The sequence below is a fragment of the Spiribacter roseus genome (genome assembly GCF_002813635.1).
GTDB lineage: Bacteria > Pseudomonadota > Gammaproteobacteria > Nitrococcales > Nitrococcaceae > Spiribacter > Spiribacter roseus.
In genome coordinates this window covers 1,585,001-1,811,636 of record NZ_CP016382.1, presented here as the reverse complement: position 1 = coordinate 1,811,636, position 226,636 = coordinate 1,585,001, and the positions used below count along the sequence as shown (strand labels likewise).

Annotated in this window: 225 protein-coding genes and 1 other RNA gene (2 of these 226 cut by a window edge); 151 read left to right on the top strand and 75 right to left on the bottom strand. The window is 67.1% G+C overall.

Going from position 1 to position 226,636, the window contains the following annotated elements:
* Positions 1-426 carry the 3' portion of a DNA topoisomerase I gene (locus BBH56_RS08910; protein WP_148122609.1) on the top strand. Its footprint begins 1,983 nt before the window's first position, so 426 of the gene's 2,409 nt are visible here — the last part of the coding sequence; the start codon falls outside the window, past its left edge; its stop codon occupies positions 424-426.
* A 1-nt stretch (position 427) separates the two neighbouring features.
* On the top strand, positions 428-997 hold the full coding sequence (locus BBH56_RS08905) for an L-threonylcarbamoyladenylate synthase (protein WP_148122608.1): 570 nt from the start codon (positions 428-430) through the stop codon (positions 995-997).
* Here the strand turns inward: BBH56_RS08905 and moaA are convergent.
* Together moaA and BBH56_RS08895 are read right to left on the bottom strand one after the other, a co-directional pair.
* Positions 994-2,016 (bottom strand): GTP 3',8-cyclase MoaA, encoded by a 1,023-nt coding sequence (gene moaA, locus BBH56_RS08900; RefSeq protein WP_148122607.1) that lies wholly within the window; start codon positions 2,014-2,016, stop codon positions 994-996. The genes BBH56_RS08905 and moaA overlap by 4 nt on opposite strands.
* 4 nt (positions 2,017-2,020) lie before the next feature.
* Positions 2,021-2,455 (bottom strand): molybdenum cofactor biosynthesis protein MoaE, encoded by a 435-nt coding sequence (locus BBH56_RS08895; protein WP_148122606.1) that lies wholly within the window; start codon positions 2,453-2,455, stop codon positions 2,021-2,023.
* A 41-nt stretch (positions 2,456-2,496) separates the two neighbouring features.
* Between BBH56_RS08895 and hemF the strand changes: the two genes are divergently transcribed.
* From hemF to BBH56_RS08850, 9 genes are all read left to right on the top strand, one after another.
* Positions 2,497-3,402, top strand: coding sequence for an oxygen-dependent coproporphyrinogen oxidase (hemF, locus tag BBH56_RS08890; RefSeq protein WP_148122790.1), 906 nt, complete (start codon positions 2,497-2,499; stop codon positions 3,400-3,402).
* 225 nt (positions 3,403-3,627) lie between these two features.
* Positions 3,628-6,288, top strand: coding sequence for a pyruvate dehydrogenase (acetyl-transferring), homodimeric type (aceE, locus tag BBH56_RS08885; protein ID WP_404828066.1), 2,661 nt, complete (start codon positions 3,628-3,630; stop codon positions 6,286-6,288).
* A 29-nt stretch (positions 6,289-6,317) separates the two neighbouring features.
* Complete coding sequence (gene aceF, locus BBH56_RS08880) at positions 6,318-7,688, top strand: dihydrolipoyllysine-residue acetyltransferase (RefSeq protein ID WP_148122604.1); 1,371 nt, start codon at positions 6,318-6,320, stop codon at positions 7,686-7,688.
* Between the two features lie 20 nt (positions 7,689-7,708).
* On the top strand, positions 7,709-9,520 hold the full coding sequence (gene lpdA / locus BBH56_RS08875) for a dihydrolipoyl dehydrogenase (protein WP_148122603.1): 1,812 nt from the start codon (positions 7,709-7,711) through the stop codon (positions 9,518-9,520).
* 6 nt (positions 9,521-9,526) lie between these two features.
* Positions 9,527-10,540: a 3-oxoacyl-ACP synthase III family protein gene (locus BBH56_RS08870; protein WP_148122602.1), complete on the top strand. Its 1,014-nt coding sequence runs from the start codon at positions 9,527-9,529 to the stop codon at positions 10,538-10,540.
* The gene (locus BBH56_RS08865) at positions 10,537-15,372 is read left to right on the top strand and encodes an NAD-glutamate dehydrogenase (RefSeq protein WP_148122789.1); all 4,836 of its coding nucleotides are present in this window, start codon (positions 10,537-10,539) and stop codon (positions 15,370-15,372) included. The genes BBH56_RS08870 and BBH56_RS08865 overlap by 4 nt, the downstream gene beginning before the upstream one ends.
* Positions 15,369-16,160 (top strand): alpha/beta fold hydrolase, encoded by a 792-nt coding sequence (locus BBH56_RS08860; RefSeq protein ID WP_148122601.1) that lies wholly within the window; start codon positions 15,369-15,371, stop codon positions 16,158-16,160. The genes BBH56_RS08865 and BBH56_RS08860 overlap by 4 nt, the downstream gene beginning before the upstream one ends.
* Before the next feature lie 18 nt (positions 16,161-16,178).
* A complete protein-coding gene (locus BBH56_RS08855; protein WP_148122600.1) occupies positions 16,179-18,470 on the top strand; it encodes an NADP-dependent malic enzyme in 2,292 nt (763 codons plus the stop codon).
* Entirely contained in the window at positions 18,467-19,444 is a 978-nt protein-coding gene (locus BBH56_RS08850) for a quinone oxidoreductase family protein (RefSeq protein WP_148122599.1), read from the top strand. The genes BBH56_RS08855 and BBH56_RS08850 overlap by 4 nt, the downstream gene beginning before the upstream one ends.
* Here the strand turns inward: BBH56_RS08850 and BBH56_RS08845 are convergent.
* The 5 genes from BBH56_RS08845 to BBH56_RS08825 all read right to left on the bottom strand — a co-directional run bounded on the left by BBH56_RS08845 (position 19,441) and on the right by BBH56_RS08825 (position 24,296).
* Positions 19,441-20,658 (bottom strand): heme biosynthesis HemY N-terminal domain-containing protein, encoded by a 1,218-nt coding sequence (locus tag BBH56_RS08845; protein ID WP_110882228.1) that lies wholly within the window; start codon positions 20,656-20,658, stop codon positions 19,441-19,443. The two genes, BBH56_RS08850 and BBH56_RS08845, sit on opposite strands and share 4 nt — an antisense overlap.
* Positions 20,655-21,800, bottom strand: a complete 1,146-nt coding sequence (locus BBH56_RS08840; RefSeq protein ID WP_157809144.1) for a uroporphyrinogen-III C-methyltransferase — start codon at positions 21,798-21,800, stop codon at positions 20,655-20,657. The genes BBH56_RS08845 and BBH56_RS08840 overlap by 4 nt, the downstream gene beginning before the upstream one ends.
* A complete protein-coding gene (locus BBH56_RS08835) occupies positions 21,745-22,554 on the bottom strand; it encodes a uroporphyrinogen-III synthase (RefSeq protein WP_148122788.1) in 810 nt (269 codons plus the stop codon). The genes BBH56_RS08840 and BBH56_RS08835 overlap by 56 nt, the downstream gene beginning before the upstream one ends.
* Positions 22,551-23,474, bottom strand: coding sequence for a hydroxymethylbilane synthase (gene hemC, locus BBH56_RS08830; RefSeq protein ID WP_148122597.1), 924 nt, complete (start codon positions 23,472-23,474; stop codon positions 22,551-22,553). The genes BBH56_RS08835 and hemC overlap by 4 nt, the downstream gene beginning before the upstream one ends.
* Positions 23,475-23,555: 81 nt before the next feature.
* Entirely contained in the window at positions 23,556-24,296 is a 741-nt protein-coding gene (locus BBH56_RS08825) for a LytR/AlgR family response regulator transcription factor (RefSeq protein ID WP_157809143.1), read from the bottom strand.
* A 149-nt stretch (positions 24,297-24,445) separates the two neighbouring features.
* On the opposite strand from BBH56_RS08825, the gene argH reads away from it, so the two are divergent.
* Entirely contained in the window at positions 24,446-25,849 is a 1,404-nt protein-coding gene (gene argH, locus BBH56_RS08820; RefSeq protein WP_148122595.1) for an argininosuccinate lyase, read from the top strand.
* Here argH and BBH56_RS08815 read toward each other — a convergent pair.
* A complete protein-coding gene (locus tag BBH56_RS08815; RefSeq protein ID WP_148122594.1) occupies positions 25,846-26,517 on the bottom strand; it encodes an alpha/beta hydrolase in 672 nt (223 codons plus the stop codon). The two genes, argH and BBH56_RS08815, sit on opposite strands and share 4 nt — an antisense overlap.
* A 48-nt stretch (positions 26,518-26,565) precedes the next feature.
* Here BBH56_RS08815 and lptM point away from each other — a divergent pair, with 48 nt between their 5' ends.
* From lptM to ubiB, 11 genes are all read left to right on the top strand, one after another.
* Positions 26,566-26,691 carry an LPS translocon maturation chaperone LptM gene (gene lptM / locus BBH56_RS08810; protein ID WP_110882552.1) on the top strand — a complete coding sequence of 42 codons (126 nt, stop codon included), beginning with the start codon at positions 26,566-26,568 and terminating at the stop codon, positions 26,689-26,691.
* A complete protein-coding gene (lysA, locus tag BBH56_RS08805) occupies positions 26,688-27,929 on the top strand; it encodes a diaminopimelate decarboxylase (protein WP_235013496.1) in 1,242 nt (413 codons plus the stop codon). The genes lptM and lysA overlap by 4 nt, the downstream gene beginning before the upstream one ends.
* The gene (gene dapF / locus BBH56_RS08800; protein ID WP_148122593.1) at positions 27,926-28,765 is read left to right on the top strand and encodes a diaminopimelate epimerase; all 840 of its coding nucleotides are present in this window, start codon (positions 27,926-27,928) and stop codon (positions 28,763-28,765) included. Before lysA ends, dapF begins: the two co-directional genes overlap by 4 nt.
* Complete coding sequence (locus BBH56_RS08795; protein WP_144346884.1) at positions 28,762-29,463, top strand: DUF484 family protein; 702 nt, start codon at positions 28,762-28,764, stop codon at positions 29,461-29,463. The genes dapF and BBH56_RS08795 overlap by 4 nt, the downstream gene beginning before the upstream one ends.
* Positions 29,464-29,465: 2 nt before the next feature.
* Entirely contained in the window at positions 29,466-30,398 is a 933-nt protein-coding gene (xerC, locus tag BBH56_RS08790) for a tyrosine recombinase XerC (protein WP_148122592.1), read from the top strand.
* Between the two features lie 71 nt (positions 30,399-30,469).
* Positions 30,470-31,018 (top strand): ATP-dependent protease subunit HslV, encoded by a 549-nt coding sequence (gene hslV, locus BBH56_RS08785; RefSeq protein WP_069133847.1) that lies wholly within the window; start codon positions 30,470-30,472, stop codon positions 31,016-31,018.
* Positions 31,018-32,352 carry an ATP-dependent protease ATPase subunit HslU gene (gene hslU, locus BBH56_RS08780; RefSeq protein ID WP_069133846.1) on the top strand — a complete coding sequence of 445 codons (1,335 nt, stop codon included), beginning with the start codon at positions 31,018-31,020 and terminating at the stop codon, positions 32,350-32,352. The genes hslV and hslU overlap by 1 nt, the downstream gene beginning before the upstream one ends.
* Before the next feature lie 7 nt (positions 32,353-32,359).
* Complete coding sequence (locus BBH56_RS08775) at positions 32,360-32,752, top strand: gamma-butyrobetaine hydroxylase-like domain-containing protein (protein ID WP_144346882.1); 393 nt, start codon at positions 32,360-32,362, stop codon at positions 32,750-32,752.
* Positions 32,749-33,513: a class I SAM-dependent methyltransferase gene (locus BBH56_RS08770; protein ID WP_069133844.1), complete on the top strand. Its 765-nt coding sequence runs from the start codon at positions 32,749-32,751 to the stop codon at positions 33,511-33,513. The genes BBH56_RS08775 and BBH56_RS08770 overlap by 4 nt, the downstream gene beginning before the upstream one ends.
* Complete coding sequence (locus BBH56_RS08765) at positions 33,503-34,114, top strand: ubiquinone biosynthesis accessory factor UbiJ (protein ID WP_148122591.1); 612 nt, start codon at positions 33,503-33,505, stop codon at positions 34,112-34,114. Before BBH56_RS08770 ends, BBH56_RS08765 begins: the two co-directional genes overlap by 11 nt.
* Positions 34,111-35,778 carry a ubiquinone biosynthesis regulatory protein kinase UbiB gene (gene ubiB, locus BBH56_RS08760; RefSeq protein ID WP_148122590.1) on the top strand — a complete coding sequence of 556 codons (1,668 nt, stop codon included), beginning with the start codon at positions 34,111-34,113 and terminating at the stop codon, positions 35,776-35,778. Before BBH56_RS08765 ends, ubiB begins: the two co-directional genes overlap by 4 nt.
* On the opposite strand, the gene BBH56_RS08755 is transcribed toward ubiB, so the two are convergent.
* Together BBH56_RS08755 and BBH56_RS09720 are read right to left on the bottom strand one after the other, a co-directional pair.
* Positions 35,775-37,067: a S41 family peptidase gene (locus BBH56_RS08755; protein ID WP_148122787.1), complete on the bottom strand. Its 1,293-nt coding sequence runs from the start codon at positions 37,065-37,067 to the stop codon at positions 35,775-35,777. The two genes, ubiB and BBH56_RS08755, sit on opposite strands and share 4 nt — an antisense overlap.
* A gap of 10 nt (positions 37,068-37,077) precedes the next feature.
* Positions 37,078-37,482: a murein hydrolase activator EnvC family protein gene (locus BBH56_RS09720; RefSeq protein WP_450097529.1), complete on the bottom strand. Its 405-nt coding sequence runs from the start codon at positions 37,480-37,482 to the stop codon at positions 37,078-37,080.
* Positions 37,483-38,287: 805 nt separating this feature from the next.
* On the opposite strand from BBH56_RS09720, the gene BBH56_RS08745 reads away from it, so the two are divergent.
* The 3 genes from BBH56_RS08745 to BBH56_RS08735 are packed head-to-tail and all read left to right on the top strand — an operon-like array spanning position 38,288 to position 40,288.
* Positions 38,288-38,716, top strand: a complete 429-nt coding sequence (locus BBH56_RS08745; RefSeq protein WP_069133839.1) for a rhodanese-like domain-containing protein — start codon at positions 38,288-38,290, stop codon at positions 38,714-38,716.
* A gap of 38 nt (positions 38,717-38,754) precedes the next feature.
* Positions 38,755-39,276, top strand: a complete 522-nt coding sequence (gene secB / locus BBH56_RS08740; RefSeq protein WP_083217660.1) for a protein-export chaperone SecB — start codon at positions 38,755-38,757, stop codon at positions 39,274-39,276.
* A gap of 4 nt (positions 39,277-39,280) precedes the next feature.
* Positions 39,281-40,288, top strand: coding sequence for an NAD(P)H-dependent glycerol-3-phosphate dehydrogenase (locus BBH56_RS08735; protein WP_148122588.1), 1,008 nt, complete (start codon positions 39,281-39,283; stop codon positions 40,286-40,288).
* Between the two features lies 1 nt (position 40,289).
* Here the strand turns inward: BBH56_RS08735 and BBH56_RS08730 are convergent, their stop codons facing one another.
* From BBH56_RS08730 to glnA, 4 genes are all read right to left on the bottom strand, one after another.
* Positions 40,290-40,763 (bottom strand): tRNA (cytidine(34)-2'-O)-methyltransferase, encoded by a 474-nt coding sequence (locus BBH56_RS08730; protein ID WP_198515290.1) that lies wholly within the window; start codon positions 40,761-40,763, stop codon positions 40,290-40,292.
* Positions 40,764-40,774: 11 nt separating this feature from the next.
* Positions 40,775-42,178: a nitrogen regulation protein NR(I) gene (gene ntrC / locus BBH56_RS08725; protein WP_148122587.1), complete on the bottom strand. Its 1,404-nt coding sequence runs from the start codon at positions 42,176-42,178 to the stop codon at positions 40,775-40,777.
* Complete coding sequence (gene glnL / locus BBH56_RS08720; RefSeq protein WP_281283373.1) at positions 42,178-43,236, bottom strand: nitrogen regulation protein NR(II); 1,059 nt, start codon at positions 43,234-43,236, stop codon at positions 42,178-42,180. Before glnL ends, ntrC begins: the two co-directional genes overlap by 1 nt.
* A gap of 71 nt (positions 43,237-43,307) precedes the next feature.
* On the bottom strand, positions 43,308-44,723 hold the full coding sequence (gene glnA / locus BBH56_RS08715; protein ID WP_069133834.1) for a glutamate--ammonia ligase: 1,416 nt from the start codon (positions 44,721-44,723) through the stop codon (positions 43,308-43,310).
* Between the two features lie 251 nt (positions 44,724-44,974).
* Between glnA and glyQ the strand changes: the two genes are divergently transcribed.
* From glyQ to BBH56_RS08695, 4 genes are read left to right on the top strand one after another with little or no spacing between them, the layout of a single operon-like run.
* Positions 44,975-45,880 (top strand): glycine--tRNA ligase subunit alpha, encoded by a 906-nt coding sequence (gene glyQ, locus BBH56_RS08710; RefSeq protein ID WP_148122586.1) that lies wholly within the window; start codon positions 44,975-44,977, stop codon positions 45,878-45,880.
* The gene (gene glyS / locus BBH56_RS08705) at positions 45,877-47,967 is read left to right on the top strand and encodes a glycine--tRNA ligase subunit beta (protein ID WP_148122585.1); all 2,091 of its coding nucleotides are present in this window, start codon (positions 45,877-45,879) and stop codon (positions 47,965-47,967) included. The genes glyQ and glyS overlap by 4 nt, the downstream gene beginning before the upstream one ends.
* Before the next feature lie 3 nt (positions 47,968-47,970).
* The gene (gene gmhB, locus BBH56_RS08700) at positions 47,971-48,504 is read left to right on the top strand and encodes a D-glycero-beta-D-manno-heptose 1,7-bisphosphate 7-phosphatase (RefSeq protein WP_148122584.1); all 534 of its coding nucleotides are present in this window, start codon (positions 47,971-47,973) and stop codon (positions 48,502-48,504) included.
* The gene (locus BBH56_RS08695) at positions 48,501-49,259 is read left to right on the top strand and encodes a lysophospholipid acyltransferase family protein (RefSeq protein WP_148122583.1); all 759 of its coding nucleotides are present in this window, start codon (positions 48,501-48,503) and stop codon (positions 49,257-49,259) included. Before gmhB ends, BBH56_RS08695 begins: the two co-directional genes overlap by 4 nt.
* Here the strand turns inward: BBH56_RS08695 and gyrB are convergent.
* The 4 genes from gyrB to dnaA all read right to left on the bottom strand — a co-directional run bounded on the left by gyrB (position 49,240) and on the right by dnaA (position 55,473).
* On the bottom strand, positions 49,240-51,657 hold the full coding sequence (gene gyrB, locus BBH56_RS08690) for a DNA topoisomerase (ATP-hydrolyzing) subunit B (RefSeq protein WP_069133829.1): 2,418 nt from the start codon (positions 51,655-51,657) through the stop codon (positions 49,240-49,242). The genes BBH56_RS08695 and gyrB overlap by 20 nt on opposite strands.
* A 65-nt stretch (positions 51,658-51,722) precedes the next feature.
* Entirely contained in the window at positions 51,723-52,814 is a 1,092-nt protein-coding gene (recF, locus tag BBH56_RS08685; protein ID WP_148122582.1) for a DNA replication/repair protein RecF, read from the bottom strand.
* Between the two features lie 2 nt (positions 52,815-52,816).
* Complete coding sequence (gene dnaN, locus BBH56_RS08680; protein ID WP_069133827.1) at positions 52,817-53,917, bottom strand: DNA polymerase III subunit beta; 1,101 nt, start codon at positions 53,915-53,917, stop codon at positions 52,817-52,819.
* Positions 53,918-54,132: 215 nt separating this feature from the next.
* A complete protein-coding gene (dnaA, locus tag BBH56_RS08675) occupies positions 54,133-55,473 on the bottom strand; it encodes a chromosomal replication initiator protein DnaA (RefSeq protein WP_198515215.1) in 1,341 nt (446 codons plus the stop codon).
* A 172-nt stretch (positions 55,474-55,645) separates the two neighbouring features.
* Here dnaA and rpmH point away from each other — a divergent pair, with 172 nt between their 5' ends.
* The 21 genes from rpmH to BBH56_RS08570 all read left to right on the top strand — a co-directional run bounded on the left by rpmH (position 55,646) and on the right by BBH56_RS08570 (position 75,092).
* Positions 55,646-55,780, top strand: a complete 135-nt coding sequence (gene rpmH / locus BBH56_RS08670) for a 50S ribosomal protein L34 (RefSeq protein WP_023368428.1) — start codon at positions 55,646-55,648, stop codon at positions 55,778-55,780.
* A gap of 11 nt (positions 55,781-55,791) precedes the next feature.
* Positions 55,792-56,157, top strand: coding sequence for a ribonuclease P protein component (rnpA, locus tag BBH56_RS08665; protein WP_148122786.1), 366 nt, complete (start codon positions 55,792-55,794; stop codon positions 56,155-56,157).
* Positions 56,142-56,378: a membrane protein insertion efficiency factor YidD gene (gene yidD / locus BBH56_RS08660; RefSeq protein ID WP_318262538.1), complete on the top strand. Its 237-nt coding sequence runs from the start codon at positions 56,142-56,144 to the stop codon at positions 56,376-56,378. The genes rnpA and yidD overlap by 16 nt, the downstream gene beginning before the upstream one ends.
* Positions 56,375-58,045, top strand: a complete 1,671-nt coding sequence (gene yidC, locus BBH56_RS08655; protein ID WP_318262537.1) for a membrane protein insertase YidC — start codon at positions 56,375-56,377, stop codon at positions 58,043-58,045. The genes yidD and yidC overlap by 4 nt, the downstream gene beginning before the upstream one ends.
* Positions 58,038-59,363 carry a tRNA uridine-5-carboxymethylaminomethyl(34) synthesis GTPase MnmE gene (gene mnmE, locus BBH56_RS08650; protein ID WP_148122579.1) on the top strand — a complete coding sequence of 442 codons (1,326 nt, stop codon included), beginning with the start codon at positions 58,038-58,040 and terminating at the stop codon, positions 59,361-59,363. The genes yidC and mnmE overlap by 8 nt, the downstream gene beginning before the upstream one ends.
* Positions 59,364-59,379: 16 nt before the next feature.
* The gene (gene mnmG, locus BBH56_RS08645) at positions 59,380-61,266 is read left to right on the top strand and encodes a tRNA uridine-5-carboxymethylaminomethyl(34) synthesis enzyme MnmG (RefSeq protein ID WP_148122578.1); all 1,887 of its coding nucleotides are present in this window, start codon (positions 59,380-59,382) and stop codon (positions 61,264-61,266) included.
* Positions 61,267-61,923, top strand: a complete 657-nt coding sequence (gene rsmG, locus BBH56_RS08640) for a 16S rRNA (guanine(527)-N(7))-methyltransferase RsmG (RefSeq protein ID WP_148122577.1) — start codon at positions 61,267-61,269, stop codon at positions 61,921-61,923.
* Positions 61,920-62,717: a ParA family protein gene (locus BBH56_RS08635; RefSeq protein WP_069133821.1), complete on the top strand. Its 798-nt coding sequence runs from the start codon at positions 61,920-61,922 to the stop codon at positions 62,715-62,717. The genes rsmG and BBH56_RS08635 overlap by 4 nt, the downstream gene beginning before the upstream one ends.
* A complete protein-coding gene (locus tag BBH56_RS08630) occupies positions 62,714-63,574 on the top strand; it encodes a ParB/RepB/Spo0J family partition protein (protein ID WP_069133820.1) in 861 nt (286 codons plus the stop codon). Before BBH56_RS08635 ends, BBH56_RS08630 begins: the two co-directional genes overlap by 4 nt.
* Positions 63,575-63,632: 58 nt before the next feature.
* Complete coding sequence (locus tag BBH56_RS08625) at positions 63,633-63,998, top strand: ATP synthase subunit I (RefSeq protein ID WP_144346862.1); 366 nt, start codon at positions 63,633-63,635, stop codon at positions 63,996-63,998.
* Between the two features lie 28 nt (positions 63,999-64,026).
* On the top strand, positions 64,027-64,791 hold the full coding sequence (gene atpB, locus BBH56_RS08620; protein WP_148122576.1) for a F0F1 ATP synthase subunit A: 765 nt from the start codon (positions 64,027-64,029) through the stop codon (positions 64,789-64,791).
* A gap of 67 nt (positions 64,792-64,858) precedes the next feature.
* Positions 64,859-65,122, top strand: a complete 264-nt coding sequence (gene atpE, locus BBH56_RS08615) for a F0F1 ATP synthase subunit C (RefSeq protein ID WP_144346860.1) — start codon at positions 64,859-64,861, stop codon at positions 65,120-65,122.
* A gap of 56 nt (positions 65,123-65,178) precedes the next feature.
* Positions 65,179-65,649 (top strand): F0F1 ATP synthase subunit B, encoded by a 471-nt coding sequence (locus tag BBH56_RS08610; RefSeq protein ID WP_069133816.1) that lies wholly within the window; start codon positions 65,179-65,181, stop codon positions 65,647-65,649.
* Between the two features lie 11 nt (positions 65,650-65,660).
* The gene (locus BBH56_RS08605; RefSeq protein ID WP_144346859.1) at positions 65,661-66,197 is read left to right on the top strand and encodes a F0F1 ATP synthase subunit delta; all 537 of its coding nucleotides are present in this window, start codon (positions 65,661-65,663) and stop codon (positions 66,195-66,197) included.
* A gap of 13 nt (positions 66,198-66,210) precedes the next feature.
* The gene (atpA, locus tag BBH56_RS08600; RefSeq protein WP_144346858.1) at positions 66,211-67,752 is read left to right on the top strand and encodes a F0F1 ATP synthase subunit alpha; all 1,542 of its coding nucleotides are present in this window, start codon (positions 66,211-66,213) and stop codon (positions 67,750-67,752) included.
* Between the two features lie 22 nt (positions 67,753-67,774).
* Positions 67,775-68,647 (top strand): F0F1 ATP synthase subunit gamma, encoded by an 873-nt coding sequence (atpG, locus tag BBH56_RS08595; protein WP_069133811.1) that lies wholly within the window; start codon positions 67,775-67,777, stop codon positions 68,645-68,647.
* A 54-nt stretch (positions 68,648-68,701) separates the two neighbouring features.
* Positions 68,702-70,078, top strand: a complete 1,377-nt coding sequence (atpD, locus tag BBH56_RS08590; RefSeq protein ID WP_148122575.1) for a F0F1 ATP synthase subunit beta — start codon at positions 68,702-68,704, stop codon at positions 70,076-70,078.
* Positions 70,079-70,090: 12 nt separating this feature from the next.
* Positions 70,091-70,519 (top strand): F0F1 ATP synthase subunit epsilon, encoded by a 429-nt coding sequence (locus BBH56_RS08585; protein WP_069133807.1) that lies wholly within the window; start codon positions 70,091-70,093, stop codon positions 70,517-70,519.
* 39 nt (positions 70,520-70,558) lie between these two features.
* Positions 70,559-71,932 carry a bifunctional UDP-N-acetylglucosamine diphosphorylase/glucosamine-1-phosphate N-acetyltransferase GlmU gene (gene glmU / locus BBH56_RS08580; RefSeq protein ID WP_148122574.1) on the top strand — a complete coding sequence of 458 codons (1,374 nt, stop codon included), beginning with the start codon at positions 70,559-70,561 and terminating at the stop codon, positions 71,930-71,932.
* A 15-nt stretch (positions 71,933-71,947) separates the two neighbouring features.
* Positions 71,948-73,780, top strand: a complete 1,833-nt coding sequence (gene glmS / locus BBH56_RS08575; RefSeq protein ID WP_148122573.1) for a glutamine--fructose-6-phosphate transaminase (isomerizing) — start codon at positions 71,948-71,950, stop codon at positions 73,778-73,780.
* A 19-nt stretch (positions 73,781-73,799) separates the two neighbouring features.
* Entirely contained in the window at positions 73,800-75,092 is a 1,293-nt protein-coding gene (locus BBH56_RS08570) for a hypothetical protein (RefSeq protein WP_148122572.1), read from the top strand.
* On the opposite strand, the gene BBH56_RS08565 is transcribed toward BBH56_RS08570, so the two are convergent.
* Together BBH56_RS08565 and BBH56_RS08560 are read right to left on the bottom strand one after the other, a co-directional pair.
* A complete protein-coding gene (locus BBH56_RS08565; RefSeq protein ID WP_148122571.1) occupies positions 75,070-75,525 on the bottom strand; it encodes a PAS domain-containing protein in 456 nt (151 codons plus the stop codon). The genes BBH56_RS08570 and BBH56_RS08565 overlap by 23 nt on opposite strands.
* Complete coding sequence (locus tag BBH56_RS08560; protein WP_144346853.1) at positions 75,525-76,001, bottom strand: SRPBCC family protein; 477 nt, start codon at positions 75,999-76,001, stop codon at positions 75,525-75,527. Before BBH56_RS08560 ends, BBH56_RS08565 begins: the two co-directional genes overlap by 1 nt.
* Before the next feature lie 112 nt (positions 76,002-76,113).
* On the opposite strand from BBH56_RS08560, the gene BBH56_RS08555 reads away from it, so the two are divergent.
* Positions 76,114-76,590: a hypothetical protein gene (locus BBH56_RS08555; protein ID WP_157809142.1), complete on the top strand. Its 477-nt coding sequence runs from the start codon at positions 76,114-76,116 to the stop codon at positions 76,588-76,590.
* Positions 76,587-77,276, top strand: coding sequence for a fumarylacetoacetate hydrolase family protein (locus BBH56_RS08550; RefSeq protein ID WP_198515214.1), 690 nt, complete (start codon positions 76,587-76,589; stop codon positions 77,274-77,276). The genes BBH56_RS08555 and BBH56_RS08550 overlap by 4 nt, the downstream gene beginning before the upstream one ends.
* A gap of 6 nt (positions 77,277-77,282) precedes the next feature.
* On the opposite strand, the gene BBH56_RS08545 is transcribed toward BBH56_RS08550, so the two are convergent.
* Positions 77,283-77,705: an organic hydroperoxide resistance protein gene (locus tag BBH56_RS08545; RefSeq protein WP_148122569.1), complete on the bottom strand. Its 423-nt coding sequence runs from the start codon at positions 77,703-77,705 to the stop codon at positions 77,283-77,285.
* Between the two features lie 104 nt (positions 77,706-77,809).
* Here BBH56_RS08545 and metC point away from each other — a divergent pair, with 104 nt between their 5' ends.
* Positions 77,810-79,045, top strand: a complete 1,236-nt coding sequence (gene metC, locus BBH56_RS08540) for a cystathionine beta-lyase (RefSeq protein ID WP_198515213.1) — start codon at positions 77,810-77,812, stop codon at positions 79,043-79,045.
* Here the strand turns inward: metC and BBH56_RS08535 are convergent.
* The 3 genes from BBH56_RS08535 to BBH56_RS08525 all read right to left on the bottom strand — a co-directional run bounded on the left by BBH56_RS08535 (position 79,042) and on the right by BBH56_RS08525 (position 81,009).
* Positions 79,042-79,440 carry a PAS domain-containing protein gene (locus BBH56_RS08535; protein ID WP_069133791.1) on the bottom strand — a complete coding sequence of 133 codons (399 nt, stop codon included), beginning with the start codon at positions 79,438-79,440 and terminating at the stop codon, positions 79,042-79,044. The two genes, metC and BBH56_RS08535, sit on opposite strands and share 4 nt — an antisense overlap.
* A 62-nt stretch (positions 79,441-79,502) precedes the next feature.
* The gene (locus BBH56_RS08530) at positions 79,503-80,309 is read right to left on the bottom strand and encodes a metal ABC transporter permease (protein WP_148122568.1); all 807 of its coding nucleotides are present in this window, start codon (positions 80,307-80,309) and stop codon (positions 79,503-79,505) included.
* Entirely contained in the window at positions 80,299-81,009 is a 711-nt protein-coding gene (locus tag BBH56_RS08525) for a metal ABC transporter ATP-binding protein (RefSeq protein WP_318262535.1), read from the bottom strand. The genes BBH56_RS08530 and BBH56_RS08525 overlap by 11 nt, the downstream gene beginning before the upstream one ends.
* A gap of 112 nt (positions 81,010-81,121) precedes the next feature.
* On the opposite strand from BBH56_RS08525, the gene BBH56_RS08520 reads away from it, so the two are divergent.
* The 4 genes from BBH56_RS08520 (at position 81,122) to polA (ending at position 88,023) form a co-directional block, all read left to right on the top strand.
* Positions 81,122-82,108 carry a zinc ABC transporter substrate-binding protein gene (locus BBH56_RS08520; RefSeq protein ID WP_148122566.1) on the top strand — a complete coding sequence of 329 codons (987 nt, stop codon included), beginning with the start codon at positions 81,122-81,124 and terminating at the stop codon, positions 82,106-82,108.
* 65 nt (positions 82,109-82,173) lie between these two features.
* On the top strand, positions 82,174-83,094 hold the full coding sequence (locus BBH56_RS08515) for a LysR substrate-binding domain-containing protein (protein WP_148122565.1): 921 nt from the start codon (positions 82,174-82,176) through the stop codon (positions 83,092-83,094).
* A gap of 30 nt (positions 83,095-83,124) precedes the next feature.
* The gene (gene uvrD, locus BBH56_RS08510) at positions 83,125-85,293 is read left to right on the top strand and encodes a DNA helicase II (protein ID WP_148122564.1); all 2,169 of its coding nucleotides are present in this window, start codon (positions 83,125-83,127) and stop codon (positions 85,291-85,293) included.
* Positions 85,294-85,299: 6 nt separating this feature from the next.
* Positions 85,300-88,023: a DNA polymerase I gene (gene polA, locus BBH56_RS08505; protein ID WP_148122563.1), complete on the top strand. Its 2,724-nt coding sequence runs from the start codon at positions 85,300-85,302 to the stop codon at positions 88,021-88,023.
* Between the two features lie 158 nt (positions 88,024-88,181).
* On the opposite strand, the gene yihA is transcribed toward polA, so the two are convergent.
* A complete protein-coding gene (yihA, locus tag BBH56_RS08500) occupies positions 88,182-88,787 on the bottom strand; it encodes a ribosome biogenesis GTP-binding protein YihA/YsxC (protein ID WP_148122562.1) in 606 nt (201 codons plus the stop codon).
* An 80-nt stretch (positions 88,788-88,867) separates the two neighbouring features.
* On the opposite strand from yihA, the gene BBH56_RS08495 reads away from it, so the two are divergent.
* From BBH56_RS08495 to BBH56_RS08475, 5 genes are all read left to right on the top strand, one after another.
* Complete coding sequence (locus BBH56_RS08495; protein WP_069133775.1) at positions 88,868-89,506, top strand: c-type cytochrome; 639 nt, start codon at positions 88,868-88,870, stop codon at positions 89,504-89,506.
* 193 nt (positions 89,507-89,699) lie between these two features.
* A complete protein-coding gene (locus BBH56_RS08490) occupies positions 89,700-91,670 on the top strand; it encodes a cytochrome c biogenesis protein ResB (RefSeq protein WP_157809141.1) in 1,971 nt (656 codons plus the stop codon).
* Between the two features lie 28 nt (positions 91,671-91,698).
* Positions 91,699-92,841: a c-type cytochrome biogenesis protein CcsB gene (ccsB, locus tag BBH56_RS08485; RefSeq protein ID WP_235011925.1), complete on the top strand. Its 1,143-nt coding sequence runs from the start codon at positions 91,699-91,701 to the stop codon at positions 92,839-92,841.
* Between the two features lie 36 nt (positions 92,842-92,877).
* Positions 92,878-93,528, top strand: coding sequence for a thiol:disulfide interchange protein DsbA/DsbL (locus BBH56_RS08480; protein WP_235012746.1), 651 nt, complete (start codon positions 92,878-92,880; stop codon positions 93,526-93,528).
* Between the two features lie 20 nt (positions 93,529-93,548).
* Positions 93,549-94,358, top strand: coding sequence for an endonuclease/exonuclease/phosphatase family protein (locus BBH56_RS08475; protein ID WP_318262533.1), 810 nt, complete (start codon positions 93,549-93,551; stop codon positions 94,356-94,358).
* Here the strand turns inward: BBH56_RS08475 and BBH56_RS08470 are convergent.
* Positions 94,285-94,947 carry an arylesterase gene (locus tag BBH56_RS08470; RefSeq protein WP_148122559.1) on the bottom strand — a complete coding sequence of 221 codons (663 nt, stop codon included), beginning with the start codon at positions 94,945-94,947 and terminating at the stop codon, positions 94,285-94,287. The two genes, BBH56_RS08475 and BBH56_RS08470, sit on opposite strands and share 74 nt — an antisense overlap.
* A 25-nt stretch (positions 94,948-94,972) precedes the next feature.
* On the opposite strand from BBH56_RS08470, the gene BBH56_RS08465 reads away from it, so the two are divergent.
* From BBH56_RS08465 to BBH56_RS08455, 3 genes are all read left to right on the top strand, one after another.
* A complete protein-coding gene (locus tag BBH56_RS08465; RefSeq protein WP_069133764.1) occupies positions 94,973-95,641 on the top strand; it encodes an ABC transporter ATP-binding protein in 669 nt (222 codons plus the stop codon).
* Positions 95,641-98,118 (top strand): ABC transporter permease, encoded by a 2,478-nt coding sequence (locus BBH56_RS08460; protein ID WP_148122558.1) that lies wholly within the window; start codon positions 95,641-95,643, stop codon positions 98,116-98,118. Before BBH56_RS08465 ends, BBH56_RS08460 begins: the two co-directional genes overlap by 1 nt.
* A gap of 328 nt (positions 98,119-98,446) precedes the next feature.
* Entirely contained in the window at positions 98,447-100,198 is a 1,752-nt protein-coding gene (locus tag BBH56_RS08455; protein ID WP_148122557.1) for a PHA/PHB synthase family protein, read from the top strand.
* Between the two features lie 260 nt (positions 100,199-100,458).
* Here BBH56_RS08455 and cysQ read toward each other — a convergent pair whose 3' ends face one another.
* Complete coding sequence (cysQ, locus tag BBH56_RS08450; protein ID WP_148122556.1) at positions 100,459-101,307, bottom strand: 3'(2'),5'-bisphosphate nucleotidase CysQ; 849 nt, start codon at positions 101,305-101,307, stop codon at positions 100,459-100,461.
* A 169-nt stretch (positions 101,308-101,476) separates the two neighbouring features.
* Between cysQ and trxA the strand changes: the two genes are divergently transcribed.
* Entirely contained in the window at positions 101,477-101,803 is a 327-nt protein-coding gene (gene trxA, locus BBH56_RS08445; protein ID WP_069133756.1) for a thioredoxin TrxA, read from the top strand.
* Between the two features lie 74 nt (positions 101,804-101,877).
* Positions 101,878-103,134 carry a transcription termination factor Rho gene (gene rho / locus BBH56_RS08440; RefSeq protein WP_069133754.1) on the top strand — a complete coding sequence of 419 codons (1,257 nt, stop codon included), beginning with the start codon at positions 101,878-101,880 and terminating at the stop codon, positions 103,132-103,134.
* 6 nt (positions 103,135-103,140) lie between these two features.
* Here the strand turns inward: rho and BBH56_RS08435 are convergent, their stop codons facing one another.
* The 3 genes from BBH56_RS08435 to lgt are packed head-to-tail and all read right to left on the bottom strand — an operon-like array spanning position 103,141 to position 105,267.
* Entirely contained in the window at positions 103,141-103,638 is a 498-nt protein-coding gene (locus BBH56_RS08435) for a dihydrofolate reductase (protein ID WP_069133752.1), read from the bottom strand.
* Positions 103,639-103,650: 12 nt separating this feature from the next.
* A complete protein-coding gene (locus BBH56_RS08430) occupies positions 103,651-104,445 on the bottom strand; it encodes a thymidylate synthase (protein WP_148122555.1) in 795 nt (264 codons plus the stop codon).
* Between the two features lie 24 nt (positions 104,446-104,469).
* Complete coding sequence (gene lgt, locus BBH56_RS08425) at positions 104,470-105,267, bottom strand: prolipoprotein diacylglyceryl transferase (RefSeq protein ID WP_148122554.1); 798 nt, start codon at positions 105,265-105,267, stop codon at positions 104,470-104,472.
* A 109-nt stretch (positions 105,268-105,376) separates the two neighbouring features.
* On the opposite strand from lgt, the gene BBH56_RS08420 reads away from it, so the two are divergent.
* Together BBH56_RS08420 and argA are read left to right on the top strand one after the other, a co-directional pair.
* Positions 105,377-106,057 carry a TIGR04211 family SH3 domain-containing protein gene (locus BBH56_RS08420; RefSeq protein WP_157809140.1) on the top strand — a complete coding sequence of 227 codons (681 nt, stop codon included), beginning with the start codon at positions 105,377-105,379 and terminating at the stop codon, positions 106,055-106,057.
* A 12-nt stretch (positions 106,058-106,069) separates the two neighbouring features.
* Positions 106,070-107,389, top strand: a complete 1,320-nt coding sequence (gene argA / locus BBH56_RS08415) for an amino-acid N-acetyltransferase (protein WP_148122552.1) — start codon at positions 106,070-106,072, stop codon at positions 107,387-107,389.
* On the opposite strand, the gene BBH56_RS08410 is transcribed toward argA, so the two are convergent.
* From BBH56_RS08410 to BBH56_RS08385, 6 genes are all read right to left on the bottom strand, one after another.
* Entirely contained in the window at positions 107,386-108,327 is a 942-nt protein-coding gene (locus tag BBH56_RS08410; RefSeq protein WP_069133742.1) for a glucosaminidase domain-containing protein, read from the bottom strand. The genes argA and BBH56_RS08410 overlap by 4 nt on opposite strands.
* Entirely contained in the window at positions 108,308-108,790 is a 483-nt protein-coding gene (locus BBH56_RS08405) for an EVE domain-containing protein (protein ID WP_148122551.1), read from the bottom strand. Before BBH56_RS08405 ends, BBH56_RS08410 begins: the two co-directional genes overlap by 20 nt.
* A 41-nt stretch (positions 108,791-108,831) precedes the next feature.
* Positions 108,832-109,422 (bottom strand): 5-formyltetrahydrofolate cyclo-ligase, encoded by a 591-nt coding sequence (locus tag BBH56_RS08400; protein WP_148122550.1) that lies wholly within the window; start codon positions 109,420-109,422, stop codon positions 108,832-108,834.
* Positions 109,409-109,596: non-coding RNA, 6S RNA (gene ssrS, locus BBH56_RS08395), on the bottom strand. Before ssrS ends, BBH56_RS08400 begins: the two co-directional genes overlap by 14 nt.
* A 33-nt stretch (positions 109,597-109,629) precedes the next feature.
* The gene (locus BBH56_RS08390; protein ID WP_148122549.1) at positions 109,630-109,944 is read right to left on the bottom strand and encodes a cell division protein ZapA; all 315 of its coding nucleotides are present in this window, start codon (positions 109,942-109,944) and stop codon (positions 109,630-109,632) included.
* Positions 109,941-110,159, bottom strand: coding sequence for a TIGR02449 family protein (locus BBH56_RS08385; protein WP_235011892.1), 219 nt, complete (start codon positions 110,157-110,159; stop codon positions 109,941-109,943). Before BBH56_RS08385 ends, BBH56_RS08390 begins: the two co-directional genes overlap by 4 nt.
* Before the next feature lie 56 nt (positions 110,160-110,215).
* Here BBH56_RS08385 and BBH56_RS08380 point away from each other — a divergent pair, with 56 nt between their 5' ends.
* Genes BBH56_RS08380 through BBH56_RS08360 form a run of 5 tightly spaced genes read left to right on the top strand, consistent with a single transcriptional unit; the run spans position 110,216 to position 115,514 of the window.
* Positions 110,216-110,803, top strand: a complete 588-nt coding sequence (locus BBH56_RS08380; RefSeq protein ID WP_318262532.1) for a UPF0149 family protein — start codon at positions 110,216-110,218, stop codon at positions 110,801-110,803.
* Positions 110,804-110,820: 17 nt separating this feature from the next.
* Positions 110,821-112,125: an aminopeptidase P N-terminal domain-containing protein gene (locus BBH56_RS08375; protein WP_148122547.1), complete on the top strand. Its 1,305-nt coding sequence runs from the start codon at positions 110,821-110,823 to the stop codon at positions 112,123-112,125.
* On the top strand, positions 112,112-113,347 hold the full coding sequence (ubiH, locus tag BBH56_RS08370) for a 2-octaprenyl-6-methoxyphenyl hydroxylase (RefSeq protein ID WP_148122546.1): 1,236 nt from the start codon (positions 112,112-112,114) through the stop codon (positions 113,345-113,347). The genes BBH56_RS08375 and ubiH overlap by 14 nt, the downstream gene beginning before the upstream one ends.
* A gap of 12 nt (positions 113,348-113,359) precedes the next feature.
* The gene (gene gcvH / locus BBH56_RS08365) at positions 113,360-113,752 is read left to right on the top strand and encodes a glycine cleavage system protein GcvH (RefSeq protein WP_144346832.1); all 393 of its coding nucleotides are present in this window, start codon (positions 113,360-113,362) and stop codon (positions 113,750-113,752) included.
* Between the two features lie 10 nt (positions 113,753-113,762).
* Positions 113,763-115,514, top strand: a complete 1,752-nt coding sequence (locus tag BBH56_RS08360; protein WP_148122545.1) for a phospho-sugar mutase — start codon at positions 113,763-113,765, stop codon at positions 115,512-115,514.
* Here BBH56_RS08360 and BBH56_RS08355 read toward each other — a convergent pair.
* Positions 115,505-116,527, bottom strand: coding sequence for an NAD-dependent epimerase (locus tag BBH56_RS08355; protein WP_148122544.1), 1,023 nt, complete (start codon positions 116,525-116,527; stop codon positions 115,505-115,507). The two genes, BBH56_RS08360 and BBH56_RS08355, sit on opposite strands and share 10 nt — an antisense overlap.
* A 138-nt stretch (positions 116,528-116,665) precedes the next feature.
* On the opposite strand from BBH56_RS08355, the gene rfaH reads away from it, so the two are divergent.
* The 12 genes from rfaH (at position 116,666) to BBH56_RS08295 (ending at position 130,807) form a co-directional block, all read left to right on the top strand.
* Entirely contained in the window at positions 116,666-117,163 is a 498-nt protein-coding gene (rfaH, locus tag BBH56_RS08350; RefSeq protein ID WP_144346829.1) for a transcription/translation regulatory transformer protein RfaH, read from the top strand.
* Positions 117,164-117,408: 245 nt separating this feature from the next.
* Positions 117,409-117,762, top strand: coding sequence for a MarR family EPS-associated transcriptional regulator (locus BBH56_RS08345; protein WP_235013491.1), 354 nt, complete (start codon positions 117,409-117,411; stop codon positions 117,760-117,762).
* Between the two features lie 4 nt (positions 117,763-117,766).
* Positions 117,767-119,059, top strand: a complete 1,293-nt coding sequence (locus BBH56_RS08340) for a nucleotide sugar dehydrogenase (RefSeq protein ID WP_148122543.1) — start codon at positions 117,767-117,769, stop codon at positions 119,057-119,059.
* A gap of 93 nt (positions 119,060-119,152) precedes the next feature.
* Positions 119,153-119,725 carry a hypothetical protein gene (locus BBH56_RS08335; protein ID WP_148122542.1) on the top strand — a complete coding sequence of 191 codons (573 nt, stop codon included), beginning with the start codon at positions 119,153-119,155 and terminating at the stop codon, positions 119,723-119,725.
* An 836-nt stretch (positions 119,726-120,561) separates the two neighbouring features.
* Positions 120,562-122,343, top strand: coding sequence for an ABC transporter ATP-binding protein (locus BBH56_RS08330; protein ID WP_148122541.1), 1,782 nt, complete (start codon positions 120,562-120,564; stop codon positions 122,341-122,343).
* Positions 122,318-123,061, top strand: a complete 744-nt coding sequence (locus BBH56_RS08325) for a sulfotransferase family 2 domain-containing protein (protein WP_148122540.1) — start codon at positions 122,318-122,320, stop codon at positions 123,059-123,061. The genes BBH56_RS08330 and BBH56_RS08325 overlap by 26 nt, the downstream gene beginning before the upstream one ends.
* A 217-nt stretch (positions 123,062-123,278) precedes the next feature.
* Complete coding sequence (locus BBH56_RS08320) at positions 123,279-124,493, top strand: glycosyltransferase (protein WP_148122539.1); 1,215 nt, start codon at positions 123,279-123,281, stop codon at positions 124,491-124,493.
* Positions 124,441-125,640 (top strand): glycosyltransferase, encoded by a 1,200-nt coding sequence (locus tag BBH56_RS08315; protein WP_318262531.1) that lies wholly within the window; start codon positions 124,441-124,443, stop codon positions 125,638-125,640. The genes BBH56_RS08320 and BBH56_RS08315 overlap by 53 nt, the downstream gene beginning before the upstream one ends.
* An 18-nt stretch (positions 125,641-125,658) precedes the next feature.
* Positions 125,659-126,777, top strand: a complete 1,119-nt coding sequence (locus BBH56_RS08310) for a glycosyltransferase (RefSeq protein WP_148122537.1) — start codon at positions 125,659-125,661, stop codon at positions 126,775-126,777.
* A 401-nt stretch (positions 126,778-127,178) separates the two neighbouring features.
* Positions 127,179-128,126: an O-antigen ligase family protein gene (locus BBH56_RS08305; RefSeq protein WP_157809139.1), complete on the top strand. Its 948-nt coding sequence runs from the start codon at positions 127,179-127,181 to the stop codon at positions 128,124-128,126.
* Positions 128,127-128,329: 203 nt separating this feature from the next.
* Positions 128,330-129,484: a glycosyltransferase family 4 protein gene (locus BBH56_RS08300; RefSeq protein ID WP_148122535.1), complete on the top strand. Its 1,155-nt coding sequence runs from the start codon at positions 128,330-128,332 to the stop codon at positions 129,482-129,484.
* Positions 129,485-129,568: 84 nt separating this feature from the next.
* Complete coding sequence (locus tag BBH56_RS08295) at positions 129,569-130,807, top strand: sugar transferase (protein ID WP_157809138.1); 1,239 nt, start codon at positions 129,569-129,571, stop codon at positions 130,805-130,807.
* 76 nt (positions 130,808-130,883) lie between these two features.
* Here the strand turns inward: BBH56_RS08295 and BBH56_RS08290 are convergent, their stop codons facing one another.
* Entirely contained in the window at positions 130,884-132,224 is a 1,341-nt protein-coding gene (locus BBH56_RS08290; RefSeq protein ID WP_157809137.1) for an O-antigen ligase family protein, read from the bottom strand.
* A 116-nt stretch (positions 132,225-132,340) separates the two neighbouring features.
* A complete protein-coding gene (locus BBH56_RS08285) occupies positions 132,341-132,604 on the bottom strand; it encodes a helix-turn-helix domain-containing protein (protein WP_404828038.1) in 264 nt (87 codons plus the stop codon).
* A 13-nt stretch (positions 132,605-132,617) separates the two neighbouring features.
* Here BBH56_RS08285 and BBH56_RS09620 point away from each other — a divergent pair, with 13 nt between their 5' ends.
* Entirely contained in the window at positions 132,618-132,770 is a 153-nt protein-coding gene (locus tag BBH56_RS09620) for a hypothetical protein (protein ID WP_157809136.1), read from the top strand.
* Positions 132,771-132,794: 24 nt separating this feature from the next.
* Here BBH56_RS09620 and BBH56_RS08280 read toward each other — a convergent pair whose 3' ends face one another.
* On the bottom strand, positions 132,795-133,679 hold the full coding sequence (locus tag BBH56_RS08280) for a fructosamine kinase family protein (protein WP_148122532.1): 885 nt from the start codon (positions 133,677-133,679) through the stop codon (positions 132,795-132,797).
* 131 nt (positions 133,680-133,810) lie between these two features.
* On the opposite strand from BBH56_RS08280, the gene BBH56_RS09715 reads away from it, so the two are divergent.
* From BBH56_RS09715 to BBH56_RS08240, 8 genes are all read left to right on the top strand, one after another.
* A complete protein-coding gene (locus BBH56_RS09715) occupies positions 133,811-134,065 on the top strand; it encodes a type II toxin-antitoxin system Phd/YefM family antitoxin (RefSeq protein WP_404828065.1) in 255 nt (84 codons plus the stop codon).
* A 53-nt stretch (positions 134,066-134,118) separates the two neighbouring features.
* Entirely contained in the window at positions 134,119-135,180 is a 1,062-nt protein-coding gene (galE, locus tag BBH56_RS08270) for a UDP-glucose 4-epimerase GalE (RefSeq protein ID WP_148122531.1), read from the top strand.
* Positions 135,177-136,262 carry a dTDP-glucose 4,6-dehydratase gene (gene rfbB / locus BBH56_RS08265; protein ID WP_148122530.1) on the top strand — a complete coding sequence of 362 codons (1,086 nt, stop codon included), beginning with the start codon at positions 135,177-135,179 and terminating at the stop codon, positions 136,260-136,262. The genes galE and rfbB overlap by 4 nt, the downstream gene beginning before the upstream one ends.
* A gap of 65 nt (positions 136,263-136,327) precedes the next feature.
* Entirely contained in the window at positions 136,328-136,579 is a 252-nt protein-coding gene (locus BBH56_RS08260) for a type II toxin-antitoxin system Phd/YefM family antitoxin (protein ID WP_148122529.1), read from the top strand.
* Positions 136,576-136,830, top strand: coding sequence for a Txe/YoeB family addiction module toxin (locus BBH56_RS08255; RefSeq protein ID WP_148122528.1), 255 nt, complete (start codon positions 136,576-136,578; stop codon positions 136,828-136,830). The genes BBH56_RS08260 and BBH56_RS08255 overlap by 4 nt, the downstream gene beginning before the upstream one ends.
* Positions 136,831-136,840: 10 nt before the next feature.
* The gene (locus BBH56_RS08250) at positions 136,841-137,392 is read left to right on the top strand and encodes a glutathione peroxidase (protein ID WP_148122527.1); all 552 of its coding nucleotides are present in this window, start codon (positions 136,841-136,843) and stop codon (positions 137,390-137,392) included.
* Between the two features lie 177 nt (positions 137,393-137,569).
* Positions 137,570-138,379: an ElyC/SanA/YdcF family protein gene (locus BBH56_RS08245; RefSeq protein WP_148122526.1), complete on the top strand. Its 810-nt coding sequence runs from the start codon at positions 137,570-137,572 to the stop codon at positions 138,377-138,379.
* Between the two features lie 54 nt (positions 138,380-138,433).
* The gene (locus BBH56_RS08240) at positions 138,434-138,682 is read left to right on the top strand and encodes a type II toxin-antitoxin system Phd/YefM family antitoxin (RefSeq protein ID WP_148122525.1); all 249 of its coding nucleotides are present in this window, start codon (positions 138,434-138,436) and stop codon (positions 138,680-138,682) included.
* A gap of 106 nt (positions 138,683-138,788) precedes the next feature.
* On the opposite strand, the gene BBH56_RS08235 is transcribed toward BBH56_RS08240, so the two are convergent.
* Both BBH56_RS08235 and rpiA read right to left on the bottom strand, forming a co-directional pair.
* On the bottom strand, positions 138,789-138,989 hold the full coding sequence (locus tag BBH56_RS08235; protein WP_148122524.1) for a DUF2905 domain-containing protein: 201 nt from the start codon (positions 138,987-138,989) through the stop codon (positions 138,789-138,791).
* Between the two features lie 5 nt (positions 138,990-138,994).
* Complete coding sequence (gene rpiA / locus BBH56_RS08230) at positions 138,995-139,657, bottom strand: ribose-5-phosphate isomerase RpiA (protein ID WP_069134398.1); 663 nt, start codon at positions 139,655-139,657, stop codon at positions 138,995-138,997.
* A 52-nt stretch (positions 139,658-139,709) separates the two neighbouring features.
* Between rpiA and ilvA the strand changes: the two genes are divergently transcribed.
* Entirely contained in the window at positions 139,710-141,221 is a 1,512-nt protein-coding gene (ilvA, locus tag BBH56_RS08225; RefSeq protein WP_144346812.1) for a threonine ammonia-lyase, biosynthetic, read from the top strand.
* A 19-nt stretch (positions 141,222-141,240) separates the two neighbouring features.
* Here ilvA and BBH56_RS08220 read toward each other — a convergent pair whose 3' ends face one another.
* Positions 141,241-141,579: a TraR/DksA family transcriptional regulator gene (locus tag BBH56_RS08220; protein ID WP_148122523.1), complete on the bottom strand. Its 339-nt coding sequence runs from the start codon at positions 141,577-141,579 to the stop codon at positions 141,241-141,243.
* 461 nt (positions 141,580-142,040) lie between these two features.
* Here BBH56_RS08220 and BBH56_RS08215 point away from each other — a divergent pair, with 461 nt between their 5' ends.
* The 6 genes from BBH56_RS08215 to BBH56_RS08190 are packed head-to-tail and all read left to right on the top strand — an operon-like array spanning position 142,041 to position 144,167.
* Positions 142,041-142,379, top strand: coding sequence for a hypothetical protein (locus BBH56_RS08215; RefSeq protein ID WP_148122522.1), 339 nt, complete (start codon positions 142,041-142,043; stop codon positions 142,377-142,379).
* The gene (locus tag BBH56_RS08210) at positions 142,376-142,690 is read left to right on the top strand and encodes a HigA family addiction module antitoxin (RefSeq protein WP_198515212.1); all 315 of its coding nucleotides are present in this window, start codon (positions 142,376-142,378) and stop codon (positions 142,688-142,690) included. The genes BBH56_RS08215 and BBH56_RS08210 overlap by 4 nt, the downstream gene beginning before the upstream one ends.
* Before the next feature lie 58 nt (positions 142,691-142,748).
* Positions 142,749-142,997 (top strand): DUF1289 domain-containing protein, encoded by a 249-nt coding sequence (locus BBH56_RS08205; RefSeq protein WP_144346810.1) that lies wholly within the window; start codon positions 142,749-142,751, stop codon positions 142,995-142,997.
* Positions 142,990-143,226, top strand: coding sequence for a cysteine-rich CWC family protein (locus BBH56_RS08200; protein ID WP_157809135.1), 237 nt, complete (start codon positions 142,990-142,992; stop codon positions 143,224-143,226). The genes BBH56_RS08205 and BBH56_RS08200 overlap by 8 nt, the downstream gene beginning before the upstream one ends.
* An 11-nt stretch (positions 143,227-143,237) precedes the next feature.
* Positions 143,238-143,777 carry an adenine phosphoribosyltransferase gene (locus BBH56_RS08195; RefSeq protein WP_148122520.1) on the top strand — a complete coding sequence of 180 codons (540 nt, stop codon included), beginning with the start codon at positions 143,238-143,240 and terminating at the stop codon, positions 143,775-143,777.
* A gap of 60 nt (positions 143,778-143,837) precedes the next feature.
* On the top strand, positions 143,838-144,167 hold the full coding sequence (locus BBH56_RS08190) for a helix-turn-helix transcriptional regulator (RefSeq protein WP_148122519.1): 330 nt from the start codon (positions 143,838-143,840) through the stop codon (positions 144,165-144,167).
* Between the two features lie 59 nt (positions 144,168-144,226).
* Here BBH56_RS08190 and BBH56_RS08185 read toward each other — a convergent pair whose 3' ends face one another.
* The 4 genes from BBH56_RS08185 to BBH56_RS08170 are packed head-to-tail and all read right to left on the bottom strand — an operon-like array spanning position 144,227 to position 150,148.
* Positions 144,227-145,024: an ABC transporter permease gene (locus BBH56_RS08185; RefSeq protein WP_148122518.1), complete on the bottom strand. Its 798-nt coding sequence runs from the start codon at positions 145,022-145,024 to the stop codon at positions 144,227-144,229.
* A complete protein-coding gene (locus BBH56_RS08180; protein WP_148122517.1) occupies positions 145,024-146,001 on the bottom strand; it encodes an ATP-binding cassette domain-containing protein in 978 nt (325 codons plus the stop codon). Before BBH56_RS08180 ends, BBH56_RS08185 begins: the two co-directional genes overlap by 1 nt.
* On the bottom strand, positions 146,001-149,054 hold the full coding sequence (locus tag BBH56_RS08175; protein ID WP_148122516.1) for an efflux RND transporter permease subunit: 3,054 nt from the start codon (positions 149,052-149,054) through the stop codon (positions 146,001-146,003). The genes BBH56_RS08180 and BBH56_RS08175 overlap by 1 nt, the downstream gene beginning before the upstream one ends.
* On the bottom strand, positions 149,051-150,148 hold the full coding sequence (locus BBH56_RS08170) for an efflux RND transporter periplasmic adaptor subunit (protein ID WP_148122515.1): 1,098 nt from the start codon (positions 150,146-150,148) through the stop codon (positions 149,051-149,053). The genes BBH56_RS08175 and BBH56_RS08170 overlap by 4 nt, the downstream gene beginning before the upstream one ends.
* Positions 150,149-150,248: 100 nt before the next feature.
* On the opposite strand from BBH56_RS08170, the gene BBH56_RS08165 reads away from it, so the two are divergent.
* Positions 150,249-151,094, top strand: a complete 846-nt coding sequence (locus BBH56_RS08165; RefSeq protein ID WP_148122514.1) for a universal stress protein — start codon at positions 150,249-150,251, stop codon at positions 151,092-151,094.
* Between the two features lie 13 nt (positions 151,095-151,107).
* Here the strand turns inward: BBH56_RS08165 and BBH56_RS08160 are convergent, their stop codons facing one another.
* Genes BBH56_RS08160 through folE form a run of 3 tightly spaced genes read right to left on the bottom strand, consistent with a single transcriptional unit; the run spans position 151,108 to position 152,697 of the window.
* Positions 151,108-151,743 carry a LysE family translocator gene (locus tag BBH56_RS08160; protein WP_148122513.1) on the bottom strand — a complete coding sequence of 212 codons (636 nt, stop codon included), beginning with the start codon at positions 151,741-151,743 and terminating at the stop codon, positions 151,108-151,110.
* Between the two features lie 16 nt (positions 151,744-151,759).
* On the bottom strand, positions 151,760-152,137 hold the full coding sequence (gene folX, locus BBH56_RS08155; RefSeq protein ID WP_069134383.1) for a dihydroneopterin triphosphate 2'-epimerase: 378 nt from the start codon (positions 152,135-152,137) through the stop codon (positions 151,760-151,762).
* Positions 152,134-152,697: a GTP cyclohydrolase I FolE gene (folE, locus tag BBH56_RS08150; protein ID WP_069134382.1), complete on the bottom strand. Its 564-nt coding sequence runs from the start codon at positions 152,695-152,697 to the stop codon at positions 152,134-152,136. Before folE ends, folX begins: the two co-directional genes overlap by 4 nt.
* 110 nt (positions 152,698-152,807) lie before the next feature.
* Here folE and BBH56_RS08145 point away from each other — a divergent pair, with 110 nt between their 5' ends.
* Genes BBH56_RS08145 through BBH56_RS08100 form a run of 10 tightly spaced genes read left to right on the top strand, consistent with a single transcriptional unit; the run spans position 152,808 to position 164,429 of the window.
* A complete protein-coding gene (locus BBH56_RS08145; RefSeq protein WP_318262528.1) occupies positions 152,808-155,123 on the top strand; it encodes a glycoside hydrolase family 15 protein in 2,316 nt (771 codons plus the stop codon).
* On the top strand, positions 155,120-156,418 hold the full coding sequence (locus tag BBH56_RS08140) for a glycosyltransferase (RefSeq protein ID WP_144346798.1): 1,299 nt from the start codon (positions 155,120-155,122) through the stop codon (positions 156,416-156,418). Before BBH56_RS08145 ends, BBH56_RS08140 begins: the two co-directional genes overlap by 4 nt.
* Positions 156,419-156,439: 21 nt before the next feature.
* Complete coding sequence (gene wrbA / locus BBH56_RS08135) at positions 156,440-157,042, top strand: NAD(P)H:quinone oxidoreductase (protein ID WP_148122511.1); 603 nt, start codon at positions 156,440-156,442, stop codon at positions 157,040-157,042.
* 11 nt (positions 157,043-157,053) lie between these two features.
* Positions 157,054-158,007, top strand: coding sequence for a glutathione S-transferase family protein (locus tag BBH56_RS08130; RefSeq protein WP_148122510.1), 954 nt, complete (start codon positions 157,054-157,056; stop codon positions 158,005-158,007).
* Complete coding sequence (gene ribA / locus BBH56_RS08125; RefSeq protein ID WP_148122509.1) at positions 157,997-158,599, top strand: GTP cyclohydrolase II; 603 nt, start codon at positions 157,997-157,999, stop codon at positions 158,597-158,599. Before BBH56_RS08130 ends, ribA begins: the two co-directional genes overlap by 11 nt.
* Entirely contained in the window at positions 158,596-159,675 is a 1,080-nt protein-coding gene (locus BBH56_RS08120; RefSeq protein WP_148122508.1) for an efflux RND transporter periplasmic adaptor subunit, read from the top strand. The genes ribA and BBH56_RS08120 overlap by 4 nt, the downstream gene beginning before the upstream one ends.
* 4 nt (positions 159,676-159,679) lie before the next feature.
* A complete protein-coding gene (locus BBH56_RS08115) occupies positions 159,680-162,814 on the top strand; it encodes an efflux RND transporter permease subunit (protein WP_148122507.1) in 3,135 nt (1,044 codons plus the stop codon).
* Positions 162,811-163,413 (top strand): glutathione S-transferase family protein, encoded by a 603-nt coding sequence (locus tag BBH56_RS08110; protein ID WP_148122506.1) that lies wholly within the window; start codon positions 162,811-162,813, stop codon positions 163,411-163,413. Before BBH56_RS08115 ends, BBH56_RS08110 begins: the two co-directional genes overlap by 4 nt.
* Before the next feature lie 10 nt (positions 163,414-163,423).
* Positions 163,424-164,116 carry an AzlC family ABC transporter permease gene (locus BBH56_RS08105; protein WP_110883405.1) on the top strand — a complete coding sequence of 231 codons (693 nt, stop codon included), beginning with the start codon at positions 163,424-163,426 and terminating at the stop codon, positions 164,114-164,116.
* Complete coding sequence (locus tag BBH56_RS08100) at positions 164,109-164,429, top strand: AzlD domain-containing protein (protein ID WP_144346792.1); 321 nt, start codon at positions 164,109-164,111, stop codon at positions 164,427-164,429. Before BBH56_RS08105 ends, BBH56_RS08100 begins: the two co-directional genes overlap by 8 nt.
* Here the strand turns inward: BBH56_RS08100 and BBH56_RS09615 are convergent.
* Positions 164,426-164,593 carry a hypothetical protein gene (locus tag BBH56_RS09615; RefSeq protein ID WP_157809134.1) on the bottom strand — a complete coding sequence of 56 codons (168 nt, stop codon included), beginning with the start codon at positions 164,591-164,593 and terminating at the stop codon, positions 164,426-164,428. The two genes, BBH56_RS08100 and BBH56_RS09615, sit on opposite strands and share 4 nt — an antisense overlap.
* 110 nt (positions 164,594-164,703) lie before the next feature.
* On the opposite strand from BBH56_RS09615, the gene BBH56_RS08095 reads away from it, so the two are divergent.
* Positions 164,704-165,663: a LysR family transcriptional regulator gene (locus BBH56_RS08095; protein WP_110883403.1), complete on the top strand. Its 960-nt coding sequence runs from the start codon at positions 164,704-164,706 to the stop codon at positions 165,661-165,663.
* On the opposite strand, the gene BBH56_RS08090 is transcribed toward BBH56_RS08095, so the two are convergent.
* Genes BBH56_RS08090 through glpK form a run of 3 tightly spaced genes read right to left on the bottom strand, consistent with a single transcriptional unit; the run spans position 165,664 to position 168,156 of the window.
* Positions 165,664-166,176: a TspO/MBR family protein gene (locus BBH56_RS08090; protein WP_318262527.1), complete on the bottom strand. Its 513-nt coding sequence runs from the start codon at positions 166,174-166,176 to the stop codon at positions 165,664-165,666. It lies immediately after the preceding gene.
* Positions 166,176-166,652: a VOC family protein gene (locus BBH56_RS08085; protein ID WP_450097528.1), complete on the bottom strand. Its 477-nt coding sequence runs from the start codon at positions 166,650-166,652 to the stop codon at positions 166,176-166,178. Before BBH56_RS08085 ends, BBH56_RS08090 begins: the two co-directional genes overlap by 1 nt.
* Before the next feature lie 10 nt (positions 166,653-166,662).
* Entirely contained in the window at positions 166,663-168,156 is a 1,494-nt protein-coding gene (glpK, locus tag BBH56_RS08080) for a glycerol kinase GlpK (RefSeq protein ID WP_148122504.1), read from the bottom strand.
* A gap of 105 nt (positions 168,157-168,261) precedes the next feature.
* On the opposite strand from glpK, the gene BBH56_RS08075 reads away from it, so the two are divergent.
* The 10 genes from BBH56_RS08075 (at position 168,262) to BBH56_RS08030 (ending at position 179,589) form a co-directional block, all read left to right on the top strand.
* Positions 168,262-169,113 carry a DeoR family transcriptional regulator gene (locus BBH56_RS08075; RefSeq protein ID WP_450097527.1) on the top strand — a complete coding sequence of 284 codons (852 nt, stop codon included), beginning with the start codon at positions 168,262-168,264 and terminating at the stop codon, positions 169,111-169,113.
* Positions 169,114-169,160: 47 nt separating this feature from the next.
* Positions 169,161-170,690, top strand: coding sequence for a glycerol-3-phosphate dehydrogenase (gene glpD, locus BBH56_RS08070; protein ID WP_148122502.1), 1,530 nt, complete (start codon positions 169,161-169,163; stop codon positions 170,688-170,690).
* A complete protein-coding gene (locus tag BBH56_RS08065; RefSeq protein WP_144346787.1) occupies positions 170,690-171,763 on the top strand; it encodes an ABC transporter ATP-binding protein in 1,074 nt (357 codons plus the stop codon). Before glpD ends, BBH56_RS08065 begins: the two co-directional genes overlap by 1 nt.
* Before the next feature lie 13 nt (positions 171,764-171,776).
* Entirely contained in the window at positions 171,777-172,847 is a 1,071-nt protein-coding gene (locus BBH56_RS08060; RefSeq protein ID WP_110883397.1) for an ABC transporter ATP-binding protein, read from the top strand.
* 11 nt (positions 172,848-172,858) lie between these two features.
* A complete protein-coding gene (locus BBH56_RS08055; protein ID WP_198515210.1) occupies positions 172,859-173,725 on the top strand; it encodes a carbohydrate ABC transporter permease in 867 nt (288 codons plus the stop codon).
* A 3-nt stretch (positions 173,726-173,728) separates the two neighbouring features.
* Entirely contained in the window at positions 173,729-174,532 is an 804-nt protein-coding gene (locus tag BBH56_RS08050) for a carbohydrate ABC transporter permease (protein ID WP_148122501.1), read from the top strand.
* Positions 174,533-174,547: 15 nt separating this feature from the next.
* Entirely contained in the window at positions 174,548-174,844 is a 297-nt protein-coding gene (locus tag BBH56_RS08045; RefSeq protein ID WP_110883394.1) for a DUF2160 domain-containing protein, read from the top strand.
* Positions 174,845-174,922: 78 nt separating this feature from the next.
* Positions 174,923-176,668: an ABC transporter substrate-binding protein gene (locus BBH56_RS08040; RefSeq protein ID WP_148122500.1), complete on the top strand. Its 1,746-nt coding sequence runs from the start codon at positions 174,923-174,925 to the stop codon at positions 176,666-176,668.
* Between the two features lie 144 nt (positions 176,669-176,812).
* Positions 176,813-179,293, top strand: coding sequence for a heavy metal translocating P-type ATPase (locus BBH56_RS08035; protein WP_148122778.1), 2,481 nt, complete (start codon positions 176,813-176,815; stop codon positions 179,291-179,293).
* Entirely contained in the window at positions 179,290-179,589 is a 300-nt protein-coding gene (locus BBH56_RS08030) for a metal-sensitive transcriptional regulator (protein ID WP_110883392.1), read from the top strand. Before BBH56_RS08035 ends, BBH56_RS08030 begins: the two co-directional genes overlap by 4 nt.
* Here the strand turns inward: BBH56_RS08030 and BBH56_RS08025 are convergent.
* The 4 genes from BBH56_RS08025 to betI all read right to left on the bottom strand — a co-directional run bounded on the left by BBH56_RS08025 (position 179,584) and on the right by betI (position 186,080).
* Positions 179,584-182,289, bottom strand: a complete 2,706-nt coding sequence (locus tag BBH56_RS08025; protein WP_148122499.1) for a bifunctional acetate--CoA ligase family protein/GNAT family N-acetyltransferase — start codon at positions 182,287-182,289, stop codon at positions 179,584-179,586. The genes BBH56_RS08030 and BBH56_RS08025 overlap by 6 nt on opposite strands.
* 63 nt (positions 182,290-182,352) lie before the next feature.
* Positions 182,353-184,014, bottom strand: a complete 1,662-nt coding sequence (gene betA / locus BBH56_RS08020; protein ID WP_148122498.1) for a choline dehydrogenase — start codon at positions 184,012-184,014, stop codon at positions 182,353-182,355.
* Positions 184,015-184,024: 10 nt separating this feature from the next.
* Positions 184,025-185,488, bottom strand: coding sequence for a betaine-aldehyde dehydrogenase (gene betB, locus BBH56_RS08015; RefSeq protein ID WP_148122497.1), 1,464 nt, complete (start codon positions 185,486-185,488; stop codon positions 184,025-184,027).
* On the bottom strand, positions 185,472-186,080 hold the full coding sequence (gene betI / locus BBH56_RS08010) for a transcriptional regulator BetI (RefSeq protein WP_157809133.1): 609 nt from the start codon (positions 186,078-186,080) through the stop codon (positions 185,472-185,474). The genes betB and betI overlap by 17 nt, the downstream gene beginning before the upstream one ends.
* Positions 186,081-186,205: 125 nt before the next feature.
* Between betI and choX the strand changes: the two genes are divergently transcribed.
* On the top strand, positions 186,206-187,141 hold the full coding sequence (gene choX, locus BBH56_RS08005) for a choline ABC transporter substrate-binding protein (protein ID WP_235011907.1): 936 nt from the start codon (positions 186,206-186,208) through the stop codon (positions 187,139-187,141).
* Here choX and dinB read toward each other — a convergent pair.
* The 5 genes from dinB to BBH56_RS07980 are packed head-to-tail and all read right to left on the bottom strand — an operon-like array spanning position 187,138 to position 192,690.
* Positions 187,138-188,211: a DNA polymerase IV gene (gene dinB, locus BBH56_RS08000; protein ID WP_318262525.1), complete on the bottom strand. Its 1,074-nt coding sequence runs from the start codon at positions 188,209-188,211 to the stop codon at positions 187,138-187,140. The genes choX and dinB overlap by 4 nt on opposite strands.
* The gene (locus BBH56_RS07995; RefSeq protein ID WP_148122494.1) at positions 188,186-189,562 is read right to left on the bottom strand and encodes an alpha,alpha-trehalose-phosphate synthase (UDP-forming); all 1,377 of its coding nucleotides are present in this window, start codon (positions 189,560-189,562) and stop codon (positions 188,186-188,188) included. Before BBH56_RS07995 ends, dinB begins: the two co-directional genes overlap by 26 nt.
* Positions 189,559-191,313, bottom strand: coding sequence for a glycoside hydrolase family 15 protein (locus BBH56_RS07990; RefSeq protein ID WP_235013484.1), 1,755 nt, complete (start codon positions 191,311-191,313; stop codon positions 189,559-189,561). Before BBH56_RS07990 ends, BBH56_RS07995 begins: the two co-directional genes overlap by 4 nt.
* A 14-nt stretch (positions 191,314-191,327) precedes the next feature.
* A complete protein-coding gene (gene otsB, locus BBH56_RS07985) occupies positions 191,328-192,116 on the bottom strand; it encodes a trehalose-phosphatase (RefSeq protein WP_157809132.1) in 789 nt (262 codons plus the stop codon).
* Entirely contained in the window at positions 192,109-192,690 is a 582-nt protein-coding gene (locus BBH56_RS07980; protein ID WP_083217718.1) for a YajG family lipoprotein, read from the bottom strand. Before BBH56_RS07980 ends, otsB begins: the two co-directional genes overlap by 8 nt.
* Positions 192,691-192,825: 135 nt before the next feature.
* On the opposite strand from BBH56_RS07980, the gene BBH56_RS07975 reads away from it, so the two are divergent.
* Genes BBH56_RS07975 through BBH56_RS07965 form a run of 3 tightly spaced genes read left to right on the top strand, consistent with a single transcriptional unit; the run spans position 192,826 to position 194,463 of the window.
* Positions 192,826-193,728: a mycobacterial-type methylenetetrahydrofolate reductase gene (locus BBH56_RS07975; protein ID WP_148122492.1), complete on the top strand. Its 903-nt coding sequence runs from the start codon at positions 192,826-192,828 to the stop codon at positions 193,726-193,728.
* Positions 193,729-193,735: 7 nt separating this feature from the next.
* Entirely contained in the window at positions 193,736-194,230 is a 495-nt protein-coding gene (locus BBH56_RS07970) for an MOSC domain-containing protein (RefSeq protein ID WP_069134363.1), read from the top strand.
* Entirely contained in the window at positions 194,227-194,463 is a 237-nt protein-coding gene (locus BBH56_RS07965) for a hypothetical protein (protein WP_069134362.1), read from the top strand. Before BBH56_RS07970 ends, BBH56_RS07965 begins: the two co-directional genes overlap by 4 nt.
* A gap of 1 nt (position 194,464) precedes the next feature.
* Here BBH56_RS07965 and BBH56_RS07960 read toward each other — a convergent pair whose 3' ends face one another.
* On the bottom strand, positions 194,465-195,874 hold the full coding sequence (locus BBH56_RS07960; RefSeq protein ID WP_148122491.1) for an FAD-binding oxidoreductase: 1,410 nt from the start codon (positions 195,872-195,874) through the stop codon (positions 194,465-194,467).
* Between the two features lie 109 nt (positions 195,875-195,983).
* Between BBH56_RS07960 and BBH56_RS07955 the strand changes: the two genes are divergently transcribed.
* The 7 genes from BBH56_RS07955 to BBH56_RS07925 are packed head-to-tail and all read left to right on the top strand — an operon-like array spanning position 195,984 to position 202,504.
* Positions 195,984-196,553, top strand: coding sequence for a YfaZ family outer membrane protein (locus BBH56_RS07955; RefSeq protein WP_157809131.1), 570 nt, complete (start codon positions 195,984-195,986; stop codon positions 196,551-196,553).
* On the top strand, positions 196,528-197,655 hold the full coding sequence (locus tag BBH56_RS07950) for a polysaccharide deacetylase family protein (protein ID WP_198515209.1): 1,128 nt from the start codon (positions 196,528-196,530) through the stop codon (positions 197,653-197,655). The genes BBH56_RS07955 and BBH56_RS07950 overlap by 26 nt, the downstream gene beginning before the upstream one ends.
* Positions 197,652-198,425 (top strand): metallophosphoesterase, encoded by a 774-nt coding sequence (locus tag BBH56_RS07945; RefSeq protein WP_157809130.1) that lies wholly within the window; start codon positions 197,652-197,654, stop codon positions 198,423-198,425. The genes BBH56_RS07950 and BBH56_RS07945 overlap by 4 nt, the downstream gene beginning before the upstream one ends.
* Before the next feature lie 42 nt (positions 198,426-198,467).
* Positions 198,468-198,638 carry a rubredoxin gene (locus BBH56_RS07940; protein ID WP_041381874.1) on the top strand — a complete coding sequence of 57 codons (171 nt, stop codon included), beginning with the start codon at positions 198,468-198,470 and terminating at the stop codon, positions 198,636-198,638.
* A gap of 2 nt (positions 198,639-198,640) precedes the next feature.
* Positions 198,641-199,276, top strand: coding sequence for a thiamine phosphate synthase (thiE, locus tag BBH56_RS07935; protein ID WP_148122486.1), 636 nt, complete (start codon positions 198,641-198,643; stop codon positions 199,274-199,276).
* Between the two features lie 28 nt (positions 199,277-199,304).
* A complete protein-coding gene (hemL, locus tag BBH56_RS07930; RefSeq protein ID WP_148122484.1) occupies positions 199,305-200,588 on the top strand; it encodes a glutamate-1-semialdehyde 2,1-aminomutase in 1,284 nt (427 codons plus the stop codon).
* Positions 200,585-202,504 (top strand): VTT domain-containing protein, encoded by a 1,920-nt coding sequence (locus BBH56_RS07925; protein WP_148122483.1) that lies wholly within the window; start codon positions 200,585-200,587, stop codon positions 202,502-202,504. The genes hemL and BBH56_RS07925 overlap by 4 nt, the downstream gene beginning before the upstream one ends.
* On the opposite strand, the gene mpl is transcribed toward BBH56_RS07925, so the two are convergent.
* On the bottom strand, positions 202,390-203,757 hold the full coding sequence (gene mpl / locus BBH56_RS07920; RefSeq protein WP_148122481.1) for a UDP-N-acetylmuramate:L-alanyl-gamma-D-glutamyl-meso-diaminopimelate ligase: 1,368 nt from the start codon (positions 203,755-203,757) through the stop codon (positions 202,390-202,392). The genes BBH56_RS07925 and mpl overlap by 115 nt on opposite strands.
* On the bottom strand, positions 203,754-204,260 hold the full coding sequence (locus BBH56_RS07915; RefSeq protein WP_069134353.1) for a hypothetical protein: 507 nt from the start codon (positions 204,258-204,260) through the stop codon (positions 203,754-203,756). Before BBH56_RS07915 ends, mpl begins: the two co-directional genes overlap by 4 nt.
* A 118-nt stretch (positions 204,261-204,378) precedes the next feature.
* Here BBH56_RS07915 and BBH56_RS07910 point away from each other — a divergent pair, with 118 nt between their 5' ends.
* Genes BBH56_RS07910 through BBH56_RS07870 form a run of 9 tightly spaced genes read left to right on the top strand, consistent with a single transcriptional unit; the run spans position 204,379 to position 212,511 of the window.
* Positions 204,379-205,563 (top strand): SAM-dependent methyltransferase, encoded by a 1,185-nt coding sequence (locus BBH56_RS07910; protein WP_148122480.1) that lies wholly within the window; start codon positions 204,379-204,381, stop codon positions 205,561-205,563.
* 35 nt (positions 205,564-205,598) lie between these two features.
* Positions 205,599-206,858 (top strand): 6-phosphofructokinase, encoded by a 1,260-nt coding sequence (locus BBH56_RS07905; RefSeq protein ID WP_148122479.1) that lies wholly within the window; start codon positions 205,599-205,601, stop codon positions 206,856-206,858.
* 60 nt (positions 206,859-206,918) lie between these two features.
* On the top strand, positions 206,919-207,446 hold the full coding sequence (gene ppa, locus BBH56_RS07900; protein WP_148122478.1) for an inorganic diphosphatase: 528 nt from the start codon (positions 206,919-206,921) through the stop codon (positions 207,444-207,446).
* A gap of 5 nt (positions 207,447-207,451) precedes the next feature.
* The gene (locus tag BBH56_RS07895; protein ID WP_069134349.1) at positions 207,452-208,015 is read left to right on the top strand and encodes a cob(I)yrinic acid a,c-diamide adenosyltransferase; all 564 of its coding nucleotides are present in this window, start codon (positions 207,452-207,454) and stop codon (positions 208,013-208,015) included.
* A gap of 2 nt (positions 208,016-208,017) precedes the next feature.
* The gene (gene prmA / locus BBH56_RS07890) at positions 208,018-208,899 is read left to right on the top strand and encodes a 50S ribosomal protein L11 methyltransferase (protein ID WP_148122476.1); all 882 of its coding nucleotides are present in this window, start codon (positions 208,018-208,020) and stop codon (positions 208,897-208,899) included.
* 52 nt (positions 208,900-208,951) lie between these two features.
* Positions 208,952-209,215, top strand: coding sequence for a helix-turn-helix domain-containing protein (locus BBH56_RS07885; RefSeq protein ID WP_069134347.1), 264 nt, complete (start codon positions 208,952-208,954; stop codon positions 209,213-209,215).
* 18 nt (positions 209,216-209,233) lie between these two features.
* Entirely contained in the window at positions 209,234-210,811 is a 1,578-nt protein-coding gene (gene purH, locus BBH56_RS07880; protein WP_148122475.1) for a bifunctional phosphoribosylaminoimidazolecarboxamide formyltransferase/IMP cyclohydrolase, read from the top strand.
* A 21-nt stretch (positions 210,812-210,832) separates the two neighbouring features.
* A complete protein-coding gene (purD, locus tag BBH56_RS07875) occupies positions 210,833-212,131 on the top strand; it encodes a phosphoribosylamine--glycine ligase (protein WP_148122474.1) in 1,299 nt (432 codons plus the stop codon).
* Positions 212,128-212,511, top strand: a complete 384-nt coding sequence (locus tag BBH56_RS07870; RefSeq protein WP_148122473.1) for an MAPEG family protein — start codon at positions 212,128-212,130, stop codon at positions 212,509-212,511. The genes purD and BBH56_RS07870 overlap by 4 nt, the downstream gene beginning before the upstream one ends.
* On the opposite strand, the gene BBH56_RS07865 is transcribed toward BBH56_RS07870, so the two are convergent.
* Positions 212,501-212,920, bottom strand: coding sequence for a YbaN family protein (locus BBH56_RS07865; RefSeq protein ID WP_198515208.1), 420 nt, complete (start codon positions 212,918-212,920; stop codon positions 212,501-212,503). The genes BBH56_RS07870 and BBH56_RS07865 overlap by 11 nt on opposite strands.
* Positions 212,921-213,023: 103 nt before the next feature.
* Between BBH56_RS07865 and hemN the strand changes: the two genes are divergently transcribed.
* Positions 213,024-214,415: an oxygen-independent coproporphyrinogen III oxidase gene (hemN, locus tag BBH56_RS07860; RefSeq protein ID WP_148122472.1), complete on the top strand. Its 1,392-nt coding sequence runs from the start codon at positions 213,024-213,026 to the stop codon at positions 214,413-214,415.
* Here the strand turns inward: hemN and BBH56_RS07855 are convergent.
* Together BBH56_RS07855 and BBH56_RS07850 are read right to left on the bottom strand one after the other, a co-directional pair.
* Entirely contained in the window at positions 214,412-214,870 is a 459-nt protein-coding gene (locus tag BBH56_RS07855; RefSeq protein ID WP_148122471.1) for a copper chaperone PCu(A)C, read from the bottom strand. The genes hemN and BBH56_RS07855 overlap by 4 nt on opposite strands.
* 12 nt (positions 214,871-214,882) lie before the next feature.
* Positions 214,883-215,563, bottom strand: a complete 681-nt coding sequence (locus BBH56_RS07850; RefSeq protein WP_148122470.1) for a histidinol-phosphatase — start codon at positions 215,561-215,563, stop codon at positions 214,883-214,885.
* 84 nt (positions 215,564-215,647) lie between these two features.
* Here BBH56_RS07850 and BBH56_RS07845 point away from each other — a divergent pair, with 84 nt between their 5' ends.
* Together BBH56_RS07845 and ptsP are read left to right on the top strand one after the other, a co-directional pair.
* Positions 215,648-216,196, top strand: a complete 549-nt coding sequence (locus BBH56_RS07845) for an RNA pyrophosphohydrolase (RefSeq protein WP_069134341.1) — start codon at positions 215,648-215,650, stop codon at positions 216,194-216,196.
* Positions 216,197-216,201: 5 nt separating this feature from the next.
* Positions 216,202-218,466, top strand: a complete 2,265-nt coding sequence (gene ptsP / locus BBH56_RS07840; RefSeq protein ID WP_148122469.1) for a phosphoenolpyruvate--protein phosphotransferase — start codon at positions 216,202-216,204, stop codon at positions 218,464-218,466.
* Positions 218,467-218,469: 3 nt separating this feature from the next.
* Here ptsP and irrA read toward each other — a convergent pair whose 3' ends face one another.
* The 4 genes from irrA to BBH56_RS07820 form a co-directional block, all read right to left on the bottom strand.
* Positions 218,470-218,901: an iron response transcriptional regulator IrrA gene (gene irrA / locus BBH56_RS07835; RefSeq protein ID WP_083217713.1), complete on the bottom strand. Its 432-nt coding sequence runs from the start codon at positions 218,899-218,901 to the stop codon at positions 218,470-218,472.
* Positions 218,902-218,985: 84 nt separating this feature from the next.
* Positions 218,986-219,414 (bottom strand): protoporphyrinogen oxidase HemJ, encoded by a 429-nt coding sequence (gene hemJ, locus BBH56_RS07830; protein WP_144346756.1) that lies wholly within the window; start codon positions 219,412-219,414, stop codon positions 218,986-218,988.
* Positions 219,411-219,923 carry a TlpA family protein disulfide reductase gene (locus tag BBH56_RS07825; protein WP_157809129.1) on the bottom strand — a complete coding sequence of 171 codons (513 nt, stop codon included), beginning with the start codon at positions 219,921-219,923 and terminating at the stop codon, positions 219,411-219,413. The genes hemJ and BBH56_RS07825 overlap by 4 nt, the downstream gene beginning before the upstream one ends.
* A gap of 57 nt (positions 219,924-219,980) precedes the next feature.
* Positions 219,981-221,654 carry a chloride channel protein gene (locus tag BBH56_RS07820; RefSeq protein WP_157809128.1) on the bottom strand — a complete coding sequence of 558 codons (1,674 nt, stop codon included), beginning with the start codon at positions 221,652-221,654 and terminating at the stop codon, positions 219,981-219,983.
* A 77-nt stretch (positions 221,655-221,731) separates the two neighbouring features.
* Here BBH56_RS07820 and argC point away from each other — a divergent pair, with 77 nt between their 5' ends.
* Together argC and erpA are read left to right on the top strand one after the other, a co-directional pair.
* Positions 221,732-222,766: an N-acetyl-gamma-glutamyl-phosphate reductase gene (gene argC / locus BBH56_RS07815; RefSeq protein ID WP_148122776.1), complete on the top strand. Its 1,035-nt coding sequence runs from the start codon at positions 221,732-221,734 to the stop codon at positions 222,764-222,766.
* A 67-nt stretch (positions 222,767-222,833) separates the two neighbouring features.
* Positions 222,834-223,184: an iron-sulfur cluster insertion protein ErpA gene (gene erpA, locus BBH56_RS07810; protein WP_069134335.1), complete on the top strand. Its 351-nt coding sequence runs from the start codon at positions 222,834-222,836 to the stop codon at positions 223,182-223,184.
* Between the two features lie 6 nt (positions 223,185-223,190).
* Here the strand turns inward: erpA and BBH56_RS07805 are convergent, their stop codons facing one another.
* On the bottom strand, positions 223,191-224,282 hold the full coding sequence (locus BBH56_RS07805; protein WP_148122466.1) for an anhydro-N-acetylmuramic acid kinase: 1,092 nt from the start codon (positions 224,280-224,282) through the stop codon (positions 223,191-223,193).
* Positions 224,283-224,292: 10 nt separating this feature from the next.
* The gene (locus tag BBH56_RS07800; protein ID WP_148122465.1) at positions 224,293-225,660 is read right to left on the bottom strand and encodes an OapA family protein; all 1,368 of its coding nucleotides are present in this window, start codon (positions 225,658-225,660) and stop codon (positions 224,293-224,295) included.
* Positions 225,661-225,749: 89 nt separating this feature from the next.
* On the opposite strand from BBH56_RS07800, the gene tyrS reads away from it, so the two are divergent.
* Positions 225,750-226,636, top strand: partial view of a tyrosine--tRNA ligase gene (gene tyrS / locus BBH56_RS07795; RefSeq protein WP_148122464.1) — the 5' portion only. Its footprint extends 319 nt past the window's final position; only the first 887 of its 1,206 coding nucleotides appear in the window; the start codon lies at positions 225,750-225,752; its stop codon lies beyond the right edge, outside the window.

Sequence of the window (226,636 nt, the reverse complement as noted above, 5' to 3'; positions counted from 1 at the left end):
GACCTCGGCGAGACGCCGGATGGCCTGCCGCTGAGCGCCAACATCGGCCGCTTCGGCCCCTATGTCCGCTTTGGTGATCAGTTCGCGTCGCTGAAAAAGGACGATGATCCCTACACCATCGACCGTGAACGCGCCCTGGAGCTGGTCGAGGAGAAAAAGGAGAACATCGCCCGGCGCACCATCCAGAGTTTTGACGACGGCGCACTGACCGTCATGAAAGGCCGCTTCGGGCCCTACATCACCGACGGTCGCAAGCGGGCGCGGGTCCCCAAGGACCGCGAGGCCGAATCGCTGACCCGGGACGAGTGCCAGGCATTGATCGACGAGGCGCCCGAGCCCAAGGGTCGTGGCGGGGGCCGCAAGAAGTCCGCCAGTGGCACCGGCAAGGGTCGCACCAGCCGCAAGAAGCAGTCCTCGGGCAGCTGATATGCGCACCCCCTCGCCGGCCCTGCGCCGGGTCCGCGATCAGATCCATTCAGGCGGCGTCGGCGCCTATCCCACCGAAGGGGTCTGGGGCCTGGGCTGCGATCCCCTCGACAGCGATGCCATCGCCCGGCTGATCCGGCTCAAGGGCCGGGGCGCGGACAAGGGCCTGATCGTGATTGCGGCGGGCATCGACCAGCTCGAGGGGCTGGTGCAATGGCCCGCCCGTGAGTCGGTGCGTGAGGCGATGCTGGCCACCTGGCCGGGTCCCGTCACCTGGGTCATGCAGGCCGCCGACGGCCTGCCCGATCTGCTGACCGGCGGGCGCCCGAGCATTGCCGTGCGGGTCACGCGCCACCCCCCGGTCATCAACCTCTGCCGCGCGGCCGGCTCAGCGCTGGTGTCCACCAGTGCCAACCGCAGTGGCCGGCCCGCCTGCCGGCGTGGCTGGCAGGTGCAGCGCTGCTTCGGCCGGCAGCTCGACTGGTTTGTGCCCGGCCCGCTGGGCGGCCAGCGCGGCCCGTCGGAAATCCGCGATGCCGACACCGGCCGGGTGCTGCGGGCGGGCGCCTAACCGCCGATGTAGGACATCTCGATGCGGCGGCTGTCGATGGGCTGCTCGACGGCGGTGCGAAGCTCAGAGTAGCGGTCATCGCGTTGCGACCAGACCGTCGTCAGTGCCTCGTGGAGCGCGGCGTCACTGTCACCGCGGCGCAGCCGCTCGCGCAGATCATGGCCGTGACTGGCGAACAGGCAGGTGAACAGCTGACCCTCGGCGGACAGCCGGGCGCGCTGGCAGGTGCCGCAGAAGGGCTGGGTCACTGAACTGATCAGACCGACCTCGCCGGCGCCATCCCGATAGCGATAACGCTCGGCCACCTCGCCACGGTAATTGGGTGCCAGCGGTTCGATGGGCCAGCGGGCGTTGATCCGGTCCACGACGTCGCGGGACGGGATGACCTGATCAAGCCGCCAGCCGTTGCTGTTGCCGACATCCATGTACTCAATGAAGCGCACGATGTGGGCGGTGCCGCGGAAATGTCCGGCCATGGGCAGAATATCGCCATCATTGACGCCTTTCTGCACCACCATGTTGATCTTGATCGGCCCCAGCCCGGCCGCCTCGGCGTGATCGATCCCGGCCAGCACCTTCGCCACCGGGAATCCGACGTCATTCATGGCCCGGAAGGTCGCATCATCGATGCCGTCCAGGCTGACGGTCAGACGGTCCAGCCCCGCCGCCCGCAGCGCCCGGGCCTTGTCGCGGGTCAGCAGCGAGGCATTGGTGGTCAGACTGATGTCCTCAATGCCATCAATGTCGCGCAGCAGCCCGATCAGCGTCTCCAGATCGCGGCGCAGCAGCGGCTCACCCCCGGTCAGGCGCAGCTTGCGCACGCCCAGCGACGCTAACACCCCGGCGAGCCGGGCGATCTCCTCGAACGAGAGCAGCTGGTGGCGCGGCAGAAAGGCGTGATCGGCACCGAACAGGGCCTTGGGCATGCAGTAGCTGCAGCGGAAATTGCAGCGATCGGTCAGCGAAATCCGCAGATCCCGCAGCGGTCGATCGCGCCGATCGGTGACGTCCTGCGTCATGGCTCTACTCCCCCGCCCCCGGCAGCGCCTCGCCCTGCTGATAGACCTGCGAGCCATCGGCATAGGTCTCGCGCTTCCAGACCGGTGCGGTGGCCTTGAGCCGGTCGATGGCAAACCGCGCGGCCTCGAACGCCTCCGCCCGGTGCGCCGCGCGCACCACCACCACCACGCTCAGCTCACCGACCCGCAGACGGCCGGTGCGATGGCGGATCCGACACGAGAGGATGTCATAGCCGGACAGCGCCTCGGCCTCGACGGCGGCCAGGGCGCGCTCGGCCAGCGGAACGTAGGCCGAGTACTCGATATCGGTGACGGTCTGGCCCGCGTGGTGACGGCGCACCGTGCCGCCGAACACCACCACGGCGCCGGCATCCGGCGAGGCGGTCTCCTCGAACAGCGCGTCGAGGTCGATGGCCTCGCCATCAATATGGTCCGTCATTGCGTTCGCTCCAGCGTTCCCTGATGCGTATCCTTGCACGCATGACCGAGATTGATGCAACTGCCGTCCGATCCTATCTGCTGGATCTGCAGGATCGTATCTGCGATGGGCTGTCGGCGTTGGATGGCAACGACTTTCATGAGGACGCCTGGGATCGCGAGGCGGGAGGCGGCGGCCGGACGCGGGTGCTCAGTGGTGGGCCCGTGTTCGAGCAGGCGGGCGTCAACTTCTCGCACGTGTTCGGCGCCAACCTGCCCGCCACCGCCAGCGAGCGCCGACCGGAGCTGGCCGGCCGCGGCTTCCAGGCCCTGGGCGTGTCGCTGGTGGTGCACCCGCGCAACCCGTATGTGCCCACCTCGCACGCCAATGTCCGCTTTTTCATGGCCGAGGCCGAGGACGCCGAACCGGTCTGGTGGTTTGGCGGCGGCTTTGACCTGACTCCGTTCTATCCCTTCGACGAGGACTGCCGTCACTGGCATCAGGTGGCCCACGACGCCGTCGCCCCGTGGGGAGAGGATCTGTACCCACGCTTCAAGACCTGGTGCGATGAGTACTTCTACCTGCCCCATCGTGGCGAAACCCGAGGCATCGGCGGACTGTTCTTTGACGATTACGAGCGCGGCGGTTTCGGGTCGGCGTTCGCCATGATGCGCTCGGTGGGCGACGGCTACATGCGCGCCTACGCCCCCATCGTCGAGGCCCGCCAGGACATTCCCTATACCGAGCGCGAACGCGACTTCCAGCTCTATCGGCGCGGCCGCTATGTCGAATTCAACCTGCTCTACGACCGCGGCACCAAGTTCGGCATCCAGTCGGGCGGCCGGACCGAGTCGATCCTCATGTCGATGCCACCGCTGGCGCGCTGGGAGTACGACTACCAAGTGGGCGAAGCCACGCCCGAGGCGGAACTGACCCGGCGCTATCTGCAGCCCCGTGAGTGGCTCTAGCGGGCACGCCGCCCGAGTCATACGGTCTGTGCCTGATGCTCATAAATCACGGGGCGACAACCGCTGCCCGTTGGGTTAGGTTGGCGGATCGCGACGGACTGCATTTTTCCGCAGCGCACCAATAACCTACAGCGATCAGGGGTGTGGCCACCGAACGGTCCGCCCGCTAGGCTGTGCCTTGACAGAACAATGACGAGGTCAGAGATGGCAGCAAAAATGACGCCCATGCCGACGCCGGACGACCTGGATCCGCAGGAGACCCAGGAGTGGCTCGAGGCCATTGAGTCGGTCCTCGAATACGAAGGCCCGGAGCGGGCACAGTTTCTGCTCGAGCAGCTCGTGGACAAGGCCCGCCGCAGCGGCGGCCAGTTGCCCTTCAAGGCGACCACGGCCTACCAGAACACCATTCCCACCCAGCATGAGCAGCCCTTTCCCGGGGATCGCGCGCTGGAATCGCGGATCCGCTCGATCATCCGCTGGAACGCCATGGCGATGGTGGTCCAGGCCAACCGCGATCGGGACGGCATTGGCGGCCACATCGCCTCGTTCGCCTCGTCGGCAACGCTCTACGAGGTGGGCTTCAACCATTTCTGGCGCGCGCCGAGTGAGGATCACGGCGGTGACCTGGTGTTCATCCAGGGCCACTCAGCGCCGGGCATCTACGCCCGCGCCTACCTCGAAGGCCGGCTCAACGACGACGATCTGCACAACTTCCGCGCCGACCTCGCCAAGACCGGCAAGCCGCTGTCCTCGTATCCGCATCCCTGGTTGATGCCCGATTTCTGGCAGCTGCCCACCGTGTCCATGGGGCTCGGCCCGATCATGGGCGTCTATCAGGCCCGCTTCCTCAAGTATCTCCACAACCGCGGCATCGCCGATACGGCCGACCGCAAGGTCTGGGTGTTCTGCGGTGACGGCGAAATGGACGAGCCCGAGAGCCTGGGTGCCATCGGTGTGGCCGCCCGCGAGGGGCTCGACAACCTGATTTTCGTGGTCAACTGCAACCTCCAGCGCCTGGACGGGCCGGTGCGCGGCAATGGCAAGATCATTCAGGAGCTCGAGGGCGAGTTCCGCGGCGCCGGCTGGAACGTCCTCAAAGTGCTCTGGGGTTCGGCCTGGGATCCGCTCCTCGCGAAGGACTCCCAGGGGCTGCTACGCCGGCGCATGGACGAAGCCGTGGACGGCGAGTACCAGAACTTCAAGGCCAAGGGCGGCGCCTATACCCGCGAGCATTTCTTTGGCAAATACCCCGACCTCAAGGCCATGGTCGCGAACATGTCCGACGAGGACATCTGGCAGCTCAAGCGCGGCGGCCATGACTCGGCCAAGGTCTACAACGCCTATCGCGCCGCCACCGAGCATGAGGGCCAGCCCACGGTCATCCTGGCGAAGACGGTCAAGGGCTATGGCATGGGCGAGGCCGGCGAAGGCCAGAACATCACCCATCAGCAGAAGAAAATGGCCGAGAACGCCCTCAAGGAGTTCCGCGACCGCTTCCACATCCCGGTGCCCGACGAGAAAGTCGCCGACGCGCCGTTTTACAAGCCCGCCGAGGACTCACCCGAGATCAAGTACCTGCACGAGCGGCGCGAGGCGCTGGGCGGCTACCTGCCGGAGCGGCGCATTACCGCCGAGCCGGTGGAGGTGCCCGACCTCTCGGCGTTCCAGGTGCTGCTCAAGGACAGCGGCGAGCGTGAGATGTCGACCACCATGGCGTTCGTCCGGGCGCTGTCGATCATCGCTCGCGACAAGGGCCTGGCCTCGCGTCTGGTACCGATCGTCCCCGACGAGGCCCGCACCTTCGGCATGGAGGGCCTGTTCCGCCAGCTGGGCATCTACGCCCCGCAGGGTCAGCTCTACGAGCCGCAGGATGCCGATCAGCTGATGTACTACCGCGAGGATCAGAAAGGTCAGATCCTCCAGGAGGGCATCAACGAGGCCGGCGCCATGTCGAGCTGGATTGCCGCCGCCACCGCCTACGCCAATCACGGCGTCGAGATGATCCCGTTCTTTGCCTATTACTCCATGTTCGGCTACCAGCGGGTCGGCGATCTGTGGTGGGCGGCCGGCGACATGCAGGCCAAGGGCTTTCTCATGGGCGGCACCGCCGGGCGCACCACGCTCAACGGCGAAGGCCTGCAGCACGAGGACGGCCACAGCCATCTGATGACCGCGGCCCTGCCCAACTGCCGCTCATTCGATCCGACCTTCGCCTACGAGATGGCCGTGATCATCCAGGACGGCATGAAGCGGATGTATCAGGAGCAGGAGTCGGTCTTCTACTACATCACCATGATGAACGAGAACTATCACCAGCCGGCCATGCCGGAGGGCGCCGAGGACGGCATCACCCGGGGCATGTACCTGTTCCAGAAGGGCGCCGGGGGCAAGCAGCAGGTCCAGCTGCTGGGCTCGGGCAGCATCCTCATGGAGGTCATCGCCGCCGCCGACCTGCTCAAGCAGGACTGGGGCGTCGACAGCGACATCTGGAGCTGCCCGTCGTTCACCGAGCTGCGTCGCGACGGCATCGACTGCGAGCGCCACAACATGCTGCACCCCGAGGACACGCCGCGCATGCCCTATGTACAGCAGTGCCTGGCCGATCATGCGGGGCCGGCGATCGCCTCCACCGACTACATGCGCGCGTTCGCCGATCAGATCCGGCCCTACATCGACCGCCATTATGTGGTGCTGGGCACCGACGGTTACGGCCGCTCGGACACGCGCGAGAACCTGCGCCGCTTCTTCGAGGTGGATCGCTATTACGTCACGGTGGCGGCCCTCAAGGCGCTGGCCGACGAAGGCACGATCAGTGCCGAAACCGTCAGCAAGGCGATCGCCCACTACAACATCGACACCGACGCCCCTAACCCGGTCACGGTCTAGCGGCGAATCACGGCGCAGGAGGAATTTGCGTGGCAGAGGTCAAGGAAATCACCGTCCCCGACATCGGCGACTTCGATGCGGTGGACGTCATCGAGGTGCTGGTCGGCCCGGGCGACAGCGTCGCTGCCGAAGACTCGATCATCACCCTGGAAAGCGACAAGGCGACCATGGAAGTCCCCTGTCCGGTGGACGGCACCGTCACCGAGATGCTGATCCAGCCCGGCGACAAGGTGGCCGAGGGCACGCCGGTTGCCAAGGTTGAGGTCAGTGGTGACGGCGCCGGCGACGCTGCCGGGGACGATACGGCCGCCGCCGCTGAGGCCCCGGCGGCCGAGCCCGCCGCCGCGGCACCGGAACCGGCCCCGGCACCCGCCGCCGAGGCCCCTGCTGAGCCATCCGCCCCGGCGGAGCAGCCCGCACCCGCCGAGGCGCCGACGAAGCAGGCCGACGGGCCCGCGCTCAGCGCCGAGACCCAGCGTCTGGCCCACGCCGGACCGTCGGTGCGGCGCTTCGCCCGCGAGCTGGGCGTGCCGCTGGATCAGGTCACCGGCAGCGGCCGCAAGGGCCGGATCAACCGCGAAGACGTGCAGGCCTACGTGAAATCGGCGCTGGAAGGCGGCGCAGCGGCGGCTCCCGCAGCTGCGGCACCGGCCGCCGAGGGTGCCGGCATCCCGCCCATCCCGGCGGTCGACTTCAGCAAGTTCGGCGAAGTCGAGGAAGTCGACCTGCCCCGCATCAAGCGGCTCTCGGGCCCGCATCTGCATCGCAGCTGGCTCAACATCCCGCATGTCACCCAGTTCGACGAGGCCGACATCACCGAGCTCGACGCCTTCCGCAAGGCGGAAAAGGCGGCCGCCGAGCAGGCCGGCGTCAAGCTCACGCCGCTGGCCTTCATGGTCAAGGCCTCGGCCCGGGCCCTGCAGGCGTTTCCCGACTTCAACAGCTCGCTGCGCAGCGATGGCGCCGCGCTGATCCGCAAGCACTACATCAACATCGGCGTGGCGGTGGATACCCCCCAGGGCCTGGTGGTGCCGGTGATCAAGGACGCCGACCAGAAGGGCATCTACGCGATCGCCGCGGATCTCGCCGAGCTCTCGGCCAAGGCGCGTGACGGCAAGCTTGGCGCCGGCGACATGCAGGGCGGTACGTTCAGCGTCTCGAGCCTGGGCGGCCTGGGCGGCACGGCGTTCACGCCCATCGTCAATGCCCCCGAGGTGGCGATCCTCGGCGTGTCCAAGACCGCCACCAAGCCGGTCTGGGACGGCAGCCAGTTCGTCCCCCGGCTGATGCTGCCGCTGAGCCTTTCCTATGACCATCGGGTCATCGACGGCGCTGCGGCCGCCCGCTTCACCACTTATCTGACGGGTGTGCTCGGCGATCTGCGCCGCCTCATCCTGTAAACCTGAAAGGATCGCGATTCATGTCACAAGCCAAGGAAGTCCGCGTCCCGGATATCGGCGACTTCGACGCGGTCGAGATCATCGAGGTGCTGGTCGGCCCGGGCGATACCGTGGAGGCCGAGAGCTCGCTCATCACCCTCGAGAGCGACAAGGCCACCATGGAGGTGCCAGCGCCCTTCGACGGGCGGATCGAGTCGGTGACGGTCAGTGTCGGCGATAAGGTCGCCGAGGGCGATGTGATCGCCATGGCGGTGCCCGCCGACGGTGCTGCCGGCGCTGAGGCGGATGATGCCGGTGGCGGCGCCGACAGCGGCGCAGCCGCTCCGGCCGAGACCGCCAGCGAAACACCCGCCGCCGCCTCCGAGCCGGCACCGGCCGCCGCCCCTGCAGCAACCGCCGCCAATCAGGCCGCGCCCGATTCGCCGGACTGTGACGTGCTGGTGGTGGGCGCCGGGCCGGGCGGCTACAGCGCCGCCTTCCGGGCCGCGGACCTGGGGCTGAAGACCATTATGGTCGAGCGTTATCCAAGCCTGGGCGGCGTCTGCCTGAACGTGGGCTGCATCCCGTCAAAAGCGCTGCTGCATGCCGCCAAGGTCATCGACGATGCGGCGTTCTTTGCCGACAACGGCATCGAGTTCGGCGAGCCGAAGATCGATCTGAAAAAGCTCGAATCCTGGAAGTCGAGCGTCGTCGGCAAGCTCACCGGCGGTCTGGTCGGGCTCGCCAAGCAGCGGAATGTCGAAACCGTCCACGGGCCGGCACAGTTCATCGATGACCATCACGTCAAGGTCGACACCGCCGATGGTGAGCGCTCGATCAGCTATCGCAACGTGATCATCGCCGCGGGATCGCGGCCTATCGCGCCACCGGGCTTTGACCTGGACCATCCGCGGGTCATGGACTCCACCGATGCCCTCAAGCTCGAGGAGGTGCCCAAGCGCATGCTCGTCGTCGGTGGCGGCATCATCGGCCTGGAAATGGCCTCGGTCTATCATGCCCTCGGCAGCGAAATCACCGTAGTCGAGCTGGCCGACCGCCTGATGGCGGGGGCCGATCCGGACATCGTCAAGCCGTTCCGCAAGATCATCGACAAGCGCTACGCGAACATCTTCCTCAATACGAAGGTGACGGCGCTCAGGCCCGACGATGACGGCGTCAGCGTCGAGTTCGAGGGCGGCAAGGCACCGGCCGAGGACCGTTTCGACCGGGTGCTGGTCTCGGTGGGGCGGCGGCCCAACACCGACCGGCTCAACCTCGAGGCCACCAGCCTCGAGCTGATGGACAACGGCTGCATCCCGGCAGACGACCAGATGCGCACCCGGGTCGATCACATCTTCGCCATCGGCGATCTGATCGGTCAGCCGATGCTCGCCCACAAGGCGGTTCACGAGGGCAAGGTGGCCGCCGAGGTCGCCGCGGGCGAGAAAAGCGCCTTTGACGCCCGGGTCATCCCGTCGGTGGCCTATACCGACCCCGAGGTCGCCTGGGTGGGCGTCACCCAGGAGCAGGCCAAGGCCGAGGGCATGGATGTCGAGGTGGGCAGCTTCCCCTGGGCCGCCAATGGCCGGTCACTGTCGCTGGGCCGGGACGAAGGCATCACCAAGCTCATCTTCGAGCGCGACACCGAGCGCGTGGTGGGCGCCGGCATCGTCGGGCCCAACGCCGGTGATCTGATCGCCGAAGTGGGCCTCGCCATCGAGATGGGCGCCGACATGCACGACATCGGGCTGACCATCCACCCGCACCCGACCATCTCCGAGACGGTGGGCATGGCCGCCGAGGCGGCCGCCGGCACACTGACGGATCTGTACATACCCAAAAAGAAACGCTGACCCGCGATGAACCGGTCCGCCGCCGTCGTTGCCACCGGGCGCTACCTTCCCGAGCGCCTTGTGAGCAACGACGAGCTGCGGGCCGAACTGGCCGCAACCGGCCAGGCCGACAGCGTCGAGCGCTTCGAGGCCAGCTCGGGCATCCGCCAGCGCTACCGGGCGGCGCCCGGGCAGGTTACTTCGGACCTTGCCGTGGCCGCGGCACAGCAGGCCCTGGTGCGGGCCGGCTGGCGGGCTGACGAGCTGGACCTGATCATCCTCGGCACCGACACCCCCGATCGCATCACCCCGGCCACCAGCGTGATCGTTCAGGCCAAGCTGGGTGCCCACCCGGCCGGCACCCTCGATATCGGCTGCGCCTGCGCCTCGTTCCCCACGGCACTGGCCACCGCCACCGGCCTGATGGCCACCAACCCGGCACTGCGGCGCATCCTGGTGATCGGCGCCTATATGATGCAGCGCCTCGCCGATCCCGCCGATCCGATGGTGTTCTTCTATGGCGACGGCGCCGGCGCGGCTCTGCTCGCGCCCACCGACGACGACGGCATCATCACCAGCGCCTTCCACGCGGACGGCCGCTATGCCGATCACTGGGACATCGCCGCCGGGGGCACCGCCGAGCCGGCCAGCCATGACGCGGTGGCCGCCGGGCGCACCCGGGTACAGGTCCATCGCCGCTATCCCCCGGCCATCAACGCCGAGGGCTGGCCGCTGGTGATGCGCCGGCTCGCCCGGCAGGGTGGGTTCACGCCATCCGCCATCGATCAGGCGATCTTCACCCAGATCAACGCGGCCAGCATCCGCGAAGCCTGCCAGACCCTGGACATCCCGCCCCAGCGGGCGCCCGCGCTGATGGACCGCTACGGCTACACCGGCTCGGCCTGCCTGCCCATCGCCCTCGATCACCTCATCGAAAACGGCCTGACCGGGCCGGGAGATCTGGTCACACTGGTGGGTTCGGGCGTAGGTTACAACATGGCGGGAGTTGCCCTGCGACTGGAGGAGTGCGCAAGCCGATGAACCACGCGGCCGACAAGACACGCCAGCGCCAGCTGGACGCGCTGGAGCAGCTGGCGGATCAGCGCTGGTCCGAGGCGGATCAGGCGATCATCCACCGCTTCATCGACTGCTACTACGCCAGCATGGCCACCGAAGACCTGACCGCGCGGGCGCCGGGCAGCCTCTACGGTCTGGCGCTGTCGCACTGGCGGCTGGGCTATCAGCGGCCCCGCGGCGAGGTGGCGCTCCGCGTCTACAACCCCGACCCGGAACAGGATGGCTGGGAGTCCACCCACAGCGTGGTCCAGATCGTCGCCGACGATCAGCCCTTCCTCGTGGACTCACTGTCCATGGCGATGAACGAGCAGGGTCTGATGATCCACCTGATCAGCCATCCGGTGCTCGAGGTCGCGCGCGACGCCGGTGGCCACGTTGCCGCGGTGAGCGACCGCTCCAGCAGTGACGGCGAGCCCGAGGCCTGGATCCATATCGAGGTGGATCGCCAGGCCGGTGATGCGCCGCTGGACGCCCTTGAGGCGGCGGTGCGGGACACCCTGCGCGATGTCGAGGTGGCGGTGGCCGACTGGCAGGCCATGCGCCACCAGGCCGAGCAGGCGCGTCGGTCACTCAAGCGCCGCGCACCGGCCGCCGACGACGACTACCCCGCCGAGATCGATGCCTTTCTGGAATGGATGCTCGATGACCATTTCACGTTTCTCGGCTACCGCCGCTACGACCTCAGGCGCGGCAACGACAGCCTGCGGCTGGAGGCGGTTCAGGACACCGGACTGGGGCTGCTGCGGCCCGCCCGCAACGCCGAACGGCTGTCGAGCAGCTTCGAGGCGCTACCGCCGGCGATGCGCGAGCAGGCCAGCGACCCCGACCCGCTGATCCTGACCAAATCCAGCCACCGCGCCACCGTCCATCGCCATGGCTACATGGACACCATCGGCATCAAGCGCTTCAACACCCGGGGCGAGGTGATCGGCGAACACCGCTTTCTGGGGCTCTACACCTCGGGCGCCTACAGCCGCAATCCGCGCAACATCCCGCTGCTGCGGCGCAAGGTGGCGGCGGTGCTCGAGCGCGCCGGCCTGCGCGCCAACAGCCATGCCGGCAAGGCCCTGGTGCACATCCTCGAGACCTATCCCCGCGACGAGCTCTTCGAGATCGATTCGCAGACGCTCTATGAGACGGCCCTGGGCATCCTGCAGCTGCAGGAGCGCCAGCGGGTGCGCCTGTTCACGCGTCACGACCGCTTCGGGCGGTTCGTCTCGTGCCTGGTCTATGCCCCACGGGACCGCTATGACACGGCGACGCGGCAGCGCATGCAGCAGATCCTCATGGAGGCGTTCGACGGGGCACACTCCGAGTTCACCGTGCAGCTCTCCGAGGCGGTGCTTGCCCGCATCCACTTCATCATCCACTTCCGCGGCACCGAGGCCCAGACCGTGGACACCGACGCCCTCGAGGCACGTCTGGCGGCCACCACCCGGTCCTGGTCGGACGATCTGGCACAGACGCTGCTCGAGCACTGCGGCGAGGCCCGCGGCACGCAGCTCCATCACCGCTATCGCGACGCGTTCAGCGCCGCCTATCGCGAGGACACGCCGCCTGGCACCGCCACCCAGGACATCGAACGCCTCGAGACCCTGGAGGCCGGCGACGGCCTGGTGATCAGCCTGTACCGCCCGCTCGAGGCACCGGTGGGCAGCCTGCGGCTGAAGCTCTATCACGCCGGCCAACCCATGAGCCTGTCCGATGTGCTGCCGGTGCTCGAGAACATGGGCGTGCGGGTGATCGACGAGCGCCCCTACGGCATTCGTCCGGAGGGAGCCGGGCCGTGCTGGATCCATGACTTCGGCCTGAGTCACGATCCCGAACTTGACCTTGATACGGGCCGGCTGCGCGACGCCTTCCAGTCCGGGTTCGCCGCCATCTGGCGACGCGAAACCGATGACGACGGCTTCAACCGGCTGATCCTGCTGGCCGGCCTGACCTGGCGGGAGATTTGTATCCTGCGGGCCTACGCCCAGTACCTGCGCCAGGCAGGGATGGCCTACAGCCAGCCCTATATGGAGTCCACCCTTGCCGATCATCCGGCCATCGCCAGCGGCCTGATCAAGCTGTTCAGGGCGCGGTTCGACCCGGATCACGCCGACGCCGGGCGCGCCGGCCGCCTGGCCGACGAGCTGGATGCGCAGCTCGAGGCGGTGCAGAGCCTGGATGATGACCGCATCCTGAGGCGCCTGCGCGATGCCATGCTGGCGACGCTGCGGACCAGCTTCTTCCGGCGCGACGCCCAGGGCCGGCCGCATCCCAGCCTGGCCCTCAAGCTGCGGCCCGAGCGGATCCCCGGTGTTCCCAAGCCGGTCCCGGCGTTCGAGATCTTCGTCAGCTCACCCCGGGTCGAGGGCGTGCACCTGCGCGGCGGCAAGGTGGCCCGGGGCGGACTGCGCTGGTCGGAGCGGCGCGAGGACTACCGCACCGAAATCCTCGGCCTGATGAAAGCCCAGATGGTCAAGAACGCCCTCATCGTCCCGGTGGGCGCCAAGGGCGGTTTTGTCTGCAAGCGCCTGCCCCGTGAGCGTCAGGCCCAGCGCGACGAGGTGCTCGCCTGCTACCGGCTGTTCATCCGCGCGCTGCTGGATGTGACCGACAATATCGTCGATGACGTCGTCCAGCCGCCGGCACAGGTGGTCCGCCACGACGATGACGACCCCTATCTGGTGGTGGCCGCCGACAAGGGCACCGCGACTTTCTCGGATGACGCCAACGCCATCGCCGACGAGTACGGCTTCTGGCTGCATGACGCCTTCGCCTCGGGTGGCTCCACCGGTTACGACCACAAGGCCATGGGCATCACCGCCCGCGGCGCCTGGGTGGCGGTCCAGCGGCATTTCCGCGAAGCCGGCCGCAACATCCAGATCGAGCCGTTCAGCGTTGTCGGCGTCGGCGACATGTCGGGGGATGTGTTCGGCAACGGCATGCTGCAGTCACGGACCACCCGGCTGATCGCCGCCTTCGATCACCGCCATGTATTCATTGACCCCGACCCGGACCCCGAGCGCAGTTACGCCGAGCGGGAGCGGCTGTTCGGCCTTGGCCCCTCCAGCTGGGCGGATTATGACACCGCGCTGATCTCCGAAGGTGGCGGCGTCTGGCCGCGCAGCGCCAAGTCCATCACCCTGCCGGAACCGGCCCGCCGGGCCCTCGGCGTCGAGCAGCAGCGCCTGACGCCCACCGACCTGATCGCCGCCATCCTGCGCGCACCGGTGGATCTGCTCTGGAACGGCGGGATCGGCACCTACGTCAAGGCCCGTGCCGAAAGTCATGCCGAGGTGGGCGACAAGGCCAATGATGCCCTGCGGGCGGATGCCGAAGATCTGCGCTGCCAGGTGATCGGCGAAGGCGGCAACCTGGGAGTGACGCCCCTGGGCCGGGTCGCGTTCGCCCTGGCCGGCGGGCGGATCAACAACGACGCCATCGACAACTCCGGTGGCGTGGACTGCTCCGATCACGAGGTCAACATCAAGATCCTCATGAACGGCGGCGTCGATGATGGCGATCTCACCGTCAAGCAGCGCAACCAGCTGCTGGTCGAAATGACCGATGCCGTCGCCGGGCATGTGCTGGCCAATAACGACCGCCAGACCCAGGCCATCAGCCTGATGCAGGATCGGGCGGCGGCCCGGCTGGCGGAGCAGGATCGCTGCATGCGCCGGCTCGAGCGCGAGGGCCGGCTGGACCGGGCGGTGGAGCAGCTACCGGATGATGAGGGCCTCGCCGAGCGGGCCCGCCAGGGGCGCGGACTGACCCGTCCCGAGCTGGCGATACTGCTGTCGTACACCAAGATCCGCAGCTTCGAGGAGCTGCTCGACTCGCCGCTGGTGCAGGGCGAGGAAAACCTCCACGAGCTGGTGGGGTACTTTCCCGCGCCCCTGCGCGAGCGCTTTGCGACACGCATCGACCAGCACCCCCTGCGCCGCGAGATCATCGCCACCCACCTCGCCAATCATGTGCTCAACCGCATGGGGGCGACGTTTTTGATGCGCATGACCGAAGCGACCGGCGCCGATACCGCCGAGGCGGTGCGGGCCTATCTGGCGGCCCGTGACATCTACGGTCTGCGCGGGCTGTGGCACGAAGTGAACGGACTGGGTGACGCGGTGGCCATCCAGCATCAGCAGTCCGCACTGCACAGCATCCGCGCCCTGCAGGAGCAGGCCACGCGCTGGCTGCTCCGTCATCCGGGCGGCGGCGGCAGTGACGCCGGGGCCGGTATGGCGCCGATGCAGCAGGCGGTCGCCCGCCTCGACGAGGCCCTGCCGACACTGCTGACCGAAACCGCCGCCGGGCAGCTGGCCGCGGCACGCGACCGGCATGTCGAGGCCGGCGTCCCGGCACCCCTGGCCGAGCGCCTGAGCCGTCTGCCGCGGCTCTATCCCGCGCTCGATATCCATGCCGCGGCCTGCGTCGCCGACACCGAACTGACCGAGGCGGCCCGCGTGCATTTCCAGGCCAGCGACCATCTGGCGCTCAGTGACCTGCAGGCGGCCATTGACCGGTTCCAGCCCGAGGACGACTGGCAGGCGCGCTACCGGATCGGACTCATGGAGTCGCTCCACGAGGAACACCGCCGGGTCACCGAAGCCATCCTCCGGCACACCGGTGACGGCACGGCGGCCAGCCGGGTGGAGGACGGACTCGCCGGCGAGGGCAACCGGGTCGACTATCTACGCCAGATCACCGATCAGATCCGGGCCAGCGCCCAGCCCGACAGCGCCATGTTCGGCGTCGCGCTGCAGGCACTGCGGCATGTCGCCTCGAATGCCCAGGAGCGCCTGCAATGACGGATGCGGTGGAACTGCACTGTGCCGAAGGGGGTGACGGCCCGGCACTGGTCATGCTCCACGGCCTGTACGGCTCGGGTAACAACTGGCGCGGCATCGCCCGATCCTTCGAGGCGGGCCATCGGGTGCTGCGCCCCGATCTGCGCAACCACGGCCAGTCCCCGCATTGCCCGGGCATGGATTATCGCGCCATGGCCGCCGACGTCGTCGCCCTGCTGGAGGCACGAGGCATTGAACAGGCCGACATCATGGGCCACAGCATGGGCGGCAAGGTGGCGATGGCGCTGGCCCTGACCCGGCCGGACCGGCTGCGCCGCCTGATGGTGGTGGATATCGCCCCCATGGCCTACGACCATGAAGCCGAGCACGGCGGGCTGATCCGTGCGATGCAGGCCATCGATCTGGCGGCGGCGCCGGATCGCGGCGCGGTGGATGCGCAGCTGGCCACCGAGGTCAGTCACCCAATGATCCGGCAGTTTCTGCTCACCAACCTGCAGCGTCGGGGCGCGCAGTGGGTGTGGCGCATTCCGCTCGCCACGCTGGCCGAGCAACTGCCGGTCATCCAGGGCTGGCCGGAAGGCCTGGGCACCCTGACGGAGCGGCCGGTGCGCTTCGTCCACGGCGGGGCGTCCGACTATGTCGATGGCGCCGGGCGCGCCGCGATCGCCCGCCATTTTCCGGACGCCGACGTGGTGAGCTATCCCGGCGTCGGCCACTGGCTGCATGCCGAGGCGCCGCAGCGCTTCACCGATGAGCTGAACGATTTCGTGACCCAACCCCACCCCTGACCACGCAGAGAGACCGCCATGGCTGAGGACTTTAAACAGAACGCGCTCGACTACCATCGCAACCCGACGCCGGGGAAAATCACGGTCTCCCCCACCAAGCCGCTGGCCAACCAGCGCGATCTGGCCCTGGCCTACAGCCCGGGTGTGGCCGCCGCCTGCGAGGCGATTGTCGAGAACGAGCGCGAAGCCGCCAATGTCACCGCCCGCGGCAATCTGGTGGGCGTCATCACCAACGGCACGGCGGTGCTGGGGCTGGGGGCGATCGGGCCCCTCGCCTCCAAGCCGGTCATGGAGGGCAAGGGCGTCCTGTTCAAGAAGTTCGCCGGCATCGACGTCTTCGACATCGAAATCGACGAGACCGACGCCGGTCAGCTGGTGGAGACCATCGCCCGGCTCGAGCCGACCTTCGGCGCCATCAACCTCGAAGACATCAAGGCGCCGGAGTGCTTCGAGGTCGAGGCCCAGCTGCGCGAGCGCATGAACATCCCGGTCTTCCACGACGACCAGCACGGCACGGCCATTACCGCCGCCGCCGCCATCTATAACGGCCTGCGCCTGGTGGGCAAGCGCTTCGAGGACATCAAGCTGGTGACCTCCGGCGCCGGGGCCTCGGCGGTGGCCTGCCTGGATCTGCTGGTGTCGATGGGCCTCAACCCGGCCAACGTCATCGCCACCGACCGGCAGGGCGTGATCTACAAGGGCCGGACCGAGTACATGGATGCGCGCAAGGGGGTCTACGCCAGCGACACCGACGCCCGCACCCTGGGCGAGGCCATCGATGGCGCGGATATCTTTCTGGGGCTATCCGCCCCGGGCGTGCTGACGCCGGCGATGGTCAAGCGCATGGCGGACAAGCCCATGATCATGGCGCTGGCCAACCCCACCCCCGAGATTCTGCCCGAGGACGCCCTCGACGCCCGGCCCGACGCCATCATCTCCACCGGCCGCTCGGATTACCCCAATCAGGTCAACAACGTCCTGTGCTTTCCGTTCATCTTCCGCGGCGCGCTGGACGTGGGCGCGACCACCATCAACGACGAAATGAAAAAGGCCTGCGTGCGCGCCATCGCGGATCTGGCCACCATGGAATCCTCGGATGTGGTGCGCGCGGCGTATGGCGGCAGACCGCTGTCGTTCGGCCCCGAATACCTGATCCCCAAGCCCTTCGATCCGCGCCTGATCACGCGCATCGCCCCCGAAGTGGCCCGCGCCGCCATGGAAAGCGGGGTGGCCACCCGACCCATCGAGGATTTCGCCGCCTATCGCCGCCGGCTGTCGAACTATGTCTTCCAGTCGGGCCTGCTCATGAAGCCGATCTTCGAGCGCGCCAGTCAGAACCCGCGCCGGGTGGCGTACGGCGACGGCGAGGACGAGCGCATCCTCCAGGCGGTGCAGCTGGTGGTGGACGACGGTCTGGCGAAGCCCATCGTCATCGGCCGCCGCCGGGTGGTCAAAATGCGCATCCAGCGCCTGGGCCTGCGACTCGCCGTCGATGACGACTTCGAGCTGGTGGACCCCGAGGACGATCCGCGCTTCAAGGCCTACTGGCAGCTCTATCACTCGCTCATGGAGCGGCGCGGCGTCACCCCCGACCGGGCCCGCCAGATCGTGCGCACGCGCAACACCGTGATCGCCTCGCTGATGGTGCACCGGGGCGAGGCCGACGCCATGCTCTCGGGCGCGGTGGGCAAGTACCACCGCCAGCTCGACTATGTCACCGAGGTCATCGGCCGGCGCGAAGGGGTGGCCAATCTGGCGGCGATGAACGCCATCATCACCCCCAAGGGCACGCTGTTTCTGTGTGACACCTACGTCAATCACCACCCCAGCGCCGACCAGCTCGCGGAGATGACCACCCTCGCCGCCGACGAGATCCGCCGCTTCGGCATGGTGCCCAAGGTGGCGATGCTCTCGCACAGCAACTTCGGCACCTCGGACGATGCCGAGGCCGCCAAGATGCGCGAGGCCCTCCATCAGGTCCAGTTCCGCGACCCCTCACTGGAGGTCGAGGGCGAGATGCATGGCGATGCCGCCCTCAATGAGGAAATCCGCCGGCGCATCTTTCCCAACTCGCAGCTCGAGGGCGAGGCCAACCTGCTGATCATGCCCACGCTGGATGCGGCCAATATCGCCTTCAATCTGCTCAAGACCGTCACCGACGCCGTGTCGATCGGTCCCATCGTGCTGGGCATGGCCAAGCCAGCCCACATCCTCACGCCGTCGGTGACGGTGCGGGGCGTCGTCAACCTCACGGCCCTGGCCGGCGTCGAAGCCGGTATTGAGGGCGGCAAGGACGGGAGTCCGGCATGAATCAGGCCATCCGCATTGAATCCTTCGGCGGCCCCGACGAGCTACGGCTTGCCGAGACCGCCGCTGTCACGCCCGGTCCCGGCGAGGTCCACATCCGCCAGACCCATATCGGCGTCAACTACATCGATGTCTACTTCCGCACCGGGCTCTACCGGCCCGCGCAGATGCCCTTTACGCCGGGGCTGGAAGCCGCTGGCGAGGTGCTGGCCGTGGGCGACGGCGTCGACACGCTGACACCCGGCCAGCGCGTGGCCTATGTCGGTGGTCCGCCAGGGGCCTATGCCCGCGAACGGGTGATCAGCGCCGATCGGGTGGTGGCACTGCCGGCGGCCATCACCAGCGAGCGGGCCGCGGCCATGATGCTCAAGGGCATGACCGCGCACATGCTGCTCGAACGGGTCCACGCCGTGGGACCGGGGGATCGGGTCCTGATCCACGCCGCGGCGGGCGGTGTCGGGCTGCTGCTCTCTCAGTGGGCCCATCACCTCGGGGCCACCGTGATCGGCACCGTGGGCAGCGCGGAGAAGGCCGAGCAGGCCCGCGCCCATGGCTGCCACCATCCGGTGCTCTACCGCGACGAATCGGTCAGCGAACGGGTCCAGGCCCTCACCGGCGGCGAGGGCGTGCAGGTGGTCTATGACTCGGTGGGTGCGGATACCCTGACGGCATCGCTGGCCTGTCTCGCCAAGCGGGGATTGCTGGTCAGCTTTGGCCAGTCATCCGGCGCACCGCCCGCCATCGAGGTGGGCCAGCTGGCGGCGGGGGGATCGCTGTTTCTGACCCGGCCGTCGCTGTTCGACTATATCGGCACCCCGGCCGAACTGCAGGCGGCGGCCGACGCCCTGTTCGCCCGCGTCGCCGCCGGCGACCTGCAGATCCACATCGACAGCGAGTGGCCGCTGGCCGAGGCGGGTGCGGCCCATCAGCGCCTGGAATCGCGCCAGAGCAGCGGCTCGATCATCCTGCGGGCCTAATCGCTCGGGGCGTCCATCCGCGGCAGGCTGTTGCCGATCGGGTCCAGGCCCAGGGCCTGGCGATAGGCCTGGCGGGCGCGGTCATGCTCGCCGAGGCGCTCGTAGAGCTCGGCAAGCAGCCGCGCCGTGGTCGGGTTGTCATCGCGGGCGACGGCCGCCTCAAGGTGCCGCCGGGCCGGTCCCCAGTCTTTCGCGCGGGCCGCCTGGCGGGCCGCCGCGTAGAGCAGCGCCGGATCGTCGGGGCGCTCGTTGAGCCAGCCGGTGAGGCGGTTGTAGACCCGCTCGGCGGGCAGGGGCAGCTCGCCGTAGACTTCCACCAGCATCGGCTCCCAGCGCTGGCGCAGCCAGCGGCGCAGCTGGCGCTCGGCGGTGACCGGGCAATCGGCGTCGATCAGCGCCCGCGCGTAGCGGGCCTGCAGGACCGGATCACGGCGCCGGCTCTTGGGCAGCGACTTCCAGATGCGCCCCAGGCTGTCGGCATTGGCCGAGGCGCCCAGGGCATTGATCCGCTCGTCCAGGGCCCGCTGTTCGATGGCGGTGAGCTCGGCACTGGGCAGGGACTGCTCACGGCGCAGGTCCGGCAGCAGATCCATCAATCCGGCAAAGTCCTCCACCGCACGCATGGCGCGTGCCTGCAGCATGAGCACGCGGTGGTTGCGAGGCGCTTTCTCGCGCAGCCAGCCCAGCGTTGCCAGGGCCTGTTCCCACTGCTCGGCATCGACCTGTAGCTGGGCCTGCAGCAGGCCCACCGCCAGCCGTGCCCGTGGATTGGCGGAATCGGCCGCCACCAGCAGGTCGTCCCGGCGCTGCCACTCGCCACGGCGCTGGGCGGCGATGGCCGCCAGCAGATGGTGCATGAGCGGCTGCTGCGAAAAACCACTGGTGCCCTCGAGATGGCGCTCGGCCTGGGCATAGCGCCCTTCGGCCAGCTCGATCAGCCCATCGATCAGCTCGCGCTGGGCCCGGTGCGTGCGCCGGCTGGCGAGCCGCTCGCGCACCTGACCGGGCGCCCGGAGCGTCCGCCGCAGCAGCCCCACCGCCAGAGTCACCGCCGCCCACAGGGCAATGAAGGCGAGCACCGCCACGAACAGGCTCGTCTGGATGGTCCATTCACCCACCCGCAGCATCAGAAAGCCGCCTTCGTTGGCGAACCACTGCGCCGCCGACACGCTGGCCAGCAGCAGCAGGACCAGAAGGATGAGCCGGCGGATCATGACTGGCCACCGTCATTGAGCACGGGGGCGAGGGTCTCGCCGATGGCGGGCCGCTCAACCTTCACGGGCTCGTCCATCAGATCCGCGAGGCGCTCGCGGACCGCGCTCACCGACTCGGCGCTGGAATCAAAGTAGGCGCTCACCCAGTCGTCGATGCGCTTGAGGGCGTTGTCATAGGTGGCGGGCTCGCCCCGCAGGGCCGCCAGTCGCGCCGACTCGATCTGCAGGCGCAGGTTCTGCTGCAGCAGGAACCGGGACTCCGGCTCGGGCAGCGGCTCGACCTGGCGGTCGCGGCTGACGGTGACCAGCTCGCTGAGCCCCGTCATGAGCCGGTCGCCGGCACGATCCAGGCGTGCCTGCCAGCCCCCCGCCGGCGCATCGCTCCGCGCCCCGGCGGTGGTGTCGGCGGTCTCGAAGCGCTGGATACCGGCGGCCAGTGGCAGCGTGCCGAGTTGATCCGCCACCCGGTCGAGCCCGCGGTTGATGGCCACCTGATCGATCCGCTTGACGTCCAGCAGCTGATCAACGGCACGGCCAATCGCCTCACGCCGGTCGATGCCCACGCCGCCCAGGCCGGAGAGCAGGACGTCGGCGGCCTCCAGCGCCTCGAGGGCACCCGCGATATCGCCGTTGAAGCGCACACGATGCACGGCCATACGGGCCAGATAGCCGGCCTCGGCAATGCGCCAGTCATCGGTCTCTGAGTTCATGCGGCGGTAGAGCTGATCCACCCGGTCGGCCAGTTCGCGGCGGGCGCTGACCTGATCGGCCATGCGGTTTTCGAGCTGGGCCAGCGACTGCAGGCGCGATTCGAGCTGTTCGTTGAGGTTGGTGACGCGGCCGTTGAGCTCGCCCAGGGCGGTCTGCTGATCGTCGCGCAGGGTCTCGAGTTCGCTGCGGGCGGCGAGGTCGGCCTGAGCGTCGGCAAGCTGCTGCATCTGCCAGATGAGATACCCCCCGCCCGCCGCCACGAGCAGCGCGACCAGCAGGGCCACGACCAACGCAAGCCGCCCGGGCCCGCGCCCCGTCGCCGGTGCCGCGGGTTCGGCCGGGGCCGCCGTCGAGGCATCATCCGGTGCCGGGCCGTCATCGCCCGGGGTCGTCTCGAGGGCCTTCTGTGCGTCCTTGTCTGTCTTGCTCATCGCTCTCTCTCTGCAGCGCGGCACACACCGCCCTTGTAATTGCCTGATCGTCCGCGCCAGCGGCGATGCCGGGGGCATCCCATCCCGCGCGGACGGCGGCCATCGCGATGCGCTCGCTCACGGTGACCAGCCGGCTTTTCTGCAACCACTCTAGCGCGCCTGACCCCGCCATGCCGAGCAGGCCCGACAGGCCACTGGTGCTTGTCACAATTGTGCAGTCAAGCGGCCGGGCCTGCCACTCCCGGGGAATTGCCAGTCCACCGTCCGGCACCTCGCGCCGGTAGACCACCCACTCGTCCACCGTGGCGCCGCGCTCGCGCAGCGCCTCCGGCAGACGGCGGCGTCCGCCTTCGCCACGAATGATCAGCACCCGGGCACCGGCGCCGGCATCGAACGCCGCTTCAGCCAACAGGTCATCCGCGCCACCACCCGACTGGGGCGCGGCATTGACCGCCAGCCCCTGGCGCCGCGCGGCGGTGGCGGTGCCCGGCCCGACCGCGGCCACGCGGGCGTCCCCGCGCCGCTCCGTCGGCAGCCGGCCGACGCCATGCCGGACGGCGTTGGGACTGGTGAACACGAGCCAGTCCACACGGGGGATGGCCGGCAGCGCCGGCGCGAGGGCAACGATCTGCAGGGTGGGGCGGTGCAGGACCGCGGCGCCCGCGGCCTCAAGGCAGTGGATCAGCCCGTCGGCCTGGCCCTCGGGCCGGGTCACCAGGATCCGGCGGCCGGCCAGGGCGTCTGCGGTGGTCACTGAATATCGGCGAGGATCTCGCCGGCCCCCTGCGCGAGCAGGTCCCCGGCAACCGTATTGCCCAGGGCCTCGGCCCCGTGGCGGGACGCGCGGCCCTCGGCACGCAGCACCTGGCGGCCATCGCGACTGGCCACCAGGGCGCGCAGCCACAGGTCGTCGCCCTCCAGCACCGCATAGGCGGCCAGCGGGACATGGCAGCTGCCCTCCAGCCGGGCATTGACCGCGCGCTCCGCCGCCACCCGGTCGTGGCTGTCCGGGTCGTCGAGATCGCGGATCAACGCCTCCACCTCGGGATCGTCAGCGCGGCACTCAATGGCCAGCGCCCCCTGACCCACCGCCGGCAGGCTTTCCTCGGCGGGCATCGCCCGGGTGATCTGATCGGCCATGCCCAGTCGCCGCAGGCCGGAGGCGGCCAGCACGATGGCATCGAATTCGCCGGCATCGAGCTTGCCGAGCCGGGTCTGGACGTTGCCGCGCAGCGACGTCACCGTCAGGTCCGGGCGTCGGGCGCGGATCTGACACTCGCGGCGCAGGCTTGCCGTGCCCACGCAGCCGCCGGTGGGCAGTTCACCAAGGGCACCGTAGTGGCGCGAGACAAAGGCGTCGAAGGGGTCGTCACGGGCGAGGATCACCGGCACCCGGAATTCATCCGGGACCTCCGCGGGGATGTCTTTCATGGAATGCACGGCGATGTCGGCCTTGCCCGCCAGCATGCCCTCCTCGAGCGCCTTGACGAACAGGGCCTTGCCGCCCACCGCCATCAGCGGCCGATCGGTGATTTCGTCGCCGCGGGTGGACAGGCGGACCAGCTCGACCTCGAGCCCCGGATGACGGGCCCGCAGGCGCTCAGCCACGTGCTCGGCCTGCCAGATGGCCAGTGGACTACGACGGGTGGCGATGCGCAGATGGGTGATGGACATGAATGCGTGGACCCGGGGCGAGCCGGGCGGTCAGTTGCGATAATGCGCAACGATACCGCCTGATCGCCCCCACGCAAAGCGTCAGCCCGGCGCCGCCGCGCCCCGCATCCAGCGCCGGACCGTGGGCAGGCGACGCCGGCTGACCGGCAGGGTCTCGTCGCTGCCCTCCACCCGGGCGAGGGTGCGACCCTCGACGTCCTTCTCCAGCCCCCGCAGGGCGTCCCGGGCCACCAGGGCACTGCGGTGCACCCGCAGAAAGCGTTGCCCGAATTCCGCCTCGAGACCGCACAGCGACTCTTCGATCAGATCCTCACCGGCGTCGTGCTGCACGCTGACGTACTTGTGATCGGCCACAAAGCAGCGCACGTCATCCACCGGAATCAGGCTCAGGCCGTTGCGCCGGCGGCAGAGGATATGCCGGCGCTCGTCACCGGCGCCCGGGGCCTGGAGGCGGACGATCTGGCCGGCGCTCAGGGGACGGGCGGCCTCGAGGGCGGCCCCGAAACGCGCCGGCTGGACGCTGTCCAGGACGTAGTCGATTCCGCTGGCCTCAAGCTGCGGGAGGATGGGGTCGGTCATTTCGCAGGCCAGCAGGATCGCCGGGGCCGGCGTGGCATTGGCCAGCGCCACCGCCGCGGCCAGATGCCGGGCATCGCGCACGCCCAGCACCACCGCATCCACCGGGTCAAGGCGGTGACTGGGCGGGGCGTCCGCCGGGGTCTCGAACACCCCGCCAATCCGCCAGCCCGAACGGTTGGCGGCGAGTCGCGCCAGACGCTCGCGCAGGGCGGGCTGCTCGCAGGCAATCACAATCTTCATCATGTCGGTTCCTCCCGGGCGCTCATCAAGTGGAGGCTCGAGCATGGAAAACCGCGCCCGCGGCGTTCGCCAACCGGTTCACAGACCGGGCATCCGGCGCAGGCGGCCGGTCGGCTGCTATACTGCCGCCCAGCCGAGAGGAATGGATGGCAATGAGCGAGTCAGACGCCAAGGGTCTCTGGAGTGGTCGTTTCAGCGAAGCGACCGACGCCTTCGTGGCGGCCTTCAGCGCCTCCGAACACTACGATCGACGCCTCTACCGCGAGGACATCCGCGGCTCCCGCGCCCACGCCAGAATGCTCGCGGACTGCGGGATCATCAGTGCGGACGACGGCGCGGCCATCGACGCCGGGTTACAGGCCATCGAGGCCGAGATCGAGGCCGGCGGGTTCCCCTGGGATCCGGCCCTCGAGGATGTCCACATGAACATCGAGGCGCGTCTCACCCAGCGCATCGGTGAGGCGGGCAAGCGGCTGCATACCGGGCGCTCGCGCAACGATCAGATCGCCACCGACATCCGCCTCTGGCTGCGCACGGTCATCGACGGCAACCTCACGCTGCTGCGGCGCTTTCAGGCGGGACTGGTGGATCTGGCCGAGCGCGAGGCGGACACCGTCATGCCCGGCTTCACCCATCTGCAGGTGGCCCAGCCGGTGAGCTTTGGCCATCACATGCTGGCCTGGTACGAAATGCTGGTGCGCGACGAGTCACGGCTCCACGACGTCCGGCGGCGCGCCAACGAAATGCCGCTGGGCTCGGCGGCGCTCGCGGGGACGACCTTTCCCATCGATCGCGACCAGACCTGTGCGGCGCTGGGCTTTGATGCACCCACCCGCAATTCCCTGGATGCCGTCTCGGATCGCGACTTCGCCATTGAATTCGTCTCGGCGGCGGCGCTGACCATGACCCATCTGTCGCGCATGGCCGAGGAGCTGGTGATCTGGGCGTCACCGCTGACCGGCTTCATCGATCTGCCCGACCGCTTCTGCACCGGCAGCTCGATCATGCCGCAGAAAAAGAACCCCGATGTGGCCGAACTGGTGCGCGGCAAGAGCGCCCGGGTGCAGGGCGCCCTGCACACCCTGCTGACCCTGATGAAGGGCCAGCCGCTTGCCTACAACCGCGACAACCAGGAAGACAAGGAACCGCTGTTTGATGCCGCCGACGCCCTGCGCGACAGCCTGCGGGCGTTTGCCGACATGGTGCCGGCGCTGACCGTCAACCGCGGGCGCACCCGGGCGGCGGCCCGCGAGGGCTTTGCGACGGCCACCGACCTGGCCGACTACCTGGTGCGCCAGGGCGTGGCCTTTCGCGACGCCCACGAGATCGTCGGCAGGGCAGTGGCCTATGGCGTGGCCGAGGGCCGCGATCTGGCGGATCTGTCGCTGGCCGAACTGCAGGGCTTTTCAACGGCCATCGGCGAGGATGTCTTTGGCGTGCTGACCCTGGAGGGCTCGCTGGCGGCCCGCGATCACACCGGTGGGACCGCCCCGGCGCAGGTCCGCCGGCAGGTGGCCGCCGCGCGCCGGCGGCTCGGCCGGGACAGCGACCGCTAGAGGGCCAGCACCCGGCGCAGCCAGGCGCCGATGTCGGCAATCTCTTCCATGCAGACCTGGTGCTCCATGGGGTAGTCGTGCCACTCCACGGGATACCCCAGCGCCTCGAGGGCGTCCCGCGAATCCGTGCCCAGCCGATACGCCAGCACCGGGTCGTGATGGCCGTGGGCCAGAAAGATCGGGGTATCGCGGTTGGCGGCGGCCCGGGCCTGACCCAGGTGATCGGCCAGCGGCAGATAGGTGGACAGCCCCATGATGCCCGCCAGGCCCTCGGCATAGCGCAGGCCGGTGTGCAGCGCCAGCGCACCGCCCTGCGAGAACCCGGCCAGCACCAGACGCTGGGGTGGGATCCCGCGGGCGATTTCGCGCTGGATCAGGGTGTCGATCCAGCCGGCGGCGGCGTCCAGACCGGGCTCGTCCTGCGGCGTGCCCGCGGACAGGCCGTAGATGTCGTACCAGGCCGGCATCGAGAGCCCGCCGTTCAGCGTTACGGGCTGGGAGGGCGCATGCGGAAACACGAACCGCACGAGCTCCGGTGACGGCAGTCCCAGCTGTGGGACGATGGGCTCAAAGTCATGGCCGCTGGCACCCAGCCCGTGCAGCCAGATGACACTGCATTCCGGCGCCGGGCCGGCTGTTTCCACGGTCTCCAGCGGCTGTTCCGCCATTGCCTGTGTCCCCCTATACTGGTGTTCCACATGAAACCCCGAGTCTGCATGTCGCTACGTATCCTGCCTTGTCTGGCCCTGATCACGCTAATCCTGCTCACCGGCTGCGGGGTCAAGGGCGATCTCTACATGCCCGAGGCCGACACCGCCTCCGACGCGGAGACCGCATCGTGATCCATCGCCCGGACGCCACCCTGGCCGTCGAGGACTGCCCCACCCCGGCGCTCGCCGAGCGCTTCGGGACGCCGCTCTACGTCTATTCACGCGCCGCCATCGAGTCGGCCTGGCGGGCCTATGACCAGGCCTTTGCCGGTTTTGATCATCAGATCTGCTACGCCGTGAAGGCCAACGGCAGCCTGGCGATCCTGCAGCTGCTGGCGCGGCTTGGCAGCGGTTTTGACATCGTCTCGGGCGGCGAGCTGGCGCGGGTCCTGCGCGCCGGCGGCGATCCCGCGCGGGTGGTGTTCTCGGGCGTAGGAAAGACCGAGGCCGAGATCGAGCAGGCGCTGGCGGCGGGCATTCTGGCGTTCAACATCGAATCCGCCGCCGAGCTCGAGCGGATCAACGCGGTCGCCGTGCGCAGCGGGCAGCGCGCGCCGGTGTCGCTGCGGGTCAACCCCGATGTCGACGCCCGCACCCATCCCTACATCTCCACGGGGCTCAAGGAAAACAAGTTCGGCATCGACATCCAGGCCGCCGAGGGGCTCTATCACCATGCCGCATCGCTGCCGGGCATTGCGGTGACCGGGATGGATTTCCACATCGGCTCGCAGCTCACCGAGCTCGAGCCGCTGGTGGATGCCCTGTCGCGCAGCCTGGCCCTGGTGGACCGGCTGGAAGCCGACGGCATCCCGCTGGCGCATCTGGATATCGGCGGCGGTCTGGGCATCCGCTACGAGGACGAAACGCCGCCCACCCCCGCCGCGCTGGCCGAGCGCCTCGGCCCGCTGCTCGCCGGGCGGCGCCAGAAACTGCTCATGGAACCGGGCCGGGCGCTGGTGGGCGAAGCGGGTCTGCTCCTGACCCGGGTGGAATACCTCAAGCCCGGCCACCGCGACTTCGCGATTGTCGATGCGGCGATGACCGACCTGCTGCGCCCGGCGCTCTACAACGCCTGGCAGCGCATCGAGACCGCCGAGCCGGTGGATGCCGATCCGCGCCTCTACGACATCGTCGGGCCGGTCTGCGAAAGCGCCGACACCCTCGGCAGCGAGCGCTCCCTGGCGCTGCGCCCGGGCACGCTGCTGGCCATTCATGCCACCGGCGCCTACGGCTTCGTCATGGCCTCGCAGTACAACGCCCGGCCGCGTCCGGCCGAGGTGCTGGTGGACGGCGACCAGGCGCACCTGATCCGCGAACGCGAACCCCTCGAAGCGCTGTGGCAGGGCGAGCACCTGCTGGAGTCGCCGTGAGCCTGGCCTTTTCCAAGCTGCAGGGGCTCGGCAATGACTTTGTCGTGTTCGACGCCATCCGCCAGTCCATCCAGCCCACACCGGAATGGATCCGCCGCATTGCCGACCGGCGCTACGGCATTGGCTGCGACCAGGTACTGATGGCCGCGCCCGCCCGCCGTCCGGATGCCGACTTCCGCTACCGGATCTGGAACGCCGACGGCACCGAGGTGGAGCACTGCGGCAACGGCGTGCGCTGCATGGCGCGCTTTCTGCGCGACCAGGGGCTGCACGACGCCGACGCCCTGTGCCTGGAGACCGACGCCGGCCTGACCCGGGTGGAAGCGGTCGACGCCGATCGGGTTCGGGTCGATATGGGGGCGCCGATCCTCGAGCCGGCCGCCATCCCGTTCGACGCCCCCGGCCGCCAGGCCCGCTACCCGCTGGCCGTCGCGGGTGAGACCCTTTCGGTGGCGGCGGTGTCCATGGGCAACCCCCACTTGGTGCTGCGGGTTGACGACGTCCAGACGGCCCCGGTGGCCACCCTGGGCCCGCAGCTGGTGTCGCATCCGCGCTTCCCCAACCACGTCAACGCGGGTTTTCTGGCGGTCGACGACCGCGGCAGCGGACAGCTGCGGGTGGTCGAACGGGGCGTGGGCGAGACGCCGGCCTGCGGCACCGGCGCCTGTGCCGCGGTGGTGGCCGGTATTCTCAACGACTGGTTCGACCCCACGGTCCGACTTGCACTGACCGGCGGCGAGCTGGTGATACACTGGCGCGGCGAGGGCCACCCGGTCTGGATGACCGGGCCGGCGCAGCATGTGTTCGAGGGCAGACTGACGACAGGAGCGATATGAGCGGTCAGACGGGTGAATCAGCGATGCCGGCGCAGCCCATCGACGAGGCACAGGTGCTCGATTACCTGCGCGCCGACCCGGGTCTGCTGCGACGCCACCCCGAGGTGCTCAAAGCCCTCGACGTCCCCCACGAAAGCGGCGCCGCTCGCTCGTTGATCGAATATCAGGTCTCGATCCTGCGCGAAGAAAACCACGCCCTCGCCGAGCGCCTCGACCAGCTGCTGCAGGTGGCCCGCGACAACGACCGGCTGGTCGAGCAGATCCACCGCTTCACCCTTGAGCTGCTCGCCGCGGATGACCTCGATGGCGTGCTGCTGGCGATCCGCGACGGACTGCGCCACGACTTCAGGGCGGATGTGGTCCAGGTCCTGCTGATCGATGACAGCCTGGCCACCGCCAGCGCCCCCATCATCGGCACGGATGATGCCCGGGCGCTGCAGCTGGAGGCGGCCTTCCCCGGCAATCAGCCGGTGCTGGGCGGCCTCGATGCTGAACACCTGGCACTGATCTTTGACCCTCAGACCGACGGGCTCGGCTCGGTGGCGGTCATCCCCATGGACGAGCCGCCCATCCGCGGCTTCATCGCCATTGGCAGTCGCGACCCGCATCGCTATCACGCCGAGCAGGGCACGGTTTTTCTCGGTCAGCTCGGCGCGCTGGCCGCCCGGGTCCTGCGCCGGGCCAGCGCCGGGGACTGACGGTGGCCGACGGCGCACGGCTGTGGGCGGACATTGAAGGTTTCCAGGCCCATCTGCGCGACGAACGCCGCCTGGCCGCCCTGACCCGTCAGCACTATGGCCGTGACCTGAGCGGGCTGGCGACCTACCTCGAGCAGGCCGACGTCGAGACCTGGGAAGCCGTGCGCAGCCATCACGTCCGGGCATGGATCAGCCGCGACCACCGCCGCGGCCTGTCGCCACGATCCCTGCAGCGTCAGCTCTCCGCGGTGCGCGGGCTGTTCCGTTATCTCCAGCGCGAAGGGCGCGTGGACACCGATCCCGCGGCCGACATCCAGGCACCGCGGGCGGCACGCAGCCTGCCGGCAACCCTCGATGTCGACACCACCGCCCAGCTGCTCGACCCACCGGCCGCCGCCGATCAGGCCGCCGGGCAGGCCGCGGATCCGCTGCAACGCCGCGACCGGGCGCTGTTCGAACTGATCTACGGGGCCGGCCTGCGGCTGGCTGAGGTGGCGGCCCTCAACCTCGATGATACCGGCCCCCGGCCCCGCGAACTGCGGGTCGTGGGCAAGGGCGCGCGCACCCGGATCGTGCCGGTGGGCCGCAAGGCCCGCGAGGCGATCGCCGACTGGGTGGCGGTGCGCCATACTCTGGCCGACGCCGAAGAGATCGGGCTGTTCGTCAGTCGCCGCGGCCGGCGGCTGTCGCACCGCGCCATTCAGACCCGACTCAACGACCGGGCGCGCCGGCAGGGCCTGGACCGGCCGGTGCATCCGCACATGCTGCGGCATGCCTTCGCCACCCATCTGCTCGAGTCCAGCGGCGACCTGCGCGCCGTCCAGGAGCTGCTCGGGCACGCCGACATCGGCACCACGCAGATCTACACCCACCTCGACTTCCAGCACCTGGCCGAGGTCTATGACCGGGCCCATCCACGGGCGCGACGAAAATAACCCCCGGGCGCCCGGCTGCGTTAACATTGCGTGGCGAACGATCGGTATCCAGCAACCTCCGGAGAGCAGTCTTGCAGCAGTTTGATGGCACCACCATCCTGGCGGTCCGTCGCGGCGGGCAGATCGCCGTCGGCGGTGACGGCCAGGTCACCCTTGGCAACACGGTCATGAAGGGCAATGCCCGCAAGGTCCGACGCCTCTACCACGATCAGGTGCTGGCGGGATTCGCCGGCGGCACGGCCGACGCCTTCACGCTGTTCGAGCGCTTCGAGGGTCAGCTCGAGCGCCATGGCGGGCGACTCACCCGTGCGGCGGTGGAAATGGCCAAGGACTGGCGCTCGGACCGGGCGCTGCGGCGTCTCGAGGCGCTGCTCATGGTGGCCGACGCCGAAAGCCTGCTGATGATCTCCGGCAATGGCGACGTGGTCGAACCCGAGCGCGAGCTGATGGCCATCGGCTCGGGCTCGGGCTATGCCCAGGCCGCCGCCCAGGCGCTGGTGGCCGAAACGGATCTGGACGCCGCCACGGTTGTCCAACGCGCACTCGGCATCGCCGCGGATATCTGCATTTACACCAATCATACGCTGACCATCGAGACCCTCGGTGACGGGAAGGCCTGATGAGCGAGATGACCCCCCGCGAAATCGTCCAGGAGCTGGACAAGCACATCGTCGGACAGGGCGACGCCAAGCGCGCGGTCGCCAATGCGCTGCGCAACCGCTGGCGGCGGCTGCAGGTGGACCCGGCGCTGCGCCCCGAGATCACGCCCAAGAACATCCTCATGATCGGCCCCACCGGGGTGGGTAAGACCGAAATCGCCCGGCGTCTGGCACGGCTGGCGAACGCCCCGTTCATCAAGATCGAGGCGTCGAAGTTCACCGAGGTGGGGTATGTCGGCCGCGACGTCGAATCGGTGATCCGCGACCTGACCGACAACGCGCTGCGGATGATCCGCGAGCAGGAGATGCAGCGCCAGTCGAGCCGTGCCGATGACGCCGCCGAGGAACGCATTCTCGACGCCCTGCTGCCGCAGGCCCGGGGCAGCGACAATGAGGACCGCAGCCAGGACAGCACCCGCCAGAAGATGCGCAAGAAGCTGCGCGAGGGCGAACTCGACGAGCGCGAGATCGAGATCGATGTCCGCGGTCAGCAGTCGGGCATGGACATCATGGCGCCGCCGGGCATGGAGCAGCTCACCAGCCAGCTCCAGGGCATGTTCCAGAATCTGGGCAATCAGCGCAGCGAGCGTCAGCGGCTGACCATCGCCGAGGCCTGGCGGGTGCTGCGCGAGGAAGAAGCCGCCCGGCTGGTCAACGAGGAAGAAATCAAGCAGAAGGCCATCGAGTCCGTCGAGCAGAGCGGCATCGTATTCATCGACGAGATCGACAAGGTGGCGCGGCAGACCGAGCAGAGCGGCGGCAGTGGTGGCGGCGACATCTCCCGCGAGGGGGTCCAGCGCGACCTGCTGCCCCTCATCGAGGGCAGTACCGTGTCGACCCGCTCGGGCATGGTGAACACCGACCATATCCTGTTCATCGCCTCGGGGGCCTTCCACGTCTCCAAGCCCTCGGACCTGATTCCCGAGCTGCAGGGCCGGCTGCCGATCCGTGTCGAGCTGTCATCGCTGGCGGTGGAAGACTTCGTGGCCATCCTCACCGATCCCGATGCCTCGCTGGTCCGCCAGTACCAGGCGCTGCTGCGCACCGAAGGGGTCGAGCTGGCGTTCACGGCGGACGGGGTTGATCGCATCGCCCGAATGGCCTGGCAGGTGAACGCCCACACCGAAAACATCGGCGCCCGGCGGCTGCACACCATCATGGAGCGCCTGCTCGAGACCATCTCCTACAGCGCCGCCGATCACAGCGGCCAGACGGTCAGCATCGATGCCGACTATGTGGATGCCCAGCTCGCGGATCTCGCCGGCAACGAAGACCTGAGCCGCTACATCCTCTGAGGTCGCCATGAAACGCCCCGAGCGCCGCAATACCGGCCGTGTGCCCACGCAGATCCATCTGCACCGTCAGTCCCGCACCCTGGCGGTGAGCTTTGATGATGGCCGCCACTTCGATCTGAGCGCGGAGTATCTGCGGGTCCACTCGCCATCCGCGGAGGTGCGCGGTCATGGCCCCGGGCAGGCGATCCTGCAAGTGGGCAAGGAAGCGGTGGGCATCGAGCGCATCGAGCCCGTCGGCCAGTACGCCCTGCGCCTCCACTTCGATGACGGCCACAACACCGGGCTCTATTCCTGGGACCTGCTCTATGATCTGGGCGAAAACGCCGACGACTACTGGCAGGACTATCTCGATTCACTGGCGGCCGCCGGTTATCAGCGGGACGCGGGAGACAGCGCATGACAGGCTCCGATCCGGATCGACACGATGAAACCCACTTCGGCTACCAGCGCGTGCCGGTGGCGGAAAAGGCCCGGCGCGTGGGCGAGGTGTTCAGCTCGGTGGCCAGCCGCTACGACGTCATGAACGATCTGATGTCGGCGGGCCTGCATCGGCTCTGGAAGCGCCAGGCCCTGCGGCTGATCAACGCCCGGCCGGGCCAGCGGGTGCTGGACCTGGCCGCCGGCACCGGCGATCTTGCCCGGGGGCTTGCCGATCAGGTGGGGCCCGAGGGTGAGGTGATCGTCTCGGACATCAATGCCGCCATGCTCGAAACCGGCCGCGACCGCCTGCTCGACGAGGGCGTCACCGGCAACCTCGAGTACGTGCTCGCCAACGCCGAGCAGCTGCCGTTCCGGCCGCGCCAGTTCGATCGCATCAGCATCGGTTTCGGCCTGCGCAATGTCACCCGCATCCCCGAGGCCCTGCAGGCCATGCGCGAGGCCCTGCGACCCGGCGGGCAGGTGGTCATCCTCGAGTTCTCGTCGCTCTATCTGACCCCGCTGCAGCCGGTCTACGACCTCTACTCGTTCCGCATGCTGCCGCTCATGGGCCGTCTGGTGGCGCAGGATGCCGACAGCTATCGCTACCTGGCCGAGTCGATCCGCCAGCATCCCGACCAGGAGACGCTGAAGATGATGATGGAGGCCGCCGGCTTCGAGGATGTCGATTACATCAACCTGAGCGGAGGGGTGGTCGCGCTCCACCACGGCCATGTCTACTGAGTGGCTGCCGCTGGGCCCGCTGGAGACGGGCATCAACCGCATCCTCGCCCTCGACCCCGGCACGCCGGCACGGCTGGCGCCACTGGACGGCCGCGAAATGGGGCTGCGCCTCACCGATCCGGCGGTGGCCCTGCGGGTCACCTTCAGTGACACCGGTGTGACGCTGATCAGCGATGCCACCGACATGAACGACTGCGACGTGGTGCTGGAGGCCTCGCTGGCCGGACTCACCGGGCTGGTCCTGTCGCGTGGACAGCGCAGTCGCGAGGTCTCCTTCCGTGGCGATATCGGCACCATCCAGGAGGTCCGCACCCTGTTCAGCGAGCTTGATGTGGACCTCGAAGCGCAGCTGGCACGCCTGGTGGGCGAGGCCGGCGCCGCCCGCATGGCCACCGGCCTGCGCGAGGGCAGCCGCTGGGGTCGCGACACTGCCGACACCCTGCTGCGCAACGCCGTCGAGCTTGCCACCGAAGAGCGCCGCTGGCTGCCCACCGCCGCCGAGACCCGGCACTTTCTCGACGATGTCGACCGGATCCGCGAAGGCGTGGACCGGCTCGAGGCCCGGCTGCGGCGGCTCGAACGCCGCGGAGGCCGGCAATGACGCGTCGTATCCGCCTGCTGCTGCGCCTCGCGCAGATCAACATCGTCCTGCTGCGCCACGGCCTCGATGAGGTCCTGTTCGCCACCCGCTGGTTCCGGCCGTTCCGCTTCCTGCGGGTCTTCATGCCCTGGACCTGGTTCACCCGCCGCCAGCGGCCGCGGGGTGAGCGCATCCGCCTGGCGCTGGAGGAACTGGGCCCGATCTTCGTCAAGTTCGGCCAGATCATCTCCACCCGGCGCGACCTCCTGCCGCCGGACATCGCCGCCGAGCTGGCCCGCCTGCAGGACCGCGTCCCGCCGTTTCCCGGCGAGACCGCGCGGGCGATCATCGAGGACGAATACCAGCAGCCGGTGGATGCCTGGTTCGCGCATTTCGACACCGAACCCATGGCCTCGGCCTCCATCGCCCAGGTCCATGCCGCCCGTCTGCATGGCGGCGAGGATGTGGTGGTCAAGGTCGTGCGCCCGGGCATCGAGCAGGCCATCGGCCGCGATCTGGGCGTGCTCTACCTGTTTGCCCGACTCGCCCAGCGCTACTGGGCCGAGGGCTTCCGCCTGCGCCCGGTGGAGGTGATCCGCGAGTTCGACACCACCCTGCACGACGAGCTCGACCTGATGCGCGAGGCGGCCAACGCCACCCAGCTCAAGCGCAACTTCCGCGACTCGGACCTGCTCTACGTACCCGAGGTGCACTGGTCGGGCACCCATCGCCGGGTGATGGTCATGGAGCGCATCCACGGCGTGCAGATCAGCGATATCGAGGGTCTGCACCGCGCCGGCGTCGACATGAAGGCGCTGGCCGAGCGCGGCACCGAAATCTTCTTCACCCAGGTGTTCCGGGACAGCTTCTTCCACGCCGACATGCACCCGGGCAATGTCTTCGTCGACGTGCGCGACCCCGCCAATCCCCGTTATGTGGCCGTGGACTTCGGCATCATGGGCTCGCTCAACCCGGTGGATCACCGCTATCTGGCCGACAACTTCATGGCCTTTTTCAATCGCGATTACCGGCGCGTGGCCGAGCTGCATGTCGAATCCGGCTGGGTCCCGGCGGACACCCGGATCGATGCCTTCGAGAGTGCCATGCGCACGGTCTGCGAACCCATCTTCGAGCGGCCGCTGGGCGAGATCTCGCTGGGCGCACTGCTCATGCGGCTGTTCCAGACCGGGCGCCGGTTCGATATGGAAATCCAGCCCCAGCTGGTGCTGCTGCAGAAAACGCTGCTGGCCATCGAAGGACTGGGCCGCCAGCTCTACCCCGAGCTGGACCTGTGGGACACCGGCAAGCCCTATCTCGAGCGCTGGATGCGCGAGCAGGTCGGCCCGGCGGCGTTCCTGAAAAAGGCCCGCCAGGAGCTCCCCCACCTGGCCGAGACCCTGCCGACGCTGCCGCGGCGGGTGGACGAAGCGCTGGGCGAGGTCACCCGCACCCGCGAGCAGATCGTCGAGCAGCAGCACCAGCTGACGGCCCTGCGCCAGGAAATCCGCCACAGTGGCCGGCGCGGCTTTGCCACCGGGGTGGGCGGCGCGCTGGTGGTTTCGGCATTCATCGTTGCCGGTCTGGATGGGCGCAGCCCCACCATGCTGGGTGAGGCGCCACTGATCACCTGGGTGATCGGCAGCCTTGGCGTGGTGATCTGGGTCGCGGCCTGGCCGCGGGACTAGTCACCGAGGATGGTCAGTCCCTTGAGCAGATTGAGCGCCTCGGCCAGGGCATAGTCGCGGGTGGCCAGCGCCGACTCCGGCGGCTCCTCCGCGTCGCCGGCGTCTCCGCCGCCATCGCCGAGCAGGTGACGTGGCAGGTCCGACTCACGCAGCGTACCGCCGGGGGCTTCAGCGTCGCGCACTTGGAGGTTGGCCACCTCGACGTCGGGCTGGATACCCTCGGCCTGGATCGAACGGCCACCCGGTGTGTAGTAGCGGGCCGTGGTCAGCTTGACCGCCGCGCCATCGCGCAGCGGCAGGATGGTCTGGACCGAGCCCTTGCCAAAGGTGGCCTCGCCCATGATGACCGCGCGCTGATGGTCCTGCAGCGCGCCGGCGACGATCTCGGCCGCGGAGGCCGAGCCGGCATTCACCAGCACGACCATCGGCGCGCCATTGAGGGCGTCATTGGGGGTCGCCGTGAAGGCATCCCGGGACCGCGCCACCCGGCCACTGGTCGAGACGATCTCGCCCTGGCTGAGGAACGCGTCGCTCACCGCCACCGCGGCATCGAGCACACCGCCGGGGTTATTGCGCAGATCGAGCACCAGTCCATCGAGGGGGCCGGCCTGGTCACGCAGCCCGTCGATGGCCTCGAGCACATCCTCGCCGGTGCGTGACTGGAACTGGCTGACGCGCAGATAGCCGAAACTCGACTCGAGCACCCGGGCGCGGACACTGTCGACCTGGATGACGGCGCGCTCGAGGGTGACCTCGATGGTGGTCTCGGCATCATCGCGCAGAATCCCCAGCGTCACCTCGCTGCCGGGCTCGCCGCGCATGCGCTCCACCGCCGCCTGAAGCCCCAGGCCTTTCACCGATTCGCCATTGACCCGCATGATCAGGTCACCCGGGCGGATGTCCGCGGCGTCCGCCGGCGTCCCGTCGATGGGGGCGATCACCTTGATCAGGCCATCCTCGCTGCCCACCTCGATGCCCAGGCCACCGAACTCGCCGCGGGTGCCTTCCTGGAGGCGCTGATAGGCGTCGCGGTCCAGGTACGCTGAATGCGGATCCAACCCCGAGAGCATGCCGCGGATGGCATTGCGGATCAGCCGCTCGTCATCCACCGACTCGACATAGTCGCGCTGGATGCGTTCGTAGACCTCGGTGAAGCGCTGGATTTCGGCAAGCGGCAGCTCATCATCGGACGCGGCCGACGACTGCGCGGTGACGGTCTGGACGTTGGCGATCAGCAGGGCGACCAGCACCCCGGCCGTCAGGCCCTGCAGCAGTCCGGATAGGCGCATCATTTGATCCTCAATCGTCGTCGTCGCGCGACTGGAGCCAGCTCATCGGATCCACCGGCTTGCCCGCCGCGCGCAATTCGAAATAAAGCGCCGTCTCGGCCCGTCCACCACTGCGGCCGACGGTGGCGATCACGTCGCGTGTTGTCACCCGGTCACCCACGTTGGCATAGAGCGCCTGGTTGCGTCCGTAGAGACTCAGATACCCGTTGCCATGGTCAATGATGAGCAGCAATCCGAGCCCGCGCAACCAATCGGCGAACACCACCTGCCCGGCCGCCACCGGATTCACCGGATCACCCGCCGCGCCGCCGATCAGCAGGCCGGTCCAGTCCAGATCCGCCGCGCGCTGGCTGCCGTAGCGCGCCAGCAGCGGCCCCTGATGGGGCCAGACCAGGCCCCCCTCGGCGATGTCCACCGTGGCATCCGCGCCCGGCCCGGCGGCGGCGAGTCGCTCGCGCAGATCCTCGATCAGCTGGTTGAGGGATTCGGCCTCGTCGCGGCGGTGGGCCAGCTGCTCGTCCTGCTCGCGGATCCGTTCGCGGGTCGATGCCAGCAGGGCATCGCGCTCGTCGAGCTTGGCCTGCAGCGCCTCAAGTCGCTCCTGGCGGCGGGCGCGGTCGGCCTGTTGGGCCGCCAGGGCATCCGCGCGCTCGGCGCGCTGATCACGCAGTTCACGGATCGCCGATTCCGCGGCCTGCACCGCCTCGGTCCGGGCACCGGCAAGGCGCGCCTGATACACCAGCAGCCGCTGCAGGCGGGCCGGTTCGCCAGCGTTCAACAACAGCCGCAGGGCGGGCGTGCGGCCCTGGCGATAGGTGGCGCGCAGGCTCTCGGCGAGCTGCTGGCGATGCGCCGTGGTCCGCTCGGCGCGACGCGCAATATCGGCTTCCAGTTCGCGAATCCGCTCACGGCGGCGCTGGATACCCGCCTCGAGATCGCGCAGGGTCGTGCGGGTTTCACCGATGCGCCGCTCCAGGCGACCCAGTTCGGCCTCCAGACCGCCGGCGCGCTGGCGGTCCTCCGCCAGCCGGTCCTGCAGGGCGCCGATCTGCTCGCGCAGCGTCTCCAGCCGCGCCTCGCGCGACGCCAGTTCATCGGTCTGCCCGCTCGCCGCAGCGATTGGCAGCACCAGACAGGCGATCAAAAGGCATCGGTTCATCGGCGTGGCGTCTCGGCTGGTATACTATTCGGCTCAATACGCATCCTAACAGCGCCGGGTCATGGATAGAGTCATAGAATTCAGCACCAATCATCCGCTGCTCATCGCATCGCTGCTCGCGGTGCTGGCCGCCCTGGTGGCCAACGAGTATCTGAACTACCGGCGCAGCCGTCAGGCCATCGATGCCACCGACGCGACGCGGCTCTACAACCAGGACGCGGCGGTGTTCATCGACGTCCGCAACGAGAACGCCTTTCAGGCCAGCCATCTGCCCGGGGCCGTGAATATACCCATGGCCTACATCGATCAGCGCCAGGACCGGCTCAAGCGCTTCAAGCAGCGTACGCTGGTGGTGTACTGCGACAACGGGCAGCGCACCCTCAAGGCCATCCAGGCCCTCGAGGGCCAGGGCTGGTCGGACGTCCGGCAGCTGCGCGGCGGGATCAATGCCTGGCGCGAGGCGAGCCTGCCCACCGAGGGGCGCGGCTGAGCCACCCACTCACCATCGATCAGGACCCAGGAGATACCATGGCCGAGACAGACAACGCCGGCGCGGGCAACGGCCAAGCCGCCAGCGAAAATGCCAACCCGCAGCAGTTCACCATCCAGAAGATCTATCTCAAGGACGGCTCGCTGGAGACCCCCGGCGCCCCCGAGGTCTTTACCCAGTCCTGGAAGCCCGAGGCGCGGGTCGAGCTCAATACGCGTCGCAATTCCGTCGGCGAGGGCCTGCACGAGGTGGTCCTGACGGTCACCGTGACCGCCACGGTCGAGGATAAGACCGCCTATCTCTGCGAGGTGCACCAGGCGGGGCTGTTTACCGTCACCGGCTTCGAGGACAACGCCACCGACCAGCTGCTCGGGGCATACTGCCCGGGGGTGCTGTTCGCCTACGCCCGCGAAGCGGTGAGCGATCTGACCGGTAAGGCCGGATTTCCGCCCATGACCCTGTCACCGGTCAACTTCGACGCGCTCTACGCCCGCCAGCGCCAGCAGAACGCCAACGCCCAGGCGCAGACCGGCGGCGAGGAAGCCGGCACCCCGGAGTAGCGCGGTGGCGGATTACGCGGTGCTGGGCGCCGGCTCGTGGGGCACGGCGCTGGCCCTCGTGCTGGCGCGTAACGGCCATGCGGTCCGCCTCTGGGCGCATGATCCGGCCACCGTGCGGGCCATGGCGGACACCCGGCGCAACCCGCGCCATCTGGGCGACCATCCGCTGCCGGCGGCCATCCGGCCGACCGTCAGTCTGAGCGCTGCGGTGGACGGCGCCGACACGGTGCTGATCGCCGTGCCCAGTCATGCCTTTGCCGCCACGGTCCAGACCCTCGCGCCGGTCATCGCTACCGGGATCCCGGTCATGTGGGCCACCAAGGGTCTCGACAACGCCAATGGCGGACTGCTCCACGACGTGGCGGCCGCCGCCCTACCGGACCGGCCGCTGGCCGCACTGTCCGGGCCGAGCTTTGCCGGCGAGGTGGCCGCCGGCCTGCCTACCGCCGTGGTCCTGGCCGGCCGCGACCGGGCCGTTACCGAGCGCCTCTGCGACGACTTCCATGACCCGCGTTTCCGCGTCTATCGCAGCGATGACCGCATCGGTGTGGGGCTGGGCGGCGCGGTCAAGAATATCCTCGCCATTGCCACCGGCATTGCCGACGGCCTGGGTTTTGGCGCCAATGCCCGCAGCGGGCTGGTGACCCGGGGACTCGCTGAAGTGCGCCGGCTGGGGGCGGCGCTGGGCGCGGATGACCGCACCCTCACCGGGCTCGCCGGCCTGGGCGACCTGATGCTGACCTGTACCGATGATCAGTCGCGCAACCGCCGGATGGGCCTGGCGCTGGGGCGGGGGGAGTCCATTGACACCGCCACCGCGCGCATCGGCGAAGTGGTCGAGGGCGTGCGCACCGCCGTCGAAGTGGGCGGGATGGCGCAACGGCTGGGCGTGGAGCTGCCCATCTGCAGTGCCGTCGAGTCGGTGGTCGGGGGCACCTGCACCCCCATCGATGCGGCGACGGCGCTGATGGCCCGGCGCCCCGGCCCGGAGTTCGACGACCTCGGGACCTGAATCAGTCGATCGCGACGCTGCCGGCAAAGTCCTGCTGTCGCCACGCCTCATAAACCGTGACCGCCACGCTGTTGGACAGATTGAGGCTACGGTTGCCGGGCTGCATCGGCAGGCGCAGCCGCTGCTCAGGCGGAATGCGCGCCATCACCGCCTCCGGCAGGCCCGCGGTCTCACTGCCAAACAGCAGCGCATCATCGGGGCGGTAATCCGGTCGATCAAAACGCACCCGCCCACCCGTGGTCAGCGCCCAGACCCGCGCCGGCGCCACGGCGGCGAGAAACGCCGCATAGTCGGCGTGCACCTGCAGACGAGCGAATTCATGGTAATCCAGTCCCGCCCGGCGCATGCGCCGGTCGTCGAGCACGAACCCCAGCGGCCGGATCAGATGCAGACGGGCGCCACTGTTGGCGCAGAGCCGGATGACATTGCCGGCGTTGGGCGGGATCTCGGGGCTGTGCAATACGACATGGGGCAGCATGCGCGGGATTATACCCGCATCTGCAGATCCCGGATCTTGCGCGTCAGGGTATTGCGCCCCCAGCCCAGCAGCCGGGCGGCATCCTGGCGACGCCCGCCGGTGCGACGCAGGGCGGCCTCGATCAGCACCCGCTCGAGGCGGCCATGGGCGGCGGCCAACGCGCCATCATCCTGCCCGGCCGCCTGCTGATCCGCCCAGCGCGCCAGCGCGCTTTCCCAGTCGGCGGGGCCATTGGCCGGCGCCGGGTCATCCACACCGGCAAGCTCCGGGGGCAGGTCCTCCATCTCCACCCGGCGGCCGCTGGCCATGACCGTGAGCCAGCGGCAGGTGTTCTCCAGCTCGCGGACGTTGCCGGGCCAGGGCAGGGCCTGCAGCCGGCGCTCCACCTCGGGGGTCAGCTGTTTGGGCTCAACGTTGAGCTCGCGCGCCGCGCGGCGCAGGAAGTGATCCGCCAGGCCGGGGATATCCGCCTGACGCTCGCGCAGTGCCGGGCAGTGGATGCGGATGACGTTGAGCCGATGGAACAGGTCCTCGCGAAAACGGCCGTCCGCGACCAGCTCATCCAGGTTCTGGTGGGTAGCGGCGATGATGCGCACGTCCACCTGCATGGGCGTATGCGCACCGACGCGGTAGAACTCGCCGTCGGCGAGCACGCGCAGCAGCCGGGTCTGGAGTTCGGCGGGCATGTCGCCGATCTCGTCGAGAAACAGCGTCCCGCCGTTGGCCTGCTCGAAACGCCCGCGGCGGACCTGATGGGCGCCGGTGAACGCGCCCTTTTCGTGGCCGAACAGTTCCGACTCCATCAGATCGCGGGGGATGGCGGCCATGTTCAGGGCAATGAACGGCTTGTCGGCCCGCGGGCTGTGGCGGTGCAGCGAGCCGGCCACCAGCTCCTTGCCGGTCCCCGACTCGCCGTTGATCAGCACCGTGATGTTGGAGCGTGACAGCCGCCCGATGGCCCGGAACACCTCCTGCATGGCCGGGGCCTCGCCGATGATCTCGGGCATCCGCCCGCCCGGTTCGTCCGCCGGTGCACTGCTGCGCACCGCGGCGGCGGCACGCCGCACCAGGTCGATGGCCTCCTCGACATCGAAGGGCTTCGGCAGGTATTCGAACGCCCCGCCCTCGTAAGCCGACACCGCGGCATCCAGATCGGAGTGCGCGGTCATCACGATCACCGGCAGCTCGGGATCCACGCCATGCACCCGTTTCATCAGCGCCAGCCCATCCAGGCGGGGCATGCGGATGTCGGTGATCAGCACATCCGGCGGATCCGACTCGAGGGCGGCGAGCGCCGCCTCGCCGGTCTCAAAATCCACGGCCTGCATACCGTCCCGCTCGAGGGCCTTTTTCAGGACCCAGCGGATGGAGCGGTCGTCATCGATGATCCATACATTGATCGCGTCAGCCATCAGGCGTCCTCCAGGGGTAACCAGACAGTGAAAACGGTGTGCCCCGGCTCGCTGGTGCACTCGATCAGCCCGCCGTGCTGATTCACCAGGTTCTGGGCGATCGGCAGCCCGATGCCGCTGCCCTCGGCGCGTCCGGTCACCATCGGGTAGAAAATCTGATCCTGCATGGCCGGGGTGATACCCGGTCCGTCATCCACGACATCAATGCGCGCCACCAGCCGATGCTGCCGGTCGCCGATGGTGAAGCGCCGCTGCGTGCGGGTCTGCAGCGTGATCGTGCCGGTCTCGCCCAGCGCCTGCAGGGCGTTGCGGACAAGGTTGAGCAGCGCCTGGATCAGCTGATCGCTGGCCGCCCGCGTCACGGGAATGCTGGGGTCGTAATCGCGCCGGATCTCGACGCCGGCCGGCGCCTCCACCACGGCCAGGCTGCGCACATGCTCGAGCACCTCGTGGAGGTTGGTGGGAGCATGCTCGATGCGCGAATCCGGACCCAGCAGGCCATTCACAAGGGTGCGCAGGCGATCCGCCTCGCTGATGATGATGCGCGTGTACTCCCGCTGATCCTCGTCCGAGAGCTCGGACTCAAGCAACTGGGCGGCGCCGCGCAGGCCCCCCAGCGGGTTCTTGATCTCATGGGCCAGGCCGCGGATCAGCTCGCGGATGGCCTGGTTCTGGGCGATCAGCCGGTTCTCGCGGGAAATCCGCAGGTGCCGGTCGAGCTGTTCGAATTCCAGCAACAGGACATTGACCGTTTCCAGCGGAGTGATCGCACAGTCGACGGTAATGGTGCGGTCCGGGCCCAGGGTCAGCCGCATCTCGCGCTCGGTGTAGCTGGCCGCCTGGGAGAAGGCCTGTTCGATGGCCTCGTCCAGGACCTGCAGCGCCGGCAGGAACTGCATCAGCGGTTCGCCCAGCGCCTGACGGCTGCTGACGTGCAGAAGCGATTCGGCCGCGGCGTTCATGCGCACGATCCGGCGCTCATCATCGATCGCCACCACCGCCCGGGTCAGATTATCGAGAATCTCACGGGCATCGATTGGCATCGCATCCGTCATCATCGACCTCATTAAAGAAAAAACCCCCGCGGAGGCGGGGGTCTTCATGCGACCGTCTCCGCGATCGACGCCGATCAGACGCTGTAGTAGAGATCGAACTCGATCGGGTGCGTCGTCATCCGCAGCTGCTGCACGTCCTCGCGCTTGAGGTCGATGTAGCCGTCGATGGAATCATCGGTGAACACGCCGCCGACCTTGAGGAACTCACGGTCCTTGTCGAGCGCGTCCAAAGCCTCTTCCAGCGAGAACGCGACCTTGTCGATCTCGGCCTCTTCCTCGGGCGGCAGATCGTAGAGGTCCTTGTCCATGGCATCGCCGGGATGGATCTTGTTCTGAATGCCGTCAAGGCCGGCCATCAGCATCGCGGCAAAGCACAGATACGGGTTGGCGGTGCTGTCCGGGAAGCGCAGCTCGATCCGCCGGGCCTTGGGATTGGCCACCCACGGGATGCGCACCGACGCCGAGCGGTTGCGGGCCGAGTAGGCCAGCAGCACCGGCGCCTCAAAGCCGGGGACCAGACGCTTGTAGCTGTTGGTCGAGGCGTTGGCGAAGGCGTTGATGGCCTTGGCGTGCTTGATCAGACCACCGATGTAGTAGAGCGCCGTCTCGGACAGGCCGCCGTACTGATCACCGGCAAACAGCATCTCGCCGGTCTTGCCGATGGATTGATGGACGTGCATGCCGCTGCCGTTGTCACCCACGACCGGCTTGGGCATGAACGTCGCCGTCTTCCCGTAGGCCGCGGCCACGTTGTGCACCACATACTTGAGGGTCTGCACCTCGTCGGCCTTTTTGACCAGGGTATTGAAGCCGACACCGATCTCGCACTGCCCGGCGGTGGCCACCTCATGATGGTGCACCTCGGTGGTCATGCCCACTTCGGTCAGGCACTCGAGCATGGCCGAGCGCATGTCATGAAGGCTGTCCACCGGCGGGACCGGAAAATAGCCGCCCTTTACGCCCGGGCGATGGCCCATGTTGCCGTCGGGGTAGACCTTCTCGGTGTTCCAGTCGGCTTCCTCGGAGTCGATCTTGTAGAAAGAGCCGCTCATGTTGGTGCCGTAGCGCACGTCATCAAACACGAAGAACTCGTTCTCGGGCCCGAAGTAGGCCACATCACCGATGCCGGTGGACTGCAGATACGCCTCGGCGCGCTGGGCGATGGAGCGCGGATCCCGGCCATAGCCCTGCATGGTGTTGGGCTCGATGATCTGGCAGACCAGCGTCAGGGTCATGTCGTCGAAGAACGGGTCGAGCATGGCGGTATCGGCATCGGGCATGAGGATCATGTCCGACTCGTTGATGCCCTTCCAGCCATCGATTGACGAGCCGTCGAACATCTTCCCCTCGGTGAAGAGATCGGCATCCACGGCGTGGGCCGGCAGCGTCACGTGCTGCTGCTTGCCCTTGGGGTCGGTGAAACGCAGATCCACAAAGCGGACCTCGTTGTCCTTGATCATCGCAAGAACGTCGTCGGCGGTGTGAGCCATCGTTCGGCCTCCAGTCATGTTCATTGAAAAGTCCCACGGGGATAAGCATTTTCCGTGCCAACCCGCCGAGGTGCACCAAAACGGGCCCTGCCGTGACCGATTCCGGGCATCATCCGGGTGCATGCACCACCTTAACGCGTTTGGTGGTGCAAACGCACCAATACCGTGCATTGGGCGCCGGCGGGCTGCCTGACAGGGATGGCGCGGGCGGGCTATACTTTCCGCTTTCGCCGTTTTGCTGGAGAGCATCGATGACGTTTCAGGCGCTGATTCTCGCGCTGCAGAAGTACTGGGCCGACCGGGGCTGCGTCCTCATGCAGCCGCTCGACATGGAGGTGGGCGCGGGCACCTTCCACCCCGCGACCTTCCTGCGGGCCATCGGCCCCGAGCCGTGGCGCGCCGCCTACGTCCAGCCCTCCCGCCGGCCCACCGACGGCCGCTATGGCGAAAACCCCAACCGCCTGCAGCACTACTACCAGTTCCAGGTGGTGCTCAAGCCCTCACCCAAGGATATCCAGGAGCAGTATCTGGGCTCGCTCGAGGCGCTGGGCCTCGACCCCCTGGTGCACGACATCCGCTTTGTCGAGGACAACTGGGAGTCCCCCACGCTGGGCGCCTGGGGCCTGGGCTGGGAGGTGTGGCTCAACGGCATGGAGATCACCCAGTTCACCTACTTCCAGCAGGCCGGCGGCCTCGACTGCCGGCCGGTGATGGGCGAGATCACCTACGGGCTGGAGCGCATCGCCATGTACCTCCAGGAGGTGGAGAGCGTCTTCGATCTGGTCTGGAGCGAGGGCGTGGACGGACCGGTGACCTATGGCGACGTCTACCTGCAGAACGAGCGCGAGCAGTCGCGCTACAACTTCGAGGAGGCCGATGTCGAAAGCCTTTTCCAGGCCTTCGACACCCACGAGCGCGAGGCGCTGCGTCTGGTGGAGCAAGGTCTCGCGCTGCCGGCCTATGAAATGACCATGAAGGCCTCGCATGCCTTCAACCTGCTCGACGCCCGCCACGCCATTTCGGTGACCGAGCGTCAGGGCTACATCCTGCGCGTGCGCACCCTCGCCCGGGCCTCGGCCCAGGCCTATTACGATTCGCGGGAGGCACTCGGCTTTCCGCTATGCCGCGACAACGGGTCGGATCGGAGCGTGGCATGAGCGGGGCAACGGCGACGCTGCTTTTTGAGCTGGGCATGGAAGAGCTCCCGCCCGGCGCCCTCGATACCCTGAGTGACCGCCTGGCCGCCGCAGTGGCCGATGGTCTGGACCGGGCCGGGGTCAGCCACGGTGAGGTCCGCGCCCTGGGCGCACCGCGACGGCTGGCGGTGCAGATCGAGGCGGTGGCCCGGCGTCAGCCCGATCGCGACTTCGAGCGGCGCGGCCCGGCCCGGGCGGTGGCCTTTGATGAAGCGGGGGCCCCCACCCGCGCCGCGGAGGGGTTCGCCCGATCCTGCGGGGTGGACGTCGATCAGCTCGAGACCCTTGAGACCGACGAAGGCGCCTGGCTGGTCCACCGTGGCACCGAAACGGGGCGGGATACCGACGCGCTGCTGCCGGCGCTGATCGACCATGCCCTCACCCAGCTGCCCATTCCCAAGCGCATGCGCTGGGGGGATCAGAGCAGCGAGTTCGTGCGCCCGGTGCACTGGGTGGTGTTGATGCTCGATCAGGCGGTGGTGCCGACGGAAGTCTTCGGTGTCGCCAGCGGCCGCGACAGCCGTGGCCACCGCTTCCATCATCCCGGCCCGGTGAGCCTGGCCGATGCCGGCGACTACACCGCCGCCATGCGCGCCGCCCATGTACTGGTCGATCGCACCGACCGGCGCGATCACATTCTTGAGGGTGTCCGCGCCGAGGGCGAGGCAATCGGCGGCCATGCGGTCATCGACACCGAACTGCTCGATGAGGTGAATGCCCTGGTGGAATGGCCGGTGGTGCTGTCGGGCAGTTTCGACGAGGCCTTCCTGCGGGTCCCGCCCGAGGCGCTGATCTCGAGCATGCAGGGCCACCAGCGCTACTTCCCGGTGCGTGACGCGGACGGTCATCTGCTGCCGCGGTTCATCACCGTCGCCAACATCGACAGCCGCGACCCGGCACGGGTCATCGCCGGCAATGAGCGGGTGATCCGGCCGCGGCTCGCGGATGCGGCGTTTTTCTGGGACCAGGATCGGGCCCGGTCGCTGGAATCGCGCCTGCCCGCCCTGGAACAGGTGGTGTTCCAGAAACAGCTCGGCAGCATCGCGGAGAAGTCCGCTCGGGTGGCGGCGCTGGCGGCCCGGTACGCCGAGCGCTTCGAGACCGACGCCCATCAGGCCCAGCGTGCCGCCCGGCTGGCCAAGGCCGATCTGCTGACCGAAATGGTCGACGAATTCCCCGAGCTGCAGGGCGTGATGGGGCGCTATTACGCCCGCGAGGACAGCGAGGCGGCAGCCGTGGCGGCGGCGCTGGATGAGATCTATCAACCGCGCTTTGCCGCCGATGCCGTGGCCGCCTCACCGCTGGGGCGGCTGCTGGCGGTGGCGGAACGCGCCGACACGCTGGTGGGTATCTTCGCCATCGGCAAGGCGCCCACCGGCGCCAAGGACCCCTTCGCGCTGCGGCGCGCTGCCGTGGGTCTGCTGCGCAGCCTCATTGAGGGCGAACATGCCATCGACCTGGCGGCGCTTTTTCAGGCCGCGGCGGCGCAGCAGCCAGCGGCGCTGGCCGCGGCCGAGCAGGTCGAGCCGCTGGTGGAGTTCTGCCTCGAGCGGCTGCGCGGCGTCTACCAGGAGGCGGGTTACGGCGCCGAGCTGTTCGAAGCGGTGCGCTCGGTACGCGCCCCCGGAACACTGACGCCGCTGGATTTCGACCGCCGCCTGCGGGCCTGTCACGACTTTGCCCGACTGCCCGCGGCCGGCAGCCTGGCAGCGGCCAACAAGCGGATCCGCAATATCCTGCGCAAGGCCGGCTCTGACATCCCTGCGACGGTGGACAAGACACGACTGGATGAACCCGCGGAGCAGGCATTGGAGAGCGCCCTGGAGTCGCGTGCCCCGGCGGTGGAGGCCCTCATCCAGCGCGGCGCCTACAGCGAGGCACTGGCCCAGCTGGCGGAGCTGCGCGAGCCCGTTGACCGGTTTTTTGACCAGGTCATGGTGATGAGCGACGACCCGGCCATTCAGGCCAACCGTCTGGCCCTGCTGCAGCGGCTCCAGGACCAGTTCCTGGCGATCGCCGATGTCTCGGCCCTGCCGGAGTCGGCTTGAGCCGTGCGCCCGCACTGCGTCCTGCTGGACCGCGACGGCGTCATCAACCACGATTCCGACGCCTACATCCTCGGCGTCGATGACTGGGAACCCCTTCCCGGCAGCCTGGCGGCCATCGCCCGGCTGACCCGGGCGGGCATTCCGGTGGCGGTCTGCACCAATCAATCGGCCCGCGCCCGGGGACTGATCTCGGCCGCTGGCCTGGCCGCCATCCACCGGCGCATGACCGCGGCCATCGAGGCCGCCGGCGGCCGCCTCGCCGGGGTCTTTGTCTGCCCCCACGGCCCGACGGACGTCTGCGACTGCCGTAAACCCGCGCCGGGGCTGCTCCATCAGGCCCTTGAGACCCTCGACTGCGCGCCCGATAAAGCGCTGTTCATCGGGGACAGCCGCCGCGATCTGGACGCCGCACGCCGGGCCGGGGTGACGGCCTGGCTGGTGCGCACGGGCAACGGCCACCGGACGGAGGCCGATGCCGGGACAGCGGTGCCGGTATACGACGATCTGGCCGCGGCGGTGGAGGCGCTGCTCCAATGACGGCGCCGGCCGGCGGCGCGGTGGGTCGAGGCAGTCTCATCCGGGGCGTCCTCTTCCGGATCGGCCTCACGATCACCGTCATCCTCTGGGCGCTGATCAGCCTGCCAAGCTTTCCCCTGCCGCTGCGCTGGCGCTACTGGTGGATTACCCGCTGGTGCGCCATCGTCGCGGTGATGGTCCGCTATATCGGCGGAATCCGTATAGAAATCAATGGCCTGGAGAATCGACCGACCGCCCCGGGGGTCATCATGGCCAAGCACCAGAGCGCCTGGGAAACCCTCAATCTGCTGCCCTGGTTCTACCCGCAGAGCTGGGTGCTCAAGCGCGAACTGCTCAGGATCCCGGTCTTCGGCTGGGGGCTGGCACGGCTTGATCCCATCGCCATCGACCGGCGTGCCACCCGCGAGTCACTGCGTCAGGTCGTGCGTCAGGGCACTGAAAAGCTCCGCCAGGGGCGCTGGGTGGTGATTTTTCCGGAAGGGACACGGGTGGCGCCGGGTGAGCGGGGCCGATATCAGCAGGGCGGCGCGCTGCTGGCGTGTCAGGCCGGCGTCGATGTGACACCCATCGCCCACAATGCCGGCGAGCACTGGCCGAGAAAGGGATGGCGGATGAACCCCGGCATCATCCAGGTGGAGATCGGCCCCCGCATCCCGACCGCCGGGCGGACGCCGGCGGCCGTCAATCGTGATGCGGAGGCCTGGATCGAGTCGGCAATGCAGCGGCTGAGCGCGTCTAGACGTCCAGATTGCTGACCTGGAGGGCGTTCTTCTCGATGAATGCCCGCCGGGGCTCAACATGGTCGCCCATCAGGGTGGTGAAGATGTCATCGGCGCCCACCACATCCTCGATCCTCACCTGCAGCAGGCGACGGGTCTCCGGGTCCATGGTGGTTTCCCAGAGCTGGTCGGGATTCATCTCACCCAGCCCCTTGTAGCGCTGCACGGACAGGCCGCGCCGGCCCTCCTCCATCAGCCACTCGACGGCCTGGCGGAAGTCGCTGACGGGCTCACTGCGCTCACCGCGACGGATTTCCGCCCCCTCGCCGATCAGGGTTTCCAGTGCTTCGGCCAGACGGCGGATGCTTTCATATTCCCGCGACAGAAAGAACGCCGCCGGGAATGAGTAGGGATAGAGGATGCCATGCATGCGCTTGGTGATGACCGCATCCTGAAAACCGCCGTCCGGTCCGGTCTGTACCTTGACCCGATACTCAGTGCCGGTGGGCAGACCCTGGTTGATCTGCTCGCCCAGTGCGTCGAACCAGCCCTGCAATGCCTCGCCATCGCGCAGGCTGTCTTCGTTGAGCGGCGGCCGGTCGACCATGGCGCGCAGAATCACCGGATCCGAGCGCCGACCCAGGTGATCGATCATTTCCATGGTATCCAGATACTGGCGGATCAGCCGCTCCAGCGCTTCGGGACCGATGACCGGTGCATCCGATGACGGCAGCAGGCTGGCACCGGAGAGTGACAGCTGCAGCAGGTAGTTGGTGAGCTCACGCTCGTCCTTGACGTAGTGCTCCTGCTTGCCGCGGCGGACCTTGTAGAGCGGCGGCTGAGCGATATAAACGTGGCCCCGCTCCACCAGCGCCGACATCTGCCGGTAGAAAAACGTCAGCAGCAACGTGCGGATGTGAGAGCCGTCGACGTCGGCGTCGGTCATGATGATGATGCGGTGGTAGCGGAGCTTTTCGGGATCGAATTCCTCGCGACCGATACCGCAACCCAGGGCCGTGATGAGGGTGCCCACCTCGGCGGAGGACAGCATCTTGTCAAAACGCGCCTTCTCGACGTTCAGGATCTTGCCCTTGAGGGGCAGGATCGCCTGGGTCCGCCGGTCGCGCCCCTGCTTGGCGGAGCCGCCGGCGGAGTCACCCTCCACCAAGTAGAGCTCGGACTGCGCGGGATCCTTTTCCTGACAGTCGGCGAGCTTGCCCGGCAGGCCCGCTACATCCAGCGCCCCCTTGCGGCGGGTCATCTCGCGGGCCTTGCGGGCGGCGTCGCGCGCCCGGGAGGCATCAATCACCTTCTCGACAATGGCGCGGGCGTCATTGGGGTTCTCGTAGAGGAAGGCGTGGAGCGCCTCGGACAGACTGGACTCGACGACGCCCTTGACCTCGGAGGACACCAGTTTTTCCTTGGTCTGGGACGAGAACTTGGGATCCGGCACCTTCACCGAGATCACCGCGGTCAGCCCCTCGCGGATATCATCACCACTGGGCGTGACCTTGAGCTTTTTACTGAAGCCCTCGGTTTCCATGTACTGGTTGAGCGTGCGGGTCAGGGCCGCCCTGAACCCGGCCATATGGCTGCCGCCATCCTTCTGCGGGATGTTGTTGGTAAAGCAGAAGATCGCCTCCTGATAGGAGTCGCTCCACTGCATGGCCACTTCCACCAGGATGTCGTCGCGGTAGGTGCTCAGAAAGAACACCGACGGGTGCAGTGGCGTCTTGTTCTTGTTCAGGTGCTCGACAAAGGCGCGGATCCCACCGGCGTATTCAAACGCGTCTTCGCGCTCGCTCTGCTCGTCCTTGAGGACGATGCGCACGCCGGGGTTGAGGAACGAGAGCTCACGGAAACGCTTCGCCAGGATGTCGTAATTGAAGTCGATGTTGGTGAAGACTTCCGGGCTGGGATGAAAGGTGATCCGGGTACCGGTCTCTTCGGTTTCACCGGCCACCTTGAGCGGGGCCACGGGCTCGCCGGCGCTGTATTCCTGCATATACAGCTTGCCGTTCTTGTTCACCACCAATCGCAGGTGATCCGACAGCGCATTGACCACTGACACGCCGACACCATGGAGCCCGCCGGAGACCTTGTACGAGTTGTTGTCGAACTTACCACCGGCATGCAGCACGGTCATGATGACCTCGGCGGCTGATCGGCCCTCCTCGGGGTGGATATCCACCGGCACACCGCGTCCGTTGTCCTTGACGGACACCGAATCATCGCCGTGGAGAATGACCTCGATCTCGGAGCAATGGCCGGCCAGCGCCTCGTCGACGGCGTTGTCCACCACCTCGAAGACCATGTGATGGAGGCCGGTGCCGTCATCGGTATCGCCGATATACATCCCGGGCCGCTTGCGCACGGCATCCAGCCCACGAAGCACCTTGATCTGGGAAGAGTCGTATTCGCTGTTTGCGCTCATCGGATGACCTTTTCGAACAAGGGTCCAAGTATAACCGATATCGGCCGGCAACAGGCGAATGGGAACTAACCGCCCGTCGCCTCCACGCGACCCTGTTCCACGTGGAACCATCGGGCATCCCCCTCTACCGGCAGCAGGTCCCCCTCGATGGCCGTGAGGAAAACCTGAGCCCCACCCGCCTCAAGGCGGCGGACCAGATCGGCCCGATGCGACCGATCGAGCTCCGCCGGCAGGTCGTCCACCAGCAACAGCGGCCGCTGAGTGGCCTGCGTCGTCCAGTGATCGGCCAGCGCGACCTTGATCGCCGCCACCAACAGCTTCTGCTGTCCTCGACTGAGGTAACTGGTCGCCTCGACGCCATCCGCCGTCACCCGAAAATCCGCCCGGTGCGGGCCGTGCAGACTGAACCCCTGGGCCAGCTCCTGGTCCCGGGACGCCGCCAGGATGGCATCGAGGGCCTCACCTGCCCGCCAGCCCGTCCGGTAACGCCAGTCGAGGGTCGCGTCAGGCAACCACTGCCGCGCGATTTCGAGCGCATTGGGAAGCACGGCTTGCAGAAACCGCTGTCGCCGGGCATCAACGGCGGTGGCGGCGGCCGCCATCTCCGGTTCCCAGGCCTGTGCCAGACGACGATCCCCCGCCCTGAGCGCCACATTGCGCTGACGCAGGGCGCGCTGATAACGCCGCCACTCTTCCCGATAGGTAGGTTCCACGTGGAACACTCCCCAGTTCAGAAAGGCACGACGCGTCGCCGGGCCATCGGTCAGGAGCCGCTGCGCCTCGGTATTGAGCACCTGAAGGGGCAGCAGCCAGGCCGATTCAGAGAGTGCCGTCACATCCCGCCCATTCAGCCGAACCCGGGTTTCGCCCGAACGGTGCTGAACACCCAGCCGGTGAAGCTGCCCGCCAGCCTGCACCCGTCCACTGACCAGCGCCTCGGACTCGCCGCTGCGGATCAGCCGGGCGGTTCGGTGGGTGATGAAGCTGCGTGAGCGCGCCAGAAAATGAATTGCTTCCAGCAGGCTGGTCTTACCGGCGGCATTCGCCCCCTGAAAGATATTCAGTCGCGGATCCGGGTCAATGGATCCCGCGACCAGATGGCGGACGGCCTGCCAGCGACAGTGGGTGAGACCGTCCACACCCGCTGACCCGTCCATCCCTACAGGCGCATCGGCATGACGACGTAGCGGGCATCGCGCAGGGTCTCGCCGAGAATGAGGGCGCTGCTGTTGGCGTCCCGCACGTACAGCTGAACCGTGTTTTCATCGATCGCCGCCAGCGCATCGAGCATGTAACTGGCGTTGAAGCCGATTTCCATGGCCTCACCGTTGAACGAAGCGGGGACCTGCTCCTCGGCCTCTTCCTGCTCGGGGTTATTGGACTGAATGCGCAGCTGATCGGCCTCGAATCCAAACCGCACGCCGCGATACTTCTCGTTGGACAGGATCGATGCGCGGACCAGTGCCTTGCGCAGCGTCTCGCGATCAACCACTGCAAAGCTGCCTTCCTCGGCAGGGATGACCCGCTGATAGTCCGGGAAGCGCCCATCGATCAGCTTCGAGGTAAACCGGATACCGGAGAGCGTCACCTGGATATGGCCGGGGCCCAGATCCAGTTCCACCGGCTCCTCATCGTCGTCCAGCAGCCGCAGCATCTCCTGGATGCCCTTGCGCGGCACGATCACCTGGGTGGTCTCGACGGCCTCATCAGTGGACGGCACCGCCGCAAGCGCCAGGCGATGGCCATCGGTGGCCACCGCCCGCAGCTGCCGGGGCTCAAGCTCGAGCAGCAGCCCGTTGAGGTAGTAGCGCACATCCTGCAAGGCCATGGCGAAGTGGCTTTTCTCAATCAACCACTTGAGCTGCGACTGCGGCAGCGAGAAGCGCTGTGCCGGTTCCACATCATCGGCGGTCGGGAAGTCTTCTGCCGGCAGTGTCGCCAGCGAAAACCGGCTCGGCCCCGCCTTGACCACGATCCGCTCCTGCTCCTGGCGCAGATTGACCACGGCGTCATCCGGCAGATTGCGGACAATGTCCATCAGTTTACGCGCCGGCACAGTGACCTGCCCGGGCTGACCGCCCTCAAGCGGTGTGTCGGTCTTCAGCTCGACTTCGAGATCAGTCGCCGTCAGGCAGAGCCGATCGTCGGTCTTCTCTATGAGCACATTGGCAAGGATCGGCAGTGTCTGGCGCCTTTCGACAACGCCGATGATCGCCTGCAGCGGCCGAAGAAGGGTTGCCCGTTCAATCTGGAATTCCATGGCTGGTCTCGTTGTTCTCTTATTATAAGAGTGTGTATTAAAGACTGTTGTAGTGACAAGGCCGGCCCATCGCCTTGGATAACCGCCTCAGGTTACTGATTTATAACAATTTTTATCGAATCATATCCTGTTCATTAAAGCCGCTGACACGGGGATGGAGGCTGCATAACCTGTGGACAGAATCGGCCCCTCTTTTTATCAACCGGTTATCCACATCATGATGACAAGGTTCTCGACAGGTTGTGATAGTCCTCATCAAACCGGGCGTCCGATTCGCGCAGTGACTGCACCTTGCGACAGGCATGCAGCACCGTGGTGTGGTCACGGCCGCCAAAGGCATCACCGATTTCCGGCAGGCTGTGGCTGGTCAGCTCCTTGGCGAGCGCCATGGCCATCTGCCGGGGCCGGGCGATGGAGCGGCTGCGCCGTTTGGAGAGCAGATCCGAGACACGCACCTTGTAGTACTCCGCCACGGTCTTCTGGATGTTCTCGGTGGTCACGAGCTTGTCCTGCAGTGCCAGCAGGTCGCGCAGGGCCGACTTGGCAAAGTCCACAGTGATCGGCTCGCCGGTGAAATGCGCATTGGCCATGACCCGGCGCAGGGCGCCCTCGAGCTCACGGATGTTGGAGCGGATCCGCTTGGCGATGAAAAACGCCACCTCGGGGGGCATGTCGATGCCGGCCTGGTCGGCCTTGCTGAGCAGAATCGCCACCCGGGTCTCAAGCTCGGGCGGGTCGATGGCAATGGTCAGCCCCCAGCCAAAGCGCGACTTCAGGCGTTCCTCGAGACCGTTGATCTCCTTGGGATAGCGATCGCAGCTCATCACCACCTGCTGATGGCCTTCGAGCAGCGCATTGAAGGTATGGAAGAACTCCTCCTGCGAGCGCTCCTTGCCGGCAAAGAACTGGATATCGTCGATGAGCAGCGCGTCGACCCCGCGGTAGTGGCGCTTGAACTCGTTGATGGCGTTGTGCTGCAGGGCCTTGATCATGTCGGCGACGAAGCGCTCGGAGTGCAGATACAGGACCCGTGCATCAGGCCGGCCGTTCATCAGTGCATTGCCGATGGCGTGCATCAGATGGGTCTTGCCCAGGCCGACACCGCCGTATATGAACAGCGGGTTGTAGGCCTGACCCGGGTTGTCCACCACCTGCAGGCTCGCCGCCCGGGCCAGCTGGTTGGATTTGCCCTCGACAAAGGTGTCGAAGGTGAAGTCGCGGTTCAGGTTGGCATTGTGCGGCGTCGAGGCGGGCGCGCTGCTGCGGGCCCGGGACTCGCGCTCATCGCTCGCCGCCACCCGGGGGGCCGTGGGCTGGGCGCCGATGCTCATGATCAGCTGGGGCGGTGAGTCGGGGTACTGACCGGCGAGCAGTTCCTCGATGCGGGTCGAGAAATGCTCGCGCACCCAGTCGAGGACAAATCGGTTGGGCGCGTACAGACGCAGCTGATTGCCCTGCTCCTCGGCCTGCAGGGGCCGGATCCAGGTGTTCAGCTGTTGGTCGGGGAGTTCTTTCTCCAGCCGCTGCAGGCAGCCCTTCCAGAGTGATTCGGACAAGAATGCGCTTCCTTCAAGATCGTCGCGGGTCGCGATCGAGTCTATCGTCTGGCCTGATCCTGTACCAGCAGCGCTGCGTCGCGGCCCGCCGCGGCAATTGACAGGCCGCTGGCCGCGACAGTACATTTCACGGCTGTTTATCTGCTAACCACTTTGATAAGGCGGTCCCGTCATGAAGCGGACGTTTCAACCCAGTGTGATCAAGCGCAAGCGCAATCATGGTTTTCGCGCCCGGATGGCGACCCGGAACGGGCGCAAGGTGCTTGCACGGCGTCGGGCCAAGGGACGCGCACGGCTGACGCCCTGACGTTGGATCCGGTGACGGCGGGCAGCGAGCGGTTTCCCCGCGCTGCGCGGCTGACGCGGTCCCGTGACTTCCGGGCCGTGTTCGCCGATGCCCGTCGCCACGGCGACCGCCATTTCACCGTGCTCGTGGGACAGGGCGGCGCCGACACCGCACGCCTCGGGCTGGCGGTTTCAAAGCGGGCGGCACCACGGTCGGTGGACCGGAGCCGACTGAAGCGACTGATTCGAGAGCGGTTCCGCCACCACCTCGCCCGGCTGCCCGCGGTGGATGTAGTGGTGATGGTTCGACCGGTGGCGCGGCAATGCGACAATCCGGTCCTGATCCGGTCACTCGACAAACTCTGGCAACGGATATCCGGTCCATGCGAATCATCCTGATCGGCCTGCTTCGCGCCTATCGTACCGTCATCAGTCCGCTGTTCGGCCCCTGTTGCCGGTTCCATCCGACCTGCTCGTGCTATGCCATCGAAGCGGTCGAGCGCCACGGCGCACTGCGCGGCAGCTACTACGCGATCCGGCGGGTCCTGCGCTGCAATCCCTTCCACCCCGGCGGCGTCGATCCGGTTCCGGGCAGTGAAACCACGAGTCGTCACCCATGATGGACAACCAACGCCTTTTTTTGGTCGGGGCGCTCGCCCTCGTCCTGTTGCTGATCTGGACCACCTGGCAGCGCGATTACAGCACCCCGCCGCCGCAGGCCGAGTCCACCGAGGCGGCTTCCGAATCCAGCGCACCCGCCCCGGCCGCCGAGGCACCCGAGGCCGCCGCGGATCCGCAACCGGCGGATGCCCCCGCCCGCGAGCCCGGCGCGGAGGGGGATGACCCGACACGCACGGACGGCGACGTGATCCGGGTCGAGACCGATACCCTGCTGGTGCAGATCCCGCTGCAGGGGGGCAACATCGTCCAGGCCCGCCTGCCCCGGCATTCCGTATCCGAGGACAACCCCGCGCCGTATACCCTGCTGAGCCCCGATGATCCGCTGTTCATGGCCCAGAGCGGTCTGGTCAGTGACGAGGGCAGCGCGCCCGACCACCAGGCCCGGTGGAACGCGGGCGCCGAGCGCTATGTCCTCGAGGACGGTCAGGACCGCCTCGAAGTGCCGCTGACCTGGAGTAACGGCGACGGCGTTGAGGTGATGCGGACGTACATCTTCGAGCGGGACAGCTATGTCGTGCGCATGGTCCAGAGCGTGGAGAACACCAGCGATACGCCGTGGCGGGCCTATCAGTACAACCAGCTGCGCCGCTCATCGGAAACCGAGGGCCCGGGGTTTCTGGGCGCGGCGAGCTACACCGGCGGGGTGATCTACAGCCCGTCGGAGAAGTACGAGAAGATCAGCTTCGGCGACATGGAAGACAGCGACCTGTCGCGCGACATCGACAACGGCTGGCTGGCCATGATCCAGCACTACTTTCTGGCGTCCTGGGTGCCGCCGCGCGATCGTGAACTGCGCTACTACAGCCGTTTCGACAATGGCGAGTACGTGCTCGGCCAGAGCTCGTCCTGGCAGACCGCCGAACCCGGCGAAACCGTGTCCTTCGAGAATCGCCTGTTCGCCGGTCCCAAGGAGCAGAGCCGCCTGGACGCCGTCGCGGCGGGCCTGGAGCTGACCGTCGACTATGGCTGGCTGACGATCATCTCCAAGCCGCTGTTCATCGCGCTCAGCTGGATCCACGGCGTGGTGGGCAACTGGGGCTGGTCGATCATCCTGCTGACCCTGGGCATCAAGCTGGTGTTCTACAAGCTCTCCGAGACCAGCTATCGCTCGATGGCGCGCATGCGCAAGCTCCAGCCCGAGATGCAGAAGCTGCGTGAGCGCTACTCCGAAGACCGTCAGCAGATGAACCAGGAGCTCATGCAGCTCTATAAAAAGGAGAAGGTGAACCCGCTGGGCGGCTGTCTGCCCATCCTCATCCAGATCCCCGTGTTCATCGCCCTGTACTGGGTGCTGCTCGAGAGTGTCGAGCTGCGCCAGGCGCCCTGGATTCTCTGGATCCAGGATCTGTCGGTGCGTGATCCGTTCTACGTGCTGCCGCTGCTGATGGGCGCGTCGATGTTCCTGCAGCAGAAGCTCAACCCGGCGCCCATGGATCCGATCCAGCAGAAGATCATGATGGGACTGCCCTTCGTGTTCACGATCTTCTTCATGTTTTTCCCGGCCGGGCTGGTGCTCTACTGGGTGACCAACAACAGCCTGTCGATCCTGCAGCAGTGGTTCATCACCCGCCAGATCGAGGCGGGCGACAAGAAGGCGAATGCCTGACGGGACCATCTGTGCGGTGGCGACGCCGCCGGGTCGCGGTGGCATTGGTGTGGTGCGGCTTTCGGGGCCCGATAGCGCGGCGCTGACCGAGGCGGTGGCCGGCCCGCTGCCGGCGCCCCGGCGGGCGAGCATGCGGCGGTTTGCCGGGGACGATGGGGCCGCCATCGACGAGGGGCTGGTGCTCTGGTTTCCCGGCCCGCAGTCGTTCACCGGCGAGGACGTGGCCGAGCTCCATGGCCACGGTGGCCCGGTGGTCATGGACCGGCTCCTGCAACGCCTGCTGGGACTCGGCGCCCGGCTGGCGACGCCGGGGGAGTTCAGTCACCGCGCCTACCTGAACGGCCGCATCGACCTGACCCGGGCCGAGGCCATCGCCGATCTGATCGAGGCGGGCAGCGAGTCCGCGGCCCGGGCCGCCATGCGCTCGCTGCAGGGCGAATTCGCCGCGACCATCGACGCCCTGGTGCAGCGTCTGACCGACCTGCGGGTGCACTTGGAGGCCGGCATCGACTTTGCCGACGAGCCCCTCGAGGGGCTGGCGCTGCAGGACGTCACCCGCCAGGTGGAAGCGGTCGCCGCTGAAGTGGCCTCAACCCGTCGGGCGGCCAGCCGCGGGCAGCAGCTCCAGGAAGGCCTGAGCGTGGTGATCGCGGGCCGGCCGAATGCCGGCAAGTCGAGTCTGCTCAATGCCCTCGCCGGCCGCGACGCGGCCATCGTGACCGACCTCGCCGGGACCACCCGGGATGTGCTCGAATCGTACCTGCATATCGATGGCCTGCCGCTGCGGGTGCTGGATACCGCCGGCCTGCGCGAAGGCGGCGATGTGGTGGAGCAGGAGGGCGTGCGGCGCGCCCGCCGGGCGATGGCGGCGGCCGACCGCATCCTGATGGTGGTGGACGACAGCGATGCGGGCGATGACCCCGCCCTGCCCGCGGAATGGCCCGATCATGTCGCGGTGACCACCGTGTACAACAAGATCGATCGCAGCGGTCGGGCCGCCGGCGAGTCGGCGGCGGGCCTCGCCGTCTCGGCGCTGACCGGCGAGGGCATGGAAGCGCTGCGCGATCACCTGCGTGCCTGTCTGGGCGCGGATGACACCGAGGCGGCTTTCATCGCCCGGCGGCGGCATCTGCAGTCGCTGGACGCCGCCGCCGGGCACATCGACGAAGCCCTCACGGCGGCCCGGGCCGGCGCGGGGGAGGAACTGATCGCCGAGTCGCTGGCCGCGGCGCAGGCGTCGCTGGGCGAGATCACCGGGGCAGTGACCACTGAGGACCTGCTGGGCCGGATCTTCTCGACCTTCTGTATCGGTAAATAACGGGGTGGATGCGGCTATGCAATTCGATCAAGGGTATGACGTCATCGTCGTGGGCGGCGGCCATGCCGGCACCGAGGCGGCCCATGCGGCGGCGCGCATGGGCGCGCGCACCCTGCTGCTCACCCAGAGCCTCGAGAGTATCGGTCAGATGAGCTGCAACCCGGCCATTGGCGGGATCGGCAAGGGCCATCTGGTGCGTGAGATCGACGCCATGGGCGGGGTCATGGGCCGCGCCGCGGATCGCGCCGGCATCCAGTTCCGCACCCTCAACCAGCGCAAGGGCCCGGCCGTGCAGGCAACGCGCGCCCAGGCCGACCGCAGTCTCTATCGCCAGGCCGTGCGCAGTCTCCTCGACGCGGTGCCCGCCCTGTCGCTGTTCCAGGACACGGTCCATGACCTGATCGTCGAGCATGACGAGGTCCGCGGCGTGGTGACCGGCATGGGGCTCGAGCTGCGGGCCGCCGCCGTGGTCCTCACGGTGGGGACGTTCCTGGGGGGCACGATCCATATCGGCGATCACAACCGCCGCGGTGGCCGCGCCGGCGATGGCCCGTCGATCGCCCTGGCGGAGCGGCTGCGCGCCATGCCGCTGCGGGTCGGGCGGCTCAAGACGGGGACCCCGCCGCGCATTGATGCGGCGAGCATTGACTACCGATCCCTCAATGCCCAGCCCGGCGATGATCAGCCGGTATACTTCTCGCGCTGGAGCCGGGGGGACGAGCACCCGCGCCAGGTGCCCTGCCACATCACCCACACCAATGCCGACAGCCACGCGATCATCCGCGCGGCGCTGCACCGCTCGCCGATGTACAGCGGCGAAATCGACGGCGTCGGGCCCCGCTACTGCCCGTCCATCGAGGACAAGGTGGTGCGCTTTGCCGATCGCGATGGCCACCAGATCTTTCTTGAGCCCGAGGGTCTCGACACCCGCGAGGTCTATCCCAACGGCATCTCCACGAGCCTTCCGTTTGATGTGCAGATCGCCATGGTGCGGAGCATTCAGGGTCTGGAGCAGGCCCATGTCACCCGCCCGGGCTATGCCATCGAGTACGATTATCTCGACCCGCGCGATCTGCACCCCAGTCTCGAGAGCCTGCAGCTGCCGGGGCTGCTGCTGGCCGGGCAGATCAACGGCACCACCGGCTATGAAGAGGCCGGGGCGCAGGGACTGCTGGCCGGGATCAACGCCGCGGCGCGCGCCGGCGGCCTGACCCCATGGGTGCCCCAGCGCCACGAGGCCTACATCGGTGTGCTGGTGGACGACCTGACCACCCGCGGCACCCGCGAGCCCTATCGGATGTTCACGTCGCGGGCGGAATATCGCTTGCATCTGCGCGAGGACAACGCCGACCTGCGTCTGATGCCGGTGGCCCGCGCCTACGGCCTGATCAGCGATGCCGCCTGGCGCGACTTCGCCACCTACCGTGACGCCATCGAGGCCGAGCGCCGGCGGCTGGAGAAGACCTGGATCCGCCCGGTGGATCTGGGTGACGACCATGGCACGCGCCAGCTCGGCCAGCCCCTGCGCCGCGAGCAGTCGCTGATGAACCTTTTGAAGCGCCCCGAGATGGACTACGCGACGCTGCTGTCGCTGCCGGGGGCGGGCCCCGGCCCGACCGATCCCGCCGTATGCCGGCAGGTGCTGATCGGCGCGCGCTACGAGGGCTATCTCAAGCGCCAGTCCGACCAGGTCGCCCGGCAGGCCCGTCATGAGGACGAGCCGCTGCCCGTGGATCTCGACTACCACAGCGTCGCGGGGCTGTCCGCCGAGGTCTGCGAAAAGCTCCATCACCACCGCCCCGCCACCCTGGGTCAGGCGGGCCGCATCCCTGGGGTGACGCCGGCGGCGGTGTCGCTGCTGCTGGTCCATCTGCGTCGCGGGCGGACCCGCCAGAGCGCCTGAATGACGGCCGACAGCGATCGCGACGCGGCGCGGCTGCGCGATGGCCTTGCGCGGTGGGGGCTCGACCCCGCGGTGGTGCCGGCCCTGATCGCCTATCGTGATCTGCTGGCGCGCTGGAACCGGGTGTATAACCTGTCCGCGGTGCGGGATCCGCAGGCGATGATCCCGCGTCATCTGCTCGACAGCCTTGCCGTGGTGCCCTGGCTGCCCGAGGGGGCGCTGCTGGATATTGGTACCGGTGCCGGGCTGCCCGGCCTGCCGATCGCCATCGCCCAGCCGCAGCGCCCGGTCACCCTGCTTGAACCCAATAACAAGAAGGTCCGGTTTCTGCGTCAGGCCTGCCTGGCACTCAAGCTGGACAACGTCACCCTGGTGGCCGAGCGCATCGAGGACTTCGACCCGCCGCAGCCATTTGCCGCGGCGATCTGCCGGGCGTTTACCGACGCGGCCGGTTTCTGGGCGGTGGCGGCGCCGCGGGTCGCCGACAACGCGCCGGTGATCGCCATGAAAGGGCGCCCCGAGGCGGAATCATTGGCGGGCCTGGAAGCCGCCGGCGTATCATGCCGGCGACAGCCGCTGGAGATACCCGGGCTTGATGCGTCACGCCATTTGCTCATCATGGAGCGATCGATCGCTGCCACAGGGATGATCCGATGAATCAGACACTCGCCATCGCCAACCAGAAAGGCGGCGTCGGCAAGACCACGACCTGCGTCAACCTGGCCGCCTCGCTGGTCAGCAGCGGGCGTCGCGTTCTGCTGGTGGACATGGATCCGCAGGCCAACGCCACCGTGGGGGCCGGCATCGACAAGGATGCCGTGCGGGCCAGCAACTACGAGCTGCTCATGGGCGAGGCCACCGCCCGCGGGGTGCGCTGCCGGGAGGTCCACGGCGGCTTCGATCTGCTGCCGGCCAATGGTGATCTGACCGCCGCCGAGGTGGGCCTGATGAGCGTCGGCGAGGGCCGCGAAAAGCGCCTGCAGAGTGCGCTGGCGCCGTGTCGCGAGGAATACGATCACATCCTCATCGACTGTCCACCGTCGCTCAACCTGCTGACCATCAACGCCTTCGTCGCCGCCGATCATGTCCTCATCCCCATCCAGTGCGAGTACTACGCGCTCGAGGGGCTGACGGCGCTGCTCAATACCATTGAGCGGGTCCGGCAGACCGTCAATCCCGACCTTGAGATCGAGGGACTGGTGCGCACCATGTTCGACGGCCGCAACAATCTCTCCAACCAGGTCGGGGCGCAGTTGCTCGCGCACTTCCCCGGTCAGGTCTATCGCACCCAGATTCCGCGCAACGTCCGTCTGGCCGAGGCGCCCAGCCACGGTCTGCCGGTGCTGCAGTACGACCGCAGCTCGCGCGGCGCGGTGGCCTACCTCGCGCTCGCCTCGGAGCTCCTGCGGCGCCAGCCACGCACAACCGCCGAGGCGGGAGGATTGTCATGAGTAACCGACGCAAGGGCCTGGGCCGGGGCCTGGACGCCCTGCTGGGCGAATCCGGGGGTGCCGATGGGGCCGGAACCGATGATCTCCGCGATCTGCCGCTGGATCAGCTCGAGGGCGGTCGCTACCAGCCCCGCCGCGAGTTCGATCCCGCCGCGCTCCAGACCCTTGCCCAGTCGATCCGCACCCAGGGCGTTGTCCAGCCCATCGTCGTGCGCACCCTGCCCGATGGCGAGCGCTACGAGATCGTCGCCGGCGAGCGGCGCTGGCGGGCGGCACAGCTCGCCGAGCTCGAGACCATTCCCGCCATCATCCGCGAGATCTCCGACGACCGTGCGGTGGCGGTAGCGCTCATCGAGAATATCCAGCGCGAGGACCTCAACCCGCTGGAAGAGGCCAATGCCCTGCACCGGTTGACCGAAGAGTTCGGCATGACGCATCAGACCATCGCCGAGGCGGTGGGGCGCTCGCGGGTGGGGGTCTCGAATCTGCTACGCCTGCTCGAGCTGGCCCCCGAAGTGAAGGCCCACATCGGCGAGGGGGCGCTGGAGATGGGGCATGGCCGGGCGCTGCTGGCGCTGGATGCGGCCACCCAGGCCCAGGCCGCGGCGCGCGTGGTCCAGCGCGGCCTGACGGTTCGCCAGACCGAGGCGCTGGTGCGCCAGCTGCTGGCCGGTGACAGCGCCGGGGCCGCCGAGCCCGAGAAAACCGACCCCAACATCCGGCGCCTGCAGGATGACCTGGCCGACCGGCTGGGTGCCAATGTGCGCATCGAGCAGGGCCAGCGTGGCAGGGGCCGGCTGGTCATCCGCTACAACAGCCTGGATGAGCTCGACGGCATTCTCGAGCACATCCGTTGAAGGCCATGGGTGAGTTCATTATACTCCGAGCACTTTTGCAGTCTCGCGCCGTGGCCGTATGCCGCTGAAGCGCGTGGCGGTGCAGGTCATCCGCTGGCAGATCGCCATCGGGCTGATCGCCGCCGGCATCTGGACGCTGGCCAGTGGCAGTGATGCCGGGCTGGCCGCGATCGCCGGCACCGGGATCAGCGCCTTCATGACGTTCTACGTCGCGATGCGCTGGGGCCTGAGAAGCGCGACCGAAGACGACCCGAGGGCGATCCTCGGCGCCTTCTACCGCGCCGAGATGATGAAGCTGCTGCTCGGGACGGTGCTGATCGTGATGGCCGTCTACGCCTTTCAGGACGAAGCGGCGGCACTGGTGACGACCCTGGCCCTGACACTGGCCGCCTACGGCCTGGTGTTGCTGGGCGACATTGACTGAACGCTGACAGAACGGGACAGAAACGACTATGGCAAGTTCGGCCACGGAATATGTCACCCATCACCTTGAGCACCTCACGGTGGGCGACGGGTTCTGGACGCTGCATATCGACACGCTCATCGTGTCGTGGGTGCTGGGCCTGATCTTTCTCGGGCTCTTCTACGCGGTCGCCCGCAAGGCCAGCGTCGAGTCGCCCGGTGGGCTGCAGAACGTCATCGAGAGCTGTGTCGAGTTCATCGACCAACAGGTCAGCGACAGCTTCAACGGGCCCAAGGACTTTGTCGCGCCGCTGGCACTGACGATCTTTGTGTGGGTGCTGTTCTGGAACCTGATGGATCTGATCCCGGTGGACCTGTTCCCCGAGATCATGAAGCTGTTCGGCGTCGAGTACGTGCGCATCCTGCCGTCCGCCGACATGAACGCCACCTTCGGCCTGTCGCTGACGGTGCTGCTGCTGATCATCATCTACAGCATCAAGGGCAAGGGCGCGAAGGGCTTTGGCAAGGAGATGTTCTGCCATCCGTTCGGCTCGCACCCGGCGCTGTGGCCGGCCAACCTGCTGCTCAACATCGTCGAGATGATCGCCAAGCCGGTGTCGCTCGGCATGCGACTGTTCGGCAATCTCTACGCCGCTGAGATCATCTTCATCCTGATCGCGCTGCTGCCGGTCTGGGCGCAGTGGGTGCCGGGTGTTGCCTGGGCGATCTTCCATATTCTGGTGATCCCGCTGCAGGCTTTCATCTTCATGGTGCTCACCATCGTGTATCTGAGTCTTGCTTATGAGAGTCACTGAGGGGTCGGCCCGGCGCCACCCAACGAACCGCTTTTAACCCTTAAACGACCCCTGTATTGGAGGAACCATGGAAGCAATCGCCCAGGTCCAGGCATTTACCGCCATCACCATTGGACTCATCTTCGCCTTCGCCGCCGTCGGCACGAGCATCGGCTTTGGCCTGCTCGGCGGGAAGTTTCTCGAGGGCATCGCCCGTCAGCCCGAGGTTGCCGGTGTCCTGCAGGTGCGCATGTTCATCGTCGCCGGTCTGCTCGACGCCCTGTCGATCATCGGTGTGGCCTTCGCGGCGCTGCTGATGTTTGCAAACCCGCTGCTCGGCGCGCTGAGCTGATTCCCTCGGACGTCACGACAACCTGCCATTCACCGGCAGCCATCGGAGAGTAGACCGTGGGCATTAACGCAACGCTGTTCGGACAGATGATCACCTTCCTGGTGTTCATTCTGTTCACCATGAAGTTCGTCTGGCCGCCGATCAAACAGGCCATGAGCGAGCGGCAGAAGCGGATCGCGGACGGTCTGGCTTCGGCCGAGCGCAGCCAGCACGAGCTGGAGCTCGCCAAGGAGCGGGCCGCCGAGCACATCCGCGAGGCCAAAGCGCAGGCGGGTGAGATCATCGAGCGGGCCAACCGCCAGGGTGCATCGATTGTCGATGAGGCCCGCGAGGAGGCCCGCACGGTCGCCGAGCGCGAGAAGGCGGCGGCCGAGGCGCGCATCGAGCAGGAAGTCAGTCAGGCGCGGGCCGAGCTCCGCCGCGAGGTCTCGCAGCTGGCCATCACCGGCGCCAGTCGCATCCTCGAGCGCGAGGTCGACCCGAAGGCTCATCAGCAGATGCTCGATGAGCTGGCCGAGCAGGTCTGAGGCAGAAGGATATGGCGCAGGAAACCACCGTTGCCCGTCCCTATGCCGAAGCGGCTTTCCAGCTTGCCCAGGCGTCCGGGGCCCTTGCCGGCTGGAGTGACGGTCTGGCCATGGCGGCGGCGGTCGTCGCCGATGACCGGGTCGCCGCGCTGCTGGGTCACCCGCGGGTCGATGACGAGCGCAAGGCGGGGCTCATCATCGACGTCTGCGGGGAGGCCCTGGACGATCAGCAGCGCAACTTCGTGCGTCTGCTGGTGCAGCGCGACCGGATCGGTGTGCTGCCGGAGATCAGTCATCAGTACGATCGGCTTCGGGCCGAGCACGAGAAGACGCTCAGTGCCCAGCTCATCACCGCCCAGCCCGTCGACGACGCGGTGCGCAGCCGGCTCGAGGCATCGCTTTCGAAGCGGCTCGAGCGCGTGGTGAGCCTGGACACCCAGCTCGACGAATCGCTCATCGGCGGTGCGGTGATCCGTGCCGGCGACCTGGTTATCGATGGCTCGGTGCGCGGTCGGCTCAACCGACTGACCAGCGCCCTCAGTCGCTAAGAGGACAGATTAGATGCAACTCAATCCCACGGAAATCAGTGACCTGATCAAACAGCGCATCGAGGGCTTCGAAGCCGTCGCGGAAGCGCGCAACGAAGGCACGGTGGTCAGCGTCAGCGACGGCATCGTGCGCATCCACGGCATCAGCGATGTCATGCAGGGCGAGATGCTGGAATTCCCCGGCGACACCTATGGCATGGCGCTCAACCTCGAGCGCGACTCGGTGGGTGCGGTGGTGCTGGGCAACTACTCGCACCTCAACGAGGGCGACACGGTGCGCACCACCGGGCGGATCCTTGAGGTGCCGGTGGGCGAGGCCCTGCTGGGCCGCGTGGTCAACTCGCTGGGCGAGCCCATCGACGGTAAGGGCGCGGTGGCCACCGAGCAGACCGCACCGGTCGAGAAGGTGGCGCCGGGCGTCATCGACCGCCAGTCGGTGGATCAGCCGGTACAGACCGGCCTCAAGGCCATCGACTCCATGGTGCCGGTGGGTCGGGGTCAGCGTGAGCTGATCATCGGCGACCGCCAGACCGGCAAGACCGCGGTGGCGGTCGACGCCATCATCAACCAGAAGAACACCGGCATTAAGTGCATCTACGTGGCGGTGGGCCAGAAGGCCTCGTCGATCGCCAACGTGGTCCGCAAGCTCGAGGAGCATGGCGCCCTCGATCACACCATCGTGGTGGCGGCCTCGGCGGCCGAGTCGGCGGCGCTGCAGTTCATTGCCCCGTACGCCGGCTGCACCATGGGCGAGTTCTTCCGCGATCGCGGCGAGGATGCGCTGATCGTATTCGATGATCTGTCCAAGCAGGCGGTGGCCTATCGCCAGGTCTCGCTGCTGCTGCGCCGCCCGCCGGGCCGCGAGGCGTTCCCGGGCGACGTGTTCTATCTGCATTCGCGGCTGCTCGAGCGGGCCGCCCGGATCAACGAGGCCGATGTCGAGCGCCGCACCAACGGCGAGGTCAAGGGCAGGACCGGTTCGTTGACTGCGCTGCCGATCATCGAGACCCAGGCCGGCGACGTTTCGGCGTTCGTGCCGACCAACGTCATCTCGATCACCGACGGTCAGATCTATCTCGAGACCGACCTGTTCAACGCGGGCATCCGCCCGGCGATCAACGCCGGTCTGTCGGTCTCGCGTGTCGGTGGCTCGGCCCAGACCAAGATCATCAAGAAGCTCGGTGGCGGTATCCGCCTGGCGCTGGCGCAGTACCGGGAGCTGGCGGCGTTCGCACAGTTCGCCTCGGACCTGGACGAGTCCACCCGCAAGCAGCTCGAGCGCGGCCAGCGCGCCATGGAAGTGCTCAAGCAGGGCCAGTACGCGCCGCTGTCGGTCGCGTTCATGGCGGTCTCGCTGTTCGCCCTCAACGAGGGGTACCTCGACGACCTCGACAACAAGAAGGTCAGCGACTTCGAGGCGGCCCTGCATCAGCATGTCGCCAACAATGCGCCCGAGCTGATGAACGCGATCAACGAGTCCGGCGACTACACCGACGAGATCAAGAGCCAGCTCAAGGCGGCGCTTGATGACTTCAAGGCAACGGGTACCTGGTAACGGGTCACAAGGGTAGTACGGTATGTCCGGCGCAAAGGAAATACGCACTCAGATCAAGAGTGTCGGCAACACGCAGAAGATCACCACGGCCATGGAGATGGTCGCGGCGTCGAAGATGCGCGGCGCTCAGCAGCGCATGCAGGCGGCCCTGCCCTATGCCGAGAAGATGCGTCAGGTGATCAGTCACCTGGCGCTGGCCAATCCGGAATATCGGCACCCGTTCCTGACTACGCCCGAGACCGACGAGCGCGTCGGCTACATCGTGGTCTCCAGTGACCGCGGGCTCTGCGGCGGGCTGAACAACAACCTGTTCCGTTCGGTGCTCACCGATCTGCGTGATCAGGAGGCTGCCGGCCGCGAGGTGCGGCTGTGCACGGTGGGCTCCAAGGCCATTCAGTTCTTCAGCCGCCTGCCCCCGGCGATCGTCGCCGAGGTCTCGCAGCTGGGTGACCGGCCGGCGCTGCAGGACATCATCGGGACCGTGAAGGTGATGATGGACCAGTACGCCAGCGGCGAGATCGACCGCGTGGTGCTGTGCTACAACCGCTTCGTCAATACCATGACCCAGAAGCCGACGGTGGAGCAGCTGCTGCCGCTGCCGGCGCCGGAACAGGATGACGGCACCCGCTCGGCGCACAGCTGGGATTATCTCTACGAGCCGTCCGCGGGCGAGGCGCTGGATCAGCTGCTCGAGCGCTATATCGAGTCACTGGTGTTCCAGTCCGTGGTCGAGAACATCGCCTGCGAGCAGGCCGCACGCATGGTGGCCATGAAGGCCGCCTCCGATAACGCTGGAAAACTGATCGACGACCTGAACCTTGCCTACAACAAGGCGCGTCAGGCCGCGATCACCACCGAGCTCTCCGAGATCGTGGCCGGCGCCGAGGCCGTCTAGCGTGAACGGCAAACCCCAACCGAATAAAACGCTTTCGCGAAGAGGAACCGCGCTATGAGTTCAGGAAAGGTCGTCCAGATCATCGGTGCCGTGGTGGACATTGAGTTCCCCCGCGACGCTGTCCCGAAGATCTATGACGCACTCGATATCAAATCCAACGGGCTGGTCCTCGAGGTGCAGCAGCAGATCGGCGACGGGGTCGTTCGGGCCATCGCCATGGGCAGCACCGACGGCCTGCAGCGCGGTGTTGAAGTGACCAACTCGGGGGCAGCGATCTCGGTGCCGGTGGGGGAAAAGACCCTCGGCCGCATCATGAACGTCCTCGGCGAGCCGGTGGACGACGTCGGCGGGATCGGTGCCGAGACGCACTGGCCGATCCACCGCGAGGCGCCCTCCTATGAGGAGCAGGCGGGTTCCACCGAGCTGCTCGAGACCGGCATCAAGGTCATCGACCTGCTCTGCCCGTTCGCCAAGGGCGGCAAGGTCGGCCTGTTCGGCGGTGCCGGTGTCGGTAAGACCGTCAACATGATGGAGCTGATCCGCAACATCGCCATCGAGCACTCGGGTTATTCCGTGTTCGCCGGCGTCGGTGAGCGGACCCGCGAGGGCAACGACTTCTACCATGAGATGAAGGACTCCGACGTCCTCGACAAGGTCGCCCTGGTCTACGGGCAGATGAACGAGCCGCCGGGTAACCGCCTGCGCGTCGCGCTGACCGGCCTGACCATGGCCGAGTACTTCCGTGACGAAGGCCGTGACGTGCTGATGTTCATCGACAACATCTACCGCTACACGCTGGCGGGTGTCGAGGTCTCGGCGCTGCTCGGCCGGATGCCGTCGGCGGTGGGCTATCAGCCGACGCTGGCCGAGGAGATGGGCGTGCTTCAGGAGCGCATCACCTCCACCCGCAAGGGGTCGATCACCTCGATCCAGGCGGTCTATGTGCCGGCGGACGACCTGACCGACCCGTCCCCCGCGACCACTTTCGCGCATCTGGACGCCACCATCGTGCTGGCGCGCTCCATCGCGGAGCTGGGCATCTACCCGGCGGTCGATCCGCTCGACTCCACCTCGCGTCAGCTCGACCCGCAGGTGGTCGGCAAGGAGCACTACGACACCGCGCAGGACGTCCAGCAGGTGCTGCAGCGCTACAAGGAGCTGCAGGACATCATCGCCATCCTGGGCATGGATGAGCTCTCGGAAGAAGACAAGCAGAGCGTGACCCGGGCGCGTAAGATCCAGCGTTTCCTCTCGCAGCCGTTCTTCGTCGCCGAGGTGTTCACCGGCTCCCCCGGCAAGTACGTGTCGCTGAAGGAGACCATCCGCGGCTTCCGGGCCATCGTCGACGGCGAGCATGATGACCTGCCGGAGCAGGCCTTCTACATGGTCGGCACCATTGACGAGGCCGTCGAGAAGGCCCGCAACCTCTAAGGGAGGGCCGCTATGGGCATTACCATGCATATCGACATCGTCAGCGCCGAGGAGTCGATCCACTCCGGCGCCGCGACCTTCATCGTGGCGCGTTCGGTGGGGGGCGAAGTGGGCATCTACCCGCGCCACGTCCCCATGCTGGTGCAGCTGAAGCCGGGCGAGGTGACGGTGCGCGACGAGTTTGGCGAAGAGCAGTTCTACTATGTCTCCGGCGGTACCATGGAGGTGCAGCCCGATGTGGTCACGGTGCTCGCGGATGCCGCGACCCGCGCCCATGACATTGATGAAGCCGCTGCGGAACAGGCGCGCAAGCGGGCCGAAGAGGCCCTCGCCAACCGCACCAGCGAGGTGGATTACGCCCGCGCCCAGGCCGAACTGGTCGAAGCCGCGGCCCAGCTGCGAACGGTCCAGAAGATCCGCAAGGCCGCCAACCGGACCTGATCCCGGCTGGACGGCCCCTGGCGGGCGGGAAGGAGTCCCATGTCCAGTCCCCCCTTAAGTGTCGTTGTCCTCGCCGCCGGCGAGGGCAAACGCATGCGCTCCCACACCCCCAAGGTGCTGCACCCGGTGGCAGGGCAGCCGATGCTGGCCCACGTCCTTGAGGCCGCGCGCACCCTCGAGCCGGCTGCGATCCATGTCATTCATGGTCATGGCGGCGAGGCCGTCCGCGCCGGATTCCCCGATGCCGACCTGCACTGGGTCCATCAGGCCGAGCGCCTTGGCACCGGCCATGCCGTGCGTCAGGCCCTGCCACATATCCCTGATGACCATCAGGTGCTGGTGCTGTGTGCCGATGTGCCCCTGATCCGCGCCCGCACCCTGCGCACGCTGGTGGACGCTGCCGCGGACGGGGTCTCGGTGCTGACCGTGAGCCTTGGCGATGCCACCGGTTATGGCCGGATCCTGCGCGCCGCCGACGGGCGCATCCAGGGCATCGTCGAGGAAAAGGACGCCACGCCGGCCCAGCGCGCCATCCGCGAGATCAACACCGGCCTGCTCTGTCTGCCGGCGCGCGCCCTGCGTGGCTGGCTCGAGGCCCTCGACACGGGCAATGCCCAGGGGGAGTACTACCTGACCGACTGCATCGCCCTCGCCCACGACGCCGGGCTCGCCGTCGAGCCGGTGGTCTGTGACGACCCCGACGAGGTCCAGGGCGTCAATGACCGGGGGCAGCTGGCCGCCGTCGAGCGCGCCTGCCAGCGCCGCCAGGCCGACGCCCTGATGCGCGACCAGGGCCTGGGGCTTGCCGATCCGGCGCGCTTTGACCTACGCGGCAGTCTGCGTGTGGGCATGGACTGCTTCATCGATGTCGACGTCATCATCGAAGGGCACGTCACCCTGGGCGACGGCGTCCGGGTGGGCCCCTTCAGCCGACTCAGGGACTGCAGCATCGGTGCCGGCAGCGAGGTGCTGAGCCACTGTGAGCTGATCTCGGCGACCCTCGCCGAAGACTGTCAGGTCGGCCCCTACGCGCGGCTGAGACCGGGGACCGAACTGGAGACGGCGGCCCGGGTCGGCAATTTTGTCGAGGTCAAGCAGGCCCGGGTCGGCGCCGGCAGCAAGATCAATCATCTCTCCTACATCGGTGACGCCCGCCTCGGTCGGCATGTGAATGTGGGCGCCGGAACCATCACCTGTAACTATGACGGCCGGCACAAGCACCTCACGCAGATCGGTGACCGCGTGTTCATCGGCTCCAACACCGCGCTGGTGGCGCCTGTGCATGTCGGTGCCGGTGCCACCGTGGGGGCCGGCACCACCGTGCGCGAGGACGTGGCCGAAGACAGCCTGGCGGTGGATCGCGGCCAGCGCCGCGAGATCAGTGGCTGGCGCTCCGGGCATAACGATCACTGACAAGGGAGACGCTGGATGTGTGGAATCGTTGGTGCAATCGCGGAACGGGACGTCGCCCCGATCCTGCTGGAGGGGCTGCGGCGACTGGAGTACCGCGGTTATGACTCCGCCGGCCTGGCGCTGCTGACCGCCGACGGATCGCTACAGCGCCACCGCGCGGTGGGCAAGGTCGAGGCCCTGGCCGCCGCCCAGGCGGCCGCGCCCCATCATGGCCCGGTGGGTGTGGCGCACACGCGCTGGGCCACCCACGGCGCGCCCACCGAAGCCAACGCCCATCCCCATGTCGCGCGTGACGACGTGGCGATCGTGCACAACGGCATCATCGAGAATCACGAAGCCCTGCGCGAGCGACTGACCGCGGCGGGTTACCACTTTGAGTCACAGACCGATACCGAGGCCATCGTCAACGCCATCCACGAACGCCTTGAACTGGGCGATGACCTGCTTGCGGCCACCCGCGCCGTCATCGCCGAGCTGACCGGCGCCTTTGCGCTGGGCGTGATCTCGCGACGCGATCCCCAGCGCCTGATCGTGGCGCGGAGCGGCAGCCCGCTGGTGATCGGGGTGGGCATTGGTGAGCATTTCATTGCCTCGGACGTGGCGGCGCTGCTGCCGGTGACCCGGCAGTTCATCGACCTCGAGGAGGGCGATGTGGCCGAGCTCACCCGCTCGGCGGTGCAGGTCTATGATGCCGACGGCCGGGCCGTGGAGCGCGGGGTACGGACCTCGACGCTCACCGCCGACGCGGTCGAGCGCGGCGCCTTCCGGCATTTCATGGCCAAGGAGATCCATGAGCAGCCCGCCGCCATCGCCGAGACCCTCGAGGGCCGCGTCAGTGACGACCGGATCCTGCCCGAGGCGCTGGGCCCCGACGCCAGCCGCCTGCTGGCCGATGTCCGGCGCGTGCAGATCGTCGCCTGCGGGACGAGCTACCACGCCGGGCTGGTGGCGCGTTACTGGTTCGAGTCGATCGCGGGTCTGCCCTGCGATGTCGAGGTGGCCAGCGAATTCCGCTACCGGGCGCATGTCGTCGCCCCGGACACGCTGTTCGTGACGCTGTCGCAGTCCGGGGAGACCGCCGACACCCTGGCGGCGCTGCGCGAGGCGAAGACCCTGGGCTATCGGGCGACGCTGGCGATCTGCAATGTGCCCGAGAGCTCGCTGGTGCGGGAGTCGGACCGGGTGATGATGACCCGGGCGGGGCCCGAGATCGGGGTTGCCTCGACCAAGGCCTTCACCACGCAGCTCACCGCGCTGCTGCTGACCGTCATCGCCGCCGGCCGGGCCCATCAGCTGGGTCGCGACGAGGAAGCCCGCCTGGTCCGGGCCCTGCGTCAGATCCCGCGCCAGATCGAGACCGTGCTGGGGCTGGAGCCCCACATCGAGACACTGGCCGAGGCATTCATCGACAAGCACCACACCCTGTTCCTGGGGCGCGGCACCCAGTATCCAGTGGCCATGGAGGGGGCGCTCAAACTCAAGGAGATCTCCTACATCCATGCCGAGGCGTATCCGGCCGGTGAGCTCAAGCACGGGCCGCTGGCGCTGGTGGACGCGGATATGCCGGTGGTCACCGCAGCGCCCAACAACGACCTGGTGGAAAAGCTCAAATCCAACCTCCAGGAGGTCCGCGCGCGCGGTGGCCGGCTCTATGTGTTCGCCGACCCGGCCGCGGCCCCGGCGGCCTCCGACGACTGTCAGGTGATTGCTCTGCCATCCGTGGACGAGGCGGTGGCTCCGCTGCTTTACAGCGTGCCGCTGCAGCTGCTGGCCTATCACGTGGCCGTGCTCAAGGGCACCGATGTCGACAAGCCGCGCAATCTGGCGAAATCGGTCACGGTGGAGTGACTTTCGCGTCATTAAGTCGATGATCCGGCCCTTTAAGCCGGTCCCGGCCACGGTCGCGGGGCTGGCGCTGACGGCCTGCATCGCGCTCAGCGCCGTCGCCAGTCTCACCGGTGCGGTGCCGCTGCTGGCCGCCGGGCTGCCGGCCTGGCTGGCCGGTGTCATCCTCTGGCGCGATGTGCCGCGCCGGGTCCGCATTCAAAGCAGTGTTCTACTCGCCGTCGGGGCGCTGGGCCTTGGCGTTGGTTTTTTCGCCGAGGGGACAGTGGACTGGCGCACGGCGGTGGCCGGTAACGCGCTGTTGATCGCGATGCTGGGCGCGGTGAGTTTTCTGCGCCTGATCGCCGTGCCACCCGCCGCCGCCTCGGCGCAGGTGCCGCTCGGCCGGCGCAGCCTTGCCACCACCCTGGCTGGCGTGCACCTGTTCGGATCCGTGGTCAATCTGCCCACCGTGTTCATCATGGCAAGGCGCATGAGCGACGGCCGCACCCTCAGCCGCCAGCAGACCATCACCCTGGTGCGCGGCTTTGGCAGCGCGGCGTTCTGGTCACCGTTTTTTGCCGCCATGGCCGCGGCGCTTACCTACGCCCCGGGCGCCCGGCTGCCGACATTGCTGGCGTTCGGTGTGCCCCTCGCGCTGGTTGCCCTGCTGATCACCTTCCGCGATGTCAGCGCGCTGGATGCCGAGGGCTTTGTCGGCTACCCGATCAACTTCAGCAGTCTCTGGCTGCCGGGGTTGCTGGCCCTGGCCATCCTGTTGGCCCACAGCTGGCGGCCCTCACTGTCGGTGCTGGGTCTGATCGCCCTGCTGGCACCCACCGTCACCGCCGCGGCGCTACTGATCAATCAGCGGCATACGGCGCGGACACTGGCCGATCATGTCCGCAGTGGTCTGCCGGCGATGCGCGGCGAGCTGGTGCTGTTCCTGTCCGCGGGGGTGATGGCGGCCGGGTTGATGAGTCTGGTGGCGGTGACCGGGCTGGCGCTGCCCTTCGAGCGGTTCGGCGGCCCCCAGGCGGGGCTGTTGCTGGCGTTGCTGGTGGGGTTGGCCATTGTCGGGGTGCATCCGGTGATCGGCGTGGCCGCCGCAGCGGCGGTCGTGGCGCCGCTGGACCCCGACCCCAGTCTGCTGGCCAGCTGTTTCCTCGCCGCCTGGGGCATCGGCGTGGCGGTCAGCCCCCTGTCGGCCCTCAATCTGGCCCTGCAGGGGGCGTATGCCCTGCAGCCGCTACAGATCCTGCGCTGGAACCTGCCCTATGCCGCGATCATGATCGCGGTGGCGGCGGGGCTTTTCATGCTTCATCCGGGCGGTTGAACAGCGCCGCCATGCGATCGGCCTCTTCGCGGGCGGTGACGATGGGCGTGATGTCGTACTGAACGCCCAGGTAGTAGATCAGCTGGCCGTTTTCGTCATGCAGCGGCTGTACGGTGAGCTGGTTGTGGAACATCTCGCCGCTGCGCCGGTAATTGCGCAGCACCACCTCGACCCGGGACTCGGTGCGCATCGCTTCGCGGATCGATTCGAGTCCGGGCTGGTCCCGGTCGTCGCCATGCAGAAAGCGGCAGTTGCGGCCGATGATTTCCTCCTGTGGGTAACCGCTCATGTCCTCGAAGACCTTGTTGGCGAACACGATCGGGTTGTCCGGCTGATCCGGGTCCGACAAGGTGATGCCGTTCACACAGGTATCCAGGATCTGGGTGAGCATGTTGGGGATGAGGCCGGTGTCTTTTTCGGGGATGAATGCCATCACTGCTCTCCTGAGGGGGCACGGGCGGGGTCGGGCGTTTCCGATTCCACGAGGTGCTTGAGATTGCGGGCGACCCGGTCGACGCCGGTCTGCACGGCGTGGGTGATGAGCTTTTCGAACGGCCGGAACGCCATGCCCAGCTGACCGAGCTCAAAACGGAAGGTCAGCCGCGTGGCCTGCCCGCCCTCGTCGCTGAAGTGGAAGTCGATGAAATACGGATCCTTCACACCCCTGAAGCTGATCCGCTGCGGCCGCTCGAGGGCGGTCACCTCGAAATCGGTGGTGGTCTTCCGGCCCTGGTCGACGCGCATCTGCCGGCCTTTCCAGCCCAGATCGAGGGGGCCCTCCGTCAGCGCCTTGAGGCTTTTCACCTCCGGCGACCAGCGGGGATAGTTGTCGATGAAGCCATCGACCACGAACGCGAACACCACGGGGCTGGGTCGGCGGATCATCGCGGTGGCGCTGGTTTTGACCATGTCTCTCCCGGTGGGCGTCAGCCGCTGCGTTGATTGCACTCTAACCCGATGTCGAAGAATATCGGAAGCGTGTTGTCACAGGGTGTGTACCCGCTTTAGAGGATGATTCGCCATGTTGGTTTCGCGATTCCGTCAGGGCCTGAGCGCGGGTCTGCTAATGGCCGGGCTGGCCGGGCTGGCCGGCGCCAGCGAGCCGGCGGTCCCCGGTCCGGATCTGGCCGCCCGCGAGGTGGTCCGCATCCAGCTCGACGCCCTCAGTGACAACGACAGCCCCACCCCCAACGCCGGCATCGAGCAGGTCTGGGCGTTTGCCCATCCTGACAACCGCGCCGTCACGGGCCCGTTGCCGCGTTTCAAGCGCATGCTCAAGGGCCCGGGTTACGGGGTGCTCATTAACCACAGCCGTGCCGAGATCACCCCCGTGGGCGAGGGCGATGAGCGTGCCGTCTATTGGGTGCGGGTGGTGGCCCGGGACGGCGGGTTCTACCGCTTTCGCTGGCAGCTGAAGAAGGCCTCGCTGGAGGCGGGCCCGGCGTGGATGACCACTGGTGTGACCCCGGGCCGCGATACCGGGGAGAAGATGCTGTGAGCGACCCGGTGATCCCACTGCCGCCGCGCTGGATGCTGCCGGTGACCGGTGGGGGTGGCTTTCCCGTGCGGCGGGTGTACTGCGTGGGGCGCAACTACGCCGATCATGCCGCCGAGATGGGTCATGACCCGAACCGCGAGCCGCCGTTCTTTTTTCAGAAAAACCCCGAAAACCTGCGCACCGACGGGCTTTTCCCCTATCCGGCGGGCAGTCGGGACGTGCAGCATGAGATCGAGTTGATGGTGGGGCTGGGAGAGGGCGGTCGCGACATCCCCACCGCCCGGGCACTGGGCTGTGTCTGGGGCTATGGCGTGGCGCTGGACATGACCGCCCGCGACCTGCAGGCCCAGGCCAAGGCCCGGGGTCGGCCGTGGATTGATGCCAAGGCCTTTGATGACGCCGCACCCTGCTCGGCGCTGACGCCTGTGGATCAATGCGGGGACCATGCCGAAGGGGCCATCGAGCTGGCGGTCAACGGCGAGGTACGCCAGCGGGGCAACCTCAATCAGCAGATCTGGTCACTGCCCGAGGTGATCGCCGCCCTGTCGGCGCGGTTCACGCTGGCGGCCGGGGACATCATCCTCACCGGGACGCCGGCCGGCGTGGCACCGGTCATCCCGGGGGATCGGCTGGTCGGTCACATCGAAGCCATGGGCTCGGTGGATGTGACCGTCACCCGCGGCTGACGGCCCTCAGGCGATGGTCGTGGTGACGTCGATATTGCCCTGCGTCGCGTAGGAGTAGGGGCAGACCACGTGGGCGGCCTCGACCAGCTTCTCGGCGTCGGCGCGGTCCACGCCCGGCAGCTCCACCGACAGGTCCACGCCAATCGCAAAGCCCTGGCCATCATCGCGCTTGCCCAGTGCCACGTCGGCGGTCACCTTGGTGTCGGCCGGCACCTGAATGCCCGCCTGACCGCCGGCGAACTGCATGGCGCCCAGAAAGCAGGCCGAATAGCCGCAGGCAAACAGCTGCTCGGGGTTGGTGCCCTCGCCGCCCGGGCCGCCGAGCTCTTTCGGCGCGGTCAGCTTGACGTCGAGCGAGCCGTCGCGGGTCGCTGCGTGGCCATCGCGACCGCCGGTGGCGGTGCCCGTCGTGGTGTAGAGAACGTCCATGGTTTGGCTCCTGTTGTCTGATGAATCCATTGGGATCACCCCTGACCATACACGCCCGGCGGCCTGCGGATCAGCCTTGACTTGTCAGTCCGGCGAATCCTGCCATGCTGACGGCCATGACCCGGGACGAGAAGGAGACAGCCGTGGGACGCGGGACGCGACTGGTGCATGGCGCACGACCGCCCTATGTGGACGGCCGGCGACCGGTGAACCCGCCGGTGGTGCGGGCGGCCACCGTGGATTTCGCATCAATGGCCGACATGGCCGCCGCCCAGCAGCCCGGCAGCGCCGGCGCGCAGTCATTCACCTACGGGGTGCGGGGCACGCCCACCGGTTTCGCCCTCGAGGATCTGATCACCGACCTTGAGAACGGCCACGGCACCAAACTCTACAGCTCCGGGCTCGAGGCCATCGCCGCGGTGCTGCTGGGCTTTCTGCGCCCCGGCGACCATCTGCTGGTGGTGGACACGGTCTATGCACCGGTCCGCCAGCTGCTGGACCGCTTCCTGCACGAGCGCGGCATCCGCTACGACTTCTACAGCCCCCGCGAGCCCGATCTGGCGCGGCTGCTGCAGCCCACCACGCGGATGATCTACACCGAAACCCCCGGCTCGGTGACCATGGAGCTGCAGGACATCGCCGGCATCGTCGCCATCGCCCACGCGCACGGCGACGTCCTGGTGGTCTGCGACAACACCTGGGCGTCGGGATACTGCTATCGGCCGCTGGAGCACGGCGCCGATCTGTCCATCGTCGCCGGCACCAAGTATCTGGGCGGGCACTCGGATGTGCTCATGGGCTCGGTCACCGCCACCGCCGCGACCTTCGAGGCCCTCCACGAGGCCAGTGTGCTGCTGGGGCTGGCGGTGTCCGCCGATGACTGTGCGCTGGTGCTGCGCGGCGCGCGGACCTTGCATATCCGCTATCCCGCCCATGCCGAGCGGGCGCTGCGTCTGGCGGACTGGCTGAACGCCTGCGACCAAGTGGCGGCGGTGCACTATCCACCCCTGCCAGACAGCCCGGACCATGCCCGGTGGCGGGCCGAGTTCGACGGCGCCGCGGGGCTTTTCAGTATCGAACTGGCGCCCGGCGTCGCCCACCGCGCCGCCGCTTTCGTCGATAAACTGGAACTGTTCGGCCGCGGTGCCTCGTGGGGCGGATTCGAGAGCCTGGCGCTGCCCTGCAGCCTGCACGATACCCGCAGCCTCGAGACCGGCGCGGATCGCGGGCCGCTGGTGCGTCTGAGCGTGGGGCTGGAAGACCCGGACGACCTGATCGATGACCTGTCCCGGGCGCTGGACGCCACCCGGGCCGATACGCCGCCGGCCCCGGGGGGCTAGATCTCGCCGGTGACGTCGTACTGCACGGCGACGTGGTGGGTGACCCGCCCGTCCTGCCGGACCGGGATCACCTTCCACTCAAGGATGAACTCGCGGCCGTCCTTGCGGTAGTTGACCGTCTCGCCATGAAACACCTCGCCGCGGCGGATCTGCTCACCCAGACGCTGCAGCACGGCGGCCTCGGTCTTGGGGCCCTGGAGCATGCCCGGCGTCTGGCCGACGACCTCCTCGGCGGTGTAGCCGGTCATCTCGGTGAATGCCGGATTGACGTAGATGATCGGCCCGGCACTGCCATCATCCGCCGCCTCGGTGATGGTGATGGCGTTCAGGGAATGATCGGCCGTGGCCTTGAAAAGCGCATGGCCGAGGGATTCATCAATATGGGGAATATCCATTCCAGCGTGCTCCGTTGCGGGTGTGACGATGGCCTTCACGCTCCCAGCCCCACCGTGCCGTGTCAAACCGCCCGATGGCGGCCCGGCAGGCTGCGCGCCAGACCGGCCAGCAGCGCGAAGAGCGTGGCCGATACACAGACGATGGTCGGGCCGGTGGGCGTGTCCCACTGCCACGACCCCCACATGCCACCCAGCACCGCCAGCGCCCCCAGACCGGCCGCGGCCATTGCCATGCGCTCGGGCGTGCGGCTGAACGGCCGCGCGGTGGCGGCGGGAATGATCAGCAACGCCGCGATCAGCAGCACCCCCACCACCTTGATGGCCACCGCCACCACAATCGCCAGCGCCAGGGTCAGGATCAGCCGCTCGCGCGACGGCTCGAGGCCCTCGGCATAGGCCAGATCAGCATTGACCGTGGTCAGCAGCAGCGCCTGCCAGCGCCACAGGGTCAGGCCCAGCACCAGCAGCGAGCCGCCCCAGATGATCGCCAGGTCGCTGCGCCCCACCGCCAGGATATCGCCGAACAGGTAGGCCATCAGGTCGATGCGCACGTCCCTGAGAAACGACACGGCCACCAGACCGAAGGCCAGTGACGAGTGCGCCATCACCCCCAGCAGGGTGTCCATGGCATAGCCGCGGTCGCTCAGCAGACTGACCGTCACCGCCATCAGCAGCGAGACCGCCAGCACACCGACGAAGATCGACATCGACAGCGCCAGCGAAAGCGCGACGCCCAGCACCGCGGCGTGGGCGGTGGCGGCGCCGAAAAAGGCCATTCGCCGCCACACTACAAAGCAGCCGAGCGGTGCCGCGGCCAGTACCACACCCAGCCCCGCGAGGGTGGCGCGGACCAGAAAGTCATCCAGCATGGTCGGGCTCCGTGTGGGCATCGTGGGGATGGTGATGGGGGTTATGCCGGAACAGCGCCAGCGCCGTGTCGTCATCGGTGCCGAACAGGGCGCGGTATTCCGGCGCGGCGGTCACCGCCTCGGGCCGGCCCTGGCAGCAGATGTGGTGGTTGAGACAGATCACCCGATCGGCGGCACGCATCACCACATGCAGGTCATGGCTGACCAACAGGATCCCGCAGCCCAGGCGGTCGCGGATGTGCTCGAGCTGGCGGTAGAACTCGGCGGTGCCGGCCTGATCCAGCCCCTGCGAGGCCTCGTCGAGCATCAGCAGATTGGGCGCGTCGATGAGTGCCCGGGCCATCAGCGCCCGCTGGAACTGCCCGCCGGACAGCGACGTCAGGGCACTGTCGGCGCGGCCGGGCAGACCGGCCTGCTCCAGCGCCTGATCAATGGCCTGCCGCGAGTGGCGGCGGGGCAGGTTCAGGAACCGCCGGACGCTGAGCGGCAGCGTCGGGTCGATGTGCAGGCGCTGCGGCACATACCCCAGACGCAGGCCGGACGCCCGGGTGATGCGCCCGCTGGTGGGCCTCATGGCCCCGATCAGCGCGCGCAGCAGCGTCGACTTGCCCGACCCGTTAGGCCCGACCACGGTGACGATTTCGCCGGCGGACAGGCTCAGCGTGATGTCCTGCAGGATCGGGTTGTCATTGATCCGCATATTGAGGCTGTCCGCCTGTATTAAGGGAGTCTGTGGATTCGGCATCTTTCAACCCGGTGAACTAATGTTATAGTATATCGTTACATAAACAGCCTGCGAAGGAGAGTTTCTCATGAAACGCCGGTCCACTTCCGCCCTACCGCGACCCCGTGCCGCCCTGCTGGGCCTGATTTTCGGCGTCATCGCCGCGCCGGCGCTGGCGGCACCGCGCGTCGCCACCGACGTCGCGCCGGTGCAGTCGCTGGTCACCCAGGTGATGGACGGGGTGGCCGAGCCGTCCATGGTCATCCAGCGCGGCGCCTCGCCCCACAGCTATTCGCTGCGCCCCAGCGAGGCCGCCACGCTTGAAAACGCCGACATCGTGTTCTGGGTGGGCGATGAACTGACTCCATGGCTGACCGGTGCGCTGGACAACCTGGCCGGTAACGCCGACTCAGTGGCGCTGCTGCACACCGAGGGGACGCTGCGCCATGGCTTTCGCGACCGGGTGCTGGCCGAGGCCGCCCATGACGGGCATGAGAGTCATGAGGGCCACGAGGGCCACGAGAGCCATGACGAGCACGAAGGCCATGCCCACGAGGGGGTTGATCCGCATGCCTGGCTGGACCCGGTCAACGCACAGCACTGGCTGGGCGTGATCGCCGACACCCTGGCCCGCCATGATCCCGCCAATGCCGAGCGCTACCAGGCTAACGCCGACGCCGCCCGGGATCGGATCGACGGACTCATCCGCGAGGTGCGCGGCGAGCTCGAGGGGGTCCATGACGAGGCGTTCATCGTCTTCCACGACGCCTATCAGTACTACGAGCGCCGCTTTGACCTGAACACCGTCGGCGCCATCTCACTCAGTGACGCCCGCGATCCGGGCCCGGCGCACATCGCCGAGATCCGCGACATCGTCGCCGAGCGCGACGTGCAGTGTGTGTTCGCCGAGCCGCAGTTCAACCCGGCCATGGTGGACACCGTGCTGAGTGGCACCGATGCCCGCACCGGCGTGCTGGATCCGCTGGGCAGCGAGATCCCCGCCGACGGGGATTACTACACGACGCTGATCAATCAGCTCAGCGAACGTCTGGTGACCTGCCTGTCGGCGGGCTGATTCGCGCATCCGGGGTAATCCCGCGCTAGAATGGGGGTTTTCCGGATATCCCTCGGGATGCGCCCATGAACCACGTCAACTTTCGCGATCTGCGCTATCTCGTCGCCGTCGCCGACCATCAGCATTTTGGCCGGGCGTCGGCGGCGTGTTTCGTCAGCCAGCCCACCCTGAGCACCCAGATCAAGAAGCTCGAGGCCTATCTCGAGGTGCAGCTGGTGGAGCGCACCAGCAAGCGGGTGCTGGTCACGCCCATCGGCCGCATGATCACCGAGCGGGCCCGGCAGATCCTCGACGAGGTGGACGATCTGGTCAGCGTCGCCCGCGCCGCGGGGGACCCGATGAGCGGGGATCTGCGCATCGGCATCATCCCCACCCTGGGGCCCTATCTGATCCCGCATCTGTTCCCGATCCTGCAGGCGCGCTATCCCAAGCTGCGGCTGCTGCTCCATGAGGAACGCACCCGCGGGCTCATCGACCGGCTGCGCGAGGGCACCCTCGACGCCGCCATCATGGGCGCGCCGGTGCCTGACGAGGGGCTGATCGCGCAGCCGCTTTTCAGGGAGCCGTTCGAGGTGGCGCTGCCGGAGTCGCATCCGCTGGCCGCCCGGGCCGAGATCAGCCGGGACGACCTGGACGCCACGCCCATGCTGCTGCTCGAGGAAGGGCATTGCATGCGCGATCAGGCCCTCGACTTCTGCTCGCGGGTGGGCGCCCAGCAGCATCAGGACTTCCGCGCCACCAGTCTCGAGACCCTGCGCCAGATGGTCGCCACCGGTGCCGGCGTGACGCTGCTGCCCACCCTGGCGGTGCAGGCAGCGGGCAATGCCACCGACGGGCTGGCGGTGCGGCCCTTCGCCGGCGGCAGCCCGCCGGTGCGCGAACTGGCCATCTATCGCCGCCGCGGCTGTGCCCGCGAACCGGTGGTCAGTGCGCTCGCCGAACTCATCCGTGATCTGCCGCCGGTCAGGGCGCTGCCGACCCCCTAGTCACCGGGCGCGCTGATATACTCCGGCGGCATGGATGTCTCTGATCTCATCGATCCGCTCAACCCCGCCCAGCGCGAGGCCGTCACCGCCCCGCAGGGGCATGCCCTGGTGCTGGCCGGGGCCGGCAGCGGCAAGACCCGGGTCCTGACCCACCGCGCCGCCTGGCTGGTGCGGGTCGAGGGTGCCACCCCCTGGAACCTGCTGGCCGTCACCTTCACCAACAAGGCCGCCGCCGAGATGCGCGCGCGCATCGAGTCGCTGCTCGGCATCAATGGCTCGGGCCTGTGGGTGGGCACCTTCCACGGCCTCAGTCACCGGCTGCTGCGCCTGCACTGGCAGGAAGCGGGCCTGCCCCAGGGCTTCCAGATCCTCGACAGCGAGGACCAGCGGCGTCTGGTCAAGCGCGTCATGCGCGATCTTGAAGTCGATGAAAACCGCTGGCCGGTGCGTCAGCTGCAGGGCTTCATCAATGCCCGCAAGGACGCCGGCGAGCGGGCCGAGGACCTGGACAGTGCCGATCCCTACAGTGGCGAGATGGCGCGGGTCTACGCCGCCTACGAACAGGCCTGCCGCAGCGCCGGGGTGGTGGACTTCGCCGAGCTGATGCTGCGCACGGTGGAAATGCTCCAGAACCACCTCGAGCTGCTGGGCCACTACCGGCGGCGTTTCCGCCATGTGCTGGTGGACGAGTTCCAGGACACCAACGGCATTCAGTACGAGTGGCTCAAGCTGCTCGCCGGGCCCGAGTCGGACGTGTTCATCGTCGGTGACGACGATCAGTCGATCTATGGCTGGCGTGGCGCGCGGGTGGAAAACCTCGAGCGCTTCCGCAACGACTACTCGCACACCCGGGTGCTGCGGCTTGAGCAGAACTACCGCTCGACCCGCACCATCCTCGACGCCGCCAACACCCTGATCGCGCGCAACAGCGACCGGCTGGGCAAAAAGCTCTGGACCGAAGGCGAGGCTGGCGAGCCCATCGCCCTGTACGCCGCGTTCAACGAGCAGGACGAGGCCCGGTTCGTGGTCGAGCGGCTCATGGCGATGGTCGAGGAACAGGGCCTGGCGCGCAGCGACGTCGCCATCCTCTACCGCTCCAACGCCCAGTCGCGCACGTTTGAGGAAGCCCTGATGGCGCGCCGCATCCCCTACCGGGTCTACGGTGGGCTGCGGTTTTTCGAGCGCGCCGAGATCAAGGACGCCCTGGCCTATCTGCGCCTGCTTGCCAATCGCGATGACAGTGCCGCGCTGGAGCGCATCATCAATACCCCCACCCGTGGCATCGGCAACCGCACGGTCGAGACGCTGCGCCTGACCGCCCGCGATCAGGGGGTCAGCCTGTGGGCCGCCGCCCGCGAACTGGTAAGCCGGCCGGGCGGGCTGCCGGCCCGGGCCGGCAACGCCCTGCGCGCGTTCGTCGAGCTGATCGACGGACTCGACCGCGAGACCGCCGACGCCGCCCTGGCCGACCGCATCGAGACCGTCGTCACCCGGACCGGGCTGCGCGGGCACCTGGGCAAGGACGGCTCTGACCGGGCCCAGGACAAGCTTGAAAACCTCGACGAGCTGATCACCGCGGCCGGCAACTTCGAGCAGGACAACACCGCCGAGGCCGAGATGGATCCGCTGACCGCGTTCCTCGCCCACGCCGCGCTGGAGGCCGGGGAAGGCCAGGCCGGTGCCTGGGAGGACTGCGTGCAGCTGATGACCCTGCACTCGGCCAAGGGCCTGGAGTTTCCGGTGGTGTTCCTGGCCGGGCTCGAGGAGGGGCTGTTCCCGCATCGCATGTCGGTGGAGGAACCCGGCCGACTCGAAGAGGAGCGCCGGCTGGCCTACGTCGGCATCACCCGGGCGCGTCAGCGCCTGCTGATCACCTATGCCGAGCGCCGCCGCCTGCATGGTCGTGACGACTTCGCCATCGCCTCGCGGTTCATCCGCGAGCTGCCCCCGGCGCTGGTGGACGAGGTGCGGGCGCGCTTCTCGGTGACCGGCCCGGATGCCGCGGGCAGCGGCCTGGGCGAGAGCCCCGCCACCCAGGCCGAGTTCGGCCTGGGGGAACGGGTCCAGCACAGCCGCTTCGGTGAAGGCGTGGTCCTCGACTGCGAGGGCAACGGCCCCAACGCCCGCATCCAGGTCAACTTCAACGATGCGGGCACCAAGTGGCTCGTCGCCGCCTATGCCAACCTCGAACGGATCTAGACTGCCATGAGTGACCCCGACAAGCGCCTGCTGCTGGTGGACGGCTCGTCCTATCTGTACCGCGCCTATCACGCCCTGCCGCCGCTGACCAATAGCGCGGGCGAGCCCACCGGCGCCGTCTATGGGGTGATCAGCATGCTGCGCCGACTGATCGAGGACTATCGCCCGGTGCACATGGGGGTCGTCTTTGACGCCCCGGGCCGGACATTCCGTGACGAACTGTTCGCCGAGTACAAGGCCAACCGCCCGCCCATGCCGGATGATCTGGCCGCTCAGCTCGAACCCCTCAAGGCGGTGGTGCGGGCCATGGGCCTGCCACTGATCGAAGTCGGCGGCGTCGAAGCGGACGACGTCATCGGCACCCTTGCCGTGCGCGGCCGGGATGAGGGGCTGACGCTGCTGATCTCCACCGGTGACAAGGACATGGCGCAGCTCGTCAACGGCGCGGTCACCCTGCTCAACACCATGTCCAACACCACCCTCGACCGCGACGCGGTCATCGACAAGTTCGGCGTGCCGCCCGAGCAGATCATCGATTATCTGGCCCTGGTGGGCGATACCTCGGACAACATCCCGGGCGTCCCCAAGGTGGGACCCAAGACCGCCGCCAAGTGGCTGACCCAGTACCAGTCCATCGATGGCATCCGTGCCCATGCCGGGGAGATCGGCGGCAAGGTGGGCGAGAGCCTGCGCGAGCACCTCGACGAGCTGGACCTCTCGCGGCAGCTGGCGACCATTGACTGCGACGTCGATCTGCCGCTTGAGCCACTCGCCATCCGACTGGCGGACCCTGATCGCGACGAACTGGCCCGCCGTTACCGCCATCTCGGGTTCAACACCTGGCTGCGTGAGGTCGAAGCCGATGGCGATGGCGACGACCCGCCGCCGGCGGTCACCCGGCATGATCCGGCCGACCCCCAGGCGGACTACGAGTGCATCCAGGATGAGGACCGCCTTGACGAGTGGCTGGAGCGGCTGGCGGCGGCACCCTGCTTTGCCCTGGATCTGGAGACCGACAGCCTTGACTACATGCGTGCCCGCATCGTCGGTGTGTCGTTTGCCGTGACCGCCGGCGAGGCGGCCTATCTGCCGCTGGCGCACACCGGCCCGGATCAGCCCCGCCAGCTGGATCGTGAGGCAACGCTTGAGCGGCTCAGACCGCTGCTCGAGGACCCGGAGGCCGGCAAGCTGGGGCAGAACCTCAAATACGACATGAGCGTGCTCGCCAATCACGGCATCACCCTGCGCGGCGTGGTCCACGACACCATGCTCGAGTCGTACTGCCTGGATGCCACGGCGGCGCGCCACGACATGGACTCGTTGGCGCAGAAATACCTCAACTATCGGCCCATCGGCTATGAGGCGGTGGCCGGCAAGGGCGCCCGGCAGATCACCTTCGATCAGGTCGGCCTGGATCAGGCGGTGGATTATGCCGCCGAGGACGCCGACATCAGCCTCCGTCTGCACGAGTCGCTGTGGCCGTCGCTGGCCGAGCGCAGCGGGCCGCGATCGGTCTACGAGACCATCGAGCTGCCGCTGCTGCCGGTGCTCTCGCGCATTGAGCGCACTGGCGTGCGGGTGGATGCCGGACTGCTGGCCACCCAGAGCCGCGAGCTCGCGGAGACCATGCAGCGGCTCGAGTCGCAGGCCCATGAAGCCGCCGGCGGGCCCTTCAACCTCGGCTCGCCCAAGCAGATCCAGGAGATCCTCTACGAGCGCCAGGGCCTGCCGGTGCTGGCCAAGACCCCCAAGGGCGCCCCCTCCACCGCCGAGTCGGTCCTCGAGGAGCTCGCCGCTCAGGGTCATGACCTGCCGCGCCTGATCCTCGACTATCGCGGCGTCTCGAAGCTGCGCTCGACCTACACCGAAAAGCTGCCCGGGCTGATCAACCCCGGAACCGGGCGGGTGCATACCTCCTACCATCAGGCCGTGGCGGCCACCGGGCGGCTGTCATCGTCGGATCCCAACCTGCAGAACATCCCCATCCGCACGCCCGAGGGCCGGCGCATCCGTCGCGCCTTCGTGCCCACGCCGGGCTATCGGCTGATGGCGGCGGACTACTCGCAGGTCGAGCTGCGCATCATGGCGCATCTGTCCGGCGACGACGGGCTGCGCCGGGCGTTTGCCGAGGGCCTGGATATCCATGCCGCCACCGCCGCCGAGGTGTTCGGGGGTGAGGCCGCGGCGGTCAGCGACGACCAGCGCCGCGCCGCCAAGGCCATCAACTTTGGCCTCATCTACGGCATGTCGGCCTGGGGGCTCGCCCGCCAGCTGGGCATCGAGCGCGGTGAGGCGCAGAGCTATGTCGATCGCTATTTCGAGCGCTACCCGGGTGTCCGCGCGTTCATGGACGCGACCCGCGCCCGGGCCCACGAGCAGGGCTATGTCGAGACGGTCTATGGCCGGCGGCTCTACCTGCCCGAGATCAACAGCCGCAACAACCAGCGCCGCCAGTATGCCGAGCGCACCGCCATCAACGCCCCCATGCAGGGGACGGCCGCCGACATCATCAAGCGCGCCATGATTGCGGTGGACGACTGGATCACCCGCGAGCAGCCCGACGCGACGCTGGTCATGCAGGTTCACGACGAGCTGGTGCTGGAAGTGCCGGCGGGCGAGGAAGCCGCGATCGGCGAGCGGATCCGCGGTTTCATGGCCGATGCGGCGGATCTCGACGTGGCGCTGGAGGTGGAGGTCGGAGTCGGCGACGACTGGGACACCGCGCACTGAACTTCGCCGTGACCGGCGCTGTCATTATAAGTGCGTCAGTGCCCGGCGCGGCCCGCGACTCCCTCCCTTGAGCGCGGGTCAGTCTGGCCCGGTCATTCACCCCCCTATGACCGGGCCAAACGTCCCCGGCATCCACCCCCCCTGGATGCCGGGGTTTTTTATGTCTGCAACCAGCGGTCGAGCTGCTCACGGGCGGCCTCCACACCCTGGCGCGTCTGTGCCGAGAACAGTTGCACCGTCGCCATGGCGCAGTGCCCGCCGGCGTCACGTCGGACCGCCTGCAGGGTGTTGCCCGCCGCGCCGCGGCGCAGCTTGTCAGCCTTGCTGAGCAGGATATGCGCGGGCAGCCCGGCGGCATCGCACCAGGCCAGCATCTGCTGATCCAGCGGGCCCAGCGGGTGGCGGATATCCATGATCAGCACCAGACCGCGGAGGCTCTCGCGACCTTCGAGATACTGCGGCAGCACCTGCTGCCAGTGGTTACGGACCGAGGGCGGCGCTTTGGCGTAGCCATAGCCGGGCAGATCCATGAGGCGCGTCGCCGTGACATCGTCGGTCAGCGGGAAGACGTTGATCTGCTGGGTCCGCCCGGGCGTCTTGCTGACCCGGGCGAGCTGCTTCTGGTCGGTGATGGCGTTGAGTGCGCTGGACTTGCCGGCGTTCGAGCGCCCGGCTAAGGCCACCTCGGCGCCCTGGTCGGGGGGCAGTTGCTCGAGCTGTGCGGCGGACAGAAGGAATTGCGCACGGCGGTAATCTAGTGTCATTGTCTCAACCAAGACCGCTGAATTGACCCCTTCGGGGGGCGTTGGTATAAAGCCATTCTATCCAAGAACTGTCGGACATCATGATCGTTAAGTTGTTATCCGCGCTCGCCGCGCTGTGCCTGATGAGCGGGGCGGCCCAGGCCCAGCTCGAAAACGCCGACCCGAAGCGCGGTGAGGCCGCCTCAGCCACCTGTGTCGCCTGCCACGGGGCGGATGGCAACAGTGTCGTGCCCAACTACCCCAACCTGGCCGGGCAGCACGCGGACTACATCTACGAGCACCTGCAGTTCTACAAATCCGGCGAGCGCGAGAACGCGATCATGCTGGGCCAGGCGGCCGGGCTCGACAAGCAGACCATGGCCGATCTGGCGGTCTACTTCTCGGAGCTCGACGCCGAGCTGGGTGAGACCCCCGAAGAGCTGCTCAGCACCGGGCGCAGCATCTACATGGGTGGCATCGCCGAGAAGGGCGTGCCGGCCTGTGTCAGCTGTCACGGCCCCGGGGGCATGGGCGTGCCCAGCAGCGGCTATCCGCGGCTGAGCGGCCAGAAGGTCGAATACACCATCGAGCAGCTCGGGCTGTACCAGTCCGGCAAACGCTCGGGCTACGGTCAGGCCGGGCTGATGAACGACATCGCCTCGAAGCTCGATGACGAAGAGATCCAGGCTGTCGCCAACTACGTGCGCGGCCTTTACCCGACGGATATTGCAGCCGAATAGTTCGCGACCGATGGCAAATCCCCCGTTGGCGGATGGTTAAACCCACCGCCGACGCGCGGTAATATAACGTCGATAGCGAACAGGTGGGCATTCAATGGTTCAGAATGCTGCGACAGTGACAGACAGCCCCACGGGCGGAAAGCGACGCGACAGGCGGCGCTCCGGCAGTATTTGGCTCGAATTCCTGGGGTCGATGAACCTCGCGATCACCCTGCTGGTGGTGGTCAGCATCGCTTCGATCATCGGCACCGTCCTGCCCCAGAACAATCCCTATAACGAATATCTCATCCAGTTCGGGCCGTTCTGGTTCGAGGTCTTCCGCATGCTCAACCTCTACGACGTCTACTCGGCGTGGTGGTTTCTGGGCATTCTCGGCTTTCTCATCCTGTCCACCGGGGTCTGTGTCAGCCGGCATATTCCCGGCGTCTGGCGCGAAGTCACCCGCTATCGCACCCATGTGCGCGAGCGCTCGTTGCTGGCGCTCTCCAACCACCGGCGCTGGCAGGTCGGGGCCGATGCGGAATCCGCGGAGATGCTCGCCGATTCGGCGTTCCGCGGCTATGGCTACCGCACCCGGCGTGAGGTGCGCGGTGACACGGTGATCCTGGCCGGCATGAAGGGCGGCGCCACCCGGGCGGGCTATGTGCTTACCCACGTCGCCGTGGTGGTGATCGCCGTGGGCGCGCTGATCGACGGCAACATCAACCTCAAGATCCGCGAGATGACCGGCGATCTGGCCATCGAGACCCGCGATCTGCCGGTCTCCCAGGTACCCGGTGAGAGCTGGCTGCCGCCCGAGAGTGGCTCGTTCCGCGGCAACATCACCATCCCCGAGGACAGCAACAGCAGCGTGACCTTCCTCCAGGTCCGCGACGGCTATCTCGTCCAGGAACTGCCATTCGAGATCTATCTCGAGGACTTTCGCATCGACCATTACCCCAATGGCATGCCGAGCAGTTACGAGAGTGACCTGGTCATTCATGACCCCACCCTCGAAGACCCCATCCGCAAGACCATCTCGGTCAATGAGCCGCTCACCCACCGCGGCCATACGCTGTACCAGGCCTCGTTCACCGATGGCGGCACGGCGCTGGACCTGACCGGACACATCCTCGATGGCTCCGGCGCCTCCATGCCCGTGGACGGCCGGGTGTTCGAGAACCTGCGCCTGCAGCTGGGCGGCATCGAGCGCACCCTCGAGATCGACGACTTCCAGCTTTTCAACGTCAATCCGGACCCGCGGGCCGTCGAGCGGACCGGCGCCCGGGACGAGTTCCGTAACGTCGGGCCGTCGTTCAACTACACCATGCGCGATGACGCCGGCCAGGCGCGCGAGTTTCATACCTACATGGCGCCGGTGGAAATCGACGGGCGCTGGTACTACCTGCACGGCGTGCGCAGCAGCCCCGGCCAGCCGTTCCAGTACCTGCATGTGCCGGCCGATGACGACGCCTCGATGAAGACCTTTCTCGACTTCTACGCCGCACTGGACGATCCCAACCGCGTGAAACAGGCCTCGCAGCGGGCCGCCGATGGGCTGCTGGCGCAGATGGGCGTGGCCAATCCCGAGCTGGGTGCGCGGGTGGCGGGCACCGCCGATGACATGATCGCGACCCTGCTGGACGGGGGCTTCGGCGCCGTCAACCGGCAGCTCGAAGACCGTGTGGCCGGCTCCAACCGCCCCGAGATGCTGCTGGAGTTCTCCCGCTCGGTGCTTCAGCGCACCCTGTTCGAGATCTACCGCGAGGTGCTCGCCGCGCGCGAGGGTGTGCAGCTGTCGATGGTGCAGACCGATGCCGATCAGCGGGCATTCTTCGAGGACGCCATGAACGCGGTCTCCACCGTCTCGGATTATGGCGCGCCGGTGATCTTTAGTATCGATCACTTTGATCACCGTCAGGCCACGGGCCTTCAAATCACCCGCGCCCCGGGCAAGAATGTGGTCTATGCCGGCTCGGCAATGCTCACGATCGGGGTGTTTCTGCTTTTTTATGTCTCGCATCGGCGCGTCTGGGCGCTGATCACCCCGCGGGACAACGGTGGCGCCGACCTGTTGATGGCCGGTGCCAATCAGCGCCAGCCCGAGGCCTTTGCGGAGGAGTTTGGAGAACTGGCGGATGCGGTCGACCAACAGCTCGAGCGCGACAACACGGATCGAGGTTAAGGAAATGGTAGCGTCCCGCGAAGAAATGATGCGTCAGATGCGCCGCCCGTCCCTGTGGCAGCGGCTGACGGTGAGTGACTGGGCCTGGGCGGCCCTGGTCGCGGTGGCCACCGCCGGCACCTTCCAGGTGCTGGGCGATGTCATGAACGGCTACGAGGTGGTGATCACCCTGTTCACCGCCGGGGTGATGATCGGCATCGGCTGGCACTGGGGCGAGTCAAAGATCTACATGGCCGCGGTCTGCCTGCTGAGCCTGTTCGCGGTCATGCGCTACCCGGCGCTGGGGGCCGCACAGACGGATTTCTTCCTGCAGTACCTGCTCTCCAGCCAGTCCGCGATCATGTGGATGAGCGCGCTGTTCCCGGCCGCGACGCTGGTCTATGGCGTCTCGCTATTTACCGGCCACCGCTTCACCGGCCAGGTGGCCTCGACGCTGACCTGGTTCGGCGCCGGCGCCGGGCTGGTGGGCCTGCTGGTGCGCTGGCACGAGACCCATCTGTTCGCCGGGGGCATCGGCTATATCCCGGTCAGCAACCTCTACGAGGTGTTCGTGCTGTTCGCGGTCATCACCGCGCTGATCTACCTCTACTACGAAAAGGCCCAGCAGACCTATTCCATGGGGTTTTTCGTGCTGCTGGTGATCACCGCCTCGGTGGGTTTCCTGCTCTGGTACCACTTTGACCGGGGCGCCTCGCAGATCGAACCGCTGGTCCCGGCCCTGAAAAGCTACTGGATGAAGATCCACGTGCCCACCAACTTCATCGGCTATGGCTGCTTTGCCATCGCCGCGATGCTGGGTGTGGCGTATCTGATCCGCGCACGGGTGCCCGACGACAGCAAATGGGCCGACCGGCTGCCCACCCTCAAGCAGATCGACGATGTCAGCTATCGCAGCATCGCCCTGGGCTTCGCGTTTTTCACGGTGGCCACCATCCTTGGCGCCCTGTGGGCGGCCGAGGCCTGGGGCGCCTACTGGTCGTGGGACCCCAAGGAGACCTGGGCGCTGATCGTCTGGCTCAACTACGCGGCCTGGCTGCATCTGCGCTATACCAAGGGCCTGCGCGGCACGCCCATGGCCTGGTGGGCGGTGATCGGCCTGTTCGTCACCACCTTCGCCTTTCTGGGGGTCAACATGTTCCTCTCGGGACTGCACTCCTACGGCGAACTGTAGGATGATGGACGTCATGACTTTCAACGGAGCCGATTCATGCGACTGACTTTCTCGATGGGCCGTTGGGCCCCGGCGGCGCTGCTGCTGTTTGGCCTGGCGGCCGCACTGATCACCGGGCCGGCCGCCGCCCAGCAGGGCTATTCGGTGCTCGACAACCCCCAGCCCACCGACAGCACGGGCGACGCCGTGCAGGTGCGCGAGTTCTTCTCGTATGGCTGTCCGCACTGCGCCGACTTCGAGCCGGTCCTCAGCGACTGGGTGGCGGAGAACGAAGGGCGAGTCGATCTGGTGCACACACCCATCACCTTCGGCCGCGACAGCTGGGCCGTACTGGCCCGGGCCTATTACGCTGCCGATGCGCTGGGCATCCTCGATCAGACCCATCGGGCCATGTTTGATGCGATCCACGAGGAGGGTCGCCAGTTTGAGAGCCATGCCGATGTGGCGGCCTTCTACGCCAGCGTGGCCGACGTGAGCGAGGCCGAAGTGATGGATGCGCTGAATTCGTTCGCGGTCAGCTCCAGCCTCAACCGCGCCGAGCGTCTGGCCGGTGCCTACGGGGTGCGCGGGACGCCGTCGCTGGGCGTGGCCGGGCAGTACCTGGTGGATGTGCGCCAGGCCGGTGGGCAGCGGGGCATGCTGGACGTGGCCGATTCGCTGGTAGCCGGCGAAGCGGGTGAGGGCTGAACCGCCCGGGGCCCGAGACCATGGATCGATTGCCGGCCCGGCTGCGGCTGATGAGCTTCAACATCCAGGCCGGCATCGAGACGCGTTACTACCACCAGTATTTCACCCGCGGCTGGCGTCATGTGCTGCCGGATACCGCGCGCATGCCCAACCTGCGGCGCATCGCCGAGACCATCCGCGGCTTTGATCTGGTGGGCCTCCAGGAGCTGGACGCCGGCAGCCTGCGCAGCGGCTTCGTCGATCAGACCGCATTCCTGGCCGAGACCGCGGCCTTCCCGCACCGCTATACCCAGACCAACCGGCCGCTGGGGCGGCTCGCCCAGCACAGCAATGGCCTGCTCGCGCGCTGCCCGGCGACCACGGTGAGCGAGCACCGCCTGCCGGGACGGATACCCGGCCGCGGGGCGTTGATGGTGCGCTTTTCCACCGCGCGGGATGATCTGCTGGTGGTGCTGCTGCACCTGGCGCTGAGCCAGCGCGCGCGGCTCAATCAGCTGGCCTACATCGCCGAGTGCATCGCCGATGAGTCACATGCCATCGTCATGGGGGATCTGAACTGCCACTCGAGCAGTCCCGAGCTGCGCTATCTATGCGCCGAGACGGGCCTGCGCGAACCGGCCAGCACCGAGCCCACCTATCCCAGCTGGCGGCCGGCCCGCAATATCGATCATATTCTGGTCACTCCCAGTCTGGCGGTGGAGGCGGTCGAAGTGCTGGACGCCCCGCTGTCCGATCATCTGCCGATGACCATGACGGTCAGTCTGCCGGCGAGCCTTCAGGGTCCGATTCAAGCAGCGGGGCAAGCCCCGACCATACCGTCTGAAGGATGATCGGCTGGGCCTTTGCATTGGGGTGAATGCCGTCCGACTGCATGAGTGACGGGTCCTCGGCCACGCCGTCGAGCAGCATCGGAATCAGGCGCACGCCGGTGCGCTCGGCGACATCGCGGTAGACTTGGCGGAACCGCTCGATGAATGCGGTGCCATAATTGGCAGGAAGGCGCACGCCGGCCAGCAGCACCCGGGCGCCGGCCGCCCGTGAGCGCTCGATCATCGCGAGCAGGTTGTCGCGCATGGCGGCGGGCGAGATGCCGCGCAGGCCGTCGTTGCCGCCGAGCGCGATGATGACGATGGACGGCTCGTGGCGCTCGAGGGCCGCGGGCAGACGAGCCCCGGCGCCGGCGGTGGTCTCGCCGCTGATCGCCGCGTTGATGACCCGGCTGTCGGGGCCGAGGCGCTCGGACAGCTGCGCCACCCAGCCCGATTCGGTGGGCATGTTATAAGCGGCCGAAAGGCTGTCGCCCAGGACCAGGACCCGCTCGTCAGCGGCGCCGGCGCCCATGGCCGGCCCCACCACCAGCAGGGTCAGCCACAGTAAACACGACGCATGCAGGAGTCGACCGCGTATGCCCCAACCCATGGAATCCTCCCGTCAAGACCCGCCGATGCTTGAAGCGAGCGCCCTGGCGATGCGCTTCGAGGCCCCGGAAGGCCGGATCAGCCTGTTCGAAAACCTTGATCTTAGCATTGATGCCGGCGACTCCCTGGCGATTCTGGGGACATCGGGCTCGGGCAAGTCGACCCTGCTGGGCCTGCTCGCGGGACTCGACCTGCCGAGCGGCGGCCGGGTCAGCCTGGCCGGAGAGGATCTCACCGAGCTGGACGAGGATCAGCGCGCCGCCCTGCGCAGCGGCCGGGTCGGATTCGTGTTTCAGGCCTTCCACCTGCTGCCCGGCCTGACCGCCCTTGAAAACGTCATGCTGCCCGCGGAGCTGGCCGGCGAGCGCCAGGCCCGCCCGCAGGCCGCTGCCGCCCTGGAACGGGTGGGCCTGGCCGATCGCACCGCCCACTACCCCGCCCAGCTGTCGGGCGGCGAGCAGCAGCGCGTGGCCCTGGCCCGGGCGTTCGTCAGCCGCCCGCAGATCCTGTTTGCCGATGAGCCCACCGGCAACCTCGATCATCACACCGGTGAGCAGGTCATTGATCTGCTGTTCGCCCTCAATCGCGACTACGGCACCACCCTGATCCTGGTCACCCACGACCATGCCGTCGCCGCGCGCTGCGCCCGGGTGCGCTACCTGCGCGATGGCGCGCTGGCCACGGAGGCCGGCTGATGCTGGCGCTGCGGCTGCTCTACCGGGACTGGCGCGGCGGCGAACTGCGCCTGCTGGCGCTGGCGCTGATCATTGCCGTGGCCGCCGTCACCGGCGTGTCGTGGCTGGCTGACCGGGTCGCCGGTGCCACCGAGGCCCGCGCCGCCGACCTGCTGGCCGCGGACCGGGCAGTGGAATACCCGCGCCACATCCCCGATGACTGGCAGGCCGACGCCGAATCCCGGGGCCTGACCACGGCGCGCACGGCGGTCTTCCCCACCGTGGTCCTCAATGACGCCGCCAGCCGGCTGGTCTCGGCCAAGGCCGTCAGTGACCGCTATCCCCTGCGCGGCAGCTTGCGCATCCAGCCCCGGGCGGGGGCTGAAGAGGTCGTCCCCGATGGCATTCCCGCCCCGGGCACGGCCTGGATCGAGTCGCGCCTGCTGGGGCTGCTGGATGTCTCGGTGGGCGATACCCTCGAAATCGGCGCCCAGACCCTGGAGGTGGCAGGGATCCTCAGTTTTGAGCCCGACCGCGGTCAGGGCTTTGGCGGGCTGGCGCCGCGGCTGATGTTCAACCACGCCGATCTGGCCGCCACCGAGCTGATCGGCGAGGGCAGCCGGGTCCGGCATAAACTGCTGCTTGCGGGTCCCCGCCCGGCGCTCGACGGGTTCACCGATCAGCTGGTGGCCCGCGAGGGCAATGCCGTGGAGATCGAGCGACCCAGCGAGCAGGGCCGCGGCGCCTCGGAGATCATCGAGCAGGCTAAGCGCTTTCTGGGTCTGGCGGCACTGCTGACGGTGATCGTGGCCGGCGTGGCGGTGCTGCTGACCGTGCGCCACTATGCCGAGCGCCAGATCACCGGCGTGGCCGTGATGCGCGCCATTGGCGCCACCCGGCGACAGGTGCTGGCGCTGATGATCGGCAAGCTGTTGTGGCTGGGACTGTTCGCCGGCGCCATTGGCGCCGGGCTGGGCTATCTGCTGCACCTGGGCATGCTGGCACTGGTGGCCGAGCTGCTCGACACCCGACTGCCGCCGGCGGGCTGGCAGCCGCTGGCCACCGGCTGGCTGACCGCTGCCGCGGCGCTGGTGGGGTTCGCCCTGCCCACCCTGGCGCGCCTGCGCAATGCCCCGCCCATGCGGGTGCTGCGCCAGGACCTGGGCAGCGGGCTGCTGGGCGCCGGCGTGCCGTTGCTGGCGGCGGCCGGCGTCATCATCGCGCTGATGGCCTGGCAGGCCGGCGATCCACGGGTGACGCTGAGTGTGCTGGGCGCGGTGACCGCCACCCTGGCCCTGCTGACCGCGGTGGCCGCGGCGGTGGTCTACGGCGCCCGGGCCTGGTCCCGGCGCGGTGGCAATCGACGCCTGCTGTGGCTGACCGGCTTCACCCGCCGGCCAGTGACCGCGGTCATCCAGATCGTGGCGGTGGGCGTGGGCCTGATGAGCCTCTTTTTGCTGGCGGTGGTGCGCAACGACCTGCTGAGCGCCTGGGAGAGCGAAATCCCCGCCGATGCCCCCAACCAGTTCCTGATCAACATCCAGCCCGATGAGCTGGACGGCGTCCGCTCGCGGCTGGCCGAGGCGCAGATCGACACGCGCTTCTACCCCATGGTTCGGGCGCGGCTGACCGGACTGAACGACGCGGCGGTACAGGCCGGCGACTACGACAGCGCCCAGGCCCGCCGCCTGGCGCGGCGCGAGTTCAACCTGTCGTGGACCACCGAGCTGCAGTCGGACAACCGCATCGTCGCCGGCGAGTGGTGGGGTGATGTCGACGACCCGTCGCCGCAGCTGTCCGTGGAAACCGATTTTGCCGAGGAAATCGGTGTCGAGCCGGGCGATCGCATGACCTTCAGCTCCGGCGGCCAGCGCGTCACCGCCCGGGTCACCAGCCTGCGCGAGGTGCGCTGGGAGAGCTTCAACGTCAACTTCTTCGTGCTGGCCTCGCCCGGGACCTTCGACGACCTGCCGGCGACCTGGCTGACCAGTTTTCATCTGCCGTCGGACCAGGGGCAGGTCCTCAACGACCTGGTCCGGACCTATCCCAGCGTGACACCGATCGATGTGAGCAGCGTGCTGCGCATCGTGCGCACCATCATCGATCAGGGATCGAGCGTGGTGGAGCTCATGGCCCTGCTGACCCTGGCGGCGGGCGTGCTGGTGCTGCTGGCGGCCCTGCAGATCACCGGCGAGCAGCGCCGCTTTGAGAGTGCCCTGCTGCGGGCCCTCGGCGCCAGCGGCCGACGCATCCGGCGCATGGCACGGCTGGAGTTCTGGCTGGTGGGCCTGGTGGCCGGCAGTCTGGCCGGCCTGGCCGCCACGGCCGCCGGCATGGTGGTCGCCGAGGTGCTGTTCAGCCTGGACTACCCGTTCCGGCCGCTGACCCTGGTGGTGGGCGCGCTGGTGGGACTGGTCACCGTCTGGGCTGCCGGCGCCCTGGGGGCGCGGCGCTACTATCGGGCGTCGCCGATGCGGTTATTGCGGGAAGGGGGATGAAACACCGCGCGGGGCGGTGGTGTGCCGCTTCCGTCCCCCTTCCCCGCGCTCACACGATGCGGGGCGCCTCGAGATCGCACGGTGAAAGGGGACGGAATCGGCAATCCCCGGATCCGGTGGCGCGCCCTGCATTGGCGATCCCGTTGCCCTGGATCGGGCGACCTCGGGACGCCGTGGTGTGTGGGATCCACTGCGTGAATCGCCCCGCGTCCCGCGCGAGCCCGATTCAGGGTAATGGGAGCGCCACCGCACACCACCACACCGACGAATGGAACGTACTGCCGCTCCCCCGAGCCCAATGGTGTAGAGCCGTACGAAGGGAAGCGATATGACACGACTGGACCACGCGTTCTCCGAGCAGGTCACCGACCCCGTGGCCTGGGATCGACTGCTGCACGCCATGATCGGGCGCATGACCGGCGGGATTTCGCCGACCGCCCTGCAGCTGGCCTTTTTTGACTGGGCCGGGCATCTCGCGCTCAATCCCGGCCGCCAGGGCGCGCTTCAGGAAAAGGCCCTGCGCAAGGCGCTGCGCCTTGCCGCCTATTCCGGACACTGCCTTGCCGATGATGAGCAGACCCGCTGTATCGAGCCACTGCCCGACGACCAGCGATTCGAGGCCCCGGCCTGGGGGAACTGGCCGTTTTCGTTCATCCACCAGGCATTCCTGCTCCAGCAGCAGTGGTGGCATGTGGCGACCACCGGGGTGCCGGGGGTGAATCCGCACCACGAGGAGGTGGTCAACTTCACCGTCCGGCAGATGCTGGATATGGTCTCGCCGTCGAATTTTCTGCCCACCAACCCGGAAGTCCTCGAGCGGACCGTCAACGAGCGCGGTGCCAACCTGCTCCGCGGCGGCTCGAACTGGCTTGAGGACGTGCAGCGCGAGCTCGCCGGGCGGCCGCAGGCAAGCGACGAGGATTATCAGGTCGGCCGCGATCTGGCCGTGACGCCGGGCAAGGTGGTCCATCGCAACGCGTTGATGGAGCTGATCCAGTACGAGCCCACCACCGATACGGTCCACCCCGAGCCGGTGCTGATCGTGCCAGCCTGGATCATGAAGTACTACATCCTTGACCTGCAGCCGGGCCGGTCACTGATCGAATACCTGGTCGGTCAGGGCCACACGGTGTTCGTGGTGTCGTGGAAAAACCCGGGGCCCGAGGACCGCGGCATGGGGATGGCCGACTATCGGCGTCTGGGCGTGAACGACCCGCTGGACGCGGTCAACCACATTGTCCCCGATCAGAAGGTGCACGGCGTGGGTTACTGCCTGGGCGGCACGCTGCTGACTCTGGCGGCGGCGGCCATGGCGCGTGACGGCGACGACCGGCTGGCCACACTGTCACTGCTGGCGACGCAGACCGACTTTACCGAGCCGGGTGAGCTGGATCTGTTCATCGACGAATCCCAGGTCTCTTTCCTCGAGGATGTGATGTGGGCCCGCGGCTACCTGGGCCGGGACCGCATGGCCGGCGCCTTCCACCTGCTGCGCTCCCAGGACCTGGTGTGGTCGCGGATGATACGCCACTACCTGATGGGCGAGCGCGATTCGACGTTTGATCTGATGGCCTGGAACGCCGACGCCACGCGCCTGCCCTATCGCATGCACAGCGAATACCTGCGCAGTCTGTTCCTGCATAACGATCTGGTGGAGGGCCGTTACGACATCGACGGGCAGCCGGTCTCCGTCGCCGACATCGATATCCCGATCTTCTCGGTGGCCACCCAGAAGGACCACATCGCCCCGTGGCATTCGGTGTACAAGATCACCCGCCTGGCGCGCACCGACGTGGCCTTCCTGCTGACCCGGGGCGGGCACAACGCCGGCATTGTCAGCGAGCCGGGTCATCCGCGCAGGCACTATCAGATCAGGCACTTCAAGCCGCTGGAGCCCACCTATCCGGCGGAGCGCTTCGAGCGCGAGACGCCGCAGCAGGAAGGCTCGTGGTGGCCGACCTGGCAGGACTGGCTGGCGCAGCGCTCAGGGCAGGCCGTGGCACCGCCGAGCCTCGGCGCGCCGAGTCAGGGCTACGCCCCGGATGTCGAGGCGCCGGGTGAGTATGTGTTGATGCCGTAACACCGCTGAGGCGGTGCGGTGGCGCTCCCATTGCCCTGAATCGGGCTCGCGCGGGACGCGGGGCGATTCACGCAGTGGATCCCACACACTACGGCGTCCCGAGGTCGCCCGATCCAGGGCAACGGGATCGCCAATGCAGGGCGCGCCACCGGATCCGGGGATTGCCGATTCCGTCCCCTTTCACCGTGCGATCTCGAGGCGCCCCGCATCGTGTGAGCGCGGGGAAAGGGGACGGAAGCGGCACCGCACTGTTGTGCCGTCTACCGCTCCTCCACCGGCAACCCGTCAAGCGCATCCGCCCAAGGCCACTGCGGGTCGCCGATGACCACAAAGTTGGGATTAAGCGTCGACGCCTTGGTGTTGTAGCGCAGCGGCGTGCCATCGGGGCGGATGACCGCGCCGCCGGCGGCCTCGACGATGCACTGGGCGGCCGCGCTGTCCCATTCCGAGGTGGGGCCGAAGCGCGGATAGCAGTCCGCCTCGCCCTCGGCGACCAGACAGAACTTGATGGAGCTGCCCATGGAGCGGGTCTGATAGGCGGGCAGACGCTGGAGCAGGGCCTCGACCTGCGGGTGGCGGTGCGAACGACTGACCACCAGGGTCAGGTCGGTGGGTGGGGTGCGCCGGGTCTGGATGGCGTGCTGACCGTCGGCGTCGTGGCGCCGCGCCCAGCCCAGGGCGGTTTCGCCGTCGCGGGCCGGGCGGTGGACGGCCTCCCACGTGCATTCAAGCACTGGCGCGTGGACCACGCCGAAGATGGGGCGGCCGGCCTCGATGAGGGCGATGTTGACGGTGAACTCGCCATTGCGCTTGACGAACTCGCGGGTGCCGTCCAGCGGGTCCACCAGCCAGTAGGTGGTCCAGCCCTGACGCTCGGCATAGTCGGGCAGGCCGCCCTCTTCGGAGACCACCGGGATGTCGGGGGTCAGCGCCTGCAGGCGTTCCGCGATCAGCTCGTGGGCGGCGTTGTCGGCGGTGGTCAGCGGCGAGTCGTCGGCCTTGGCCTGCACGTCGAAGCCGTTGGCGTAGATGCCAAGGATCGTGCGGCCCGCGGACTCGGCGATGGCGACGGCCTGTTCGGCCAGGCGGGGCAGTGTCTGAGTGTCCATGACGGCCCAATATACACGTCATTTGACACCGGCGAATCAGGGGACTAGCCTTCGACGTACAAGCCCTTTCGGGCGATGTCCCCTTAGCCATTTTCATTGATTTGACGGGCGATCCGTTCGACCGGCTCGATCTCGATCAGCGACCGATATCCCTTTGGAGGAATGCTCCGTGAGCGACAATATCGTCCACGTGTCCGACGCCAATTTTGAATCCGAAGTCGTCAATGCCGACCAGCCGGTCCTTGTGGACTACTGGGCGGAGTGGTGCGGCCCCTGCAAGATGATCGGCCCGATCCTCGAGGAGATTGCCGGTAGCTACGAGGGCAAGCTTCGAATCGCCAAGCTCAACATCGACGAGAATCCCGAGACCCCGCCTAAGTACGGGATCCGCGGCATTCCCACGCTGATGCTGTTCAAAAACGGCGGGGTCGAGGCCACCAAGGTGGGCGCCCTGTCGAAGGCGCAGCTCTCCGCGTTCATCGACAGCAACCTTTAACCTGCGGGACCCCCTCGGGGTGCGCCCCTCCCACCAAGGCAGCGGCCGTCCGTCGGGCGGCCCCTCAAGCAAAAATGAATCTCACCGAACTCAAGCATAAGCGCGCCGCCGAGCTTGTCGAGCTGGCGCAGTCCCTCGGCATCGAAAACATGGCCCGTTCGCGCAAGCAGGACGTTATCTTCTCCCTGCTCAAGGCGCACGCCAAAAAGGGCGAGGACATCTGGGGCGACGGCGTCCTCGAAATCCTCCAGGACGGCTTCGGCTTCCTGCGGACCGCCACCAGCTCCTACATGGCCGGGCCCGACGACATCTACGTCTCGCCCAGTCAGATCCGGCGCTTCAGCCTGCGCACCGGCGACACCATCTCGGGCAAGATCCGCCCGCCCAAGGATGGCGAGCGCTACTTCGCGCTGCTCAAGGTCGATCAGATCAACTTCGAGAAACCCGAATCGGCCAAGCACAAGGTCCTGTTCGAGAATCTCACGCCGCTGTTCCCCAAGGAGCGTATGACGCTGGAGCGCGGCAACGGGTCCACCGAGGACCTGACCGCCCGGGTGATCGATCTGAGCGCGCCCATCGGCAAGGGCCAGCGGGCGCTGATCGTCTCGCCGCCCAAGGCCGGCAAGACCATGCTGCTGCAGAACATCGCCCAATCCATCACCTCCAACAACCCCGAAGCCTACGTCATCGTCCTGCTCATCGATGAGCGCCCCGAAGAGGTGACCGAGATGGAGCGCACGGTGCGGGGCGAGGTGGTGTCGTCGACCTTCGACGAGCCGGCGAGCCGTCATGTGCAGGTGGCCGAGATGGTCATCGAAAAGGCCAAGCGCCTCGTTGAGCACAAGCGCGACGTGGTGATCATGCTCGACTCCATCACCCGGCTGGCGCGGGCCTACAACACCGTGGTGCCCAGCTCCGGCAAGGTGCTGACCGGTGGTGTCGACGCCAATGCCCTGCATCGCCCGAAGCGCTTTTTTGGTGCCGCGCGCAACATCGAGGAAGGCGGCAGCCTGAGCATCATCGCCACCTCGCTGATCGAGACCGGCTCGCGCATGGACGATGTCATCTACGAGGAGTTCAAGGGCACCGGCAACATGGAGGTGCACCTGGACCGGCGCATCGCCGAGAAGCGCATCTACCCGGCGATCAACATCAACCGCTCCGGCACCCGCCGCGAAGAGCTGCTGATGACCCCGGACGAACTCCAGAAGGTCTGGATCCTGCGCAAACTGCTGCATCCGATGGATGAGCTGGCCGCCATCGAGTTCCTGCTCGACAAGCTCAAGGACACCAAGACCAACAACGAGTTCTTCCAGGCCATGAAGCGCTAGAAAGCGCTAGTCAGCCGCGGGCTGGCGCTCCCAGACTTCAAAGTCCATCGCCCAGGCATGCTCGGCATCCGCCGGGTGATGGGTGAGTGCGGTCCGGGTCCATTCCGGGCCCTCGAACACCGGCAGCCAGGTATCACCCTCCAGCTCGGTGCGCACCCGAGTCAGCTCGATGCGATCGGCCCGCGGCAGGAACGCCGCATAGATGTCGGCCCCGCCGATCACCATCAGCTCGGGCACATCCCCGGCCGCCGCGATGGCGGCTTCCACCGAATGCACCGCCTCGACCCCGTCCGCCGACCAGTCCGGCTGGCGGGTCATGACGATGTTCTGACGGCGCGGCAGCGGCCGGCCGATGGAGGCGTAGTTGCGGCGGCCCATGACGATCGGCTTGCCCCGCGTCAGCGCCACGAAATGGCGCATGTCATCGGGCAGCCGCCAGGGCAGGTCGTTGTTCCGGCCGATGACACGGTTTTCGGTCATGGCGACCACCAGGGTTATCTGCATGGCTGAACGCTCCTAGACGGCGATGGGCGCGGCAATGCGCGGGTGCGACTGATAGCCGGAGACGTGGATGTCCTCGAAGCGGAAGTCGAAGAGATCATCCACCGCCGGGTTGAGCTCGAGGGTGGGCAGCGGCAGCGGCTCGCGGGCGAGCTGCGTGTCGGCCTGCTCGAGATGATTCAGGTAGAGATGCGCGTCCCCCAGGGTATGGATGAACGACCCGGGCCTGAGCCCGGTGACCTGCGCCACCATGTGGGTGAGCAGCGCGTAGGAGGCGATGTTGAACGGCACGCCCAGGAACAGATCCGCGCTGCGCTGATAGAGCTGGCAGGACAGCCGCCCCTCGGCCACATAGAACTGGAACAGCACATGGCAGGGCGGCAGCCCCATGCGATCCACCTCGGCCGGGTTCCAGGCGGTGACGATATGCCGGCGCGAGTCGGGGTTGTGCCGGATCTGCTCGACCACCCGGGCGATCTGGTCGATCTGACCGCCATCGGGGGTCGGCCACGAGCGCCACTGCACGCCATAGATCGGGCCGAGATCGCCGTTGGCGTCGGCCCACTCGTCCCAGATATGGACATCGTTGTCCTTGAGATAGCGGATGTTGCTCTCGCCCGCCAGAAACCACAGCAGCTCGTGGATGATGGCGCGCAGGTGCAGCTTTTTGGTGGTCACCATGGGAAAGCCGTCGGCCAGGTCAAAGCGCATCTGCCCGCCAAACACCGAGCGCGTGCCCACGCCGGTGCGGTCGGATTTTTCGACACCGTGGTCGCGGACGTGGCGGAGGAGGTCGAGATACTGCTGCATGGCGGTGATAGGCTCCGGGTTGGGCTAGGACGAGGGGGAGGCGGCCGGGCGGCGCCAGGCCCAGGCCAGCAGTGCGAGGCCGGCGATGATCATGGGCAGGGACAGGAGCTGGCCCATGGTCAGCCACCCGCCCCACAGATAACCGATGTGCGCATCGGGCAGGCGGATGAACTCCACCGCCAGCCGGGCAAGACCGTAGCCGGCCAGGAACAGCCCGGTGACCGCCCCCATGGGCCGCGGCCGGCGCGAGTAAATCCAGACCACCGCAAACAGCACCAGTCCCTCCAGGGCCAACTCATAGAGCTGCGAGGGATGCCGGGGCTCGGGGCCGAGCGGTGGGTAGACCATGCCCCAGGGCAGGGTGGTGGGCGCGCCCCAGAGTTCGCCGTTAATGAAATTGCCGAACCGCCCGGCGGCGAGTCCCGGCGGGATCAGCGGCGCGACGAAGTCCCCCAGCGCCAGCGGCGCGATGCGGTGGCGCCAGGCATAGACCGCCATCATCACGATGACCCCGATCAGCCCGCCGTGAAAGGCCATGCCGCCTTCCCACAGGCGCAGCAGCGACAGCGGATCGGCCAGCAGATCGCCGCCGCTGTAGAAAAGCGCATAGCCCATGCGCCCGCCGACGACCACGCCAATGGCGCCGAACAGCAGCAGGTCGTCCATCTGCGCCGGGGCGACGGGGCTGTCGGGGCGGTTCGCGCGACGCCGGCCCAGCCACCAGGCCAGACCAAAGCCGATGGCATACATCACCCCATACCAGTGGATATCCAGCGGCCCCAGCGAGATGGCGATCGGATCGATGGCGGGATAACGGATCATGGGCGCATTGTGACCCAGCCGGCGGCAATGGCAAAGGCGCCGGGTGTCCCGCGGCCAAGGCGTCAGCTAGACTGCCGGTCTGATGATTGATTGAACCAGGGAGGCTTGGGTGCGGCATTCGAAACGGGCAATGGGCAGGGCGCTGGCGCTGGGTGGGCTGATCGCCGCGGCCATCGCCGGCAGCGGCATGGCGCTGGCGCAGACCACCGCCTATGTCACCGACGCCCTCGAGATCACCCTGCGCAGCGGCCAGGGCAATGACTACCGCATCCTGCGCCTGCTCGAGTCCGGCGAACAGCTGGAGGTACTGCAGCGCGGCGAGACCTGGACCCGGGTGCGCGCCGGCAACGACGAGGGCTGGGTGCGCAGCGTCTACCTGGATGCCGAGCCCGGCGCCGCCGCGCGGCTTGAGCAGGCGGTGAGCGAGCGCGACGCGCTGCGCGACGAAAACCGTGACCTGAGCGAACAGGTCGCCGCCCTCGAGTCGCAGGTCGAGAATCTGAGCAGCGAGAACGAGCGGCTGCGCGAGGACAACCAGCGCATGACCGAGCGCCTGCAGGAGGCCGACGAGGGCCTGCAGCTGGCCGACGAAAACCAGGCCCTGCGCAAGGAAGTCCTCGATCTTGAGCGCCAGGTCAACGACCTGAGCCGCGAGGCCAACCGAGCCGCCGATCAGGAAAGCCGCGACTGGTTCATCGCCGGGGCCGGGGTGATCGTCTTTGGCATGCTGCTGGGCATTCTCGTCACCCGCATCCGCTGGCGGCGGCGCAGCAACTGGAGCGAGCTCTAGGGGGCGCCGATCATGACCGACCGCCTTGACGCCTGGGTGGACTGGTTCCGTCAGAGCTCGCCGTTCATCCACGCGCACCGGGGCCGCACGTTCGTCATCAGCGTCGGCGGTGAAGCCCTCAGCGAGGGCACCGCGGCGGCGCTGGTCCACGATCTGGCGTTGCTCAACGGCCTGGGGATCCGCCTGGTGCTGGTGCCCGGCGCCCGCCCGCAGGTCGAGGAACGGCTCAACGCCCGCGGCGCGGCCATCCGCTACGCCAACGGCCTGCGCGTGACCGACGCCGAAGCGCTGGATGCGGTGGTGGACGCCGTGGGCAGCGTGCGTCTGGCCATCGAGGCGCTGTTCTCAATGGGCCTCGCCAACTCGCCCATGGCGGGACTGCGACTGCAGGTGGCGAGTGGCAACTTCGTCACCGCCCGGCCGCTGGGGGTGCGTGCGGGGGTCGATCATCTGCACACCGGTGAGGTGCGGCGCATTGATACCGCCGCCGTGCGCCAGCGCCTGGATGACGGTGCGGTCGTGCTGATGAGCCCGCTGGGCGTCTCCCCTACCGGCGAGCAGTTCAACCTGTATGCCGAGGATGTGGCGGTGGCGGCGGCCCGGGGGCTGCAGGCCGACAAGTTGCTGTTCCTGCACGAGGGCGAGGGGCTGATGAATGCCGACGGCACGCCACTCGGGGAACTGACCCTGGACGAGGCCCGCGAGCGCTTCGAGGCCGCCCCGGCCGATGCCGGGCCGCTTCACGCCCAGGTCAATCGGGCGATCGCCGCGTGTCGGGGTGGGGTGCCGCGGGTGCATCTGCTGCCCCGCCAGCGTGACGGCGCCCTGCTGGGGGAGCTGTTCTCACGCGATGGCGTGGGCACACTGATCATGCCCCAGGCCTTTGAGCGCCTGCGCGCCGCCGGCATCAACGACATCAGCGGGATCCTGGCGCTGATCGCGCCGCTGGAGGCGGACGGCACCCTGGTGCGGCGCACCCGCGAGCGGCTGGAGACCGAGATCGACGATTTCACCGTGATGGATCGCGAGGGCACGGTGGTGGCCTGCGCGGCACTGCACCGCATTGACGGGACGAGCGCCGCCGAGATCGCCTGCCTGGTGGTGCACCAGGACTATCGCGACGGCCACCGCGGCCGCCAGCTGCTTGCCCGCCTTGAGCGGGATGCCCTGGCGGCGGGCTGTGACCGGCTGTTCGTGCTGACCACCCGCACCGCGCACTGGTTTCGGGAACAGGGCTTTGCGCCGACGGCGACCGAGTCGCTGCCGGCGGAGCGGCGCGCGTTCTACAACCTGGGCCGGGGCTCCAAGGTGCTGGTCAAGGCCCTCGCCTAGCGCTGCGCCACCCGCTCGGCCAGGGGCGTGAGGCGCACATTGGCCACCCGCTGGCTGAGCTGGTTGGTGGTGATCATGGCGCGCACTTCCCTGACGTAATCCCAGCCACGCTGCGAGTACTTCTCGAGCCCGCCGGTCATCTCCGTCGGCGTCATCGCACGACCCGCCGCCCGCGCCCGGGCGCGCAGCGAGCGGAACCGGGCATAGGCGTCGTGGGTGTTGAGGTTGTTCAGGTAGCTGCGCACCGAGGCGCGCAGGTTGGTGAACCGCCGCACAAAGTGATCCGCGTCAGCGGCGGCGTCGCGCGGTGTCATGCCCTGGCTGGCATCCCAGGTCCACTCGCCGAACAGGTTATTGCCCTGGCGGGCGAAGCGCGACGTGCCCCAGCCGCTTTCCTTGGCCGCCTGCGCCAGGGCCAGGGCCGGCGGCACGGTGTTGACCCGGGATTTCAGAGCGGCTGCAGTGGCATCGGCCAGTGGATCCCCCTCGACCCCGTACTCGTCGGCGAGCCGGCCCAGGATCTCGCGCCGGCGCTCGTCCGGCAGGCCCGACTGCGCGGCCCGGGCCAGATCCTCGCGCTGTGCCTCGATGCGGGCGTTTTCCGCCAGCACCAGCGGCAGCAGGGTGCGAAAGAACAGCGACTTTTTGGTGTCGGTGACGGTCTCGGCCAGATCCGGGGGGAAGGCCTGGACGCTGACCGGTGGCACCTGCTGCGCCGGCCAGCCATAGCCATAACCGGTGAAGGCGCGCTCAAGCGCCACCGCGGTGCGGGTTTCGATGGGCTGCAGCGGAGGCACCTCGCCATCGCTGTTGGCCACATCCGGCCAGCTCAGCCATGCCAGCGCCACGCCGAACAGTGCGGCGGTCAGCGGCAGGGCATCGATTAGGGCGCGCCCCCGACTGACGAAGGTGGGGGCGTTATCGGTTGCTGGGGTCATCCTGCTTTTCCATTTCGAGGATATGCTGCCACTGCGCCTCGGTGACCGGCATCACGGACAGGCGGTTGCCGCGCTGGACGAGCCGCATGTCGGCGAGTGCCGGGTCGGCCTTGAGCTCGGCCAGCGAAATCAGCCGGTCGAGGTGGCGCACATAGCGCACATCCACCATCAGCCAGCGCGGGTTGTCGGGGTCACTCTTGGGGTCGTAGTACTTTTCGTCGGGGTCAAAGGCGGTGTGGTCCGGGTACGCCCCGCTCACCACCTCCATCACACCGACGATGCCCGGCACCTTGGTGTTGGAGTGATAGAAAAACGCGAGATCGCCGGGCTGGAACTGATCGCGGAACAGGTTGCGGACCTGATAGTTGCGGATGCCGTCCCAGTGCTCGACCCCGTCCGGCTCGGCGGCGAGGTGATCGATGCCATAGACATCCGGTTCCGATTTCATGAGCCAGTAAGCCATTGCTGCGTCCATCCGCAATGTTCAACGTTTAATCGCACATGCTACCAGACATGCACCGTGCGATCCGTGACGACCCGATCGAGGCGCTGGTCCCACCGGTCATGGGGGATGGCCGGGTGCTGCTGGCAGGCATAGGCCAGGCCCACCCGCAGCGGGCGCCGGCACCGGCCGCGCCCCGCCAGTGTGCGGTCGTAAAAGCCGCCGCCCATGCCCAGCCGATGGCCGGCGGCATCAAAGCCCACCAACGGCATGACCAGCAGGTCGAGTCCGGCCAGCCGGCGCTGCGGGGCCCCGGCGCGGGGCGGGATCGGCAGGCCGAAGCGGCCGCGTTGCAGGGGGGCGCCGGGCCGATGGCGGCGGAAGGCCAAATCCCCGTTGGATGAGCGGATCACCGGCAGATAGACGCGCTTGCCGGCCCGGGTGGCGGCCGCGATCAGGGGGCGGGTGTCGATTTCGCCGTCCGCGGGCCAGTAGATGCCGATGTGCCGGGCGCGCTGCCACCGGTCGAGGGCGGTCAGCCGCCGGGTGGCCAGCGCGGCGGCCCGGCGGGCGGCCCGGCCGCGGAGGCGACGGCGTCGGGCCCGCAACCGGCGGCGCAGGTCCGACTTGGTGTCAGGGTGGGTCCCCATCATGCCGTTCGGGCAACGCCCTTGAACCCTTTGGTTCAGGTCGGGGAGGTCGAATGACGTCTTAGGCTTTCCGCTCGTGGCGGACCTGCACACCAACGGCATTACGCCACCTCCCCTGAGGCGCATGATTGTAGGGTCAAGAATGCAAAAGCCCGGTGTCGAACATCACAGGAACCCAAGACCCAGTTTGCCTACCGGGTCGGGCCGCGTCTAGCGCCGGCGCAGTTCGGCGGGGATGTCGACATCGGCCAGGTAGTCGCTGATGCGGGCGTCCAGCGCCTGCAACCGCTCGGCCGTTGCGGTGTCGTGGTGGACCTGGCTCTGCGCCTCGAGCAGCTCATGCATGAGGTTGAGCGCGGCCATGATGGCGATGCGATCGGTGCCCACCACCCGGCCGCTGTCGCGGATCTCGCGCATGCGGGCATCAAGCTGCCGGGCCGATTCATGCAGGTCGGCCTGCTGTTCGGGCGGGGCGGCGACCATGAAGTCGCGATCGAGAATGCTGACCTTGACCGGCTCGCTCATCCGTCCTGCTCCAGGGTCTTGAGGCGGCTGATCATGGCCTCGATGCGGGCGCGGGCGGTCTCGTTTTTCTCGAGCAGGGCGGCGCGCTCGGCATTGAGGGACTCCTGGGCGCGCAGCAGCACGCGGTTCTCGTCGCGCAGCTGCTCGCAGAGCTGAATCAGGCGCTCCACGCGGCGCTCGAGTTGTGCTGCCTGTTCGCTAACGGAATCAACCACTTGTCCCATCCTTTTAGACTGCCGCTGAGTCTAGCAGCAATGCTAGACTGATGCCCATGAATGAATCCGAACGCTATACCGATGTGGTCGCGGCGCTGGCGGGCGTCGAGGCCGAGGTTTCCGCCGCCGAGGCGCAGGGCATGCTCTGCGGTCTTTTCTGCAGCACCGAAACGCCCGAGCCGGCGCAGTGGATCGCTCAGGTGCTCGATGGCCTGTCGCCCAAGGGCGAGCCGGCCCGCGAGGTGCTCGAGGCGCTGAGCGCGCTCTATCAGGACACCCGCGACCGGCTGGAGAACGACAGCCTCGAGTTTGAGCCGCTGCTGCCCGATGACGACGCGCCCCTCAGCGACCGCGCCACCGCCCTTGGCCACTGGTGCGAGGGGTTTCTGTTTGGCATCGGGGTGGCGGGCAGCCACGACCCGGCCAAGCTGCCGCGCGAGGCCAACGAGGTGATCAGCGACCTCACCGAGATCGCCCGCATCGACCCCGAGGCCGAGCTGGACGAGGACAACGAGATCGCCTACACCGAGCTGGTGGAGTATCTGCGCGCGGCCACCCTGCTGGTGCGCGAGCACACCGCACTGCCCTCCTCGGCCCAGCCGGCGGTCGGCGGGGATCGCGCCGACCCCGATGTGCTGCATTGAGCGGAGCCGCCCACGCCATGGATGCCACTGAATACGCCCGCCGCCGCGACGCCCTGATCAGCCGCATGGGCGATGACGCCATCGCCGTGATCGCCGGGGCCGGCGAGTGCCCCCGCAACCGCGACGTGGACTATCCATTCCGCCAGTCGAGCGACTTCCGCTATCTGACCGGCTTCATCGAGCCCGATGCCGTGGCGGTGTTGGCCCCGGGACGGGCCGAGGGCGCGTTCATCCTGTTTTCGCGCGAACGCGACCCGCTGCGCGAGACCTGGGAGGGCCGCACCATTGGCCAGGCCGCCGCGCAGTCCGAATACGGCGCCGATGCCGCCTACCCCATCGAGGAACTCGACGCGATGATGCCCGGGCTGCTGGCCGACCGGCGCTCGCTGGTCGGTGACCTGGGGGCCGATGAGACGTTTGATCAGCGGCTGATCGCCTGGCTGAGTCAGGCCCGCGCGCAGATGGGTGAGCGCGCCCCGCAGGCGGTGGAGGCACTGGCTCCGCTGCTGCATGCCGAGCGGCTGATCAAGTCCGCGGCCGAGGTTGAGCAGATGCGCGCCGCCGCCCGGATCTCGGCGGACGCCCACACCCGGCTCATGGCCACGGTAGAGCCCGGGATGATGGAGTATCAGGTCGAGGCGGAACTGCTCTACGACTTTCGCCGTCACAACGGCGAGCCGGCGTACCCGATCATCGCCGGTGGTGGCGCCAACGCCTGCGTGCTGCACTACATCGCCAACCAGGACGCGCTGCGTGACGGCGACCTGCTGCTGGTGGATGCCGGGGTGGAGCTCGCGGGCTATGCCGCCGACATCACCCGCACGCTACCGGTCAACGGCCGCTTCAGCGCCGAGCAGCGCGCCGTCTACGAGGTGGTGCTGGCCGCCCAGCAGGCGGCCCTCGAGCGGGTGGGCCCGGGCGAGTCATTCAATGCCGCCCACCAGGCCGCCACCCGGGTCCTGGTCGAGGGCATGGTGGACCTGGGTCTTCTGACCGGCGATGTTGACGCGCTGATCGACCCGGGAGACTACCGGCGCTATTTCATGCACCGCACTGGCCACTGGCTGGGCATGGACGTGCATGATGTCGGGCCCTATAAAGTGGACGGCGACTGGCGCACCCTGCAACCGGGCATGGTGGTCACGGTTGAGCCGGGGCTCTACATCCCGCCGGGCAGTCCGGTGGACACCCGCTGGCAGGGCATTGGTGTGAGAATCGAGGACGACTGTGTGGTCACCGACAGTGGCCACGACAACCTGACCGCGGCGGTGCCGAAGACCGTCGAGGCGATTGAGGCGGCCATGGCCCATGACAACGGATGACACCTTTGATGTGCTGATCGCCGGTGGCGGCCTGGTGGGCGCCAGCCTGGCAGTGGCCCTGCGTGACAGCGGCCGGTCGGTGGCGGTGATCGAGCCGGTACCGGCCAAAGCCGACGGACAGCCGAGCTTTGACGAGCGCCACACCGCGCTGGCGCCCACGTCACGGCGGTTCTTCACCCACCTGGGGTTGTGGCCCGCCATCGAGGCCGGTGCCGAGCCCATCCGCCGCATCCACGTCTCCGACCGTGGCCATGGCGGCTTCACCCGCCTGACCGCCGAGGCCGAGGGGCTGCCGGCGCTGGGGCATGTCGCCCCCAACCGGGTGCTGGGACAGGCGCTGCGCCCGGCGATGGCCGCCGCCGCCACGGTTCGCTGCCCCGCCCGTATCATCGACACGTACCCCCAGTACGCCGGCGACGGCAGTGACCAGCCCGCCCGCCTGGTGGGCCGTCGGGTGCGCATTGCCGATGACCGGGGTGAACACACCCTGACGACACGGCTGCTGGTGGTGGCGGATGGCATGCGCTCGACGACCCGCGCGGCGCTGGGGATCGACACCCGCGAGCGCGATTATGGCCAGAGTGCGATCATCGCCAATGTGCGGGCCGAACGGGCCCACAACGGCATGGCCTATGAGCGATTCACGCCCGAAGGGCCGCTGGCGGTGCTGCCGGCCGCCGACGGGGCGGTTTCGATTGTCTGGCCGCTGCCCACCGAGACCGCCGAGTGGATGGCTCACGAGGCCAGTGACGCGACCTTCCTGGCGCGCCTGCAGGCGGCCTTCGGCTGGCGTCTGGGCCGGCTGGAGGCGGTGGGCAGCCGGGCGCTCTACCCGCTGACCGCGGTCACCGCCACCGACTTCGCCGCCGACCGCGCGGTGGTGCTCGGCAATGCCGCGCACGCCCTGCACCCGGTGGGTGGCCAGGGCCTGAACCTGGCGCTGCGCGATGTCGCGGCCCTGGTCGAGGCCCTGCGCGAGGCCCCCGACCCCGGCGATGCCGATGTGCTGAGCCCCTATGCCCGCTCCCGCGAGGGCGATTACCGGCGCACCTATGCCTTCACCGACGGGCTGGTGCGGCTTTTCAGCAATGACTGGCCGCCACTGGCGGCGATCCGCAATATCGGCCTGACCGCGCTGGACCTGTTCCCCCCGGCCCGGCGGCTGCTACTCAAACAGGGGACCGGAGCGGCCGGCGATGTCCCGCCGCTGTGTCAGGACTAAGAGGCGATCATCATGAGCGAGATTCCTGCCGACCTGCGGTATGCCAGCAGCCACGAATGGGTGCGCGATGATGGCGACGGCATGGTCACCGTCGGCATCACCGATCACGCCCAGGCCGAACTCGGGGACCTGGTGTTCATCCAGCTGCCCGGCGAGGAAGGCGCCGTCGAGGCCGGTGCGGCCTGCGCCGTGGTGGAGTCGGTGAAGGCCGCCTCGGACATCTACGCTCCGCTGGATGGCGAGATCGTCGCCACCCACGACGAATTGGCGGACGACCCCGAGCAGGTCAACACCGACCCCTATGGCGAGGGGTGGCTGTTCCGCCTGCGCGTGGTGGACCAGGCCGCGCTGGATGAACTGCTGGACGCCGACGGCTATGCTGAGCTGATCGACGAGGCGGGATAACCGAAACACCATGACCACGGACGGCCACAACCCCCCTTCCCTGCTCGAGCGGGCCCGGGCCTGGCGCGATGCCGACCCTGACCCGCAGACCCGGGCCGAACTGGACGCCCGCATCCAGCGCGGTGACGTGCGCGACTGCTTTGACCCGCCGCTTGGCTTTGGCACCGCGGGGCTGCGGGGCCTGGCGGGCCCCGGCCCGGCGCATATGAACCACCGCCTGATCCAGCGGGTGACCGCGGTGCTGGCGGACCTGCTGCGCGCCGAAGTGCCCGACGCCGCCGAGCGCGGCGTGGTGATTGGTTATGACGCCCGCCACGGCTCGGCAGCGCTGGCGGAAACCGCAGCGCAGACCATTGCCGGGGCCGGGCTTGGGGTCCATGTGTTTGACACCTATGCGCCGACACCGCTGGTGGCGTTCGCTGCGCTTGAGCTGCAGACCGCCGCCGGGCTGGTGCTGACCGCCAGCCATAACCCGCCGGAGTATCTGGGCTATAAGGCCTATGGCGCGCGGGGGGTACAGATCGTCTCGCCCACTGACGAGCGCATCGCCCAGGCCCTGGATGCCCTGCCTGCTGGGGTCGAGATCCCGCAGATCACCGCGGCTGAAGCCGAAACCAGCGAGGTCTGCCCCTACTGGCGGGTGCACGGCGATGCCCTGCGCGCTGCCTACCGGCAGGCCGTCGCCCGGCCCGTGGCCGACCCCACTCCGCCGCTGCGGGTGGCCTATAGCGCGATGCACGGGGTGGCCGGTGATCTGGTCCGCGGCGTGCTGGCCGATCAGGGCGGGATTGACCTGGTGGAGGTCGAGGCCCAGGCCGCGCCCGATGGCGACTTCCCCACTGTGCGCTTTCCCAACCCGGAGGAGCCCGGGGCGCTGGATCAGCTGACTGCCCGGGCCGCGGCCGTCGATGCGGATGTGGCGCTTGCCACCGACCCCGATGGCGACCGGCTGGCCGTGGCCCTGCCCGACGAGCACGGCGACTGGCAGGTGCTGATGGGGGATCAGACCGGCGCGTTAATGGGGGATTACCTGATGCGCCGGGCCGACTCGGCCCGCGGCTTTGTCATGAACACCGTGGTCAGCTCGCGCCTGCTGGGTCGTCTGGCCGCCCACCATGGCGTGGGCTACGAGCAGACGCTGACCGGGTTCAAGTGGTTGTGGAAGCGGGCGCTGGAACGTGAGCAGGACGGCGATCACCTGCTGTTCGCCTACGAGGATGCCATCGGCTTCTGCCCCACCCGGCGGGTGCGCGACAAGGACGGCATCGCCACGGCGGCGGTGGTCACCGAAATGGCCCGCGTCGCCAAGGCCGCCGGGACCACGCTGTATGCCCAGCTGCAGGCGCTGTACCGCCGCCATGGGCTGTCAGTGAACCGCCAGGTCAGCCTGAAGCTGAGCGGCGATGACGCCCGCGAGCGCATGAACGGCCACCTGCAGGCCCTGCGCCGCGAGCCGCCGGCCGCAGTGGCCGGCCTGGCGGTGGAGCGCTTGCACGACTATTGGGCCGCCGAGCGTTATGCCCCCGACGGCCGCGATGCCGAGCCCATTCCGCTGCCGGCATCGGATCTGATTCAGCTGGATCTGGCCGGCGGATGCCACGTCAGCATCCGGCCGAGCGGCACCGAGCCCAAGCTCAAGATCTATCTGGAGTATCTGGGCGCGCCGGGCAGCGACGATCTGGCCGCCGAGCAGGCGCAGGCGGTGGAGCGGTTGGAAGAAATTGCCACCGATCTGGAAAGTATGCTGACTGATCAGACCTGATAGTAGTCCCGGTACCAGTCCACAAAGCGGCGTACCCCGGTCTCCACCGGGGTTGAGGGCTGATAGCCGACGGCGTCCTTGAGGTCGTCGGCACTCGCCCAGGTGTCGGGCACGTCGCCGGGCTGGAGGGGGCGCATCTGCATCTCGGCGCGTCGGCCGAGGCACTCCTCGAGGACGCGGATGTAGTCGAGCAGCTGCACCGGCTGGTTATTGCCGATATTGAACAGCCGCCAGGGCGCGGCGCTGGTGGCCGGGTCGGGGGCGTTGCTGTCCCAGTCCGGATTGCCGGTGGCCGGCTGGTGGCAGGCGCGGATCACGCCCTCGGCAATATCCTCGACAAAGGTGAAGTCGCGCTGGTGGTGGCCGTGGTTGAACACCTCGATGGGCTCGCCGGCGAGGATCTTGCGGGTGAACAGGAACAGCGCCATGTCCGGTCGGCCCCAGGGGCCATAGACGGTAAAGAACCGCAGCCCGGTGCAGGGCAGGCCAAAGAGGTGCGCGTAGCTGTGGCTCATCAGCTCGTTGGCGCGCTTGGTCGCGCCGTAGATGGCCAGCGGATGGTCGGCCGGCTCATGCTCGGTGAACGGCATGTGGGTGTTGGCGCCATAGACTGAACTGGTGGAGGCATAGACCAGGTGCCCGACGCCGGTGTGCCGACAGCCCTCGAGCACGTTGACGAACCCGGTGACGTTGCTGTCGACATAGGCCTGGGGGTTGTCCAGCGAGTAGCGCACCCCCGCCTGGGCGGCCAGGTTGATGACCCGATCGAAGCCCTCGCGTTCGAACAGCGCCCGCATGGCCGGCGCATCGGCCAGATCCAGCCGCTCAAACCGGAAACCGCCGGGCCCGTCGTCCTCATGGGCCATCAGACGCGCCAGGCGTGCCTTTTTAAGGCTGACATCGTAGTAATCGTTGAGGTTGTCGAGCCCCACCACGGTGTCGCCGCGGGCGAGTAGCTGTTCGCAGGTGTGATAGCCGATGAATCCCGCGGCGCCGGTGACAAGAATCTTCATGGCCGAAACGATACCCGGTGACGGTCGCAGTCGCCAGTGAGGGCTGGCGGGCCGAGGGTGGGGGTTGTTATACCGCCCGTCGGTGGGCATATTCGTGTCTCAACCTGTTCACGGATTGAACGCGGAGGGGGATCACGCGTGAAACGCTGGTATGCCATCTACTGTAAACCGCGCGAGGATGAGCGCGCCGAACTGCACCTCGACCATCAGGCGTTCGAGGTATTCCGGCCCAAGCACCGTGTTCGGCGCAAGCGCCGGGGGGCGATGACGACCCTCATTGAGTCGCTGTTCCCGCGCTATCTGTTCATCCACCTTGATGACGTCAGCCAGAACTGGGCGCCCATCCGCTCGACCCGGGGCGTCGCTGGCATGGTCCGCTGGGGCGATCACGTCCCGCCGGTCCCGGAACCCGTCATCGACTGTCTGCGCCGCAATGTCGATGAAGTGGGCTGTATCCCGACACCCCAGGCCGACTATCAGAAAGGTGATCGGCTGGTGATCCAGGAAGGGGCGTTCGCGGGTCACCAGGGGCTGTTCTATGGCCGGCGTGGTGAGGATCGGGTCATGCTGCTGCTTGAGGTCATGAAACAGCCGCAGACCATGGTCTTCCCCGAGGCGTCGCTGGCGCGGGGTTAGCATCCCATCGGTAGGGGAGCTCCAGGGCCAGGCGTTTCCTGGATCAGACGCTCCCGGCGTAGAAGTGCGGCGCCGAGGTGGACTCCGCCTACGCGCGTTGCCTTCTAGCATTGGCGGGGTAGCCCTTTGATCCGAGCCTATGAATGCGTTCACACTCTGGTTTGTCGCCTCAAAAATCGATGAGCGCGACTTGGCGGTAGCGTGCCTGACTACCTCCTCTTTCTCAGAAAAGCAATTAAAAAACAGTGACTAACAAGACCACTTCGCTCGACGATGCGTTGCCCCTGCGGGCGCTTCAGGCGCTTGAGTCCGATCCCAACCTGAGCCAGCGCGCCCTGGCCCGCGAGCTGGGTGTAAGCCTGGGCAGGACGAACTATTGCCTGCACGCGCTGATGGACAAGGGTCTGGTCAAGCTCCAGAACTTCCAGCACAACCCGCGCAAGATGCGCTACGCCTATCTGCTCACGCCCGAAGGCATCGAGGAGAAAACCCGCATGACCTGGCGGTTCCTGCGCCGCAAGGAGGCGGAGTACGAGGCGCTGCAGGCTGAGATCGCGGAGTTGCGCCGGCGCGTGGCTGCAGATCCCGAGTGGAGTTAATCCCGTGAATCTACCAACGCATCCTCGCATCGCCGTGATCGGCCTTGGCTACGTCGGCCTGCCGCTGGCGGCGGCGTTCTCGCAGGCCTATCCCGTGGTGGGTTTTGATGTCGATGCACGCCGCATCGCCGAGCTGGAAGCGGGCCGGGACCGGACCGAAGAGCTGGATGCCGACGAGCTGGCGACCGCCGCTGGGAACGGTCTGCGCTACACCAGTGACCTTGAGGCGCTGCGCGACTGCAATGTGTTCGTGGTCACCGTCCCCACGCCCATCGACGCCAGTCGCCGACCGGACCTCACCCCGCTGCTGAAGGCCAGTGAAACGGTGGGTCAGATCATCCAGGCCGGCGCCGTGGTCATTTATGAATCCACCGTCTACCCCGGCGCCACCGAGGAAGACTGCATCCCGGTGATCGAGCGGGTATCGGAGCTGACCTATCGCGAGGACTTTAATGCCGGCTACAGCCCCGAGCGGATCAACCCCGGCGACAAGGCCCATCGGGTGGCGGATATCGTGAAGGTGACCAGTGGCTCCTCGCCGGCCGTCGCTGATTTTGTAGATGGGCTATATGCCCGGGTGATCACCGCCGGCACCCACAAGGCGCCGAGCATTGCCGTGGCCGAGGCCGCCAAGGTGATCGAGAACACCCAGCGGGACGTGAACATCGCGCTTGTGAATGAGCTGGCGATCCTGTTCAACCGCCTGGGGCTGGATACCCAGGCCGTGCTCGAGGCCGCCGGCACCAAGTGGAACTTCCTGCCCTTCCGGCCGGGGCTGGTGGGCGGCCACTGCATCGGCGTGGACCCCTACTACCTCACCCACAAGGCCCAGGCCGTCGGCCATCACCCGGAAATGATCCTTGCCGGCCGGCGACTCAACGACGGCATGGGCGCGCATGTGGCGCATGAAGTGGTGAAGGGATTGATCAAGCGGGGCGTGTGCATCCCTGATGCGCGCATCCTCGTGCTGGGCCTGGCGTTCAAGGAAGACACCCCGGACCTGCGCAACACCCGTGTGATCGACATTATTCGGGAGCTGGAGGACTACGGGGCGAGCGTGGTCGTGCACGATCCCGTGGTGGATGCGGAAGAGGCGAAGGCTGAGTTTGGGGTGACGCTGGTGGATGAAGAGGCACTGGCACGCGATGGCGGTTATGACGCGGCGATCCTGACGGTGGCGCACCGTGCGTTGGTTGAGCGCGGTGCCGCGGGGATCCGGGAGTGGCTGAAGCCTGATGGGTACCTTTTTGATGTGAAGTACGCGTTGGCGGTGAATGATGTGGATGGGCGGTTGTAGTCTAGCGCAGACACGGTATCTGTTGATGGAAAACTTCCTTTGTTCGGACAGCGAATCCCGAATCCTCGCCGGATCACTGGAGTACAACTGAACATGCGAGACTGGCTGAATAATAGTTTTGGTTATGAGCTCAGTCTCAACCCGATCGATTGGTCCGGCGTGTCCGGAGTTGCGGATATCCTGATGGTCTTCATTAATATCTTCCTGCTGGCCACCGTCTGGCATGGTATCCGCAATATCCGGGAAACCCGGAAGAGCCGCGATGCCGACATGATGCATCTCGTATTGGAGCAGATGAACACCCTTAAGCCCGCGATTCGGACATTGAAAGAAAAGCAGCGCCATGCCGTGATTGACTGGGATCAGGACGAGGAAGCTTGCCAAAAAGCTCACGAGATCAGCGTTGGTCTTCAGCGGGTTGGCTATCTCGGTGTTACTGGAATGATTAACAAGCGCCATCTGATTGAGATGTGGGGGCCTACATTTGTCGAACAGTGGAAGCAGATCGAGCCGTATGTCCGGCGGGTTCGCGTCCAGAATAAAGAGCCGGCCGACCTAGCGGCAGGAGCTTTCTCGCGAAAGGACTTAGAGCGATTTGCGGGGATGAGTTCGAAGTATCTGAAGCGGAGATATCCCGCCGTTTCGAGGAAATTCAATATCAGTTAATCATGAGTTTTTACGAGATTATGAAGGGCCTGAAGCCCCGTGCTAAAACACGGCTAACAGTTTCGCATCACAGACAACGCCAGTGCTTTTAATGATCCGTTGCTCTATAAAAACCATTAACGCCTACGTGGCGCCAGTCTTGTCGGCTTCACCCAAAATCCTAGAGCTGCCACTACATCAGGGCGGGTAACTGGACCGCCTACCTTATCCCGTTTCTACCGCGCCAACACCGAAATGTTCTTTTCAGTCCGCTAAGGGTGAACATCTACGCCGTCAGCAAGACTGCCAATGTGCTCGTAGCTCACATCTATCCCTATCTCTATCGGCTACCCACCACCAGGCTGCGGTTCTTCTACCGTCTACAACCCCCGGGGCTGGCCGGACATGGCGGTGTTCCTGTTCAGCCAGAAACACCCTGCCGGGGAGCCGACCGACCTGTTCAGCCGCGGCAACCATCGGTAGGACTTCACCTATAAGGATGACATCTTCTATAGAACGCCGCAGAGCATGGACGACCCGGTGGAGTACAACCGCGGCTCGTACAGCGCCGTACCGAACTCGGGAACCAGCGCCGAGCCCTATTGGATGTACAACCTGAGCGCCCACTAACCAACAATGACTATGAGATACATCTATGTCCTCTAGGCTAAGCTGGGAAGGCGGGAGGGGCGGTAGCAAAAGAACCCGCTGCTGCTGAGGCTGGCGGACGTCCCGGACACCTACGCCGATGTCGCCGACCTCAAGGCCGACATGAGCTACGAGCCCACCACCCCGATGGAGAACACCGTGGCGAACTTCTTGGATTGGTACTTGCAATATTACGGAATCTCGACTTGATGGATACTTGGCGCAAAGCCCTGGCCCTGCTCAGCCCGAAAGAGAAACGCCGCGGCGGCCTTGTCCTTGGTATGGTCGTTGTCATGGCCATACTGGAAACGGCCGGCGTGGCTTCTGTCATGCCGTTTCTCAGTGTGCTGGGTAACCCCGAAGTGGTGAAGGCCAACCCGGTGCTCAGTACCGCCTACGAGGTCATGGGCTTTACCTCAGTGGACGCCTTCATCTTAGCGCTGGGAATGGCGGCCTTCGGGCTTATCCTGTTCTCCGCCTTCTTCCGCTCGCTTACGCACTACGCAATGAACCGCTTCATTGAGATGCGCCGCCACAGCATCGGCAAGCGGCTGCTGGAGACCTACCTGCGCCAGCCCTACGCCTTCTTTCTCGACCGCCACAGCGGCGACATGGCCAAGAACATCCTCTCGGAAGTGGACCAGCTCGTGCAGCAGGTTTTCCGCCCAGGCATGCAGATGGTCGCCTACAGTGTGGTCATCCTCGCTTTGGTCATCCTGCTCATCGTCGTGGATCCTTGGCTGGCGCTGGGCGTGGCCATAGTAATCGGCGGCATGTATACGCTCATATTCGGCGCGGTGCGCGGTGTCCTCGGCCGGGTGGGTTACGACCGCGCCCGAGCCAACCAGGAGCGCTTTACCGCTGCCAGTGAGGCCCTCGGCGGTATCAAGGACATCAAGCTCCTCGGCCGCGAACACGCCTACCTCTACCGGTTCGAAGGTCCCTCCAGCCGCCAAGCCCGCCATCAGGCCACCAACCAAACGCTCGGTGAGATCCCCAAGTTCGTCATCGAGGCAGTCGGTTTCGGCGGCGTGATCGCGCTTACGCTGGTGCTGCTGGCCAGCAAAGGTGGCACCGACAGCAACGCCTTGGGCGACATCCTGCCCATCCTCGGGCTCTACGCCTTCGTCGGTTACCGCATGCTGCCCGCCGCCCAGCGCATCTATACCGGCATGGCCAAACTGCGCTTCGGTGCCGGCGCTGTGGACAACGCCTACAACGATCTGCACCAGCGCGCCGCCCTGGCCGAACTATACAAGCGCGCCCCGCAGCCGCTGGAGCCTAAGCAGAAAATCGCCCTGCAGAACATCCACTACACCTACCCGAATGCTGAGCGCCCGGCCCTGCAGGGGATCGATCTGGAGATCTCCGTGGGCACCTCCGTGGGCATCATCGGCACCTCGGGTGCCGGCAAGACCACCCTGGTGGACGTGCTCCTGGGCCTGTTGCGCCCAAGCGAAGGCGCCATTGTGGTCGACGGCCAGCCAATCACCGATCATAACCTGCGCGCCTGGCAGCAAGCGTTGGGATATGTGCCGCAGGATATCTTCTTGACCGACTCCACAGTGGCCGAAAACATCGCCCTGGGGGTGCCGCCCGAGCAGATCGACCACGACCGGGTGGAACGCTGTGTCCGCATGGCCCAGGTGCACGAGTTCATCGTCAACGACATGCCGCAGGGCTACAGCACTGTAGTTGGGGAGCGTGGTGTGCGCCTTTCTGGGGGGCAGCGTCAGCGGATCGGTATTGCGCGGGCCTTGTATCACGATCCACCTGTCCTTGTGCTTGACGAAGCGACAAGCGCTCTCGACAAAGAAACCGAAGCCGCGGTCATGGACGCGGTGAAGGCGCTAGCAGATCTCAAGACCATCGTTGTTATTGCACACCGACTTTCCACTGTCTCGGAGAGTAACCGGATAGTAACGTTGGCGCGCGGGAGCGTGAAAAATATAGAAAGGGTTGAACATGACGATAGTATCCCACCGGCATAAATATATCTTTCTCAAGACTCGAAAAACTGCAGGTACGAGTGTCGAGGCATTGCTGGCCAAATATGCAGGACCTGACGACATACTAGCAATTAGCCACGATGTTACTGACAATACAACACTCAGCACTCAAAATACGGAGACGGCGCGTCATTCAGTCGGCATTTCCGGCGCTCGGCGATACGTAATACGGGCGTTGCAGCAGAAGCGCATAACTGCAACGCTCGGTTTCCATCAACACATGACGGCTAAAGAAGTTAAGGAGGCTGTGAGGCCAGATATATGGAATAATTACACAAAAATGACCATTGAGCGAAATCCATATGATCGCCTTATTAGTTTTTGGCGGTGGCGAACGGGCTGGTTCCAGCTTGATATTCCTTTTGAAAGCTTCGCTTTGTCAGCTCTTTCCGCAAACCCGTGGAATAGGGTAAAGAATAAGTCGCACGGATTTTCTAATAGGCCCTTTTACAAGTTTCCTACAAACAAATCAATTTGTGTCGATCACGTGATCCCTTATGAAAATCTTGAGTCAGGTCTAGAGAAAGTGGCAGCCATCGTTGGAATCCCGGAAGGTGAGGTGTCGAAAGGCATTCCTACATTCAAAGGCTCCGGATCACGCTACGACTTAGAACAATATTACACTGACAAAGTGAGATCTGTCGCCGAAAAAAAGTTCGCTTTTGAGGCTGAGGTTTTTGACTACAAATATTCTTATTAAATTAAATTTTCCAAAAAGACCTAAATCAAGTGAAATCGCTACCGCGATGACATTCCGAGGAAATAATGAAGCGCCTTATTAAGAAGATATTCTCTTTGTTTGGTCTCGATATCTGTTGCGACCTGAGTGATCATGTACCTCCGAGGAGCTATGCTTTATTCCCTCATGGGAGTGGTTGCCTCGCCATCAGGATACCTGTACCTAGTTGGAAGGCGCCATGAGCGCGCATTCCCAACCGCCGATAGTCGCGCTCTCACGAATAGAACGGCTTGTTGTGATCTCCCACAAGCGTCACGACAGCCTATCAGATGGACATATAGCAGTTCGGGGTGGGTTTGCAAAAATAACGTCAGAATTTTCCAGGCACGTCAAAAAAATGGTGCTTTGTGTCCCTGTTGGGGCGGAGCCGGAAACATCGGAAGTTGCGACCTATTCGGGGAATGTCTCCCTTAGCCTTTTGCCAACATATGGCGGTCATCTTGGCTTCATTCGGAAATTCTTCTCTATCAGCCGCAATTTGTGGCGGGAGATAGGGAAGGCCGACCTTGTTTACGCGATGGCTCCCAACAATATGGGCATTCTCGGCCTGGCGCTGGCGCGAGTGCGTAGAAAGCCGGTTTTCTTGAGTATCGACACGGATCGAGCCGGGAAGGCTCGTTCGGCTGGTGGTTACCGTGGGCGCGCAAAGGCGTGGGTTGTTGAAAAGACTATTTATGCTTTGCTTCGTAACTTGGGTGGCAGTCGGCCCGCCTTTGTTACAGGTGACGATTTTCTCGGGCCTCAGCCCCATTGGCGACAGTGGATTAAAACGACAGTCACCTCTTCCGAAATCCCGAGTTACCGGCCTCCCGAGCCTGGCAGGATCCTTCGAGTAGTGTTTGCGGGGCGGCTCAGCCCGGAGAAGAACATCGAGTGCCTGATCGAGGCTGCAGCGCTTCTGGAGAAAGAGGATTATCAGCTTTCGGTGCAGATTGTTGGCCACGGACCCCAGCGAGATACATTGGAGAAGCTCGTGGCGGAACGCAGGACCGAATGCGTGACCTTCCGGGGTGCTGTGCCTAATGCCGAACTCAGAGAAACCCGGTTTTTGGAAGCAGACATGCTCGTGCTTCCATCTAAGGAAGAGCGCCAAGGTAAAGTGCTTTTGGAGGCAATGGCCTGTTCGGTTCCAGTTATTGCAGCGCGAGCTGGAGGAATTCCAAGCGTCATCAATCATGGCTTTAATGGCCTGCTTTTTGATCCCGGTTCTCCCGGTGAACTTGCGAGCGGGATCCGTGATGTTGCCGAGAAGTCGACACTCAGGGCTTACTTGGCAGAGAATGGCTACAGATTTGCGCTTGATAACGCTCTCGATCAAAGTGTCAGCGATATTATGGCTGATGTTTCTGATTTTTATGGGTTCCGGTCTGAAGCGAATAAGATCGATTCGTAACGTGACGGTTGACAACAGTACTCGCCCAATAGCTCTTTTCATCCCCGCGTTGAATGGCGGTGGCGCGCAGCGGGTAATTGTTAACCTAGCGAACGGTTTGGTCGATTTGTCGGAACGCCCGGTCCACTTGGTGCTGGTGCGCGCGGAGGGCGAGTTTTTGGATGACCTGCGCCCTGAAGTTGACATACGAAGCCTAGATAAGAAACGCACTTTGGCAGCCATCCCGGCCCTTGCTAACTATTTGCGTTCGGAGCGCCCCGCCGTTCTTATGGCCCGCATGAGTTATGTGAATATCGCTGGGTCCATTGCGTGGATGATGGCTGGGCGCCCTTGCCGGCTGGTGCTCTCCGAGGCCACTGTGGTGCGCGCGCCCGAAGGTTCGCGGTTTCAGCGGATAAGGCAAGCGCTGGTTCTAAAGACAATGCGGGCCATTTATCCTCGTTCGGATTGCGTGGTGGCGAATTCGGAGGCAACAGCGCAATCCATGGCTGTACATGGAATGGTTTCGGACTACCCCACCCTTGTTATCGCCAACCCAGTGTTAGGGTCCGAAGCAGACCGGAGTAACGATTTCTCGTCCCCTTTTGGTGGATTTAGATCCGACCGCAAGCTTATCTGCGCCATCGGGAGGTTGGCGGAACTAAAGGGGTTTGATTGCCTGTTGGAGGCCTTTTCGAAGCTGGATAGCCAAGAGGCCGACTTGGTAATCCTTGGAGAAGGCCCTCTCCGTGGAAAGCTACAGGAGCAAGCGAGGGAGCTTGGTATTGGCGAGCGAGTACATTTTCCGGGGTTTGTAATTGACCCTATGCACGTGTTGGAGCACTCGTCACTCTTTGTGCTCTCTTCTCGGTGGGAGGGGTTCGGGAATGTGCTTGTCGAGGCTCTGGCTACCGGAGTGCCGGTGGTCTCCACGGATTGTCCGGGCGCCCCTAGGGCGTTGCTTCGCGATGGAGCGTTGGGGCATTTGGTACCGGTGGATGAGCCGGATGCGCTGGCCGAAGCCATTACTGAAGCACTGCATTCGCCGCGAGGTACGCGCGAAGCTCGGCAGGAACGGGCGCGCGATTTCGCGGCCCCGGCGATCGCTCGGCAATATTTGGAAGAAGCCTTCGGTCTCGAAGTGAGTCCATCGAGACCGAGATCGTGACGGAAGATCAGTGAGCAGATGAAAGTCCTCCATGTAATTGCGGGCCTGAGCCAGGGCGGCGCGGAACGGCAGTTGGCGAACCTGGTGTCGGTCTATCCGGAGGAGTCCGCCGTTTTCTCGCTCAAGCAGCCGGGGGTGATGGCGGACGAGATACGGAAGGCGGGTGCTCCCATCTACACGGGGGGGGTGCGTCGAAGCGTTTCGCCCACCTGGATACCGGCGCTACGTGGGGCCATACGAGAACTCCGGCCCGATGTAGTGATGGGATGGATGTATCACGGCAATCTGGCGGCGTCTCTCACACAGCGGCTGGGGCACCGTGGGCCGGTCGTCTGGAATGTGCGCCATTCGGTGCATGACATGCGCCGGGAGAAGGTGAGCACTCGCTGGGTAATCCGGGCCGGTGCTTGGTTGGCCCGATCGCCCGCTCGCGTTATCTACAACAGCGAAACCGCTGCCGAACAGCATGAACGCTTTGGGTATCCCTCCGCCAAGAGGGTGGTACTGCCCAATGGCTTTGACCTTGCGCGCTTCAAGCCCGACCCGGATGCCCGAAATGCCCGCCGAGCCGGGCTCGGGGTGACTCCCGAGCGGTTTCTGCTGGGCGTCGTTGGGCGTGCCCACCCGATGAAGAACCATCTTGGATGGCTGAAGGCGTTGCGGATGCTGGTGGATGAGGGGCTGCTCGTGCATTGCGTAATGGCAGGCACCGGGGTGGCAGAGCCCGACGGGCCGGTGGCGACGGCCGTGCGGGAAGCAGCTCTGGAATCTAACGTCACGCTTCTCGCGCCTACGGATGCTCCCGAATCACTCTATCCTGCCCTCGACCTCCTGGTGATGCCCTCGCTGTGGGGCGAGGGGTTTCCGAATGTCGTGGGTGAGGCGATGGCTTGTGGTGTACCAGCACTGGTTACGAATGTGGGAGATGCCTGGAGAGTCGTTGGTAATACGGGATTCGTATGTAGAAGTGGAGCAACCGACACGTTGTCTCGGCGAGTGACAGAGATTGTGCAGCTGGGGCACGAGGAGTTGGGGCGTTACGGGCAGTGCGCACGGAGAAGGATGGTTAAGTATTACGGGCTTGATTCGATTGCCGAATGGTACCGTAAAACGCTCGTCGGAGTGCTTGGAGCCTGAGTCTTTCTTTGCCATCCGTCCGCTGTTTGACGACATGGTAAGGGCTATTTCCTTCTCATAAGGAGTCTTATGGACCAGCCAAATATCCATATCGCCGATGTCCCGAGGAACCAAGTCATTGTGGGCCTTGTTGTGGTTTGTTCGGTGGTGGGAAGCTGGGTGGTCCGGCTGCCCGAAGCAAGCGTAATCCCAGTGTCTGTTTTCTTGGTGGCTGTGGTAGCCGTGCCAGCAACGGTGGCCACCGGCAGGCGGTTGAGCTGGTTTCGAACTGAGGCTGGGTTTGGTTTTTACTTTATAGTCTTGGCACTTCTGTTGCCTTTGCTAGCCTTAGGAGCATATGGCCCGGCATATTCGTCTTCGCGTGCCATGGTGGTAGCGGAAGCTGGCGCCTAACCGGTGGCGTGAATGCGAATACAGTTGGGCTTTATGCGTTTGTGTTTGTGGTATGGGCGGTTTTATCAAGGGTGCAGCACGAAGAGCAAGCATGGTCTGCGAAGATGCTTGAAGTCTTGGCTCTTTTGGTCTTATTCTTGTCCTTCTCGCGAGGTTCTTGGGCGGCGGTATTCGTTTTCTATTTTTCTCATTATTTTTTGAGTTTTTCTTGGTCGAACCTTCTTCGGCCAAAGAAAAAAACTATTTTCATTTCCGGGTTTTTTCTATTAGGAGCATTGGTGGCTGGTTCTTTGATCGGCTCCGGTGCTATGAAACCCGAGAGTGAACTAGTAGATTACCTCGATTCTAGAATTGAAGTTGGTGAACCGCTCAGTGATAAAAATCTCCAAGGTAGGTTAGCGGGTTGGAAAGTCATGTGGGAGGGTTTTGTCAGTTCTCCGGTGGTCGGTGCTTTTGGTTGGTACGGGGCTACAGATGTCCTAACGGAGGCCAGAAGCAGGACAGAGCATATTGCCTCATCGCCGCACAACTTGCACTTGCGCTTGCTGTCCGAAGTCGGACTTTTGGGTTATTTTGCGGTCATTGTAGTGCCCCTCGTTGTGATGGTGTTGAGCCTGCAGTTAGCCTATCGCCATGGGGCACGGGACACCCACAATCCGATCTGGGCGAAAAAAACTGGGCTGGTGTTGTTCTCGGCAATCTTGTCCTTCTTTTTTGTTAGAGAGGCTTTTGAAGATAGTTATCTAGTTAGAGTGCTTGGGTTTGAGACTATCTTCGCACTTTTTCTTTTTGCGTGCGTTTTCATGTTTGCGGAAAAGCTGGGCTCTGCCACTACGGGGTCGGGGGCCGAAGGACCGTCCCAGGATGAAGGTCTGCATTCCCATCCCCCACTGTCAGACTACTTGTCGCCTCGGTTTTGTATCTGTCGGGTCCCACATGATTGCGATCTGGCGTAATCCGTCGGCGCGGGCACTTCTGTTCGCCCTATTACCGTTTGTCTTCGCCTTCGGGGTGGGGACAAGTAACTTCGGGGCAGCCACGCGACATCGGGCCAAGCTGGTTGGTGCGATCATTATGCTCGTCGCGCCACGCCTGCCCCAGCTCGTACTGGCCAAAAAGTCTGACAAGCCATTTAGCGATCATCGTTTGGTCACTGTGGATGGCTGACTACGTAGCGCCTGAGCCCGGGCTGTGCCCTCGGGTTGCGATCACCAACTCAACGACTGAGTACGTCGTCCGCTTTCGGTTGCCTTTGCTTAACGCGCTGCGTGAGGGCGGCTACGATCCGGTAGCGGTAGCGCCATCGGATGCATACGTTGGCGACCTCCACTCAGCCGGGTTCAGTCATTTTCCGCTCCGCCTGCAGGGCGCGAGCACGGGTCTGGTGACCGAGCTGACGGCGTTGCGGGACCTGTACCACGCCTACCGCCAGATCAATCCCGCCCTCGCGCTGCATTTCACACCAAAAGTCGATATCTACGGTGGACTGGTCGCCCGCCGTCTCAGAATCCCCTTCATCAACAACCTTTCGGGCATGGGGACAGCCATCACCCGCGGCGGATGGCTGGGCGCATTGGTGAACGGGCTACTGCGATCATCCCAGGGCAGGGCCGCTCATGTGTTCGTGCAGAACAAGGATGATCGTGACCATGTCCTTGATCGCAATATCGCACAGTCTCATCGGCTATCGGTGCTGCCCGGCTCAGGCATCGATCTGAACGCATTCCCCTTCACGCCGCTGGCGTCGACCGCCCCACCAGCAAGACCCGTCCACTTCGTGATGATCGCCCGGCTCGTTGCTGAGAAAGGCGTTAATGAGTTCATGGAGGCGGCAAAGGCAGCTCATGCCCAAAGCTCGGACATTGTCTTTTCAATTGCGGGTGATGTGCCGAGCGGACACTCTGGCACTGTTTCTGAATCCGCTCTGCAGGCTTGGTCTGCATCACCCGTCATGAGTTGGCTCGGCAAGGTAGACGACGTGAGGCCATTGATCAGCGATGCTGACTGCGTCGTCCTACCGTCATATCGCGAAGGCACCCCCCACGTTCTTCTGGAGGCAGCCGCCATGGGCCGACCGATCATCGCGGCGGATAGCGTTGGCACGCGTGAGCCGCTGATTGACGGGCAGACCGGGCTGCTCTGTGAGCCGCGCGACTCGGACGATCTCGCTGACAAGATGCTTGAAATGCTCCATCTGGGACCCGCCCGCCGTGCGGAGATGGGGCAGGCGGGTCGCCGTTTGATGGAGCAATATTATGATGTCCGCCTCGTCGTTGATGCGTACATGGATAAAATCCGCCAGATCCTTGGTTAGCCAAAAAACCCCTACCTGGCAAGGATTACCCTGATGTCGAACTTACTAGCAGGCTCCGGTAAGCGCTCTCTGCCGAGTGGGCCAATGACACGGCGCCCGGCATGGCTATCGCTGATCTGGTGGCTCGGTGGGGCCGTTTTAATGCTTGCGCTGGGCAGCGGCGTCGCGTGGGGAATACCGAGCCAGGATGATATGTGGCGCGCCCAGTTGCTGATTGCTGGCTGTCTTGGGGCCTATGGGATCACCGTCACGACCGCACGGCGGATGGAGCGAGTCGATATTGGTATTTTCCATCCCTTTGTCGGGGTGGCGATCACCATGGCGGCCTTTGGTGGCGTTGCGGTGGCGCTGCTATTTGCCCGCACGTATTACTCGCGAAGCTTTCTGCTGACTGCCGCCGTGGTCACGGCGGTTTGGCTTGTTATTGGCCGCGCGCTCAGGCATCGCTATTTCAAGCCGGTATTGGCTGTTGAGCCGGGCGCTCTGCCGGCATCGGTGCAGGCGGTCGCTGACGCCCGCTATGTACGACTGGATGAGCCTTCAATGAGCGGCATCCGGGTAGATGGTGTGGTTGGCCATCTGGATACTGACGACCCCCGGTGGCAGCGGTTTCATGCGGACTGTCAGGTCCGTGGTGTACCCGTCCATAACGGCCCGCAGGTTAGTGAGCAGCTGACGGGGCGAGTATCTCTGGAGTATCTGCAGTCAGGCCATCTCGCCAGTTTCAAGCCGCATCCGATCTACATGGCCATCAAACGGGGTATGGACCTACTGATCGTGCTTGCGTCGAGCCCACTCACCCTCCCGGTTGTCTGCCTCGCCGCAGTGGCGATCAAGTGCGATTCGCCGGGGCCTTTGTTCTTTATGCAGTCGCGTATCGGTCAGGGGGGAAAGCGTTTTCCCATGGTCAAGTTCCGCAGCATGCGGGTGGATGCCGATCGGGCCGGCCCACGGTTTGCCCGGGCGGCAGATGAACGTATCACCCGGGTGGGGCATTTCATTCGTCGGACCCGCATCGATGAGCTGCCCCAGTTCTGGAATGTCCTCAAAGGCGAAATGAGCGTCATCGGGCCGCGTCCGGAACAGGTTGCGTTTGTTGAGTCGTTTGAAGCGTCAATCCCCTTCTACGCCTATCGCCACCTGGTCAAACCGGGGATCACTGGCTGGGCTCAGGTCACTCACGGGTATGTCGACTCGGAAGACGAGACCCGGGATAAGCTTGAGTATGACCTCTATTACGCCAAGCACTGCTCAATCTGGCTGGACCTGGTGATCGTGATCCGGACGTTTCGCACGATTATCACGGGCGACGGCGCGCGATAGCGCCATTGATCCGGACATTGGGCCGGGCGGCACTGCTGACGCCCTGCGAGCGCCGCGAATGACTGCACCGGCCACGTCAATTGCGCTGTGAAATCCCCACTAGTACCGCGGTCATGAACGCAAAGGTCATCACCCCGATGTTGTGGTTGAAATTGACCTGCGTGAGACCGGTGGCCATCGCGCCAAGGGTGAACATCATCCCGGCGGTGTGGAGTGCGAGGTGTGGCGACTCATGACTTCCGCTGGAACTGGTCTGACTCGTTGCCCCGCGAGGGGAACGGACAAACGCGTTGATCGGGCTTAAATACAATCCTAGTAGAATGAATATTCCGATGATGCCCCTTTTTGCCCAGACGTTGAGCCACTCGTTATGGGCATGCGTGTATTCAGCCGCACGCTCAGTGATGATGCCCGCCTCGCCCAATCGCGCCAGCCCCGCCTGATACCCCGTTTCGCCCCACCCGACCCAGGGCCGTTCGCTGATCAGGTGAGCGGCCCCTCTCCACATTTCGAACCGATTACCGGTATTCGTTCTGCGCTCGGTATCCTCAAGGTATAGATGCACCTCATTCACCGCCGAATCCACCCGCCATTCCACGCCTGTGGCCGGGATGAAATACGCCGTCGTTACAATCACCGCTAGGGCGAATGGACCGATGAGCAGATAGAGCCGGGCTTTTCTGAGCTGCACCGCCGCCCAGAGGCCGACAAGCAGGGCGGGGCCGAGCGCAAGCCAGGCTCCCCGTGTGCCGGACACGAATGACGCTGTCAGGCCACCCAGCGCACCCAAGCCCATGAGAAGGGTCAAGAGGACGCGGCGACGGCGGGTGCGACGCAGGCGGTCGGGATTGGTGGTTGGTGGCTGCAGGCTCCACAGCATGCCGGCCAGGCACATCAGCCCGATCAGCATGGCCGCGTTGCCGAACTGAATGACCTGCGCGAAGCCGTTGGCACGCTGCTGGCCTTCAATGAGTTTCTGGGTGATGGCCAGTCCACCCGCGCCAATGCCGCCCACCGCCAGCCCCAACCACAAGGCACCCTGCTGGATACGCGCCCGGGCGAAGACGCTCAGGCAGAACGCGGCGAGCAGAAAGCGGCTGGGTCGGTCGAACTCGCGCACGCCTTCGCCGCGCAGGGCCGCGTCACCCATCCAGAAGAGCGCGTAGAGGATCATGAACGCGATCACCGCCTTGACGGCACCCGGCAGGGGCGGGTGTTGTGCCCAGGTGCGACGATTGGCGACGAGGTGGGTGATCGCCGCGATGAGCAGTGCCACCGCGCCGATGGAATAGCCATCCGGCACGGTCAGTGCCAGCGCCGGGAACAGGAACACCGCCGCGGTGATGAACTGCTCGCTGCGGGTGAGGGGTGCTGTCGGCGTCGGCGTCGGTGGGTTGGATGTGTTGGTGGTGGTCAACTTGTGAGTCCGATCGTCGCTAATAACCGCGTAATGTACCGACATTAGGGCTGTTACACATCTTTTGGGAACATGGCCGGTCATCGGATTGGCCAGCCTGTTGCCCGCAGCGGCGGTTAGAAAAGCGCCTCAATATCCTGCGGCTGCCATTTTGAGCGCTCAGCGACCCTGAACTCGAGATCGAGTGCAGCGAGAACAGCGAGGATCGACGAAAGCCTCGAGGGCTTTGCACCATTCTCGATGATGGATATCGTTTCCTGCCGCAACCCGGCACGCTCCGCCACAAAGGCTTGTGTCCAGCCACGCTGCTTGCGTGCTGCAACACATAAAGCCTTAATACGAACACGGTATCCAATGAAGCCCGGCAGGGCAGGCAACAAGCAAGGAGGTCTGATGGCCCTATCAAACAAAGGAATCCAGCTCGGCCTCAATCCCGGTGAACGGCTGCGGGATCGGTTTTGCACGGTCGATCCGCATATCAGTCTGGCGGACAGCTTGATAGCGGATCGCCGCGCCGAAGTCGCTCGGGAAGAGGCCTCGCCATAATTTCCGCAGCGCCGGCTTGATTGGTCACACTGCCACCAGCAATCGATCAATCATCCCCTCCGCTTCTCGGGCATACGGCCCACCGAACAGATTCGCGTGATTGAGGATGTGGTAGAGCTGATAGAGCTCGCGGCGGACGGGATATCCCGCATCCAGCGGCCACACCGTCTCGTAGGCCGAGTACGCCGCCGCCGGTAGTCGGCCGAAGAGCTCGGACATCGCCAAGTCACTCTCCCGATCGCCAAAGTACACCGCCGGGTCATAGAGCACCGGTGCGCCCGTCCCGTCAAACGCGACATTCCCCGACCAGAGATCACCATGCAGCAGTGAGGTGCGCGGGGTGTAGTCGCTGAAAAATGCCCCTAACCGTTCCGCCAGCGCCTCGCCGCGATCCTGCAGGCGCCCGCCAAAGCCATTGCGACGTGCGAGGTCGAGCTGAAACCGCAGTCGATGCTCGCGGTAGAACGCCACCCAGTCGCGCTCCCAGGGATTGACCTGATGGGTGTCGCCGATGGTGTTGTCGCGATCCCAGCCGTACTGGTTGGTCGTCACCGCATGCATGTTCGCCAACGCGTGGCCCAGCGCGGTTGTATCCCCACGCGGATGCAGGTCGATCCACTCCATCACCGCATAACTGCGATTGCCCGCGACGCCGATAGTCAGTGGTCGCGGCACGCGCGGACCTTCGGCTGCCGAGGCCATGGCCGCCAACCCTGCCGTCTCGGCCTCGAACATCCACAGCCGATCGGCGCGGTTGAGCTTGACGAACCAACGTACCGTCGGCCCCTCCAGCCGATAGGCGGCATTGATGTCGCCACCACCAACCGGTGTACGCCGCATGGGCGCGGGCGCATGACCGGATGCCTCGGCGATGGCCTGCTCAATGCGGGCCCAGCAGTCGTCGTTCATTTCATGCCCCGTGACGTGTCGCTGGTGTTGAATCGCGCACCATCCTCGCTGTCACTGCGATTCGCATCAATGCGTTGCCGAGCGCGGCAACGGCGACTACCTTGAACGGAACAATAGTCACCAAGCGGTGCATGAGGATGGATGGCGGTTCCATAACGCTCTCCAAGGCCAGGGCACATATCCATGAGCTGGCGGACCGTGCCGAACGGGGTGAGTCGGTGACGATCACTCGGCACGGACGGCCAGTTGTCCGACTGGTCCCCGTCGAAGTCGAACGCCGGCCCATTAATGCCGACAGGCTGCGCGCGTTGACTGATCAGATGCCGATGGCTGAAGAGGAATTCGGTTTGTTCATGCGTCGGGCGCGGGAGGGTGAACGTTTTTAGCGTCGATCAGCTCAGCATGAGCGCACGATTCCCCTTTTGCTAGACTCCTTCCGATGAAAGTCCTCATCACCGGCGCGGCCGGCTATATTGGCTCCCATGCCGCGCTGGCCCTCCTTGACGCCGGTCACGAGGTGATCGGTCTGGACAGCTTCGTCAACGGCTCGCCGACGGCGCTCGAGCGGGTCGAGGCACTGAGCGGTCGGCCTCTGACCGTGGTCGAGGCGGATATCCGTGACGAGCAACGCCTTGCGGCCCTGCTCGCCGGCGGTGATGCCGATGGCAGGGGTCCGGTGGATGCCGTCATGCACTTCGCCGGTCTCAAGGCCGTGGGTGAGAGCACCGAAAAGCCCCTCGCCTATTACGATAACAACGTCGGCGGAACCCTCGCCCTGGCCCGCGCGATGGCGGGGGCTGGCGTGCGGCGGCTGATCTTCAGCTCATCGGCGACGGTCTACGGCGATCCCGCCCACGTCCCCATCCCCGAAACCGCCCCGGTGGGTGAGCCCGCCAACCCCTATGGCACCTCCAAAGCGATGATCGAGCGCATCCTGATGGATCTGGCCGCCGCCGATCCGCGCTGGTCCGTGGCGCTGCTGCGCTATTTCAATCCGGTGGGCGCCCACCCGAGCGGTCGCATCGGCGAGGATCCCCAGGGCCATCCCAATAACCTCGTGCCCTTCATCAGCCAGGTCGCCGTCGGCCGGCGTGAAGCGCTGTCGATCTTTGGGGACGACTATGCCACCGCTGATGGGACCGGCGTGCGGGACTACATCCATGTCCTCGACCTGGTCCAGGGGCATCTGGCCGCCCTGAAACCCCTCATGGCCCAGACCGGCGCCCGGGTCTGGAATCTCGGCACCGGCCGTGGCTACTCGGTGCGGGAAGTGGTCGCGGCCTTTGAGCGCGCCTCGGGTCAGACGATCCCCACGCATGTCTCACCGCGCCGGCCTGGCGACATTGCCGAGTGCTATGCCGATCCCACCCGCGCCCGTGAGGAGCTCGGCTGGCAGGCTGAGCGCGGCCTGGACGCCATGATGGCGGATGCCTGGCGTTGGCAGCGGGATAACCCCAACGGCTATCGCGACGCCGGCGAAGAGGAGGGCGCAGCCCCATGAAAATCCTCATCACCGGCGGTGCCGGCTTCATTGGGTCGGCGCTGATCCGGCAACTCCGCGGCCGGGGGCGGGCCGAGGTGGTCAACGTCGATGCGCTTACCTATGCCGGCAACCCCGAGTCCCTCCCGGGCCTTCAACACGATCCCGGGTATCGGTTCGAGCGGGTGGATATCCGCGATCGCGAGGCCCTCGAACGGGTCTTTCGCGAACATCGCCCGGATGCGGTGATGCACCTCGCCGCCGAGAGCCATGTGGACCGCTCGATCCTCGGCCCCGGCGTGTTTGTCGACACCAACGTGGTCGGCACCCAGAACCTGCTCGATACCGCCCGCGCTTACTGGGAGGGGCTCGACGACCGCCCCGAGGCCAGTGGCTCGAGCCCGCGCGAGCGCTTCCGCCTGCATCACATCTCGACGGATGAGGTCTTCGGGGATCTGCCACCCGACGCGCCGGCGTTCACCGAGGCGACGCCCTACGCACCGAGCTCGCCCTACGCCGCTAGCAAGGCCGCGAGCGACCATCTGGTCCGCGCCTGGCACCGCACTTATGGCCTGCCGGTGGTGATCACCAACTGCTCGAACAATTACGGGCCCTACCAGCTTCCGGAAAAGCTCATCCCGCTGATGATCCTGAACGCGCTTGCCGGCAAGCCCCTGCCGGTCTACGGCGACGGGGGACAGATCCGTGACTGGCTGCATGTCGACGATCACGCCGAGGCACTATGGGCGGTCCTACAGCACGGCAAGATCGGTCGCACCTACAACATTGGTGGGGACGCCGAGCGCACCAACCTGCAGGTGGTGGAGGCGCTGTGCGAGACGCTCGAGACGATCCAGCCCACGGACACCGCCAGCGGCTATCGCGCCCTCATCACCTCGGTCACCGATCGACCCGGTCATGACCGGCGCTATGCGATCGACAGTCGCCGCATTCAGCACGAGCTCGGCTGGCGGCCGGCCCACACCTTCGAGCAGGGCCTGCGCGAGACCGTTCAGTGGTATCTGGACCATCCGGAATGGGTCGCCCGCGTTCAGTCGGGTGCCTACCGTGAGTGGATTGAGGCCAACTATGCGGACCGTTAGGTCGATGTGGGTCGCTAAAGGCTGACTCGCCCGGTACAATATCCTGTACAGATAAGGAGGCGGTGATGGACGCGATCAGCTACACAAAAGTGAGGGCTAATCTAGCCGGCACAATGGATCAGGTGTGTGAGGACCACTCGCCGGTCACAATCACACGAAGCCGTGCGTCGTCGGTGGTCATGATGTCGCTTGAGGACTATGAGTCGTTGCAGGAGACGGCCTGGCTCCTTCGCTCGCCGGCCAATGCCCGTCGACTACTTGAATCGGTTGCTGAGCTGGAAGCGGGTGGTGGTGAAGTGCATCCGCTGGCTGAATGAAGATCTGCTTTTCGACGAATGCCTGGGATGATTATCTGTTCTGGCAGAGCACTGACCGTCGAATGCTGAAACGCATTAATGCCCTGATCAAAGCCACTGCCCGAGAACCCTTCAGTGGATCCGGAAAGCCCGAGCCTCTCAGGCATGCGCTTGCCGGTTATTGGTCGCGACGTATCAACCAAGAGCATCGAATGGTTTATCGCTGTGCGGATGAGGTGCTGCTGATCGCACAACTGCGCCATCACTACTAAGGGGTACGCCATGAGAATCGCTCTAACGATTGCTGTACTGCTCACGTTGCTACTGGGAGGAATCGCCATGGCGTCTACGGCCACCGCCGGCACGGACTGGCTTGATCACGACATGCGCCGGCTGCACTCGAGCGAAGTCGTCAACGTGCAGGACCTTGCCGCGGATGCGCCAGCGGTGCTGTTGGTCAATACCGCCAGTCACTGCGGCTTTACCGGTCAGTTCGAGGGATTGGAGGCGCTGCATCAGGCCTATGCCGATCGTGGGCTCAAGGTGATCGGGTTCTCGTCGGATTCCTTCAATCAGGAGGCGGATGACGAGGCGGCCGCCGCGGAGACCTGCTTTGTGAACTTTGGGGTGAGCTTCGACATGATGGCGACCGTGCCCGTCCGCGGTGGTGATGCCCATCCGGTGTTCGCCGAACTGGCGCGTCAGTCCCGCGCCCCGCGCTGGAACTTCAACAAGTACCTGGTCAATCCCGACGGCGAGGTGGTCGAGGTGTTCGGGGCGATGACCCGACCTGGCTCGGATAAGGTCAAGCGCGCAATCGAGCGGTTGTTGTAGACGGGAGGTTCGCTCGGTCGCCCGTGGCCGCGATACCCTTAACCTTATGACTGAAACCGACGACCAATCGAATCACCCGAGCGTCGCCTTTGGGCTGTGGCGCGAGCGCCGGGATGAAATCGGCGACGGCGTCGCCTATCAACGGCGGATGCGCGCAGAGTAGCGCAGGGATAGCGTGTGTTCCTTTTCACAAAACTCGCCGGCGCGCTTTTAAAGCCGCTCAGCCTGGTCGTGATCGCCCTGCTGGTGGGGCTTTTGATGGCCGCGTTCACGCGCTTCCGGCGTACCGGTCTGGCGCTGATGGGGGTGACAACGTTGGCGCTCGCCTTGATCAGTTGGTGGCCGGTGTCGAACAGCCTGATGGCGCCGCTGGAAGGCGTGTATACGCCCATTGAGGTGAGCGCACCCGACGGAGCCGTGGGCCAGGTAATGCCCAGCGACGTCGCAGCCATCGTGGTGCTGGGCGGCGGCGCCGTGGATGATCCCTCGCTCCCGTTGAGCGCGCAGCTCTCGGCGACATCCCTGCAGCGACTCATCGAGGGCATTCGGCTGTGGCGGATGCGGCCCGATGCCTTGCTGGTGACCAGCGGCGCCCTGCCGCGCGGCCGGTCCCAGGCCGCTATCGCCGCGGATATGGCCGTGGCGCTGGGCGTGCCGCGGGGGCAGATCCGGATGCTGCCGGCGGCGCGGAATACCGAGGAGGAGGCGGCGGCTTATGCCGAATGGGTGAGTGCCCGCGACGGCAACACCGCGGGCTTTCGTCAGCCTGTGGTGGTCAGCTCGGCGAGTCATCTGCCGCGGGCCATCGCCGCGTTTGATCACGAAGGCATTGAACCACGACCGGCCCCGACCGCCCATCGGGCCATCCCACAGCAGTTCGCCCGCCCGGGTGACTTCGCGCCGAGCGCCGATGACCTGCGCACCACCGAGGCCGCCTGGCATGAGTATCTGGGCCGGATGTGGGCGTGGCTGCGGGGAGGGAAATAGATGGATCGGTGCGGATGCGTATGTTCTGGCTAGACGAATCAGAAAGAGCCTTCAATGAAAGATTGGCAGGTACAGGAAGCAAAGGCGCGCTTCGCCGATTTAATACGTGCGGCAGGCGACTCCCCTCAGGAGATCACATACCACGGCAAACCGATCGCGGTTGTGATGTCGCGGGACGCCTACGATCACCTCACCGCCCCTCGTGAATCGCTGGTTGACTTCATGCGGCGATCCCCGATCTACGGCGCAGAGGATATCGAGTTTGAGCGGCGAGACAGCTTGCCGCGTGAGGTCGATCTTTGAGTTATCTGATAGATACTAATGTCATCTCCGAGCTCCCGGGGGGCGGCTCGCAGCGGCTGCAAAGCGTCCCTTGCCCGTCATTGACAGCTTGCTTGCTGCCACTGCGCTAACGCCGAAACCACCAGATAACTACTGACACCACGATGCTGACGATGATCGAGGTGGTGATCGGGAAGTAGCCGGTGAATCCCTCGCGGCGGATCACGATATCCCCCGGCAGCCGACCGAGGCCGAGTTTGCTGATCACCGGCCAGAGCAGACCGATGATCAGAATCGCGATACCGAGGGTGATCAGGGCCTTTTGCATGCCGCTCAGGCGGCGGTGAAACGCTGCACGCCGGTGTCGGTGCCGACGAGCAGTTCATCCGCCGGACGGGCGGCGAACAGGCCATTGGTGACCACGCCGGCGATGTTATTGAGCGCGCGCTCCAGCGCAATGGGCTCGGCGCAGTCCAGACCCTGCACATCGAGGATGACGTTGCCGTTGTCGGTGGTGAACCCCTCACGCAGCGTGGGCCGCCCGCCGTGTTTGAGCAGTTGCCGGCCGACGTAGGAGCGGGCCATGGGGACCACTTCCACGGGCAGTGGGAAGTCGCCGAGCGCGCGCACCCATTTGCTTTCATCGACAATGCAGACGAACCGCCGGGCGATGGCGGCGATGACTTTCTCGCGGGTCAGCGCGCCGCCGCCGCCCTTGATCATCTGCAGGTGGCGGGAGATCTCGTCGGCGCCGTCCACGTAAATGCTCAGTTCGCTGACGCTGTTGGCGTCGCGGACTTCGATGCCGTGGTTGCGCAGGCGCTCGGCGCTGGCCTCGGAAGCGGCGACGGCGGCCTCGATCCGGGTGTCGCTGGCGGCGAGGGCGTCGATGAACTGATCGACGGTGGAGCCGCTGCCCACGCCAATCACACTGCCGGGCTCGATGCGCTCGACGGCGGCTTCGGCGGCGGCGCGTTTCTGGGTGTCGACGCTCATGGCTTGTCTCTCCTGTACACTGTCGCCCTTTGGGGCAAATTCCCGGTCGGGCATGCAATCCTATCTTCAACGTATTCTGACAGCGAGCGTCTACGATGTCGCTGAGCAGACGCCGCTTGTCACTGCCACCAACCTGTCGCGGCGCCTGGATAACAATATCCTGCTCAAACGCGAGGACATGCAGCCGGTGTTCTCGTTCAAGATCCGCGGGGCGTACAACAAGATCGCGAGCCTGAGCCAGGCCGAGCGGGACAAAGGTGTGATCTGCTCGTCCGCCGGCAATCACGCGCAGGGGGTGGCGATCTCGGCGCAGAAGCTTGGCATCAAGGCGACCATCGTCATGCCCCGGACCACGCCGAGCATCAAGGTGGACGCGGTGCGCAACTTTGGCGGTCGGGTGGTGCTGCATGGCGATAACTACGATGCCGCCAAGGCCCATGCCGCCAAGCTGATCGAGGAGCGCGGGCTGACGTTCATCCCGCCCTATGATGACCCGGACGTGATCGCGGGGCAGGGCACGGTGGGCATGGAGATCCTCAGCCAGCATCCCCAGCCCATTGATGCGGTGTTCGTGCCGGTGGGCGGTGGCGGTCTGATCGCCGGGATTGCGGCGTATATCAAGCAGTTGCGCCCGGATATCCGCATCATCGCGGTGGAGCCCGAGGACGCGCCGACGCTCGAGCGGGCGATGGCCGCGGGCGAGCGGGTCACGCTGGATCAGGTGGGCATCTTCGCCGACGGCGTAGCCGTGCGCCAGATCGGTGAGGAGACGTTCCGGATCGCCCGCGAGCTGGTGGATGAGTGCATGCTGGTGAGCACCGATGAGATCTGCGCCGGCATCAAGGACATCTTCGAGGACACCCGCACGGTGATGGAGCCGGCCGGTGCGCTGGCGGTGGCGGGGATCAAGAAGTACATCGAGCAGCGCGGTGTGACCGGCCAGACGCTGGTGGGCATCAACTGTGGCGCCAACATGAACTTCTCACGCCTGGGGCATGTGGCGGAGCGCGCCGAGCTGGGCGAGCATCGCGAGGCGGTGCTGGCGGTGACGATCCCGGAGCGGCCGGGGAGTTTTCGTGAGTTCTGCGAGACCATCGGCAACCGCGCCATCACTGAGTTCAACTATCGCTTCGCGCACGCCGATGAGGCGCATGTATTCGCTGGGATCGGCCTGAATGATGGCCTGGCTGAGCGCGACGAGGTGGTTGAGGCGCTGCGGGCGAAGGGCTATCCGGTGCTGGATCTGACCGATGATGAGATGTCGAAGGTGCATGTGCGGCACATGGTGGGTGGCCGCGGGCATAACGTCGATCACGAGGTGCTCTATCAGGTGCGCTTTCCGGAGCGCCCCGGCGCGCTGCTGAACTTTCTCAAGCGCCTGGGACGGCGCTGGAATATCTCGCTGTTCCATTACCGCAACCATGGCGCGGACTATGGCCGGGTGCTGGTGGGGATCCAGGTGCCGCCCGAGCAGCGGGAGAAGTTTGAGGAAAGCCTCGACAAGCTGGGCTATCCGTATCGGAATGAGTCGGATAATCCGGCGTATGGGTTATTCCTGAGCTAGCGTGACGCGTCGGGCGCTCTCAGTCCGCGCAGTCGATGCACAGCGTCGCGGCGGGATCCACCTCAAGCCGCCGCGGGTTGATGAGCTCGCCGCAGCGCAGGCACTCGCCGTAGGTGCCGTCATCGCAGCGTTGCAGGGCGGAGGTGATGTGCGTGAGCGTGAGTTGCGCGCGCTCGTTGGTGGCCTCGGCCATTGCCTGCTGTTGAAGGGCGTCCATGCGCGATAGCCGCCCCACGCGGGTCTGATCCAGCTCCACGGTCGCCCGCGAGTCGTCGCGAGCCTGCGCCTGTCCTTCGATTTCAGCACGCATCTCGTGCAGCCGCTGCCGGAAGTGGGGGATGTCGATGTCTTCGTCCATGGGAGGACGGTAGCACGCGGGGGCAGGGCCCGGGGCCAGGCCGGGTGCCCAGGCCTGGGCTGGGCTCCTGGGTTTTGTAGGGTCTTCCGGAGACGAATTGACGCACTCCGTCCTCCGTTTACAGTGACGACAGAGCGCGTCAGGACGATCGCAACGACCCATGCGCTCCAGCGGCCCCGAAACGCGGATGAGCGGCGGTTATTCCAGGCACTCCCGCTGCCCATGGCGTGACGTGTGACGTCGAGCGTAATAACGATCTCCGTCGCGCGTCACTTCGTGTCCCGAAGACCCCACAACGCCCTTCCTCCCTTACCCGCATCCGCCGCCCGCTCGTCTCCCGCTCATCGCCCGGCACAGGCCACGAATCGGTCAGCGCCACATGGCCCGACGGCCGGTGCCCCTCTCCGCCGCGCGATATGGTGAACTGAGCGTCAAGCCTCATCCCGGCAAGGAATCGCCCAATGATCAAGACCTTCGCCTCGCCCCGCCTGCGGATGATCTGGTGGGGGCGGCCATCCCATTCCACGCCAGCAAACCTCGCCACCGTGCTGCGTCGTGATCTGGCGCTCCTCCACGCCGCCACTGACGCGGAGGATCTGCAACAGGCCTGCGGCAGGCGCCTGCAGCCCATGATTGATGAGTCGATCCCGTTCGACACCCCCGACCCCGACCCCGATCCCGACCCCAACGACCATCACGACCGCTATACCCTGCGTGTGGGCTATGGCTGGTGGCTGCTCTTTCGCTTTACCGCCGGCGAGGCCCACGGCGTCGCCCTCGACGAGGCGCCGGGCCCATGAATCCGCAGGATGAGTGGGAAGCCCCGATGCCGCCCGGCGACGTGCTCGGCCATGAGTTCATGATCGCGCGTGGCCTGAAGCCCGCGTCCCTGGCCCGGGCGCTGCGGGTGCCGGTTAACCGCATCACTGATATCCTCGCCGGCAAACGCCGCATCACGGCCCCGACCGCCCTGCTGCTCGCGGACTACTTCGAGACCTCGCCGGAATTCTGGCTGCGGCTTCAGATGGACTATGACCTGCGTCTGGCCCGGCGTAACCGCCGGCAGCACTCGGCGTTCAAGACCATGATGAACAGCAGTCGGGCGCCGTGATTTGTCCTTCAAGTTGGGTTTCTGGTAGAACATGACCCCAACATCTTGTGGAGAAATCATGAGCGCATCGTCACCCTGCATCAGCATCTGCGAAGTCGATAATGGCCGCTGCATCGGCTGCGGACGCACCGAGACCGAGATCGTTGAATGGCGCGACTATCCCGAAGACAAGCGCCTGGCCATCATGGATCGGCTCGAGCGCGAGGCCGCCAATGGCGGCTGGCTCGCCGATGATGCCTTCAGCACCGCAACCCGCCCCGGCGCGGCGCGAAGCTCAACCCCGCGAAGCTCAACCCCGAATGCCTGATCATGAGCCCAAGCGCTGTCCCCGTTGCGGCAACGACTTCGAGTGCCGGCTGGGCACGATCCACCGCTGCCAGTGTGTCGACATTACCCTGAGCGATGATATGCGCGAGGCGGTGGCCGCTGCGTATGATGACTGCCTGTGTCGCACCTGCCTGCTGGCGCTGTCGCGTGACGACACTCCGGCGGTTTCCCGCTACCATGCAGTGGCCCAAGGATTGAGGAGACGCTAGTCGTGACTGCCATGATCGAGGACCGGGACGCCGCCGTCGCTCAGGTGCAGGGGCTGATCCGGGACATTCCCGACTTCCCCAAGCCGGGAATCCTTTTCAAGGACATCACGCCGCTGCTCGGCGATGCCGAGGGCTTTAAAACGGCCGTGGATCTGCTGGCGCAGGACCTGCAGGGTCCGGTGCCGGAGTACATCGTCGGCACTGAGTCACGCGGGTTCATCTTTGGCGCCGCGCTTGCGTACCGCATTGGCGCCGGCTTCATCCCTGTGCGCAAGCCCGGCAAGCTGCCGTCCGACGTCTACGCCTGCGAGTATCAGCTTGAATACGGCACCGACGCGCTTGAGGTGCATCGCGATGCACTGGGTCAGGGCGCCCGCACGCTGATCGTGGACGATCTGCTGGCCACCGGGGGAACGGCTCGGGCCACCGGGGATCTGCTGCGTCGCCTGGGGGCGGAGATGCTCGGCTACAGCTTCATCATCGAGCTGGGTTTTCTCAACGCCCGCGAACACATGACCGACGCGCCGGTGCACTCGCTGATCCAGTATTGAAGCGAGATGGATAGTTGAATATCCTCCTACGGGACTTTTGGATATTCAGGGATCCACTCTATGGCCGCCAGGCAAAGAGTCTATTCACCGCACACCCGTGAGGCGGTCGCGCTACTGGGCCGGCTTGTGCGCACCGGCCGGATCGAGCGGCGCATGACCGCATCCGATGTATCCGAGCGCGCAGGCATTACCCGTGTGACGCTGCGGCGCATTGAAAACGGTGACCCGGGCACGGATATCGGGCTTTATTTCGAGGCCGCCACCATTGTGGGTGTGCCGCTTTTCAGTGCGAGCCCGGCAGAGCTGCGGCGCGCCAACCGTGAAGCCGCGGATCGACTGACGCTCCTGCCACGTCATGCCCACTCCCCCAGAGTGGATGATGATTTCTAGCGCCGAGCAGCCGCTGGGCGCCTACGTCTGGATCTGGCTGCCGGAGCGGACAGAGCCGGTCAGCGGATCAGCCGTCGCCGCGCCAGGGCCGCGCTGATCCAGTAGCTGCCCACCGCATAGCCCAGGATCACCGCCAGATGCAGCACCGGTGCGTCGACGGCCGTGCCGGTCATCAGCGGGCGCACCAGCATGACCACATGCGCGAGCGGCAGGAACTGCGCGCCGATGCCCACCGCATCGGGCAGCCCCGATAGCGGAAAGAACACGCCCGAGAGCAGCAGCATCGGCGTCATCACCAATGTGAAGTAGTACAGGAAGAAATCGTAGCTCGGCGAAATCGCGGTGACGATCATCGCGATGCCGGCAAACGAAAACCCCGCGAGCAGGATCACCGGCAGCACCAGCAGCGCCTCGGGCCCGGCGACCAGACCCAGCACGGCGGCGACCAGGACGATGGCGCTGGCGTTGATCAGCGCCTTGGTGGCCGCCCAGGCGATCTCGCCCAGCACCACATCATCGACGTTCATCGGCGCGGCGAGCATCGCCGCCCAGGTCTGCTGTTGGGTGAGCCGGGTGTAGGCGGAGTAGAGCGCCTCGAAGGTGGCGCCGGTCATCGCCGCTGAGCAGACGATGCCGCTCGCCAGGAACACCATATAGGGCATGGACTCGACTTCGCCGACGAACTGCCCCAGTCCATAACCGAGTGCCAGCAGATACAGCACCGGCTCGCCGAAGTTGCCCAGCAGCGAGGGCAGCATGAGCTTGCGCCAGACCCGCAGGTTGCGCAGCCACACGGCAATGAACCGGCCACTGAGCTGTGGGCCGGTTTTCAGATGATCCGCAACACTCGCACTCATTAGTCGCGGAGCTCCCGTCCGGTCAGGCGCAGAAAGACATCCTCGAGGCTCGCCGGCCGGTAGAGATACCCCGGCCCGATCAGTGCCTCGATGCGCTGGATCAACGCCTCGCGATCCTGGCCGTAGATCAGCACCGTCTCGCCCACCGGCTCCACCCGGAATCCCGCCGCGGTCAGCGGCTCGAGGCCGCTGCCGACGCCGGCATGACCGCGCACCTCGGCGTCGATGTCGCCGGCGGCGTTCATCCGCCCCATCCACTGCATGGCCTGATCGCCGCGCAGTTCCACCACATGCGGCTCGATGTGCGCGGCGATCAGCGCCGAGGGACTGTCGCAGGCGACGATGCGGCCGTGATCGATGATCGCGGCGCGGTCGCAGAGCCGCTCGGCCTCTTCCATGTAATGGGTGGTCAGCAGCAGGGTGCGGCCCTGGCGGCGCAGCGTGTGCATGCGCTCCCAGATATGCTGGCGGGCCTGGGGGTCAAGGCCGGTACTGGGCTCGTCCAGGGCGAGCAGCTCCGGGTCGTTGACCAGGGCCCGGGCAAGCGTCAGGCGGCGCTTCATGCCACCGGACAGCCCCTGGATGGGGTCATCGGCCCGCTCGGTCAGCTCGGCGAAGGCAAGGAGCGAATCCATCCGCGCCTCCACCACCTTACGCCGTGCGCCATAATAGGCGCCGTAGGTGATGAGGTTTTCGCGCACACTGAAGTCGGGGTCGAGGTTGTCGAACTGGGGCACGATGCCGGCGCGCTCGCGCATGGCCCGGGCCCGCTTCGGGATGGGCTCGCCGAGCACGGTCACCTCGCCGCTGCTGGGGGGTGTGAGCCCCAGCAGCATGCGCAGTGTGGTGGTCTTGCCGGCACCGTTCGGCCCCAGCAGCGCAAAGCACTCACCCGCCTCGATGGTCAGGTCAATGCCATCCACCACCGTCGTCGTGCCGTAGGTCCGGGTCAGCCCCCGAGCCGTCACCGCCGCCATCAGGCCGCTGTCGCCTCCGACTTGTGGGCGTTGTGGTCCTGCCCCAGCACCAGGTAGAAGGCGGGCAGCACGAACAGCGTGAAGAGCGTGCCGATGCCAAGCCCCGTGGCGATGGTCAGACCGATCTGGAAGCGGCTGACCGCGCCCGCGCCGGTGGCGATGAGCAGCGGCACCATGGCCATGATCAGCGCCAGCGAGGTCATGATGATCGGCCGCAGGCGGATGGTGGCCGCCTGTTCAACCGCCGCGCGCTTGCCGAGGCCCTGCTTGATCTGCAGGTTGTTGGCGAACTCCACGATCAGGATGCCGTTCTTGGCGACGACACCGATCAGCGTGATCAGCCCCACCTGGGTGTAGATGTTCACCGTGGCGAAGCCAAGGGTGATGAACGCCAGCGCCCCGGCAATACTGAGCGGCACCGAGACCAGGATGATCGCCGGATCGCGCCAGCTTTCGAACTGTGCGGCGAGCACCAGATAGATCACCAGCATCGACAGGAAGAACGTCAGCACCAGCGCGCCGCCCTGATCGGCGAACTGCCGCGACTGGCCGGTGTAGTCGACGTTATAGCTTGCCGGCAGGACCTGATCGGCGGTGGTCGCGAGGTAGTTGAGTGCATCCCCCAGCGGCACGCCCGGCGCCGGGATCCCCTCAAGCGTCACCGAGTTGAGCTGCTGGAACTGGTTGCGTGAGCTTGGGACCACCGATTCCTTGAGGGTCACCAGGCTTGAGAGTGGCACCGATTCGCCCTGGGGGGTCTCGATGTAGTATTCCTCGAGCATCGCCGCATTGGCCCGGAACGGGCGATCAACCTGGGGGATGACCTTGTAGCTGCGCCCGTCCAGATTGAAGCGGTTGACGTAGCCGCCACCGAGCATCCCCGACAGGCTGCTGCCGAGCTGCTCCATGCTGATGCCCATGTCGGCGGCCTTGTCGCGGTTGACCTCGACCGTGGTCAGCGGTCGGTCGAACTCCACGGACTTGCGCAGGAACAGGAAGTTGCCGCTGCCCATGGCCTGGCCGATGAAATCGGTGGCGACGTTATCCAGCGCCTCGTAGCCGGCCGAGGTGGTCAGCACGAACTGCACGGGCAGCCCGCCGCCCGAGCCCGGCAGACTCGGCCGCGGGAACACCGCGGTGTCGAGCCCCGGGTTGGGCGTGAACTTGGCGGTCACCTCCTGCTGCACCTCGGTCTGGCTGCGCTCGCGCTCGCTGGTGGGCACCATCTTGACGCCGCCGAACACCGTATCCGGCGACAGGCCGCCGAGGATCATGAACGTCTCGCTGTACTCGGGGATGCTCTCCGCTTCGGTCTGGTAGCGCTCGGCGAACGTCGCCAGATAATCGAAAGTGGCGGTGCGCGGTGCGGTGCCCTGGAAGAACAGGATGCTCTGATCCTCGGTGGGCGCCAGCTCGCTCTGGCTGGTGGTGAACATGAAGTAGTTCGAGGCCAGCACGATCACGCCGAACACGATGAGCACGCTCTTGGTGTCGAGCAGGCTGTGCAGGCTGCGCTGATAGGCGGCGGCCAGGCCGTTGAACATGCGCTCGACGAACTGCTCAAACCGCCCCGCCTTGCCGCCGGGCTTGAGCACGGCGGCCGAGACCATGGGCGAGAAGGTCAGCGCGATGATGCCCGAGATGAGCACCGACCCGGCCAGGGTGAAGGCGAACTCGGTGAACAGCGTTCCGATCAGCCCGCCCATGAAGCCGATGGGCGCGTAGACCGCGAGCAGGGTCGTGGTCATGGCGATGATGGGCACGGCCAGTTCGCGCGCGCCCATAATGGCGGCATCGACGTTGGAGTAGCCTTCCTCGATATGGCGGTGGATGTTCTCGACAACGATGATCGCGTCGTCCACCACCAGCCCGATGGCGAGCACCATGGACAGCAGCGTGAGCAGGTTCAGCGAATAGCCCAGCGCGATCATGATGGTGGCCGCGCCCACCAGCGACAGCGGCACCGCCAGCGACGGCACGATGGCCGCGCGGATCGAGCCGATGGTCAGGAAGATCACCACGAGCACGATCAGCACCGCCTCGGCGATGGTCTTGAACACCTCGTTGATGGAGTCTTCGATGAACTTGCTCGCGTCATACGGCAGCGCGAGCTGCATGTCCTGCGGTAGCTGACTGCGCAGGTTGGGCATCGTCTGCTGGACTTCGCCGGCCACATCCAGCGGGTTGGCGCCGGGAGCCTGCTCGACGGCGATGAACACCGAGGGCTGGCCCTTGTACCAGGCCGCCGAGGCATAGGTCTCGGAGCCGAAGTCCGTATCGGCCACATCATCAAGGCGCACCACGGTGCCGTTCTCTTCGCGGATCACCAGGCGCTGGAAGGCGTCGGGATCGCTCACATCGGTGGTCACCGACAGGTTGATGCGGGTGTACGGCCCCTTGGTGTTGCCAATGCCGGCCTGGTAGTTGTTGGCACGCAGCACGTCGCGGACTTCGCTGGCGGTGACGTTGAGCGCCGCCATGCGCTGCGGGTCGAGCCAGATGCGCATGGCCGGCGAGCGCCCGAACACCCGGGCCTTGGCCACCCCGTCCAGCGCCTGGACCTGGGGCTGGATGACGCGGTTCACGAAATCGGTGATCTCGGGGATCTTGACCGACTCGCTGTAGATCGCCAGATACATGAGCGCCGTCTGATCGCCGGTGCTCGACTCGATCACCGGGTCCTGGGCGTCGGCGGGCAGCACATTGCGCTGGCTGGCCACCTTGGCCTGTATCTCGGAGACCGCCGCGTTGGCGTCGTAGTTGAGGGCCATGTTCACCTCGATGGTGGACTGGCCCTGGCGGCTTTCCGAGGTGATGTAGTCGATGCCACCGGCCTCGGCGATGGCCTGCTGCAGCGGCTGGGTGATGAAGCCCTGCACCAGCTCGCTGTCGGCGCCCGGGAAGGTGGTGGTGACGGTGACCACCGTGTTCTCGGTGGACGGGTACTGGCGCACCTCGAGTAGGTCCAGCGAGCGCACACCGGCCAGCAGGATCAGCAGGCTGATCACCGTCGCCAGCACCGGGCGATGGATGAAGATGTCGGTGAATTTCATCGACCGGTCACCTCGTCCGGATTCAGCGTGACGGTGTCATCAATGGTGACCGGCTGGCCGGGGCGGACCTTGACCAGCCCGGCGGCCACCACGCGATCGCCCTTGTCGAGGCCACTGGTGACCTCGACCCGGCCATCGCGCACCTCGCCGGTCTCAATCTGCACGCGCTCGGCCACCAGACCGTTGTCGTTCTGATTGATGCGCAGCACGAAATCGCCATAGGTGTTAAAGCTTACCGCCGTGCGCGGGATGGTGAGCAGCGTGCGCTCCATGGGCTCGAGCACCGTCACCTCGGCGAACATGCCGGGTCGCAGTCGCCCGTCGGGATTGTCCAGCGTGGCGCGCACCGACACGGCGCGGGTGTTCTCGCGGATGGCGCTGTCGATGGCGGTGATGGTCCCGTTGAAGGTGTCCTCGAAGGCGCTGGTGTTCACCTCGATGGACTGGCCCTGCTCGAGGTCGGTGAGAAACCGCTCGGGCAGGGTGAAGTCGGCATAGATCGGGTCGAGCCGCTGGATCTCGACAATGTCACTGCCGGGGGCCAGATACTGGCCGACGCTGACCGTGCGCAGACCGAGAATGCCCGGGAAGGGCGCGCGGATGGTCTTCTGCGCCAGTCGCGCCTGCTGGGTGTCCACGGCCGCGGTGGCGCTGTCGAGCCGGGCCCGCGCTTCGTCGAACTCGGACTGGGAGATGGCCTGCTGGGGGAGCAGATCCTCGGCGCGGTTGAACGCGATGCGGGCCAGCTCGGCCTCGGCCTGAAGGCCCTGCAGCTCGGCCTCGTCAACATCGGTGTCCAGGGCGACCAGCACATCATTGGTGTCGACGCGCTCACCCGAGTCGAAGTTGAGCGACTCGATGGTGCCGGCCACCTCGGTGCTCACGGCGACGCGATCCACGGCGGTCAGGCTGCCGACGCTGCTGCGCTCGCCCTGCCACTGCTCGCTGGCGACCGTGGTCGCGGTGATGTTGGCCGGACGCGGGCCGCCCGGGCCGCCACCCTGCGTCTGGACAAAGTATTTGTAGCCGAAGATGCCACCAAAGATTCCGCCCAGCAGGAGAAGGGCGATAAGCAGACGGATAAAAACTTTCATGACTGACCGACAAGCTGTTGGCGTAAAAGTTGTGATTGTATCAGGACTCCCCGCGGACTTAGCCTGTTCCTGACAACAACAGGCTAAGGGAGAGGGGATCATGATTCGCTCGATCCTGCTTTATCTGCACAAGGACGGCCACGAGGCCAATCACGTCGCCGCCGCGGCGGCCCTGGCAAGCGCCCATGAGGCCCACCTGACCGGCCTGGCGGTGGCCGAGCCGCTGGCCGCCCATGCCGAATACCTGCCGCCCGAGGCGCTGGATCGCTACCGCGAGGCCTGGCAGACCCGTAACGCCGGGCTGGCGGCGATCTTTGAGTCCCAGGTGGCGCATCAGGCGCTCAGCACCGAATGGCGCTCGGTGGAGGATCTGCGCGTTGACCGCAGCACCGTGGATGTCGTCGCCCAGCAGGCGCGCTATTCCGATCTGCTGGTGCTGGGCCAGGTCGACCCGGATCGGCCCGCCGACCTGGTGCCGGCCGATCTGCCCGGCCAGGCGGCGGTCATGGCCGGGCGTCCGGTGCTGGCGCTGCCCTATGCCTGGCAGCGGCGTCCGGTGGGGCATCGGGTGATCGTCGGCTGGGATGGCGGTCGCGAATCGGCCCGGGCGGTCAGTGATGCCCTGCCCCTGCTGTGCCGGGCCGACGAGGTGCAGGTGGCAGTGATCGGCACCGAGGCGCCGGGCCTGCGCGGGGCGGGGACCGATCTGCCCGGGGCCGATGTCGCCGCCTACCTGGCCCGGCACGGTGTGCGGGTGACCGCGACCCACCAGGGCAGTGTCGACATCCCCGTGGCCGACGCCCTGCTGTCGGCGGCCGCCGACGCTGATGCCGATCTGCTGGTGATGGGGGCGTACGGGCGCTCGCGGTTCCGGGAGATGGTCATGGGCGGGACCACCCGCCGGATCCTGGGCGAAATGACCCTGCCGGTGCTGCTCTCGCACTGACGCGGCGTCAGCGTCAGCCAAGCACGGTGGCGGCGGTGCTGAGGGCCAGGAACACCAGCACCGCCCCGGTCAGCCGCTCGATCCAGACCTGCCGGCGCCGCAGCCAGGCGGCACCGCCGCTGGCGGACAGACCCGTCGCCACCAGCGCATACCAGCCGGCATCGACCACGGTGGCGGTGCCGGCCAGCAGGGCGACGGTCGGCGCACCGGCGCCGGGCGTGACGAACTGGCTGAACAGGGCCAGAAAGAACACCGCGATCTTGGGGTTGAGCAGCGCCATGGTCAGGCCATCGCGGGCCGCCGCCACGCCGCGCCCGGGCATGACATCGGCGGGGGCGGGCTCGGCACCCGCTTCGGCGGCCGGGTGGCCCGCGCGCATGGCACTGGCCCCCAGCCACAGCAGATAGCCGGCACCCGCTAGGGTGATCGCGCTGTGCAGGGTCTCATGGGTGGCGATGACTGCCGCCAGCCCCAGCGCCGTCGCCAGGGCATAGACGCCGACGCCCAGGCCGTGACTGACGGCGGTGATCAGCCCCGCGCCGCGTCCGCGGTTGACCGTGTTGCGGATGACCAGCGCCAGGCTGGGGCCCGGTGACACGGCGCCGAGCACGCAGATGGCAAGCAGTGACAGCCAGGCGCTGACGGTCATGGGGCCGCCGGCGGAGTCAGTCCCTCTGGGCGGTCATGGTCAGCGAAACCGAATCGGCGAAGCGCAGGGCGTGGGGCTTGTCGACCTCGACCTCGGCATACTGCACCGCCGTGTGCGCCATGATCAGCTCGACCAGATCGTTGACCAGCTTTTCGAGCAGCAGAAACCGGTTGTCCTCGATATGAGCGATGATCTGCTTGGTGATGGTCTTATAGTCCAGTGCCTCGTCCACCACATCACCGCGCGCGGCGGCGAGGGCGTCGTAGTCGATGCGCAGGTTGACGACCACATCCTGGCGCTTGCGCTGCTCCTCGTCGTTGAAGCCGACGAACGTGCGCAGCCGCAGGTCCTTGACCCGGATGCGCGACAGGGGCCGCTGGATACCGCCGCTCATGCCGGCCGGCGACGGATGAGCTGGAGGAATTCGTTGCGCGCCGAGACCGACTCGCGGAATGTGCCGAGCATCACCGAGGAGCTCATCTCCGCGTTCTGCTTACTCACCCCGCGCATCATCATGCACATGTGCTGGGCGTCCATCTGCACGGCCACGCCGCGCGCCTGGGTGACCTGCTGGATGGCCTCGGCCACCTCGCGGGCGAGGTTTTCCTGTATCTGCAGGCGGCGGGCGTACATGTCGACGACGCGGGCGATCTTCGACAGGCCGATGACCCGGCCGTCGGGGATGTAACCGACCTGGGCGTGGCCGAAGAAGGGCAGGACGTGATGCTCGCAGAGCGAGTAGAATTCGATGTCACGAACAATGACCATTTCGTCATTGTCGGATTCGAACATTGCACCGTTGACCAGCTCGTCGAGCGACTGGTGATAGCCCTGGGTGAGGTATTCCATGGCCCGGGCCGCGCGATAGGGCGTCTTCTCCAGGCCGCCACGGCTCGGGTCCTCACCCAGGCCCGTGATGATCTGCTCGAAATGGTGGTCGAGATCCGGATTCATCAACGATCTCCGTTGGAATGAAAGTCTTGGGGTTGTAACGGCGGGTCGGACAGAACTTTTACACAGATGTTTCAGAAATTCGAGCGATAGGGCACCGATAGATGCGATTGATGGCGTTAATGAGGTGGCTGCCCTGGCGCTGGGTGGTGCGCCGGGCGGCCCGATCGCAGGGGTTCATGGACCCGCTGGCGGTGATGGCGCGGCTGCGGCGCTTCGGCCAGCCCTCGGAGGTGGCCGAGCCCATCGAGCTGCTGCGCGCCGGGATGATCTTTCATGCCCGGGGACTGATCAACACGCGGGTCATCCAGCACAACCTGGACTGGATCTGGCCGTACTGGATCGAGCAGCAGTTCGACCCGCACAGCCCGGCGTTTCTGCCCCGGGCGTTCAGCATCACCCACGTCAATCTCACCCACCGCAACTGGACCGCGGTGGGCCGGCCGGACTGCGCCGCGCTGCCCATCATTGACCCGCGCGGGCTGGTGACACCGCTCATCGACGGCGGCTCGGTGGATGCCTGGGTGCGGGGGGCCGATGGCGAGTGGCTGATCCCCTCGCGTCTGCCCGCCGTCGATCAGCGGCTGGACCGCGGCGACGATGACCTGAGCGTGACCACCACCGCCGAGACCGGCGGCCTGCAACTGGCCAGCCGCGCCCGGGTGGTGGCCGCCGGCGATGGCCATCGCCTGGAGTGTCGCTACACCGCCACCGCCGCGGCGGGTGGGCGCCTGGCGCTGGCGCTGCGCCCCTATAACCCCGAGGGCATCAGCTTTATCCAGCGGCTTGACCAGGCACCGGGCGAGTCGCCGGCGGCCGCGTGGCAGTGGCGGGTGTTTGACGAGCAGCACGTGATGCAGCCGGCGCGGCTCGACTTTGACACCCGCCCCGAGCGCATCGATACCTCGGATTACGAATCAGGGGATGTCGCCCAGCGGCTTGCCGGTGAGCCTGCCGATGGCGGTGATGCGGGCGTCACCCCCGCGCGTCTCGACTGCGACACCGGGCTGCTGACCGCTGCGGCGCAGTTCGATCTGGCGCCCGGGGAGTCGCGCAGCGTGACCCTGTCGGTGCCGCTGCCCGAGCCCGCCGATCCGGTGGGCCCGGCCTCGTGGGCCGAGGCGCTGGCCCCGGCGGCGCAACTGGATGTGCCGGATGCGGACTATCAGGCGCTCTACGACACGGCGCTGCGCACGCTGCTGCTGCACTCCGTCGAAGACATCTACCCGGGGCCCTATACCTATAAGCGCTTCTGGTTCAGGGATGCGGCGTTCATCATCCATGGGCTGTTCAACGCCGGGCTGCTCGAGCGCGGGCGCCGCTCGCTGGCCCGCTTTCCGGGGCGCCAGACCCGCGCCACCGGCTATTTCCACAGCCAGGAGGGCGAGTGGGATTCCAATGGTCAGGCGCTCTGGATCATCGCCCGCCACCACGCCCTCACCGGCGAGTGGCCGCCGGGCGCGGACCGCGATGAGTGGCTGCGGGTGATCCGGCGCGGTGTCCAGTGGGTGGCGCGCAAGCGGCTGCCAGCGGACAGCGACCGGCCCGAGGCCGGGTTGCTGCCGGCCGGCTTCAGCGCCGAGCATCTCGGCCCCAACGACTATTACTACTGGGACGATCAGTGGGCGCATGGCGGTCTGCGGGCGGTGGCCGAGCGGCTGCGCGCCGACGGCGAACCGGCGCTGGCCGATTGGGTGGACGACGAGGCGGCTGATCTGGCGGCGAGCCTCGAGCGGGCCTACGCCGCCGATGGCGAGCGACTGGGCCGGCCGGTGATGCCGGCCTCGCCCCGGCGGCGCATGGATGCCGGGGCGATTGGCTCGATTGCCGCGGGGTTTCCGCTGCAGACCCTGGCCGCGGACGATGCCCGCCTGCTGGGCACGGTCGGGTATCTGCTGGATGCGCATCGCGTCAATGGCGGCTTTTTCCAGGAAATGATCCACTCCGGCGTCAATGCCTATCTGACCCTGCACCTGGCCCAGGTGCTGCTGCGGGCCGGCGACGCCGATGGCCTCGCATTGATGGATGCGGTGGCCCGGCTGGCGAGCCCCACCGGGCAGTGGCCCGAAGCCATCCACCCGCGCACCGATGGCGGCTGCATGGGGGATGGCCAGCACGTCTGGGCGGCGGCCGAATGGGTGTCGATGATGCGCAACGCGTTCGTCCGCGAGGAAGGCGATGGCCTGGTACTCGGCGCCGGTGTCCAGCCGCGCTGGCTGGCCGCGCGGACCGGGTTCGGTTTCGGTCCCACGCCCACGGCGTTCGGCAGCGTCCGGGTGCGCTTTGAACCAACGCCCGAGGGGCATCGTGTCGACTGGCGGATCGATGGCCCCGGGCCGGCCTGGATCCGCCTGGCGGTGCCGGGACAGCCGCCGATCGACCGCGCCGGCCACTGCCGGTCGCTGGAAATGCCGGAGGCACCGGTATGAACATCGTCATGATGACCAACACCTACACTCCGCATGTCGGTGGCGTGGCCCGGTCCGTCTCGGCCCTCACCGAGGGGTGCCGCGACCGCGGGCACCGGGTGCTGGTGGTGGCGCCGGTGTTCCCCGATACCCCGGCGGACGAGCCCGATGTGGTGCGCATCCCCGCCATCCAGAACTTCAATGGCAGTGACTTTTCGGTGGTGCTGCCGGTGCCGGGTAAGCTCGATGAGGCCCTGGATGCCTTCGAGCCCGACATCATTCATGCCCACCACCCGTTCCTGATCGGCTCCACCGCCCTGCGCGTGGCGGCACGACGGGCCTGCCCGCTGGTGTTCACCCATCACACGCTCTACGAGGCCTACACCCACTACGTCCCCGGCGATTCCACGGCGCTCAAGCGGTTTGTCGTCGAGCTGTCCACGAGCTATGCCAACAGCGCCGATCAGGTGTTCGCTCCCAGCGAGAGCGTGGCGGATCTGCTGCGCGAGCGCGGGGTGGAGTCGCCGCTGGCGGTGGTGCCCACCGGCATCGACCGGGCGGCGTTCAGCGGCGGTGACGCCCACGCCGGCCGCCAGCGTCTGGGCATTGATCCGCAGGCGCGGGTCATCGGCCATGTCGGCCGGCTGGCCGAGGAGAAGAACCTGGATTATCTGGCCCGGGCGCTGGTCGAGGCCGCCCGGCAGGACCCGGCGGTGATCTGCCTGGTGGTGGGCGACGGGCCCGCCGGCGCCGACATTGATGCCCGCTTTGCCGCCGCCGGCCTGGCCGATCGGCTGGTGCGCCCCGGCGCGCTGGCCCTGCCGGCGCTGGCCGATGCCTATGCCGCGATGGATGTGTTCGGCTTTGCCTCGTTCACCGAAACCCAGGGCCTGGTGCTGGCCGAGGCCATGACCGCCGGCGTGCCGGTGGTGGCGCTGGATGCATCGGGTGCACGCGAGGTGGTGAAGGGGGATAATGGCCGATTACTGGATGACGATGCCCCGCCGGCGGCGTTTGCCGAGGCGCTGCTGGGCATGCTGTCCCTGAGCGGAGCGGCCCGGGCGCGGATGCGTCAGGCGCTGGCCGAAACGGCGGATGCGTATTCGCTGTCAAGCTGTGTCGACCGGGCGCTGGCGCTCTACGCGGGTTGTCGGGCCGAGCGGCCCGACCGGCCCGTGGCGTTCCGTGACGAGGCGCGCGCGGCCTGGCAGCGGAGCCTGCGCCGTGTGCACGCGGAATGGACCGTGATCCGCGGCATGGCGCGGGCGGCCGGCAAGGCGCTGGGGCCGGATAACGACCCCGACGAACTTTTCTGAGATAACAAGAGGATCAAGGGTATGAGCCGTATTCTGGTGGTTTATTACAGCACCTGGGGGCATGTCGAGACGATGGCCGGTGCCATTGCCGAGGGCGCGCGATCGGTGGAGGGCGCCGAGGTGGTCGTCAAGCGGGTGCCCGAGCTCATGCCCGAGGACGTGGCCCGGGCGGCCGGCGCCAAGCTCGATCAGGCCGCGCCGCTGGCAAGCCCGGATGAGCTGGCCGACTACGATGCCATCCTGTTCGGGACCCCGACGCGGTTTGGCAACATGGCCGCGCAGATGCGCAACTTCCTCGATCAGACCGGGTCGTTGTGGGCCAGCGGCAAGCTGATCGGCAAGGTGGGCAGCGTTTTCGCCAGCACCGGCAGCCAGCATGGCGGTCAGGAGACCACGCTGACCTCGTTCCACACGACGCTGTTCCACCAGGGCATGGTGGTGGTGGGTGTGCCCTACTCCTGCCCGGCGCTGACCACCATGGACGAGATCACCGGCGGCACGCCCTACGGCGCGACCACGCTTTCCGATGGCGATGGCAGCCGCCAGCCGAGTGACAACGAACTCGAGATCGCCCGTTTTCAGGGGCGCCATGTGGCGGAAATCGCCGGGCGTCTCGCGACTTAGGAGCCAGTGCAATGGGATTGCTCGTAGACGGCGTCTGGCACGACCAGTGGTATGACACCGAATCCACCGGCGGGCGCTTCGAGCGGCCCGAGACGGTGTTCCGCAACCCGATCGATCCGCAGGGCGATCACCCGCCGGAATCGGGCCGCTATCACCTGTATGTGTCGCTGGCCTGCCCGTGGGCGCACCGGGCGCTGATCGTCCGCCGGTTGAAGGGCCTCGAGCCGCATATCGGGGTCTCGGTGGTGCATCCCTACATGGGCAGCGGCGGCTGGCATTTCGATGACAGCTACCCCGGGGCCACCGCCGATGCGCTGTTCGGCCTCGAGTATCTGCATCAGATCTATCAGAAGGCCGATCCGCACTACACCGGCCGGGTCACGGTGCCGGCGCTCTGGGACCGGCAGCGTGAAACGCTGGTCAACAACGAGTCGGCGGATCTGGTGCGTATTTTCAACCACGCCTTCAATGATCTGCCGGGGGTGGCCGACGATCTGGATCTCTACCCCGCCGATCGGGCCGAGACCATCGACGCCCTTAACGCGCAGGTCTATCACGCCGTCAACAATGGCGTGTACAAGGCGGGTTTCGCCACCGCCCAGACGGCCTATGAACAGGCCGTGGGCGAGCTTTTTGCCGCCCTCGACGAGCTCGAGGCCCGGCTGGGCGATCAGCGCTACCTGGCCGGCGACGCCATCACCGAGGCCGACTGGCGGCTGTTCACCACGCTGGTGCGCTTTGACCCGGTGTATGTCGGGCACTTCAAGTGCAATATCCGCCGCATCGACGACTATCCGCACCTCAGTGGCTATCTGCGCGATCTCTATCAGCAGCCGGGGATCGCCGGGACGGTGAGCATTGATCACATCAAGCGCCACTATTACACCAGCCACCCGATGATCAATCCCACCGGCATCATCCCGGCCGGTCCGGTGATCGACCTGGACGCGCCGCATGGCCGTTGAGTCCAGCGCCCGCGAGACCAGTCAGGCCCGCCTGCCGACGCGCTGGGGGACGTTCCGCATCCACGGTTTTCAGGCCGATAACGGCGGCGAGCATGTGGCGCTGGTGATGGGGGATCCTGCCGCGGCCGAGGCGCCGCTGGTGCGCGTACACTCGGAGTGCCTGACCGGCGATGCCCTGTTCAGCCAGCGCTGTGACTGTGGCCCCCAGCTTGAGGCGGCCATGCAGCGGATCGGCGAGGCCGGCGAGGGCGTGCTGGTGTACCTGCGCCAGGAGGGCCGGGGCATCGGCCTGCTCAACAAGATCCGCGCCTATGGCGTTCAGGATGAGGCCGGCGCGGATACCGTCGAGGCCAACGAGGTGCTGGGCTTTGCTGCCGATGCCCGCGATTATGGCGTGGCCGCCTCCATGCTGGGCGCGCTGGGCGTGACAGCGGTGCGGCTGATGACCAACAACCCGGCCAAGGTCGAGGGCCTTGAGGCCGCCGGCATGCGGGTGATCGAGCGACTGCCGCTGCTGGCCGGGCGCAATCCCCACAATCACGCCTATCTCGAGACCAAGGCGGCCAAGTTCGGGCATCACTTCGAGCCATGAACCTCCGGTCGTATCTCCTTGCCCTGGCGGCGGCGCTGGTCGTCGGCACCTGGATGCTGAGCGGCCGGATCGGCGAGCGTGCCGATGCGCCGTCCGCTGAGCGTGATGCCGGGGCGGCGGCGCCGGTCATGGACGTGGCGGTCACCGAGCTTGAGGCCGAGCGCGTCGAGCGCTTTCTCGAGAGCCAGGGTGATACCGTGGCTGACCGCGATGTCCAGTTGCGTGCTGAAACCGGTGGCCAGGTGGCGGCGGTGCAGGTCGAAGCCGGTGACACCGTCGCCCCGGGGGATCCCATCGTCGAGCTGGCGATGGGTGATCGCGAAGCCCGCCGTACCGAGGCACAGGCCCGGGTTGACCAGGCCGAGGCGGATTTCGAGGCTGCCCGGCAGCTCTCGGGCGATGGCTTTCAGTCGCAGATCGCCGTCACCGAGGCGCGCGCGGCGCTGGAATCGGCCCGCGCCCGGCGCGCCGCCATCGAAGAGGAAATCGACAACACCCGCATCACGGCACCCATCGCCGGTCAGGTGGAATCGCGTGGTGTGGACACCGGCGACTATCTGGCCGCCGGCGAGCAGGTGGTGCGGATCATCGATGTCGACCCGCTGGTCGCCATCGGCCATGTCGCCCAGCAGTCCATCCGCCAGGTCGAAACCGGGCGCGAGGTGCGCATCGAGCTGGCCACCGGCGACACCCTGATCGGCACGGTGCGGCGTATCGGCAACGCCGCCGAGGCGGGCTCGCGTACCTTTCGGGTCGAGGTCGAGGCGGCCAACCCCGACGGTCTGCCGGCGGGCGTCAGCGCCACGCTGCGCATCCCGCTGGGGACGGTGCGCGCGCATTTCCTGAGTCCGGCCTGGCTGGCGCTGGCGGCGTCGGGCGAGGTCGGCGTGAAGACCGTCGACGACGCCGATCAGGTGGCCTTTGCCCCGGTGGATATCGTGCGCACCGAGCGCGACGGCGTCTGGGTGACCGGGCTGCCGGATCGGGTGCGCCTGATCACCGTGGGCCAGGGCTTTGTCCGCCCCGGCGACACCGTGAACCCGGTCCCGGCCAACGCCTCCGCCAACGGCGGCTGAACCGATGCGCGCGCTGATTGATGCCGCGTTAAGCCGCAGCCGCTCGGTCACGCTGGTCCTGCTGCTGATTGTGGTCATGGGGGCCGTGGCCTACCAGACCATCCCCAAGGAGGCGGAGCCCGACGTCAACATCCCGGTGGTCTACGTCTCGATGGCCTACGAGGGGATCTCGCCCGAGGACGCCGAGCGGCTGCTGGTGCGCCCCATGGAGCGCGAGCTCGCGGGCATCGAGGGGCTCGATCAGATCAAGGGGACCGCCACCGAGGGGTTCGCCTCGGTGCTGCTGGAATTCGATGCCGGCTTTGACGCCGACCGGGCCCTGGACGACGTGCGTGAGGGGGTGGATATCGCCCGCTCCGAGCTGCCCCAGGGTGCGGAGGAACCGCGTGTCGACGAGGTCAACGTGGCACTGTTTCCGGTGCTGACCGTCGCGCTGTCCGGCGCGGTCCCCGAGCGCGCGCTGATCGATACAGCCGAGGCCCTGCAGGACCGCATCGAATCGCTGCCCGGGGTGCTCGAGGCCGACATTGGTGGCAATCGCGAAGAGCTGCTCGAGGTATCGGTGGACGACCGGGTCATGCAGACCTATGACGTCTCCTACGCCGATCTGTTCGCCCGGGTGGAGCGCAACAACCGGCTGATCGCCGCGGGCGCACTGGACACCGGCGCCGGGCGGTTATCCGTGAAGGTCCCCGGGGTCATCCAGGACATGGACGACGTCCTCGGTCTGCCGGTCAAGGTGACCGATGATCGGGTGGTCACCTTCGGTGATGTGGCGAGCGTGCGGCGCACCTTCAAGGACGTCGACGAGTTCGCCCGGGTCAACGGTGAGCCGGCGGTCACGCTGGAGGTCTCCAAGCGGGTCGGCGCCAACATCATCGACGTCAACAACCGCATCCGCGGAATCGTCGCGGCCGAGCGCGACAACTGGCCGGCGGCCATGCAGGTGACCTATCTGCAGGATCGCTCCGAGGATATCCGCACCATGCTGCGGGATCTGCAGAACAACGTGCTGACCGCGGTGGTGCTGGTGATGATCGTGGTGGTGGCGGTCATGGGCTGGCGGCCGGCGCTGCTGGTGGGCCTGGCCATCCCGGGCTCGTTTCTGGCCGGCATTCTCGTGATCAATGCCATGGGCTACACGCTGAACATCGTCGTGCTGTTCAGCCTGATCCTGGTGGTGGGCATGCTGGTGGATGCGGCCATCGTGGTGGTGGAGCTTGCCGAGCGCCGCCTGGCCGAGGGGGCGTCGCCGCGTGAGGCCTATCGCTACGGCGCCTGGCGCATGAGCTGGCCGATCATCGCCGCAACGGTGACGACGCTGTCGGTGTTCGTGCCGCTGCTGTTCTGGGGTGGGCTGGTCGGTCAGTTCATGAAGTACTTGCCCATTACGGTGATCGTGACGCTGACCGCCTCGCTGGCGATGGCGCTGGTGTTCATCCCGGTGCTGGGTGGCTGGCTGGGCCGGCGCGAGGCGCATCCCGGCGGGCATCATCGCCGCATTGAGATCGCCGAGACGGGGGATCTTGACACCCTGGGCGGGGTGGCCGGCGGCTATCATCGGCTGCTGCGCGGGGCACTGCGCATGCCGGGCACGGTGCTGCTGGTGATTCTGGCGGTGGTGGTCTCGACGTGGATCGCCTATGGCCGCTTCGGCGTCGGCGTGGAGTTCTTCCCCGCCACCGAGCCCGACTATGCCCGCGTGCAGGTCCAGGCCCGGGGGGATCTGTCGATCCATGAAAAGGACGCGCTGGTGCAGACGGTGGAGGCGCGTCTGGCCGGGTTCGACGAGGTCGACTTCGCCTATGCCCGCACCTTCGCCGATCCCACCCGCACCGGCGGGCAGTCGCTGGCCCGCGATGCCATCGGCGTGGTGCAACTGGAATTCATCGACTGGACCCGGCGCCGACCGGCGACGGCGATCATTGAGGACATCCGCGCCGCGCTTGCCGATATCCCCGGCATCCGCATCCAGATCGCCGAGCAGACCCAGGGACCGGGTCAGGCGAAACCGGTGGAGCTGCAGGTCTCGGGCGATAAGGATCGGCTCGCGGCCGGGGTCGAGGCGCTGCGCGAGCGCATGCACCGGTTGGGGGGCTTTGCCGATGTCGAAGACAACCGCCCGCTGCCGGGCATCGAGTGGGCCCTGCGCGTGGACCGCGAACGGGCGGCCCGATACGACGCCGATGTCCAGCGCGTGGGCAATGCCGTGCAGTTGGTGACCAACGGGATACTGATCGCCGACTATCGCCCGGACGACGCCGATGACGAGGTGGACATCCGCGTGCGCTACCCGCTTGAGGATCGCAGCCTCGGCAGTCTGGGCGAGCTGCGGGTGCCGACGCGCCACGGCCAGGTCCCGGTGAGCCATTTCGTCGACTTTGAGCCCACCCCCCGGACCGGCACGCTGGAGCGGATCGACCGCCAGCGCGTGCTGACCGTCAATGCCGATGTCGAGGCGGGCCGGCTGGTGGATGACCGGGTCGCGGCGCTGCGCGCATCGATTGCCGAGGATCCGCTGCCGGCCGGCGTCAGCGTGGCGTTCAAGGGCGAGGACGAGGACCAGCGCGAGGCGCAGTCGTTCCTGTCGACGGCCTTTGTGGTGGCGATCGCGCTGATGTGCATCATCCTGCTCACGCAGTTCAATAGTCTCTATCAGACGCTGTTGGTGCTCTCGGCCATCGTGCTGTCCAGCGCCGGGGTGCTGCTGGGGCTGATGGTCACCCAGCGGCCGTTCGGCATTGTCATGGGCGGGGTGGGCGCAATCGCCCTGGCCGGCATTGTGGTGAACAACAACATCGTGCTCATCGACACCTACAATGGCCTGCGGGCCGACGGCCTGCCGGTGCGCGAGGCCATTCAGCGGACCGCCGTGCAGCGTCTGCGCCCGGTGCTGCTCACCTCGGTGACCACGGTGCTGGCGCTGATGCCCATGGTGCTCAAGCTCAACGTCGATCTGCTGGGCCGCCGCATCGAGTTCAACGCGCCGTCCACCCAGTGGTGGGCGGAGCTCTCGGCCACCATTGCCGGTGGCCTCACGTTTGCCACGGTGCTTACTCTGGTGCTGACGCCGTGTCTGCTGATGCTCGGGCATAATGTGCATCAGGCCGTATCCAACCGGGGGGTAGGCAGCCGATGAAACTGTTCACATCACCGACGTCGCCGTACGCCCGCCTGGTGCGGGTGACCCTGCTGGAAAAGCAGCTCCAGGACCGTGTGGACTATCGCTTCGTCGATCCCTGGGCGTCGCCGGCGGAACTGGTCGCGGTCAACACCCACTCGCGCGTCCCCACGCTGGTCATGCCCAGTGGTCAGGTGCTGTGCGAGGCGGCGGTGATCGCGCTGTTCCTCGAGCGCCGCTATCCCGAGCCGCGCCTGATGCCGCGCGATGCCGTGGAGTCGGTGCATGCGCGGCTGGGTCAGGCGATTGGCTGCATCGACAATAGGGCCGGGGTGATCACGGAGCGCCGCCATGGCGATCCCCACACTCCGCTGGCGCGGCGGCGCTTTGACGCCCTGGAGCGCGCCGCCAACGCATTGGCGGTGGGCATCGAGGAGCAGGCGCCGGCGGAGGATCCCGATCTTGGCGATCTGGCGACGGCGGTGGCCCTGGCCTGGGTGGATTTTCGCTTTGGCGGCGAGATCCCCTGGCGGGCGGCACAGCCGGCGGCCGGTGAGTGGCTGGCGCGCATGCTGGAGCGGCCCTCGTTCACGGCAACGCCGCCGCCGGCGGCCTGAAGGCGCCGGGATGGCATCCGCCCGTCAGCAGGCGTTCAGTGATGGCCTGAAGGCCGTCGCGCCCATGGTCGCCGCGATCGTTCCGTTCGGGGTGACCGCGGGGGTGGCGGGTCTGGACGCCGGGCTGGGCGCGGCGCTCACCCTGGGGATGTCGCTGATCGTGTTCGCCGGCGCCTCGCAGCTCGCGAGCATTCAGTTGATCGACGCCGGTGCCGCGGCGCCGCTGGTGGTGCTGACCGCGCTCATCATCAATCTGCGCATGCTGATGTACAGCGCCCATCTGGCGCCGCACTTCCGGCATGTGGGGGCGGGCAGTCGATCGCTGATGGCCTATATCCTCACCGATCAGGCCTATGCGCTGACCATCTCCCGGGTCATGACCCGCGGCGGCGAGCGCTTCAATCACTGGTTCTATTTTGGGGTGGCGCTGCCGCTGTGGGGGGTCTGGCAGCTTGCCACGGCCTTTGGCTACTGGGCGGGCACGGCGATGCCGCCGGCCTGGGAGCTGGGCTTTATCGTGCCGCTGATCTTTCTGGCGCTGCTGGTGATGTCCATCAGCAGCCGCCCCGGCGTCATCGCCGCGCTGGTGGCCGGCTCCCTGTCGGTGCTGGGGCGTGATCTGCCCGCGGGGCTGGGGCTGACGCTGGCGTCGCTCGCCGGGATCGTCGCCGGCGTCGTGGCCGAGGGGTGGCGTCGTGGTTGATCCGCTGTGGTGGATGGTGGCGGCGATCGGCGTCGGCACGTTCATCTGGCGCGGCGCCTTTCTGGTGTTCGGTCACGGGCTGCAGATGCCCGATCTGGTGCGTCGCGGCCTCAGCTATGTGCCGCCGGCGGTGTTCGCCGCGCTGGTCCTGCCGGGGCTGGTGCAGTGGCAGGGCGACGGCAGTGTCGACGCACCACGGCTGCTGGCCGGGTTGGTGGCCGGGGGAGTGGCCTGGAAAACCCGGGCCACCCTGCCGACCCTGATCCTGGGCATGATCGCGCTGTGGAGCCTGCGCGCGCTGCTCCCCGCCTAGCGGGCCCGGGGCAGTCCGTAGCGGCGGGCCTGGCGCTCGGCGAGCTGCTCGCGCAGGCCTGCAACCATCGACTGGCAGGCGCCGCTGCGATAGGCGCTGTGAATGATCTCGGCCTGGCGAAGGGCCGCTGCGGGGTCGATCTCTCGATTGCTGCGAATGGGCATGGTTGATCTCCTGGGCTATGGTGACGTTGTATTGGATTGTATGCTGTTCCCCGCAAGAGGTAATAATCCGAAACAGCATTTCATTAGTGATGGACAGGAACAGGTAAGCGATGGATCGGGCGGCGGAAATGCACATGTTCGTGCGGGCGGTGGATCGGGGCAGCTTTTCGTCGGCGGCCCGCGATCTCGACCTCACGCCGTCGGCGGTCAGCAAGCAGATCCGGCGTCTCGAGGACCGGCTGGGCGTGCGGCTTTTCAACCGCACCACCCGGCGGGTCAGCCTGACCGAGGTGGGGCATGCCTATTACGAGCGCTGCGCGCGGATCATCCAGGAGATCGAGGAGGCCGAAGAGGCGGTCACGGCGCTGAACGAGAACCCTCGGGGGACGTTGAGGGTGGCGGCCACGGTGGCCTTCGGCCGGGTCGAGGTGCTGCCCCGCATCCAGGACTTTCTCGAGCGCTATCCCGAGCTCAATATCGAGTTCGAGCTGACCGACCGCCAGGTAGACCTGATCGAGGAAGGCATCGATGTGGCCATCCAGTGGCGTGAGCAGATGGATGACCCGTCACTGATCGCCCGCCGGCTGTGCGTCAATCGCCGGATCATCTGCGCATCGCCGCACTACATCGAGCAGCACGGGGCGCCGGCGACGCCGGAGGAGTTGCTCTCACACAACTGCCTGACGCTCTACGAGGTCTCGCAGTTCAACGACTGGGCCTTTGAGGATCCGGTGCAGGGGTACCGGACCCTGCATGTCGGCGGGAACTTCCGCGCCAACACCGCCGACGCCCTGTACGAGGCGGCGCTGGCCGGGGTGGGTCTGGCGCGGCTGTCCACCTGGCTGGTGATGCCCGCCATCCGGCGCGGCGACCTGGTGCCGGTGCTGCCGCAGTATCCCCACGAGCGCTCGGCGTATTTTCTGCTCTATCCCCACCGCCGGCATCTGTCGCGCAAGGTCCGGGCGTTCGTCGACTTCCTCGTCGAGGTATTCACGCCGGTCCCGCCGTGGGAGCGCGAGGGCATTGAGTTTACCGAGGCGGAATGGCGCGAGCGCATCGAGCGCGGCTGATCAGGCTGGCGGCGCGGGCCCGTTCAGCAGGATGACGCCGATGTTGAGATACCCGGCGTAGGTGACCCACACCAGATAGGGCGCCAGCAGCCACGCCGCCGGCGGGTGCACCCGGCGAAAGCGCAGCATGGTCAGCGCGATGAGCGCCCAGAGCACCACCAGGTCCACGAGTGCCAGATCCGGGCGATGCCACTGAAAGAACAGGATGCTCCACAGGCCGTTGGCGCCCAGTTGGGCGATGAACGGGATGAGCACGGCAAGGCCCGCCAGCAGCCCGATCCGTCGCCAGACCTGCCAGGCCGCGGCGATCATCAGCCCATAGAGCAGCGTCCAGGCGATCGGAAAGAGCAGGTCCGGCGGGGTCATCGGCGGCTTGGCGAGCGCCGCGTACCAGGCCCCGGGCGGGCTGAGGATGCCGCCCATCGCGGTCACCACCACCAGCAGTGTCCAGCCGGCCAGGCCCCACCGGTCGCGGCGCCGGTCATCCATGGGCCGTGCGCCGGCCGCCGGCATTACCAGCTCCCCGTGTTGGCCATGGAGGCCCAGGGTTCCTGCGTGGGCAGCGCGTCGCCACTCTGCAGCAGCTCCACCGAGATGCCGTCGGGGGATTTGACGAACGCCATGTGCCCGTCGCGCGGCGGCCGGTTGATGGTCACGCCATTGTCCATGAGGTGTTGGCAGGTGGCGTAGATGTCGTCGACGCGATAGGCCAGATGACCGAAATTGCGGCCGCCGGTGTAGGTCTCCGGGTCCCAGTTGTAGGTCAGCTCGAGCATCGGCGCCCGATCGCTGGAGCGGGCCCGGTCACGGTCGGCCGGCGCGGCCAGGAAGATCAGGGTGAAACGCCCCTTTTCGCTGTCCTGACGGCTGATCTCCTCGAGGCCGAGCAGGTCGCAGTAAAACCGCAGCGACGCATCGACGTCACTGATTCGGACCATTGTGTGCAGATACTGCATCCATCCTCCGGCAACGGTATTGAATACCGCCATAGTAGCGTTTTCAGCGCCCGGTCGTCAGGGTCCGACGGACCGCGTCGTGCCAGCCCTCAACGATGTGTTCCCGGGCCTGGTGGGAAATGGCCGGCTTGAACCGATCATCCAGCGACCACTGCGACTCGAGGCTCTCCAGCGACTGGTACAGGCCGTGCTGCAGCCCGGCCAGATAGGCGGCACCCAGCGCGGTGGTCTCGATCACCTTCGGGCGCTCGACATCCAGCCCGGTCAGGTCCGCGAGCCGCTGCAGCAGCCAGTTGTTAGCCACCATGCCACCATCGACGCGCAGGGTGGCCTGCTTGGTCTGCGAGTCATCCGCCATGGCCTCGAGCAGGTCGCCGGTCTGCAGGCAGACTGAGTCCAGTGCCGCGTGGACGAACTCGGCGACACCGGTATTGCGGGTCAGGCCAAAGATCGCGCCCCGGGCGTTGGGATCCCACCACGGCGCGCCCAGACCGGTGAAGGCCGGCACCATGTACAGGCCCTCGGCCTCGGCATCATTGGCCAGGCCCTCGCTCTGCGAGGCGTGAGCGATGATGCCCAGCTCGTCGCGCAACCACTGGATGGCGGCCCCGGCGATGAAGATCGCGCCTTCGAGGGCATAGGTGGGTTGGCCGTTGATGCGATAGGCCGTGGTAGTCAGCATGCGGTTCTGCGACGGCACGGCGGTATCGCCGGTGTTCATCAGTGCAAAGCAGCCGGTGCCGTAGGTGCTCTTGATCATCCCCGGCCGGAAGCAGCACTGGCCGACCACCGCGGCGTGCTGGTCACCGGCGATGCCCTCGACGGGCAGGGCGCTGCCGAACAGCTCGGGGTCGGTGGTGCCGAAGTCATCGGCGCTGTCGAGCACCTCGGGGAGGATCGCGGCGGGAATGTCGAACAGGCTGAGCAGCTCGTCGTCCCAGGCCTGACGGTGGATGTTGAACAGCAGTGTGCGACTGGCGTTGGTGGCATCGGTGGCATGGCTGCGGCCGCCGGTCAGCCGCCAGAGCAGCCAGGTGTCGACGGTGCCGAAGGCCAGCTCGCCCTTCCGCGCCCGTTCCCGCGCACCGCGCACATTATCGAGGATCCAGGCGATCTTGGTGGCGGCGAAGTACGGATCGAGCAGCAGCCCGGTGCGCTCGGCGACCATCGCCTCGTGGCCGGCGGCCTTCAGTGCGGCGCAGCGCTCGGCGGTGCGGCGGTCCTGCCAGACAATGGCATTGTGCACCGGCTCGCCGGTGCGCCGGTCCCAGACGATGGTGGTCTCGCGCTGGTTGGTGATGCCGATGGTGCAGGCATGGACGCCGGCGGCCTTGGCCGCCTTGAGGGCCCGGCGGCTGGTATCGAGGGTGGTGTCGATCAGATCCTGGGGCTCGTGCTCCACCCAGCCGCTGTGCGGGTAGTGCTGGGAGAATTCCTCCTGGGCGGTCGCCACGATGTGGCCTTCGAGATCGAAAACGATGGCCCGTGAGCTGGTTGTCCCCTGATCAATGGCCAGTATGCCGTTATTATCGGCCATGCCGCTCTCCTCGATATGATTGCGCCTTTCTGATTAGGCGGTATGATCGAGTGCAGAAGAAAAATGTCAAGTTTGGTGCTCGAAACCGAACGGAGGAGGCGCGCGTTGATCGCGGCGGAGGATCTACCCATCGGGCTCAATGGCCGGCAACAGGCCATGCTCGATCTCGTCCAGGAGCAGGGGTTCGTCTCGGTGGAGGCGCTGGCGCAGCATTTTGCGGTGACGGCGCAGACCATCCGGCGCGACATCAACGCCCTGTGCGGGGCCGGCCTGCTGCGCCGCTACCACGGTGGGGCCGGGCTGCCCTCGAGCGTCGAGAATGTCCACTATCAGGCGCGTCGCATCCTGCTGCCCGAGGCCAAGGCGCGTATCGGCGCCGCCATTGCCGCGCGCATCCCGGACAAGGCGTCGGTGTTCATCACCCTGGGCACCACCACCGAGGCCGTGGCCCTGGCGCTCCGCCAGCATCACGGCCTGCGGGTCATCACCAATAACCTCAATGTGGCGAGCGCCATGGCTGACAGCCCCGACTGCGAGGTGATCGTGGCCGGCGGCGTGGTCCGCCAGCGCGACCGCGGCATCACCGGCGAGGCAACCATCGATTTCGTCAATCAGTTCAAGGTCGACTATGCGGTGCTGGGCATCTCCGGCATCGAGGCCGACGGCACGCTGCTGGATTTCGATTATCACGAGGTGCGCGTCATCCAGGCGATCCTGCGCAACGCGCGCTCGACCCTGCTGGGCGCGGATCACAGCAAGTTCGGCCGCAACGCGATGGTGCGGGTGGCGAGCCTGGGCGAGATCGATGAGCTGTACACCGATGCCGAGCCGCCGGCGTACGTGCGCCGGGTCATGAAAGAGAATGGCGGCCGTCTGGTGGTGACTGACGCATCCGCGGGCGCTGACGGCTCGCTTGACTCCGACCGGCGCAGTGGTATGTTTGAAACCGAACATTAAAAGGCGGCAGTATAGTCGTCCACATGGGAAACGGAGGAGAGGCACCTGTGGCTTCTGAAGGTCAGCAGACCGACCGCTACGACGTCGTCGTCGTCGGCGGCGGCATCAACGGGGCAGGCATAGCGCGCGACGCGGCAGGCCGCGGGCTGCGGGTACTGCTTGTCGAGCAGGGCGATCTCGCCAATTACACCTCGTCCGCCAGCACCAAGCTCGTGCACGGCGGGCTCCGCTATCTTGAGTATTACGAATTCCGGCTGGTGCAGAAGGCGCTGAAAGAGCGCGAAGTGCTGATGGGCATCGCCCCGCACATCATCTGGCCGCTGCGCTTCGTGATGCCGCACGTCAAGGAGCTGCGCCCGGCCTGGATGATCCGCATGGGCCTGTTCCTCTACGACCACCTCGGTGGCCGTAAGAAGCTGCCCGGTTCGAAAGGGCTCAATCTGCGCACCCACTACGCCGGCGAACCACTCAAGGATGGCGTCACCAAGGGCTTCATGTATTCCGACTGCTGGGTGCAGGACTCGCGCCTGGTGGTGCTCAACTGCATGGATGTCGAGCAGCGCGGCGGGACCGTGCTGCCGCGCACCCGCTGCACCGGCGCCGAACGTGGCGATGATGAGTGGAGTGTGCAGCTCACCGACACCGTGAACGGCGATGTTCGGAATGTTCGTTCACGTTCGGTTGTGAACGCCGCGGGGCCCTGGGTGGCCAAGTTCCTTGGCAACGCCATGGACATGAACGACGGCAAGGACGTGCATCTGGTCAAAGGCAGTCACATCGTCGTGCCCAAGATCTTCGAGCATGACGACTCTTACCTGTTCCAGAACACCGATGGCCGGGTCATCTTCGCCATCCCCTACGAGCAGGATTTCACCCTGATCGGCACCACCGACGTCGCCTACGAGGGCAACCCGGCCGAGGCCACCGCCAGCGACGACGAGATCCAGTATCTCTGCGATGCAGTCAACCGCTATTTCAAGGATCAGATCGCGCCCAAGGATGTGGTCTGGACCTACTCCGGCGTGCGGGCGCTGTATGACGAGTCGGACGAGGAAGACGTCTCGGCGGTCAGCCGCGACTACAGCCTTGATCTGGATGACAGACGTGCCCCGCTGCTGTCGGTCTTTGGCGGTAAGATCACCACCTACCGCACACTGGCGCGCCAGGCGGTGGATCAGGTGGCGCCGCTGCTGGGCGCGCCGATCACAGACTGGACCGGCGACGAGGCGCTGCCCGGTGGCGACATTCCGGACGGCGATTTCGAGCGCTACCTCGAGCGGCTGCGGCGCGAGCGCCCGTGGCTGCCCGAGGCGATGGCCTGGCGGCTGGTGCGCAACTACGGCACACAGGTCGAGACCATGCTGGGGGAGGCCCGGTCGCTGGATGACCTGGGCGAGCATTTCGGGTCCGACTGCTACGAGGCCGAGCTGCGCTACCTGGCCGAGCACGAATGGGCGATGACCGCCGAGGACGCCATCTGGCGGCGCAGCAAGCTGGGCCTGATGCTGGATGCCGATCAGCGCGAGCGGGTCAACGCCTGGTTTACGGGGCACGAGAAAAAGAGGGCAACTGCGTAATGAGTCTCGTCCTGGAGGGGGTTAATCGCACCGTTGGCGGTGAGGCGCATCTAAGGGATGTGAACCTCACCTTCCAGCGGGGCGAGTTCAATGTGCTGCTGGGCCTGACCGAGGCCGGCAAGACGACAATGATGCGGATCATGGCGGGGCTGGATCATCCCAATACCGGCCGGGTCCTCGAAGATGGCCACGAGGTCACCAAGGTCCCGGTGCGCAAGCGCTCGGTGGGGATGGTCTACCAGCAGTTCATCAATTACCCGTCACTGTCGGTCTACGACAACATCGCCTCGCCGCTCAAGCTGGCCGGCCTTTCCGCCGCCGAGATCGACCGGCGTGTGCGCACCGAGGCTGAGCGCCTGGGCATTGACCACCTCATCGACCGCCTGCCCTCGGAGCTCTCCGGTGGCCAGCAGCAGCGCTGCGCCATGGCCCGCGCATTGGTGCGCGACGCCAAGCTGGTGCTGCTCGACGAGCCGCTGGTCAACCTCGACTACAAGCTGCGTGAGGGCCTGCGTTCGGAGCTGCGCAATCTGTTCGCCGACCGTGACACCGTGGTGGTCTACGCGACCACGGAGCCCGAAGAGGCCCTGGTGCTGGGGGGCAAGACCACCGTGCTGCACGAAGGGCGCGTGATCCAGCATGGCGTGACCGCCGAGTGCTATCGCCATCCGGCGAGCACCACCGTCACCCAGGTGTTCGCCGACCCGCCGATGAACCTGATGCCCATCCAGGTCGACGACGGCCGGGTCAAGGTGGAGGGGCTGTTCGATCAGCCGCTGCCCGGGCAGATGAAGGACCTGGTGCCGGGGCGCTACACCATGGGCGTGCGTCCGCATCATCTGTACGCGACGCCGAATGACGACCGCATCACCATGCAGGGCGAGGTCGAAGTGGCGGAAGTGGCCGGGTCGGTCACTTATGTCCATCTCGCGGTCAACGGCCATGACTGGGTGGTCGAGGAGCGCGGCGTTCATGTGGTCCACCCCGGTGAGCGCTTCGATGTGCATGCCGACCTGAACCGGGCCTACGTATTCGACAGCGCGGACCAGCTCGTGGCCGCGCCGCAGCAGTAACGCGGGTAGATCAATGTCACGAATAGAACTCAATAATCTCGCCCACCAGTACGCGCCGGGCGGTGACTATGCCCTGCAGCCGATGCAGCATGTCTGGGAAGACGGGGGCGCCTACGCGCTGCTGGGGCCGTCGGGCTGCGGCAAGACGACGCTGCTCAACATCATCTCGGGGCTGGTCCAGCCGTCCGAGGGCAAGGTCATGTTCGGCGACCGCGATGTGACCAACCTGTCGCCGGAGCGTCGCAACATCGGCCAGGTTTTCCAGTTCCCGGTCATCTACGACACGATGACGGTGTTCGACAATCTGGCGTTTCCGTTGCGTAACCGGTCCATGGACGAGCACTACATCAACCAGCGGGTGACGCACATCGCTACCATGCTGGGCCTTGAGGACGTGCTCAAGCGCCGGGCCAACAACCTGACCGCCGATGCCAAGCAGAAGATCTCGCTGGGACGGGGGCTGGTGCGCGAAGACGTGGCGGCGGTGCTCTTTGACGAGCCGCTGACGGTGATCGACCCGCATCTGAAGTGGCAGCTGCGGCGCAAGCTCCGCGAAGTCCACGAGCAGCTCAATCTCACCCTCGTCTATGTGACCCATGACCAGACCGAGGCGCTGACGTTCGCTGACAAGGTCGTGGTGATGCTCGCCGGTCAGGTGCTCCAGGTGGGCACGCCGCAGGCGCTCTTCGAGCGGCCGGAGCACACCTTTGTCGGGTATTTCATCGGCAGCCCGGGCATGAACTTCATGGCCTGCTCGGTGGAGGGCAGCGAGGCCGTGGTCGGGGACGAGCGGATCGCCGTTGACCCGGCGATGGCCGAGGCCGCCCGTCTGGCCGGCGGCAATCTGCAGCTCGGCATCCGCCCCGAGCTGATCCGTCCGGCCGAGGGCGACGAGACCGGGCACCTGATCAAGGTCGACAAGGTCGAGGACCTGGGCGACTACATGCTCGTCACTGGGCATCTGGGTGAGCACGAGGTCCACGTCCGGCTGGATGAATCCGAAAAGATCGACAGCGACGGTCTGCGGGTGGTGTTCCCCGTCGACAACGCGCTGCTGTATGCCGACGACAAGCTCGTCGGTTAAGGGGAGGAAAAGTGGAAAAGCGCGAATACCAATGGGCGTGGCTGATGGTCCTGCCAGTGGTGCTGGTGGTGGCGTTCAGCGCCATCATGCCGCTGATGACCGTGGTCAACTACTCGCTGCAGGACATCTTCGGGCCCAATTCCCGGTTCTTTGTCGGCACCGCCTGGTTTACCGAAGTGCTGCGCGACCCGGCGCTGCATGGGGCACTCATCCGGCAGCTGCTGTTCTCGGCGGCGGTGCTGCTTATCCAGATTCCGCTGGGCGTGGGCCTTGCGCTGTGTCTGCCCAAAAAGGGACCATGGGTGTCGGTGTCGCTGGTGCTGCTGGCGCTGCCACTGCTGGTGCCGTGGAACGTGGTGGGCACGATCTGGCAGGTGTTCTCCCGCCCGGACGTGGGCTTTGCCGGCGTCATCCTCAACAGCATCGGCTTTGACTACAACTACACGGGCGACTCGCTGGACGCCTGGCTGACCGTCCTGGTCATGGACGTCTGGCACTGGACTTCGCTGGTCATCCTGCTGTGCTATGCCGGCCTGCAGGCGATTCCCGATGCGTTCTATCAGGCGGCCCGCATTGATGGCGCATCGCGCTGGGCGGTGTTCCGGTTCATCGAGCTGCCTAAGCTGAAGGGCGTGCTGCTGATCGCGATCCTGCTGCGCTTCATCTTCAGCTTCCGGATCTATGCCGAGCCGTTCGTGCTCACCGGCGGCGGTCCGGGCAACGCGACCACCTTCCTCAGTCAGAGCCTGACGACCATGGCCGTCGGCCAGTTTGATCTGGGACCGGCAGCGGCGTTCTCGCTGGTCTACTTCCTGATCATCCTGCTGTTCAGCTATGTGTTCTATCTGACCATTCTCAACATGGACCGGGAGGGCTAGGCCGTGGGTTCGAAACGACGCTATATCTTCCTGGCCGCCTGGCTGATCTTCCTGATGCTGCCGATCTACTGGCTGCTGATGATGTCGCTCAAGACCAACCAGGAAATCCTGTCGACTTTCACGCTGTGGCCGGAAAACCTGACGGTGGCTAACTATGTGAAGATCTTCACCGACCCCACCTGGTTCCCGGGGTACATCAATTCGACGCTGTATGTGGCGATGAACGTGGTGATATCGCTCACCGTGGCGCTGCCCGCCGCGTATGCGTTCAGCCGCTACAACTTCCTCGGTGACAAGCACCTGTTCTTCTGGCTGCTGACCAACATCATGGCGCCGCCGGCGGTGTTCCTGCTGCCGTTCTTCGAGCTCTACCAGAGTGTCGGGCTGTATGACACGCACATTGCGGTGGCGCTGGCCCATACCCTGTTCACGGTGCCACTGGCGGTCTGGATCCTTGAGGGGTTCATGTCCGGGGTGCCGAAGGAGATCGATGAAACCGCCTATCTGGATGGATACAGCTGGCCGCGCTTTTTCATCACCATCTTCCTGCCGCTGATCCGTTCCGGCGTGGGTGTGACGGCGTTCTTCTGCTTCATGTTCTCATGGGTCGAGCTGCTGCTGGCGCGGACCCTCACCTCCGTCGATGCGAAGCCGATCGCGGTCACCATGACGCGGACGGTCAGTGCCTCCGGGCTTGACTGGGGGCTGCTCGCGACGGCCGGTATTCTCACGCTCGTGCCTGGCGCCCTGGTGATCTGGTTCGTGCGCAAGCACATCGCCCGGGGCTTCGCCCTCGGCCGCGTGTAATCGGAGTTTGCAACGATGAACGAAGGAATCAGCTTCAATCTGTCCTGGATGGCCTGGACCCAGCCGGTGGCGATCTTTTTCATCGCCATAGCCGTGATGCTGGTGGTCTTTGGCGTCCTGCAGTTCGTGATGCCGACCTACGAGCGGCGGGGCTTCCTGCCAGTGCCGACGACCCGCGGGGATCGTCTGTTCATGAGCCTGCTGGGGGCGGCCTTCATCCATCTCATCTGGCTGGCGTTTTCGGACGCGAGCCTTTTGTTTGCCTCGGGCATTTCTGTGGTTTACGCCGCGGTGATGCTTCGATGGGGCTAGAAGTGGGCAAGCACTGGATTGGCCAGTGCCTCTGTCCTTGAGTAATGGGGTGATGACCCCTTCCTGGAGGAGAAAAGCATGACAGAGCAGAAAAACGCCATGCGTCCTTTGACTGCACTGGCCGTGGCTGCTGCCCTCGGTGTCGGCGGGCTGGGCAATGCCCAGGCGGCCACCGATGAGCAGATGGCTGTCGCCGAGCAGTATCTCGACGAGTTCCAGCCGTCGACACTGACCCGCGAAGAGCAGCTCGAGCAGCTCGAGTGGTTCATCGACGCGGCTGAGGACTTCCGTGGCATGGACGTGTCCGTGGTCTCCGAGACCATCGCCACCCATGAGTACGAGGCCAGTGTCCTGGCCGAGGCCTTTTCCGACATCACCGGCATCAACCTCACCCACAACCTGATCGGTGAGGGTGACGTGATCGAGGCGCTGCAGACCGAAATGCAGTCGGGTGAGAGCATTTACGATGGCTACATCAACGATGCTGACCTGATCGGTACCCACTACCGCTATGGTCAGGTGGTCTCGCTGACTGACTACATGGAAGGCGAGGGTGCCGATGTCACGTCGCCGTACCTGGATCTGGACGACTTCATCGGTCTGGATGCAGTGACCGCGCCGGACGGCAACATGTACCAGCTGCCGGACCAGCAGTTCGCCAACGTCTACTGGTTCCGCTATGACTGGTTCCAGCGCGAAGACCTTCAGGCGCAGTTCGAAGACATCTACGGCTATGAGCTGGGTGTGCCGGTGAACTGGTCCGCCTATGAGGACATCGCCGAGTTCTTTACCGAGAACGTGGGCCAGCTGGATGGTCGCGAGGTCTACGGCCACATGGACTACGGCAAGAAGGACCCGTCCCTCGGCTGGCGTTTCACTGACGCCTGGCTGTCGATGGCCGGTGCCGGTGACAAGGGCCTGCCCAACGGTCTGCCCGTTGACGAGTGGGGCATCCGTGTCGAGGACTGCCATCCGGTCGGTTCCGATGTGACCCGTGGTGGTGCCGTGAATGGCCCGGCCGCCGTCTATGCACTGACCAAGTACATCGACTGGCTGGGTGACTATGCACCGCCGTCCGCCTCGGGCATGACCTTCTCGGAGGCGGGCCCGGTCCCGGCCCAGGGTCAGATCGCCCAGCAGATCTTCTGGTACACGGCCTTCACCGCCTCCATGGTCGAAGAGGGCCTGCCGGTGGTGAACGAGGATGGCACGCCGAAGTGGCGCATGGCCCCCTCGCCCCACGGCCCGTACTGGGAAGAGGGCATGAAGGTCGGTTATCAGGACATCGGTTCCTGGACGTTCTTCAAGCATGCCGATCCGGAGGCCCGCAAGGCCGCCTGGCTGTATGCCCAGTTCGTGACCTCGAAGGTCGTGTCGCTGAAGAAGCTCAACGAGGGCCTCACCCCGATCCGCGAGTCGGACATCATGTCCGAGTCGATGACGGAGCGGGCACCGGAGCTCGGTGGTCTGGTTGAGTTCTATCGCAGCCCGGCGCGTGAGCTGTGGACGGATACCGGCACCAACGTGCCTGACTATCCGCGTCTGGCTCAGCTGTGGTGGTCCAACGTGGCCGCTGCCGTGACCGGTGAGGAGACCCCGCAGGGCGCCATGGATAACCTGGCGGCTGAGCAGGATCGCGTCATGGAGCGCCTCGAGCGGGCCGGTGTGCAGGAAGTCTGCGGACCGCGCCTGAACGAGGAGCGGACTGCCGAGTACTGGTTCAACCAGCCCGGCGCGCCGAAGCCTCCGCTGGAAAACGAGAAGCCGCAGGGCGAGACCGTGCCCTACGACGAGCTCGTTGCCGATTGGCGTGAGAGCATGTAATCCAGCGCATTCATTGCCTGGATGAACCAAAGGGGGCCTTCGGGCCCCCTTTTTTGTGCCCGGCCATCGTGATCGCTGCGTTTGACCGGCCCCCCGGGGGGAGGGGTACCGTAAGGCCATCACTTCGTAATGATCGAGGCCTTCATGCCCGCAGACACCTTCGACCTTGAGGTCACCGGCCTGAACTGTGGCAGCTGCGTCAATCGCGCCGAGCAGGCGATCCGTCGTGTCCCGGGTGTCGAGACAGCCAGTGTCAATCTGTCCACCGCCCGGGCCCATGTGGCCTTTGACGCCGGTCATGACCCCGCCGAGGGATTGAACCGGGTGGACAGTCAGCTTGATGACGCCGGCTATCCCGCCCGACACGAGTCCATTCAACTCGCACTGAGTGGCCTGACCTGCGGCGGTTGCGTGCGCACGGTCGAAAACGCCCTCAATGCCCTGCCGGGGGTGGTGAACGCCAGCATCAACCTCGGCATGGGCACGGCCGATGTCGAGGTGATCGCCGGCAGTCTCGACAGCGCTGATCTGATCAAGGCGGTGGAGGCGGCCGGCTATGGAGCCGAGCGGCGTGGTGACGCCGGCGACGAGGCGCCGGGCCAGGATGCGGCGGCACGCGAGCAGGCCGTGCTGCGCCGGCGTGTACTGACCGCCGCCGCCTTCGCGGTGCCGCTGGTGGCCATCGCCATGGGCCGGCACATCCCCGGGGGCGCCGCGTGGTTTGCCCAGTGGCTGCCCGAGCGCGCCTGGATTGCGGGGGAATGGCTGCTGGCGACGCCCATCGTCTTCTGGGCCGGCCGGGACTTTTTCCGCAAGGGGCTGACCGAGATGCGCCACCGGGCGCCGGCGATGAGCAGTCTGGTCATGATCGGTGCGGGCGCGGCCTATGGCTACTCGTTGCTCGCCCTGCTGGTGCCGGGAATGTTCCCGCCGGGGACCGCCGGCAGCTACTTCGAGGCCGCCGGCGTGATCATCACCCTGATCCTGGTGGGGCGCTACCTCGAGCAGATCGCCCGTGGCCGGACCTCGATGGCCATCAAGCGCCTGCTGGGCATGCAGGCACGCACCGCCCGCGTGGTGCGTGATGAGGGCCCCACCGAAGTGGACATCCATGCCGTGGCGCGTGGCGAGACAGTCATGATCCGGCCCGGCGAGCGCATTCCCGTGGACGCCCGGGTCAGCGAGGGTCAGTCACGCGTCGACGAGTCGATGATCAGTGGCGAGCCATTGCCGGTGGCCAAGTCCGAGGGTGATCGCCTGGTGGCCGGTACGGTCAATGGCCAGGGATCGCTGACCGCCACCGTCACCGAGGTGGGGGCCGATACGGTGCTGGCGCAGATCATCGGCATGGTCGAGAAAGCCCAGGCCGAAAAACCGCCGATCCAGCAGATGGCCGACCGGATCGCCGGGGTGTTCGTCCCCGTGGTGCTGGTGGTGGCGCTGTTGACCGCCGCCATCTGGCTGACCGTGGGCCCTGAGCCGGTGCTCTCCTATGCCTTCGTGGCCACGGTCAGCGTCCTGCTCATTGCCTGTCCCTGTGCCATGGGGCTCGCCACCCCCACCGCGGTCATGGTGGCCACCGGCAAGGGGGCCGAGAACGGTCTGCTGCTGCGGCGCGGGGCCGCCCTGGAATCACTGGCCCGCACCGATACCGTGGTCCTCGACAAGACCGGCACGCTGACCCTCGGCCGCCCGCAGGTAACCGATCAGATCGGCGCCACCGGCAGCGACGATGATGTGCTGACCCTCATGGCGGCAGTGGAATCCCACAGTGAGCATCCGCTGGCCGACGCGGTGGTGGCCGCCGCGCGCGAACGCGGCCTTGCCTGGCCCACCGCCACCGGGTTCGAGGCGGTGAGCGGCTATGGGGTGCACGCCCGGGTGGATGACCGCTATGTGCACATCGGCGCGGCGCACTACATGGAATGGCTGGGCGTTGACACGACGGCCGTGCAGACCGAGGTCGAGGCGCTGATGCAGGCGGCGAAGACTCCCGTCTATGCCGCCGTGGACGGTCAGCTGCTGGGGGTGGTCGCCATCGCCGATCCGCCGCGTCCCGAGAGCGCGGCGGTCATTGCCGCGCTGCGCGCCCAGGGCCTGCGGGTGGCGATGGTCACCGGTGACCAGGCGGCCACCGCCCATGCCTTGGCCGATCGGCTGGGGATCGATGAGGTCATGGCCGGCGTGCTGCCCGACGCCAAGGCCCGCGAGGTGCAGCGCCTGCAGGGCGAGGGCCGCCGGGTGACGTTCGTCGGCGATGGCATCAATGACGCCCCGGCGCTTGCCCGTGCGGATGTGGGCATCGCCATCGGCACCGGCACCGATGTGGCCATCGAGGCCGGCGACGCGGTGTTGATGCGGGCCGACCTCAACGGCCTGCTCAATGCCGTGGCGCTGGCCCGTCGCACGCATCGCACGATCAAGGGCAACTTTGTCTGGGCCTATGGCTACAACGTCCTGTTGATCCCGGTGGCGGCGGGACTGCTGTTTCCGTTCACCGGCTGGCTGTTGAACCCGATGGCCGCGGCGGCGGCCATGAGCCTGTCGAGCCTGTTCGTGCTCACCAATTCACTGCGCCTGCGCCGGTTCCGCCCGGCGTCGGCACCCACGCAGGCCGCGGCATGAACGATTCCGTCGAGCACTGTCATCTCGCCCTTGACCCGGCGGTCCGCGAGACCGCCCGCCAGCGGCTGGCCTCGATCCGCGGGCATATCGAGGGCATCGTCCGCATGCTCGAGCGCGAGGATGTCTACTGCGTGGACGTCCTGCGCCAGCTGAAGGCGGTGGACGGCGCGCTGGAGAAGGTGGGTGACACGGTCCTGCGCAGCCACCTCCACCACCACGTCACCAGCGCCCGCGAACGGGGCGATGCCGACGTGATCGTGGATGAGCTCATGGAGATCATGAAGTACCGGTCATAGCGGCAGCGAGACCCGGACGATGTCGCGGTCTTCGGCATCGGTGTGCTGCTCAAAGCCGAGCTGGCTGCAGAGCGCCAGCATGGGCTGGTTCTCGCGCAGCACATCACCCTCGATCTCGCCGATGCCGCGGTCCCGGGCGTAGTCGATGACATGCTCCATGAGCAGCCGGCCCAGCCCCTGCCGGGTCAGGTCGTGGCGCACGATGATCGAGTACTCGGCCTTTTCATCGTCCGGATCGGCATGGATGTGCACCGCGCCGTACATCTCGGCCTCGCCCGGCACCTTGTCGGCATCGGTGATGATGAGCGCCATTTCGCGGTTGTAGTCGATCTGCGTGAACCGCGCCGCGGCCATGTGGCTCATCTGCTTCATGGGGGCGAAGAAGCGCAGCCGGATCTGCTCGGGCGTCAGATGGGCGAACGCCCGGTGCAGGGCCGGCTCGTCCTCGGGGACGATGGGCCGCAGCAGGTACTCGGCGCCGTCGTCGGCCACCACGGTCTTCTCGAGCTGGCGCGGATAGGGCCGGATCGCCAGGCGCCGCGTGCCGGTGCCGTTCTCGCCGATGCGCACCCGGGCGTCCAGGGCCACCACCCCGTCCGCCGAGGCCAGCAGCGGGTTGATGTCCAGCTCCTTGACCCGCGAGATGTCGGCGGCGATCTGGGCGATGCGCGTCAGGGTGAGGGCGATGGCATCGAGATCCGCCGGCCGGCGGTCGCGATAGCCCTGTAGCTGGTCGTAGACCCGGGTGCGCTCGATCATGTCGTTGGCGAGTTTCATGTTGAGCGGCGGTAGCGCCAGCGACTGGTCCTTGATGACCTCGACCGCTGTGCCACCCTGACCGAACAGCACCACCGGGCCGAACTGCGCGTCCTCGGTAAACCCGGCGATCAGCTCCCACGCCCCGGCCCGCTTGACCATGGGCTGGACGCTGAAACCCTGCAGGTCGGCGTCCGGATAGGTCTCCGCCACGCGGCGGCGCATGGCCTCGGCGGCGCGATAGACCGCGTCGTGATCCTCAAGATCGAGGGCGACACCACCGACATCGCTTTTGTGCGTGATGTCCTTCGAGAGGATCTTGATGGCGGCCGGATACCCCAGCCGCTCGGCGGCATCCGCCGCCGCCTCCGGTGACTCGGCGACCTCCGTGGCGACCACCTCGACGCCAAACGCGGCCAGCAGCTGCTTGGCCTCGGGTTCACTGAGGATCTCGCGGTTCTCGGCGGCGGCCTGTTCCACCAGCCGGTTGGCCGTCTCGTAATCCGGCGTGAACAGCTCCGGCACCGACGGTGGCGTCTCGAGCAGCTGCTCCTGGTTGCGGCGGTAGGCCACCATGTGCATGAACGCCCGCACGGCGCCTTCCGGCGTTGTGTAGCTGGGGATGTCGGCTTCGGAGAAACGCCGGCGCGCGTTCTGCGCCGTATGCTCGCCGACCCAGCAGGTCAGCAGCTTGGGCTGTCTGTCGCGACGCCCGGGCTGCGACTGCTGGCGGCTCTGCTCGGCAATCACTGCCTCAGCGGCATCCATGCTGTCGGACACCGCCGTGGGGCAGTTGAGGACCAGAATGGCGTCGGCGGCGTCGCTATCCGCCAGCACCGCCAGGGAGTCGGCGTAGCGTTTGCCCGGGGCGTCACCGATGATGTCCACCGGGTTGCCGTGGGACCAGGTGGGTGGCAGCACCTCGTTGAGGGCCTGCACCGTGTGATCCGGCAGGGTGGCGAGCTTGCCTTCGTGGCCGATCAGCGCATCGGTGGCCAGTACGCCGATGCCCCCGCCGTTGGTCAGGATCGCCAGCCGGTCGCCGTTGGGTGTGCCGGTGGTGGCGAGGGTCTCGACGGCGGCGAACAGCTCGCCGAGGGTGTCCACCCGCAGCATGCCGGCGCGCCGGAAGGCCGCGTCATAGACCTTGTCCGAGCCGGCGAGGGCGCCGGTATGCGACGCCGCCGCCTGGGCGCTGGCCGCATGGCGCCCCGACTTGACCACGATCACCGGCTTCATGCGCGCCGCCGCCCGGGCGGCCGACATGAACTTGCGGGCGTCGGTGATCGCCTCGGCATAGAGCAGGATGGCCCGAGTGTTGGGGTCGCTGGCGAGATAGTCGATGGTATCGCCGAAGTCGACGTCGGCCATGTCGCCCAGCGAGATCATGTGCGAAAACCCGATCCCGCGACGCTCGGCCCAGTCGAGCACCGACGTGACGATCGCGCCGGACTGGGTGACGAAGGCGATGCGGCCCTCGGGGGGCGCCAGATGGGCGAAGCTGGCATTGAGGCCGAACCCGGGGACCAGAATGCCCAGGCAGTTGGGGCCGATGATGCGGGTCAGATGCGGGCGCGCGGCATCCAGCGCCTGCTGTCGCAGTTCCATGCCCTCGTCATCGTCGCCCTCGCCGAAGCCGGCGGTGATGACCACCACGCCGCGGGTGCCGCGTTCGGCCAGCTGGCGGACCACCTCGGGCACGGTCTTGGGCGGGGTGCAGACCACCGCCAGATCCGGGGTGACCGGCAGCTCATCAATGGATTTGTAGCTCAGCACCCCCTCGATGGACTGGTGCTTGGGGTTGACCGGCATGATCGGGCCGTCGAAGCCGCCGTTGAACAGGTTGCGGGCCAGTACCGCGCCGACCGATCCGGGCCGCCGGCTGGCGCCGACGATGGCGATTGAGCGCGGCTTGAAAAGGTAATCGAGGTTGCGGACTGTCATCGGCCGGAACTCCTGCTGGAACTATGTTGCATAGCAGCATTGTACCGCAGAAGACGATCCGTATCAGCGTTGCCGCGTCGACCAGTCGGCCGCCTGGTACCAGGGCTGCGGCTCGTCGAGGGTCGCCCGGCCACGCAGCCGGTCGGCGAGCTTTTCGGCGATCATGATGGTGGGCGCATTGAGGTTGCCGCTGGCGATGCGCGGCATGATCGAGGCATCGATCACCCGCAGGCCCGCGACGCCGTGCACCCGGCCGTCGCCATCGACCACCGCCTGCGGATCGCCGGCCGTTCCCATCCGGCAGGTGCCGCTGGGGTGATAGGCACTCTCGCCATTGGCCCGCACCCAGGCGTCGATCTCGGCGTCACTCTGCACCTCGGGCCCGGGGGACAGGGGGCGCTCGCGGAACCGGTCCATGGGGGACTGCTCGATGACCTCGCGGGTCAGGCGCACGGCGGCGCGCATCTCCCGCCGGTCGCGTTCGCTGGCCATGTAGTTGAATACGATTCGCGGGGCCGCCTCGGGATCCGCCCCCGACAGGGTGACGCGGCCGCGGCTCTCGGGGCGCATGGGCCCGACGTGGGCCTGAAAGCCGTGGCAGTCCGCCGACACGCTGCCGTCGTAGCTGAGCGCGATGGGCATGAAGTGATACTGCAGGTTGGGATAGGGCACGCCCGCTTCGCTGCGGATGAACCCGCCCGACTCGAAGTGGTTGGTGGCCCCCAGCCCGCCGCGGGTGGTCAGCCACTGGATGCCGATGCGCGCCTGGTTCCAGGGCTTGAGGGCGCTGAACAGGGTGATCGGCTCGCGGCAGGCGTACTGCACGTAAACCTCGAGGTGGTCCTGGAGGTTTTCGCCGACGCCGGGCAGATCCTGCTGGACGTCGATGCCGTGGTCCTGCAGTGCCGCTGCGGGACCGATGCCCGAGCGCATCAGGATCTGCGGCGAGTTGATGGCCCCGGCGCACAGCAGCACCTCGCGGTCGACCCGTGCCTCATGGGTCTCGCGCCGATAGCGGTAGCGCACGCCGATGACCCGGTCGGCATCGAACTGCAGGGTCTCGGTGAGCGCCCCGGTGCGCAGGGTCAGATTGGGCCGGCGCATGATCGGGCGCAGATAGGCGTTGGCGGTGGACCAGCGCACCCCGTTGCGCGTGGTCATGAACATGGGCCCGAAGCCCTCCTGCTGATAGCCGTTCATGTCGTCGGTCTCGGGGTAGCCGGCCGCCACACCGGCGTCGACGAAGGCCCGATAGAGCGGATTGCGCATCGCCCCGGTGGTCACATGCAGGGGGCCGCCGCTGCCGTGGTAGTCATTGGCGCCCTGATCAAAGTCCTCGGCGCGGCGGAAGTACGGCAGCACTTTCGAGTAGCGCCACTGCTCGAGGCCGAAGTCATCCGCCCAGCCCTCATAGTCGAGGGCATTGCCGCGCACATAGGCCATGCCGTTGATCGAGGAGGACCCGCCCAGCACGTGGCCGCGCGGGCAGTCCATGCGCCGGTTGTCCATGGCCGGCTCGGGCTCGGTGGCGTAGCCCCAGTTGTAGCGCCGGCTGCCCATGGGCTTGTCGAAGGCCGAGGGCATGTGAATCCAGAGGCTGTAATCCATGGGCCCGGCTTCCAGCAGCAGCACCCGGCAGTCCGGATCCTCGGTCAGCCGGTGGGCGAGCACGGCGCCGGCCGAGCCGGCGCCGATGATGACGTAGTCGAAGGTTTCCGTGTGCATACGCGATCCGTCAGTAGGGGGCGTCGACGCCGGTGCTGGCGACGAACACGCTTTTCAGCTGGGTGTAGTGGTCAAGGGCGCGGCGGCTGTTCTCGCGGCCGATCCCTGACTGGCGCATGCCGCCGAACGGCATCTCGATGGGGGTCAGGTTGTAGTGATTGATCCAGATGACCCCCGCCTGCAGGGCCGCCGCCACTCGGTGGCCGCGGGACAGATCGCGGGTGAACACCCCGCCGGCCAGGCCGTAGGGCGTGTCGTTGGCACGCCGGATGACCTCGGCCTCGTCGCGGAACGGCAGGATGGTCATGACCGGGCCGAAGATCTCCTCGCGGGCGATGACGCAGTCGTCATTCTTCACCCGGAACACCGCCGGCGAGACGAAGGCGCCCCCCGGGCAGCCGGCGACCGTCACCGCTTCACCCCCGATCAGGCGCTGTGCGCCCTCCGCCTCGCCGCGCCGGATGTACTCGAGGACATGGTCGCGGTGGGCGGGTGATATCAGCGCGCCGATGTCGGTGTCCGGATCGGCCGGATCACCGATGGTCAGCCGCCGGGTGCGGGTCAGGACCCGGTCGATGAACGCCTCGATCACCGCCTCGTGGACATACACCCGCGTGCCGTTGGTGCAGATCTCGCCCTGGGTGTAGAAGTTACCGAGCAGCGCCCCCGAGACGGCGTCATCCAGCGAGGCATCGTCGAATACGATGAGTGGCGACTTGCCACCGAGCTCCATGGTGACCGCCTTGAGGGTGTCGGCGGCGTCGCGCATCACCGCCTTGCCGGTGCCCACTTCGCCGGTGAGCGAGATCTTGTCGATGCCGGGATGGCGGGTCAGGGCCTGACCGGTTTCCGCGGCGCCCTGGACCACATTGAAAAGTCCCGCCGGCAGACCCGCCTCGGCCAGGATCTCAGCGAACCGCAGGGCCGACAGCGGCGTCAGCTCGGCGGGCTTGAAGACCATGGCGTTACCGGCGGCGAGCGCCGGTGCGCTTTTCCAGGCGGCGATCTGGAGTGGGTAGTTCCAGGCACCGATGCCGCCGCAGACCCCGAGGGGCTCGGGGCGGGTGTAGAAGAACCCGCCTGCCACGTCCTGGTACTCGCCCTGCAGGCTGCCGGCCTGACCGGCGAAGTATTCCAGGCAGTCGGCCGCGGAATCGACATCGGCCTCGGGGGTTTCGGCGATGGGCTTGCCACCATCCAGGCATTCAAGCCGGGCGAGCTCATCGCGGTGTGCGCGCACCGCGGCGGCGGCGGCCGCCAGGATGCGACCCCGCTCGACACCGGACCTCGCCGCCCAGTCGACCTGGGCGGCCCGGGCGCTGCGCACGGCGGCGTCGACGTCACTGGCATCGGCTTCGGCCACCTCGGCGAGGGGCTCGCCGGTAGCCGGGTTGGTGGTGGTGAAGCGTCGTCCCTGCCGGGCGTCGACCCAGGTGTTGTCGATCCACAGCAGGCGCTCAGGCGGTCTGGACATGCGGGCCTCCGGTCAGTGCATGGAGTTCGGAGTCGAGGTAGCGATGGGCCAGGGCGCGGGCCGCGGCCACATCCACGCCGCCGGTGCGCAGACTGGCGCGCAGCCACAGGCCGTCGATCATCACGCCCAGGCCTTCGGCGAGTCGCACCGCCTCGGCGCGCGGCAGAAAGGCCGCCAGCGCATGGGTGAGATTGCTCTCGAGGCGGCGCGTCACCACCCGCTGGATGCGGGCGATGGAGGGCACATGGTTGACCTGCGCCCAGAACGACAGCCAGCAGCTGACGGTGACGGCATCGGACTGGCTGGCGGCGAAGTTGGCGTCGATGATGGCCCGCACCCGCGGCAGCCCGGCCGCCGTTCCCGCCCGTGCCGCGCGGTATTCCTGCTCCAGCGAGCGCACCAGCGACAGGTAGGTCGACGCCAGCAGATGCCGCTTGTCACCGAAGTAGTGGGCGACCAGACCCGGGGAGATGCCGGCCTGCTGGCCGACCCGGCCCAGTGTCGTGGCCTGCAGCCCCTGGTCATGGATGACCTGGAGGGTCGCCTGGATCAATTGCCGGCGCCGCACCGTTTCCATTCCTTTCCGCGCCATGCCAACGCCTCCCGATCGAATGCCCGCCAGTCTAATCTTCATTGATTGACCACTCAATCAATATTGTGGTGTGCTTAAGCCACTCAAAACGAGTCGGTAAATCTGGAGAACCTATGAAAACCCGAATGATCGCGACGGTCGCCGGTGCCGCTCTGGTGTCACTGTCCGCCATGAACGCCAGCGCCAACGAGCCGGAGAGCTGCCAGTCGGTGGGTCTTGCCAACGTCAACTGGACCGGTGTGACCATCAAGTCCGAGGTCATGGAATACCTGCTCGAGACGCTGGGCTACGAGGTGGAGCTGACCACGGCCTCGGTGCCGATCGCCTTCCAGTCGGTGGCCGACGGCCAGCGTGATGCCTTTCTGGGCCTCTGGCTGCCCACCCAGGAGAGCATGATCCGGCCCTATCTCGACGATGGCGAGATCGAGCAGATCAGTGCCAACCTCGAAGGTGCCAAGTACACCCTGGCGGTCCCGGACTATGTCTGGGAGGCCGGCGTCCGCGATTTCGCCGACCTGGATGACTATCAGGACCGCTTCGAGGGGCGCATCTACGGCATCGAGGCCGGCAACGACGGTAATGCCGCCATCCAGGCGATGATCGACGACGATGCCTTCGGACTGGGCGACTGGGAGCTCATGGAGTCCTCCGAGGCGGGCATGCTCACCCAGGTGCAGCGCTCGGTGCCCCGCGATGAGTGGGTGGCGTTCCTGGGCTGGGCGCCGCATCCGATGAACATCAACATCGACATGCGCTACCTGACCGGCGGTGCCGATTACTTCGGCCCCAACCAGGGCGGCGCCACGGTCTACACCATCGCCACCGCCGGCTACAGCGAGCGCTGCAGCAACGTCGGCCGGCTCCTTGAGCAGTACGCCTACACGGTCGAAGAGCAGAGCCAGGCGGGCGGTTATGTGATCAACGAGGAAATGTCCCCCATGGAGGCGGGCCAGAAACTGATCATGGATAACCCGGACCTGCTCAACCGCTGGCTTGAGGGCGTGACCAACGTCGATGGCACCGGTGCGGTGACCATCGTGCGCGACGACCTGGGGCTCTAGAGCGGCGTCAGCCCCGAGAGCTGGACGCCCAGCAGGCGCACCGCGCGATGCAGCCGGTGCGCGAACAGGCACTGGCGGACCAGCGCCGCCAGTGCCTCATGATCATCGGTGGCGCTGGCCAGGCTCTGGGACCGGGTATGGGTGGTGAAGTCGCGGTAACGCAGCTTGACCGTCACTGTCCGGGCGCCTAGCTGGCGGGCGGTCAGCCGCCCCCGCACCTCATCGAGCATCAGCCGCGCTTCATGATCGAGCCGCCCGCTGCTGCGGCAGTCCTGCTGGAAGGTGCGCTCGCGGCCGATGGACTTGCGGACGCGCTCCGTCTGCACGGGGCGCTCGTCAATGCCATGGGCCGAGTCGCTCAGTGACTGCGCATGCCGCGGACTGAACTCGGTGGACAGCCCATCCCGGCCCATCCGGGCCAGATCGCCGACCGTCTCCACACCCAGACCGGCCAACCGCTCGGCGGTGCGCGGGCCGACGCCATGCAGGGTCCGCACCGGCAGTGGCCAGACCCGCTCGGGCACGTCAGCGGGATGCAGCCGGGTCAGCCCATCGGGCTTTTCCAGGTCCGAGGCGATCTTTGCGAGTAGTCGGTTGGGACCGATCCCCACGGAGGCCACCAGGTCGGTGGCGGCATGGATGTCATCCTTCAGCCTCAGGCCGATGCCGAGTGGGTCATCGCTGCGATGGCTGATGTCCATGTAGGCCTCGTCCAGCCCCACTGGCTGCAGGCGTTCACTGACCGCGGCCAGGCATTCGAAGACCCGCGCCGAGGCCTCGTGGTAGGCGGGAAAGTCCACCGGCAGAAAGACCGCATCGGGGCACAGCCGCGCCGCCGTGCGCAGCGCCATGCCCGAGTGGATGCCGAACACCCGTGCCTCATAGGTGGCGGTGGAGACCACGCCGCGCCGGGCCGGATCGCCGCGCCCGCCGACAATGACCGGCTGGCCCCGGAGGCTGGGGCGGCGCTTGAGTTCCACCGAGGCGAAGAACGCATCCATGTCGACATGCATGATGATGCGCGCCGCAGCGGGGGCGCCCGGGTCAGTCGTGGCCGCCGCCGAGGTCATCGAGAAAGCGCCGTTCCCAGGCGCCGATGTCGTTGCGATGGAGCACCGCCATCATGCGCTCGTGGCGCCGCCGGCGCTCGGGTCGTGGCATCGCCAGGGCCTGGTTGAGCCCGGCGGCGATGGCATCGGTGTCGTAGGGATTGACGCGGATCGCGTCGCTCAGCTCTGCGGCCGACCCGGCCAGGTCCGAGAGCACCAGCACCCCGGGGTTGTCCGGATCCTGACTGGCGATGAACTCCTTGGCGACCAAGTTCATGCCGTCGCGCAGCGGGGTGACCACCCCCACCCGCGCCGCGCGGTAGAGCCCCATGATGGCACCCCGCTCGAAGGTGCGGTTGAGGTAGTGCAGCGGCGCCCAGTCGAGATCGCCATAGACGCCGTTGATATGCCCGCTCAGCCCCTCCAGGCGCTGGCGCAGATCGGCGTACTCGGCGATGTCCCCGCGCGAGGGGCTGGCGATCTGCATGAGCACGGTATGCCCGCGGCGGTGGGGGTAGTCATCGAACAGCGCCTCGAACGCGCGGAAGCGCTGCTCGAGGCCCTTGGAGTAGTCGAGGCGGTCGACGCCGATCATCAGATCGCGCTCGCCAAGCCCGTCGAGCAGCCGCTGGACGGCGGGTGTGGTCAGGGTCTGCGCGGACAGGTCGGCGAGGGCCGCCACGTCGACGCCCACCGGATAGACGCCGGTGCGCAGGTCGCGGTTGCGGTGGCGCAGCTGCCCGGAGGCCCGCACCAGCGCCCCGATGGCCCGGGTGGCGGATTCCTCGAAGGCATGCCGGTCGTTGGCGGTCTGAAAACCCAGCAGGTCGAACCGGCACAGATCCTCCAGCAGGGCCCGATGGCCCGGCATGGCCCGCAGCACGTCGTAGTCGGGGAAGGGGATGTGGAGGAAAAACCCGATGCGGTTGCGCAGGCCGCGTTCGCGCAGCTCGCGGGCCAGCGGCATGAGGTGGTAGTCGTGGATCCAGAGGGTGTCGTCGGGCTCGATGAGCGGGGCCAGGCAGTCGGCGAAGCGGGCGTTGACTCGGGTGTAGGCGTGGGAATAGCGCCGCTGATAGTCCATGGCCCCCAGGTTGAAGTGGAACACCGGCCAGATCACCGCATTGGAATAGCCCAGGTAGAAGTCGTCATAGTCCTCGCGGCTCAGCGACAGGGTCGCGTAGTCGATGCCCTCGTGGTGGCGGATCGACGGGCGGGAGTCGGGCTGTTCGCTGACCTCGCCCGACCAGCCGAACCACAGGCCGCCGCGTCGCGACAGCGCATCGGACAGGGCCACGGCCAGTCCGCCGGCCTGAGGCTGGCCGGGCTGTGGCAGGGGGACCCGGTTGGAGACAACGACCAGTCGACTCAAAGGCTTTCCTCCCAGCTGCGGCTCAGGTGCATGGCCGAGTTGATCAGCCCCACCATACTGTAGGTCTGCGGGAAATTGCCCCAGAGTTCGCCGTGGTTGGCGTCGAGATCCTCGGAGAGCAGGCCCAGCCGAGTGCGGTGGCCGAGCATGTTCTCGAACAGCCGTCGCGCCTCGTCATGGCGGCCGATGGCCTGGAGGGCGTCAATGAACCAGAAGGTGCAGATGTTGAAGGCGTTCTCAGGCCGACCGAAATCATCAGCGGCGGCATAGCGGAACAGATGGTCGCCCCGGCGCAGGTGGGCCTCGATGGCCTCGACGGTGCCGATGAAGCGCGGATCATCGGCGGCCAGAAAGCCCAGCTCGTGCATGAGCAGCAGGCTGGCATCAAGGCTGTCACCGCCGAAGCTCTCGACAAAGGCATTGTGGGTATCGCTCCACGCCTCGCGGCAGACGGTGGCATGGATGGTGGCGGCCTGGCCCGACCAGTAGCCGGCGTCGGCATCCAGCCCGAGCTGCTCGGCGATGCGGCGCAGCCGGTCACAGGCCGCCCAGCACATCATTGCCGAGTAGGTGTGCACGCGGGCCCGGCCGCGGTATTCCCAGATGCCGGCGTCGGGCTGGTCGTGGTGGCGGATGGCCTCCTCGCCGAGGGCGCAGAGGCGCTGGTAGAGGGCCTGGTCGCCGGGCCGCTCGAGGCGGGCGTCGAAAAACGCCTGGGTGGCGGCGAGGATGACCGTGCCGTAGACATCATGCTGGACCTGGTAGTAGGCGGCGTTGCCCACGCGCACCGGCCCCATGCCGCGATAGCCACCCAGTGCGTCGGCGGTGGTCTCCTCGATGCGGCGCTCGCCGCCGATGCCATAGAGCGGCTGCAGACGGTGATCGCCGCTGGCGGCCACCAGGTTGATGATGTAGCGCAGGAACCCTTCCATGGTGCGTGTCGCGCCCAGGCGGTTGAGCGCATGCACGGTGAAGTAGGCATCCCGCAGCCAGCAGTACCGGTAGTCCCAGTTGCGGCCACTGTCCGCCGCTTCGGGGATCGAGGTGGTGGCGGCGGCGATCACCGCGCCGGTGTCCTCGTAGGCCGAGAGCTTGAGGGTGATGGCGGCGCGGATCACCGCCTGCTGCCAGTCGAAGGGAATGGCCAGCGAGCGCGTCCAGTCGCGCCAGTACATCTCGGTCTGCTCCAGAAACCGGCGGCCCATGGCCTCCACCGATTCCTTGACGCTTTCATCGGGGCCGAGGATGAAGGTCATGGTGGCGTCGACCACGAACGGCGTCTCGTCGAGGACATGGGTCAGCGGCGCGTCGGTGGTGACGCGCAGGACCTGGTCGTGGCGCAGAAAGCGGACGTGATTGCTGCCGCGCGTGGTGGACGGCGCGCTGGCATCCCAGCCGCTCACCGGGCGCAGCCGGGTGCGGATCACCGGATGACCGCGCACGACTTCGACGCGGCGGATGATCATGACCGGCCGATAGGTGCGGTCGTACTGCCGGAACCGCGGGCAGAAGTCGATGATGCGCAGGATGGCGCCGTAACGGTCGGTCAGCTCGGTGGACAGGACCGCGGTGTTGGGATGGTAGGACTGACGGACCGCGCACTGGTCGCAGAGCTCGATGCTGAAGTGGCCGCGGTCCTGCGAGTCGACGAGCCGTGAGAAGGCGGGCTCGGCATCAAAGCGGGGCAGGCACGCCCAGACGAGGCGGCCGAGGGGATCGATCAGGCCATTGATCTGGCCGTTGCCGATCATGCCCAGTTCAAGATCTATTGAATCGGGCGAAGGTGTCGGGGCAGCCGGTTGAGCCATTGATAAGCCTCGTTGACGGATGCCAGCGCATGGCTGGCCGCGGTGGGTCGGTCGGTGCCGATGCGGATCGAGTGGCCGCCAAGGCGGTTGACGGCGGCAAAGGCGTCCTCGTCGGTCACGTCATCCCCCAGACAGACCGGTATCCGGCCGTGGAAGGGCGGCTCGGCCATGAAGGCCTCGATGACGGTGCCCTTGTCATGCCCGGCCGGGCCTACCTCGAGTACCTGCTTGCCGGATTGCAGCCGGAATGACTCCCCCAGGGACTCGCAGTGATGCTCGACCAGCGCCCGGGCGGGGCGCTCGAGCGCGGGATCGCCGCGATAATGCAGGGCGATGGCGTTGCCCTTGTCCTCGACGTGGGCCCCGGGATGCTCGCCGGCGAAGGCCTCCAGCGCCTGCCGCAGGCCGTCCAGTTCGGCGCGTCGATCAGCGGGGCGATGGATTTGGCCGCCGGGGCTGCGGCGCTCGAGGCCATGCAGCCCGGCCACCGCCGGCAGTGCCCCGCCCAGCAGCGCATCGAGTCCTTCCAGGGGCCGTCCCGAGACGATAGCCACCGCGCCATCGAGGCTCTGCACCAGGGCATCGAGCAGTCCGATGAGCTGCGCCGGGACATGGACCGCCTCAGGGTGCTCGGCGATCTCCACCAGTGTCCCGTCAAAGTCGAGGAACAGCGCCCAGTCGGCGCGCGGTGTCGGTAGCCCCGCCGCGCGCTCGTCAGACAGCTCCGTGGACGCCCGGCTATTCACGGTCGGCGAGGAACGCGGCCAGTTCGGCATTCAGCAGCCGGTCGAGGGCCTCGGTGATGGCGGCATCAACGGCCTCGGCATTGGCCTTGGCGTTGGGCGGCAGGACGCGCTGCCGGGTCCGGGTGGTCTGCGCCTGACTGGTGAAGCGCTCGCCCCCGGCGACGGCCACCGCGTCCAGCGTGATGCGGGTGGTCAGCTCATAGGGCACGCCGACGGCCACATCATGGCTCAGTGTCTCGATGCCGATCTCCAGGCGCGGCTCACCCGCACCATCCCACAGCGTGGGGCGGAAGCCGTAGCCGCGCAGGCCCTCGGCGGCGGCCAGCTGCACGGTGTAGGCGAGATCCTGGGCGGCCACCAGTCGGATGATGCTGCGGTTGGGGTTCTCGAGAATCCCCAGATCCGACTGGCTGCGATTGTCGACCACCTGCAGGGCGATCCCGCGATCACTGTCGGTGACCGGATCGGTGGCCGGCGGTTGCGGCGACAGGCGCAGGTTCTGCGTGCCCTGGCTGCAGGCGGCCAGGAGGCTGACCAGTCCGAGCAGCACCAGGCTGCGTATGATTCGGTTCATGATTGTGTCCTCGTGTGTTCGGGGGGCAGATTAACATCCCCGGGCGGCGGACGAATGCCGGCGACTTGACGCCAGACGGGGGGCGCCCGAGACTGCTTGGCCGTTCATTCGTCGCATCAGCCAGGGAAGTGATCCGTGAAAACCGTGCTGGAGGCCGTTCCGCCCGAACTCCATCGGGGTGAAGCCGCGATTGAGGCGGTGGTCGAGAAGGTGGCCCGGGTGCAGACCGCCTGCCCCATCGATGTCGTGAACATCCCCGAGATCCATGAGGAGCCGTCGCGCAGCGATCAGGGCGAGCGTCGGCAGCCGTTCGCGCCGCGCATGGCGCCACGGGATCTGGCGCGGGTGCTGCACGAGCGCCTGGGTGTGGAGTCGATGATCAATCACGTGGTGGTGCACCATGCCAGCGAGCAGGCGCTGGTGGACTGGGTCAATGAGACCTGGGAGGCCTATGGCATCCGGCGGTTCGTGCTGGTGGGCGGCGGGCGCCATTCGGTGCGCTACCCCGGCCCCGGCGTGACCCGGGCCAATGGCCTGCTGCGCGAGCGCAGCCGGGTCGAGTCGCTGCGCATCGGCAATATCTGCATTCCCTCGCGGCATGACGAGGCGGAGCGGCTCGCTGCGAAGACCGCGGCCGGCGCGGACTTTTTCACCACCCAGATCCTCTATGAGCCCGAGGCCTTCACGGCCCTGCTGGATACCCTGGCCGCCCGCGCGGCGCTGCCGCCCGAGATCCTGCTGGCGTTCTGTCCCATCCGCAACGCCCGCAATCTGCGCTTTCTGCTGTGGCTGGGAGTAACGGTCTCGGATGCCCTGTACGACTGGCTGACCGCCGATGACGCGCAGGTGCTGGCCCGCTCGCTCGAGCAGATACGCCACGCCTGGGCGCAGATCGTCGCCCATCAGCGCGCCCATGGGCGGGCGGCGCCGGCACTGGACATCAATCTGGCGCCCATCGGCCCGATTCCGCCGGCGGCCACCGTCGCCCTGGCCAACGACCTGGCGGCTCTCCACCGGGCGCCGCCAATCGGGGTATGATCCGCACATGACGACGACACTGCGCACGCTCATGAGCCAGTATCCCCGGGCCGGGCGGCTCGAGTGGATCGGTCTGCGGCCGGCCCGGCATGCGCCCATGGAAAAGCCCGAATCGGTGGCGGTTGACGCCACGGGGCTGGTGGGCGATCGCTACGCCGGGCGCAGCGGCAAACGTGCGGTCACGCTCATCCAGGCCGAGCATCTGCCGGTGATCGCCGCGCTCAGCGGCCACCCCGCCATTGATCCGGCCATCACCCGCCGCAACCTGGTGGTCAGCGGCATCAATCTGTACGCCCTGCGCGGCGAGTCCTTCCGGGTGGGCGCCGTGTGCCTTGAGGGCACCGGCACCTGTGACCCCTGCTCGTTCATGGAGCAGTCGCTGGGTAGCGGGGGCTATAACGCCATGCGCGGGCACGGCGGGATCATCGCGCGGGTGGTGGAGCCGGGTCGGATCACGCTGGGCGACCCGGTGGTCGCGGCACTCGAGGATGCCCCGTCATGAATGATCTGCCGCGCCTGCTGCGAACCCTGGGCTGGGTGTTCCTGGCCCTCGCGCTGAACATCGTGGTGATCGGTATCGGGGCGCTGTGGATGAAGATCGGCCCGGCAACCATCGGTCTGCTGCTCGACCCGGGCAACGCGGTGATCTGGCTGACCACCGCGCTCACCTTCGCCCCCGCGGTGGGCAGCTTCTATGCCGCGCGGCTGATGCGCCGGCGCGACGCCTCGCGCTGAGTCACCCCGACGGCGGCACCACCTTGCCGGGATTGAGGCGGTCGGCGGGGTCGAAGGCGGCCTTGAGCTGGCGCATCAGATCCTGCTCCACCGGCGATTTCAGCCGCGCCACCTCGCCGGGTTTGAGTTGCCCCACACCGTGCTCGGCGGCGAACGAGCCGCGGTACTGCATGGCGATGTCGTGCACGCGCCGGGTCAGGGCCCCCCACTGGGCCAGAAACGCCTCGTCGCTGGTGGCCACAGGCCGGGTCAGGTTGAAGTGGATGTTGCCGTCACCGATGTGGCCGAAGGCGCAGGGGCGCACCCCCGGGCAGGCCTCGGTCACCGCAGCGCTGGCGGCCTCGATGAACGCGGGGATGTCGGCCACCGGCACCGAGACGTCGTTCTTGATGCTCGCCCCGGCGCCTTTCTGCGCGCCGGGGATGCTGTTGCGCAGCCGCCAGAAATCCGCCGCCGTGGCGGCATCCGGGGCGATGCGGTAATCCCCCGCGCCGGCATCGTCCGCCTGCAGGGCCTGCTCGAGGCGGGTGTCCAGCGCCGCCGCCGGGGCACTGCTGGTCAGTTCCACCAGCAGATACCAGGGAAACCGTTCCGGCAGTGGCTCGTGGCAATCGGCGGCGTGCTCGAGGGCGAGGCCCAGTGGCCCGCGCCCCATCAGCTCGCAGCTGGTGATGGTATCGCCACTGGCCGCACGCAGGCGGGCGAACAGCGAGACCGCGGCCGTCGCGCTGTCCAGCCCGACAATCGCCGTGGCCCGCTCGCGCACCGCGGGAAACAGCTTGAGGCTGGCGGCGGTGATGATCCCCAGCGTCCCCTCGGCGCCAATGAAAAGATCCTTCAGGTCATAGCCGCTGTTGTCCTTGCGCAGGGTCCGCAGTCCATCCCAGATCCGGCCGTCGGCCAGCACCACTTCCAGCCCCAGCGCCAGGTCGCGGGCGTTGCCATAGCGCAGCACGTTCATGCCGCCGGCGTTGGTGGCCAGGTTACCGCCGATCTGGCAGTCGTTTTCAGCGGCGTAACTGAGTGGAAACAGCCGCCCGACATCGGCGGCGGCGGTCTGCAGGGCGCTCAGGGTGCAGCCGGCCTCGGCGGTCAGCGTGAAGTTGTCGGCGTCGACGGCGCGGATGCGGTCGAGCCGCTCGAGTGACAGGATCAGCCCATCGGGATGGGTGGTGGCGGCGCCGCCGCAGAGCCCGGTGTTGCCGCCCTGGGGCACGATGCCGGCCCCGTATTCAGCGGCGATGCGCACGCACGTAGCGACCCCGCGGGTGTCCGCTGGGCGCACCACCGCCTGCGCCGGCCGCTGGGCGAACAGCCCGCGGCGCTCTTCGAGATAGCCGGCCATCGCCGGGCCCGGCGCGATCACGGCCGCGTCGCCGAGCTGCTGTCTGAGGGTTTCGATCATCGTCATGGGGTTATTATCCCACTCCCGGGCGGCTGCGACCATGTCAGGCCCCTGTCGAGGCGCGGATCTCGGTGTATCATTCAGGGCAGAACCCTCAAGCGGAAGGACAGGATCGATGATGATGCATAAAGGGATTCCGGGCGTGCTGATCGGGGTGGCCCTGAGCCTGCCGGTGGCCGCCGATACGCTCGACTTCAATGTCAGCAGCGACGCCGCCCAGCTGGGCTATACCCGGATGCTGCCGCCGGAGGGGCTCGAGGCCGGCGCCGCCCTGCTGCATCACGACGACGATGGCGACATCGCCGAGGCCAACCTGCACCTGGTCGACCAGCCCGAGCCCGGCCGCGACGCCCTGCTGGTCGGCGTGGGTGGCAAGCTTGCCTATGCCCGCGATGACCCGCGCGACGCCACCGGTGCGGCGCTGGCGGTGGGCGCGAAGGCCCGCTGGACGCTGCCGATGTACAACCGGGCGGCAGTGGCCGGCGGCGTCTACTTTGCCCCTTCGGCGACCACGGTGAGTGACATCGATGGCTATCAGGAGTACTCGGTGCGGGGCGAGTTCAAGGTGCTCGAGGATGCGGCGGTGTATCTCGGCTACCGCAAAATCGAGCTGAGCTTTGATGACGGGGGCTCGGACCGGGACTTTGATGATGGCGTCTTTGCCGGATTCAATCTGCAGTTCTGAGCGCGCCGCCCGGCGCTGGCCGGTGGACCGGCTGCGGTGCCTTGCGCTGGCGCTGATGCTGGTCAGTGGCCTGGGGTCGGCGGCGGCACAGTCGCCGGCACCCACGCCCGAGACCGTGGCCTCGGTGCTGATGTATCACCGCGTCGGCAACGCGGATCACCCCAGCACCAACGTCACCGAGGCGCAGTTCCGGGCGCATCTGGATTACCTCGAGACCGAGGGGTTCAACGTGGTGCCGCTGACCCGGGTCGTCGAGGCCCTGGAGGCCAATCGGCCGCTGCCGCCGCGCACGGTGGCCATCACCTTTGACGATGGCTATCGCAGTGTTGGCGAGACCGCCCATCCCATGCTCGAGGCCCGGGGCTTTCCGTACACGGTGTTCGTCAACACCGAGCCGGTGAATGCCGGTCAGGCGGGGCACATGAGCTGGGAGCGGATGCGCGGACTCGCGGCGCAGGGGGTGCGTTTCGCCAATCACTCGCGCTCGCATGCCGCGCTGTTCCACCGGCGCGACGGCGAGACCCGGCCCCGCTGGCGCGATCGCGTGCGCACCGATCTGTTGGACGCCCGGGCCAGCCTGCGCGACGAGCTGGGCGACGCCGTCCATCAGTCGCCGCCGCTGCTGGCCTATCCCTATGGCGAATACAGTCTCGAGCTGATGGATGAAGTGGCCGAACTGGGGTTTGTGGCGTTCGGCCAGCAGTCGGGCGCCATCGGTATCCATTCCAACTCGCTGGCCCTGCCGCGGCACTCGTTCAACGAGCGCTATGCCGCAATGGACCGGTTTCGGGTCAAGGTGCGCTCGCGGGCGCTGCCGGTGATCGAGCAGGCGCCACTGGATCCGGTGCGCGGGTCGCGCCCGGCGCCGGCGCTCTCGCTGACCCTGGCGCCGACCCCGGACCTGCGGGCCGGGCAGCTGGCCTGCTACTACCGCGGCGAGCGGCTGACCCCGGAATGGCTCGAGGCCGATCGGCGCTTCGAGGTGCAGGGAAAAGCACCGATCCCGGTGGGGCGGACGCGTTACAACTGCACCGCGCCGGATGGCGAGGGACGCTACTTCTGGTTCAGCCAGCTGTGGGTGCACGGGGACGGCGGGACATGACGGTGGCCCCGGCCAATGGCCCGCGGCTTTTGCAGATCACCGACACCCACCTGTTCGCGGACCCCGCCGCCGAGCATGCCGGCGTGATCCCCGAGGCGCGGCTGCGGGCGGTGACCGCGGCCATGCAGCCGTGGCTGGCGTCCGCTGAAGCGGTTGTCCATACCGGCGATCTGGTCCACGACGGCGCCGTCGTGGCCTATGAGCGCCTGCGCGGAATCCTGGAGGCGTTTGGCCGACCCGTCCGGGTGATGCCCGGCAACCACGACGCCCGCGAACCGCTGCAGTCGGTGTTCGCCGGGGAGGCCGTCAACGCCGGTCGGACCCTGTCGGTGGGGGACTGGACCCTGATCAGCCTCGACTCGCTGCAGGTGGGCGAGGTCCCGGGCCGGCTGGGCGCCGATGAGCTGGCGGCGCTGGACGCGGCACTGGCCGGGTTGGCCACGCGGTGGTGCCTGATCGCGCTGCACCACCCGCCTCTGCCGGTGGGAACGCCGTGGCTCGATGCCATCGGGCTGGCTGAGCCGGAGGCGCTGCTGGAGCGGGTCGCGGCCGATCCGCGGGTTCGCGGGATGATCTGCGGGCATGTGCACACGGCGTTCGATGGCCGTTGGCGCGACCGGCGCATGCTAACGACGCCGGCCACGGCGGCGCAGTTCCTGGCGGGCACGCCGCGCTTTACGACGGTCCCCGCGGCGCCCGGCTTTCGCTGGCTGGATCTGCGCGCCGATGGCGGGATCGACACGGGCGTGGTCCGTGTCCCAATGGCTTGATACGCTGGACGATCTACTCAGAAATGACTGGAGATGGGTGCGATGGAATACCGCTCTTGGATGTGCGTGGTGTGCGGCTGGATCTACGAAGAGGAAGACGGTCTGCCGGATGAGGGCATCGAGCCGGGAACCCGCTGGGAAGACATCCCCGATGACTTCGTGTGTCCCGAGTGCGGGGCCGGCAAGTCCGATTTCGAGATGATCGAGATCTGATCATGACCGGTCCGATCACCGGGCTCTACATGGTCACTGACGCCCGCCGGCCGCCGCCCGTGCCCTTGGAGACGGCGGTGGCCGCCGCGCTGCGCGGCGGTGTCCGGGTGGTCCAGTATCGCGACAAGTCCGATGACACCGAGCGCCGGCGGCACGAAGCGGCGGCGCTGGCCGCCCGGTGCCGGGCCGTCGGTGCCTGTTTCATCGTCAACGACGACATTGCGCTGGCCCGGGCGGTGGCGGCGGACGGCGTTCATCTGGGCCGGGACGATGGCGATGTGGCGGCGGCCCGCGCGGCGCTGGGGCCGGACCGCCTGATCGGCGTGTCCTGCTATGCCGATCTTGACCGGGCCCGGGCGGCCGCTGAGGCCGGGGCCGATTACCTGGCGTTCGGCAGCCTCTACCCGTCACCGACCAAGCCCGAGTCGGCACTGGCGCCGCTGTCGGTGTTCCGCGAGGCGCGGGCCTTCACGGACCGCCCGCTGGTGGCGATCGGCGGCATCAACGCCGGTAACATCGCCGAGGTGACGGCGGCCGGGGCCGACGCCGTGGCCGTGGTCGAAGCGATATCGGCGGCGCCGGACATCGAGGCCGCCACCGCCACCCTGATTGACCGGGGCTTCGGCCCGGCGGCCTGAGCCCACCCAAACAACACGCGGAGAATTCATGACGAATCGATCCGAAGCGCTTTTCGAGGAGGCGAACCAGTATCTGGTCGGGGGCGTGAACTCGGCGGTGCGCGCGTTCCGGGCCGTCGGTGGTACCCCCGTGTTCATGCGCCGCGGTCAGGGGGCATGGATCGAGGACGTCGATGGCCGACAGTATGTCGATTACGTGCTCTCCTATGGCCCCCTCGCCATTGGTCATGCCCACCCGGCGGTGGTGGATGCCATTGCGCAGACCGCCGCCAATGGCACCAGTTTTGGCGCCCCCACCGAGCTTGAAACCGAGCTGGCCAGAAAGGTCCAGGCGATCATGCCCGGCATGGAGCGCCTGCGCATGGTCAACTCCGGCACCGAGGCCTGCATGAGCGCGGTGCGCCTGGCCCGCGGCTACACCGGCCGTGACCGGGTACTGAAGTTTCGCGGCAACTACCACGGCCATGTCGATGCGCTGCTGGTGGAGGCCGGTTCGGGGGTGCTGACGCTGGGGATTCCCGGCTCACCGGGGGTTCCGGCGGCGGTCACCGAGACCACCCTGACCGCCCCCTACAACGACATCGACAGCGTCCGGCAGCTGGTGGCCGAATACGGCGACAGCCTCGCCGCGATACTGGTCGAACCGGTGTCCGGCAATATGAACTGTGTGCCGGCGCTGCCCGAGTTCCTGCAGGGGCTGCGGGATGTCTGCGATGACACCGGCGCGCTGCTGGTCTTTGACGAGGTGATGAGCGGCTTCCGCGCCTCGCTGGGGGGTGCCCAGGCCTGGTACGGCATCCATCCGGATCTGACCTGTCTGGGCAAGGTCATCGGCGGCGGCCTGCCCACGGCGGCCCTCGGCGGGCGCGCTGAGATCATGGACTGGCTGGCGCCCACCGGGCCGGTCTATCAGGCGGGCACGCTGTCCGGCAATCCGCTGGCCATGGCCAGCGGCCTGACCACCCTCACCGAGCTTGCCCGGCCGGGTGTGCATGCTGAGGCCGAGGCATGGACCGCCCGGCTGCTCGAGGGCCTGCGGGACCGGGCCGCCCGTGCCGGCGTGGCGCTCAGGACCCATCAGGCCGGGACCATGTTCGGCCTGTTCTTCACCGACCGCGATTCGGTGGTGGGCTTCGAGGATGTCGCCGCCTGTGATGGCGATCGCTTCGTGCGCTTTTTCCACGGCATGCTCGATGCGGGTGTCTATCTGGCCCCGTCGGCCTTCGAGGCGGGCTTTGTCTCCACCGCCCATGACGAGGCGGCGCTTCGGCATACCCTGGATGCCGCTGAGCAGGTGTTCGCCGATCTGTGAGCAGTCTCGAATCAGCGCTTGAGCCACTGTTCGAGTGGCTCTCGGTCAACCCCGGCTGGGCCGGGGTGATCATTGGCCTGATTGCGTTGACTGAGTCGCTGGCGCTGGTCGGGCTGATCGTCCCCGGTGCCGTGCTGATGTTCCTCGCCGGCGCGGCGGTGGGCGGCAGCAATATCGCGATCCTGCCCATGCTGCTATGGGCCATGGCCGGCGCCATCGTCGGTGATTCACTCAGTTACTGGCTGGGCCGCCATTACCGTGATCAGCTGCGCACCCTGCCGCTGGTGCGACGCTATCCCCAGGCCATGGATCGGGCCGAGCAGCTGTTCCTGCGCCACGGCGGCAAGAGCGTGGTGCTGGGTCGCTTCATCGGTCCGGTGCGCCCGGTGATCCCGGCCGTGGTGGGGATGCTGGGGATGCCGCCAGGGCGGTTCCTGCTGGCCAATGTGGGCTCGGCCATCGGCTGGGCACCCGCCTATCTGCTCCCGGGGATCGTTTTTGGCGCGTCGCTGGCCCTGGCCATGGAGGTCATGGGGCGGTTGGTGGCGTGGCTGGCCCTGGGGTTTGGGGGATTTCTGCTGCTGCGCTGGTTGATCCCGCGTATCGATCGGCCGCTGCGCCTGCTGGGCAACCGGGTGGCGCGGGCCATCGGCCGTCATCCGCCGCCGGGTGACTGGCGCCGTTGGCTGCATGGACCGCATGCCGCCGTCCGGGCGCTGCGCCACCGCGAGGGCTGGCTGTGGTGGCTGGCCCTGCTGGGGGTGATCGCGACGCTGTCCCGGGCGGTCCTCGCCCCCGCGCCGGCAGGCTGGGAGCGCGGGGCGGTCGCGCTGTTTGATGCCCAGCGCAGCGAATCCCTGCAGGCGTTCGCCTGGTGGCTGACTCAGGCCGGTGGCAGCCTGCCGATTGCCCTCGCCACCCTGGCACTGGCCGCGCTGCTGGCCTGGCAGGGCCAGGCTCGCCGTGCGGTGCATGCCCTGCTGGGCGTGTTGCTGGCCGTTGCCCTGGGACTGGCGCTCAAGCATGGGCTGGGGTTGCCGCGGCCTGCCGCGCTGACCGGCACGGCCGGCTGGAGTGGCGCCTACCCCAGTGTGCATGCCGCCGCGATCGCGGCGCTTGTCACCGCCTGGCTGACGCTGCTGCCGCTGTCCGCGCGTGGGCCCTACCGCGGGTTGATGGCGCTGGCGGGTGTGGGGGTGGCGGCAGTGGCCGGGTCGCGGCTGGTGCTGGGGGTGCATTGGCCGATGGATCTGGTGGCGGGGATCAGTCTGGGCGTGGTGCTGGGCGCGCTGCCCGCTCTGGCCGCCACGGGCAAGCGCCGTCCACCGCGGTTTCCGGCAGCGGTGAGCGTGTCGGCGGGCGTGCTGGTCCTGGCCGCCGCCGGTGCGGCCGTGCTGGATTGGCCGGATCCGCTGGACCGCTATCCGCCCGGATCACCATGGCCTGAGCCCGCCAGTCAGCGGCTGGGCCTCGCCGGCCCGGCGGCGCCGTTCGTCGCGGTCATTGAAGCCAGCGACTGGCAACCGCCGGAGCCGGGCTGGACATCGCCGCCGGCGTGGCGCTGGCAGAGCGCGCTGCGCTGGATCAGCCCGCGGCCCGATGCCGCCCGACTGCCGGTGCTGCCGCGCTGGCATGCCGGCCATCGCCCCGACCATGTCTGGATAAGCGTGGGTGAGAATGCCCGTCAGCGCTGGGTGCTGCGGGCCTGGCAGGCGCGGGCCGATGACGGTGAGCGGCTCTGGCTGATCGATCTGGAACGGGCCGTGATCAAGCCCGGTGTCCTGTTGCCACGACTGCGCCGCTACCGACCCGATCCCGCGCAGGTGGATGCGCTGCTGGCGAGTCCGGCGAGCAGTCGCTCGTGGATGCCACCGAAGCCGCCATTGCTCATGACCACCACCCGATCGCCGGGCTGAACGGCGGCAAGGATCGCGTCAATCAGGGCCTGCAGGTCGGCGCGCCAATGGCCACGGGCGCCGAGCGGGGCGAGCGCGGCGCCGACATCCCAGTCCAGATCGGGCGCTGCCAGGACGAAGGCCTGATCCGCCGCCTCAAGGGCATCGCCCAGGCGGTGCTGGTGGACCCCCTGGCGCATGGTGTTGGAGCGGGGCTCGAGCACCACGATCAGCCGCCCGGGCCGGGTGTCGGTGGCGAGGGCCTCGAGGGTGGCTGCAATGGCCGTGGGGTGATGGGCGAAATCATCCAGAACCTCGACACCAGCGGCCTCGCCACGCCGTTGCAGACGCCGGCGGACACCCCGGAAGCCGGCCAGTGCGGCGATGCCATCGGCCATGGACAGGCCGGCATGGCGCGCTGCAAGCAGGGCGGCGGCGGTGTTCATGGCGTTGTGCCGGCCGGGCAGCGGCGCGCGCCAGTGCCAGTCCCCCAGCTGCCAGCCATCGGCGGCGGCATGCAGGGGGAAGTCGCAGTCGTCGCCCTGGCCAAAGCGGATCGTCCCGCTCCAGCAGCCCGCCGCCAGGACGTCCGCCAGGGCGGCGTCATCGGCGTTCACCACGATGCCGCCGGTGCCGGGTACCGTGCGTAGCAGATGATGGAACTGGCGCTTGATCGCGGCGAGATCGGCGAAGATGTCGGCGTGATCAAACTCCAGGTTGTTCAGGACCAGGGTCCGCGGGCGAAAATGCACGAACTTCGAGCGCTTATCGAAAAAGGCGGTGTCGTATTCATCCGCCTCGACGACAAAGAAAGGCGAGCGGCCGAGGCGCGCCGGTGTGGCGAAGTTCTCGGGCACGCCACCGATCAGGAAGCCCGGCTCGAGGCCGGCCGCTTCCAGCAGCCAGGCCACCAGGCTGGCGGTGGTGGTCTTGCCGTGGGTGCCGGCCACGGCGATGACCCAGCGCCCGCGGAGGATGTGCCGGGCCAGCCAGGCCGGCCCCGAGTCGTAGTCGAGACCGCGGTCGAGCACCGCCTCCACCGCCGCGTTGCCGCGTGACAGGGCGTTGCCGATTATCACTTGATCGGCGTCATCGGCATGCACGAGCCGCTCATAGCCGGTATGGACCTCGACGCCGGCGCGCGCGAGGACATCGCTCATGGGTGGATACAGTGGGCCATCCTGACCGGTCACGCGGTAGCCGGCCTCGCGGGCGAGCACGGCGAGGCCGGCCATGAACGTCCCGCCAATGCCCAGGATGTGGACATGACTCATAGCCCGGCCGCCATGCGCACGAAGGCACTGCCGCCAAAGATATAAGCAAGGGTCAGCCCCAGACTGAGGGGCGTCGCCCATTCCAGGGTTGCCCGAAAGATGTGGCTGACCACGGCGATGTTCCACACCAGCAGGCCGAGGAAGGCCAGCGCGCCCAGGGCACTGGCCTCGTCCGGGCGGCCGATCAGCATGAGCACCGGCAGGCCCACCAGCGAAATCACCGCATCGGCGCCGAACAGGGCCGTCGCACTCTGGATGAAACGGGGCCCTCTGCCGGTGAGCCACAGGACGACCCCCAGAAACGCGAGGTTATAGACCGCCAGCAGGCTGATCTGCAGCAGGGCGCTGGTATCGGGGGTAAAGCGCTGGATGATCGGCACGTTGATGACGGCCGTCGCGGCAATGGCGGCGCCCATCAGACCGGTTGAAAACGGCAGGTCCTGCGGGCCGGCGCGCAGCAGTACAAGGGCGGTCAGGGTCTGCAGGGTGGTGCGCTGTGACATGGTGTTTCGACTCGTCCGTGGCGGGCGGATCAGGGCAGTGGGCTTGTACGTGGCGACCCGATTGCGGTTGCATGCATGTTAACGAGTAATTCGGGCCGCGTCGCGAGGGAGGGACTCCATGCTTGACCATCTATTCGGTGAAGGCATCCACACCGGCAGCCTGACGCTGGAGCGCCGCGAGGGTGAGACCCGCCAGTTCGGCCGCGCTGAGCCCGCGGCGCGGCTGACCATCCACGACCCGCAGGTCGAGCGGCGGGTGCCGGCGGATCCCGACTTCATGCTGGGTCAGACCTACATGGAAGGCGGCTGGAGCACCCCGGACCTGCGCACCCTGCTGGCCGTGCTGATGGGCAATTTCGACGGCGCCGAGGCCGGAGGCGGCAGGCGGTTGATGACCTCGGTGCTGCGTCCGCTCCAGCAGTGGAACCGGCGCGCGGCAAGCCGGCGCAATGTGGCTCATCACTACGACATCGACGAGTGGCTGTTCCGCTGCTTTCTTGATACCGACATGCAGTACTCCTGCGCCTACTGGCCGCCGGGTGTCACCGACCTGGAGTCGGCGCAGGCGGCGAAGCGTGCCCTGATCCGCCGCAAGCTCTGCCTCAGGCCGGGACAGCGGGTGCTGGACATCGGCTGCGGCTGGGGCGGTCTTGCCATCGAGCTGGCCGAACAGGCCGGTGTCGAGGTGGTCGGACTGACGCTGTCCGAAGAGCAGGCCCGGGTGGCCCGCGATCGCGTGCGTGAGCACGGCTGCGAAGACCGCGTGGAAATCCGCATCCAGGACTATCGCGACGTCCCCGAGCGCTTTGAGCGCATCGTCAGCGTGGGCATGTTCGAGCACGTCGGGGCGCGCTACTACGACACCTTCTTTGCCGGGCTGCGCGACCATCTGACCGCCGACGGCGTGGCGCTGCTGCACACCATCGGCCGGCTCGGGCGGCCCGGGGTGACCAACCCGTGGATCCGTCGCTATATCTTCCCCGGCGGTTACATCCCCTCGCTGTCCGAGACCAGTGCCGCGATCGAACGCCAGCAGATCGGAGTGACCGATCTCGAGGTCCTGCGCCTGCACTATGCCTACACCCTGGCGGCCTGGTACGAGCGCTTCCAGGCGGTGCGCGAGCGGGTGGCGGCCGAGAAGGGCGAGCGCTTCTGTCGCATGTGGGAGTTCTATCTGGCCGCCAGCGAGGCGGCCTTCCATCATCGCGGTCTGGTGGTCTTCCAGATCCAGCTGGCGATGGATCAGACCGCGGTCCCGCTGTGCCGTGACTATCTGCATGAGGCTGCAGCGCCCGGCGCTTGATAGACTCCCGCAAAACACGGGGAAGGGGAGTCCACATGCCTGCCAGAAATGCCTTCTATGCCCAGTCGGGCGGCGTCACTGCGGTGATCAATGCCAGCGCCGCCGGCGTGATCGAGGCCGCCCGGGACCATCCCGAGGCCATCAACACCGTTTATGCCGGCGTCAACGGCATCCTGGGGGCGCTGGATGAGCAGCTCATCGACACTGGCCGGGAATCGGCCGAGAGCATCGCCGCCCTGCGCTATACCCCCGGCGGGGCCTTTGGCTCGGCGCGCTACAAGCTGAAGGGCCTGGACGAGAACCGCGCCGAGTACGAGCGGCTCATCGAGGTCTTCCGCGCCCACGACATCGGTTATTTCTTCTACAACGGCGGTGGGGACTCGCAGGACACCGCCCACAAGGTCTCGCAGCTCGGCGAGGCCATGGGTTATCCGATCACCTGCATCGGCGTGCCCAAGACCGTCGACAATGACCTGCCCGGCACCGATACCTGCCCGGGTTTTGGCTCGGTGGCCAAGTACATCGCCGTGGCCACTCGCGAGGCCGGGCTGGATGTGGCGTCCATGGCGGAGACATCGACGCGGGTGTTCATCCTCGAGACCATGGGGCGGCATGCCGGCTGGATCGCGGCGGCGTCGGCACTGGCCCGCGACCACGAGGAGGCCCCGCCGCACGTCATTCTGCTGCCCGAGGTGGCGCTGGATGCGGCGCGCTTTCTGGAGCGGGTCCGCGCGTGTGTCGAGCGGATCGGCTATTGCGTGGTGGTGGTCTCCGAGGGGCTGCGCACCGCCGACGGCCGGTTCGTCGCCGACCAGGGCACCCGGGATGCCTTCGGCCATGCCCAGCTGGGGGGCGTGGCCCCGGCCATTGCGGCGATGGTGCGCGAGCGCCTCGGCTATAAATATCACTACGCCATTGCCGATTATCTGCAGCGCGCCGCCCGGCACATCGCCTCAGCCACCGATGTCGAGCAGGCCCATGCCCTGGGGCGGGCCGCGGTGGAGTGCGCCGTGGCCGGGCACAATGCGGTCATGCCGACCATCGTCCGCGACGCCGACGCGCCCTATCGCTGGCACATCGGCCAGGTGCCGCTGGCGGATGTGGCCAACCGCGAGGCACGGATGCCGGCGGAGTATATCGACGCCGACAACCTGTTCGTGACCGAGGCGGCGCTGCGGTACCTGCGCCCGCTGATCGCCGGCGAGGACTATCCGCCCTACCGCGACGGACTGCCCGAGCACGTCCACCTGCGCGCGGAGCGCGTGGCGCCCCGCTGCCCGCCGTTCAGGGACTGACCCGGGCCCGGCCGCCGCGTATACTGCCGCCATCCGCATCATCCACACGAGGAGGTTTCCATGGCCTACGAGGGCATCGGCGCCGGCAAGAACCTGCCGGACGACATCAACATCATCATCGAGATCCCGGCCAATGCCGATCCCATCAAGTACGAGGTGGACAAGGACTCCGGGGCCATCATGGTGGATCGGTTCATGGGCACCTCGATGCACTACCCGGCCAACTATGGCTATATCCCCGATACCCTCTGTGGCGACGGTGACCCGCTGGACGCCCTGGTGGTCACGCCCTTTCCGCTGGCCGTCGGTTCGGTGATCCGCTGCCGGCCCGTCGGCGTGCTCGAGATGACCGACGAGGGTGGCGAGGATGCCAAGCTGCTGTGCGTGCCGATCAGCAAGCTCACGCCGATCTACGATGCCGTGAATGCGCCGGAGGACCTGCCGCCGTTGCTGCTCGAGCAGATCAGCCATTTCTTTGAGCGCTACAAGGACCTGGAGCCCGGCAAGTGGGTGCGGGTGAACGGCTGGAAGGACCGGGAAGCCGCGGTTGCCGAGATCAACGATTCCATCCAGCGGTTCGGCGGCTGATCCGCATGGTCAAGCTCACGCGCATCTACACCCGCACCGGTGATACCGGCCAGACCGGCCTCGGCGACGGCAGCCGCGTCGCCAAGACCGATCCGCGGGTCACCGCCTATGGCACGGTCGACGAGCTCAATGCCCTGCTGGGGATCTGCCGGCTGCACGCCGGCGGCGATCTTGAGGCGGCCCTGACCCGCATCCAGAACGACCTGTTCGACGTGGGGGCCGACCTGTGCACGCCCGAGCAGGAGGATCCGCCCTTCGAGCCGCTGCGGGTCGCCACCGGCCAGACCGAGTGGCTGGAAGGGGAAATCGACCGGGTCAATGCCCATCTTGAGACGCTGCGCTCGTTCGTGCTGCCCGCGGGCAGTCCCGCCGCCGCGCATCTGCATCATGCCCGCACCGTGGCACGGCGGGCCGAGCGCGAGACGGCGGCCCTGGCGGTGACCACACCGATCAACGAGAACGTCCTGCGCTATCTCAACCGGCTGTCGGACTATCTGTTCGTGCTGGCCCGCGATGCCAATCGCGAAGCCGGTGGCGACGTACTCTGGCAGCCCGGCGAACACCGCTGACCATGTCCGCCCGCCAGGTGGCGTTCGAGGTGACCGCCGATCAGGCGGAGTCGCTCGAGGCGGTGCTCGAGGCGGCCGGGGCCGAGGCGATCACCTGGGCCGAGGCACCGGGCAGCGCGGCGGTGCTTGAACCGCCGCCGGGCGAGACCCGGCTCTGGGACTGGCTGCGGGTGGAGGCACTGTTCCCCGCGGACAGCGATGTCGATGCGGTGCGCGCGGCGCTGGCCGAGGCCCTCGGCGGGGATCCGTCGGGCTGGCGCACCGCCGAGATCGCCGATCAGGCCTGGGAGCGCGCCTGGCTCGAGCACTTCCAGCCGCAGTGCTTTGGCGGGAGACTCTGGGTGGTGCCCGGCGGGCTCGAGCCGCCGGTGCCCGAAGCGGTCAATATCCGGCTCGATCCGGGGCTGGCGTTCGGGACAGGCACGCACCCGAGCACCGCCCTGTGCCTGGAGGCACTGGCCGCCGATCCGCCGTTGGACGAGACGGTGATCGACTATGGCTGTGGATCGGGGCTGCTGGCCATTGCCGCGCTGCGTCTGGGCGCCCGGCGGGTGGTGGCGGTGGATAATGATCCGCAGGCGCTGACGGCCACCCGGGACAACGCCCGGCGCAACGGGGTGGAGGATCGGCTTGAGGTGCTCGGGCCGGCGGCGGCGCTGCCGGTGGCGGACCGTGTGCTGGCCAATATCCTGGCGGGTATTCTGCAGTCGCTGGCGCCACGGCTGATCGATGCGCTGGCTGTGGGGAGCCGGCTGACGCTGGCCGGACTGCTTGAAACCCAGGCCGATGCGGTGCGCGCCGCGTATGAGCCGGCCTGTCATTTCGAGCCGGTGATACGGGCCGATGAATGGGCGCGGCTGGATGGTCGGCGGCGAGCGGTTTAATGGTGGGGGTGTTGCCGTTATGATTTCGGGTTTTCCGCGAAGGATTCATGCCATGGAAGACGAATCCGCCCCCGGGGGCGCCAGCGTCGGCCCGATCCGTGCCTGTGTGCATGAGACGGTGACGGCGTATTTCCGCGACCTCGATGGCCAGGCCAGTCACGATCTCCACCGCATGGTGATCGAGCAGGCCGAGGCGCCCCTGCTGGAGGTGGTCATGCGCGAGTGCGGCGGCAACCAGACCCGCGCCGCCGACGCCCTCGGCATCAACCGCGGAACGCTGCGCAAAAAGCTCCGCCATTACGGCCTCGAAGACTGACCACCACGGAGTCCCGCCATGTCCGCCGCCGCCACCCCGCTGCCCATCCGCCGTGCCCTGATCAGCGTCTCCGACAAGACGGGGATTGAGCCGCTGGCGCGTTGCCTGGCCGACAGCGGGGTCGAGATCCTGTCCACCGGCGGTACCGCCACGCTGCTGCAGGACGCCGGGATCGATGTGGTGGAGGTCGGCGAGTACACCGGCTTCCCGGAAATCATGGCGGGTCGGGTGAAGACCCTGCACCCGCGCATTCATGGCGGGCTGTTGGGCCGACGGGGCGAAGACGAGGCCGTGATGGCCGAGCAGTCCATCCCGCCCATCGACCTGCTGGTGGTCAACCTCTACGCCTTCGAGCAGGCCGTGGCGCGGCCCGACTGTTCGCTGGAGGCGGCCATCGAGCATATCGATATCGGCGGCCCGGCGATGCTCCGGGCGGCGGCCAAGAATCATGCCGGCGTCGGCGTGGTGACGGCGCCGGCGCAGTACCCGGCGGTCATCGAGGCAGTGGCGGCGCAGGGCGGCCTCGACGCCGCGCAGCGTTACGAGCTGGCGGTGGCGGCGTTCAATCATGTGGCGCGCTACGACGCGGCCATCAGCGATTACCTGTCGGCCCGCGACGCCGACGGCCAGGTATCGGCCTTTCCCGGCCAGCTCAACCGCCACTGGGAGAAGGCCGCGGAGCTGCGCTATGGCGAGAACCCGCATCAGCCGGCCGCGTTCTATCGCGATCCCCTGGCCCGACCGGGCAGCTTCGCCGACTACCAGCAGCGCCAGGGCAAGGCGCTGTCGTACAACAACCTGGCCGACGGCGATGCCGCCTGGGCCTGCGTGGCGGCGTTCGACGCGCCCGCCTGCGTGATCGTCAAGCACGCCAACCCCTGCGGTGTGGCGGTGGCGGCCGAGCCGACGGCGGCCTATGAGGCGGCGTTCGCCACCGATCCCACCTCGGCGTTCGGCGGCATCATCGCCTTCAATCGACCGCTCGATGCGGCCACCGCCCGGACCATCGTCGAGCGTCAGTTCGTCGAGGTCATCCTGGCGCCGGCGGTCAGTGACGAGGCGCTGATGGTGACCGCCGCCAAGACCAATGTGCGCGTGCTGGAAGTGCCGGGAGGGCCGGTGGCCGCATCGGAATGGCGCCTGCAGCCGGTGGGCGGCGGGTTGCTCGTGCAGGCCCAGGACCGCGCCCTGACGGCCGAGTCGGGCCTGCGCTGCGTGACCCGCGAGCCGGTGAGCGAGGCGCTGGCCGAGGAACTGGACTTTGTCTGGCGGGTGGCGAAGTTCGTCAAGTCGAATGCCATCGTCTATGGCCGCGCGGGCCGCACCCTGGGGATCGGAGCCGGTCAGATGAGCCGGGTCGACAGTGCCCGGATCGGCGTCAGCAAAGCCGCCGAGGCGGGCCTAGACCTGACCGGCTCGGTGCTGGCCTCGGATGCGTTCTTTCCATTCCGCGACGGCATTGATCAGGCCGCCGCGGCGGGCGTCCGCGCGATCATCCAGCCGGGAGGCTCGCGCCGCGATGACGAGGTCATCGCCGCCGCCGACGAACACGGCATCGCCATGCTGCTGACGGGCATGCGCCATTTCCGCCACTGACCGACCATGGGGAGCAGTCCGATGAACATCCTGGTCGTGGGCAATGGGGGGCGCGAGCATGCGCTGGCCTGGCGCCTGGCACAGTCACCGCGCTGCGGCCACGTCTACGTGGCGCCCGGCAACCCCGGCACCGCCCGTGAGCCGGGGGTGAGCAACCTCGCGGTGGGCGTCGACGATATCCCGGCGCTTGTCGAGCAGGCCCGGGAACGGGCCGTGGAGATGACCGTGATCGGGCCCGAGGCACCGCTTGCCGCCGGCATCGTGGATGCCTTCGAGCAGGCGGGGCTGGCCTGTCTGGGCCCCGGGCAGGCGGCGGCCGAGCTGGAGGCCTCGAAGGCGTTCGCCAAGGCGTTCTTTGCCCGTCACGGCATTCCCAGCGCGGCCTACGCGACCTTCGAGCAGCTCGAGCCGGCCCTGGCCTATATCCGCGAGCGCGGCGCGCCGCTGGTGATCAAGGCCGATGGCCTGGCAGCCGGCAAGGGCGTGACCATTGCTCACGACATCGACACCGCGGTCGAGGCGGCCACATCCATGCTGGGCGGGGCATTCGGCGCGGCCAGCGAGCGCATCGTGGTCGAGGACTTCCTGACCGGTGAGGAAGCCAGCTTCATCGCCCTGGTGGACGGTGAAACGGTTCTGCCGCTGGCGAGCTCCCAGGATCACAAGGCCCGCGACGCCGGCGACCAGGGCCCCAACACCGGTGGCATGGGCGCTTACTCACCGGCGCCGGTGGTCACGGACGCGGTCCATGCGCGGATTCTTGAATCGGTGATCCGGCCCACGGTGCGTGGCCTGGTGGCCGAAGGGCGTGGCTACCGGGGATTCCTCTACGCCGGCCTGATGATCGACGCCCGGGGCGAGCCGCGGGTCCTTGAATTCAACGTCAGGTTGGGCGACCCCGAGACCCAGCCGATTCTCATGCGCCTGGCGAGCGACCCGGTGACGCTGTTCGAGGCCGCGCTGAACGGTCGGCTCGACGCCGGGGCCGTGCAGTGGGATCCGCGGCCCTGTCTGGGGGTGGTGCTGGCGGCGGCGGGCTATCCGGGCGCCTATGCCAAGGGCGATGTCATCGAAGGGCTTGGCGATGCCGACGGCGACGGCCGCAAGGTGTTTCATGCCGGGACCGCGACCAACGCCCGCGACGAGGTGGTCACCGCCGGTGGCCGGGTGGTGTGCGCCTGTGCCCTGGGAGACGACATCCTGGCCGCGCAGCAGGCCGCCTATGACCTGGCGGAGACCGTGCACTGGCCGGGCCGTTTCATGCGCGCGGACATCGGTTTCCGCGCGGTCAACGCACAGCTGCAGGCGGAGTCGTCATGACGCTGGCCTACTGGATGGTGCTGGTCGCGATCTTCATGCCGTTCGTGTTCGCCGGTCTGGCAAAGTCCCGGGGCCGGTTCGACAACGCCCGCCCGCGGGAGTGGCTGGCGGGCCTGAGTGGCTGGCGCCAGCGGGCACACTGGGCGCAGTTGAACACCTTCGAGGCATTCCCGCCGTTTGCCGCGGCCGTCATCATCGCCCATCAGCTGGGGGGTGCGCAGGGCTGGATTGATGCCGTGGCGGTACTGTTCGTGGTGCTGCGGCTGGGTTATGGGGCGGCCTATATCGCCGATCGGCCCACCCTGCGCAGCCTCCTCTGGACCGGAGCGTTCGCCTGCGTGCCGGGGCTGTTCGCGGTGGCGGCGCTGACTACCGGCTAGGTCCGTGGGGGCGCGTGGCCAGAAAGATGACCACGCCGGCCATGACCGCGCTGGCTGACAGGCGGGCATAGAGCGGCTCGACGCTGATCCACATCCACCCCCAGCTGAGCGCCACCAGCACCAGTGCGGTGATCTTGGCCCGGGGCCGGATCGCGCGGTGATCCCGCCAGTCCCGCAGCAGCGGGCCAAAACGCGGGTGGCTGTAAAGCCAGGCATGCAGCGCCGGCGAGCTGCGCGAAGCGCACATGGCCGCGAGGAGCAGAAACGGCGTGGTCGGCAGCAGCGGCAGCACCGCGCCGACGCTGCCGAGGCCGATGAAAAACAGCGCCAGCATCAGCCATCCGCGGCGTACCAGCCGTCTGCGCAGGGTCTCGGGCCCTGTTGAGCCGTTGTTCCCGTCGTGCTTCAAATCAATCCTCCGCCGACCCTGCACCTGACTGACACAGATCAACCCGGCCGTGTCGCACAACGCCTATGATGACATGAAACACTGCATCGGGAGCGGCGCGTCCATGGCCGACAATCTTCTTCTCGACCGGGCCCTGCTGCGTCGCTATGACGTGACCGGGCCCCGGTACACTTCCTATCCGACCGCCGCCCAGTTCACCGAGGACTTCGACGCCGCGCGTTACCGCGACCATGTCAGCTGGAGCAATGGTGATCCCATCCCCCGGCCGCTGTCGCTCTACGTGCATGTGCCGTTCTGCCGCACGGTGTGCTTCTACTGCGCCTGCAACAAGGTGATCACCGCCAACTACCGGCGGGCCCAGGACTATCTGGCCCGGCTGATCGAGGAGCTGGACCTGCAGGCGGCGCTGTTCGCCGACGACCGTCCCGTGGAGCAGCTGCACCTGGGCGGTGGTACCCCGACCTATCTGAGTGACGACGATCTGGCGACACTGATCGACGCCATCGCCGAGCGCTTTCCCCTGGCGGCGCCGGAGCGGCGCGAGTTTTCCATTGAGGTGGACCCACGCACGGTGGACCGCCAGCGCATCCGCCACCTTGCCGCGCTGGGCTTCAATCGCCTGAGCCTGGGGGTGCAGGATTTCGATGACGACGTGCAGAAGGCGATCAATCGCATCCAGGGCGTTCAGGCCACGGCCGACATCGTTGAGGAGGCTCGCGCCCAGGGCTTTCGCTCCATCAATCTGGATCTGATGTACGGCCTGCCGCTGCAGACGCCCGAGCGCCTGTCGCGGACCCTGGACGCGGTGATGACCATGCGCCCCGACCGCATCGCCCTGTACAACTATGCGCACATGCCGCAGATGTTCCGCATCCAGCGCCAGATCCCCGACGCCACCCTGCCCGCGGCGGAAATGAAGCTCACCCTGCTGATCGAAGCCATGCAGCGCCTCGCCGGCGAGGGCTATCAGTACATCGGCATGGATCATTTCGCGCTGCCCGGCGATGAACTGGCCGAGGCGGCCGATAACGGCACCCTGCACCGCAACTTCCAGGGTTATGCCACCCGCCCCGATCTGGATCTGATCGGCCTGGGGGCCTCATCCATTGGCCAGATCGGGGATGCCTTCATGCAGAATCATCGTGACCCCGAGGGCCATGCGGCCGCGGTCCGCGCCGGCGAGCTGCCGATCTGGCGGGGCGTGGCCATGGACGACGACGACCGCCTGCGCCGCGATGTGATCCAGGCGGTGATGTGCCGGGGGCGGGTCGACTACGCGGCGATTGAGGCGCGTCATGGGATCGATTTTGCCGACTACTTCGGCGATGCCCTCGCGGCCCTCTCGCCGCTGGTGGATGACGGCCTGCTCACGCTGGCGCCCGGCGCGCTCGAGGTCACGCCGCGGGGGCGGTTTTTCCTGCGCAACGTGGCGATGCCGTTCGACGCCTACCTGGCAGCGGCCGGCGGCGAACGGCGCTTCTCCCGCGTGATCTAGTCGACGCCCATGGCCGTGGGGGCCAGCACCTCGACGTTGACCCGGAGGGTGCCGGCGGTCTCGGCCTCGAGTTCAAGGCTGAAGCGCTCGCCCTCGGTGAGGGCCTCGTCAATGCCCATCATCATCACGTGCCGGCCGCCGGGTTCAAAGGTCACGCTGCCCTCAGCGGGCACGCGCACCCGGGGCGTGTGGACCATGCGGCTGTTGCCGCCTTCCTCGATGGTGCGATGCAGTTCGGCGCGGCCGGCGCGCTCGGTGTGCACGCCGATCAGGGTGTCACTGCGCCGGCTGTCATTGCGGATTTCAAGGTAGACGGCGCCCTTGGAAAAACCCGGTGGCGTCGCCCGGGCCCAGGCGTCTTCAATGATCAGCTCGGCCTGCGCGGCGCCCGCCAGGGCGGTGCCGATCAGGGCGGTGGCCAACCCGGTGAGTCGGTGAAGGGCGGTGCGGTGCATGCTCGGCTCCTGTCAGGCAAGGGGTTGCGGGGTATCGCCGGCGCGCAGCGTCAGCATGGGCCAGCCGTTGGCCCGGGCCGCGGCTGCCAGCACCGGGTCGGGATCGATGGCCACCGGCTGGTCCACCACTTCGAGCAGCGGCAGGTCGTTGCGCGAGTCGCTGTAGAAGTGGAGCGTGTCGAAGCGCTGCTCCTGCTCGTCCAGCCACGCCCGAAGCGCCTCGATCTTGCCCGCCTGGAAGGTCGGGATGCCGGCGGGCCGGCCGGTGTAACCCGCCGGGCCGCGCTCGGGCTCAGTGGCCAGCAGCACCGGAATATCGAACAGCGCCGCGATCGGGGCGGTGACGAAGCGGTTGGTGGCGGTGATGATCATCAGCGCATGGCCGCGCCGGCGATGGTCGTCGACCAGTTCACAGGCGGCGGGCAGGATCCGGGGGCGGATGTGGCGCTCGATGAACGCGTCCCGCCAGTCCATCAGGCGGGATTCGGGGTGATCAGCGAGCGGTCGCAGGGCGAACTGCAGAAAGGCCTCGATGTCGAGCTCGCCGGCCTCGTAGTCGCGCATGAACTGCCGGTTTTGGGCGTCGAACTCGTCGCGCTGGACCGCACCCTGCTCAATCAGATGCTGGCCCCAGAGGTAATCGCTGTCGCCTTCAAGGAGGGTGTTGTCCAGGTCGAAAATCGCCAGCTGCACGCTTTAATCCCGTTGTCGCATTGCCGCTTGATTCTGCGGTGTGGAAGAATAAGCCGCAACAGGATTCTTGATTTGGTGAAGTAGGTGATTGATTCAAAAGGGTTTCGTCCAAATGTCGGGATGATTCTGGCCAACGGCGCCGGCGAGCTGCTGTGGGCGCGCCGCGTGGGCCAGAACGCCTGGCAGTTCCCCCAGGGCGGGATCCAGCGTAATGAAAGCCCCGAGGCGGCCCTGTACCGCGAACTCAACGAAGAGGTGGGGCTGACGCCGGCGGATGTCGCCGTACTTGGGTCGACGCGGGGCTGGTTGCACTATCGCTTGCCCCGGCACCTCATCCGTCGCCGTCAGCGGCCGACCTGCATTGGCCAGAAACAGGTCTGGTTCCTGCTGCAGCTGCGCTCGGCGGACACCCGGGTGCGGCTCGACGCCAGCCCCGACCCGGAGTTTGATCGCTGGGACTGGGTGTCCTACTGGTATCCGCTGGAGGCCATCGTGTCGTTCAAGCGCGATGTCTATGCCCGGGCGCTCGACGAGCTCGCCCCCCTGTTATTCCCCGAGGGCCCGCCGGCGCGGCCCGCTGATGCCGGTTGCGGGCAGCCGCCGGCCATTCCCCGACCCGGCCAGGGGCGCTAGCCGGCGTGCTGGAAACGCTCCACCGCATTGTCCAGGCGGTCAATGCCGCGGGCGATTTCCGTCAGGCGCTGGAGATCATTGTCGAGCGTGTGGCCGAGGCCACCGGTGGCGATGTCTGCTCGGTCTATCTGCTCGAGGGCGATGGCGGGCATCTTCGCCTGATGGCCACCCGCGGCCTGAATGTGGATGCCGTGGGCCAGGTGCGCCTGCCGGTGAGCGAGGGGCTGGTGGGACTGGTGGCCGAGCGCGAGGAGTCCATCAACCTCAACGATGCCGATCGGCATCCGCGGTTCCGGTATTTTCCCGAGACCGGCGAGGAGCGCTTCCACTCCTTTCTGGGCGTCCCGATCATCCACTATCAGTCACGGCTGGGCGTGCTGGTGGTCCAGCGCCAGGCCCGTGACCGCTTCAGCGATGCCGAAGTCGCGTTTCTGGTCACCATGGCGGCGCAGCTCGCCGGTGTCATGGCCCACGCCCGGGTGCGCGGCGAACTGACCGACCCGGGGGACGCCGATGACGGTCATCCGCTGGGGCTCGATGGCATTGCCGGGGCGAGCGGCCTGGGGATTGGCGAGGGGCATGTCATGACCGTCCCCGCCAGCCTCGACAGCATTCCGGATCGACGCATCCGCCATGTCGAGGCCGAGGAGAGCGCCTTTGGCCGGGCGCTGGAGGCGGCCCGGGCCGACCTTCGCGGGCTGGCGGCCCGTATGCAGGGACAGGTGCCGGCGGCCGAGCAGCAGCTTTTTGACGTGTATCTGCAGATGCTCGACGGCGACAGCCTGCGTGAGCGCATCGTCGCGCATATCCATGCCGGCCATTGGGCGCCGTTCGCCGTGCGCCTGACCATCGCCGAGCATGCACGCCGCTTTGAGGCCATGGATGATGCCTATCTGCGCGAGCGCGCCAGTGATCTGCGCGATGTCGGGCAGCGGTTGCTGAGCCGGTTGCTGAGCGTCGGCGAAGAGGATCAGCCACTGCCCGACCGGGTCATCCTGGTGGGTGAGGAGGTGAGCGCGTCGCAGCTGGTGGAGATCCCCCGGGACAGGCTGGCGGGCGTGGTCAGCGCCGGCGGATCGGCCAACTCGCACATCGCGATCCTGGCCCGGGCCCTGGGGGTGCCGGCGGTGATGGGCGTGCGCGAGCTGCCGGTGCACGGCCTGCACGGCCGTGCGCTGATCGTCGATGGCTACCGCGGCCGGGTCGAGGTGGATCCCGCGCCGGCGCTGCGTGATGAGTACCAGCGCCTGGCCGTGGAGGAGGAGGCGATGACCGCCGGGCTGGCGGACATTGCCGGTGAGCCGGCGGTGACGCCGGATGGCCATTCCATCAGCCTGACCGTGAATACCGGGCTCGCCGCCGAGATCGAGCGGGCGCTGGAGGTGGGTTGTGCGGGCGTCGGCCTGCATCGTACCGAGTTTCCGTTCATGGTCAGTCCGCGGTTTCCTGGCGAGGATGAGCAGATCGAGCGCTATCGCGAGGTGCTCGAGGCGTTCGCCCCCTTGCCGGTGACCCTGCGCACGCTGGACGTCGGCGGGGACAAGCCGTTGCCCTACTTCCCCAGTCACGATGAAAACCCGTTTCTGGGCTGGCGCGGCGTGCGCATGACCCTCGATCATCCGGAGATCTTCCTGACCCAGTTACGGGCCATGCTGCGGGCCTCGGTGGGCCTCGACAACCTGCGGGTGATGTTCCCGATGGTGAGCCGCGTCGAGGAGGCCGAGCGGGCCGCGGCACTGCTGCGCCGCGCCCATGCCGAGCTGGCTGAAGAGGGGGTGGTGACCGCGATCCCGGCCATCGGCGCCATGGTCGAGGTGCCGGCGGCGGTCTATCAGGCCGAGAGCCTGGCGCGACGGCTCGATTTTCTGTCCATTGGCAGCAACGACCTGGCGCAGTACCTGCTGGCGGTCGATCGCAACAACAGCCGGGTGGCATCGATCTACGACGAGTTGCACCCGGCGGTGCTGCGGGCGGTGGCATCGGTGGGCGAGGTCGGGCAGCGCCTGGGCAAACCGGTGTCGCTGTGCGGAAGCATGGCCGGCGAGCCCGCGATCGCGCCGCTTTTGATGGCGATGGGGCTGGAGAGCCTGTCGATGAGCAGTGGCCGCATCCTGCGGGTCAAGCGCGTGATCCGGACCATTCCCTATTCGGCCGCGCAGGCCCTGCTTGAAGCCGTACTGGCCTGCGAGACCCCCGGCGAGGTGCGGCGGTTGGTGAACGCCGAGATGGACCGCTACGGCTTGGGGGGACTGATCCGGGCCGGCTGGTAACCGTCAGCCCGGGCGACGCACCCGCACGATGACGTCGACGCCCTCGATGGTCTTGCCAGGGGGCGGCGTCGGCAGGCCATCCACCGCCACGCGGTTGTGGGGGATGTCTTCCATCTCACCGGTTTCCTCGTCGAGGAAGTGGTGGTGCGGGTCGACCTTGGTGTCAAAGTAGATGCGGCGCGGGTCGGCGAGGATCTCGCGCAGCAGCCCGGCTTCGGTGAACTGGTGCAGGGTGTTGTACACCGTCGTCTGGGAGAGCCGCATGCCGGCCTCAATGGCCTCGGCATACAGCTCTTCGGCGGTGATGTGGCGCTCGCCCTGACCGAAAATGAGCCCGGCCAGCCCCATGCGCTGACGGGTCGCCCGCAGGCCGGCGCCCTGCAGCAGGTCGCGCACGTAATCATCATGTTGGCGGGAGAACAGCGCAGACGTCATTACAGACACCATTGTGGACTTGATCAGTACTCTATAAGGGTAGCATGGAATGCCGGCCGCGCCACAGCCATCAGGCGCTGGCGCTCAGGCCCAGGGCTTGAGCTCGACCAGCAGGACCACGGCGATCAGCACCAGCACGGGCAATTCGTTGAATACACGATACCAGCGGTGACTGCGGGTGTTGCGATCCTCGGCAAAGGCCCGCAGCAGTCGACCGCAGTACAGATGATAGCCGATCAGCCCCACCACCAGCAGTATCTTGACATGCAGCCAGCCCTGTTCCAGCCAGAACGGCTGGACCACGATCAGTGCCACGCCGAGTCCCACGGCCACCACCGCGCTGGGGTTCATGATGCCACGGTAGAGCTTGCGCTCCATGACACGGAAGCGCTCGCGGCCGGGTTCATCCTCGGTCATGGCGTGATAGACGAACAGCCGCGGCAGATAGAACAGCGCCGCGAACCAGGTCACCACGGCAATGATGTGAAAGGACTTGATCCACAACGCGGTCATGCCGACTGTCGCTCCGCGAGCATTGGCTCGAGTTGTTCGCGCAGTCCCTCGAAGTCGATCGGGCCAATGCGCTGCCAGACCACGCCCCCGTCGGGGTCGATGAGTACCGTGGTGGGCGTCACGCGGACCTGGTTGAAGGCATTGGCGATGCGGCCGCCGTTATCCAGAACGATGTCATAGGGCAGGCCGCGGCGCTCGACCAGCGCCCGCACCTGATCGCGCGGATCGTAGTCCATCGCCACGCCCAGGATGGTCAGGCCCTCGTCCCCCAGGTCGTGGTGCAGCTCCACCACTTCGGGCATTTCCTGGATGCAGGTCGGGCAGGTGGTGGCCCAGAACACCAGCATGACCGCCTCGCCGCGGTGCTCCGCCAGCGCGGTCTGCGCGCCGTCGAGGCGCTCGAGTTGAACATTGGGGGCCGGCTCGCGCGTCGGCGGGGCAAACCAGACATAGCCCACCAGGCCGACGATGACCAGGGCCAGTACACCCACTAACCATTCTTTTCGCACGGCACACCTCATTGCAGGTTGATGACCGTCAGTATAGCAACTGTCCGACCCGGAACATCAGTCCAGATAGGCGTCATGAATGGCCTGGCGGGTGACGATGCCGATCCACTCGCGGGCACCCCCGCTCGCCGGCCGGGTAACCAGCAGTGCCGCATCACCCGCCCCGCGCAGCCGCTCGAAGGCATCCCGCAGGCTGGCCTTTTCATCGATGGGCAGCAGCGCGACGGCGTCGGCGAACGGGGGCTGGCCGGCCTGCTGGTGGGCGCGCAGTGTATCAATGCGACAGGCCCTGTCGGGCAGGGCCCCTTCATCGGGGGCGGCCAACACCCACTCGGTGGTGTCGGCCAGCACGGGCAGTTGCTCACAGTGCGGGTTGACCAGCTGGAGGATGCCGAGCCGGCTGGCCGCCTGCAGCAGCGGATTCTGACGGGGGTCGAGGCCGCGTTCGCCGAGTTCGAGGTGGTAGACCGAGTCGGTCCGGAACACCTCGCGGGCGCTGAGGGTGGCCGCCGCGATGGCGAGCATGCCGGGCATGATGATGCCGGGATTGGCGGTCAGCTCGAGCATGGCGGTGAGGGCCGCCAGCGGGGCGCGCAGTGTCGCCCCCATCATCGCGCCCATACCGAGCAGCGCGTACAGGGCGGGACCGCCCAGCGGCAGCGGGATCAGTGACTCGGCCAGCAGACCCACCGCGCCACCGGCGGCGGCGCCCATCACCAGGGTGGGGCCGATCAGGCCGCCGGGCACGCCAAGACCGATGATGGCGGCGGTGGCCAGCAACTTGGCGCCGGCCAGCCCCACCAGCAGGGCAACGCCCAGTTCGCCGGCGAATGTCGCGGCGATGGTGTCATAGCCAATGCCCATCACCTGCGGATAGGCGAGGCCGATGAGACCGACGATCAGTCCGCCCACCAGCGCCCGTGGCACGACCGGCCAGTGACCGAGCCAGCGGCTGCTGTGGCGCAGGGTGCGGATGAACGCGGCCGCCAGTCCCCCGAGCAGCAGGCCGAGGCCCATGACCAGCGGCAGCTCGTGGAGTCCCTGGATGCTCAGTGCGGGGATGGTGAAGACGATCCCGGCGCCGAACACCAGGTGGGCCAGCGCAGTGGCGGTGACCCCGGCAATGATCACCGGCAGAAACCCGGCGATGGTGTACTCCATGACCACCACCTCCATGGCGAAGGCGACGCCGGCGAGCGGGGTGTTGAACGAGGCGCCGATGGCGGCGGCCGTGCCGCAGGCCACCAGGGTGCGCAGGCTGTTATGCGGCAGGCCCAGGCGTTGTCCGATCTGGCTGCCGGTGGTGGCGCCCAGGTGCACGCTCGGCCCCTCGCGGCCCACCGAATGGCCGCTGGCGATGGCAAGGGCGGCGGTCACGAACTGGTGAATGGCGTTGCGCAGCGGCAGCAGGGCCTCGTGGTAGGCGGTTCGCTCGATGACAAAGCCGATGCCGGTGCGCGGGTCGCGGTGGGCGATGTGGCGCATGTAAAGGCCGATCACGGTCGCGCCGGCAATCGGCAGCAGCAGGCGCTGCCAGGCGGGCAGCCCCTCGTAATCGCCAAGCTGGCCGCCGGGCAGCAGCCCGTGCTGGGCGGATTCGTAGAGCAGTCGAAAGGCGATGACCACGGCCGCCGTCAGTGCCCCGGTGATGACCCCCAGAACGGCCATGACAACCGGCGCACGGCCGATGGACAGGCGGTATTTCTGGCGCTGTGTCGGGATTGTCTGCACTGAATGGCTCACCATCGGCGCCCGGCGGGCGTGTCTGGCATCATACAGACTGTATGGGAACAGCTCAGGGGACGATGATGACCATTAGCGCCGCGATCGTGGGTGGAACAGGCTATACCGGGGTCGAGCTGCTGCGCCTTCTGGCCGGGCATCCGCAGGTATCGCTCGAGGTGATCACCTCGCGGGCCCAGGCCGGTCAACCGGTGAGCGCCGTCTACCCGAACCTGCGCGGGCATGTCGACCTGGCATTTTTCCCGCCCGATCCGGCGGTGCTGGCGGGTTGCGACGTGGTGTTCTTCGCCACGCCCAACGGCACCGCCATGGAAATGGCCCCGGCGCTGGTGGAGCAGGGGGTTCGGGTGATTGATCTGGGCGCCGATTTCCGGATCCGCGACCTCGGCGTCTGGTCGCACTGGTACGGCATGGACCACGCCTGCCCGGCGCTGGCCGCGGAAGCGGTCTACGGGCTGCCCGAGTATGGTCGCGAGGCGATCCGCCAGGCGCGCCTTGTGGCCAACCCCGGCTGCTATCCCACCGCCGTGCAGCTGGGGTTCCTGCCCCTGCTCGAGGGGGGGCTGGTGGCCACCGACACGCTTATCGCCGATGCCAAGTCCGGCGCCAGCGGCGCAGGGCGTGTGCCCAAGTCGCATACCCTGCTGTGCGAGGCCGGCGAAAACTTTCATGCCTACGGCGCCTCGGGGCATCGCCATCTGCCGGAAATCCGCCAGGGGCTGGAGCGGGCCGCCGCGCAGCCGGTGGGGCTGACCTTCGTCCCGCATCTGGTGCCGATGATCCGCGGTATTCACGCCACCCTCTATGGCCGCCTGCGCGATCCGGCGGTGGATCTGCAGGCCGTCTATGAACAGCGCTTTGCCGACGAACCTTTCGTGGACGTGCTGCCGCCCGGCAGCCACCCCGAGACCCGCAGCGTACGGGGCAGCAACATGGTGCGCATCGCCGTGCATCGGCCCGAGGGCGGCGACATGGCGCTGGTGCTGGCGGTGGAGGACAACCTGGTCAAGGGCGCCGCGGGGCAGGCCGTCCAGAACATGAACCTGATGCTGGGGCTGCCCGAAACACTGGGACTGCAGGGCATCAGTGTTCTGCCGTAGTGACGATTGACGGGGTATTGGACAGGCAGGAGAATCATCGACGTGATGATCAACAGGAGTCAGGGTCATGAGTGAAGTGGCGGAGCAGGAAGAACTGCTGGTGTTTACCGATAACGCCGCGACGAAGGTGCGACAGCTCCTCGACGAGGAACAGAACGACGACCTCAAGCTCCGGGTGTACATCACGGGTGGCGGTTGCTCGGGTTTTCAGTACGGGTTCATGTTCGATGAATCCGAAGAGGCCGGTGACGCGATGATCGAGAACGGCGGCGTGAAGCTGCTGGTCGATCCCATGAGCAGCGCCTATCTGGAAGGCGCCGAGATCGATTATGTCGAGGGCATCGAGGGCGCCCAGTTCGTGATCCGCAATCCGAATGCCAGCACCACCTGCGGCTGCGGGTCGTCCTTTGGGGTCTGAGGACGCTCAGGCCGGATAGATCCCGCCCAGAACAGTGGGTCGCCGCGCGCCGGTGATCGCCGTCAGGTCCACCGGCTCGCCAAGCAGCGTGGCGCGGCCCAGCCAGGCAAAGCCCAGCGCTTCGACCTGAAGCGCGGGGATACCCAGCTCATCGCTGGTCTTGAGGGGGCGCTCGCCGCCCAGCCGATGGTCGAGCGCCCGGCACAGGGCGGTGTTGGCCGCCCCGCCCCCGGTGATGACGACATCCCGCGGCCCGCCACCCCAGCGCTCGACGGCGGCAGCGATGGTCTCGGCGGTCAGTGCAAGCAGGGTCGCCTGCCGGTCGACGGGTTGGGCCGGCTGCCCGGCATGGGCGTCCAGCCAGTGCGGGTCAAAGGTGCTGACGTCGAGGCTCTTTGGCGGCGGGCGCTGGAAGTAGGGATCGGCCAGCAGCCGGGCCAGAAACGCTGAGTCCACCTGGCCCGATGCGGCCCATGCGCCGTCACGATCAAAGGCCGAATCCAGGTATCGTCGCGCGCCGGCGTCCATCAGTGCATTGCCGGGACCGGTGTCGAATCCCGCCTCGGCGCGTCCGCCGGCCGCGAGTACCGACAGGTTCGCCACGCCCCCGACATTGACCACGCAGCGGCGCTGCTCCCCGCCCAACAGGGCCGCATGAAAAACCGGCGCTAACGGGGCGCCGACCCCGCCGGCCGCCAGGTCGCGCTGGCGAAAGTCCGCCACCACGGGCAGACCGGTCGCCTCGGCGAGCCGGCTGGGGTCGCCGGCCTGACAGGTGACGGGCGGATCGGCCAGGGGGGCATGCCACAGGGTCTGACCGTGCAGGGCGATGGCGCTGACCTCGCGGCGGGTGCTGCCAGTGGCATGGAGCAGAGACTCCACCGCGGCGGCATAGACGCCGGCCAGCCGGGCGTCGAGCGCCAGCAGATGGGCCAGCGGGCTGTCGGCATTGATGTTGCGCAGGGCCGTCGCCAGCTCAGCGCTGTAAGGCGAGTGGACATGTCCGCACGGCCGGGGGTGGCCGCTGGCATCAAAGTCGGCCATCACCGCATCGACACCGTCCAGACTCGTGCCGGACATCAGGCCGATCATGCGCATGGGGTTGCGCTCAGTCGCCGGCTTGGGCGACGCGGGTGGGGCTCAGCCCGTCGAGTTTGGCGACCAGCGGGGCGGCTTGGCGCTCGAAGTCGTCGCGATAGCGCTCAGCGATGGGCTTGGCCTCGGGCAGATCCACCGTGCGGGGATTGCGGTGCGTCCCGTCGACGCGGAATTCGTAGTGCAGGTGCGGGCCAGTGGACAGGCCGGTGCTGCCGACATAACCGATGATCTCGCCCTGCTTGACGCGATCGCCCACCGAGTGGCCATTGGCGAAGCGGCGCATATGCGCATACAGCGTGGTGTAGCGCGTTCCGTGCTTGAGCACCACGGTATTGCCGTAACCCCCTTTGCGGCCGCGCTCGATGACTTTGCCATCGCCGGCCGCCTTGATCGGTGTCCCGGGCGGAGCGGCGTAATCGGTGCCGCGATGCGGGCGCTTGGTGCCATAGACCGGGTGGACGCGGTCGGGGTTGAACTCCGAACTCACACGCGTGAAGTCGGTGGGTGTGCGCAGGAAGGCCTTGCGCATACTGCGCCCGTCCGGGGCGTAGTAGTTGCTCTCGCCTTCCGGCGTCTCGTAGCGCAGGGCGCGGAAGCGCTCGCCGCGATTGACGAATTCAGCCGCCAGGATCTGGCCGTTACGCACCTTCTGACCATCGCGGTACAAGGTTTCATAGACCACGGCGAACGAGTCATTGCGGCGCAGGTCCAGGGCAAAGTCGATGTCCCAGCCAAAGATGCCGGCGAGCTGCATGATCAGGCGATCGCTCAGCCCGGCTTCGATGCCGGCGTTGTACAGCGAACTGGCGATGCGGCCTTCCGCCTCCGCGGTGCGTCGTTCGAGCTCGACCGTCTCAACGCGGGGTTGCCAGTCACCCGTGGCATCCCGGGTCATGTGCAGGGTCCGCGTCGGGCTCATTGCATAACGAAGGCCCACCAGGCGCTCGTTGTCGCTGACCTGCAGATACAGCTCGTCGCCGGGAAACAGCCGGGTCAGTTGGCTGGCGGGATCGCCGGCGTTGACCACGTCATGGACGTCGCGGGCGCTGAGCCCGGCCCGCTTGAACAGCGCGGCGAGGTTATCGCCGTTACGCACTGTCTCGACACTCCACTCGGCGACGGGTGTCTCCGCCGACTCATCCGCGGCACTCGCCACCGGTCGGGTATTGGCCACCCGGTCCATCAGCGTATCGGCGTCGGGCAGGGAGGCGGTGCTGCGGGTTGGCGCCGCCGTCGTCGGCACGCCGGGCGCGTCGGGCAGCGCCAGCGCCCGCGAGGCCTGCGCCTGTTCCGGGGGATTGGAGGACGGGGCGATGAGGGCCGCGGCGATCAGCGCCGAGCCCGTTACCAGCAATCCCGTTTTCAGCCGTCTGTCCATGAGCCGGAACAATAGCCCCGGCCCGAATCCGGGTCAATTAGGATAGAATCGCGCGCCACGGCCATTGGGAATGACAACGGGAGAACAGCATGGGCGAGGTGGACGCCGCACTGGAGGCGCTCTGGCGAGGGGCCGATGAGATCATTCGCGAGGACGAGCTGCGCGAGCGACTGGCGAGCGGCCGGCCGCTGCGCATCAAGGCCGGCTTCGACCCCACGGCGCCGGATCTTCATCTGGGGCATACGGTGCTCATCAATAAGCTCCGTCAGTTCCAGGACCTGGGGCATCAGGTGGTGTTCCTGATCGGCGATTTCACCGGACGCATCGGCGATCCCAGCGGCCGCAGCGCCACCCGCCAGCCGCTTACCGGCGATGATGTCGTGCGTAATGCCGAGACTTACCGCGAGCAGATCTTCCGCATCCTCGATCCCGACCGGACCGAGGTCGTGTTCAACTCCACCTGGATGGGCGAGATGAGCGCCACCGACATGATCGAGCTGTCAGCCCGGTACACCGTCGCGCGCATGCTCGAGCGCGATGACTTTCACAAGCGCTATCAGGCCAACCAGTCCATCGCCATCCATGAATTCATGTACCCGCTGATCCAGGGTTACGACTCGGTGGCGCTGCGCGCGGATGTCGAGCTTGGTGGCACCGACCAGAAATTCAATCTGCTGGTGGGTCGGGATCTGCAGCGCGAGTACGGTCAGCCGCCGCAGGTGCTGATCACCACCCCGGTGCTGGAGGGGCTGGACGGGGTGCAGAAGATGTCGAAATCGCTCGGCAACTTCATCGGGATCCGCGAGCCGGCGGACGAGATGTTCGGCAAGCTCATGTCGATTTCGGACACGCTGATGTGGCGCTACTTCGAACTGCTGAGCTTTCGGCCGCTCGCGGACATCGAGCGCCTGCGCCGCGAAGTGGAGGTGGGTGCCAATCCGCGCGACGTGAAAGTCCAGCTGGCCGATGAACTGGT

Coding starts and splice junctions, on each gene's coding strand:
- BBH56_RS08360 (WP_148122545.1), top strand. CDS start 113,763: ATGACCACGGACGGCCACAACCCCCCTTCCCTGCTCGAGCGGGCCCGG.
- BBH56_RS08905 (WP_148122608.1), top strand. CDS start 428: ATGCGCACCCCCTCGCCGGCCCTGCGCCGGGTCCGCGATCAGATCCAT.
- rsmG (WP_148122577.1), top strand. CDS start 61,267: ATGACGGCCGACAGCGATCGCGACGCGGCGCGGCTGCGCGATGGCCTT.
- dnaN (WP_069133827.1), bottom strand. CDS start 53,917: ATGGAATTCCAGATTGAACGGGCAACCCTTCTTCGGCCGCTGCAGGCG.
- purH (WP_148122475.1), top strand. CDS start 209,234: ATGTCCGCCGCCGCCACCCCGCTGCCCATCCGCCGTGCCCTGATCAGC.
- ilvA (WP_144346812.1), top strand. CDS start 139,710: ATGCAATCCTATCTTCAACGTATTCTGACAGCGAGCGTCTACGATGTC.
- BBH56_RS08295 (WP_157809138.1), top strand. CDS start 129,569: ATGACACGGCGCCCGGCATGGCTATCGCTGATCTGGTGGCTCGGTGGG.
- BBH56_RS08040 (WP_148122500.1), top strand. CDS start 174,923: ATGACAGAGCAGAAAAACGCCATGCGTCCTTTGACTGCACTGGCCGTG.
- BBH56_RS08110 (WP_148122506.1), top strand. CDS start 162,811: ATGAAACTGTTCACATCACCGACGTCGCCGTACGCCCGCCTGGTGCGG.
- prmA (WP_148122476.1), top strand. CDS start 208,018: ATGTCCGCCCGCCAGGTGGCGTTCGAGGTGACCGCCGATCAGGCGGAG.
- BBH56_RS08745 (WP_069133839.1), top strand. CDS start 38,288: ATGGATAGAGTCATAGAATTCAGCACCAATCATCCGCTGCTCATCGCA.
- BBH56_RS08355 (WP_148122544.1), bottom strand. CDS start 116,527: ATGAAGATTCTTGTCACCGGCGCCGCGGGATTCATCGGCTATCACACC.
- BBH56_RS08455 (WP_148122557.1), top strand. CDS start 98,447: ATGACACGACTGGACCACGCGTTCTCCGAGCAGGTCACCGACCCCGTG.
- BBH56_RS08235 (WP_148122524.1), bottom strand. CDS start 138,989: ATGCAAAAGGCCCTGATCACCCTCGGTATCGCGATTCTGATCATCGGT.
- BBH56_RS08605 (WP_144346859.1), top strand. CDS start 65,661: ATGGCGCAGGAAACCACCGTTGCCCGTCCCTATGCCGAAGCGGCTTTC.
- atpD (WP_148122575.1), top strand. CDS start 68,702: ATGAGTTCAGGAAAGGTCGTCCAGATCATCGGTGCCGTGGTGGACATT.
- BBH56_RS08410 (WP_069133742.1), bottom strand. CDS start 108,327: ATGACCCCAGCAACCGATAACGCCCCCACCTTCGTCAGTCGGGGGCGC.
- BBH56_RS09715 (WP_404828065.1), top strand. CDS start 133,811: ATGAGGATGGATGGCGGTTCCATAACGCTCTCCAAGGCCAGGGCACAT.
- BBH56_RS08335 (WP_148122542.1), top strand. CDS start 119,153: ATGCGAGACTGGCTGAATAATAGTTTTGGTTATGAGCTCAGTCTCAAC.
- ccsB (WP_235011925.1), top strand. CDS start 91,699: ATGCGTCAGATGCGCCGCCCGTCCCTGTGGCAGCGGCTGACGGTGAGT.
- BBH56_RS08170 (WP_148122515.1), bottom strand. CDS start 150,148: ATGAAAGTTTTTATCCGTCTGCTTATCGCCCTTCTCCTGCTGGGCGGA.
- BBH56_RS08205 (WP_144346810.1), top strand. CDS start 142,749: ATGAGCGCATCGTCACCCTGCATCAGCATCTGCGAAGTCGATAATGGC.
- BBH56_RS08175 (WP_148122516.1), bottom strand. CDS start 149,054: ATGAAATTCACCGACATCTTCATCCATCGCCCGGTGCTGGCGACGGTG.
- BBH56_RS08405 (WP_148122551.1), bottom strand. CDS start 108,790: ATGGCTTACTGGCTCATGAAATCGGAACCGGATGTCTATGGCATCGAT.
- wrbA (WP_148122511.1), top strand. CDS start 156,440: ATGAGCCGTATTCTGGTGGTTTATTACAGCACCTGGGGGCATGTCGAG.
- BBH56_RS08145 (WP_318262528.1), top strand. CDS start 152,808: ATGGCGTTAATGAGGTGGCTGCCCTGGCGCTGGGTGGTGCGCCGGGCG.
- purD (WP_148122474.1), top strand. CDS start 210,833: ATGAACATCCTGGTCGTGGGCAATGGGGGGCGCGAGCATGCGCTGGCC.
- mnmE (WP_148122579.1), top strand. CDS start 58,038: ATGCCTGACGGGACCATCTGTGCGGTGGCGACGCCGCCGGGTCGCGGT.
- rho (WP_069133754.1), top strand. CDS start 101,878: ATGAATCTCACCGAACTCAAGCATAAGCGCGCCGCCGAGCTTGTCGAG.
- BBH56_RS08210 (WP_198515212.1), top strand. CDS start 142,376: ATGAATCCGCAGGATGAGTGGGAAGCCCCGATGCCGCCCGGCGACGTG.
- BBH56_RS08480 (WP_235012746.1), top strand. CDS start 92,878: ATGCGACTGACTTTCTCGATGGGCCGTTGGGCCCCGGCGGCGCTGCTG.
- erpA (WP_069134335.1), top strand. CDS start 222,834: ATGAGTGAAGTGGCGGAGCAGGAAGAACTGCTGGTGTTTACCGATAAC.
- metC (WP_198515213.1), top strand. CDS start 77,810: ATGCTGACGGCCATGACCCGGGACGAGAAGGAGACAGCCGTGGGACGC.
- BBH56_RS08380 (WP_318262532.1), top strand. CDS start 110,216: ATGAATGAATCCGAACGCTATACCGATGTGGTCGCGGCGCTGGCGGGC.
- BBH56_RS08195 (WP_148122520.1), top strand. CDS start 143,238: ATGATCGAGGACCGGGACGCCGCCGTCGCTCAGGTGCAGGGGCTGATC.
- BBH56_RS08695 (WP_148122583.1), top strand. CDS start 48,501: ATGACGGCGCCGGCCGGCGGCGCGGTGGGTCGAGGCAGTCTCATCCGG.
- BBH56_RS08065 (WP_144346787.1), top strand. CDS start 170,690: ATGAGTCTCGTCCTGGAGGGGGTTAATCGCACCGTTGGCGGTGAGGCG.
- BBH56_RS08565 (WP_148122571.1), bottom strand. CDS start 75,525: ATGGCATTCATCCCCGAAAAAGACACCGGCCTCATCCCCAACATGCTC.
- BBH56_RS08220 (WP_148122523.1), bottom strand. CDS start 141,579: ATGGACGAAGACATCGACATCCCCCACTTCCGGCAGCGGCTGCACGAG.
- atpA (WP_144346858.1), top strand. CDS start 66,211: ATGCAACTCAATCCCACGGAAATCAGTGACCTGATCAAACAGCGCATC.
- BBH56_RS07870 (WP_148122473.1), top strand. CDS start 212,128: ATGACGCTGGCCTACTGGATGGTGCTGGTCGCGATCTTCATGCCGTTC.
- BBH56_RS08325 (WP_148122540.1), top strand. CDS start 122,318: ATGACGATAGTATCCCACCGGCATAAATATATCTTTCTCAAGACTCGA.
- BBH56_RS07970 (WP_069134363.1), top strand. CDS start 193,736: ATGACGACGACACTGCGCACGCTCATGAGCCAGTATCCCCGGGCCGGG.
- gyrB (WP_069133829.1), bottom strand. CDS start 51,657: ATGAGCGCAAACAGCGAATACGACTCTTCCCAGATCAAGGTGCTTCGT.
- glyQ (WP_148122586.1), top strand. CDS start 44,975: ATGACGTTTCAGGCGCTGATTCTCGCGCTGCAGAAGTACTGGGCCGAC.
- BBH56_RS07800 (WP_148122465.1), bottom strand. CDS start 225,660: ATGGACAGACGGCTGAAAACGGGATTGCTGGTAACGGGCTCGGCGCTG.
- BBH56_RS07915 (WP_069134353.1), bottom strand. CDS start 204,260: ATGTCACAGCGCACCACCCTGCAGACCCTGACCGCCCTTGTACTGCTG.
- yidD (WP_318262538.1), top strand. CDS start 56,142: ATGCGAATCATCCTGATCGGCCTGCTTCGCGCCTATCGTACCGTCATC.
- BBH56_RS08815 (WP_148122594.1), bottom strand. CDS start 26,517: ATGGCGGAACAGCCGCTGGAGACCGTGGAAACAGCCGGCCCGGCGCCG.
- BBH56_RS08585 (WP_069133807.1), top strand. CDS start 70,091: ATGGGCATTACCATGCATATCGACATCGTCAGCGCCGAGGAGTCGATC.
- BBH56_RS08045 (WP_110883394.1), top strand. CDS start 174,548: ATGAACGAAGGAATCAGCTTCAATCTGTCCTGGATGGCCTGGACCCAG.
- ubiB (WP_148122590.1), top strand. CDS start 34,111: ATGACGCGTCGTATCCGCCTGCTGCTGCGCCTCGCGCAGATCAACATC.
- BBH56_RS08180 (WP_148122517.1), bottom strand. CDS start 146,001: ATGGCGGCGGTGACGGCTCGGGGGCTGACCCGGACCTACGGCACGACG.
- argA (WP_148122552.1), top strand. CDS start 106,070: ATGACCGACCGCCTTGACGCCTGGGTGGACTGGTTCCGTCAGAGCTCG.
- lpdA (WP_148122603.1), top strand. CDS start 7,709: ATGTCACAAGCCAAGGAAGTCCGCGTCCCGGATATCGGCGACTTCGAC.
- BBH56_RS08185 (WP_148122518.1), bottom strand. CDS start 145,024: ATGAGTGCGAGTGTTGCGGATCATCTGAAAACCGGCCCACAGCTCAGT.
- polA (WP_148122563.1), top strand. CDS start 85,300: ATGAGTGACCCCGACAAGCGCCTGCTGCTGGTGGACGGCTCGTCCTAT.
- recF (WP_148122582.1), bottom strand. CDS start 52,814: ATGGACGGGTCAGCGGGTGTGGACGGTCTCACCCACTGTCGCTGGCAG.
- argC (WP_148122776.1), top strand. CDS start 221,732: ATGACCATTAGCGCCGCGATCGTGGGTGGAACAGGCTATACCGGGGTC.
- glmU (WP_148122574.1), top strand. CDS start 70,559: ATGTCCAGTCCCCCCTTAAGTGTCGTTGTCCTCGCCGCCGGCGAGGGC.
- yihA (WP_148122562.1), bottom strand. CDS start 88,787: ATGACACTAGATTACCGCCGTGCGCAATTCCTTCTGTCCGCCGCACAG.
- BBH56_RS08160 (WP_148122513.1), bottom strand. CDS start 151,743: ATGACCGTCAGCGCCTGGCTGTCACTGCTTGCCATCTGCGTGCTCGGC.
- BBH56_RS08250 (WP_148122527.1), top strand. CDS start 136,841: ATGAGAATCGCTCTAACGATTGCTGTACTGCTCACGTTGCTACTGGGA.
- BBH56_RS08865 (WP_148122789.1), top strand. CDS start 10,537: ATGAACCACGCGGCCGACAAGACACGCCAGCGCCAGCTGGACGCGCTG.
- BBH56_RS08025 (WP_148122499.1), bottom strand. CDS start 182,289: ATGACAGTCCGCAACCTCGATTACCTTTTCAAGCCGCGCTCAATCGCC.
- BBH56_RS08560 (WP_144346853.1), bottom strand. CDS start 76,001: ATGGTCAAAACCAGCGCCACCGCGATGATCCGCCGACCCAGCCCCGTG.
- BBH56_RS08255 (WP_148122528.1), top strand. CDS start 136,576: ATGAAGATCTGCTTTTCGACGAATGCCTGGGATGATTATCTGTTCTGG.
- ribA (WP_148122509.1), top strand. CDS start 157,997: ATGGCCGTTGAGTCCAGCGCCCGCGAGACCAGTCAGGCCCGCCTGCCG.
- BBH56_RS08330 (WP_148122541.1), top strand. CDS start 120,562: ATGGATACTTGGCGCAAAGCCCTGGCCCTGCTCAGCCCGAAAGAGAAA.
- BBH56_RS08535 (WP_069133791.1), bottom strand. CDS start 79,440: ATGGATATTCCCCATATTGATGAATCCCTCGGCCATGCGCTTTTCAAG.
- BBH56_RS08095 (WP_110883403.1), top strand. CDS start 164,704: ATGGATCGGGCGGCGGAAATGCACATGTTCGTGCGGGCGGTGGATCGG.
- BBH56_RS08085 (WP_450097528.1), bottom strand. CDS start 166,652: ATGGCGGTATTCAATACCGTTGCCGGAGGATGGATGCAGTATCTGCAC.
- BBH56_RS08475 (WP_318262533.1), top strand. CDS start 93,549: ATGGATCGATTGCCGGCCCGGCTGCGGCTGATGAGCTTCAACATCCAG.
- BBH56_RS08465 (WP_069133764.1), top strand. CDS start 94,973: ATGCTTGAAGCGAGCGCCCTGGCGATGCGCTTCGAGGCCCCGGAAGGC.
- BBH56_RS08895 (WP_148122606.1), bottom strand. CDS start 2,455: ATGACGGACCATATTGATGGCGAGGCCATCGACCTCGACGCGCTGTTC.
- BBH56_RS09615 (WP_157809134.1), bottom strand. CDS start 164,593: ATGCCCATTCGCAGCAATCGAGAGATCGACCCCGCAGCGGCCCTTCGC.
- BBH56_RS08770 (WP_069133844.1), top strand. CDS start 32,749: ATGACAGGCTCCGATCCGGATCGACACGATGAAACCCACTTCGGCTAC.
- lgt (WP_148122554.1), bottom strand. CDS start 105,267: ATGATCCGTTATCCCGCCATCGATCCGATCGCCATCTCGCTGGGGCCG.
- BBH56_RS08300 (WP_148122535.1), top strand. CDS start 128,330: ATGGCTGACTACGTAGCGCCTGAGCCCGGGCTGTGCCCTCGGGTTGCG.
- yidC (WP_318262537.1), top strand. CDS start 56,375: ATGATGGACAACCAACGCCTTTTTTTGGTCGGGGCGCTCGCCCTCGTC.
- hemJ (WP_144346756.1), bottom strand. CDS start 219,414: ATGACCGCGTTGTGGATCAAGTCCTTTCACATCATTGCCGTGGTGACC.
- BBH56_RS08165 (WP_148122514.1), top strand. CDS start 150,249: ATGATTCGCTCGATCCTGCTTTATCTGCACAAGGACGGCCACGAGGCC.
- BBH56_RS08280 (WP_148122532.1), bottom strand. CDS start 133,679: ATGAACGACGACTGCTGGGCCCGCATTGAGCAGGCCATCGCCGAGGCA.
- glpK (WP_148122504.1), bottom strand. CDS start 168,156: ATGGCCGATAATAACGGCATACTGGCCATTGATCAGGGGACAACCAGC.
- betA (WP_148122498.1), bottom strand. CDS start 184,014: ATGCACACGGAAACCTTCGACTACGTCATCATCGGCGCCGGCTCGGCC.
- BBH56_RS08860 (WP_148122601.1), top strand. CDS start 15,369: ATGACGGATGCGGTGGAACTGCACTGTGCCGAAGGGGGTGACGGCCCG.
- BBH56_RS08260 (WP_148122529.1), top strand. CDS start 136,328: ATGGACGCGATCAGCTACACAAAAGTGAGGGCTAATCTAGCCGGCACA.
- BBH56_RS08545 (WP_148122569.1), bottom strand. CDS start 77,705: ATGGACGTTCTCTACACCACGACGGGCACCGCCACCGGCGGTCGCGAT.
- BBH56_RS07940 (WP_041381874.1), top strand. CDS start 198,468: ATGGAATACCGCTCTTGGATGTGCGTGGTGTGCGGCTGGATCTACGAA.
- BBH56_RS07960 (WP_148122491.1), bottom strand. CDS start 195,874: ATGACGATGATCGAAACCCTCAGACAGCAGCTCGGCGACGCGGCCGTG.
- BBH56_RS08635 (WP_069133821.1), top strand. CDS start 61,920: ATGAATCAGACACTCGCCATCGCCAACCAGAAAGGCGGCGTCGGCAAG.
- folE (WP_069134382.1), bottom strand. CDS start 152,697: ATGAATCCGGATCTCGACCACCATTTCGAGCAGATCATCACGGGCCTG.
- atpE (WP_144346860.1), top strand. CDS start 64,859: ATGGAAGCAATCGCCCAGGTCCAGGCATTTACCGCCATCACCATTGGA.
- BBH56_RS08515 (WP_148122565.1), top strand. CDS start 82,174: ATGAACCACGTCAACTTTCGCGATCTGCGCTATCTCGTCGCCGTCGCC.
- atpB (WP_148122576.1), top strand. CDS start 64,027: ATGGCAAGTTCGGCCACGGAATATGTCACCCATCACCTTGAGCACCTC.
- hemL (WP_148122484.1), top strand. CDS start 199,305: ATGACGAATCGATCCGAAGCGCTTTTCGAGGAGGCGAACCAGTATCTG.
- BBH56_RS08460 (WP_148122558.1), top strand. CDS start 95,641: ATGCTGGCGCTGCGGCTGCTCTACCGGGACTGGCGCGGCGGCGAACTG.
- BBH56_RS08570 (WP_148122572.1), top strand. CDS start 73,800: ATGATCCGGCCCTTTAAGCCGGTCCCGGCCACGGTCGCGGGGCTGGCG.
- BBH56_RS08430 (WP_148122555.1), bottom strand. CDS start 104,445: ATGCAGCAGTATCTCGACCTCCTCCGCCACGTCCGCGACCACGGTGTC.
- BBH56_RS08490 (WP_157809141.1), top strand. CDS start 89,700: ATGAACCTCGCGATCACCCTGCTGGTGGTGGTCAGCATCGCTTCGATC.
- cysQ (WP_148122556.1), bottom strand. CDS start 101,307: ATGGACACTCAGACACTGCCCCGCCTGGCCGAACAGGCCGTCGCCATC.
- BBH56_RS08240 (WP_148122525.1), top strand. CDS start 138,434: ATGAAAGATTGGCAGGTACAGGAAGCAAAGGCGCGCTTCGCCGATTTA.
- BBH56_RS08215 (WP_148122522.1), top strand. CDS start 142,041: ATGATCAAGACCTTCGCCTCGCCCCGCCTGCGGATGATCTGGTGGGGG.
- BBH56_RS08060 (WP_110883397.1), top strand. CDS start 171,777: ATGTCACGAATAGAACTCAATAATCTCGCCCACCAGTACGCGCCGGGC.
- aceE (WP_404828066.1), top strand. CDS start 3,628: ATGCCGACGCCGGACGACCTGGATCCGCAGGAGACCCAGGAGTGGCTC.
- BBH56_RS08525 (WP_318262535.1), bottom strand. CDS start 81,009: ATGCGGATCAATGACAACCCGATCCTGCAGGACATCACGCTGAGCCTG.
- ppa (WP_148122478.1), top strand. CDS start 206,919: ATGGCCTACGAGGGCATCGGCGCCGGCAAGAACCTGCCGGACGACATC.
- BBH56_RS08855 (WP_148122600.1), top strand. CDS start 16,179: ATGGCTGAGGACTTTAAACAGAACGCGCTCGACTACCATCGCAACCCG.
- uvrD (WP_148122564.1), top strand. CDS start 83,125: ATGGATGTCTCTGATCTCATCGATCCGCTCAACCCCGCCCAGCGCGAG.
- glyS (WP_148122585.1), top strand. CDS start 45,877: ATGAGCGGGGCAACGGCGACGCTGCTTTTTGAGCTGGGCATGGAAGAG.
- BBH56_RS08765 (WP_148122591.1), top strand. CDS start 33,503: ATGTCTACTGAGTGGCTGCCGCTGGGCCCGCTGGAGACGGGCATCAAC.
- hemN (WP_148122472.1), top strand. CDS start 213,024: ATGGCCGACAATCTTCTTCTCGACCGGGCCCTGCTGCGTCGCTATGAC.
- galE (WP_148122531.1), top strand. CDS start 134,119: ATGAAAGTCCTCATCACCGGCGCGGCCGGCTATATTGGCTCCCATGCC.
- BBH56_RS07885 (WP_069134347.1), top strand. CDS start 208,952: ATGGAAGACGAATCCGCCCCCGGGGGCGCCAGCGTCGGCCCGATCCGT.
- BBH56_RS08870 (WP_148122602.1), top strand. CDS start 9,527: ATGAACCGGTCCGCCGCCGTCGTTGCCACCGGGCGCTACCTTCCCGAG.
- BBH56_RS08840 (WP_157809144.1), bottom strand. CDS start 21,800: ATGAGCAAGACAGACAAGGACGCACAGAAGGCCCTCGAGACGACCCCG.
- BBH56_RS08310 (WP_148122537.1), top strand. CDS start 125,659: ATGAAAGTCCTCCATGTAATTGCGGGCCTGAGCCAGGGCGGCGCGGAA.
- BBH56_RS08130 (WP_148122510.1), top strand. CDS start 157,054: ATGGGATTGCTCGTAGACGGCGTCTGGCACGACCAGTGGTATGACACC.
- BBH56_RS08035 (WP_148122778.1), top strand. CDS start 176,813: ATGCCCGCAGACACCTTCGACCTTGAGGTCACCGGCCTGAACTGTGGC.
- gcvH (WP_144346832.1), top strand. CDS start 113,360: ATGAGCGAGATTCCTGCCGACCTGCGGTATGCCAGCAGCCACGAATGG.
- BBH56_RS08795 (WP_144346884.1), top strand. CDS start 28,762: ATGAGCGGTCAGACGGGTGAATCAGCGATGCCGGCGCAGCCCATCGAC.
- mpl (WP_148122481.1), bottom strand. CDS start 203,757: ATGAGTCATGTCCACATCCTGGGCATTGGCGGGACGTTCATGGCCGGC.
- dinB (WP_318262525.1), bottom strand. CDS start 188,211: ATGACCTCGGCGGCGGCCACGACTGACCCGGGCGCCCCCGCTGCGGCG.
- BBH56_RS07905 (WP_148122479.1), top strand. CDS start 205,599: ATGCCTGCCAGAAATGCCTTCTATGCCCAGTCGGGCGGCGTCACTGCG.
- rpiA (WP_069134398.1), bottom strand. CDS start 139,657: ATGAGCGTCGACACCCAGAAACGCGCCGCCGCCGAAGCCGCCGTCGAG.
- atpG (WP_069133811.1), top strand. CDS start 67,775: ATGTCCGGCGCAAAGGAAATACGCACTCAGATCAAGAGTGTCGGCAAC.
- BBH56_RS08390 (WP_148122549.1), bottom strand. CDS start 109,944: ATGAGCGAGCCGGTCAAGGTCAGCATTCTCGATCGCGACTTCATGGTC.
- BBH56_RS07910 (WP_148122480.1), top strand. CDS start 204,379: ATGCTTGACCATCTATTCGGTGAAGGCATCCACACCGGCAGCCTGACG.
- moaA (WP_148122607.1), bottom strand. CDS start 2,016: ATGACGCAGGACGTCACCGATCGGCGCGATCGACCGCTGCGGGATCTG.
- folX (WP_069134383.1), bottom strand. CDS start 152,137: ATGAGCGGCGGTATCCAGCGGCCCCTGTCGCGCATCCGGGTCAAGGAC.
- BBH56_RS08030 (WP_110883392.1), top strand. CDS start 179,290: ATGAACGATTCCGTCGAGCACTGTCATCTCGCCCTTGACCCGGCGGTC.
- BBH56_RS08825 (WP_157809143.1), bottom strand. CDS start 24,296: ATGATGAAGATTGTGATTGCCTGCGAGCAGCCCGCCCTGCGCGAGCGT.
- BBH56_RS08625 (WP_144346862.1), top strand. CDS start 63,633: ATGCCGCTGAAGCGCGTGGCGGTGCAGGTCATCCGCTGGCAGATCGCC.
- mnmG (WP_148122578.1), top strand. CDS start 59,380: ATGCAATTCGATCAAGGGTATGACGTCATCGTCGTGGGCGGCGGCCAT.
- BBH56_RS08495 (WP_069133775.1), top strand. CDS start 88,868: ATGATCGTTAAGTTGTTATCCGCGCTCGCCGCGCTGTGCCTGATGAGC.
- glmS (WP_148122573.1), top strand. CDS start 71,948: ATGTGTGGAATCGTTGGTGCAATCGCGGAACGGGACGTCGCCCCGATC.
- BBH56_RS07895 (WP_069134349.1), top strand. CDS start 207,452: ATGGTCAAGCTCACGCGCATCTACACCCGCACCGGTGATACCGGCCAG.
- BBH56_RS08090 (WP_318262527.1), bottom strand. CDS start 166,176: ATGCCGGCGGCCGGCGCACGGCCCATGGATGACCGGCGCCGCGACCGG.
- hemC (WP_148122597.1), bottom strand. CDS start 23,474: ATGTCCATCACCCATCTGCGCATCGCCACCCGTCGTAGTCCACTGGCC.
- BBH56_RS07980 (WP_083217718.1), bottom strand. CDS start 192,690: ATGAACCGAATCATACGCAGCCTGGTGCTGCTCGGACTGGTCAGCCTC.
- ubiH (WP_148122546.1), top strand. CDS start 112,112: ATGACAACGGATGACACCTTTGATGTGCTGATCGCCGGTGGCGGCCTG.
- glnL (WP_281283373.1), bottom strand. CDS start 43,236: ATGATGACGGATGCGATGCCAATCGATGCCCGTGAGATTCTCGATAAT.
- argH (WP_148122595.1), top strand. CDS start 24,446: ATGAGCGAGTCAGACGCCAAGGGTCTCTGGAGTGGTCGTTTCAGCGAA.
- BBH56_RS08320 (WP_148122539.1), top strand. CDS start 123,279: ATGAGCGCGCATTCCCAACCGCCGATAGTCGCGCTCTCACGAATAGAA.
- BBH56_RS08520 (WP_148122566.1), top strand. CDS start 81,122: ATGAAACGCCGGTCCACTTCCGCCCTACCGCGACCCCGTGCCGCCCTG.
- BBH56_RS08120 (WP_148122508.1), top strand. CDS start 158,596: ATGAACCTCCGGTCGTATCTCCTTGCCCTGGCGGCGGCGCTGGTCGTC.
- BBH56_RS09620 (WP_157809136.1), top strand. CDS start 132,618: ATGGCCCTATCAAACAAAGGAATCCAGCTCGGCCTCAATCCCGGTGAA.
- BBH56_RS08115 (WP_148122507.1), top strand. CDS start 159,680: ATGCGCGCGCTGATTGATGCCGCGTTAAGCCGCAGCCGCTCGGTCACG.
- BBH56_RS08845 (WP_110882228.1), bottom strand. CDS start 20,658: ATGATCCGCCGGCTCATCCTTCTGGTCCTGCTGCTGCTGGCCAGCGTG.
- thiE (WP_148122486.1), top strand. CDS start 198,641: ATGACCGGTCCGATCACCGGGCTCTACATGGTCACTGACGCCCGCCGG.
- BBH56_RS07855 (WP_148122471.1), bottom strand. CDS start 214,870: ATGCACCGCACCGCCCTTCACCGACTCACCGGGTTGGCCACCGCCCTG.
- lptM (WP_110882552.1), top strand. CDS start 26,566: ATGTCGCTACGTATCCTGCCTTGTCTGGCCCTGATCACGCTAATCCTG.
- ntrC (WP_148122587.1), bottom strand. CDS start 42,178: ATGGCTGACGCGATCAATGTATGGATCATCGATGACGACCGCTCCATC.
- BBH56_RS07955 (WP_157809131.1), top strand. CDS start 195,984: ATGATGATGCATAAAGGGATTCCGGGCGTGCTGATCGGGGTGGCCCTG.
- BBH56_RS08850 (WP_148122599.1), top strand. CDS start 18,467: ATGAATCAGGCCATCCGCATTGAATCCTTCGGCGGCCCCGACGAGCTA.
- betI (WP_157809133.1), bottom strand. CDS start 186,080: ATGGCGCGGAAAGGAATGGAAACGGTGCGGCGCCGGCAATTGATCCAG.
- BBH56_RS08400 (WP_148122550.1), bottom strand. CDS start 109,422: ATGATGGGGACCCACCCTGACACCAAGTCGGACCTGCGCCGCCGGTTG.
- BBH56_RS08755 (WP_148122787.1), bottom strand. CDS start 37,067: ATGCGCCTATCCGGACTGCTGCAGGGCCTGACGGCCGGGGTGCTGGTC.
- BBH56_RS08530 (WP_148122568.1), bottom strand. CDS start 80,309: ATGCTGGATGACTTTCTGGTCCGCGCCACCCTCGCGGGGCTGGGTGTG.
- hslU (WP_069133846.1), top strand. CDS start 31,018: ATGAGCGAGATGACCCCCCGCGAAATCGTCCAGGAGCTGGACAAGCAC.
- BBH56_RS08200 (WP_157809135.1), top strand. CDS start 142,990: ATGCCTGATCATGAGCCCAAGCGCTGTCCCCGTTGCGGCAACGACTTC.
- BBH56_RS07990 (WP_235013484.1), bottom strand. CDS start 191,313: ATGATCGGCAACGGCCAGATCAATGGCCTGATCGATCCCCTCGGCCGC.
- BBH56_RS08375 (WP_148122547.1), top strand. CDS start 110,821: ATGGATGCCACTGAATACGCCCGCCGCCGCGACGCCCTGATCAGCCGC.
- betB (WP_148122497.1), bottom strand. CDS start 185,488: ATGTCCAGACCGCCTGAGCGCCTGCTGTGGATCGACAACACCTGGGTC.
- glnA (WP_069133834.1), bottom strand. CDS start 44,723: ATGGCTCACACCGCCGACGACGTTCTTGCGATGATCAAGGACAACGAG.
- BBH56_RS08105 (WP_110883405.1), top strand. CDS start 163,424: ATGGCATCCGCCCGTCAGCAGGCGTTCAGTGATGGCCTGAAGGCCGTC.
- BBH56_RS08775 (WP_144346882.1), top strand. CDS start 32,360: ATGAAACGCCCCGAGCGCCGCAATACCGGCCGTGTGCCCACGCAGATC.
- rpmH (WP_023368428.1), top strand. CDS start 55,646: ATGAAGCGGACGTTTCAACCCAGTGTGATCAAGCGCAAGCGCAATCAT.
- hemF (WP_148122790.1), top strand. CDS start 2,497: ATGACCGAGATTGATGCAACTGCCGTCCGATCCTATCTGCTGGATCTG.
- BBH56_RS07805 (WP_148122466.1), bottom strand. CDS start 224,282: ATGCGCATGATCGGCCTGATGTCCGGCACGAGTCTGGACGGTGTCGAT.
- BBH56_RS08190 (WP_148122519.1), top strand. CDS start 143,838: ATGGCCGCCAGGCAAAGAGTCTATTCACCGCACACCCGTGAGGCGGTC.
- secB (WP_083217660.1), top strand. CDS start 38,755: ATGGCCGAGACAGACAACGCCGGCGCGGGCAACGGCCAAGCCGCCAGC.
- rfbB (WP_148122530.1), top strand. CDS start 135,177: ATGAAAATCCTCATCACCGGCGGTGCCGGCTTCATTGGGTCGGCGCTG.
- BBH56_RS08140 (WP_144346798.1), top strand. CDS start 155,120: ATGAACATCGTCATGATGACCAACACCTACACTCCGCATGTCGGTGGC.
- BBH56_RS07945 (WP_157809130.1), top strand. CDS start 197,652: ATGACGGTGGCCCCGGCCAATGGCCCGCGGCTTTTGCAGATCACCGAC.
- BBH56_RS08435 (WP_069133752.1), bottom strand. CDS start 103,638: ATGCAGATAACCCTGGTGGTCGCCATGACCGAAAACCGTGTCATCGGC.
- choX (WP_235011907.1), top strand. CDS start 186,206: ATGATCGCGACGGTCGCCGGTGCCGCTCTGGTGTCACTGTCCGCCATG.
- BBH56_RS07965 (WP_069134362.1), top strand. CDS start 194,227: ATGAATGATCTGCCGCGCCTGCTGCGAACCCTGGGCTGGGTGTTCCTG.
- irrA (WP_083217713.1), bottom strand. CDS start 218,901: ATGACGTCTGCGCTGTTCTCCCGCCAACATGATGATTACGTGCGCGAC.
- BBH56_RS08630 (WP_069133820.1), top strand. CDS start 62,714: ATGAGTAACCGACGCAAGGGCCTGGGCCGGGGCCTGGACGCCCTGCTG.
- BBH56_RS08315 (WP_318262531.1), top strand. CDS start 124,441: ATGTTTCTGATTTTTATGGGTTCCGGTCTGAAGCGAATAAGATCGATT.
- BBH56_RS08470 (WP_148122559.1), bottom strand. CDS start 94,947: ATGGGTTGGGGCATACGCGGTCGACTCCTGCATGCGTCGTGTTTACTG.
- BBH56_RS08555 (WP_157809142.1), top strand. CDS start 76,114: ATGTTGGTTTCGCGATTCCGTCAGGGCCTGAGCGCGGGTCTGCTAATG.